The following is a 230,686-nucleotide window of genomic DNA, read 5'->3' on the forward strand; positions in this document are numbered from 1 at the left end:
CGTCTTGCTATAAGCTGAGTGTATTGAGAGCCAAAGTCTAAAACTAAAATATCTGCTTTTTTCATTATTTACCACCTATGTAATTGTTCGTATTTTTTAATGGTTTTTACCGAACCATTTTGTTCATAGCTTGTGTATTGAGGGTTGCCTTTATATCCGCAAGCACAGAAGAAAATTAAGAAAAGAAATGCTAAAATCATCTTATGGGAAAAAGAAATAATATTAAGATGACTAAAAACGCTAGTGCTGTTATTAATGAATTGATGGATAAACCTCATTATAAGCCTTTAAAAACCTTATTTTTTTGCAAAGATTTTTTAAGTTCTTTTCCGCTTGCTAAGCAACGTTTGATTGCTAAAATTTATGTAAAAAATCATATTTTAAATATAATAACCTTACATCCAGCAGCTTATCAAGAATTAAATCATGATGATAGCAAAATTTATATTAAATTTCTCATAAAAGCGTATGGACAAAAATATCCTTTAAGTGGATTTGTTGATATAAAAGATATAAAAATCTTTTCTCAAAAATACACTTATGCAGTAAATAAAAACAAAAATGATGAAAAACTCTCTAAAAATTCTTATTTGGAGCTTTCTAAGGGTGAATTTAAAAATTGCTTTGAAGATGAAAAATTATTTAAGAAATTTGAAGATTTAAGAGAGCTTATAAAAAAAGGTTCTAATCTTGACTAAAGAGAATTTAGAAAATGAGTTAAAAACTCTTCCTAATAGTGCTGGAGTGTATCAATATTTTAATCAAGAAGGAAAGCTTTTATATGTAGGTAAGGCTAAAAATCTTAAAAATCGTGTCAAATCTTATTTCGCTTTTACTCCAAATTTACATGCAAACCCAAGAAATTCTTTAAGAATTCAAAAAATGATTGAAGAAACAGTGCATTTGGAATTTATCACTACTAATTCAGAAGCCGATGCTTTGATTTTGGAAAATTCTTTTATCAAACAACTGCATCCAAAATATAATATTTTACTAAGAGATGATAAAACTTATCCTTATATTTATGTGGATTTTGAAGAAGAATTTCCACGCTTTGAGATCACTAGAAAATTAGTAAAAAAAAGCAAAATTAAATATTTTGGCCCTTTTTTTAAAGGCGCTAGAGAGCTTTTAGATGCACTTTATTTATACTATCCTTTAAAGCAAAAAGCAAGTTGTAAATCCCCTTGTATTTTTTATCAAATTTCTCGTTGTCTTGCGCCTTGTGATAAACGCATTAGCAGGGAAAAATACCTTGAAATTTTAGATGAGGCTATGCACGCGCTTTTAAATCCTAGTATTTTAATAAAAAATTTAGAAAAACAAATGCTTGTTTTAGCACAGAATGAAAATTATGAAGAAGCAGCTAAAGTAAGAGATCAGATTGTAACGATTAAGGATTTAGAAGTTAAGGTTGAAATAGATATTGCAAAATTAGAAGATTTTGAAGTGTTTGCTTTAGCTTTTAAAAATTCTATGCTTTCAACCTTGCGTTTTGTAGTGCAAAATGGAAAAATTATCAGTGTAAATTCTAAGATTACTTCTATAAAAAATGATATACAATGGGATAAAAATGAAATTTATAAGCAACTGATTTTAGAAAATTTTAGCATGGATATTCCTTTGCTTGCAAATGTTATTTATGTTTATGAAGAATTTGAAGATAGAGTGCTTTTAGAAGAAATTTTAAGCCAAAGATTTGATAAAAAAATCAGTATTAAAATCCCTAAAATAGGAGAAAAAAGAAGAATTTGTGATTTGGCTTTTCAAAATGCCCTTTTAAATATAGAAAAAGAGCAAAAAAATCATGGTTTTACTATACAAAAAGAATTAAAGTCTTATTTTGGGCTTGAAAATTTACCAAATGATATAGAAATTTTTGATAATTCTCATTTGCAAGGCGTGGCAAATGTTGGAGCTATGGTAACTTATAGTGCAAATTCTTGGGATAAGTCAAAATATCGCAAATTTCATTTAAAACATAAAAATGACTATGATCAAATGCGTGAAGTTTTAATGCGTAGGGCTTTGGACTTTGATAAAATACCCCCTCCTGATTTATGGCTTATAGATGGAGGAAAGGCTTTGCTTGATTTGGCTAAAGAAATCATTGTAAGTAGTGGGGCAAATGTCGATATTTTAGCTATTTCAAAAGAAAAAATCGATGCAAAAGCACATAGAGCTAAAGGCGGTGCTAAGGATAAAATTCATTCCTTAAAAGGAGAATTTAGCTTAAGTATTAACGATAAAAAACTACAATTCTTACAGAAATTAAGAGATGAAGCGCATCGTTTTGCTATCAGCTTTCATCAAAATACTAAGAAAAAACAGGACTTGAAAAGTTCTAATCTTGTAAATTTAGGACTTAGTTCAGGGGTTATACAAAAACTTTTAGCGTATTATGGAAATTTTGAATCTATATATAAGGCTGATTTTAAAGATCTTGCAATGCTTGTAGGCAAGAAAGTGGCACAAAAGATAAAGGAAAATTGATTTGATATTAGCAGGGATAATTTTTATTTTTAATCTAATTTTAGCGTATTTAAGTATTGATATCTCAAAGCTTGATAGTGTTGCTGAACAACTGAAAATAGGTATGTTTTCTAGCATTTTTGTTTTATCTTTAACACTTTTTATTTTTGCTTTTAGACAAAATAGAAATATAAACAAAATACATCAAAAAATTTTTTGCATGCAAAGTGATTTTTTAAATTTTCAAAAAAAGATTGATATTGATAGCGCGCTTGATTTGTTAAAGGAAAAATTTGAAGCTACGGGTCAAAATTTAACTAAAATATCCCATGAAAAAGATAGATATTTGCATTTATTGGAGGAAAATTTATATCAGCTTGGAAATATATCCAATGCAATGCGTTGCTTAAATGAAGGGTATAATAAAGAAATTAATTCTTTGATTTTAAATGCCTTAAATTCTCAAAAAGATCAAATTAGATTAGAATTAAATGAGGCTTTAGAGCATCATAAAAGCATTATAGGGACATCTCACGGAAAGGTTTTGCAGTTTGAAGCAAGTGTGGCTATAGTTAATAATGATGAGCTTGAGAATTTTTTACTTGCAAATTTACTTTCGTATTTTGGCATAGAAAGCACTTGTTTTAAAAATTTAAGTTTTGATGTTAATGACTTTCATTTGATTTTTATCAAGGATAAAATTTTAAATGAAAATGTAAAGAAAAACTATGATTTTATAGTGATGGGTCGCCATAAAAATACACATTATGAGTATTTTTTAACTTTACCTTTTGAAAAAAAAGATCTTGAAAATATTTTGCAAAACAAGCTTGATAAGGTTTGCACTTTAAAATTTAAAACCCCTTATCAAAATAATGTATTGCTTTTTAAACAAAATGATTTTGATGCAACCTTATTTTTTAATATAATAGAAAAACAATGCGATAAAAATGTATGTATAAATTCTTTTAGTCAATTAAAACAAGAATTAAGCAAGGAGACTTATCGTTTGATTTTGCTTGATTATGAATTAATTAAATTTGATCTTGAGCAAATGAGAAATTTGCTAAGTGCTTATAAAAAACAGCATCCACAAAGCCATATCATCTTTTTTTCAAAGGAAAAAGTTAGGGATTTTGATTGTGTGAGCGAAGTTTTAAGTGATGTAAGTAGAAATGATCTTATAACTTTACTTAGAAAGTATTTACCAAAGGCCTAAGCTTTATAAAATTTAACTCCAGCTAAATCAAGAATTTTTACCTTTTTTTCTTTGATAAGTTGACTTAAGAGAGTTTTGGATTGTTCATCAAATTTCACTTCAATGTCTATTTCGCTTTGTGAGCGTAAATGAAGCATTTTTAATAATTCTTCTTCATTGAAGCTTAGTTTTTTACCTTCATAATGCCTTTTGGCTAAGAGTACAGGAGTAGAATCTATAAGTTTAGAAAGTTCTAAAAGTTTTTCTTCGCTTACTTTTTTAACGGCATAAGCAGGAGGTCTATCTATGGTGCTTAGATCAACCCTTAAAGGCATGATTTTTTTTAAAGCTTGATTGAGTGCTTTAAATTCTTCTTCGTTGTCATTAAGATCTTTAACAACTAGAATTTCCATAATCAAATCTCCATTAAACCTAGCTCTAAAATCTGCCATTTTTTCTATCATTTTTTCTAAGTCAATGTTTTTTAAAGCTCTATCAATACGATAAAAAGTTTTAGCAACTGCACTATCTAGGCTAAATTTGACCACATCTAGTTTTAGCAAAGCATTAAATTTGCCTTCATCTAATACAGCTGTACCATTGCTTAAAATAAGCAATTTTTTATCTTTAGCAATGCTGCGTAAAGATAAAATAAGCTCATTTAAATAAGGATAAAGACTAGGCTCTCCGTTGGCAGTAAGGGTAAGAAAATCAAATTCAACATTTTTTTCAAGCACAACTTTAACTTCGGAGATAATTTTATCTATGCTGATAATTTCATCCTGTTTTTCTTGGGCTTTTTTTGGATCAAGCTCACAATAAACACAATCAAAATTGCATTGTTTTTTACTAGGGCTTAAATCTATACCCAAAGATCTTCCAAAACGCCTTGAGCTAACAGGACCAAAGAGTATTTTCATTTAGCTGAACTTTCTTGTACAAGCTTGATAAAATATTTTGCATTTTCAACAGGAATATCAGGCAAGATCCCATGTCCTAAGTTGAAAATATGAGCTTTATTTTGCATGGTTTTTAGTATTTTTTCCACTCCTTCTTTGATGGCATTTTTATCATAAAGTCTGCAAGGCTCCATGTTGCCTTGAAGAGTATATTTGTGTGATAGTTTATCACGTGCTAAATCAAGCGGAGTGCTCCAATCAACCCCAAAAACATCAAAATTACCATCGATTCTATCCAAATAACCGCTAATGCCTTTAGGGAATAAAATTACAGGTATATTTGAGTATTTGCTTTTAATAAAATTTGAAATTTCAAGCATATAATTAAAAGAGAATTCAAAAAACTTATCGTATTCTAAAGCACTTGCCCAGCTATCAAAAATTTGTATAGCATTAGCACCTGCTTTAATTTGCTCTTCTAAATAAAGTTTTAAAACTTGAGTTAGTTTGTTTAGAATTTTATGTAAAAGTTCTGGGTTTTGATAAAGCATTTTTTTACACTTTGCATAATTTTTACTTCCACTTCCTTCTATCATATAGGTAGCTATAGTCCAAGGGCTTCCGCAAAATCCTATTAAAGCCTTGTTTTGAGATAATTTTTCTCTAGTAAGCTTTAAGGCATCATAGACATAATTTAATTTTTTATGTGCATTTTGATCGTCAAGTTTTTCTAAGTCTTCTAGGGTTGAAATAGGATTATCAAAAACAGGCCCTTCTCCTTTTTCAAAACGTAAATTCATACCCATTTCAAGAGGAACAACTAAGATATCTGAAAAAATGATTGCTGCATCTACATCTAAAATATCAATAGGCTGTAAAGAAACTTCAGAAGCTTTTTTATAGTCTTTGCATAAAGAGAGAAAATCACCCGCTTGTTTTCTTACTTCCATATATTCTGGCAAATATCTTCCTGCTTGACGCATCATCCAAATAGGGGTGTAGGGTGTAGGTTTTTTAAAGCAAGCATCAATAAAAATCATTATTTTCCTTTGTTTTTAGCAAAATTATAACAGAATTTGATAAATTAAATTGGTCAATTTTTCTATATTTTCTTCATATGGAGGAAATAATAAATTTTTTCATTTTATCCAGAGTTATGAGAAATTTTACGAGAATTATTGGAATTCTCGTTTGTGTAGTTTGAGTTTTGATTTGTATATTAAGCCTTTGTATTGTTTGTGGCATTTCCTGCGTCAATTGTAGCAAAAAGCTTATTTAGCAAAGTCTCCTCATTTTTTTTGTATTGATCTTCTCTCATTTTTTGCCAAGCATAAGATCTAAAATCTTCTCTAACAGCACCAAGATCAATGTCTTCATTAGTAAATTTGCTTGAGCTTGTTTTTTCTTCTTCCTTTTCTTCTTTGTTTTTTACTTCATTTAATGTGGCTTGAAATTCATCTGCTGAAGTATTTTTCTCTTTAACCTTTGTTGTGGTGCTAAAAATAGCATTTGATGTTTTTTGAGTATTATCTACTACCATTTTCTCCTCCTTTATTTAACTTTACATTAAATAAACAAGCAATTTCTATTCCAATTTATATCTTTTTTAAACTTTTTCTTTGAAATTTTTTATAATTTAATTTATCTTTGGCAAAAAGTAAGGCAAAAATCAAAGCAGGGCTTACAAAAAGTGCCGAAAATAAAGCATTAAATTCTATACCCAATCCTGCTAAAACAATCCCACCTAAAAAACTTGCTAAGGCTATGCCTACATTAAAAGCTGCTTCATTTACACTTACTGTGCTGTCTATGACTTTATAAGTATGGCGTTTAGCTTTAGTAATGCTAAGCATTTTTAGTGCAGGTATGGTTGAAAAGGCAAAAAATCCTATCAAGGCTACGCTAAAAATGATTAAAATTTTAGAATACATGGTGAGAAATACACTTAAAAATACTAGAACTTGTATGCTTAAAATAAGACGCAAGGAAAAAATAGCACCTTTTTTATCTACTATTTTTCCGCCCCATAAATTCCCACAAATTGCACAAATTCCATATAAGAGCAAGATATAAGCTGTATCTTGGACTTTAAAACCGCTTATTTCTACAAGTAATTTTTGCAAATAAGTATAAAGAACAAATTGAGCCCCACAGCTACAAATGGTTATAGTATAAGTTTTTAACAAATTTTGATGCGAAAAAGCAGGGATTAGATTTTTAAGACTTGTGGGACTAGGATGTAAATTTTTGGGCATCATATACCATACTCCAAAAAATGCTAGGCTTGTAATGATAAAAATAAGTAAAAAGATAAATTTAAAGCCAAAATAATGTCCTATAAAAGTTCCAAGTGGTACTCCAGTAACTAAGGCTACGGTAAGTCCTGTGACCATTATAGCTAGAGCACTTGATTTTTTATCATTAGGTACTATAGCACTTACAGCTAAGGTAGCAATGACAAAAAACACCCCATGCTGTGTTCCTGCTATAAAACGCGCAAATGCTGTAAGATAGAAATTTTGGCTAAAAAAGATGATGAAATTTGCTAAAGCAAAAATTCCAAGATTGCTTAAAAGTTGTATATGTCTATGAAAATGACTTAAAGGTATAGTAATAAGAGGAGCACCTATAACAACACCTATGGCATATAAAGTTGTAAGATATCCTGCGGTTTTTGCATCTACGCTAAAATACGCTTCAACATCAACCAAAACTCCTGCCATGACAAATTCGGTTACACCCATACAAAAAGCACTAAGAGCTAGTGCAAAAAGAGCTTTTTTGTAATTTTGCATTTTAATTTCCTTATAAAAAATAAAAACGCATTATAATAAAATAAAGGCTTAATTTCCTTAAAAAAATCAAAATATTTTTGTTAAAATAAAATAAAAATTTTAAAGGAGTAAAAATGAAAAAAATTATTTTATTGCTCGGTTTAAGTTTGGTGAGTTTAGGGGCTTTGAGTTTTGATGAGCTTATTTACAAAGATGAAGTAAAACCTAGTTTTGATTGTTCTAAGGTGAAAGATGATGGCAAAAGTGATGATGAGCTTATGATATGTAATGAAATTGGCGTGCGTAATGAATTTGGCGTGCGTAATGAATTTGAGAATAAAAAACTTGCTTTAGTAGATAACATCTATAGTAGTTTGTATCAAAATATTTCAAAAAAAGCAGACGAAAAGATGAAAAAAAGATTTCAAAGTCATTTCAAAAAAGATGATTAAAGAAAGAAAAATTTGTATAAAAAATATGCAAAATACAAAAGCAGGGGAAAATCCTATTTTACCTTTACTCAATGCAAGTGATTGCATGCAAGAAGCTTATGCTAAAGCTTTATTAGAGCTTACGCAAAGAGCAAAAAAAGATACAAAAACTAAAGAAGCTTTAGAGCAAATTTTTAAAAATAAAGTTGATAAATATGAAAATTTACTCACTCAAAGTTTAAATACCAATAAAGATTTGCAAGATTTTATAGACAGCTTGGCTAAAGAAGATTTGATTGATTCTAGGGCTAAATTTAAGCTTTAGAATTTAAATTGATTGCAAATTTAGCCGCTTCAAAATAACTTTTAGTGTTGATTTTAGCATTTTTATAGGCCTTATCAAAGGCCGTGCCATGATCAACACTGACGCGTATGATGGGTAAATTTAAACTCACATTGATGCTTTTATCAAAATACAAGGCCTTTAAAGGAGCAAGGGCAAGATCGTGATACATAGCCACTAAACGATTGCAGTTTTTTAAGCCAGCCTTAGTAAAAGCTGTATCAGCTACTAAAGGATAGGGTAGATAAACGCCCTTGCCTTTAAAATTTAAAAGCAATTCTTTTTGTAAATTTTCATCTTTTAAGGCTTTTTTGAAAAATTTTTCATCTTTTTTAGAGTGTAAAAAGGCATTGACAAAGGCTATAGCTTTTTCCATGATCTTTTCTTCTTCTCCACCTATAACTCCATAATCTCCAGCGTGAGGATTAAAACCTAAAAGTCCTATTTTTTTAAAATGCGTTTCTTTGTAAAAATCTTTTAAAAAGATGCTTAAATTTTTAAAAGTGATTTTTTTACTCACCTTAGCTAAAGGTACATGTTCGCTAAAAAGCCCTACAAAAAGTTCTTTACAACCTAACATCATAATGGCATTTTTTTTAAAAAAATCCCTTAAAGCATCGGTGTGTCCTTTGTATTTAAGCCCTGCATTTCCCCAAGCTTTTTTGTGTATAGGTAGAGTAAGCAAGGCATGGGCGTGTTTTTCATAGACAAAATAACTTGCCGCCTTAAAACTTAAAAAACCATAAAGTCCACTTTTTGCATCTATTTCTCCGGCTTTGATTTCAAAATTTTCATCCACTTTAAAGCCTAAAGGAAGGCAAAAAGAGTAAATTTCAAGAGAATTTTCTTTTTTTATAAAATTAAACTCATAGTCTTTTCCATCTTTGAAAGCTACGATTTTTGCATTAAAAAGTTTTAAATTTAAAAGTTTTGAAGCTGTATTAAGCAAGCTTTCGTGGATAAAATAAAAAGGTGTACAGATTTTGCTTAGTTCTTCATGAGAACGCACTAAAATTTCAAGTCCTATGCCGTTTATATCGCCTATGCTAATGGCTAGTTTTTTCATCTTTTATAAGTTCTTTCATTTCTAAAATAGCGTTTTTAAGTCCTGTAAATACAGATCTTGCTACAATGCTTTGTCCTATATTTAGCTCACAAATTTCTTTAATTTTTACTACGGGTTTTACATTTTTGTAATTTAAACCATGTCCTGCGGCTACTTTTAAGCCAAGTTCTACGCCCTTTTTAGCACAGAGTTTTAAATTTTGTAATTCTTTTTCAAATTGAGCTTGTAGGGTTTTTTTATCTTGATTGAGTTCTTTTAAGGCAAAAGCAGTATGAGAGATATTGCTAAAAAGTGCGTTGTGTAAATTCGCATAATGTCCTGTATGAAGCTCTATGAATTGGGCTTTTAAAATTTTTGATTTTTCTATATCTTCTAAACTAGGATTGATAAAAAGTGAAACTTCAATGTTTGCATTTTGAAGTTTTTCTATGCTTTGTTTTAATTTAGCATGATTTAAACAAAGTCCCCCTTCTGTAGTAAGCTCTTCTCTTTTTTCAGGCACTAAAGTAACGCGGTGGGGTTTGAGTTTAAGAGCTAAATTTAAAATTTCATCATTTAAAGCACATTCTAAATTGATAGGGCTTTTACAAAATTTTATAATATTTTCCAAGTCAAAATCCTGAGCATGACGGCGATCTTCTCTTACATGCAAAGTGATTTGATCTCCGTGTTTAGCTGCTATAAAAGCAGCCTCTAAAAGATCAGGATCATTTACCATTCTAGCTTGTCTTAACACTGCGATATGATCGATATTTACACCTAAAAGCATATTTTTCCTTTAGAACTTTTTTGCTATTATACTATAAAATCAAACAAGGAAAGTCATGTTAGGTATAGATCTTGGTTCGAATACTTTAAGAGCAGTACAAATGGATGAAAAATTAAATAAATTAAAAGAATATGAATTTGTTATTGGGGCAGCGAAAAATCTAAATCAAAGTGGAGAAATTTCTAAAGAAGCCATACAAAGATTAAAAAATGCTTTGAGTATTTTAGCTAAAGAGCAAGATTTAAGCAAAGCAAGAGCTGTAGCGACTGCAGCTTTTAGAAAGGCAAGTAATACAAATGAAATTTTTGCCCATTTAAAAGAAGAATTTGGGATTGATTTTAAGCTTATAGATGCCAAAAGTGAAGCTAAGATCAGTGTTTTGGGTATGCAATCAGGTTTAAGAAGGCTTAAAATTTGGGGAGAGTTTGCGTATTGTGATTTAGGAGGGGCTTCTTGTGAGCTTTCTTTTAGAAAAAGTTTTAAAAGTTTTGATTTTGGTATTATTGGTTTTTATGAAAAAAATTGCCATTCTTATTATAAATCTTGTATTTCTTATAAAAAATTGATAAAAAAATATCCTAAATTTATCATCAATATTAAAGATAAAAAACTTAAAATTCATTTTTTAATTGTAAATCCCTATTTAAAGCATTTAGCTTTTATGGCTTTTGATGAGGTGGCTATGATTAAAAAGGAACTTCGTTTTTTAGGGGCTAAAACGGTGGTTTTAAATTCCGGAGTTCCTACTACACTTAGCGCATTAAAACAAAATATAGGCTATGAAAAGTATGAAGCAACTAGAGTAAATGGTAAAAAACTTTGCCATAAGGATTTTTTAAACTATGCTATTAAACTTTTTCATATGGAAGAAAAAAAGGCCATAAAAGAAGTAGGCACGATGAGAAAAAATTATTTGAGTGCAGGTTGTTTGCTGTTTTATGCTTTGTTTGATAAACATAAACTTCTAGTCATTGATGAGGGTTTAAGGGAGGGAGTTTGTTTGGCAAGTATGAAAAATATAAAATTTTAGTTTTTTTGAAATTCGAAAAAATGAAATTTTTCATCAAAATTAAAAAATAAAATTTTAACTTGAGATAAAAAACTTTCGTAAGTTTTAATGTTTTTATTTTTTGTGTATTCTAATAAATCTTCAAAACCAAAATCCATGAAAGCAAGACTTTGTTTTTTAAAAGCTAAAGGTTTGAAATCATATTCTTTGATGAGTTTTTGAAGATGAGTAAAATTAACATTATAGGTTAGATCGCTTTTGCCGAAAAAATCTTTTAAAGATACTTCAAAAGGGCTAAAAACTTCGTGCTTTTGATAGATTCTTAAGCTAAAATTTTGTGGATTCAAAGTTCCATAGTCAAATCCCGCAAATATAAATCTCTCGCAAGCTTGATCTAAATCTTTAAAAAAATTTTCAAGCTCTAAACTGAGTTCGCCTTTTGTAAGATTTAAAGCTTTGCATTTTGTGATCAAATTTTCATCCATATTTTTAAAAATAAGTTTAAAATTTTCTACAAATGCCAGTTTATCATGATCTATAAGTTCACAAGTAAAACTATCAAAAAGTTCATTGCAAAAGAAAAAAGCGTTCTTAAAATGGCATTCTTTAAGACTATTTTTGTGAGTAAATTCCACTCCTTCTAAGGTCTTTTTCTGTAAATTTTTTAATTTTTCATGCGGTTCTATGATGAAAAAAGAAATTTGAGAAAAAATTTCAGGTCTTAATTCAAGCAAAGCGGCTAAAAAATCACGACTTAAATATCCTTCATTAGCACCTATTTCTACAAGTTCTAAAGGGGGTTGTAAAATTTTTTTATCTATTAAATTTAAAAAATGCTTGGCTAAAAGTGTGCCAAAAAGATTTCCTACGCTCACAGCAGTAAAAAAATCTCCGTTTTTTCCTATACTTACAGCATTTTTATAATAGCTTTCATGTAGCCAAGCGTGGAAAAAGTCACTAAATTTCATTGAAAAATAGCATTAAATTTGGATACAAAATCCAAAGGATCAACTTGTTTGCCTCCAGCTAAAATTCCAAAATGCAAATGCGGCCCACTTACCCTACCACTAGCCCCGCTAAGTCCTATAAGTTCGCCTTTTTTTATCTTTTGTCCTACTTTAACATCGATTTTAGAAAGATGATAGTATTGTGAATAAATTCCAAAACCATGATCAATCACTACCGAATTTCCTGCGAAATAACGATCTTTTGCAATTTTTACTATGCCTGAGTTGGCTGCATAAATAGGCGTTCCTGTGGCGGCTCTAAAATCCGTTCCGCTATGATAACTTGCTACTTTTTCATTAAAAGTTCTTGCTTTGCCAAAATCACTTGTGATAAAAGAATTTAAAGGTATATTAAAAGTACTGTTAAATAAAGCTTTTGGAGTATAAGAACTATAAATCGCATTGGCTTCTTTTAGTTCTTTAGCGATGCGTTCTTGTACGGTTTTTGGCGGAAAAATCTTTTTGTTTTCAACTTGCAATTTTTCACTTTTATAATTACCTTCTAAAGTTTTTATGAAAATTTCTTCTTTTCTATCTTTATAAAATGCTATAAGTTTTGTATTTTGCGGGGGATTTTTGTAAGGTAAGGAAAAAATAGCTAGAATTTTTTCTTGATTTTTAGGATGTGTAAAGGTGGGAATATTTTTATCATTATTTTTCAAAGATAAAAAATCTTTCTTATCTAGTTCCAAAAATAAAGCTTGACCTTTGATGAGTTCTAAATTTTGAGCTCCAAAAAGCCAAAGAGTAAAGCTTAAAAAAAGCCATAAGGCTTTCATAGGCTTAACTCTTTAAGATCGGCGATTTTTAAAAACTCCGCATAAATTTCATAAACCAAAGCTTGGCGATTATTTTTAAGTTTTTTATCTTCAGCATTAATCATCACTTGATTAAAAAACTCATCAATAAAAGGCTTGAGCGCAAAAAGATTTTCAAGTTTTTCCTGTAAAGAGTCGGCTTTAGTTTTTTCTTGAAAAGCTTTGTAAAGTTTGCTTTCTGCTTCTTGAACAAAAAGACTTTCATCAACTTTATGAGAATTTTTAGTGGCGATATTGGCTAGTCTTTTAAAGGTTGCAAAATTTTCATTAAAATTGTCTTTTTTGCTAAGTTTTATAAGAGCATTTACGCTTTGATTGATATGGATAAGATCTGTATTTTGTGAGCTTAAAACTGCTTTTACAAAAGAAGCATTGACTGTATAAAAAGTATAAAGTCTTTCAAAAATAAAATCTTTTAAAATTTGCATATCAAAGCTTTTGTAATGACTTGAAAGTTTTTCTAATAAAATTTGGATATCAAATTCTTTATTTAAATTTAGAGCGATTTTAATGATCCCATTGGCAGCTCTTCTTAAGGCATAAGGATCCTTTGTTCCACTTGGAATTTTTCCTATGCTAAAAAGTCCTATAAGGGCATCAAGCTTGTTTGCAAGGGCTACTATGCTTGAAAATTCTGTACTTGGAAGTGGAGCTTGTTCGGAATTAGGAAGATATTGTTCTTTGATAGCTAAGCAAATTTCATAATCTAAGCCCATTTTTTGCGCATAATAACTTCCCATAATGCCTTGCAAATCAGTAAATTCATAAACCATTTGTGTGGCTAAGTCAGCTTTAGCATATTTTAGTGCTGTGCTGATATTTTCGATTTTATCATTATGAAGCATTTGACATAAAATTTCAGCAATTTTAATCTCTCTTAAACTTTTATCCTGCATTGTGCCTAAACCTTCAAGATAGGTCATTTTGGCAAGTTTTTCAGGTTTTAAGCCATTTTGTAAATCATTTTGATAAAAAAACATTGCATCACTAAGTCTTGCACGCAAAACTCTTTCATTTCCATGTATGATTTTTGAATAATCCTTACATACTGCATTACTTACTACTATAAAATGATTGCTTAAGCCTTTGTCATTAAAAACTGCAAAATAGCGTTGATTTTCTCTCATTGAAGTGATTATTACTTCGCTAGGAATTTCTAAAAATTCTTCTTCAAAACTTCCTAAAAGTGCATTAGGGTATTCTGTGATAGCAACTACTTCAGCTAAAAGTTCTTCATCCTCTCCAATTTGTATATTTTTTTGACTTTCTATGAGTTTAAATTGCTCAAGTATTTTTTCTTTTCTTTTGATTGGATCAAGGATGATATAGTTTTTTTCTAGTAGTTCAAAATATTCTTTTGCATTGTTAAAATCTTGCAAATCATAACTTACGCTTCTGTGAATGAAAGTTTTTTTAGCACTTTTTACCCCATAACTTTGAAAATTAACAAGTTCATCATTTAAAATGCAAGCTATAGAACGGATCGCACGAATGAATTCAAAAGAATTTGCACCCCAGCGCATACTTTTGCCAAAACTAAGACTTTTTAGAAATTTTTCTACCATTTCTCCTAAAATTTTTTGACTTTGCAAACCTTTAATAGCTTTTTGATGGTATAAAACTTCTTTGCCTTTGATTTCTTTAAAAGCGAGTTCATTTTCACTGATCCCTGCTTTTTGCAGGAAGCTTTGTCCTGCAGGAGTTAAAACTCCATCTTTATAGGCGACATTTTTAGGTGCTCCTATAAATTCAGCAAAGCTATCTTCTTGTTTGTCTGCAAAATTTTCATGAAAAAAAACTAAACGACGCGGAGTATAATAAAATTTAAAATCACTTACCATGCGGTATTCTTCTAAAACATTTTTCCATTTTTTTTCTATATTAGCTAATTCTTTTAGCAAAGGAATAGCAGGTAATTCTTCTGTGCCAATTTCTATTAATAATTCACTCATAATTTACTCTTTTTAAAATTTGTTTCTAATTTTAACTAAAATTTCATTAAAAAACTTATAAATACTTTTCTAAAAAGCCTTTAAGTTCACTAGCGTTGCTAAATTCATTTTCTTTTAAATCTTTTTGATACCATTTGGCATGAAAATAAGGCAAATTAGCATTTTTAGCACATTCTTTATCTTTTTGACTATCCCCTATAAAAACGCTTGTTTTATATGGTGCCTCACTTTTTAAAAGCTCTAGCATCATAGGATGAGGTTTGGGTTCTATGCCTAAACTTACGCCTAAAATTTTATCAAAATAAGGAATGATTTGATGTTTTTTAAGTATGTTTGAAAGTGAGCTTTGCGGGGCGTTAGTGGCAATAGCTAAAAAACAATTTTTGCTTTTTAAAAATTCTAAAAGTTCCTTCACTCCTTCAAAAAGCACCACGCTTTGTTCATAGTGTTTGACAAAATATTTTTCATAGCCTTCTTTAAAACTAGAATGATGGAAATTTTCTATATTATAAAGTTCTTTTGCCCAGTCAATATTGGGAGTATTGATGGTTTGCATAATGATTTCTCTTGAAAGTGGGGCTAGGTTTAAATCCTGCCTTATTTCATTGACTGCATAAGAAATGGCATTTGCGCTATCTATTAAAGTTCCATCCATATCAAAAAATACATTAATCATTCATAATCCTTTAAATAATTTTTATGTTTTTCTTTTTTCTCACCTTGTTTTTTTTGCTTATCTAAAGCATTGGCAAGATTTAAAAGCTCGCTTTTTTCTTTGGAAAAATCTAAACAAGCATTGACAAAAAATTCAAGATTTTTTGCATAGGTTGAGTTAAGATTTACCGCGGGATTTTTTTTAAAAAATTTAGCATTTTTTAACATTCTTTCTTCAAATTTAGTTTTATCAAAATCTTCTTTTTTAAGCGCAGATATGGCGCCATTGAAAAATTTTTCAAGATTTCTTAGGTATTTTACGCGTAAGGCTTTTTCTTCATTTTTTGTCAAAATTCTTCCTTAGGTATTTTTATGAATGCGGCATTCTAGTGCTTCTTGAACTAAATTTCTAGCGATTACTTTTTCAGAGCGAATGATGCGTATATTTTCATCTATGCTAGAAAAAAGCATCTTTTTCAAAGTTCCATTTACATGAATGATAGTGTCTATAGGTTTTGGATAATTAGCTAGCACTTGACATAAAATTTCAAGTTTAGCTTCATTTGTAACTGTGATAATAGCTACGGCACATTCTTCTATATTGGCAATTTTTAAGGTTTCTTCTTGAGCAGCATTGGCAAAAACGACATTTTCACCCCGACTAACTCCAAGTTCTACTAAATTTAAATCACTTTCTAAAACAAGATAAGGTACACCTGTGTTTTTGATTTTTTGTACGACTTCTTGTCCTAAGCGTCCGTAGCCAAAAACAACAAGATGATTTTTAAGCTTGATATTGCTGTCAATATTTTGCACAGCGTTGGTATTAAGTGCTATATCTTCTACAACATTGGTAATTTTTCTTATATTGTTTAAAATAAAAGGCGTGATAATCATGGTTAAGATAGAAACAACAATTAAAATTTGTGAAGTTTTGATATCAAGCATATTTTTTGCTTGTAAAAGAGAAAAAATTGCTAGGGCGAATTCGCCAATTTGTGCTATGGCAAAAGCTGTTTTAAGCGCTACTCTTTTTTTAGTGTAAAGAAATAAAAAGCCAAAAACTATGCCAAATTTTAAAGCCATTACAAGAAGGGTTAAAACTATGATTAAAAACCAATTTTGCGCCACTACATCAAGTTGAATTTGCATGCCTACAGTTATGAAAAAAAGCCCTAAAAGCAAATCTCTAAATGGGATTAAGTCCGCTTCTATTTTGTGTTTATATTTTGTTTCTGCTATCAAAGCACCTGCTATAAAAGCACCCAAAGAATAAGAAAATCCAAAATAATTTGCTAAAAAACTTGCTCCAATAACCATAAATAAAACAGTACTAATAAAAATTTCCTGAGAAGAGGTGTGGATAATGAGTCTAAAAATTCTATCCACTAGATATTTACCTATGAAAAATAATAAAGTGATTAAAATAAGTGCTGAAATTAAAGTGGTAAAAAGGAGTTTTTCTATGTTTTGATTGTTGGATGAAAAAATATCTACAAGTAAAAGCAAAGGAATAACGGCTATATCTTGAAAAAGCAAAATTCCCAATGCTTTTCTGCCATATTGCTCATTTATATCGCCATTATCATTTAAAATTTTAAGCACCACTGCGGTTGAAGAAAGCGCTAGTGCAAAGCCTACTATGGTAGCGCTTTTATCTCCAAGTCCTAAAATTCCTATAGCAAGTAGCATAAAAACAAAGCCACAAGTAAGCATCTGCAAAGAGCCGTTTAAAAAAACTTCTTGTTTCATTGCCATTAAATGCTTAAAAGAAAATTCAAGCCCTATGGTAAACATTAAAAACACTATACCAAATTCGGCTATATGGGTGATTTCGCCTTTGCCACTTAAATGATAAATTTCAGAAATGATTTCTCCAGCAGCTATATATCCAATGATAGTTGGAATTTCAAATTTTTTAAATATGACATTTAAAACTATAGCTATAGCAACGGTGATTAAAAAAATTTCTAAAAAATTATCCATTATTTTTTATTTTTTCTCATAAAAAATCAAATCAAAGCTATTTTTATGCTTAACAACGGCTTTGCTAGCCGCTTCTTTATCTTGTTGTTTGCTTAATTCTAAGCGTAGTTCATCAATTAAATTTTCAAATTCGTGAAGTTGGTTTTTCAATTTTAAGATAACATCTACTCCAGCAAGATTGATTCCCATGTCTCTTGTTAAACGCAATATAAGTTTAATGCGGTCAATATCCCTTTGAGAATAAAGTCTTATTTTGCCATCGGTTCTACTTGGCTCTATCAATCCTTCTCTTTCGTATTGCCTTAAGGTTTGTGGATGTATGCTTAAAACTTTAGCCACAACACTGATTAAATATACAGGTTCATCATAATGGTGTTCCATATTTTATTCCTTTCTTTAAGGTAATTTTTCTTTTAAGAGTTCTATAAATTTTTCATCAAGGGTATCTAAATTTGGCAAAACAACATTTAAAATCAAATACATATCCCCATAAATATCACTTTTTCTATTTTGCACCCCATAACCTTTTAAACGAATTTTTTGGTTATTTTTTGAATTAGGCGTTATGTTAATTGTCGCTTCTTCCTTGCCTTCTTTGAGTGTTTTTATATTTATTTTTCCACCAAAAAGTGCAGTTTTTAAAGAAATATCAACCTTTTGATATAAATCATCATCTTCTCTTGTGTAAATAGGACTTTCTTCTATTTTTACAATAATGATTAAATCGCCTCTAGCTCCATTTCTGCTTTGTTTTCCTTTAGAGCGAATTCTTAGTTTCTCGCCTTCTTTTATACCGTGTGGAATTTTAAATTTAATGGTTTCGCCTTGAAAATTAAAACTATGTTCCCCGCCTTTAACAGCTTTTTCGAAAGGAATGTGAAGCTCTAGATTGCTGTCTAAATTTTCTTCTTCAAAACCTCCAAATCCTCCAAAACCACTGCTAAAGCCTTTTGAAGAAAAGCCGTTAAAACCCCCTCTTGAGCGTCCACCAAAGCCTCCTCCAAAGAGATCTTTTAAAATATCGTCTAAATTTACCCCACCAGCATTTCTTGAAAAATCATGAAAACTTTGTCCACCAAACATAGAATCGCCGTATTGGTCATACTGAGCTCGTTTTTTTTCGTCACTTAAAATTTCATAAGCAGCATTAATTTCTTTAAATTTTTCTTCCGCACCTTTTTCTTTGTTGATATCAGGATGATATTTTCTAGCTAGGCGACGGTAAGCTTTTTTTATTTCATCTGCACTAGCGTTTTTACTAACTCCAAGAGTTTCGTATAAACTATTCATGTTATATTTCCTTAAAAATTTTACTTGATTATATAAAGGATTAAATTATAACATAAACTTTAGCCTAAGTCAATCAAGTTTTATAAATTTTTATCACTCAAGGTTTTATTTACAATTTTGTAAATTTTCGGTTTTATACTATGAAGACAGTAAAATATTTTACGAGATAATTTATCTTTAAGAACAAAAAGGAAATGAAATGAAAAAGATTTTTTTATCATTAAGTTTAGCAAGTGCTTTATTTGCTGTAAGTATTAATTTTAACGAATCGACTACAACGGCTAATCGTGTGAATCCTGCTGCTGGAAATGCAGTGCTTTCTTATCATGATTCTATTAAAGATGCAAAAAAATCAGTGGTTAATATTTCCACCTCAAAAACTATTACAAGAGCGAATCGTCCAAGTCCTCTGGATGATTTTTTTAATGATCCTTATTTTAAACAATTTTTTGATTTTGATTTTCCTCAAAGAAAAGGAAAAAATGATAAAGAAGTGGTGAGTTCTTTGGGATCAGGGGTGATTATTTCAAAAGATGGTTATATAGTAACAAATAATCACGTTGTAGATGATGCTGATACGATTACAGTGAATTTACCAGGAAGCGATACAGAATATAAAGCAAAACTTATAGGTAAAGATTCAAAAACAGATTTGGCTGTTATAAAAATAGAGGCTAATAATCTTTCAGCTATTACTTTTACAAATTCTGATGATTTAATGGAAGGAGATGTTGTTTTTGCACTTGGAAATCCTTTTGGAGTCGGTTTTAGTGTTACAAGTGGAATAATATCTGCTTTAAACAAAGACAATATAGGTTTAAATCAATATGAAAATTTTATACAAACAGATGCTTCTATCAATCCAGGAAATTCAGGTGGAGCTTTGGTGGATAGTCGTGGATATTTAGTAGGTATTAATTCAGCTATTCTTTCTCGTGGCGGTGGAAATAACGGCATAGGTTTTGCTATACCTTCAAATATGGTTAAAGATATAGCTAAAAAACTTATTGAAAAAGGCAAGATCGATAGAGGATTTTTAGGTGTGACTATTTCAGCTTTGCAAGGTGATACTAAAAAAGCTTACAAAAATCAAGAAGGAGCTTTAATCACTGATGTTCAAAAAGGTTCAAGTGCTGATGAAGCAGGGCTTAAGCGTGGAGATTTAGTTACTAAAGTTAATGATAAGATTATAAAAAGTCCTATTGATCTTAAAAATTATATAGGAACTTTAGAGATTGGTCAAAAAATTTCATTAAGTTACGAAAGAGATGGAGAAAATAAGCAAGCAAGTTTTACTCTTAAAGGTGAAAAAGAAAATCCTAAAGGCGTACAAAGTGATCTGATTGATGGTTTGAGTTTGAGAAATTTAGATCCAAGACTTAAGGATCGTTTGCAAATTCCAAAAGATGTTAATGGTGTTTTGGTTGATAGTGTTAAAGAAAAGAGCAAAGGAAAAAATTCTGGTTTCCAAGAGGGTGATATTATCATAGGTATTGGACAAAGTGAAATTAAAAATTTAAAAGATTTAGAACAAGCTTTAAAACAAGTTAATAAAAAAGAATTTACCAAAGTTTGGGTATATCGCAATGGTTTTGCGACTTTGCTTGTGCTTAAATAAAAATAACGGAAGGATTTTCCTTTCGTTATAAATTTTAGTTTAAAATTAAAATTAAGTTTAAAATAAAGGAAAACTATGACAAATATTCTTATGATAGAAGACGATTTAGAATTAGCAGAAATTACAGCTGAATATTTGGAAAAATTTGATATGAAAGTTGATATAGCTCATGAGCCTTATATAGGCCTTTCTAAGCTCGCATTAAAAGAGTATCAGCTTATCATTTTAGACCTTTCTTTGCCAGGACTTGATGGGCTTGAAGTGTGTGAAGAGATTCGTAAAAAGTATGATACGCCTATTATTATTTCAAGTGCAAGACATGATATTACAGATAAGGTTAATGCTTTAGAGCTTGGAGCAGATGATTACCTACCAAAACCTTATAATCCAAAAGAATTACAAGCACGTATTAAAAGTCATTTAAGACGTATTTCAAATACAAAAAGTGCCATAGCAAAAAGTGTAAAAGATCTTGTTTATGATCAATATAAGCATATTATTACCATGAAAGGACAAGAGCTTACTTTAACTAATGCTGAATTTGATATTTTAAGCTATTTGATTAAAAAAGAGGGTGGAGTGGTAAGTCGTGAAGAGCTTGTTTATAATTGTTCTTCTATTAGTGAGGATTCTAGCAATAAAAGTATAGACGTTATTATCAGTAGAATTCGTCAAAAGATGGGAGATGATCCAAAAACTCCAAAATATATTCACTCTATACGTGGAATAGGTTATAAGCTTACTCAATGAATAAATCTTCGATTTTTTATACTATAACTTTTATTTTTATTTTTGCTGGGGTTAGTGTTATACTTGGCTTTTTGTGGCTTATAGAATACGATCAGCAAAATTATACTAGAGAATTAAATACAAAATATTCTTTGATAGCTAATGCAAGGCTCTTAAATTTTGCAGGAGTTATCAGTGAAAAAGAATTTGAAGAGCAGACAAAAAATTATAATAAAATGGATGAGATAACAGAAGCAAAGCAGATCCGTAAAATTCTTTTTAGAGGTGATGTTTTAGCTAGGGTTGAGGTTAATAATGGCTTAATCGAGATTATTTCTTATAATAGACAGGTGTATTTAAATATTATTTATGATGGAAAGGTTTATCTTTATAAGGATCAAGATTATCAAACCTATAGGTATTTTATTATCAAAGCCATAGCTGTAGCTGTGATTTGTATTCTTGTATTGCTTTATATTTATATATTTAAAAAATTAAAACCACTTAAAAGACTTAAAAAACAAATTGATAAATTTGCCCAAGGAAAGCTTAATGATATAGAAGATGTAAGCACTGGGGTGGATGAAATTTCACAAGTAAGTGAAGCTTTTTATCAAGCCATTGTTCAAATTCGAAAGCTAAACCAATCTCGTCAGTTTTTTTTAAGAAATATTATGCATGAACTCAAAACTCCTATTACTAAGGGGCTTTTAACTTTAGAAATGATAGAAGATAATAAATATAAAGAGCGCTTAAATGGGGTTTTTACTAGACTTGAAATTTTAATTAATGAATTTGCTGCTATTGAGCAAATTACTTCAGGGGCTGCTTTTATAAATAGAAAAAAATACAATATTTTAGATGTTTTAGATGAAGCCAAAGAAATTGCAATGCGAGATGATAGCAATATACGTATTTTTATGGAAGAAAGTTTTTTTGTAAATGTGGATTTTAAACTTTTTACTACGGCGATTAAAAATATGATAGATAATGGTATTAAACATTCTGAAGATGGGTTTGTGCAAATTGATATTATAGATGATTATATTTGTTTCAAAAATCGTGGTCCTGAGCTTAACAATACTTTAGAATACTATACTCAAGCTTTTACTCAAGGATCAAAACAAAAATCAAGTTTTGGATTAGGGCTTTATATTGTAAATACTATTTTAGAAACACATGGAATGAAGCTTGATTATTTATATGAAGATGGGGTAAATTTGTTTTATTTTAGAAATTTAAAAAGTGTTATTGTTAAGGAGTAAATTAATTTTTTTACATAAAAAATGCATTTTTGTGTAAAAACCCTTGACAAAGTTTTTTAATTTCACTATAATCACATTTTACTTTTAAATGTTCCGGATTAGCTCAGCGGTAGAGTAGTCGGCTGTTAACCGATTGGTCGTAGGTTCGAATCCTACATCCGGAGCCACTTTTTTAACTCCATTTTTAATATTCATAAATGTATTTTAATATAAAAATTAATAAGTCTTTATCACAAAAAAAATTGTGATAAAGTTTTTTATTTTGTTTGTTTAAGATTTTTGACAATTTTATCTATTTTTTTACTTGCCTTTTGATAATCCCCATCTTTAAGTTCTTCTAGGGCATTAACAGCAAAAGAAAAATCTTCAACTTCATTAAGATAAGCTTCTATGGCTTCTTTTACTATGGCTGATTTTGGTTTAGAAAGATTTTTACTTAAATTATCCAAACGCTCCTTAAGCTCTAAAGGCATTCTAAAAGAATAAGTTTTTACATTGCGTTTCATTTTATCCTCCTTAAGAATGTTTTTTGTAAAATTTTATAGCTTGTTTACAAGTTTTACAAGTAAATTTATGACCTTGTAATTCTATTTTTTGATGAATGCTATAAGGAACATCGTGAATTTTACCAGGACAATTACAGGTATAAAGATAAAATTGTGGATGCTCATTATCTTCATCTTCTGCTGCTTCAAAGCTAACATCGCCACCATCATCTGTAGACAAAGAAGAACTTCTCCATTTTTCAACTTTCATGTCTTCATATAGTATGTGTTCTAAAAGCCACTTTTTAGCCACTATATAAAGTTTTTCTTTAAGATCATTGGTTGATTTGATATCTTTGATTAAGTTAATCATGGTTTGGATGATTTCTTTATGTATTTTTCGATGTTCTTCTAAATTTGGATAGCCTATTAGCTGCATGTATTTTTCTTCATCATTAAAGTGATCTTTCATATAATTAAAAAATTCAGCCAAAAGTTCTTTGACTTCATTTTTACTTACAGATCTATCTGATACAACTTCAACTTTTGCAGCAAGTTCAAAAAGCTTTTTATGTTGCTCATCAATTTTAGCATTGTGCACACTATAGCTGTTATCCCATTTTGGAAGCATTTTAACTCCTTAAGGAAAAATTTATTTGTATAAAAGGATTATAGATAAAAATAAATTAAATAAAAATGAAATTTTATTAAATAATTGATAAGAAATTTGATACAATGATATATATTTAAGAGATTTGAACTTAGAAAGATTTAAATTATGGCTGCTAAAATTTTACTTTTAGAAGATGATTTGAGCTTGAGTGAGATCATTGAAGAGTTTTTAAACGATGAAGGATATGAAGTATTTTTATGCGATAATGCACAAGAAGCTTTAGATATGGCTTATGAAAGATATTTTGATCTTTGGATTTTAGATGTAAAAGTTCCTTTAGGAGATGGATTTTCATTGCTTAAAGAATTAAGAAAAAGCGGAAAGCAAACCCCAGCAATTTTCATGACTTCTTTAAACACAACAAACGATTTAAAACAAGGCTTTGATGCAGGTTGTGATGATTATATAAAAAAACCTTTTGAACTTGCCGAGTTATCTATCAGGGTTAAAGCTTTGCTTAAAAGAGCTTTTTCACATAAAAATGAAGATTTTGAAGATTTAGGAGATGGATTTAGATTTGAATTTACTACACAAATTCTTTACCATAATAATAAAGCCTTGACTTTACCGAGTAAAGAAATTAAGCTTTTGTCTTTATTACTTAAAAATAAAAACAACTTTTTAAGCACAGAGAGAATTTTTGAAGAACTCTGGGATTATGATGAGGAGCCTAGTGAGTTAAGTTTAAGGGCTTATGTGAAAAATTTACGTAAAATTTTAGGAAAAGAAAAAATTATAAATCAAAGAGGCAGGGGATATTGCTATGGCTAAAAAAGTCATTAGGCAAATTTTATTAATCTACTTAACAACTACAGGTATTTTTTTAACTATTTTTTTTGCATTATGGTATCAAAAATTATATGAAGAATTAGTTGTTTTAAAGGGTGCCACTTTGAGAGAAAATCATAGAAATATTGTTATAAGTATCTTAAATTCTCGCTTTACTCCTATAGATATAAGTGCAAAAAATATTGCTCAAAGCACAGCACTAAAATTTGCTATATTTGATGCTAAAAAGATTGTTTTTAGTAATATAGATTTTGATTTAAGAAAGGCAAAGATAGAGCTTAAAGGTAGAGGTATTTGTGATAATAAGGTTTTTTTCCTTGCTCCTATGAGTGCAGATCATTATTTTTTAAGACATGCTAGCAATGAAGAAGTAAATACTAACGATGGTTTGCAAATTTTAATACAGGGTGAAGATGTTGGCAAAGATCTTTTTTGGATTAGAACGAAAGTTTTTGGTTTTGCTATTATGGCTTTTTGCATATTGGGCTTAATATCTTATATTTTAGTAAAAATTGCTCTAAAGCCTTTAGAGGATAAAATCAGCACACTAAATCGTTTCATTAAAGATTCAACCCATGAACTCAATACCCCATTAAGTGTTATTTTGATGAGTATAGAACAACTTGAGCATCAAAATTTAGGAGATAATGCTAAATTTACAAGGATTAAGCTTGCTGCAAAAAGTTTGTCTCAAGTGTATTCTGATCTTGTTTTTTATAATTTCCCTAATACCTTAGAAACAGAAAAACAAAAATTTGATTTAAGAATACTACTTGAAGAAAGATTGGAATATTTTAAAGTATTTTTTGAGCAAAAAAAAATTACACTAAAGCTTGATTTAAATCAAGCAAATATTTTTGCTCCTAAAAGTCAAATTTCTAAATTGATTGATAATCTTATAAGCAATGCTATTAAATACAATAAAAAAGGTGGAGTAATTTCTATAATTTTAAAAGCCAATTTTTTAAGTATTGCGGATACAGGTTGTGGAATTTCAAAGTCAAATTTAAATCATATTTTTGATAGGTATACAAGATTTAATACCGATCAAGGAGGATTTGGTATAGGGCTTTCTTTGGTAAAAAAAGTTTGTGATGATAATGATATTAAGATTATTTGTGAATCTGTAGAAAATCAAGGGAGTGTTTTTAAATTAAATTGGTAATCAGCAAGGAAAATCCTTGCTGATAAGAGGTTAGAGCAGATATTACATCATTCCGCCCATGCCACCCATTCCTCCCATACCGCTCATATCTGGCATAGCAGGTTTATCTTCTTTAATTTCACTAATTGTTGCTTCTGTGGTTAAAAGCATACTAGCTACAGAAACTGCATTGAGTAAAGCTACTCTTTCTACTTTAACAGGATCGATAATTCCACTTTCAAGCATATTAACATATTCACCTTTTGCAGCATCAAAGCCTGTATTTTCATCTTTAGCATTTTCTACGCTATTTACAACCACACCTGCATCAAAGCCTGCATTTTCAGCAATTTGTCTTAAAGGTGCTCTTAAAGCTCTTTCAACGATAGCTGCACCGATTGCTTCATCACCTTGTAGATCAAGTTTGATTTTAGCTTTTGCTTTGATAAGCGCTGCACCACCACCAATTACTATACCTTCTTCAACTGCTGCTTTAGTAGCACTTAAAGCATCATCAACGCGATCTTTTTTCTCTTTCATTTCAGTTTCAGTTGCTGCACCTACTTTAATAACTGCAACACCGCCACTTAATTTTGCAAGTCTTTCTTGTAATTTTTCTCTATCATAATCTGAAGTTGTTTCAGCAATTTGTGCTTTGATTTGATTTACCCTTGCATCAATATTTGCTTTTTCACCTGCGCCATTTACTATGGTTGTATTGTCTTTATCGATGATTACGCTAGAAGCTTGTCCAAGATCTTGTATGGTCGCACTTTCAAGAGTTCTTCCAAGTTCTTCAGAAATCACTTCTCCGCCTGTTAAAATCGCTATATCTTCAAGCATAGCTTTTCTTCTATCGCCAAAACCTGGAGCTTTTACGGCTGAAATATTAAGAACACCGCGAAGTTTATTTACAACCAAAGTTGCAAGTGCTTCACCTTCAATATCTTCAGCGATAATTAAAAGTGGTTTGCCTGTTTTTTGAATTTGTTCTAAAACCGGTAATAAATCTTTTAAATTTGCAATTTTTTTATCAAAAAGCAAGATATAAGGGCTTGAAAGCTCTACTGTCATTTTTTCTGCATTAGTGATAAAATAAGGGCTTAAATAACCTCTATCAAATTGCATACCTTCAACTACATTTAATTCATCATTGATTGATTTTGCCTCTTCAACAGTGATAACACCATCTTTGCCCACTTTTTCCATAGCATCAGCGATTAAATTTCCGATTTTTTCATCAGAATTGGCTGAGATTGTAGCAACTTGTGCAATTTCTTTTTTATCTTTTACTTCGCGAGAAAGTTTTTTAAGTTCGCCTACTATAGCTTCGCAAGCTTTATCCATGCCACGTTTTACTTCAATAGGATTTGCACCTGCTGTGATATTTCTTAAACCTTCTTTAAAAATCGCATGAGCTAAAACCGTTGCAGTAGTTGTTCCATCGCCTGCTTGATCAGCTGTTTTGCTTGCTACTTCTCTTACAAGTGAAGCACCCATATTTTCAAGACTATCTTTAAGCTCTACTTCTTTAGCAACACTTACGCCATCTTTAGTAATGCTTGGAGCACCAAAGCTTTTTTGGATTAAAACATTGCGTCCTCTTGGCCCCATAGTTACTTTTACCGCGTCATTAAGTTTTTTAACGCCCTCATAAAGTTTATTTCTTGCTTCATCTGAAAAAATAATTTCTTTTGCCATTTTTTATCCTTTTTTATAAATTATTTTAAAATTCCTAAGATATCATCTAAGTTTAAAACTAAATATTCATTATTATCAAGTTTAATTTCTGTTCCACCGTATTTAGCAAACACGATTTTATCACCATTTGCAATATCAGTGATTTCTTTACTTACTGCTACTACTTCACCCATTAAAGGCTTTTCTTTAGCATTATCTGGTATAATTATACCTGAGGCTGTTGTTTTAGTTTCTTCTACGCGTTTAACTAGAACACGCTTTCCTAAAGGTTGAAAATTCATTTTTGTCCATCCTTAAAAATATTGATATTAGCACTCTTTTATTTAGAGTGATAATATCATACTATAAAAAATGAATTTTGTCAATACTTTAAATTAAAATATTTATAAAAGTTTAGTTTTATAGACTAAAGTTATTTTATAAAATAAACTAAAGGATAAAAATGAAAAAGATTTTTTATGGAGTTATAGCTTTTGTTGTTGTGCTTTTGATTGCTATTTATACCATACTTTTCACAAGTTTTGGTAATAATATAGCGGCAAATATAGTGCAAAAAAAGATCAAAGAAAGTGCGGGATTAGATGTAAATATCACGCATTTTAATTTACGTTTTTCAAGCCTTGAATTGCAAGCAAATATCGCAAATATGGCAGATTTTAATCTTCAGGGAGCTTTGAGTCCTTTTAAGCTTGGATTTGATCTTGACTATCTTATTTCTTTAAAGCAAAATTATGCTAAAAATTTAGGTTTAAATTTAAATCAAAACCTTTCTTTTGGCGGTAAAATTCAAGGTAAAGCAAGTGATTTTACTTTAGATGGAAAGGGTTATTTGTTAGGTTCAAATGTGCTTTTAAATGCAAGAATGTATAATTACAGCCCTATTGCTTTAAATTTAGATGCGCAAAATCTTAAGATAGAAGAAATACTTCATCTTTTATCTTACCCTAGTTATGCTAAAGGTTTTTTAAATGCTCAAGCAAAAATTTCAGCACAGAATTTAAAACCTGATGGAAATATCATCATAAAACTTGATACAAGTTATATAAACTATGAGGCGATAAAAAAAGATTTTTCTTTAGACTTGCCTTTAAATTCTAATCCTAAAGCAGAAATTTTGGCCAATGTTAAAGAAGATAAGATTTATGCTGTAAGTAAAATTTACAATGATTATCTTAACTTACAAACCCAAAAAACTCTTTATGATATTAGCAAGAATGCTTTAAGTACTGATTTTAATTTAAGTATTCCTTCTCTTGTAAAGCTTGAAAAACTTACAAAAACTAGACTAAATGGTAGTTTGGGTGTGATAGGTCAAACAAGTGTTGTAAATAATGCCTTATCAAGTTTAAATGCTCAAGTTATCGGACTTGGTGGAGAGGTAAAGGCAAGTTTGAAAAATAATAAAATTTTTGCAGATATTAATGAAGTAAGTTTGGAAAAATTATTAGCTCTTGCAGGATATGGAGCTTTGGTTTCTGGAAATTTAAATGCTAAACTTCTAAATGCAGATTTGGATTTTTCTAATTTTGATCTTGAAGCAAAAATAAACAATGCAAAGATTAACACCAATGAGCTTAAAAAAATAGCTAAAATAGAGCTTCCAAATACAATTTTTAGTTTTGATGCTAAAGCAAATGCAAAAAATAGCAATATTGCTTACAATGCTTTGCTTGCTTCAAATTTGCTTAATATCAAAAAACTTCAAGGAACTTATAATTTAAAAAATAGTGAGTTAAATACAGATTTAAATGCTTTTATTGATGACTTATCTCAGTTTAGTGCTATAGCAGGACAAAAATTACAAGGTAAGGCAGATCTTACTGCAAAAGCTCATATTATAGGCACTCAAATACAAAATTTAAATGCAAATGCAAATTTGGCAGATGGTGTAATCAAGGCTGATTCAAATGGCAAAAAACTTGATTTAAACATTGATAAACTTGATTTATCTAAACTTTTTGTTATAGCAGGTATGCCAAATTATGCCAGTGGGATTGTTAATGCAAAAATTAATTTAGATAATATCGATTTTAATAACCTTAATGGTAAAGCAAATTTAGAAGCTAAAGGTATTTTAAATGCTACAACTTTAAGTAAAATTTTAAATAAAAATTTTCCAAACAATACAAGTTATGATTTAAATACCAAAATTAATTTTAAAAACAATATCGCTCAATTTGATTCTGTTTTAAATTCATCTTTAGCTGATCTTACAAAACTACAAGGAAGTTTTGATATAAGCAAAATGCTTTTAAATTCGGATTTTAATCTAAAGATAAATGATTTTTCAAAACTAGGCTTTTTGTTGGATAGAAAACTTAAAGGTAAGGCAGAATTTAATGGAAAGGTAGGTTTTGATAAGAATTTAAATTTTGTTGTAAATAGTCCAAATTTATTTGAAGGGAGGCTTCAAAGCACACTTAAAGATAACCTTTTGCTTGCTGATTTAAATGGAGTGGATTTAAGTAGTCTAGCTCAAGGTTTAGATTTTATGGATGTTTATCAAGGTAAGGCAGATGTGAAGGCAAATTACAATCTTTTAAGCGAAGAAGGAGAGGTTAATTTGGATATGAAAGAGGGTAAATTAAAACCAAATCTTATTACCAATGCTTTAAAAATTTTAACACTAAAAGATATTACCAATGATGTTTATCGCACTGCTAATGCTAAAGCTTTGATTAAAAAAGAAAATATCAAACTTGATCTTAATATGCAAGCAGATCGTTCTTATATTTTAGTACAATCAGGAGCTTTAAATTCTAAAAGCGGAGCTTTAAATTTGCCTTTTGATATTAAACTCGATAGAGCCAATTTTAAAGGAAGTATTACAGGAACTACGGAAAATCCTAAAGTGAATTTAAATGCAGGAAGTGTGTTAAATTCTATTAAAAATGTAGTAGGTGGCGGTGTGAGTGATGGTGCTAAAAGTACGGGCGATAAAGTTGATAAAGCGGTGAATAAATTATTAAATAAGATTTTTTAAGGTAAAAAATGTTTAATGGACTCATAAGAGAAATTGCTAAAGTTCAATCTTATCAAAACAATACTTTAAGCTTAAAAGCAAAATATCGCCCAAATCTTGGCGATAGCATAGCCGTAAATGGAGCTTGTTTAAGTGTAACAAAACTTTATGAGGGAGGTTTTGAAGTGGAACTTTCTCGTGAAAGTCGCACTCATGTAGCTATAGAAAATTTAAAAGATAAAGTTCATATAGAACCTGCTTTAAGATATGGCGATAGAATTGATGGACATCTTATGCAAGGACATATTGATTTTATCGGCATACTTGAAAAGATTCAAAAAGATGAAAATGGAGTGGATTTTCATATATCTTTACCTAAAGAAGCTATGAAATTTATGGTAGAAAAAGGAAGTATAGCTGTTGATGGAGTAAGCCTTACTATCAATGAAATTTTAAAAAATGGTATTAGGCTTACTATTATTCCTATTACTTTTAAAGAAACGCTTTTTAAAGACTATCAAGTAGGTAGAAAAATCAACATAGAAAGCGATTTACTTGCTCGTTATATTTATGCGCAATTACAAGGTAAAAACAAAGGATTATCATGGGAAGAAGTGGAAAGAATTTCTTATCTTTATTAGAAAATAATAAAGTCGGTATTTTTTGTGCTTTTGATAAGGATTATAATGTTTTTAGGGCTAAAATTCATAATGAGAATTTATTTTCTCATTTAGGTTTTAAAGATATTGAAAAATGTGTTTTTATGGATCAAATTCACTCTCATAAAGTTATTATTTATGATGAAAATTTAAAAAATCTCAGTTGTGATGGACTTATAAGTAAAGAAAAAAATACTGCTCTTTGTGTTTTAAGCGCGGATTGTTTGCCTTTGATCTTATATCATGAAAGTGGCATTATAGCAGCTTTACATTCAGGTAGAAAAGGAAGCTTTGAAAATATCCTAAAAGAATGCGTTGATCAAATTGCTATGCAAAATTCACATTTAGATAAGAATAAATTTCATCTTTTTATCCTGCCTGGAATTTGTGCTAAAAATTATGAAATAGATGGAGAAATTTTAGAATTTGCTAAAAAAGAATTTAAAGAATTTGTTCAAGATGATAAACTTGATTTAAAAGCTTTAGTAAAATTTCAAGCGCAAAATTTAGGCATTGAAAATATTAAAGATTGTGGAATTTGTAGTTTTGATGATGAGAGTTTTTTTTCTTATCGTCGTGATAAAACGCCTAAGCGTTTTGTGAGTGTGGTTTATTTAAAGGATTAAAATGTATGAAAGAAAAGATTTAAGAGTGTTAAAAATCATTCAAAAAGCTAGAGAATTTGGCGATGGAGATTTGTTGAATGAAGCTTTGGTAAAACAATTGATTGATACAGATTTTTGTGAAATTAATGAAAAAGAAAAAGAAGAGCTTACAACTCTTCTAAATTCTTTAATCAATGCAAAAGATAAAGCGTTGTTGAGTAATTAAAATTCTATATAGTTTTCAAAATCTTCTTCTTTTGGAGGATTAGGTTGATTCGAGGCTAGGGCTTCTTTAACAACCTGCTCGTATCCAGCTATGATATGTTTAAAATTCTCTTTTGCTTTTCCACTAAGTTCTGATTTGGCGATTTTTACAACAGATGCAGGATTTATAGCTTTATTATTTAAATATACTCCAAAATGCAAATGAGGACCTGTGCTCATACCTGTTGAACCAACATATGCAATTATTTGTCCTTGATTTACCTTTTGTCCGTTTTTAATTTTTGCAAAACGACTAAGATGAGCATATAAAGTCATATAACCTGAGTCATGCTTGATTTGAATTACATTTCCATAACCACCTTTTGTGCCTATAAAGGTTACTACTCCTTTGCCAGCACTTTTTACAGGAGTTCCAGTAGGTGCAGCATAGTCTATACCAAGATGGGCGCGATAGCGTTTTAATATAGGATGATATCTTGCTGTTGTAAAAGGAGAGGAAATTCTAGTGTAGTTCACAGGTTTTGTAAGTAAAAAAGATTCTAATTCTTTGCCATCGCGATCATAGAATATATCATTATAAGAAAAGACTTCTCTAGCGCTTTTATTGATTTCTACCATTGCCATTTTTATATTTATATCGCCCCAAAGTTTACCCATGCGTCTTTTTTGTTCATAATATAGGGTTACTTCATCACCTTTTTGGATATTGCGAAAATTTATACTTCCTCGAAAAGCACGAACCATAGCACGAGCTAAAGTACTGCTACCACTTTCTTCATAGACATCTTGATAAGCAGAGCTTTTAATGGTTAAATGTAAAATTCTATCTTCTTTTTGATAAGATACAGGAGTAAAAGCAAGAGTGTATTGTCCATCTTTATCTTTATAGATATGAATTTGTAAATCATCGCTAATTGGAATTAAAACTTGTTCTATGTTGTTGTTTTCATCTTTTAAAACTTGATATTTTATTTTATAAGCTATATCAGAAGCAAGTTCTTGATCTTCTCTATCAAGTCCATAATAAAGCGACATAGGTATGGAATTTCTTTGTAAGAATTTAAGCAAGGTATCTCCATTATCCCAAGTTAACTCTTCAACACTTAAAGCTGCAAAACTTTGAACAACAAAAATAAATAAAAGCAATAATTTTTTCATGAGATAACCTTAATTTTTAAAAGAATTTTGAAATTTGAAAGCTATATTTTACTTTATTTTTCTTACAATTGCTTAACAAAAAAGGATTATAATTCTATAAATTTTTATTTAAGGAGCAAATTTGTTTAAAACTATAGTGTGTTTTTTAGCTTTAAACCTTAGCCTCTTTGCGGTTGGATTTGATTTAAAACCTATAAAAAGTGAACTTGTAAAAGTTGATGATATTTATGGTTATATTAAAGATAGTGATGATATAAAACTTTATTCAAGTGGCGTAGTAGTACAACATTTTAGCAATTCGCAAAGTATCATCGCTAGAGCAAGTGTTATAGATAAAAAAAATGGTTTGGCAAAATTAGAATTTAGCGTTTTTTCAGCTCTTAAGCAAGATGCTTTGCCTTTACCAAATGTTTTACCTAAAGTAGGTGATGAGGTTGTTTTAAATTTTCTTTATGATAGAGGATTGGTAATTGCTCCTGATGAACAAACTTATAATGAACTTGTTAGAGAATTTCCGCAGATATATTTTACCCATATTGACATTTTTGGAGCACAATTAATTAGAACGGCCACTCTTTCTCCTAAGCGTTCAGATTTTAGGCAATTTTGTGATGATAATGCGGTTGGTATTTTGGTTGTAGCTTTGGAAAATCAAGCAGAAGTTGTGGATTGTCAAGATTTTAATAAGCTTTATGAAGTGCCTATAAGCAAGCCAACTAGCGTTCAGGTTCCTTTTTATTCTCGTATAGGTGGATATAAAAGTAATTTTTTTGATTTTAACTCTCAAGAAATAGGAAATTATTATAGATATTATGATGCTTTGATTAATCTTCCTAAGGTGCAATAAACATGAAAAAAGAATTTGAACAATATTTTAAACGATTTTTAGGAGAAGAAAACGCTTATTTTGATGAAATTCACAAAAGAGCTTATAGCTATGATGCGACAAAAAAACATTATTTACCCGATGGGGTTCTTTTTCCAAGAAATGAAGAAGATATTGCTCAAATTTTAAAATTTTGCAATGAAAATAATATCATAGTCATACCACGAGGCTCAGGATCTGGTTTTACAGGAGGAGCTTTAGCTGTTAATGGCGGTGTGGTGCTTGCTTTTGAAAAGCATATGAATAAAATTTTAGAAATTGATCTTGAAAATTTAGTGGCTGTTGTGCAACCTGGGGTTATTAATATACATTTACAAAAAGAAGTAGCCAAATACGGGCTGTTTTATCCACCTGACCCTGCTAGCATGGAGTATTCTAGCTTAGGGGGTAATGTAAGCGAAAATGCTGGGGGAATGAGAGCTGCAAAATATGGCATTACAAAAGATTATGTGATGGCTTTAAGGGCTGTTTTGCCCAGCGGAGAAATCATTCGTGCAGGAAAACGCACTATTAAAGATGTAGCAGGTTATAATTTGGCAGGAATTTTAATCGCTAGTGAAGGTTCTTTAGCAGTTTTAAGTGAGCTTACTTTAAAATTAATACCTTTACCTAAATTCAAAAAAACTGCTTTTGCTATTTTTCCAAGTGTAAAAAGTGCTATGAATGCGGTTTATAAAAGCCTTGCTAGCGGTGTAAGTCCTGTATCTATGGAATTTTTAGACAATCTTAGCATTAGAGCGGTTGAGAGCAAATTTAATAAAGGTTTGCCTATAGAAGCTGGAGCTATTTTGATTGCTGATGTGGATGGTAATGTTAAAGAGGCTATTGATGAGGATTTGAGAAATTTAGAACATTATTTTTTAGAAGCTGGAGCTAGTGAATTTAAAATAGCAAAAGACGAACAAGAAGCCGCAGATATTTGGTTTGCTAGAAGAAATTGTTCTCAAAGCATTGCCATGTATGGAACTTTAAAACTTAATGAAGATATTACAGTTCCGCGTTCTAAACTACCTGCCTTGCTTGAAGGTATAGATGAAATTTCTAAAAAATATGGTTTTAAAATCCCTTGTTTTGGGCATACAGGGGATGGAAATGTGCATACTAATGTTATGGTTCCTGATAAAAATGATAAAGAGCAGGTGAAAAAAGGCTATGAAGCTGTGGAAGAAATTTTTAAATTAACAGTGAAACTTGGAGGAACTTTAAGCGGAGAGCATGGCATAGGACTTTCTAAAGCACCTTTTATGAATTTAGCTTTTTCTGAAGCCGAAATGAATTTAATGAGAAATATTAAAAAAGCTTTTGATCCAAATAATATACTAAATCCTTTTAAAATGGGACTTTAGAAGGTGAAAAATTTTTTTACTATTTTGCTAAATTTGCGTGATAAGGAAATTTTAAATTATGCAGCAGCACTTAGTTTTTATACTGTATTATCTTTAATACCTATTTTATTTGTATGTTTTTCTGTTTTTACGCAAATTTCCAGTTTTAAAGCTTATTATGAAAAAGCAAAGCAAATAATTTTTGCTTTTTTAATACCAACGCAACAAGATGTTGTTGCTACTTACATCGATACTTTTTTAAAAAATAGTGTAAATTTGGGTATTGTAGGTCTTATTGCTATGGCATTTACTTCTTTAGCTTTTTTTTCAGGCTATGATTTTGTAATCAATCGTATTACTAAAAATGAACCTAAAGGACTTTGGCAAAGCATTAGTTCTTATTGGACTCTTTTAACTCTTGTTCCTTTGGGGCTTGGGCTTAGTTTTTATATTTCAGGTTTTATCCAACAAACTTTAGATGATTATAAAATAGGGTTTAATTTTTTTGAAATTTTACCCTTTGTAATTATTTGGGGTTTATTTTTTATATCTTATTCAAGTTCTGTTCATAAGGGAACTCTTAAAAGTTTAGCTTTAGTATCTTTTGGAGCGGGTGCTATTTGGTATATAGGAAAAAATTTATTTGTATATTATGTGGTATATAATAAAACATACGCTAGTGTTTATGGATCTTTTTCTACTATTTTATTCTTTTTTATTTGGATTTATATTTCTTGGATTATTTATCTTTTTGGGCTTAAACTCTATTATTTTCTAAATCACAATCATAATGAAGGGAATAAAATTCGCAAAAATACAAAGAAAAGCTAGATATTTAAATCGCACAGAGATTAAAGAAGCAATAAGATAACTTATAAAAATCCAAAATGGGATATAGATATTAGTTCCATAAATTTTAAATTTAAAAAATTCATCTAAGATAAAATTGAGCAAATCTCCATAGTTTATAAGATGCAAAAATAATACTAAAGGATAAAATATTACAAAAATTCCACTCAAAATAATACCTAAAATTTGTTGGTAGCTTATAAGTGGAAAAAAATAAAGCACAGGTAAAACCATGGCAAAAAAAGTCCAAATATTAAGCAAAATAATATTTATAAGATTATTAAATTTATTTGCAAAATGATGCATATATAAAAAAATATAAAAAACACCTAAAATAGAAAATAAAAATCCAATACTAAATAAAAGTCTAGGGTAAAGAGAAATGCACAATAAAATAATACAAAAAAGCGTAAAGAAATTAATAATTTTTATATTTTTACACAATAGATAAAAAACCCAAAAAGCCATAATCAAGGAGCGCACAAAAGAAGGGACAAATCCTATTAAACAAGCATAAGCTAAAAGTAGTGTAAAAATTAAAATACTTAAATCTAAACGTAAATTTCTATAAGGAAAATATCTTTTTTGGAAAAAACTATAAATTGGAGCTAAAATAAAGAAAATTAAACTAAAAAGCAAGCCTATGTGATAACCGCTAATTGCTATAAGGTGTGCTATGCCGTAGTAATTTACATCGTTTCTAAGCTCTAAAGATATGGGCAGTGCAAAAAATAAAGCACCATAAAATTCTTTAATTTTTTCATTTGTATGTTGATTTAAGAAGTAAGATATAATGGGATTGTATTCTTTTTCTTTTAATTTTTCAAAATCGTAAGAAGGTGCATAAAAACTTTTGCTCAGATAGTCTTTAAAGTTAATATTATGGGTGATAATTCTAAGGCTTAAAAGTTGATTCTTGCTTAAATTTAAATCCTTAAAACTTGTGGTATAAAAAGTGAAGTTTTCAGTTTGTAATTTTAAAACCCAGTATTTTTTATTTTTTTTATTATATTTTATATATTGGTGCGTTAATAGAGCGTTATTTATAAAGTAATGTTTTTGGTTTTTAAAGTTTAAAAAATTATTATATTCTAAAAGGATATTAAAAATAAAAATAATAACAACAGATAAAAATAAATAATGAAATTCTTTAAAAGAGTAAAAAAAAGAATTCCATAGAGACATTATTTTTTGGAAAATTTACTTAAATAGAGCCAAATTATTCCAGCTAAAAATAATAAAAATAAAGGAGCAGTATAAGGATATAAACTTAGTTTATCAAAAATTGCTTCAATAACATACCCAAAAGTATAAGCAGCAAAACCTAGAACAATAGCCCATGCCAAACTAGCTAGAGTATTGATAATAAAAAATTTAATAAAATTATATTTTGCCATGCCTGCAGCTATAGGAATGAAAGTTTTTAAACCATAAATAAATTTTTGAGTTATAAGTAAAATAATTCCGTGTTGTTTTGTTTTCATCATAGCAAGAGCTAGTTTGCGTCGGTGTTTTTTAAAATAAGGCATAATATCTTTTTTGTAATATTTTCCAAGTATAAAAAGCAAAGTTGAACCTATGGTATTAGCAATAAAAGCAAGAGCAATGCAAAAACTAAGATCCATTTTTCCTTGAGAACTTAAAACTCCTGCGGCTAAAATTCCAACCATTCCGCCCCCTAAAGAGTAAAAGAATAAAACAATATAACCATATTTTATTAAAGTATCAATCATATCTTGCATAATAAACCTTATTTAGCGTATTCTACAGCTCTAAGTTCACGTATGACATTGACTTTAATTTCACCAGGATATTGCATTTTTTCTTGAATTTCAGCTGCTATTTCCTTAGCCAAAAGTACACTTTCATCATCATTAACAAGCTGAGCATTGGCTATGACGCGAATTTCTCTTCCGGCATTGATTGCATAGGCATTTTTAATTCCTTCTTTACTTTTAGCGATATCTTCTAGCTCACTGACTCTTTTTAAGAAAGCTTCTAATACTTCTCTTCTAGCTCCAGGTCGTGCAGCACTTAAAGTATCTGCTGCACAAACAGCTGCTGATTCTATGCTTGTAGCTTCTTCGTGTCCATGATGTGCGTAAATAGCATTGATTACTACAGGATGCTCTTTATAGCGTTTGCAAAGTTCTGCACCTAAATCCACATGAGATCCTTCAAAATCATGGGTTAATGCTTTTCCTATATCATGTAAAATTCCCGCACGACGTGCTAAATTCTCATCCCCGCCACACTCAGCAGCAATGATTCCTGCAAGGTGAGCCACTTCCAAAGAATGTGCTAAAGCGTTTTGTCCATAGCTTGCTCGGTATTTGAGTTTTCCTATGAGTTTTACAATTTCAGGGTGTATTTTATTTAAACCTAGATCCATAACTATGGTTTCGCCTTCTTCTAGAATAGCACTATCAAATTCTTTACACACTTTTTCGTGAATTTCTTCTATGCGCGCGGGTTGAATTCTACCATCTTCAACTAAAAGTTCTATAACTTTTGTAGCAATAGCACGGCGATAAAGATTAAAACAACTTACTATAATAGCACCTGGTGTATCATCGATGATAATATCAACACCTAAAACCATTTCTAAGGTTTTAACATTGCGCCCTTCTTTACCAATGATGCGTCCTTTAAGTTCATCGTTTTTAATGTTAATAACATTGATAAGTCTTTCAGCTGCAAATTCACCTGCAAAACGAGAAGTAGCTTGAGCAATGATGAAATTAGCTTTTCTTTTGGCTTCATTTTTTGCTTCTTCTTCATATTTTCTTACTATATGTGCAATTTGCTCGCGAGAATTTTCTTCTACTTTTTTAAGAATGATTTCTTTGGCTTCATTTTGTGTAAGTCCTGTAGAATGTTCTAAAATTTTTAAAACATCATCAAGTTTTTCTTGATATTTATTTTTTAATTTATCAACATCAGATTGTAAGTCTTGAATGTGTTTTTGTGACTTGCAAAGGTATTCTTTATCTTCTTTTAGTTTTTCTTCTTCTTGCTGAAGTTTTTGTTCTTTTTTAGAAAGATCATCAAATTTTTGATTAAAATCTTTTTGAATTTTGTGAGTTTTTTCTTCGTATTTTTTTTTAACTTCTAATTCTGCATTAAGAATTGAATTTTTTGCATCTTTTAAAATAAGCTCCGCTTCGTATTCTATAGCTTTGGCTTTGGCTTTAGCTTGTTCTACGAAAATTTCATATTTGGCATCATTGATTTTTTTTGCAACTAAATATCCTATACCGAGTCCGACTATAGCGGCTATAAGTGCGATAAGTGATTCTATCATTTTTTCTTTCTTTCTTGTAATATTTTTTATAAGGGTTTATGTATAATTTTCCTGAAATATCATGCTTTTGTGTTAGATTATTTTGACTTAAAGCATCTATACTTTGGACAAATATTATATGAGGTTTGTAATTTAAATTTTCAAAAAATCTATCATAAAAACCTTGCCCATGTCCTATTCTTTTTAAATTTTTATCGACGCCAATTACAGGCACAATAGCTAAATCAATTTTTGCTTTAAAAAAAGAATCTATAGGCTCTAAAACCCCAAACCTTTTTTTAATAAAAGGCAATCTTAATTTTACAATTTTTAAACTTTTATCTTGCATAAATGGAACAAAAAGTTTGTAATTTTTATTAAGAATATGGCGAAATTTTATTAAGTTTGGTTCATAATGCAAAGGAATAAAAATTAAAATATTTTTAGCTTTAAATAGTTTTATTATTTTAAGACATTCTTTGAATATTTTATAATCTTGTTTGAAATTTAGTTTTGAATGTTTGAAAAGGCGTATTTTTTGCAATGCCCTAAAATCTGTTTTTTCCATATAATATGCCTTTAAAAAAATATTATCTTATGTATGTTATAATTTTAGCATTTTTATAAAGAAGAATAAAGGATTGATAAATAATGAAGATTAAAAAAATACTTTTACTAGTGGCAATATCTTATTTGTTTGTTGCTTGTAGCGATGATAAAGAAAAGCAGCAAAATGATGTAAATTTAAGTACCGAGGCAAGTATCAATCAAAGTGATGATATGAATTTTAAACTTAATTTGATTGATGGAGGATTAATTTCAATTAAAAAAGAAAATGCCGTTTTAAATTTCAATGATGAAGATAAGGCAACTTTGTTTGTATTTTTTACTACTTGGTGTACCCCTTGCATTGCTGAAATCCCTCATCTTAATAAATTACAAGAAAAGTATAATAATGATTTTAACATAGTTGGAGTTTTATTAGAAGATAAATCTAATGATGAGATTCAAAAATTTATAGAACAGCATAAAATATCTTATAAAGTCGCTAATGGTGAAAATAACTATCTTTTAGCTAAAGCTTTAGGCGGGGTAAATGGAATTCCTACTATGTTTCTTTACAACAAGCATTCTAAATTGATTAATCAGTATTTAGGGCTTATTCCTGAAGAAATGCTAGAAATCGATATACAAAAGGCTATACTTTAATGTTTGATTTTTTTAAAAAAGGACTTGCAAAAACTCTTGAAAATATTGTTGGAGTTAAAGGAGAGAATAAAAAGATAACCAAAGATTTGCTTGAAGAAATTTTGCTTGAAGCAGATGTAAGTTATGAAATAGTTGAAGAGATAATTTATTATTTACCACCTCAAAATGAAGTAAAAAAAGAAGATTTAAAGCATGTTATGGGTTCTTATTTTCTTTATGAAAAAAAAGAAACCAATCAAGAAAAACCTTTTGTAGAGCTTATTTTAGGAGTAAATGGAGCAGGAAAAACAACAAGTATTGCCAAGCTTGCTTATTTATATAAAAACCAAAATCAAAAAGTGATTTTAGGGGCGTGTGATACTTTTAGAGCAGGTGCGATTGAGCAATTAAAACTTTGGGCGCAAAAAGTGGATGTAGATATAGTTTTAACTGCACAAGGGCATGATCCTTCAGCGGTTGCTTTTGATACCATTTCTAAAGCAAAAGCAAAGGATTTTGATAGAGTAATTATCGATACAGCAGGCCGTTTGCAAAATCAAAAAAATTTAGCTCATGAGCTTGAAAAAATTGTAAGAATTTCAAACAAAGCTTTAGAAGGCGCACCCCATAGAAAAATTTTAGTTTTAGATGGAACACAGGGAAATGCTGGAATTTTACAAGCTAAAGCTTTTAATGAGCTTGTAAAACTTGATGGTGTGATTATCACAAAGCTTGATGGGACAGCTAAAGGGGGTGCACTTTTTAGTATAGCAAGAGAGCTTGAGCTTCCTATTTTTTATGTAGGCGTGGGTGAGCAAATGACGGATTTGCAAGAATTTAATGCAAATGCTTACTTAGATACTTTATTAGATCCTATTTTTGAATAATGGCAAAAAATAAAGCACTTTTTGAATGTCAAGCTTGTGGAAATCAACAAAGCAAATGGCTTGGAAAATGTCCTGATTGTGGAGCTTGGGATAGTTTTATAGAATTAAAAGCTGAGCAAATTAAAGTTTTAAAAGAGCTTGCGCAAGTTAGTATGAAAACAAGTGAGGCTGTTTGTATTGAAGATGTGGAGTTAGAACATTTTACAAGATACAGCACAGATGATAATGAGCTTGATTTGGTTTTAGGCGGAGGGCTTGTTGAAGGTTCTTTAGTGCTTATAGGCGGAAGTCCAGGTGTGGGAAAATCTACGCTTTTGTTAAAAATTGCTTCAAATTTAGCTAAACAGGGTAAAAAAGTGCTTTATGTCAGTGGCGAAGAAAGTAAAGCCCAGATTAAATTAAGAGCTGATCGTCTTGAGGCTAATACTCCGAATTTATTTTTACTTACTGAACTTTGCCTTGAAAATATTTTAGAAGAATTGCACAAAAAAGATTATAGCATTCTTATTGTTGATTCTATACAAACTCTATATTCAAATAAAATCACTTCAGCAGCAGGAAGCATCACTCAGGTGCGTGAGATTACTTTTGAACTTATGCGTGTTAGCAAGGCTTATAATATCAGTACTTTTATCATAGGGCATATTACTAAAGAAGGTGCTATAGCAGGGCCTAGGGTTCTTGAGCATATGGTAGATGTGGTGCTTTATTTTGAAGGAGATGCCACTAAAGAAATCAGACTTTTAAGAGGCTTTAAAAATCGTTTTGGTGGAACGAATGAAGTAGGTATTTTTGAGATGACTGCTAAGGGTTTGATTAGCGCAAAAGATTTAGCAAATCGTTTTTTTACTCGTGGAAAGGCTATTTCAGGAAGTGCTTTAGGTGTTGTGATGGAAGGATCTCGTGCCTTGGTTTTAGAAGTTCAAGCTTTAGTGTGTGAAAGTTCTTATCCAAAACGCAGCGCTACAGGATATGAAAAAAATCGCTTAGATATGCTTTTGGCTTTGCTTGAAAGAAAACTTGAAATTCCTTTAGGGCATTATGATGTATTTGTAAATATTAGCGGCGGAGTAAAAGTAAGTGAAACTGCTGCGGATTTGGCTGTGGTTGCAGCTATTATTTCAAGTTTTAAAAATCGCCCTTTGAGCAAAGATAGTATTTTTATAGGAGAGCTTAGTTTAAATGGAGAAATTAGAGAGGTTTTTAGCCTTGATACGCGTTTAAAAGAAGCTAAAATGCAAAAATTTAAAAATGCTATTGTTCCTTCTAAGCCTTTGGAAGATATAGGACTTAAGTGTTTTGTTGCTAAAGAACTTTCACAAGTTTTAGAATGGATGTAAATTTTCATTAAAATATAAGTAAGATTTTGCTAGAATTCCGAGTTTAGAATAAAATTTTTGAGGAAACCATGAAAGATTTATTTTTATTTAGCTCTTTGCTTGATACAAGTCATACTTTTTCTTATTTTTTTCACATAGGTTTGGTAGCTTTAATTGCTGTTATAGTGGCTATGATGGCTACTCGTTCTATGCAACTTGTTCCACGCGGTATGCAAAATTTAGGTGAGGCTTTTTTAGAGGGAGTTTTATCTATGGGTAGAGATACCATGGGAAGTGAAAAAGGTGCAAGAAAATATCTTCCTTTGGTTGCAACTTTGGGGATTATAGTGTTTTTTAGTAATATTATAGGTATAATACCTGGTTTTCACGCTCCAACTGCAAGTTTAAATTTGACTTTGTCCTTGGCTATTATAGTTTTTGTATATTATCATTTTGAGGGTATTAGGGCACAAGGTTTTGTAAAGTATTTTGCTCATTTCATGGGACCTATTAAACTTTTAGCTCCTTTGATGTTTCCTATAGAGATAGTCTCTCATCTTTCTCGTGTGGTTTCTTTGTCCTTCCGTTTGTTTGGAAATATTAAAGGTGACGATTTGTTTTTGATGGTAATTTTAGCTTTAGTTCCTTATATAGCTCCACTTCCTGCTTATGTGCTTTTAACTTTTATGGCATTTTTACAAGCTTTTATTTTTATGATTTTAACTTATGTATATTTAGCGGGTGCAACTGTTGTTGAGGAAGGTCATTGATCTATATTTTAGAATTTTTCAAAGGTGCATCTTTAGCTTTAATGCTTTTTGGTGCACTTTTCTTCTTTTTTAAATATAATTCTTTTTTCTATCTTTGCTTGGGTATTATACCAGGTTTGCTTTTATCTTTAATTTTTGTTTTACTTATAGAAAACCATAAGCTAAAAAATGAAAATAAGTTAAGATAAAAGCAAAAAATAGTTTATTTTCTAAGCATGAAGCTCTTCTTTAAGCAAATGCTTTACAGCTTCATAAATTTTAATAGCTGCTTTGGGTTTATTCATAGTATAAAGATGAATTCCATCTACGCCACTTGTGATTAAATCGACAATTTGATCGCAAGCATACGCGATACCTGCATCTTCTAAAGCCAAAGTATTATTTTCATATTTTTCTAAAATTTTAACAAATTTAGGAGGGATTTTAGATCCGCAAAGTTGAGAAATTTTTAAAACCTGTCTTTTGTTAGTAATAGGCATAATACCTGCGTAAATAGGTATGTCAATACCTGCTAAAGCACAATTTTGTTTAAAAGTATAAAAATCTTCATTATCGTAAAAAAGTTGAGTAATGAGCTTGTCTGTTCCTGCATTTACCTTAGTTTTAAGATGGTGTATATCCTCGATGAAATTTTTAGATTCATTATGTTTTTCTGGATAGCATGCGGCATAAATTTCAAAATATTCTTGTTTTTTTATAAAAGAAATTAAATCACTAGCATAAGAAAAATCTTTGCTTTTTTCTAAATTCTCACATATATCGCCTCTTAGAGCAAGAATTTGATTAAGATTTTTTTCTTTGCATTTTTGAAGTATCTGAGTGATTTTTTCTTTACTGGAATGGATGCAAGGTAAATGTACTATGCTAGGAATTTGATATTCTTTCTGGATTAAGCTTGCAATTTCTAAAGTGTTTTGTGAGTTAATAGAGCCTCCAGCTCCAAAGGTTACGCTGATAAAATTAGGGCTTAATTGCCCTAAATCATCTAAGATAGCATGAAGATTTTTGATATTTTCATCCTTTCTTGGTGGAAAAACTTCAAAAGAAAAATTACACATAAAAACTCCTTATAATTGTTTTCGTATTTTTTGCGTAGCTGTAACTAAATTTTTAAGAGAGGCTATGACTTCTTCATATGCCCTTGTTTTAAGTCCGCAGTCTGGATTGATCCAAATTTGCTCCTTAGGTAATTTGTTTAAAATTTTTTCTATGGTTAAGCTTAGCTCTTCTATGCTTGGAACTCTAGGGCTATGTATATCATAAACTCCTGGTCCCACCTCAGTTTTAAAATGAATAGCTTTTAGAGTATCTAAAAGACTTAAGTTTGATCTTGAAGCTTCAAAAGAAATCACATCAGCATCCATAGCGTCAATTTCTTTTAAGATATCGCTAAATTCACTATAACACATATGAGTGTGAATTTGAGTTTTAGCTTTTACCCCACTATGCACAAGATTAAAAGCAGGAATAGCCCAATCTAAATACTCGCTATGCCAATCGCTTTTTCTTAAAGGCAGTTTTTCACGCAAAGCGGCTTCATCAATTTGTATGATTTTTATACCTGCATTTTCAAGATCTAACACTTCATCTCTTATAGCTAAGGCAATTTGCTCAGTACTTTCTTTTAGGCTGATGTCTTCTCTTGGAAAGGACCAATTAAGTATGGTTACAGGTCCAGTTAGCATACCTTTTACGATTTTTTGACTTAAACTTTGTGCAAATTTAGACCAAGCTAGGGTAATAGGCTTTGTGCGTGATACATCACCCCAAATCACAGGAGGTTTAACGCACCTTGTGCCATAGCTTTGCACCCAACCATTTTGAGTAAATAAAAAGCCCTTTAAATTCTCTCCAAAATACTCCACCATATCATTTCTTTCAAATTCTCCATGCACTAAAACATCAAGTCCTATTTCTTCTTGAATTTGTATGCATTCTTTGATTTTTTGTTGGTTAAATTCAGTGTAGTTTTGAGCTGAAATTTTTTCTTGCTTAAAGGCAAGGCGATTAGATCTTACATCGGCACTTTGAGGAAAGGAACCTATGGTTGTGGTTGGTAAAAGAGGGAGTTTTAAAAATTCTTTTTGGATTAAGGCGCGTTCTTTAAAACTAGGCGTTCTGGTAAAATCTTCTTTTTTTAAAGCCTTAAGCCTTGCTTTGACTTTTTCATCTAAACGCTCTGGGATATTTTTAAAAAGCTCTTGATTGGCTCTAAAGAGCGGATTTTCTTCGCTAGAATTTAGAATTTCTTTTAAATCTTTAAGTTCTTGAAGTTTTTCTTTAGCAAAGGCAAAAAGTTTAAGATAGCTTGAATCTAATTTGCTTTCAAATTCAGTGCTATAAGGCACATGTAAAAGCGAACAAGAGGTGTTTAAGATGATATTTTGTGTATATTTTTGAAGCTCTTTAACAAGCTTTAGGCTTTTAGCATAATCATTAGCATAGATATTTTTGCCGTTAATAAGACCTGCAAAAAGGATTTTATCTTTAGCAAAGCCGTATTTTTGAACTAAGGCTAAGCTTTGTTTACCTTCGATAAAATCAAGCCCTAAAGCATCAAATTTGCTTTCTAAAAGTTTAGGATAAATATCTCTTAAGTCTCCAAAATAGCTTTGAAGTAAAATTTTAAGATTTTTTTTGTGATTTAAAAGTTCTTGGTAAAATTCTTCGAACAAAGCGATATCTTCCTTGCTTAAATCATAAACCAAATAAGGCTCATCAAGTTCAAGCCATGTCACTTTAAGTTCATTTAGTTTATCAAAAAGCTCTATATAAGCGTTTAAAAGCTTTTCTTTGGCGAGTTTTTGAGTTTTTTCATCTTTAAAGGCAATGAGTTTAAAAAGTGTGAAAATGCCTATTAAAACAGGCTTGCTTTCTATGCCAAGCTCTTTAGCTTCGAGATATTCTTTAAAAATTTTATCCCCTGTTAAAGCTATAATATCAGCATTATCGCACTCAGGCACCAAATAATGATAATTTGTATTGAACCATTTTTTCATTGCTAAGGCTGTAACATCTCCATTTTCTCCTTGATAACCTCGACTTTGAGCAAAGTATTCATCTAAAGCATCTAAATTTAAATTTTTATACTTTATATGAACAATGTTAAAAAGCACAGCCGTATCTAAGACATTATCATAAAGTGAAAAATCATTACTAGGGATAAAATCAATGCCAGCTTTTTGAATTTCTTGCCAGTGTCTAATCCTTAAATCCTTAGCACTTTTTAAAAGCTCCTCTTTTGAACTTTGGTTTTTAAAGTATTTTTCAATAGCAAATTTTAATTCTCTATTTACACCTATTCTTGGGTAAGAAATGATTGAATTTTTCATATTTATTCTCCTTAAAATGTAGGGATTAAAGCGCCCTGATATTTTTCTTCTATAAATTTTTTAACTTCATCGCTTTGCAAGGCCTTTACTAGGGCTTTGATTTTAGGAAGGTTTTCATTACCTTCTTTAACAGCGATGATATTGCTATATTCACTATATTTACTTTCTGTATAAAGCCCATCTTTTACAGGGTTTAAACCTGCTAAAATAGCAAAATTGCTATTAATAAGAGAATAATCTACATCATCTAAACTCCTTGTAAGTTGAGCGTCTTTTAACTCTACGAATTTAAGCTTCTTAGGATTTTTAGTGATATCTAAAGGAGTGATGAGCTCATTATCTTTAACTTCTATAAGTCCTTTGCTTGCTACAATGCGTAAAGCACGGCTTTCATTTGTAGGATTATTGGGTATAGAAATGCTTTGTCCTTCCTTGGGGTTAAATTTTTTATGTTTTTTAGAATACACTGCCATAGGTTCTATATGGATACTGGCAACTTTTACAAGATGGGTGCCTTGTCTTTGATTGAATTCTTTTAAATAGGGTTCATGCTGAAAATAATTAGCATCTAACTCACCATTTTCAACCATTACATTAGGGATTACTCCATCATTGAATTTATAAATTTTTAAATCATAACCTTGTTTTTGAAGTGCTGATTTTATAAATCTTAAAATATCTGCATGAGGTGTTATAGAAGAGCCAACTTTAAGTTCTTCATTTGCCCATGCAAAACCGGTAAAAAGAGTAGCGACGCAAAAAGCTTTAGTAAATAAAGTCATTTTTTCTCCTTTACGCAAAACTAAATTTTTCTATCAAGTCACTATGATAAATGCTTGCTACATCAGGATGAGAGCGTATCATTCTTTTAAAATAATTACTTGCAACATTTCTTAAAAGTGGATTTTTAGGATCAGTATCCACACCTTTGCTTTCTTTAACAAGCTCTGGATTTAACTTAAAAATAGGTATATCCTTATCAAGTTGCACTCCAAGAAAATAAGCTATGCTAAAGCGTTCTTTTGGGCTTAAATTCACGCGGTGAATAGTAGCTTTTAAATAGCCATTGGTAGCTAGTTCTAAAAATTCTCCTATATTAACTACAACGCTATTTTCAAGTGGGGGTATACTAAGCCATTTACCATCTATAAAAGCTTCAAGTCCGCTTTGTTTTTCTTGAAAAACAAAAGTGATAAGCCCACCATCTTTATGTGAACCTACGCCTTGAGTGATATTTTTTGAGCTTTTTGGATAATGTATGATTTTACAATGTTCGTAAGAATTTTCTCCATAAAGTTTATCAAAAGCATTGCTAGGTAGATCAAGAGCTTGAGCGAAGGCTTTTAAAAGCTTTAAACAAGCTTTTTTGGTTTGTTTGTGCCAAGTTAAGAAAGTTTTTTTAAGTTCTGGAATTTCACTAGGCCAAAGATTAGGACCTTCTAGTCTTTGCCATAAGGGTGAGTTTAAATTCCAGTTTAAAGCATCTCTTTCTGTGCCTATATCCAGTTGTTCTCTATAATCCTTAGATCCTGCTGTGTATTCAAAACCTTCGCTAGTATAACCTCTAAATTGAGGAGAATGTACCATAGAAATAAGCTCTTTCGAACTTCTAGAAAGATTAAAAAATTCTTTGCCAAGTTTGAATAATTTCTCGTTTAAATTTTTATCTATACCAGTATTGATAAGATAAAAAAAACCTATTTTAGAAGCAATTTCTCTTAAATTTTTAAGAAAAGTGCTTTTATCTTTTTCATAAGCTTGTAAATCAAGTATAGGTAAATTCATTTTTGCTCCTTAAATTAAATTAAGGATAAGAAGATATTTTGAATTAAATTTTATTAGAGAAATTTTTGTAAGTTAAGATTTTAAATGAGTATTTTGAAAAAATAAACTTTTTTGACTTTCTTACACATTATATCTCCTTATCCACTTTTTGGACCTTTGGAAACATAATGTTAAGCCAAAGGACGCACTAGATACTACACATCTCGCACATCAGTTTCATTTTTTCTCCTTTTAAAATAATAAAATTTCAAAATCATATATAAAAATATATTAATTAAAGCTTAATCGTTTAAAAAATAAAGATTCTTTTTAAGCATTCTCGAGTTTTAATTCTTTGTTATTCATTATGCTAATACCTAGATTTAAAACTTTTTGGGCAATTTGTTTGGCTTCATCTAAAGAATGCATTGCGCAAGTTCCGCATTGATAGATATTAAGTTCAGGAATTTTGCTTTGATCGCTTACGCTTAAAACATCTTTCATAGCTTCTTCCCAAGCTTTTGCAATACTTTTCTCATCAGGTGTTCCAATTAAACTCATATAAAAACCCGTGCGACAACCCATAGGTGAAATATCAATAATTTCAACTGAATTTGAATTTAAATGATCTCTCATAAATCCTGCAAATAAATGTTCTAAGGTATGAGTGCCTTTTTCGCTCATAATGTCTTTATTTGGTATGCAAAAACGCAAATCAAATACACTAATATCATCACCCTTAGGTGTTTTCATAACTTTAGCTAAACGCACAGCAGGAGCTGGCATTTTAGTATGGTCAACTTTAAAGCTGTCTAATAATGGCATTTTAACTCCTTAAATATAAATTGCCTAAGGATTATAGCATTTAAAATTAATATTTAAAGCCTTTCTAAAAGAAAAAAAGATAAAATAAAACATTTAAAAATTCAAGGAAATTTTATGTTTGAAGTAGTTATAGGTCTTGAAGTTCATACTCAGTTAAATACAAAAACAAAAATCTTTTGCTCATGTGCAACTTCTTTTGGAGAAGCTCCAAATACTAATGTTTGTCCCACTTGTTTGGCCTTACCAGGAGCTTTGCCTGTTTTAAATGAAGAGGCTGTAAAAAAAGCTATAGCTTTTGGAAAAGCTGTCAATGCAACAATTAATAAAAAAAGTGTTTTTAATCGCAAGAATTATTTTTATCCAGATTTACCTAAGGCTTATCAAATTTCACAATTTGATATCCCCATAGTAGAAAAGGGTGAGCTTTTTATCAATGTAAAGGGTGAAAATAAACGCATAGGTATTACAAGAGCGCACTTGGAAGAAGATGCAGGTAAAAATATCCATGAAAGTAATTTTTCTAAAGTGGATTTAAATCGTGCAGGAACTCCTTTGCTTGAGATTGTCAGTGAACCTGAGCTTAGAAGTAGTGATGAGGCAGTAGCTTATCTTAAAAAACTTCATTCTATTATACGCTTTTTAGATATTTCAGATGCAAATATGCAAGAAGGAAGTTTTAGATGCGATGCAAATGTTAGCATAAGGCCTAAGGGCGATACAAAACTTTATACTAGAGTAGAGATTAAAAATCTTAATTCTTTTCGTTTTATCCAAAAAGCCATAGAATATGAGGTAAAAAGACAAAGTGAGGCTTGGGAAGATGGAACTTACGAACAAGAAGTAGTTCAAGAAACTAGACTTTTTGATACGACAAATTTAGTTACAAGAAGTATGCGTGGCAAAGAAGAAGCGGCAGAATATCGCTATTTTCCTGATCCTGATTTATTGCCTGTTTTGTTAAAAGATGAGTTTTTGGATATTAAAATTCCTGAACTTCCTGATGAGAAGAAAGCACGCTTTATAGACGAGCTTGGTATAAAAGAAAGTGATGCTGAGGTTTTAATCAGTTCTTTAGAAATGAGTCGTTTTTTTGAAAGTCTTATTTCTCAAAATTTAAATCCTAAGCTTTGCGTAAATTGGTTAAATACTGAACTTATAGGACTTTTAAAAGGAGAATTGACTATAGAAAATTCTCCCGTAGATGCTCAAAAGCTTGGAGTTTTAATTAAACGCATAGAAGATGGCACTATCAGTGCAAAAGCGGCTAAAGATGTTTTGGCTTTTGTATTTGAAAATACTAGTGTGGAAATTGATGATGCTATAGAAAAGCTAGGACTTAAGCAAGTAAGTGATGATTCAGCTATAGAAGCGGTGATTGAACAAATTTTAAATGCAAATACTGATAAGGTTGCAGAGTATAAAAGTGGTAAAGACAAGCTTTTTGGATTTTTTGTGGGTCAAACAATGAAAGAAGGCAAAGGAGCTTTTAATCCTACAAAAGTAAATGAAATTTTAAAAACAAAGCTTGGTTGATGCGTATAGCGGTTATTGGTGCGGGAAAATGGGGCAGTGCTTTACATCTAGCCTTAAAAGAAAATCACAATTGTTTTATCAGTTCTTTGCATCAGCGTGATTTAGAAGATTTTGTTGGTGTAAAAGAAGCTTTAGAGTGTGAATATCTTGTTTTTGCTTTAAGTTCTCAAGGAATGCGTGCTTGGCTTAAAGAAAATTTCATCAACAAGGGGCAAAAAATTTTAATTGCTTCAAAAGGCATAGAAAATCAAAGTTGTCAATTTTTAGATGAAATTTTTTTAGATTTTGTACCAAAAGAAAATTTTTGTGTTTTAAGCGGTCCTTCTTTTGCTGCTGAAGTGATGCAAAAACTTCCTACTGCTTTGATGATTAGCGGGATAAATCAAGAGCTTTGTAAAAAATTTGCAAGTTTTTTCCCTGATTTTATTAAAACTTATATTGATAATGATGTTCGTGGTGCTGAAATTTGTGGTGCTTATAAGAATGTTTTGGCGATTGCAAGTGGAATTAGTGATGGGTTAAAACTTGGTAATAATGCAAGAGCGGCACTGATTTCAAGAGGACTTATAGAAATGCATCGTTTTGGTAAATTTTTTGGTGCTAAAGAAGAAACTTTTTTAGGGTTAAGTGGAGCAGGGGATTTGTTTTTAACTGCAACGAGTGTTTTATCAAGAAATTATAGAGTGGGTTTAAAACTGGCGCAAAATCAAAAATTAGATAGTATTTTAGCCGAACTTAATGAAGTAGCAGAAGGTGTAAAAACTGCTTATGCTATAGAAAAATTAGCAAAAATGAAAGGAATTTATACACCTATTGTAAATGAAGTAGTGGCAATTTTTAAGGGTAAAAGTGTGCAAGAAGCAACGCAGAATTTATTAAAGCAAAATGATTAAGGAAAAATCATGATAATTAAAAATGCAAAAATTTATGGAGATTCTTTACAAGATATAGAGATTAAAGAAGGAAAAATTACCAATATTGGTTCTAATTTACAAGGTGAAGAAATTTTAGATGCTAAAGGTATGACTTTACTTCCATCTTTTGTGGATTTGTGTGTGAGTTTGAAAAATGATAAATTTTCTTTAGCTAATTTAGAACTTTTAGAAAATGAGTGTCTAAAAGGAGGAATTTCTAGTATAGTTTTGCGTGATTGTATGGATTTTGATGAAGAAAGTTTTGCTTTATTTTTACAAAATTTAGCCCAAAGAAAGATGCAAATTTTTTCAAGCGTACGGGTTAAGGATGCAAATGGCAAGCTTAAAAATTTAGCCACTCTTTTAAATAAAGGTGCTTGTGCTTTAGAGCTTGATAGTTCTTTAGATGCAAATACTTTAAAAGTAAGTTCACAATATGCTTTTATGAAAGACTCTCCAATTTTTGTGCGTTGTTATGATAAGGATTTTGATGATAATGGAGTGATGAATGATTGTGAAATGAGCTTTGAGTTAGGGCTTATAGGCATGAGTAAAATCGCTGAAACTAGCCAGATAGCTAAAATGAAAGAATTGGCTAAATTTTATAAAAATAAAGTTATTTTTGATCTTTTAAGTTTGAAAGATTCTTTAACATTATTAGATGAAAAGGATTTAAAACTTGTAAGCATTCATCATCTTATCAAAGATGATAGTGCTTGTGAAGATTTTAATACGGCTGCGAAACTTATGCCACCTTTAAGAAGCAAAGAAGATGTTTTGGCTTTAAGAGAGGCTTTAAAAGAAGGAAAGATTAGCTTTTTAACTTCCTTGCATAGTGCAAAATCAATTTCTTTAAAAGATTTAGCTTTTGATGAAGCGGCTTTTGGAATTCATAGCGTATGCGAATTTATAAGTCTTTGTTATACTTTTTTAATCAAAGAAGGATTTTTAAATTGGCAAGAGCTTTGTCAATTTACAAGTAAAAATCCTAGTGAATTTTTAGGTTTAAATAGTGGAGTTATAGAAGTCGGAAAAGAAGCTAATCTAGTTCTTTTTGATGAGAATGAAGAAATTTTTGCTCCAAAAAGTTCTCTTTATTCTGAGGATAAACTTTTTGGAAAGATTAAGATGCATATAATTAAAGGAAAAAATATTTTAGAAAAATAAGCTTTACTTAAATTCCTAAAGATAGTTTAAATCCTAAAAATACAAGTGCTGCCATAATACCAGCGGCTGGTAAAGTGATAATCCAAGCCAATCCTATAGGCTTCATCATAATCCAATTTGCGTTTTTATTATACACTCCTATACCCAATATAGCACCTATGAGTATATGGGTGGAGCTAACAGGAATTCCAAATTGTGTAGCTAAGAGTATAACTATGCTTGCACCAAGTTCTGCAGAAAATCCAGTAGTAGGGCGTATGGTTGCAAGTTTTGAACCTACTGTAGTAATCACCTCTTTACCTAAAAACCAAAGTCCTACAACTAGAGCAACTCCAAACATAGCTAAAGCAGCAAAAGGTACAGGAGAAGTCGCGTTAATTGTGCCGTTTTTTAAGACATCTAAAATCGCTGCAAAAGGACCTATAGCATTGGCTATATCATTGGCTCCGTGTGAAAATGCAAAACTAGAGGCTGTAAATATTTGAAACCATGAGAAAATTCTATCAGTAGTTTTATTAAGTTCTGTTTTTTTAACGATTTTGACTATAGCAAATGTTACAACATAACTTATAGTTCCTATAATTCCAATAATCCAAAAGTTTTGTAAAATATCCAAAGTGCTAACATTATTTAAACCTTTAAATAAAAACATTGCCGAAATGATAGCAGCAGCAATACAAGCAATGATTGGCATATGAGTTTTTAAAATAGAGTAAATATCTATATCTTTTTCTTGATCCTTAAATTCCTTCATTTTATTTCTATAGAAATTATTTTCTTGTTCTTCCTCATCTAAAGCTATAGCGGAAAGTTCTTTGATTTGTTCTTCTTGGGATTTTGTTTTTAAATTTAAAAAGTATTCTTCTTTGAATTTTTTTCTTTCTTTTTTGATATTTTTCAAATCATCATTTAGTTTTTCTGATGGTTTTAAAATTTTCTTATCAATATATGAATAAATAATATAAGCTACAATACCCCCTAAAAGAGGAGAAGCTATCCAAGAAATAGCTATTCTTAAAATTTCACTCCATTTAACCATAGAGAGTGTTTGGATCCCATCAAATTTTAAAAGCCCCATCATAATGCTAGCACCTACAATCCCACCAACTATACTGTGTGTGGTTGATACAGGTAAGCCTTTCTTGGTTGCAATAAAAATCCAAACCCCAGAGCTTAAAAGTGCAGCAAGCATAATGATAACAAAAAGCATAGGATCTAAAGAATTTGGAAAAATAACAATACCGCTGCGTATGGTCTTAGTAACTTCTGCGCCTGCGAAGATTGCCCCGCTTAGCTCAAAAACAGCTGCTATAATTAAAGCTTGTTTAATGGTTACTGTTTTTGCACCAACGCTTGTTCCAAAAGAATTGGCTACATCATTTCCACCTATATTAAATGCCATAAAAATGCCAAATATAGAAGCAAGAATAAAAAGAATCAGTTGATGTTGCGAAATATAACCAAATCCCCAAATAACAAATGCGATAGTACTGATAATAAAAATAACAAAAGCTATGAGGTTGTCTTTTTGCATTAATAACCCTTTTTTATTTTAATTATACACTTATTTACTTTAAATTTGCTAATTTTATTTTTTAGTCTTTGTGGAATTTTTATTTATATTATTTTTTTATAATAAATACTCAAACAAGAAATAATAAGGAATATAAGAATAATGAGGGGTATTTTTTATATAATAGCATTGTTTTCTTTACTCAATGCCGATGAACTTACAGAGGCTTTAGCAAAAAATAATAATCAAAATTCTTGGGAGCACTTTGATTATAAAAATACCAAAGAAGCTCCAAAAATTCAAGAAGAGAATGTGGATTTTAAAAGCACTTTTGATAGCTTGCTTTCAAAAACTTTAGAAAATAATAATGGTATAGATAAAACAGATGGGAATTTAGATTTTCAAAATAAAAATGTGCAGGTTAAAAATTTAAGTTCTCTTTATGAGGGGGAGAATAATTCTTTGCTTTTTCAAAAAGAACTTTTTGTGGCTCAAGATAATTATAATTACTCAGGGGGTTTAATCAATCGTTATGAAAAAGATGATTTTTTATTTGGAGTTAATGGTTTTATTGATAAACAAAAAGAACAAAAAGATACTAAAAGCTTTGGTACAGAGTTTGGTTATAGTAAATTTATAAAGGCTTATGGTAATTATTATATACCCAATGAAGCAGAAAAAAATTTACAGCTTGGAATGAGTTTTGTAATTCCAACTTATACCGCTTTTGCTTTTGATATAAGTAAGGATAATGATAAAACTAATTATCAAGTATCTTACTCTCCTTATAGTGTATTTAGTTTAAATTTATTGCGTCGTGATTATAGTGCAAGAGAGACTATTGATGATACCGTTGTTCAAGTTGGATTTAGTTTTAATTTCAATGAAAGTTTTTTAAAACAATTTAGGAAAAAAAATAATACTTTAGAGGAGGTTAATCGATATGATTTCCTCCAAAGAACCCATTAGTTCATTCCAGCATTATGGAATTTTTCTGGATTATCCATAGCATAGCGGAATTTTTCCCAATCAATTTGTTTATCCCAGATGGCAACGATTAAGGCTGCTACTGAATTTCCACAAAGATTTCCAACCGCCCTCATTTCAGACATAAATTTGTCAACACCTAAAAGAACACCTATAGCAGCTACTGGTAAAACTTGTGCTAAGGTTGCATTTGCTTCTGAAATTTCCATATTTCCTAGAGCTGCAAGCGTACTTCCAAGCACTATAAAACCTGATCCAGTTACACCTACTGCACCTTTTGAAGCTATCATTAATACTATTAAAATACTGATTTCGTGCGCTAAATTTAAATTTACATTGAAAGCTTGTGCTAGAAAGATTAAGCTCATAGCTAGATAAATATTTGTACAATCAAGATTAAAACTATATCCCGTTGGTAAAACAAGTCCGACTGTTGCTTTAGAAAGTCCTGCTTTTTCTAGTTTTCTCATTAAAGGAGCAAGTGCAGACTCGCTTGAACTGGTTGCAAAAACGATCAATACTTCTCTTGAGATAAATCTCATAAATTTGAAGATATTTACTTTTGCAAAATAGCAAATCAGACCCAAGATTCCAAATATAAAAACAAGACATGAAATCAGCATTACTAAAAGTAAATATGCCAAGTTGATCAAAGAGCCAATTCCGTATTGAGCTATGAGTACAGCCATTGCTGAAAAGGCAGCAATAGGGCTAAAATACATAATGATTTGTAAAATTTTAAAAACAAAATTTTGTACCACTTCAAAAACTCTTTGAATTGCCTGTTTGTCTTCTATTCTCATTAAAGAAATAATCAAAGCAGTAATTATAGCAATAACTAAAACTTGTATCGTTTTTCCTTCTGTAAAAGGCGTGATAATATCAGTAGGCATAGCATCTTTTAAAATATGCATAATCTCAGAGCTTGCACTTACTTCTGTGGTTTGAGAAATGTATTTTTGAACGCTTTTTGTATCAAGTTGACTTGGATCAAGATTCATTCCATGACCCGGTTGCATAACATTTGCCATAAAAATACCTATAGCAAGCGCTAAAGTACTTACAACTTCAAAGTAAATAACCGCTTTAGCACCAATACTACCTACTTTTTTTAAACTTTCAAGACTAATGATGCCCAAAACCAAAGTAACAAAAATAATAGGGCCTATAAGAACCTTTAAGGCACCTATAAAATAATCAACTCCTGGTTTGCTAGCAATGGCTAATCCTTTATCTGTACAGCCAAGTGCAATACCTGCAATAATGCCTATAATCACCCAAAATCCAAGACTTTTGATAATACGTTTATATAAAGGCGGTTTTCTTTCAGCTAAAGTTTGACTTAAAGTTTCCAAGTTTATTCACTCCTTTTGATCTTTATAAAATATAATTTTAACAATGTATATTGTAAATTTTAACAAAAAAACAAATCTAGAAATACTCCTTTATATAAGATACGACAATTTTTTATATAAATGTTACAAAAATTCTCATTATTTGTATTATAAAATTTAAAATATTTTTGAAAATTTTATAATTTTGTAATTCAGTTTACTTTTTGTTATTTATTATTGGTAATAATTCTATTTTTGATTTATTTGTTTTTTGGGATATTTTAAATTATGAAAGAAATAGTTTTGTCTGAAAATGCTTTAATTACTTCTAAAACAGATCTTAAGGGGAATATCATTTATGCCAATAATGACTTTTTAAAATACGCAGGTTATAAAGTCGATGAGCTTTTGTATAAATCTCATAATATAGTAAGACATGAAGATATGCCACGTACTGTATTTAAATGTCTTTGGGATTATATTCAAAAAGGAGAAGAAATTTTTGCATTTGTAAAAAATAAAGCTAAGGATGGTAGTTTTTACTGGGTTTTTGCAAATGTAAACGCTTCATTTGATGCCAATGGAAATATTATCAACTACTATTCTGTTCGTCGTGCGCCCAATAGAAAATCTCTTCCTATAATTGAAGAAGTTTATAAAATTTTACTTGAAAAAGAGCAAAAATCAGGCATTAATACTGGAGTTTCAGTTTTAATGGATATTGTAAGTTCTTATAAAATGACTTATAATGAACTTGTTTTTAACTTACAAGAAGATAACTAAATAAGATATGTTTAATTTTTTTTGTTGTATAATCTCCGCCTAAAAATTAAAGTAATATATATTATAAAAGTATTACTTTAATTTATGACTTTAAAATTTTTTAATAAAAAGGATAAATTTATGGTGAAAAATGGATTATTATCAACTATTTTTTTAAGTGTTATCGGTGTTTTAGGTGCCATTTTTATTCATATTTATATTGGAGCGATAATTTTTATTTTAATCGCTGTTTTGATGATTTATTTGTTTAGACAACACAAAGATGAGCAAATAATGATTGACAAACTTTTGGTTCTTTGTAGAGAGTTAAAAGAGGGTAATTTTAACAATAGAATTATCTATGCAAAAACAAAAAGCAAAAAATTAGCCGAAATAGCAGATAATCTTAACAATACTATCGATGGGCTAGAAGCTTACTTAAGGGAAATTAATACTTCTATTTCTTGTTCTCAAAAAGGTGAATTTTATCGCAAGGCTTTGCCTGAAGGTTTAAAAGGAATTTTTGCTCATAATATCGAATTTATAAATAAAGCTTTAGCAAATATAGAAGTGACAGCAAAATCTACTTTTAAAAATGCTTTATCAAGAACTTTAATGGATTTAAGTCTTGGAAATCAAAATAAAGATATGTCTCAAATTTCTAGCTCATTAAATCAAGATATTAACATGATGAAAAATGTATACGATACAGTTGATGCTATTACTCATACAGCTACAGAAAATGGCTCAGAGGTGGATTCTTTACAAAGTGCTATGGGTTCTTTAATGGATGTTGTAAATTCGAGCAAGGAAACAGTCCAAACTTTTGTGGCTAATTCCCAAAATATCACTTCAGTTGTTGAGGTTATACGCGATATAGCTGATCAAACTAATCTTCTAGCTTTAAATGCTGCTATTGAAGCTGCACGTGCAGGAGAGCATGGTAGGGGCTTTGCGGTTGTGGCTGATGAAGTTAGAAAGTTAGCAGAAAGAACTCAAAGATCTACAAGCGAAATTTCTATTGCAATTCAAACTATGCAACAGGATTTTGTAAATATCCAAAGTGGCAGTGAGCAAGTTTTTAACATTGTTAGTGAATCTGAAGAAAGAATTAATAAATTTTCTCAAGCTTTTAAACGTCTAGAAGAAAATAGTAGTGCCCTTGGTGTTAATTTTGAATCCTTTGCAAAGAGATTGATCTTATCTGTGGTTAAAATCGATCATATTCTTTATAAATCAAATATATATTTAAATTTAAATGGGGCTCAAAATTTTAATCTTGAAAGTGTAGATCCAATTTCTAATCTTTGTCAAGATGAGAGAGCTCAAGGTGTTATTAATGAGCTTAGTTCTGAAACTGAGTTAAATTTAGCTAAAGAATTTATAAAAGATAATGCTAAAAAAGCAATAGAAGAATCAAGTCAAGATTATATCGATCAAAAAGCTTACGATGCGATTGTAAATGATATTAAATCACTAGAGCAAAGAAGTGCTGAAATCTTAGCAAAATTAAAAATATAAATTAAGAGGGTTGAGAAAATGTCAAGAGAAATTTTTTTACAAGAAGATAGTTTAATTACTTCTAAAACGGATTTAAAAGGTAAAATAGTTTATGCAAATGATGATTTTTTAAAGTATGCAGGTTATACTATGGGTGAAGTTTTAAATAAACCTCATAACATAGTAAGACATGAAGAGATGCCAAAAACTGTTTTTAAATATTTATGGGATTATATGAAAGAAGGCAAAGAAATTTTTGCTTACGTAAAAAACAAAACCAAAGATAACAATTACTACTGGGTTTTTGCAAATGTAACCCCATCAATAGACATTAATAATAATATCATAGGCTATTATTCCGTTCGTCGTATGCCAAATAAAAGCGCTATTTCTACAATAGAAAGCCTTTATAGTGATCTTTTAAGAGTAGAACAGCAACAAGGCTTAAATAAGGGTGTTGAGATGCTTAAAAATTTCTGCAAAGATGCAGATAAAACTTATAATGAGCTAATCTTCTCTCTTCAAGAAGCTAAATAAATTTTTGTTAGACTTAAAACGAGTTTGTTTTAAGTCTAAATATTATATAATCTTTCTTTTAAAAATTCACATTTTTCAAGGCAAAATATGTTTGATGTCATTGTTATAGGTGGCGGACATGCGGGTGTTGAAGCAAGTGCTGCTGCTGCTAGAATAGGTAAAAAAACCTTACTTTTAACTACATTGATTGAGCAAATAGGAGCAGCAAGTTGCAACCCAGCTATAGGCGGACTTGCTAAAGGGCATTTGGTAAAAGAACTTGATGCCATGGGTGGTCTTATGGGTAAAATCACCGATGAAGCGGGAATACAATTTCGCATTTTAAATGAAAGTAAGGGTGTAGCCGTTCAAGGAAGTAGAGCACAAATTGATATGGATAAATACCGTATCATTGCGCGTAATAAACTTTTAAAACTTCCAAATTTAGAAATTTCTCAAGAACAAGCGAATGCTTTAATCGTAGAAAATGATGAAGTTAAAGGCGTAAAAACAAATTTAGAAAATACATATTTTGCCAAAAAAGTGATACTTACAACAGGGACTTTTTTAAATGGACTCATTCATGTAGGTGAAAATAAACTTCAAGCAGGAAGGGTAGGGGAGCTTGCTTCAGTAAATTTAGGAAATTATCTACAAACTTTGGGTTTAAAAATGGGGCGTTTAAAAACAGGAACTTGCCCAAGAGTGGATGCAAAAAGCATTGATTTTAGCGTACTTGAAGTCCAAGATGGCGATGTAAATCCTAAAGCTTTTAGCTTTCGTTCAAGAAATTTTAATCCCGTTCAACTTCCTTGTTATATCGCACGCACTAATACAACTACACATGAGATTATTAAGAATAATTTTTATCGTGCCCCACTTTTTACAGGTCAGATTGAAGGTGTTGGGCCAAGATATTGCCCTTCTATAGAAGATAAAATCAATCGTTTTAGCGACAAAGAAAGTCATCATCTTTTTATAGAACCTCAAACTATCGATGCGACGGAGTATTATATCAATGGTTTTTCTACTTCTTTGCCTTATGAGGTACAAACTCAAATGCTGCGTTCTGTAAAGGGTTTTGAAAATGCTAAAATAACCCGTTTTGGTTATGCTATAGAATACGATTATATAGAGCCAACTGAACTTAAGCATACTTTAGAACTTAAAAAGATTAAAAATCTTTATTGTGCAGGACAGATTAATGGAACTACAGGTTATGAAGAGGCTGCAGCACAAGGCTTTATGGCAGGAATTAATGCAAGTTTAAGCATAGATATGAAAGAGCCTTTGATTTTAAGGCGTGATGAAGCTTATATAGGAGTTTTAATTGATGATTTAGTAGTAAAAGGTACAAAAGAACCTTATAGAATGTTTACTTCAAGAGCGGAATTTAGACTGCTTTTAAGGGAAGAAAATGCTATACTTAGGCTTGGAAAATATGGCTATGATTTAGGGCTTTTAAGTGAGCAAGATTTTACTTATATACAAAATATTGCAAACAATCTTCAAAAAGGACTTGAATTTTTACTTTCTAAAGAATTTACGCCTAACAACCAAAATAATGCTTTTTTAGAGAGTTTGGGAGAACATAAAATTTCCTCTATAGTCAATCTTCAAAAAATTGTTGCAAGATCAAGTTTTGATATAGAAAAATTAAAAAAACTTGACCCTATGTTTGAAACTATGGATCATTACTCTTTAAGAGAGATTTTAAATGAGGCAAAGTATTATCATTACATTAGTATGCAAAAAGCTCAAGTAGAAAAAATGAAAAATCTTAGCGAGCTTAAAATTCCTGAAAATTTTGATTTTAAAAGTGTAAGCGGTTTGAGTAATGAGGTTGTAGAAAAGCTTAATTCTCATAAACCTCCAACCATTTTTGCTGCAAGTCAAATCAGCGGAATCACTCCTGCAGCGTTAGACATTTTACAAATTTATATCAAAATGCAAAAGAAAAAAGCTTAAATGCTTGTTTTTTTATTTTTTTATCTACTTTAATTTTGCTTTTTGGCGTCCATGGAATTTACTTATTTGGGTATTTTCTAGTTTGGGAGCTTTTTTTGTTTTTATTTTTCAATTGGTAGATTTTAAAGACGCTTATTTTGTTTTTTCTTTGGTTTGGGATAGTTCTTTAACTTTGGTTGGGTTGATTATCCTTTATTTTAGCTTGGAATCTTTGGGATTTTTTGATTTTATTGCGAATAAAATTTTGCATTTTTCTAGAGAGAAAAATCAAGAAAAAATTTATATCAGCACAAAAAATTGATGTTGTTTTTGTTGATTTTTGTATTTTTTCTTTCTGCATTTTTTGCTGGTGATGGAGCGATTTTAATCATTACACCTATTATTATAGCTTTATTTTCAACTTTTAAAGATTGTAAAAATCATACTTATATTTTAAGTTCTTTTTTGCTTAGTCTCTTTTTTTATGTGATGTAAGTTCAAACGCTTTGGTTATTTCAAATTTAACCAATATCATCACAGCAAATTATTTTAAGATAGAATTTTTAGAATTTGCTAAAAATATGTTTTTACCAAATTTTTTTGTTTTGCTTTCTACTATAGCTATAGTTTTTGTGCTTTATGTGAGAGTGCTACCTGAAAAACTTGAGTTTCAACTAGTCAAAAAAGAACAAATTTCATTGAAATTGTTTTTTCTTTGCGTAGTGTTTTTATTTTTTTTGTGATCAGTTTTTTATAGGTGAAATTTTTGATATTAAAATAAGTTTTTTTGCTTTGCTTTGGGCAGGAATTTTTTGGCTTATTGTTTTAAAAATTCAAGGTAAAAAAAGTATTAAAATTCTTTTTGAAGCACCTTATGGAGTTTTGTTTTTTAGTTTTGGGCTTTATATGGTGGTTTTTGCTTTACATAAAATAGGTGTGAGTGAAATTTTGGTTAAAAGCTATGCTTTTTTCATGCAAGATAAGAGTGGAATTTTTGGCGTGGCTTTGATTTCGGCTTTTGAATCTTCTGTGTTTAATAATTTGCCTATGGTTTTAATTGGAGATTTGGTATTAAAAGAATATTTTGAAAGTTTTTCTTTTGATTCTTTGATGATTTATGCTCATCTTTTAGGAGTAAATATAGGCCCAAAACTTACGCCAATAGGTTCTTTGGCAACTTTGCTTTGGCTTGGAGTTTTGGCTAGAAAAGGCATTAATATTTCTTTTTGGCAATATTGTAAATTTGGCTTTTTGATAACTTTACCTGTGCTTGTTTTTTCTCTTTTTGCTCTTATTGTCTAAATATCAAAACTTGTTAAACAAAGAAAAAATTTATTTTAATTTCGATAAACTTTTAACTTGGTTAAAAAATAAAATCGAAAGGACAAGTTATGGCTACATCTGAGAGTAGACGAAGCTTTATGGGCTTTGCATTTGGAAGCGTAGCTGCTGTAGGCGGTGTTTTCTCGCTTGTTGCGATGAAAAAAACTTGGGATCCGCTTCCAAGTGTCAAAGCTGCAGGTTTTACTACAGTAGATTTATCAGGAATGCAAGATGGAGAGCTTAGAACTATAGAATGGCGTAAAAAGCCTATTTTTATATTAAAAAAAGATGCGAGTATGCCAAAAGATGAAAAACGTGATGTTGTGGTAAATAACGCAGCTTATACTGTGGTTATAGGACTTTGTACGCATTTGGGTTGTATACCTGCTTACCAACCAAGTGAGCAATTGTTTAAATGTGCCTGTCATGGTGGAGAATTTGACACAAGTGGAAAAAATGTCTTTGGACCTCCTCCAAAGCCTCTTGAAATTCCTCCTTTTAAAATTGATGGAACCAAACTTGTTTTAGGTGAAGAGGGTCCTGAATATAAAAAAATGATAGCGGAGGCTTAAGATGGCACAAATTAGAAAAGCTAATGGCCTTGTAGATTGGCTTGATCAAAGACTTGCAGTACATAAACTGCTTGATGTTTTAATGGTAAAGTATTGGATACCAAAGCAAATTAACTTTCTTTGGGCAATGGGGGTTATTTTAACCACTCTTTTTGCAGTGCTTTTTGTTACAGGACTTTTACTTGTAATGTATTATAAACCAGATACCGCACTTGCTTTTGATAGTGTGAATAAGACTATTATGCAAGAAGTGGATTATGGATGGCTTTGGCGTCACATGCATGGCGTTGCTGCTTCTGTTGTATTTTTGATTATATACATACATATGCTAACAGGAATTTATTACGGTTCTTATAAGAAAGGTCGTGAGATGATTTGGGTTAGCGGTATGCTTTTGTTTGTTGTATTTTCTGCTGAAGCTTTTAGTGGGTATATGCTTCCTTGGGGACAAATGAGTTATTGGGCAGCCCAAGTAATCACTAATCTTTTTGGAGGGGTACCATTTATTGGCCCTGAGCTTGTGATTTGGATTCGTGGGGATTATGCGGTTTCTGATCCAACTTTAACAAGATTTTTTATGCTTCATGTGTGCTTGCTTCCTATAGTTATCATTGCTATTATAGCATTTCACTTCTATTCTTTAAGAATTCCTCATGTTAATAATGAAATTTCTGAAGAACTTGACTTTGACTTAGAGGCTGAAAAATACATGGCAGGTGACACAAAGGGTTCTAAAGTGATTCCTTTTTGGCCAGGATTTTTATCAAAAGATTTTATGTATATAAGCTTTTTTATGATTTTCTTCTTTTATTTGGTCTGTTTTAAATTTGATTTTGCAATGGATCCAATTAATTTTGATCCAGCTAATGCGCTTAAAACACCAGCTCATATTTATCCTGAGTGGTATTTCTTATGGAGTTATGAAGTTTTAAGAGGATTTTTCTTTGATATTGCAGGTATTAAAGCTTTTGATATAGGTTTGGCTGCATTTGGTATTGCTCAAGTGATTTTCTTTTTACTTCCTTGGCTTGATAGAAGTGATGTTGTAAAACCGGCTCATGAAAGACCTTTATTTTTCATTTGGTTTTGGATATTGCTTATCGATTTAATTGTTTTAACAGTTTATGGAAAATTACCTCCAACAGGTGTAAATGCTTGGGTAGGATTTTATGCTTCTGTAGTATTTTTACTTTTACTTATTGTAGTTTTACCGGTTATTACTATCATGGAGAGAAAAGGAGCTAAACAATGAGAGAAATAAAAATATTTTTAGTTGTAGTAGTTTTTACTGCACTTGTATATTGGGGGGTAGAGCCTTATGCTCATTCAGTAATGAAACCTCATGTTGCTCCTGCAAATTTTGATTTTGCTGTAGAAGATACTACTTTTGCAAAAGGTATAGTTGAAGCTAAAGAATTAGCTCTAAAAGATGCACAAGCTTCAGGAGACGCTAAAAGAATAGAGAGTGCAAACAAAGAACTTGAAAAAGCAAAAGAAGAATTAAACAAGGTTGAAATACTTTGGGCAGATGTTGCAAAGATCGATTTTGCTAAGGGTGATGCAAAAAAAGGTAAAGAATTTTTTGAAAATAACTGTTTTGCATGTCATGGTGTAAAAGAAGATGGAATAGCAGCTAATATTACTGATTCTTCTATGGGGGTAATACCACCTGATCTTAGTGCAGCTGGTGCTATTTTTGATGAAAAATTTTTAGCAGCTTTGATCATGCATCCTGCGCTTGCTTTAAAAGTAGATCATAAATTTGGCGATGCTTTTATTATGACAGCTTACAATAAAGATACTTCAGGAGAAAGTGAAGAAGCTACAAATGCAAATATAGCCAATGTAATTGCTTATCTTAAAGATGTGAGTGTTAAATTTGAAGCCAATGAAGATGCTGCTATTAAGAAAGATGTTGAGGCAAAATATGCTAAAATGGAAAATAGTGCTCAAAAAGCTGCTTTAATAGAAAAAGATATAAAATTTGCTAAAGATAAAGCAACTTTTATTGAGGCTTGCGGACGTTGTCATGATATGAAATATGATAGCTTTTTTACTCCATCAAATCAAAATGATTTAAAAACTTATTTAGGTTCTGTTCCGCCTGATCTTTCTATGATGATAAGATCTCGTGGTGAGCAATATTTACATGATTTTATTAATAATACTCAAAAACTTCTTCCAGGAACGGCTATGCCAAGAGTAGGTTTAACAGAAGCTGCACAGGCTAAGGTTGTATCTTATATTGATCAAGTGGGTGATAGCAAAAAAGAAGAAAGAAAAACTACAGGAATTTATGTAATGGTATTCTTTGTAATTTTAAGTATTTTTGCTATAGGTTGGAAGCGTTCTGTTTGGTCTAAATTACATTAATATTACATTTTTTGCCATTATTTAATGATAATGGCAAAAATCTTATTTTTTCTTCATTTTTATTAACTTTTAACATTTAAAGAGAGATACTCTAAAATATAATTATTTTAGAATTTAGGAGTATTTTATGTTAGAAAAAACTTTAATCAAATCTATTTTAAAAAAATGGAATTATGGGGATTTTAGAGTTGTTTTTTGGGATAAAGAAGAATTTCTTATCGGAAACAAACCTGCTAAATTTTCTTTAATTTTTAAAGAAAAAATTCCTTTTTTGGAGTTGTTTGGCGATACAAGTTTGGTTTTTGCAAGACATTATATGCAGGCAAAACTTGACATAGATGGTGATTATGATGAAATGGCTAGGGTATTGTATTATTTTTCTAATCAGCAATTTTTTAAAACCAAAAAAGATGTATTGAGTAAAATAACTCAAAAGCAAGAAAGTAAAAATATTAAAAGTCATTATGATATAGGTAATGATTTTTATAAGCTTTGGCTTGATGATACTATGAGCTATTCTTGTGCTTATTTTAAAGAGCCTAACAACACTCTTTATGAAGCTCAAATTAACAAAATAGAACATACTCTTAAAAAACTTGATTTAAAAGAAGGAGAAAAGCTTTTAGATATAGGTTGTGGCTGGGGTTGGCTTTCTATTATGGCGGCTCAAAAGTATGGAGTTAAGGTTGTTGGAATTACTATTTCAGAGGAGCAGTGTAAAAAAGCCAAGGAAAGAGTAAAAGAACTTGATCTTGAAGATAAAATAGAAATAAGACTTCAAAATTATCAAGATTTAGAATTTGAAAATTATTTTGATAAAGTTGTTTCGGTAGGTATGTTTGAACATGTAGGCAAAGAGAATTTAGGACTTTATTTTATGAAAGTAAAACAAGTTTTAAAACCTGGAGGTTCTATGCTTTTACATTCTATTTTAGCCATGTTTGAAGGAAAAACAAATGCTTGGATAGATAAATATATTTTTCCAGGAGGGTATTTACCTTCTTTAAGAGAGGTTGTAAGCGCTATGAGTGAGTGGGATTTTCATCTTCTTTTAGCAGAAAGTTTAAGAATGCACTATGCAAAAACTTTAGATTTATGGGATGAAAATTTTAATAAAGTATTGGACAAGGTAAGGGAAAAATATGATGAAGAATTTATAAGAATGTGGGATTTATACCTTCGTTCTTGCGCCTCTGCTTTTCGTGTTGGAAGCGTGGATTTGTTCCAATTTTTAATCACAAAGGAAATTAATAATAATTTAAGTCTCACTAAAGAATACATATATAAGTAAAAACTAAACTTAAATTTGATAGAATCCTAGCTTCATTTCACACACATCAATCCTTTTTAGCTTGTGTAAATTAAGGGATGTGGAGGAATAAAGCTAAATTTATAAGGAGAAACTCATGGTTAGTATGAGAGATTTATTAGAATGTGGTGTGCATTTTGGACATCAAACAAGACGCTGGAATCCAAAGATGAAAAAATTCATTTTTGGCGAGAGAAAAGGTATTTATGTAATTGATTTACAAAAAACTTTAAGATATTTTAGATATACCTATAGTATTGTTCGTGACGCTGCTGCTGAAGGAAAAACTATACTTTTTGTTGGAACAAAAAAACAAGCAGGTGGAGCGATTAAAGAATACGCTGAAAAATGCGGTATGCCTTATGTAAATCATAGATGGCTTGGCGGTATGATGACAAATTTTGGTACTATTCGCCAATCAATTAGAAAATTAGAAGTAATTGAAAAAATGGAAGAAGATGGAAGTATTAAGCTTTTAACTAAAAAAGAAGCTTTAATGCTTACAAGAAAAAAAGAAAAATTATTAGCTTATTTAGGTGGAATTCGTTATATGAAAACTCAACCTGATATGATTTTTGTTGTTGACACAGTAAAAGAAAAAATTGCTGTTCAAGAAGCAAATAGATTAAGAATTCCTGTTGTAGCTCCACTAGATACAAACTGCGATCCTGATTTGGTAGCTTATCCTATTCCAGGAAATGATGATGCAATTCGTTCAGTGCAACTTTTCTGTCAAGAAATGGCTGAAGCGATTAATGAGGGAAAAGCTTTAAGAGAACAAGATGGTGAAGCTTTACCAAATGAAGAAAAAGAAATCACTGATGAAGAGAAAAAAGAAGTTTTAGATGAAGCGATGAGCGAAGAAGACTTCGGTGAGGAGCAAGAATAATGGCTGAAATCACTGCTGCAATGGTAAAAGAACTCCGCGAAAGTACAGGTGCGGGGATGATGGATTGTAAAAATGCTTTGAGTGAAACTAATGGAGATTTTGATAAAGCAGTGCAACTTTTAAGAGAAAAAGGTTTAGGCAAGGCTGCTAAAAAAGCAGATAGACTTGCTGCAGAAGGTTTAGTAAGTGTAAAAGTAAGCGATGATTTTACAAGCGCAACTGTAAGTGAGATTAATTCCGAAACAGATTTTGTGGCAAAAAATGATCAGTTTATCGCCTTAACAAAAGATACTACAGCTCATATTCAAAGCAATAGCTTGCAAAGTGTGGAAGAACTTCATTCAAGCACAATCAATGGCGTAAAATTTGAAGAATATTTAAAAAGTCAAATTGCAACTATAGGAGAAAACTTAGTTGTAAGAAGATTTGCAACTTTAAAAGCAGGTGCTAACGGCGTTGTAAATGGTTATATTCATACAAATGGCCGTGTTGGTGTTGTGATCGCTGCAGCTTGTGATAGTGCTGAAGTAGCTTCAAAATCAAGAGATTTATTAAGACAAATTTGTATGCATATTGCAGCAATGAGACCAAGTTATTTAAGTTATGAAGATTTGGATATGACTTTTGTTGAAAATGAATACAAAGCTTTGGTTGCTGAACTTGAAAAAGAAAATGAAGAAAGACGCAGACTTAAAGATCCAAATAAACCTGAACATAAAATTCCTCAATTTGCAAGTCGTAAACAATTAAGCGATGCAATTTTAAAAGAAGCTGAAGAAAAAATCAAAGAAGAGCTTAAAGCTCAAGGTAAACCTGAAAAAATTTGGGACAATATTATCCCGGGCAAAATGAATAGTTTTATAGCTGATAATTCCCAACTCGATAGCAAACTTACTTTAATGGGTCAGTTTTATGTAATGGATGATAAAAAAACTGTAGAACAAGTGATCGCTGAAAAAGAAAAAGAATTTGGCGGAAAAATTAACATTGTTGAATTTATTTGCTTTGAAGTTGGCGAAGGTTTAGAAAAGAAAACTGAAGATTTTGCGGCTGAAGTTGCTGCACAACTTTAAAAACGGTTAAAAATGGAACTCTTAAGAGCGGAAAATTTAAGCCATAGTTTTGATTATCCGCTTTTTGAGGGTTTAAATCTTACTTTAAATACCAAAGATTGCATTGCTATTCAAGGGAGTAGCGGTTGTGGTAAATCTACTCTTTTGCATATACTTTCTTCTTTATTGATTCCAAAAAAAGGTGAAGTTTTTTTTAAAGGTTCTAGTCTTTATCAGATAGATGAAAACGAAAGATTAAAAATTCGCCGTTATGATTTTGGTATTATTTTTCAGACACATTATCTTTTTAAAGGTTTTTCAGCTTTAGAAAATATCGAACTTGCTAGTGTTTTATCGGGTCAAGATTTAGATGAGAAAATTTTAAAAAGGTTAGGTATTGATACGCTTTTACATCAAAAAATAGGAAAGCTTAGCGGCGGACAACAACAGCGTGTGAGTATCGCACGTGTGCTTTGTAAAAAACCAAAGATTATTTTTGCTGATGAAGCAACTGGAAATTTGGATTTTGATAATGCTAAAAATGTTATCGAACTTTTAATTTCCTATGTTAAAGAAAATGATGCAGCTTTATTTTTTGTAACTCACGATAGTAAGCTCGCAAGTTTTTGTGATAAAACTTATACTATAAACGCCAATGGAATTTGTTAATTATTTAGGTGACAAAAATGTTGTAACTTTTATGTTGCTTCTTGCTAGAATGAGTGGTCTTATAGTTTTTTTTCCTTTTTTTTCACATAATTCTATTCCTATGGTGATAAAAAGTACTATAGTTTTATTTTTGACTATGTATTTATATCCTTTGGCTAGATTAGAATCTTTGCATTTAGATAGTTTTTTTGTTTTACAGCTTATTAGTGAAGTGATTTTTGGAATGATAGCAGGATTAATGCTTCAAATTATTTTTGCTATTATTATGATGGCAGGCGAGCAGATTGCTTTTACTATGGGATTTACTATGGCAAGTATATTAGATCCAAGTTCTGGAACGAGTATGCCTATTACGGCACAAATTTTAAATTTGCTTGCTTTGATGTTTTTTCTTGCTTTTGATGGTCATCATTTAATGCTTTTGTTTTTAAGTCATTCTTTAGGTTATATTAGTTTAGGTGGATTTTATCCGCATGAGAATTTAATGCATTATTTAAATATGGGTATGTTTAATATTTTCATCATAGGTTTTACTATGAGCTTTCCTATACTTGGAATTTCACTTTTAGCCGATGTTATTTTTGGACTTTTGATGAAAACAATGCCACAATTTAATCTTTTAGTTATTGGTTATCCTATAAAGATAGCTTTAGGCTTTGTAGTTTTGATTGCTATTTTACTAGTTATGATGCAATATTTTAAAAATTTAATTTTAGAACTTTTTACTCATATGCAAACTCTTTTTTTCTCCTAAGGAAAGGATAAATGAAATTATCGTAAAATAGTGATTATTTTTCAAGGATTAAAGTGATGAAAATTTTACTTTTAAATGAAAACCCTGTAGTTTCAAGACTTGTAAGCCTTAGTGCTAAAAAAATGTCTTATGATTTTGAAGAACTTAATGCTTATAGTGAAAATTTGGGTAATTATGATGTGATCGTTGTAGATAGTGATACTCCAGCACCTTTAAAAATTCTTAAAGAAAAATGCGATAGATTGATTTTTTTAGCCCCGCGAAATCAAAATGTAGATATAGATGCACAAATTTTACAAAAACCTTTTTTACCTACAGATTTTTTAAATTTACTTAATAATAAAGATACAAACAAACATACATCTATTGATTTGCCAATATTAAGTAATGATGAAAATCCTTATGCTGATATAAGCTTGGATTTAGATAATTTAAATTTGGATGATTTGCCTGATGAAAATTCTTTAGATATAAATTCAGAGGGAATAAAAGATTTGAGTTTTGATGATGATGCTCAAAATGATAATGCAAACAAAATTTTAGAAACTCAAAATTTAGAAGATGAAAATTTAGAACAAGAAACAACTAAAGAACAGACTCAAGAAGACATTCAAACTGATTTAGATTTAACTTTAGAAGATAGCAAAAACGAAAAAGAAGACTTAAGCCAAGAACATACAGCTTTGGATACTGAGCCTAGTTTAGATGAGCTAGATGATAAAAATGATGAAGATTTAGAAATCAAAGAAGATGATAAAAATGAAGAAATAAAAAAGCAAGAATTATTAGACGATTCTAAAACAAATGCATTAGAAATGCAAGAAGAGCTTAGTGAATCTCAAGATGATAATGCAAACAAAATTTTAGAAACTCAAAATTTAGAAGATGAAAATTTAGAACAAGAAACAACTAAAGAACAGACTCAAGAAGACATTCAAACTGATTTAGATTTAACTTTAGAAGATAGCAAAAACGAAAAAGAAGACTTAAGCCAAGAACATACAGCTTTGGATACTGAGCCTAGTTTAGATGAGCTAGATGATAAAAATGATGAAGATTTAGAAGATAACAAAGAATTACAAGCTAATATAAGCGACTTTGATGATCTTCCTGTGGTCGAAGAGCAAGAAAAAGAAATGGATTTTGATGATCTTCCTGAGGATGCTGAATTTTTAGGTCAAGCAAAAGATAATGAAGAATCAGAGGAAATTTTAGAGGAGTTTGCTCCTGTTGTGGAAGAAGATGTTCAAGATGAAATGGATGATTTTATTTCAAATTTGAGCACTCAAGATCAGATTAAAGAAGAACTAGCTCAACTTGATGAGCTTGATTATGGTATTGATAGTGATAATAGTAGCAAGGTTTTAGAAGATTTTAAAGATGAGCCAATTTTAGACGATAAAGAATTAGGAACAAATGAAGAGGAAGTGGTTGTGCCAAATTTAAATATAAGTGATTTTGATGCATTGAAAGAAAGTGATATACAAGAAGCTCTTGGAGAGGAAATTGTAGAAAAAAATGAAGAGCCTATAGTAAGTAATGCAACTAAAGATGATAATAGTGAAGAGATAGTCAATGAGCTTAGCCAAAGCATAGTAGGAGCGATCACTTCAAGTATTAAGGATGATACCTTAAAAGCTGCTCTTAAGGGTATAAATATGAACATAAATATAAACATTAGTTTTAAAGAGGATTAAAATTGCAAGGTTTTATTTTGTTGATTTCAGGTCCTAGTGGAGCTGGAAAATCAACTCTTTTAAAAAAACTTTTTGATGAATTTGAAGATGAGCTTTATTTTTCTATTTCTTCAACAACTCGCAAACCAAGAGAGGGTGAAAAAAATGGAATACATTATCATTTTATATCCCATGAAGAATTTCAAAAAGGTATAGATGGTGATCATTTTTTAGAATGGGCTAAGGTGCATGAAAATTTTTATGGCACTTCTTTAAAGCACACTCAAGATGCTTTAGATAATGGAAAAATAGTTGTTTTTGATATTGATGTGCAAGGATTTAAAATAGCCAGACAAAAAATGGCTGATAAAATTATTTCTGTTTTTATTACTACAAAAAATAAAGATGAGTTAAAAAAAAGACTTATTAAGCGAAATACTGATACAATAATACAACTAGAAAAAAGATTACAAAACGCTAGTGGTGAAATGAAAGAGCTTAGCGAGTATGATTATCTTATCATTAACGATGAGTTAAAGCAAAGTTATGAAGCATTGCGAGCGATTTTAATCGCCCATAAATTTAGAACCAAAGGGCAGAATCTAGGGCAAATTCAAAATATTTGGAATAAAGGAGAATAAAATGGGTGGTTGGTCAAGTCCAAGTCATTGGTTGATTATTTTATTGATTGTTGTATTGCTTTTTGGAGCAAAAAAAATTCCAGAACTTGCAAAGGGTTTAGGCAAAGGTATTAAAACTTTTAAAGATGAAATGAATAATGATGATGAAGTAGCAAAAAATACTCAAAAAATAGAAGAAAACAAAAACACAACTAATAATACAAATGCTGATGCAAGTATAGACGAAACAAAAAAAGCTTAAGGTTTAGTCTTTTGAAAAGTATTATTTTTAATGAAATTAAAAAGATTTTAGAGTGTGATTTTACACTTGAAAATCCAAAGGATAAAAATTTAGCACATTTTGCTACCCCTTTGGCTTTTTCACTGGCTAAGGAATTAAAAAAATCTCCTATGTTAATCGCTAGCGACTTAGCGAACAAATTTCAAAATCATGATTGTTTTGAATCGGTTGAAGCTGTAAATGGGTATTTAAATTTTAAAATTTCCAAAACTTTTTTAAATGAGCTTGCAAATCAGGCTTTAACAAATCCAAATGATTTTACTAAAGGAGAAAAAAAACAAGAAAGTTTTTTGCTTGAATATGTGAGTGCAAATCCTACCGGGCCTTTACACATAGGACATGCAAGAGGCGCTGTTTTTGGAGATACCTTAACAAGACTTGCAAGACATTTGGGCTATAAATTTGATACAGAATATTATGTCAATGATGCGGGTAATCAAATTTATTTACTAGGGCTTTCTATTTTACTAAGCGTGAAAGAAAATATACTTCATGAAAATGTTGAATATCCAGAGCAATATTACAAAGGCGAGTATATAGCGGATTTGGCAAAAGAAGCTTTTGAAAAATTTGGTAAAGAATTTTTTAGCGAAGAAAATATCCCTAGTTTGGCTGATTGGGCAAAAGATAAAATGCTTGTTTTGATTAAACAAAATTTAGAACAAGCAAAGATTAAAATTGACAGCTATGTAAGCGAAAGATCGTATTATGATGCTTTAAATATAACTTTAGAATCTTTAAAAGAGCATAAAGGAATTTATGAGCAAGAAGGTAAAATTTGGCTTGCTTCTTCGCAAAAAGGCGACGAAAAAGATCGTGTAATTATCCGTGAAGATGGACGCGGGACTTATTTGGCAGCAGATATTGTTTATCATAAAGATAAAATGAGTCGTGGTTATGGAAAGTGTATTAATATCTGGGGAGCAGATCATCATGGTTATATCCCTAGAATGAAAGCTGCGATGGAGTTTTTGGGATTTGACTCTAATAATCTTGAGATTATTTTAGCACAAATGGTTTCCTTGCTTAAAGATGGAGAGCCTTATAAAATGAGTAAAAGAGCAGGAAATTTTATCTTGATGAGCGATGTAGTTGATGAGATAGGAAGTGATGCTTTGCGTTATATCTTTTTGAGTAAAAAGTGTGATACTCATTTGGAATTTGATATTAGTGATTTGCAAAAAGAAGATAGCTCTAATCCTGTATATTATATCAACTACGCACACGCTAGAATTCATCAAGTATTTGCTAAAGCTGGTAAAAAAATCGATGATGTAATGAAAGCTGATTTGCAAAGTTTAAATCAAGATGGCGTAAATTTGCTTTTTGAAGCTTTGAATTTAAAGGCTATTTTAAACGATGCTTTTGAGGCTAGAGCTTTGCAAAAAATTCCTGATTATCTTAAAAATTTAGCTGCAAATTTTCATAAATTCTACAATGAAAATAAAGTTGTAGGCTCTGCAAATGAAAATGATTTACTGAAATTATTTTCTTTAGTTGCTCTTAGTATTAAAACTGCATTTTCTTTAATGGGTATTGAAGCGAAAAACAAAATGGAACATTAAAACAGCATTTTGCTGTTTTAATAATTTAGCAAAAATACTGCTATTATTACGATAATGATACCTAAAATTCCTATTTTGTTTAATTTTTCTTTATATAAAATCCATCCACCAAGACAAGTTCCTATGATGCCTATAGCACCCCAAGTTGAGTAAGCTATGCTTAAAGGAACATATTTTAAAGAAAAAGAAAGTAGAAAAAAAGCAAGTATAGCATTAATAATAGCAGCCAAGCCCCAAATTTTATGCTTAAAACCATCTGATTTTTTTAGTAATAAATTTGCTACGATATCTAACAATGCCGATAGAATAATGATAAAAATATACATTATTCTTTAACCTCGCCTATGTTAATCATGATAATTCCAATGATAGAAAGAATAATGCCTAGAATTTGAGTTAAGGTTAAACTCTCTTTAAAAACTATAAAAGAAACTAAAAGTATAAGGATAATCCCTAAAAGTTCCCATACAGCATAGGCTATGCCTATTTGAATTTTTTTAATCGCTTTACCCATAAAAAAATAAGAAAAAGCTATAAATAAAGCCATGAATATATAGCCTAAAATTTGATTTTCCATTTTTAAAAAACTAGTGCCTAAAACTTCAAATACAATAGCAGCAATCAAGAAAAACCAAGCAACAAAAAGTTCTTTTTTTGCGATATTCAAAAACTTCTCCTAAAATAAATGGTAAAATCATACCATTTAAAGCTTTAATTAGCCTTTTTAGTTTATACTTTTAAGTTTGAAAATCTTTAAAGAAAGTGAGAATTTATGGGACGAGCATTTGAATACCGAAGAGCTTCTAAAGAGGCTAGATGGGATAAAATGAGCAAGCTTTTTCCTAAGCTTGCTAAAGCCATACAAGTAGCCGCTAAAGAAGGTGGCGCTGATCCTGATATGAATCCAAAATTAAGAAGTGCTATAGCTACAGCAAAAGCAAATAATATGCCAAAAGATAATATAGATGCAGCTATTAAGCGTGCAAGTGGAAAAGATGGTGTAGATATTAAAAACATTCATTATGAAGGAAAAGCTGCACATGGAGCTTTAGTTATAGTTGAATGTATGAGCGATAACCCTACACGCACCGTGGCTAATGTTAAAGCCATTTTTAGCAAGAATGGTGGAGAAGTTTTACAAAATGGATCTTTAGGCTTTATGTTTACTAGAAAAGCGGTTTTTCATCTTGAAAAATTTGCAGGAGATTTAGAAGAATTAGAACTTGATTTGATCGATGCAGGGCTTGAAGAATTAGAACAAAATGAAGAAGAGTTGGTAATTAGCGGTGATTATACTGCTTTTGGTGAGCTAAGCTCTGCTATAGAAACTAAGGGTTTAGTTCTTAAAAAAGCAGGACTTGAATACATACCAAACAATCCTGTAAGCTTTAGCGAAGAACAGCTTAGCGATATAGAAAAACTTTTAGATAAGTTAGAAGATGATGATGATGTTCAAGCTGTTTATACAAATATAGATTAAGGAGAAATAATGATAAAAACAATCGACACAAGCAAAGTAAATGAATACAAATTTGCTCTCATAGAAACTGAAAAAGGCACAATGAAACTAAAACTTTTTGGCGATGAGGCTCCACAAACGGTTTGTAATTTTGCTATTTTAGCTAATGAAGGATTTTATAAAGATTTAAATTTTCATCGCGTGATCCCAAATTTTGTCATACAAGGAGGTTGTCCGCACGGCAATGGTATAGGTGGACCTGGATATGAAATCATTTGTGAATGTGATGATCAAGAACATAAACATGAGCGTGGAACTTTATCTATGGCACACGCAGGACGCGATACGGGTGGTTCTCAATTTTTCATTTGTCACAGCCCTCAAGCTCATTTAGATGGAGTTCATACTGTTTTTGGGCAAATTGATCCAAAAGATAAGGAAAGTTTAGAAGTTTTAGACTCTATACGCCAAGGAGATAAAATTCTAGATATAAAAATTTGCGATAAAATTTAAAATTTTAAAACTTTTTTGAAACTATAATTTACAAAGCTAGTCCATAAGTTTGACTAGCTAAAAATAATTAACACATAATTTTTTTTAAAGCTTTTTTTTCTATAATTATAATTTTATTTCAGTTAAATGTAACAAAATTACAAGGAGTTATGATTATGAAAACTAAGTTTTCACTTATTTTAAGTGCTTGTCTTCTTTCATCTTCACTTTTTGCTAAAAATGCAGATGATGAGATAACTAAGCTTCAAAAACAGCTTGCGCAAATTCAAGCCGAACTTGCACAAATCAGAAAAGAAAGAGAAGCTCAAGCTAAGCAAAATGAAGCTGTAAAAGCTGAACTTGCCGATCTTAATGATAGAGCTGATGAAACAGAATTTCAAGCTGCTTTAAGCAAGGTTAAATTTGGTCTTGAGTTTTCAACAGCGGTTTCAAATACAAATTATAAAGTTGGCGGACAAGATTATAGTGCTAATAACAAATGGATGAATGAGCTTCATTTAAATATGAATGCTGATATTAATGATAAAACCAAATTCTATGGTCGTTTATCTATGGCTAAAAACTGGTCTCAAATGGCTTGGAGTGGCACTCCTTATGACTTAGATGCAGGAAGAAATACAAGAACAAGTGGGCCTGTACTTTATGTAGATAGAGCTTATCTTGATTACTATATCACGCCTGAGTGGATTGCGACTGTAGGAAGACAGCCAGGAACTGATGGTCCAGGAAGTAATCTTAGAAACAATGCTTTAAGACAATCCACTTATCCAGCCTTAGCAATCAACGCTCTAGGTGATGCAGCGGTGATCACTTATAAACCTGAAAGTTTGCAAGATCATAAAGTAGCTATCCGTGCAGCTTATGGTAAAACTTATCAATGGGATGAAGAGGGTAAAATAAGAGACTGGATGAGCGATCAAAAAGATGCTGATGCAAATCTTTACTATGCTGCGGTAGAAGGAGAGCTTCCTATAGAAGGCATGGGAGATAATTTAATATTATTTAATATTGCATATTTAAGCGATTTTGCTTTGCCGCTTAACAATGGTCCAATTGCTTTTAGTAGTGGCGGTGCTACTACTATTCTTGATGATGATGGTGTAGTAAATTTAGGAGATTTAACTATAGCAAATCTTCATTTTGAAAATTACAAAGCTTTTGGAACGAATTTTAATTATTTTCTATCTTTGGGTTATTCTCACGGGAATAACAATCAATTAAGTTTGCCATTAAGTGCAATTCTTAAAAGTCAAGGTTATGGCGATGGCAAGTTTAATGAAGAAGATGGTTATGCGGTACATGTAGGTGGACGTTATGATTTTACTAAGGCTTTAAAAGTAGGGTATGAGTTCTTCTGGGGAAGTAGATACTGGTATACTATGAGCCGTCCAAGTATCAACGATCCGCTTAATATAAGAATGACAAGAGGAACGGCTCATGATGTTTATGTGATTTATCAACTTGATAGATATCAATTCTTGCGCTTAAGCTATACCAATATCCAAAATAAATGGGGAAATCGTGGCTTACCATTTGGTGGAGCGAAAAAAGATAAAGCAAGAGCTGATAATATCATGTTAATGTATAATGTAAAATTCTAAGGAGCAAAAGATGAGAAAAATACTTTTTGCAAGTTTATTACCTATCATTGCTTTGGCTGATTGTGCAAGTTTGATGGCAAAATACGAAGCTCCAGAGCCAGAGTCAAAAACAATGAAACAAGTTGAACGCTGGATTAGTAAAAAAGTTAGCGATCCAGCTGATGCTGCTGTTTTAAAAGAGTGCATGATCGCTCGTGCAGCGGACAATCCAAATCAAGTTTCAGTTGCAGGTAAATAAAAAAAGCGGTGTAAAACCGCTTTTTACTGTTTAATTTTTTAGCTACAATTTTTTAAAATTTTCTTCAAATAAGGCTAATATGCAAGAAACCATTTCTTTTATTGTTGAGATGGCTAGTGCTTGGGGGTATTTGGGTATTATTATCTTAATGACCTTAGAGAGTTGTTTTATACCTTTTCCAAGTGAAGTTGTTATGATACCTGCTGGATATTTAGCACATAAAGGTGAACTTGATATTACTCTTTGTATACTTAGTGGGACTTTAGGTTCTGTTTTAGGGGCTTTGATTAATTATTATATTTGCTTTTTTTGGGGTAAAAATTTTGTATTAAAATGGGGTAAGTATTTTGGTATAAATGAAGCCAAATTTGCTAAATTTGAAGAATTTTTTAACAAACACGGGGAATTTTCAACCTTTACTTGTCGTCTTTTACCAGGAATTCGTCAGTATATCTCTATGCCCGCAGGTTTGGTAAAAATGAAACTTGTAAATTTTATACTTTTTACTGCGCTTGGTAGTGCTATTTGGGTGGCTATACTTGTATTTTTGGGTTATTATATAGGACAAAATGAAGAGTTGATTAAAACTTATTTAACTCAAATTTTAATCATTATAATTATTTTTGTGATTTTCGCAAGCTTAATTTATATCAAAATCAAAAAGCCTTTTAGTAAATGATTTAAATTGTAAATATTTTTTCTTTATTATTTTCAAATTTGCTATAATTATAATAAATTCAAGTTAAAGATGATTAAAATATGGAAAAACCTGATATACAAAGATTAACTAATTTTTTAATCGTATATACTAAAACTTTATTAAGTGCTGGAACTTATACAGCTAGGGTAGCAAAATGCGTAGGAAGAATAGCCGAGGTTTATGGTTATGAGATAAATATCAATTTCTTTTTTCATCATATTACTTTAAATATTGTAGATATAGATGATAACTCCATTCAAAGAACTTATGTCATACCTAATCATCATGCCCATGTTAATTTTAAGCTTATTTTTGATTTAAGTGCTTTAAGCTGGGCTATATATGATCACAAATACGATCTTGAAAAAGCAAAAGTCGTTTTTGAGCAAATTTCTCAACAAAAAAAGCATTCTTATTTGCTTAATCTTTTATTTGTTTCTATGGCAAATTCGGCTTTTTGTAGGCTTTTTGGCGGTGATTTTGGCGCTGGAAATTTGGTGTTTTTTGCAACTTTTGTGGGATTGTTGTTAAGATATATTTTAACTAAAGCAAAGATTGATTTAAGAATTCAATACATCCTTTGTTCTTTTGTTTCATCGTGGTCTGTATTTTTTGGACTGGATATGGGATATACCAATACCTCTGATGTGGCTTTGGGTTCTAGTATCTTGTATCTTATACCAGGGGTATTTTTTATAAATTCTGTGATTGATATATTAAAAGATCATATTTTAATGGGGTTTAGTCGTATTATCAGCGTGGCTATTTTGATTTGTTGTATAGCACTTGGAATTTACATGACGCTTAGTATTTCAGATTTTGGGATTTTAAGATGATTGAATTTATTTTAAGAGATATGTTTTTTGCTGCTGTGGCGGGATTTGGCTTTGCTTATGCTTGCAATCCACCTTTAAAAACCCTTATTTTATCTGCTCTTTTAGCGGCAATTGCACATGGGCTTCGTTTTACTTTGGTGGAATATTTTCATTTTCAAACTTTAGCAATCGCAACTTTTGTTGCCTCATTTTGCATAGGATGTTTAGGAATTGCTTTAGCAAAAATCATCAAAACCCCTGCTGAAATTATCGCTTTTCCTGCTCTTATTCCTATGATACCTGGAATTTATGCTTATAAAGCGATTTTGTATCTTATTTCTTTTATACGCAGTGATGATTTGAAGGCTAAGTCTGAATTTTTGGTTCAATTTTTTGATTATTTTTTTACAACCGTTTCTGTGACTTTGGCTCTAGCTATAGGAGTGAGTGTTACTTTGCTTATATTTTTTGAACAAAGTTTTATGATGACTAGACATGCAAAAAAACATTAAAACTTGTTGTAAAATTGTTTAATATTTCTTTTTATAATTTTAAATCAAAAATTTAAAAAAAAGGTATTGTATGTTATGTCCAGTTTGTAATGTAGATTTGATTATGAGTGATAGAAGTGGAGTTGAGATTGATTATTGTCCAAAGTGTCGTGGCGTTTGGCTTGATCGTGGAGAACTTGACAAAATCATAGAACGCAGTGTCCCTAATACAGCAAATTTTAACCAAGCTCCAAGACAAGAGTCAAGATATAATGACTCAGCTTATCATCAGCACAATGATTACTATAAAAAGAAAAAGAAAGAAAGTTGGCTAGGTGAGCTTTTTGACTTTTAATTTTTATAAAAATAACAAATATTTATATCTTTTTTAGCTTAATATCTTAAAATGTCAAGCAAAAAGGATATAAGATGTATAAATTTTTATCACACGAGCCTTTAGCTAACAAATCTTGTCATCATAATCACGAAGAACATTCTCATGAACATCATCATTCCCATGCTGATGCAAGGAGTATGGATAAAAAGATTTTAAAAATTTCTCTTTTAATGACTTTTTCTATGATGCTTGTGCAATTTATTTATTCAATCCTTTCAAATTCTTTGGCACTTTTAAGCGATACTTTGCATATGTTTTCTGATGTTTTTGCCTTAGCTCTTAGTTTTTTAGCCATTATAGCTGTAGAAAAATGGCAAGATCATCAAAAGACCTTTGGGTATTTTCGTCTTGAAGTTTTAGTGGCTTTTATCAATGCTTTAACCATTATTTTATCGGCTTTATTTATCATTTATGAGGCTATAGAAAAATTTATTAATCCAAAAGAAATTGACGCTAAAACCATGATAATTGTAGCTATTTTAGGCTTTTTGGTAAACGGGGTTAATGCTTTGATGATGTTTAAGGGTGCAAATTTAGAAAATGTCAATATGAAATCCGCTTTTTTACATATGATGAGCGATTTATTGGGTTCTTTAGCGGTTATTATAGGTGGGATAGTGGTGTATTTTAGCGGTATTGTTTATATAGATACGATTTTAGCTATTGTATTATCAATCTTGCTTTTAAGATGGGCGATTATCTTGCTTAAACAAAGCACTAATGTCTTGCTTGAAAGTTCTCCTGTGGATATAGAAAAAGTAAAACAAGTTTTGCTTTTAAATCCTAGTGTGGATGAGGTGGTGGATTTGCATATTACTCAAATTACCAATAAAATGCTAGTAGCTTCTATGCATTTAAAAGTGAAAGTTTGTGATCTAAAGGAATTTGAAAAACTATCTCAGGATTTATCCCATAAATTACTACATGAATTTGAAATCGGACACATTACTATACAACCTATAAGGAGTGAAAATGAAATTTAAAGTAAAAAATGTTAATTGCATGAATTGTGTAAATTTGATTAAAAATTCCCTTGAAGATGAATTTGGAAATATAGAAGTGGATTTGGAGCAAAAAATTTTAAGTTTAAATTTAGAAGAAAATCAAGTATCAAATTTTACAAAAGAATTTCAAGATTTAGGTTTTGAGATCGTAGAGCGTTTATAATGGAAGAATTGCGTATAAAAATAGGCAAAATGACTTGCGTTAATTGTTCTAATGCCATAGAAAGAGCTTGTAAAAAAATTGATGGTGTTAAAGATGCTAGTGTTTCTTATGTGAATTCTAGTGGGGTTTTTTTACTTGAAGATCAAAAAAAACGCAAGGATATCATCGCAAAAATTAAGAATTTAGGCTTTGAAATTTTAGAAGATGAACAAAGCTTGAACGCATACAAGGCAAAAAAACACTTAGAGTTAAGAAAAAATTTGCTTTTAAGTATAGTTTTGAGTGTGATTATTATGTATTTTGAAATGTTTGTTAAAAGTTCTTTTTCGCAAAATATCCAAATGGCTTTGAGTTTTTTTGGGATATTTTATTGCGGGAGAGACTTTTTTTCTCATGCTTTTTTAGGCCTTAAAAGCAAAAATTTAGATATGAATACCCTTGTAGCTTTGGGGACTTTGAGTGCTTTTGTGTATTCTTTTTTAGTGTATTTGCAAATTTTTAAAGAAGAAGATTTGTATTTTAGTGGTGCAATGATGATTATTTCCTTTGTGCTTTTAGGAAAATATCTTGAAAGTAAGGCTAAATTTAAAGCACAAGATTATCAAAGAATTTTAGAAAATATAGACACAAAAAAGACAAAAATTTTGCTTGAAGATGAAAGTATTAAAGAAATTCCAAGTTCTTTTGTCAAAAGTGGCGATGTGCTTTTGGTAAAAGAAGGAGAAAGCATTGTTGCAGATGGAGTGGTGCTTTTAGGAAGCGCAGAGCTTGATATGAGTTTTTTAAATGGGGAGTTTTTGCCTGTTTTAAAAAAAGAAGGCGATGAAGTTCAAGCAGGAGCAGTGGTTTTAAATGGTGCTTTAAGGATTAAAGCAAATAAAAAGGCTATGGATAGTACTTTAGAACAAATCAAAAATCTAGTTTTTGAAGCAGGAAATATCAAAAGTCCTTTGGCAAATTTAGCAGATCAAATTTCTAAATACTTTGTAGGGGGTATAATATTTTTTGCTTTTTTAGTTTTTGTTTTTTGGGTGGTAAAAGCAGATTTAAATACAGCTTTTTTGCACGCTTGTGCTGTGCTTTTGATTTCTTGTCCTTGCGCTTTAGGTCTTGCAACGCCTATAGCTTTGGTTGTGGCAAGTTCAAATGCGGCAAAAAATTTCATTCTTATTAAAAATCCTGCTGCTTTAGAAAAATTAGCCTTAGTTAAGTATGCTTTTTTTGATAAAACAGGTACATTAACAAAGGAAAATTTGAGTATTTTTAAACACAATCTTTCTAAAGATGATTTTGATAAATTGTGTCAAATTGAAAGTTTAAGCTCTCATCCTATAGCCAAGGCTTTACATAAAGATCAAATTTTTGATTTAAAGGGTGAAGGAAGAGTGATTGTGGGTTCTGGCATAAAATACAAAGAAGATAATGATATTTATCTTGTAGGTAGTGCGGAGTTTTTGCACGAAAATGAAGTTGACACAAAAGAAAGCGATGATTCTTTTAAAGAATATGTTAGGGTGTATTTTGCTAAGAATAAAAAGTGTTTAGGCAGTGTTTTATTAAGCAATGCTTTAAAAGATGGGGCTAAAGAGCTTGTGTTAAATTTAAAAGGGCAAAATCTTAAAACTTTTATTTTAAGTGGTGATCATATAGAAAATGTAGAAAAAATAGCCAAAGAATTACAAATAGATGAATTTCACGCTCAACTTAAGAGTGAAGAAAAACTACAAATCATTCAAAAATTTGAAAAAACTCTTTTTGTAGGAGATGGGATCAATGATGCGGCGGCTTTATCTGCTGCAAGCGTGAGTATGAGTTTTTCAAAAGCAAATGAACTTGCTAAAAAAACAGGAGATTTTATCTTGATAAAAGATGATTTATCAGCGATTTTTAAATGCTTTAAACTTGCTAAAAAAACACGCAGTATTATTAAGCTAAATCTTTTTTGGGCTTTTATTTATAATGCACTTTGCATTCCTATCGCGGCAGGATTTGTGCCTTTTATCACTTTAAGTCCTCATATAGCAGCGCTTGCAATGTGTTTTAGCTCTGTTACCGTGGTGCTTAATTCTTTAAGACTTAAAAGAATTTAAAAATTTAATTTTTATTAAAAATATATTATATATAATTAATATTACTAAAATATATTATTAAAATAGTATAAATGCAACAAAAATGTTTTTGCATAAGCAAAATGATTAGATTTTCAAAAGTTATTATTTTGCTTACCGTTGTATCGTTAGCAGGTATAGTGGTTTTTGGAAATGTGATAGATTACAATTCTAATTTCCAATTTGTTTCGTATGTGATGAGTATGGATATAAAGCCTGATTTATTTAGTTTATAGGGCTATTACTTCTCCTGTGATTCATCATATAAGCTATAGTAATTATTCTTTTTGAACTTTTATTGCCTTAACAGCTCTAAAAAAGGTGCTTATGATATGTTTAAAGCTAGAAATTTAGATGCTCAAAGCTTTCATAATACTAAGTTTTTGGGATTATTTCTTTAACTTGTTGTTGTATTTTATGGTTTTTTTTGCCTTCCAAGTAGTTGCTGTAGAATGGTTTGGAATGTGGATAAGTAAGGTGTGGAATAGTTTACCTGATGCTATAAGATTGGTAAATTATATGTTTTTAGTTTTGATTTTCATCTCTCTTAAAAATGATGATTAATTTTCTATACTAGGCTCTCCAAAACAATCTTTAAGAGCCTCTTTAAGATCTTCTTGTGGGTCAAATTTTTTTGCCCCTTCTTTAAGCATATTAATAGAACTTTGAATATCTATGTTTTTATTTTCATTGTTTGGTAATTCTTGAGTTAAGGATTGAAGCTTATTTTCATCAATTGTTAGTGCTTTTTGCACATTAATTTTAGCATTTTCTCCAAATTTAGCTTTAAAAAGTTCTTGTATGAGTTTAAAACCTTTATTGAGTGTGTCGCGATTTTGTCCTTGTGCGTTTGAGCTTATATTTAAAGTATTGTTTTCAAAACTAATAAATTTCGTGCTTTGTTTAAAGCATTCTGCAAGATCAAAATCCCTATCATAAATACTATCAAGCAAGATTTCATAAGCATTTTTTTCTGTTTTTTTCTCAAGATTGGGCATGATAGGAGAAGGCGTGATCTTAGGTGTAATATTTGTTATATTTTCTTGTTTGATTTCTTGGATTTGTGTGTCAATTTCTTTTAAATGACTTGCTTCCATCATCATAAAAGCCATAACACAAAGTGTAAAGCCATCATCATCGCAAAGCATATTCTTAGCTTTTGATAAAATACGGAAAAATCTTTCATAAATTAAAGTAGAAAATTCGGTACTTTTTGCAAAAAAACTTTCTTTTAAATAAAAAAGCATTTCATCAATCACGCTTGAGGCTTCATAGTCTTGTAATTCCTCTAAATACGCAAAAACTTTTTCCTTGTCTTTTGTTAAAATAGCCTGATAAAAGGCTTTGATTTTTTGAGGATCTAAAAAGCCTAACATATCTGTAATTTTACTAATGCTGATTTCATTTTGGCAAAAAATAATAGCTTGGTCAAGCAAGGTTAAAGTATCTCTTAAAGATCCATTGCCGCTTCTTGCTATGAATTTTAAAGCTTCTTCTTCAAATTTAACATTTTCTTTAAGTAAAATTTCTTTAAGATGATTTAAAATTTCACTTTGTGGAATTTGTTTAAAGCGAAAATGTTGTGTTCTTGAAAGCACAGTAGCTGGGAGTTTTAAAGGATCTGTGGTTGCAAGTATAAATTTAACATAACTTGGTGGTTCTTCTAAGGTTTTTAAAAGTGCATTTGCAGCCTGTGGGGTAAGCATATGCACTTCATCGATGATGAAAATTTTAAATCTTGCCATAGAAGGGGTGTATTTGGTTTGTTCGATTAAGGTTTGTATGTCTTCAAGTCCACGGTTGCTTGCAGCATCCATTTCTATAATGTCTATATGTTTGCCTTCAAGTGCTGCAAGACAGTGTTTGCAAGTACCACATGGAGTATCACTTGGCCCTTGTTCGCAAACTAAAGCACGAGAAAAAATTCTAGCACTTGAAGTTTTTCCACTTCCTCTAAGTCCTGAAAAAAGATAAGCATGAGCTAAGCGATTATGATTTAGAGCGTATTTTAAACTTACGCTAACTGTTTTTTGTCCTATGAGTTCATCAAAGGTTTTTGGTCTGTATTTAATCGCTAAAGCTTGAAGCATTTTCTACTCGTTCATTATAGATAAAAGTTCTACATTGTCTTTGGTTTTAAGCATTTTAGAATATAAAAATTTCAACGCCTCAACATCATCCATTTGAGAAATTGCTGAACGGATTGCCCAAATTTTTTGAAGATTTGCTACGCCTTGGAGTAATTCTTCTTTTCTTGTTCCTGATTTGATGATATTAATTGCAGGATAAATTCTTCTATCGGCGATATTTCTATCAAGAACTATTTCGCTATTTCCTGTACCTTTAAATTCTTCAAAAATTACATCATCCATTCTTGAACCTGTATCAATTAAAGCTGTAGCAACTATGGTTAAAGAGCCTCCATTTTCTATATTTCTAGCTGCGCCAAAGAAGCGTTTTGGTTTATGTAGGGCATTAGCATCTACCCCACCGCTTAGGACTTTTCCGCTGCTTGGAGTTGCGGTGTTATAAGCACGCGCCAGTCTTGTGATGCTATCAAGCAGGATAATAACATCTTTTCCTGTTTCTACCATTCTTTTGGCTTTTTCTATCACGAGTTCAGCTACACGCACGTGATTATAAGCAGGTAAATCAAAAGTAGAACTAAAAACTTCACCTTTTACACATCTTTGCATATCGGTAACTTCTTCAGGTCTTTCATCGACTAAAAGCACGATTAAATGCATTTCTGGATGGTTTTTTGCAATAGCAGCAGCAAGTTCTTTCATAAGCTCTGTTTTACCTGTGCGTGGTGGAGCAACGATGAGTCCGCGTTGTCCTTTTCCTATAGGAGTAAAAAGATCCAAAACACGACCCGTAAGCTTCATAGCATCGTATTCGAGTTTGATTTTTTCTGTTGGAAAAATAGGGGTTAAGTTATCAAATAAAGGTCTTTCTTTGGCTTCTTGCAAAGGTAGATAATTGATCGCTTCGATTTTTAAAAGAGCGTAGTATTTTTCTTGATCTTTTGGTTCTCTTACCTGTCCTGTAACGATGTCGCCTACACGCAGAGCAAATTTTCTAATTTGTGAATTTGAAACATAAGCGTCATTAACACTATCGCTAAGATTAGAGTCCATACCTCTTAAAAAGCCATAACCTTCAGAAGAAATTTCTAAAATCCCTGTAAAAAGTATGAAACCGCCTTTTTTTGTTTGTGCTTTTAAAATTTCAAAAATAAGTTCTTGGCGGCGAAATTCTCTTGGATTTTCGATTTCACATTCATTAGCGATTTTAACTAGATTTTCTAGATCTAATAATTTTAATTCTTCGATTTTATAACCTTCCACTGGAACGTGGGTTCTTTGATGTTGTTTTTTTTCTTTTTCCATAAGTCCTCGTAAGATTTAGCAGAATAATTTTTGTAAAATGTGATTTTAGTAAAAAAATGCACTTTTTGTCAAATTTGTTTATAATTATAAAAAATATTTTTTTAAAGAATGATTATGAAATGTGAACATTGTAAACTTGATTATAAACAGGCTCAAATGATAGAGTATAAGGGTAAATTTTTTTGTTGTAAGGGTTGTGAGAGCGTTTGGGAAATTTTACATGAAAGTGGACTAGATGAGTTTTATGAAAAGCTTGGAAATCAAACCTTAAGCCCTGTAAATTTTCAAAATGAAATGAAAAATTATGATGAGTTTATCACTAAAACCAAAGAAGGATTTAGTGAAATTTATCTTATGATACATGGTATAGAATGTGCAGCTTGTGTGTGGCTTAATGAGAAAATTTTAACCAAGCAAGAAGGAATTTTAGAACTTGATATTAATCATTTAAGCCATAAAGCACGCATTGTTTTTGACGAACAAAGCATTTCTTTGGTGCAAATTTTAAGACTTATTGAAAGCATAGGTTATAAAGCGAGTGCTTATGATGCGAGCAAGGCTTCAAAAAAAGCGGATTTACTAAAAAGGGAATTTTATTCTAAGCTTGTTGTGGCTATAGCTTGTGTGATGAATATCATGTGGATAGCAGTGGCAAAATACGCAGGACTTTTTAGCGGTATGGATAAGGATACTAAGGATATTTTAAATTTTGCTGAATTTATCCTTTGTTCTCCTGTGCTTTTTTATACGGGATCTCATTTTTATAAAAGCGCTTTTAAAACTTTAAAAATGCATAGTTTAAATATGGATGTATTGGTAATTAGCGGAGCGAGTTTGGCTTATGTTTATTCTTTATGGGCTATGTTTTTTAGGGTAGGAGAGGTGTATTTTGATTCTGTGGCGATGATAATTTGCTTTGTGTTTATAGGAAAATATCTTGAGATGTTTAGCAAAAAGCGTGCTTTAGATACCATAGATGGGCTTAATGATTTTTTACAAAATGAAGTTTTAGTTTTCAATGGTAAAGAATTTGCTCCTAAAGAAGTGCAAAAGGTTTGTTTGGGAGATAGAATTTTGCTTAAAACTGGAGATAAAATTTTAATCGATGGGATTTGTAAAAGTGGTGAAATGAGCGTGGATACCTCTTCTTTAAATGGAGAAAATACCCCAAAACTCATACAAAAAGAAGATGAAATTTTCTCAGCTTGTATAGTGCTTGATGGAAGTGTGGAGTATGAGGCAACAAAGCTTTATAAAGATTCAAAACTCAGTCAAATTATCCAGCTTTTAGAACTTGCAAGTTCTAAAAAAGCAAAACTTGAAAGTTTGGTCAATAGTCTTTCGGCTTATTTTTCCAGAACGGTTTTATTGATCGCTTTTATTTGTTTTGCTTTTTGGTTTTTTTACAAAGAAGAGAGTTTTGAAATTTCTTTAGTCAATGCAATTGCGGTTTTGATTATCGCTTGTCCTTGTGCTCTGGCTTTAGCAACGCCCGTGAGCAATCTTGTAGCTTTAGGTAGAGCTTTAAAAAAACATATTTTATTTAAAAGTTCTAGCGTGATAGAGGATTTAAGCAAATGTGATTGTGTGGTATTTGATAAAACAGGTATTTTAACCAAAATAGAGCTTGAACTTAAAGAGGTTTTTTTGGATAAAACGCTTGATTTAAACGAGCTTTATAATTTTGTAAAACTTTCTAAACATCCTATATCTCAAAATATTGCGTTATATTTAAAGCAAAAAGGAGCTAAGGATTTAAATTTGGATTTTAAAAAACTTTCAAGCATTCAAGCCAAAGGTTTAAGTGCTGAGTTAAATGAAGGGTTGCTTTTAGGCGGAAGTTCTAAATTTTTGCAAGAAAAGGGTATTGCAACTAAGGAATTTGATAATACTCATTTTATTTTTGCTAAGGAAGGTAAAATTTTAGCTTTTTTTGAGTTTGATAGTGTTTTAAGAGAAGGTGCAAAAGAGCTTATCGCTTATCTTAAAAAAGAAAAGAAAGAATTAATGATACTTAGTGGCGATCATCAAAAAGCAGTGGAAAAAATAGCTAAAAAGTTAGAAATTCAAAATTATCAAGCTTCTTGTTTGCCTGAAGATAAGATGAAAGCTATAGAAAATTTAAGCAAAAATTACAAAGTTTTGTTTGTAGGTGATGGGGTAAATGACGCACTAGCTTTAAAATACGCAAGCGTTTCGATGACTTTAAGAGAAGGAAGTGATTTGGCTATAGAAAGTAGCGATGTTTTGCTTTTGAAAAACGACTTGCTTTCTTTAAAAAAAGCCATCAAATTATCTAAAAACACCTTTAAAATTATCAAGCAAAACCTTGCTTTTTCTTTGTTCTATAATGCTTGTACCATACCTTTGGCTTTTTTGGGTATGATAAATCCTTTATTTGCTGCTATTTCTATGTCTTTTAGTAGTATAATAGTCGTTTTAAATGCTTTAAGGATCAAAGAATGAATAGTATAATCATGATGATGATAGGGGTTTCTATCTTAGCGTTTTTTATCATTTTGGCAACTTTGCTTTGGGGGATTAAAAATAAGCAATTTGATGATGATTATAAATTTACTACTTTAAATGATGATGAGGATTCTTTACGTGATGCTATAGAATTAGAAAGGCGTAAAAAAGAAGCTTTGGATAAAAAAAGGCTTTCTTAAAAAGGAAAGCCTTTTTAAGAAATTATTTTAAAGTTTCAATATGAGCTTCGATAGCTTTAAAATCTTCTTCAGTTAAACCTTTAAGGTTAAGTTTCATGATCGCGCCTTGACCATAGGCATTTCTTTTGCCTTCTGAATATTCTTTCATGTATTGAAGTCTTTCAGCAGAAGAAAGAGTTTTTAAGGCTGGAACTTTGTTTAAGTAAACTTTGTCAGCATTTGCACCATGGCATACTGCACATTTTTTAAAAAGTGTAGCACCATCTGCAGCAAAAGCAGAAACGCCAATACATGCCAAAGCAGAAACTACTAATAATTTTTTCATTTGTTTTCTCCTTAGTAAAAATTAGATTGCTAGGTATTATATATCTTTATTTTTATAAAAATCTTAAGAAATTAAAGATAATGTTTATTTTCTTTTTAAAAAAGCTATATTATAATGTTTTTATGAAAACAAAAGCATTATTTTTAGATAGAGACGGTGTGATTAATATAGATAAAAAATATGTCTATAAAATAGAAGATTTCGAATTTTGTGATGGAATTTTTGAACTTTGTAGATATCTTTTAGCTAAAAATTATTTGCTTTTTATAGCGACAAACCAATCAGGCATTGCAAGAGGATATTACAAGGAAAGTGATTTTTTAAAGCTTTGTGATTACATGCTTAAAGAATTTGTCAAACAAGATATAAAAATTGATAAAATTTATCATTGTCCGCATTTAGAAGGTTGTGAGTGTCGCAAACCTAAAGCAGGAATGCTTTTAAAAGCAAAAGATGAGTTTGATTTGGATATGAAAAATTCTATCTTTATCGGAGATAATCTAAGCGATATGCAAGCAGGATTAAATGCTGATATTGGCACTTTGATTTTAGTAAATGAAGAAAAAAAAGAAGGCGATTTTTTTAAGCAATGCAAAAATTTAAAAGAAATTTTGAGCTTTTTTAAAGAAAAGGACATTTAAATGAAAATAGCAATCACAGGTGGTGCAGGATTTATAGGTTCACAACTGGCTTTAAATTTGCAAGAAAAACATGAAATTTTAATCATCGATAAAATGCGTAGTAGTGCGACTTTTGAAAATGGAAATTTACAAAGTTTTGGGCATTTTAAAAATTTGCTTGAATTTGATGGAGAGCTTTTTGTAGGTGATATTAATGATGAAAAAGTTTTAAAAAAGATTGAAGATTTTAAGCCAGAGATTATTTTTCATCAAGCAGCAATTTCAGACACTACGGTTTTTGATCAAACTAAGGTTTTACAAACCAATTTAAATACTTTTAAAGATTTTATAGAACTTAGCATAGATCTTAATGCAAAGCTTATTTATGCAAGCTCAGCTTCGGTTTATGGTGATGCAAAAAGTCCGCAAACTGTAGGTAAAGATGAAGAACCAAAAAATCCTTATGCTTTTTCAAAATTGATGATGGATAAGTTGGCGAAAAAATACTACGATAAAGCTCATTTGATAGGACTTAGATATTTTAATGTTTATGGAAAAGGCGAATTTTATAAAAACAAAACCGCTTCTATGGTTTTGCAATTTGGACATCAAATTTTAGCGGGTAAAAATCCACGCTTATTTGAAGGAAGTGATAAAATTTATAGAGATTTTACCTATATCAAAGATGTTATTAGTGCCAATTTAATCGCCCTTGACTCAAAATGTGGAGTTTATAATGTAGGCAGTGGTAAAGCAAGGACTTTTCAAGATATAGTTGATATTTTGCAAAAAGAGTTAAAGACTGATTTGCCTTGTGAATATATCCCAAATCCTTATGTAAAATCTTATCAATTCCATACTGAAGCAAAACTAGAACAAGCTTGGGATTATCAGCCAAAATTTAGCCTTGAAGAGGGTATAAAAGATTATTTAGATGAGATAAAAAGACTTTTTGAAAAGGAAGTAAATGCTTGAGTTTTTAAGCCAGCAAAAACCTAAAATTTTGATTATAGGGGATTTTATGGTGGATAATTACACTTGGTGTGATTGTTCGCGTATCAGCCCTGAAGCCCCTGTTTTGGTAGCTAAAACTCTTAAAGAAGATAAAAAATTAGGCGGGGCTGCGAATGTTTATGCAAATTTAAAAAGCTTGGGAGCTGATGTTTTTACATTCGGTGTTGTGGGCGATGATGAGAGTGGGAAATTTTTACAAGAAAATTTAAAAGGAGAATTTTTGATCCAAAAAGGACGCAAAACTCCTTTTAAAAATCGTATTATGGCACACAATCAGCAGGTTTTAAGACTAGATGAAGAAGATACAAGTGAGATTTTGCTTGAAAATGAGCTTATTGCTTTGTTTGATAAAAAGATTAAAGACTTTAAGGCTGTGGTTTTAAGCGATTATGCCAAAGGTGTTTTAACCCCTAAAGTTTGTAAGGCTGTGATAGAAAAGGCTAAGGTTTTAAATATCCCTGTTTTGGTTGATCCTAAGGGGAGTGATTTTAGCAAATACAGTGGTGCAACCTTACTTACACCTAATAAAAAAGAAGCTTTAGAGGCTTTGAAATTTGAAAATTTAGAGGGTGAAAATTTAGAAAAAGGGATTAAAAAATTAAAAGAAGATTTTGCTTTGCGTTATTCTATCATCACTCTTTCAGAAGCGGGGATCGCACTTTTTGATAAGAGTTTAAAAATCGCACCTGCTAAAGCCTTAGAAGTTTATGATGTAACAGGGGCGGGCGATAGTGTGATCGCTGTTTTGGCTTTTTGTTTGGCAAATGAGATTGAAATTTTTAAAGCTTGCGAACTTGCCAATGAAGCTGCAGCCGTTGTAGTGAGTAAAATAGGTAGCGTGAGTGTGAGTTTTGATGAGATTAAGAGTTTTAATCGTGTGGATTTTGAGAAAAAAATCAAAAGCAAAGAAGAACTTTTAACGCTTTTAAAACAAAATGATAAAAAGATTGTTTTTACAAATGGTTGTTTTGATATAGTGCATTTTGGACATATAAAATACCTTGAAAAAGCTAAAAGATTGGGTGATGTTTTGATTGTAGGTTTAAACTCAGATGCGAGTGTGAAAAGACTCAAAGGCGAGAGTCGTCCTGTAAATTCAGAGTTTCAAAGAGCTTGCATATTGGCAGCTTTTTATTTTGTAGATTTTGTAGTGATTTTTGATGAAGATACGCCTTTGGAACTTATAAGCTTTTTAAAACCCGATATTTTGGTTAAAGGGGCTGATTATAAAGATAAGCTTGTTGTGGGTGCGGATATCGTTTCAAAGGTTGAATTAATTGACTTTGAAGAAGGATTTAGTACAAGTAAGATCATAGAAAAGATTAAGGATAAAAAATGATAAATTTAGTAGAAAAAGAATGGCAAGAACATCAAAAAATCGCTCAAAAAAGTGAAATTTTAAAAGGACAAATCGCTAAAGTAGGTGAGCTTTTATGTGAGTGTCTTAAAAAAGGTGGTAAAATTTTAATTTGCGGAAATGGTGGAAGTGCAGCTGATGCACAGCATTTTGCAGCTGAACTTAGTGGGCGTTATAAAAAAGAACGCAAGGCTTTAGCAGGTATAGCGCTTACAACCGATACTTCAGCACTTAGTGCTATAGGAAATGACTATGGTTTTGAGTTTGTTTTTTCAAGACAAGTGGAAGCTTTAGGAAATGAAAATGATGTTTTAATCGGTATTTCAACGAGCGGAAAAAGCCCTAATGTTTTAGAAGCTTTTAAAAAAGCAAAAGAACTTAATATGCTTTGTTTAGGGCTTAGTGGAAAGGGTGGTGGAATGATGAATAAGCTTTGTGATCATAATCTTGTTGTACCAAGCGATGATACAGCTAGAATTCAAGAAATGCACATTTTAATCATACATACGCTTTGTCAGATTATAGATGAGAGTTTTTAATGAAAGTTTTTATCATCAATTTAGAGCGTTCTTTAGATAGAAAAGAGCATATGCAAAAACAAATCCAAAAGCTTTTTGAAATAAATCCTACTTTAAAAAATAAATTAGAATTTATTTTCTTTAAAGCTATTGATGCTAAAAATAAAGAACATTTGGAATTTAAAGATCATTTTCCTTGGTGGGGTTTTTGGGTGCTGGGTAGAGGGCTTTCTGATGGAGAAAAAGCTTGTTTTGCTAGTCATTATAAACTTTGGCAAGAATGCATGAAGCTTGATGAGCCTATAATCATCCTAGAGGATGATGTGGAATTTAGTGATGAATTTTTAAATAATGGAGTAGAATATATAGATGAGCTATTAAAGAGCAAATATGAATATATAAGACTTTGTTATTTATTTGATAAAAGATTGTATTTTTTGAACGAGAATGGATATTATTTAAGTTTTGAAAAACTTGCTGGATCTCAAGGTTATGTACTGCAAGTAAGTGCTGCAAAGAAATTTCTTAAATATGCTAAAAATTGGATCTATGCCGTAGATGATTATATGGATATGTTTTATAAGCATAATGTGTTAAATATAGTTAAAAAGCCTTTATTATTAAAACATGATTGTAGAATAGAAAGTTCAATTTCTCAAGCTGGACGTTTATTTTTGAAGGCTAAATTTTACAGAAAAATTATTAGAGAAATTTTTAGACTTTATAGAAATATTTTAAAACTATCTTATACTTTTTACATTAAGAAAAAATTAGATATTAATTAAATTTTGAATTGCTTTTAAAATCACTTCAGGCTTTAAATCTTTCATGCATTTGTGGTGTTTTAAAGGACAGGTTTTTTGCATACAAGGCATACAAGCTAGATCTAAATGCACTAATTTTGCGTTTTGATTTTGCCAAGGTGAAGTTTGGGTAAATTTCGTAGGGCCAAAAATAGCCACGGTTTTTACCTTATAAACCGCACTTATGTGCATAGGACCACTGTCATTTGTGATAAAAAGATCGCAAAAAGCGATATTTTGACAAAGGGTTTTGATAGTGGTTTTATTGCAAAGATTTTTTACTTTTATGTTTTGTTCTTTTAAAATTTGATAAATTTCATTACAAAGTTCTTGTTCGGCTTTTCCTGCACCAAAGATTAAAATTTCATGACTTTGGCTGAAATTTAAAGCCACTTTAGCAAAATAACTCGCATCCCATCTTTTTGCACTTCCAAAGCTTGCGCCAGGGTTGAGTCCTAGAATTTTTTTACCATTTTTTAAGACAAGAGGGTTTTGAAATTTTAGCTTAAAGGGAAGTTTTAAGTCTTTAAAATGAGCTTTTATGTCAAGCGAGTTTTCTATAAAATAAAGGTATTTTAAAACTTGATGTTCTTCTTTGTACTTGTTTTTGTTAAAAAAATATCTTTGTTTTGTTTTAAGAATATACAAGATAATCTTAGAAGAAAACGCAGATCTAAAAGCAAAGCTAAAATTGATTTTGCCAAGTTCTTTGCGTAAAGATAGGGCTTGTTTGTAGCGGGATTGTTTATTTTCTATGATGATTTTAGAATTAGGAAATTCTTTAAAAAGTGTTGTGGAAACCAAAGAACCATAAAGGATAAATTGAGCATCTTTAAAGTGTTCTTTTATAGCATATAAAGCAGGCGAAGCCATCACCGCATCGCCTAGCCAAGTGGGAAGGTGTATAAAAATTTTCATAAATTTCCTAAACTTTGATAGAATTGTTTTTATTATTTTAACAAAATTTAGGAAAAATATGCCACAACTTTCGATCATAATTCCGCTTTTTAATTCTTGTGATTTTATCTTAAGAGCTTTGCAAAGTTGTATAAATCAGACTTTAAAAGATATTGAAATTTTGATTATCGATGATAAAAGTAAAGATAATAGTTTAAATATGGTTTTAGAATTTGCTAAAAAAGATCCAAGGATAAAAATCTTTCAAAATGAAGAAAATTTAGGCACTTTTGCAAGTAGAAATATAGGAGTTTTGCATTCTAGTTCTGATTTTATAATGTTTTTAGATAGTGATGATTTTTTGACACTTGATGCTTGTGAAATAGCGTTTAAAGAGATGAAAAAAGGTTTTGATTTGCTTTGTTTTGATGCCTTTGTACATAGGGTAAAAACCAAACAATTTTATCGTTTTAAACAAGATGAAGTTTTTAATCAAAAGGAATTTTTAGAATTCTTAAGCAAACAAAGGCATTTTTGCTGGTCAGTTTGGGCGAAGTGTTTTAGAAAAGATATCATCTTAAAAAGTTTTGAAAAAGTTAAAATAGATGAGTATTTGAGCTATGGCGAAGATGTGCTTTTTTGTTATATTTATTTTATGTTTTGCGAGAAAATAGCTGTTTTTAAAACTTGCATTTATCATTATGAATTTAATCCAAATGGAAGATATGAAAACAAAAATAAAGAAATTTTAAATCAAAACTATAAAGATAAAAAGAAAAGTAATGAACTTATAAGAAGACTTTCTATGGATTTTAAAAATGATAATTTTCATGAAAAATTATTTAGTGTTTTAGAGAAAGAGGAAATGAGTTTGAAAAATAGAAATTAAGTTTAGATTTTATATAATTAGGTTTGTATTTTAATAATAAAAGGCTAAGAATGACTGAAATTTCAAGTTTTTGGTATACTCCTAAAGGTTATAAAGGTATAGGTCTAATGGAAATTCTTACTATTAAATCTTGGCTTGATAATGGATATGAATTCTGCTTATATACTTATGATTTAAAGGATAAAATTTTTTTAAAATTTCAAGAATCATTTAGCAATTTTATACTTAAAGATGCAAATGAGATTGTGCCTTTTAGTGAGTATTTTAGTGATGATAGAGGAGCCGGAGTGGCTACTTTTTCAGATTATTTTAGATATATTTTGCTCTATCTTAGGGGAGGAGTATGGGTAGATCTTGATATGGTTTGTTTAAATCATATGGATTTAAGTCAAGAGTATATTTTTAATCAAGAAACCGATGAGAATGGAATAGAACGAATTACTAATTCTTTTTTGAAATTTCCTAAAAATTCGGATTTTGGGAAAAATCTTATACAAGAAGCAAAAAAGATTATAGATAATAAAAAAATTATTCCTTGGGGGGTAATAGGTCCTTGGTTTTTAGCAGAACAGGTTGAAAAATGGAATTTAGGTAAATATAAATGGGATTATAAACAAACTTGTCAAATTCCGTGGTATAAAGTTAAAAATTTTACAGATAAGGGACAAGTTTTTGATGAAGGTAGACCTTGTTTACACTTATTTTCTGAAATGTGGAGAACATATAATTTAAATAAAAATCATTTTTATCAGCACGGTATTTATGGATTTTTGCTTCAAAAGTACAATATTTTTACTTTATGTCTTAAATTAAATTATAATTTTAATTTTTATGATAAATATCATGATAAATTTCTTCTTTTAGCTAATATAAAAAATAAAGTAATATTTTATTTGCGTCATCCTAAAAAACTTTTTAAGAAAAATAATGCCTAAAATTTCAATAATTATACCCACCTATAATGTAGAAAAATATATAGCAAGAGCTTTGGAAAGTTGCATAAATCAAACCTTTAAAGATATAGAAATAATCGTTGTGGATGATTGTGGAAATGACAAAAGTATAGAAATAGCTAAAGAATATGCCAAAAAAGATGCAAGAATAAAAATAATCCACAATAAAACAAACCTAGGTACCTTTGCAGCCAGAAATAATGGTGTTAAACATTCAAATAGTGAGTATTTGATGTTTTTAGATCCTGATGATTATTTAGAGCTTAATATTTGTAAAATAGCAATGGAAAATATAAATGAATATGTATTGCTATCTTTTTCATATGTAAAAATAAATAAAAATAATTATGAAATTTTTTCAGCAAAATGGAAAAATTGGCAAGAATACTTGAAAATTATCAAAAAAAAGCAATTTACACCTTGGAATTTGTGTAATTTAATTGTAAAAAAAAGATTTTTATTTAAAACAAATATTATTATCTTTTCAAAATTATAATTTAATTTTTGCAGAGGATTTATTTGTTTTTGCCTTGTTGATTAATGAGAAAATAAAATCAATCGAATACGTTGGTTATTATTATATTGTTAATGACAATTCTATAAATTTAGATAAAGTGGATGAAAAATTGGCGAATTATGAAAAAATTTTAAAACTTATAAGAAATTCTAAAATTAACTTGAATGTTAAAAAATATTATTTATATTTTTTAAATATTTTAATTTTAGATTGTAAATATAGATTGCATTTTATTAATAAATATTATTATAAGATAATAAAAATTGGATTTTATATGAAAAAAAAGTTAAAATTATAGGTAATTTATAATTGTCTAGTGTTTAATATTATAGATTAATTGAATTGTTGTTTTTTAAGTTCAAAAAAAGTTAATTTTATATTATAAAATTTTTAATATTATTATTAATATATAATTATTTTTTTATTTTCTATTTTATATAATCTTTAAAAAACAAAGAAGGTGTATATGAATATTTCTTTTGTTTCTGTCATAATCCCAATCTATAATGTGGAAAAATACCTAGATGAGTGTTTAAAAAGCGTCATAAATCAAAGTTATAAAAAATTAGATATTATCTTAGTAGATGATGGAAGCACTGATAATAGCTTAAATATCGCTAGAGAATATGCCAAAAAAGATGAAAGAATTTTTCTTATTACAAAAGAAAATGGTGGTTTAAGTTCAGCTAGAAATGCGGGTTTAGAATTTATAAAAGGTACAAAATTAAGAGATTTTTTTGAAAATGAAGAAAATATTATTAGTTATAAAAAATCAAATACTTTTAAAAACAATACTAAAGAACTTACAAAAGAAGAAATAAATAAAAAATTTACAAAACTTAGCAAAAATATAATACAAACAAAGCTAAAAAATATTAACGATTTTATCATCCAAGATTTACCTGATAATATTATTCATTTTTTAGATTCCGATGATTATTTAGATCCTGATTGCATTGAAAAATGTGTAAATGAGATGAGTAAAGATGATATAGATATTTGCACACATAATATTAAAGAATTTCTTGAAGAAGAGCAAGTATTTAGACAAAAAGCAGAATGTGATATTTATTTAAATTGTAAATACGCTAAAAATATCAGTGGGATTGATTTTTTTAAAAAAAATAATATTTGTGAGTTTTATTTTGCTTGGCAAGGAGCTTTTAGAGCAAGTTTATTAAATGCCTATAAGCTTCGTTTTACTTATGGGATTTATCATGAAGATCATGATTTTGGAACTATATTATTCTTAAGCGCTAAAAAGATAACTTGTATTAAAGAAGAGTTGTTAATTTATAGAATTCGATCTAATTCTATAATAAAAAGTGAAAAAGAAAAAATAATTCCTAAAAATATGCCTTTTTATTTAGAGCCTTTAAGACATTATTTTGATGATTATTCTAAGCTTAGGGCTTATTTTAAGGCTTATTGTATGTGTAAGATTGGAGTCAATATCCTACTTTTTTGCAAAGAAAGTAGGATATTAAATGAAAAATTAGCAAATAAGATATTTTTACATTATATTCATTATTATATTGAGCGATACTATCCTTTAAATTATCTCAATATAAAGGATTTATTTGCTTTAGCGGGTATCAATTTAAGATTTTTTAGATTTAGGTTACTATTTAGATTTTATTTGCGTCATCCTAAAAAACTTTTTAAGAAAAATAATGCCTAAAATTTCAATAATTATACCCACCTATAATGTAGAAAAATATATAGCAAGAGCTTTGGAAAGTTGCATAAATCAAACCTTTAAAGATATAGAAATAATCGTTGTGGATGATTGTGGAAATGACAAAAGTATAGAAATAGCTAAAGAATATGCCAAAAAAGATGCAAGAATAAAAATAATCCACAATAAAACAAACCTAGGTACCTTTGCAGCCAGAAATAATGGTGTTAAACATTCAAATAGTGAGTATTTGATGTTTTTAGATCCTGATGATTATTTAGAGCTTGATGCTTGCAAAAAATTAATACTCTTAATACATACTTATAAAATATGCCAATTTTCTTTTACTCAGATTAGTAATGGCGTTAAATTAAAATCAGCATTTAAGGATACACTTAAAAATTTAGAAGAATTTAAAGGAATTTATTGGAATATCTGCACTCTGTTTGTAAAAAAGGATTTTTATTTGGATTCATTAAAAGAGCTTTTTGCAATAGATAAAAAACTCCTAGTAGCCGAAGATATGCTTGCGTTTTTTTTCTTGATAAACAATTTAAATGATAATGGATACTTGCAAGTTGATTTGCATTTGTATAATTATGTAGATAATTCTTTTTCGATTACTAAGCGACGAAAAAATAAAGAGAAAATTCAGGATTGTTTAGATGATTATTTTTATATTTTAAAATATATAAAAGAAAATAAAATTCTTAAAGAAAATTTAAAGTCATATGTTTTGATTTATTTACAAATTGATATTTTAAAATTTTTATTTAATAATAAAGAAATAAATTATTTTAAATATAAATTTTTAAAAAAAATGTATAAAGTTAAATTATTTTTTTACCATTTTTTAAAATGAAGCAATTTCATTCCATTTTTTCATAATTACTTCTTTGCTAAATTCTTTTTGTACTTTTTCTTTGGCGTTTTTGCCAAATTTTTCTCTTAAACTTTCATCTTGCATTAATATCTTAAGCTTATTTGCAAATTCTTGCAAATTTCCATCTTCTATTAAAAAACCACTTTTTTTATTATCTATGATATCGCTTGGACCATTATTGATATCAAAAGCAATGCTTGGAATGGTATAGCTTGCACTTTCAGCTAAAACCATTCCAAAACCTTCAAAATGACTAGCCATTACATAAATACTTGCTTTTAAGTATTCTTCTTCTATATTTTGATTAAAAGGCAGTAAAATAATGGAATGTTCTAATTTTTTAGCTTGTATTTTATGAAGAATTTTTTCTTTTAAAAGCCCATCTCCTACGATATGAAGATTCCATTCTTTAAAATTTTCATCTTTTTTTACTATTTCCCATATATCAATAAGTCTTAAAAAACCCTTTTCTTTAGTAAATCTTCCCGCACTAAGTACAACTTTTTGTGATAAATTACTAGTTTTTAAAGATATGAAAGGGAGAAAATTTGGAATTACTTGTATATTTTTATGCCACTTTTGCCATTTATCAAGTTCTTTGGCTGAAAGTATGATGAGTGTATCAAAATAGTCAAAAATCTTTTTTTTCTTTTTTGGAGCTTTGATGTGCCAAATTCTAAAATATTTAAGTTTTTTATTTTTAAAAAAAGGTAAAAAATATCCATCATTAGCTAAAAGAATTTCATTTTTTGCATTTTTAAATTTTAAAATAATTAAAAGTGATAAAAAATAACGATAAAAAGTTTTTAAAAAGATTTTTTTAATTTTATTTGCATGATAAAAATTTTGATTACTAAGATAAGAAATTTTTATATCTTTACAAAGCTTATAAGCAGGTTGTTCAAAGCTTTTATAAAAGCTAAAAATTTCAACTTCATATTTTTTAGAAAAAGCATTAGCAAGATTAACGCAAACTCTTTCTCCGCCGCCGCTTTCAGTGATATCTTTTAAAAAAATATTAATTTTTTTCATGATTTAACTCGTAAAGTTTCATATAACGAAAAAAAGCCCCATTCGCATTTAAAAGAGCTATGATAAAACCTTTATAGCCGTATTTTATACCGCCACGAAAAAAATAATCTTTTACAAAAGTCAGCCAAAAGCGTAAAGTTGCTCCAAAAACACTTGCTTTTTTACCTTGCTTGAGTTTTTCTTTTGCTGAAAAACTAGTGTAAAGATTCATTTTGTAAATCATACTTTCTATTCCATTACAAGCATAATGCCTTAATCCATTTTTAAGATGAATTTTTTTAGCATTGTTTGATAAAATAAGACTTTCATGTACTAAATTATCATTAAAATGAGTGAAATTTTTATTAAAAATTCTTAAAACATAATCAGGCCACCAACCACATGCCTTTATCCATTCGCCTTTATAGAGATTTTTACGGCTAAGTGCGATGATATTATCTTCTTGAAGTTCTAAATTTTTAAGCTCTTTAATACACTCATTTTCAAGCACTTCATCAGCATCAATGCTTAAAATCCAATCATTTTTTGCATAACTTAAAGCAAGATTTTTTAAAGCTCCAAAACCTATAAAAGTACTGTGATAAATGTGCAAATTAGCAAAATCTTTTTTAAATTCATTAGCTATATTTAGGGTATTATCACTGCTTTCATTGTTAAGAAAAATAATTTCATCAAAATCTTTTAAAGAATTTAAGCACTCAAGCAAAGTTTGCTCAGCATTTTTTACGATGATAATAACGCTTATTTGCTTTAGATTCATTTTGCACCCTTGTAAATTTCCTCATTATAGCTTGCAAAGCGTCTATGGAAAAAAAAGTATTCCCAAGGTCTTTTTTTAATCATTTCTTCGCAACTTTGTGCTTGATAAAGTGTTAGCTCTTCTAAACTTGCACTTTGAGAATCTTTTGCTTTAAAAAACTCTATGTAAAATTTACCAGATTCTTTATAAGCGTAAACAGGGATGATTAAAGCATTGCTTCTTTGTGCGATAAGGCTTGCTCCCATTTGATAATTCACTTCTTTGTTAAAAAATTTCAATCTTACGCTTTCGTTTTCTACACAGTCTTGATCAGTTAAAATTCCCAAAGTTCGCTCTTTTTTTAGAGCACTTAGCATTTGTTTTATACCGCCTTTTTTATCGATAAGTTCTATGTCAAATTGGGTGCGACTTTGGCTTAAAATTTCATACATAACTTCACTTTTTAACTTTTTTCCTACTATGGAAATCGCACCATATTTAGCCGCATAAGCAAGGCTTAAAATTTCCCAGTTTCCATAGTGTGCAGTTGTGAAGATAATAGGACGCTTTAAAGCTAGAGCATCTATAAGAAAATTTTCATTGATAAAATTTACTTTATTGAGAATTTTTTCCTTGGTGGTGTTTTGATTTTGCAAACAATCAATCCCAAATTGAGCAAAATTTTCATAAATTTTCAAAGAGAGTTTATCGCGTTCTTTTTGAGTGTATTGAGGAAAACAGATTTGCAAATTTATATCGATGATTTTACGATGTTTTTTGTTAAGATGAAAAGTGATTCTTGCTACAATCAAAGCTAAAGAATTCAAGATACAATCAGGCATAAAAGTAACAAAAAATTTCAAAATATAATAAAGACTAAGATATATTCTATCGCTATTTTTCATTAAGTAAGCCTTTGGCAAGTTTAAAGATATCCTCTTCTTCTATACGCGTGATACAAAAATCACTTTTATCGATATGCTTAGCATTTTGGATTTTTTTACCCGCATCAATGATTTTATTGATATGAGTTTGAAAAGCATTGCGGTAGCTTGGTGTTGCCCCAAAAATCGTAATAGATGCTTTATTTAAAGCAAAAGCTAAATGTGTTGGGCCGCTATCATTTCCTATGATTAAATTCATCATTTTTGTAAAGGCCATTAGCTCTTCAAGATTGAATTTTGGTGCTAATTCTATATGTGTTTCATCAATGTCACTAAGATTTAAAATCTCTTTGGCAAATTCGTATTCTTTTACATTTCCCCAAGCGAGCCAAATTTTTGCTTGTTGAAATTCATTGATTAAAAGTTTGCAAAGTATAGCGAGTTTGGTTTTAGGATAGATTTTATTTTCTACGCTTGAACCCACGTGTATGAGTATGTTTTTTTCATTTTTATCAAGCTTGAGTTTATTGTTTAAGAGTTGTTTTAAATTTTCATCCACGCTAAAAATATCTTGTTTAAAGGCTAAATTTTTGGCATTAAAATCAGTATTTAACATAAAGGAGGTAAGACTTAAGTATCTTACAAATACATTTTCATTGTAATCTAACTCAAGTTTTTGGTTGTAGAAATTATGAGCAAAACTTTCTTTAAGGCTATTTTTATCAAAACCAAAGTTATTTCTACTTAAAATTCGACTTATAATAGCAGATTTTATGAGCCCTTGTAGATCTATTACTGCATTATAGTTGTTTTTTCTTGCATTAAGAAGAATTTTGAGGCTTTTTAGAATTTTTTTGTCTTTTAAGGGCAGGGCATAGAGTTTATCTATTAAAGGATGGTTTTTAAGTATGCCTTCAAATTTTTCATCTACAAACCAATGAATTTCTATATCTTTTTTAAAATTTTTGATAAATTGCAAAACCACGGCACTTTGGATAATATCACCAAGTGCTGACAAACGAACAATTGCTATTTTCATTAAAAGCCTAATATTTTAAAATTTTTGTTATGATTTTAGCGAAATTATTTAAAAAAAGGTTAAAAATGGCAAAAAATGAAGGTTATATTTGTGTTTTTGATTGTGAGAGTGTGCCAGATGTTGAGCTTATTCGCAAAACTTTAGGTTTTGAAGGAAGTGATTTGGAGATAAGCTTAAAAGCACTTCAGTGGCAAAAAGAACAAAGTGGGAGTGAATTTTTGCCTTTGCCTTACCATAAAATCATCAGTATTTGTGCGGTTTTAAGTGATAATTTTGGAAAATTTATTAAAGTAAATAAAATTGATGGGCAAAATGAAAAAGAAATGATTGAGAATTTTTTCAATTTTATAGAAAATTATGAGCCAAAATTAGTCAGTTTTAATGGTAAAAATTTCGATATGCCCGTTCTTGTTTTAAGGGCTTTAAAATACAATTTAAAAGCAGCAACTTATTTAGATACTCAAAGCGATAAATGGAATAATTATAAAACAAGATTTTCAGAATTAAAACATTGTGATTTATTAGAATCCTTAGGATCTAATGGGCGTGGAATAAAGCTTGATACACTTTGCTCTATGGTGGGTTTGCCAGGAAAATATGATGTGCATGGCGATGAGGTAATGAAGCTTTTTTATGAAAATGAACTTGAAAAAATTCACGAATATTGTGAAAGTGATGTTTTAAATACCTATATGCTTTTTTTAAAATATGAATTTATTAAAGCTAATGTTAGTGAAGAAGATTACATTGATTTTCTTTCTTATATGAGAGATTTTTTGCGTGTAAAAAAATCAGATCGTTCTTATACAGAAGTTTTTGCAAAAGCTTGTGAAAGTGAAATTTCAAAAGTTCGATCTTAAGTATTTAAGAAAATATATTAAAATTTATTTTTGACATTTTTAAAAAAGGAATGATGATGAAAATTCTTATTAGCGGTGGTGCAGGTTATATAGGTTCTCATACTTTAAGACAATTTTTAAAAACAGATCATGAAATTTGTGTTTTAGATAATCTTTCTAAGGGTTCTAAAATCGCAATAGAAGATTTGCAAAAAATAAGAGCTTTTAAATTTTTTGAACAAGATTTAAGTGATTTTCAAGGTATAAAAGCATTGTTTGAGAGAGAAAAATTTGACGCTATTGTGCATTTTGCAGCAAGCATTGAAGTTTTTGAAAGTATGCAAAACCCTTTAAAATATTATATGAACAACACTGTTAATACGACAAATCTCATCGAAACTTGTTTGCAAACTGGAGTAAATAAATTTATATTTTCTTCAACGGCAGCCACTTATGGTGAACCACAGACTCCTGTTGTGAGCGAAACAAGTCCTTTAGCACCTATTAATCCTTATGGGCGTAGTAAGCTTATGAGTGAAGAGGTTTTACGTGATGCAAGTATGGCAAATCCTGAATTTAAGCATTGTATTTTAAGATATTTTAATGTCGCAGGTGCTTGTATGGATTATACTTTAGGACAACGCTATCCAAAAGCGACTTTGCTTATAAAAGTTGCAGCTGAATGTGCCGCAGGAAAACGTGACAAACTTTTTATATTTGGCGATGATTATGATACAAAAGATGGTACTTGCATAAGAGATTTTATCCATGTAGATGATATTTCAAGCGCGCATTTAGCAGCTTTGGATTATTTGCAAGAGAATGAAAGCAATGTTTTTAATGTAGGTTATGGACATGGTTTTAGTGTAAAAGAAGTGATTGAAGCGATGAAAAAAGTTAGCGGAGTGGATTTTAAAGTAGAACTTGCCCCACGCCGTGCGGGTGATCCTAGCGTATTGATTTCTGATGCAAGTAAAATCAGAAATCTTACTTCTTGGCAGCCTAAATATGATGATTTAGAGCTTATTTGTAAATCTGCTTTTGATTGGGAAAAACAGTGCTAAAAAAACTTTTTTTTATTTTAAGTAAGGAAGATAAAAATTTTTTATTTTTCTTACTTGTTTTTTCAGTATTTGTTTCTTTTATAGAAACTTTTGCGATTTCTTTGGTAATGCCTTTTATCACTTTGGCTAGTGATTTTTCTTATTTTGATCGTAATAAATATTTAATCAGCTTAAAAGAATATCTTAATATCCCTGTTTTTGAAATCATTGTTTATTTTGGAGTGGGGCTTATTGTTTTTTATGTATTTAGAGCTTTGTTAAATGCGTATTATTTCCATCTTTTGGCAAGATTTTCTAAAGGGCGTTATCATGCGATCGCTTATAAGGTTTTTTCTAAATTTTTAAATATTAATTATGAAAAATTTACTCAAAAAAATCAATCTGAAATTTTAAAGTCCATTACAGGAGAAGTTTATAATCTAAGCACTATGATTTCATCATTTTTACTTTTGATGAGTGAAATTTTTGTAGTGCTTTTGCTTTATGCTTTAATGCTTTTGATTAATTATAAAATCACTTTATTTTTAAGTGTTTTTATGGTGTTAAATGCCTTTATTTTAGTGAAAATTTTAAGTCCTATCATTAAAAAAGCAGGAGTAAGACGCGAAGAAGCGATGAAAAATTTTTTCGAAATTTTAAATACAAATTTAAATAATTTCAAATTTATCAAGCTTAAAACCAAAGAAGATGGAGTATTAAGTCTTTTTAAAGCACAAAGTGAAGCTTTTTCTAAAGCGAATATTACCAATGAAAGCGTAGCTGCAGTGCCTAGAATTTATCTTGAAGGAATAGGTTTTTGTGTACTTGTTTTTATCGTGGTATTTTTGGTTTTGAAAAATGAAAGTGATATTTCAGGTATTTTATCCACGATTTCTATTTTTGTTTTAGCACTTTATCGCTTAATGCCAAGCGCAAATCGTATTATTACAAGTTATCATGATTTGCTTTATTATCATTCTTCTTTGGATATTATTTATCAAAATTTAAGACAAGAAGAAGAAAATTTGGGTGAGGAAAAATTAAGCTTTAATCAAGAGCTTAAAATTTGTAATCTTAGCTTTGGTTATGAGGGAAAAAAACATTTATTTAAAAATCTTAATTTAAATATTAAAAAAGGTGAAAAAATCGCTTTTATAGGGGAGAGTGGTTGTGGAAAAAGCACCTTAGTAGATCTTATCATAGGACTTTTAAAACCAAAAGAAGGGCAAATTTTAATTGATAAGCAAGAATTAAATGCAAGTAATACAAAAAATTATCGCCAAAAAATAGGCTATATCCCGCAAAATATCTATCTTTTTAATGACAGCATAGTTAAAAATATCACTTTTACAGATGCGGTTGATGAAGAAAAACTTAGTAAGGTTATCAAACAAGCAAATTTAGAGCATTTTATAAAAAATTTACCTCAAGGAGTTCAGACAAAAGTAGGTGATGGGGGGAGTAATTTAAGCGGGGGGCAAAAACAACGCATAGCCATAGCAAGAGCTTTATATTTAGAGCCTGAAATTTTAGTGCTTGATGAAGCAACTTCTGCACTTGATACTCAAAGTGAAGCAAAAATCATGGATGAAATTTATAAAATTTCTAAAGATAAAACCATGATTATTATCGCACATCGCCTTTCTACGATAACGCAATGTGATAAGGTTTATCGTTTAGAACACGGCAAGCTTAAGGAGGAGAAATAATGAAAATAAGCTTTATTATCGCAACTTTAAATTCGGGAGGCGCTGAGCGTGTTTTAGTAACCTTGGCTAATGCACTTTGTAAAGAGCATGAAGTAAGTATTATTAAATTTCATGCAGGAAAATCTTTTTATAAGCTTGAAAATGAAGTTAAAGTTACAAGTTTAGAACAATTTAGATTTGACACGCTTTATCATAAAATCGCAAGTCGTTTTAAGAAATTTTTTGCTTTAAGAAAGGCTTTAAAAGAAAGTAAGGCTGATGTTTTTATTTCTTTTTTGGATACGACTAATATTGCTTGTATTGCTGCGAAAATAGGGCTTAAAACTCCACTCATTATAAGTGAGCATAGCAATGAGGCGTATTTAAAACCTAAAATTTGGCGTTTTTTAAGAAGGGTAAGCTATCCTTTTTGTGATGCTTTAAGTGTGCTTGGAAGCAGTGATAAGGTGTATTATGAAAGATTTGTAAAAAGGGTTAAGCTTTTATTAAACCCTTGTCATTTTAGCGATGAGATTCCTTTTGATTCTAGTTTTAAAAAGGAAAATTTGGTTCTTTTTATAGGGCGTTTAGATTACAACAAAAACCCTGCAATGTTTTTAAAAGCTATAGCGCATTTGGATAAAAATTTGCAAGAAAAATATAAATTTGTTATAGCAGGAGATGGGCAGTTAAGGCAAGAACTTGAATACAAGGTAAAATCTTTAGGAATAAAAGTTGATTTTTTAGGACGCGTTGAAAATGTCAAGGCTCTTTATGAAAAAGCAAAAGTGCTTTGCCTTTGTTCTTTTGTAGAGGGTTTGCCAACGGTTTTAATTGAAAGTTTGTATTTTGAGGTTTGTAGAATTTCAAGTTCTTATTATAATGGTGCTAAGGATTTAATCAAAGATAATCATGATGGGCTTTTGGTAGGTTGTGATGATGAAATAGCACTTGCTAAAAAACTTGAACTTGTTTTAAATGATGAAAATTTTAGAAAAGAACTTGTAAATAGTGCCAAACAAAGGTGTAAAGACTTTGAAATTTCTCATATCAAAGAAGAATGGCTTAAGCTTATAGCCGAGGTTAAAAATGCCTAAACTTTCTGTTATAGTACCAACTTTTAATCGTCAAGTTTTACTAGAAAAGGCTATTAAAAGCATACAAAATCAAGATTTTAAAGATTTAGAAATTATTGTAAGCGATGATAATTCTAGTGATGATACTAAAAGCGTGGTGCAAAATTTACAAAAAGATGATGATCGCATTAAGTATTTTTTAAATCAAAATTACAAACAAGGCCCAAATGGCAATAAAAACAATGGCTTAGATCAAGCAAGTGGCGAGTTTGTAACTTTTTTAGATGATGATGATGAGCTTTTATCTGGGGCTTTAAGTACCTTGATGCAAAAAGCAAGTGAGGGTTATGCTCATGTTTTTGGAAATTGTTTGATGGAAAAAGAAGGAAATTTAAGCAAGGAATTTAGCGGCAAGGGCTTGGAAAAAGATAGTGAAATTTCTAAAAAAGATTTTTTAATGGCTAAATTTAGCGGAGAGTTTTTTTCTGTTTTTAAAAAATCTCTACTTGAAAACAAGCGTTTTAATGAAGAATTTTACGGCAATGAAGCCACGCTTTGGGTAAATTTATACAAGGAAAAAAGTTTTTATATCCATAAGGCTTTTAGGATTTATAGGATTTTTAGGCAAGATAGCGTGACTTTAGGGGCGAGTAAAAATGCTCATAGGGTGTATTTGGGATATTTAGAGCTTGCTAAAATTTTAGAAAATGAACTTAGAATGAGTAAGGATAAAGATTATAAAAAAACTTGTGCGAGTTATTATAAAATGGCAGCTTATTATGCAAAACTTGCAAAAAATTATAAAGCTCTTTATAAGTGTTTGTTTAAAAGCCTGAGTATAAAAATCAACGCTCCTGCTTTGATATTACTCATTTTAAGTATAATTCCAAATAATATGATTGAAAAATTATCAAAAATTCGGGTGGCTTTATGCAAAAATTAGGCATTTTTATTTATTCTTTAGGAAGTGGCGGTGCTGAAAGAGTTGTGGCGACTTTATTGCCTATTTTAAGTTTGAAATTTGAAGTGCATTTGATTTTGATGAATGATAAAATTTCTTATGAAATTCCAGAGTGTCAAATTCATTTTTTAGAATGTTCAAAACCTAGTGAAAATCCTATTTTGAAATTTTTAAAATTACCTTTTTTGGCTTTAAAATATAAAAAACTTTGCAGAAATTTGGGCATTGATACAGAATTTGTTTTTTTAAATCGACCTAATTATATAGCTTTAATAGCAAGAATGTTTGGAAATAAAACCCGCCTTGTGATCAATGAATGCACTACGCCAAGTGTGATGTATGCAAAAAATAATTTTAATTCTTTAGCAAATAAATTTTTAATTTCTTTACTTTACCCAAGAGCTGATTTAATCCTGCCTAATTCTAAAGGAAATTTAGAAGATTTAGTGCAAAATTTTAGTATAAATCCAAAAAAATGTGAAATTTTATACAATGCCATCGATTTAGAAAACATAGAGCAAAAAGCTCTTGAAGATATAGCTTTAAAAGATAAATTTATTTTAAGTGTAGGCAGGCTTGATAAAGGTAAAAATCATGCTTTATTAATTCGTGCTTATGCAAGATTGAAAACAGATTTAAAGCTTGTGATTTTAGGTGAAGGTGTGCTTAAAGATGAGCTTTTAGCTTTGATTAAAGAGTTAAATTTAGAAGAAAAGGTTTTGCTTTTAGGATTTGATAATAATCCTTATAAATACATGGCTAAATGCGAATTTTTTGCTTTTGCTTCTGTATTTGAAGGCTTTTCAAACGTTTTAATTGAAAGCTTAGCTTGTTCTTGTGCTGTGGTTTGCACTGATCATAAAAGTGGCGCAAGAGAGCTTTTTGGCGATGATGAATTTGGACTTTTAGTAGAAGTAGATAATGAAAACTCCATGTTTCAGGGTTTAAAGACTATGCTTGAAGACGATAAATTAAGAAAAGCGTATAAAAATAAGGCTAAAACTAGGGCTAAGGCTTTTGATAAAGTAAAAATTGCACGCGATGCTTTGAAATATTTATTAGGATAAAAGATGTTGAAAAAAGAGTATTTAAAAAACCCTTATTTAGTTTTGTTTGCGATGATTATATTAGCTTATGTTTTTAGTGTATTTTGCAGGTTTTATTGGGTTTGGTGGGCAAGTGAGTTTAACGAGTATTTTTTCAATAATCAGTTAATGATCATTTCAAATGATGGCTATGCTTTTGCTGAGGGCGCAAGAGATATGATAGCAGGTTTTCATCAGCCTAATGATTTGAGTTATTATGGATCTTCTTTATCCGCGCTTACTTATTGGCTTTATAAAATCACACCTTTTTCTTTCGAAAGTATCATTTTATATATGAGTACTTTTTTATCTTCTTTGGTGGTGATTCCTATTATTTTACTAGCTAATGAATATAAACGTCCTTTAATGGGCTTTGTAGCTGCTCTTTTAGCAAGTATAGCAAACAGTTATTATAATCGCACTATGAGTGGGTATTATGATACGGATATGCTGGTAATTGTTTTACCTATGTTTATTTTATTTTTTATGGTAAGAATGATTTTAAAAAAAGACTTTTTTTCATTGATTGCCTTGCCGTTATTTATAGGAATTTATCTTTGGTGGTATCCTTCAAGTTATACTTTAAATGTAGCTTTAATTGGACTTTTTTTAATTTATACGCTTATTTTTCATAGAAAAGAAAAGATTTTTTATATAGCTGTGATTTTATCTTCTCTTACTCTTTCAAATATAGCATGGTTTTATCAAAGTGCCATTATAGTAATACTTTTTGCTTTATTTGCTTTAGAGCAAAAACGCTTAAATTTTATGATTATAGGAATTTTAGGTAGTGCAACTTTGATATTTTTGATTTTAAGTGGTGGGGTTGATCCCATACTTTATCAGCTTAAATTTTATATTTTTAGAAGTGATGAAAGTGCGAATTTAACGCAGGGCTTTATGTATTTTAATGTCAATCAAACCATACAAGAAGTTGAAAATGTAGATCTTAGCGAATTTATGCGAAGAATTAGTGGCAGTGAAATTGTTTTTTTGTTTTCTTTATTTGGTTTTGTATGGCTTTTGAGAAAATATAAAAGTATGATTATGGCTTTACCTATATTGGTGCTTGGGTTTTTAGCCTTAAAAGGGGGGCTTAGATTTACCATTTATTCTGTACCTATAATGGCTTTAGGATTTGGTTTTTTATTGAGCGAGTTTAAGGCTATATTGGTTAAAAAATATAGCCAATTAACTTCAAATATTTGTATTATTTTTGCAACTATTTTGACTTTAACTCCAGTATTTATCCATATTTACAACTACAAAGCACCAACAGTTTTTTCTCAAAATGAAGCATCATTATTAAATCAATTAAAAAATATAGCCAATAGAGAAGATTATGTGGTAACTTGGTGGGATTATGGTTATCCTGTGCGTTATTATAGCGATGTGAAAACTTTAGTAGATGGTGGAAAGCATTTAGGCAAGGATAATTTTTTCCCTTCTTTTGCTTTAAGCAAAGATGAACAAGCTGCAGCTAATATGGCAAGGCTTAGTGTAGAATATACAGAAAAAAGCTTTTATGCTCCGCAAAATGATATTTTAAAAACAGACATTTTACAAGCTATGATGAAAGATTATAATCAAAGCAATGTGGATTTGTTTCTAGCTTCATTATCAAAACCTGATTTTAAAATCGATATACCAAAAACTCGTGATATTTATCTTTATATGCCCGCTAGAATGTCTTTGATTTTTTCTACGGTGACTAGTTTTTCTTTTATTAATTTAGATACAGGAGTTTTGGATAAACCTTTTACCTTTAGCACAGCTTATCCACTTGATGTTAAAAATGGAGAAATTTATCTTAGCAACGGAGTGGTTTTAAGCGATGATTTTAGAAGTTTTAAAATAGGTGATAATGTGGTTTCTGTAAATAGTATCGTAGAGATTAATTCTATTAAACAAGGTGAATACAAAATCACTCCAATTGATGATAAGGCTCAGTTTTATATTTTTTATTTAAAAGATAGTGCTATTCCTTACGCACAATTTATTTTAATGGATAAAACCATGTTTAATAGTGCTTATGTGCAAATGTTTTTTTTAGGAAATTATGATAAGAATTTATTTGACTTGGTGATTAATTCTAGAGATGCTAAGGTTTTTAAACTTAAAATTTAAGGGTTGAAAATGAGAATAGGATTTTTATCACATGCAGGAGCAAGTATTTATCATTTTAGAATGCCTATTATAAAAGCATTAAAAGATAGAAAAGATGAAGTTTTTGTTATAGTGCCACAAGATGAATACACACAAAAACTTAGAGATCTTGGCTTGAAAGTAATTGTTTACGAGCTTTCAAGAGCTAGTTTAAATCCTTTTGTGGTTTTAAAGAATTTTTTTTATCTTGCTAAGGTTTTGAAAAATTTAAATCTTGATCTTATTCAAAGTGCGGCACACAAAAGCAATACCTTTGGAATTTTAGCAGCAAAATGGGCAAAAATTCCTTATCGTTTTGCCTTAGTAGAAGGCTTGGGATCTTTTTATATAGATCAAGGTTTTAAGGCAAATTTAGTGCGTTTTGTTATTAATAATCTTTATAAATTAAGTTTTAAATTTGCACACCAATTTATTTTTGTCAATGAAAGTAATGCTGAGTTTATGCGGAATTTAGGGCTTAAGGAAAATAAAATTTGTGTGATAAAATCCGTAGGGATCAATTTAAAAAAATTTTTTCCTATTTATGTAGAATCGGAAAAAAAAGAGCTTTTTTGGAAAAATTTAAACATAGATAAAAAACCCATTGTGCTTATGATAGCAAGAGCTTTATGGCATAAAGGTGTAAAAGAATTTTATGAAAGTGCTGCTATGCTAAAAGACAAAGCAAATTTTGTTTTAGTTGGTGGAAGAGATGAAAATCCTTCTTGTGCAAGTTTGGAGTTTTTAAACTCGGGTGTGGTGCATTATTTGGGTGCTAGAAGTGATATAGTCGAGCTTTTACAAAATTGTAATATTTTTGTTTTGCCAAGCTATAAAGAAGGCTTTCCTGTAAGTGTTTTGGAGGCAAAAGCTTGTGGTAAGGCTATAGTGGTAAGTGACTGCGAAGGTTGTGTAGAGGCTATTTCTAATGCTTATGATGGACTTTGGGCAAAAACAAAAAATGCTAAGGATTTAAGCGAAAAAATTTCACTTTTATTAGAAGATGAAAAATTAAGATTAAATTTAGCTAAAAATGCCGCCCAAGATGCTTTACAATACGATGAAAATAATATCGCACAGCGTTATTTAAAACTTTATGATAGGGTAATTAAGAATGTATGAAAAAGTTTTTAAAAGAATTTTTGATTTTATTTTAGCTTTAGTGCTTTTAGTGCTTTTTTCTCCGGTGATTTTAATCACTGCTTTGCTTTTAAAAATCACTCAAGGAAGTGTGATTTTTATTCAAAATCGCCCTGGGTTAGATGAAAAAATTTTTAAAATTTATAAATTTAAAACCATGAGCGATGAAAGAGATGAGAAGGGTGAGTTATTAAGCGATGAACTTCGCTTAAAAGCTTTTGGAAAAATTGTTAGAAGCTTAAGTTTGGATGAGCTTTTGCAACTTTTTAATGTCTTAAAAGGGGATATGAGTTTTGTGGGGCCTAGACCTCTTTTGGTTGAGTATTTACCCCTTTACAATGAAGAGCAAAAATTGCGTCATAAAGTGCGTCCAGGTATAACAGGATGGGCGCAGGTAAATGGCAGAAATGCTATTTCTTGGCAGAAAAAATTCGAACTTGATGTGTATTATGTGAAAAATATTTCTTTTTTGCTTGATTTAAAAATCATGTTTTTAACAGCCTTAAAGGTTTTAAAACGAAGTGGGGTAAGCAAAGAAGGCCATGTTACAACAGAGAAATTTAATGGCAAGAACTGAAAAAATTTATATTTATGGTGCTAGTGGTCATGGGCTTGTTTGTGAAGATGTGGCTAAAAATATGGGTTATAAAGAATGTATTTTTTTAGATGATTTTAAAGGAATGAAATTTGAAAGCACCTTGCCTAAGTATGATTTTTTTATAGCCATAGGAAACAATGAAATTCGAAAAAAGATTTATCAAAAAATTTCAGAAAATGGCTTTAAAATCGTTAATCTTATTCATAAAAGCGCGCTTATAAGTCCTAGTGCAAGTGTGGAAGAAAATGCAGGAATTTTAATCATGCCTTATGTAGTAGTTAATGCTAAAGCCAAAATAGAAAAAGGCGTGATTTTAAATACTTCAAGTGTGATTGAACATGAATGCATGATAGGGGAATTTTCTCATGTGAGTGTGGGGGCTAAATGTGCAGGTAATGTAAAAATCGGTAAAAATTGTTTTTTAGGGATTAATTCTTGTGTTTTGCCTAATTTAAGCTTAGCAGATGATAGTATTTTGGGTGGTGGAGCAACTTTGGTTAAAAGTCAAGATGAAAAAGGTGTTTTTGTGGGAGTGCCTGCAAAAAGAAAAATATGAAATGATTATAAAAAGATTTTTGTTTGATTCTTTGTAAATTTTTTTAGGTAAAATAGAGTCAATTTATAAAAATTTTGTTTTATACAAAGGATAAATCATGAGATTTTTTCTTTCTCCTCCGCATATGGGCGGCAATGAATTAAAATACATAGAAGAAGTTTTCAAAAGTAATTATATAGCACCTTTGGGTGAATTTGTAAATCGCTTTGAACAAAGTGTAAAAGATTATAGCAAAAGTGAAAATGCCTTAGCTTTAAATTCGGCTACAGCGGCTTTGCATTTAGCTTTAAGGGTGGCGGGGGTAAAACAAGATGATATTGTTTTGGCTTCTTCTTTTACTTTTATCGCTTCAGTAGCACCTATTTGTTATCTTAAAGCAAAACCTGTATTTATAGATTGTGATGAAACTTATAATATCGATGTAGATTTGTTAAAGCTTGCTATTAAAGAATGTGAAAAAAAACCAAAAGCATTGATTTTAACTCATCTTTATGGTAATGCTGCAAAAATGGATGAAATTGTTGAAATTTGCAAAGAAAATGACATTGTTTTAATCGAAGATGCTGCCGAAGCTTTAGGAAGTTTTTATAAGAATAAAGCTTTAGGAACTTTTGGAGAATTTGGAGCTTATTCTTATAATGGTAATAAAATCATCACCACTTCAGGTGGAGGTATGCTTATAGGAAAAAATAAAGAAAAGATTGAAAAGGCAAGATTTTACAGCACTCAAGCAAGGGAAAATTGTTTGCATTATGAACATTTAGATTATGGTTATAATTACCGTTTAAGCAATGTTTTAGGAGCTATTGGTGTAGCGCAAATGGAGGTTTTAGAGCAAAGAGTGCTTAAAAAAAGAGAAATTTATGAGTGGTATAAAGAATTTTTAGGAGAGCATTTTAGCTTTTTAGATGAGTTAGAAAATTCAAGAAGTAATCGTTGGTTAAGTACAGCTTTGATTGATTTTGATAAAAATGAACTTAATGCTTGTCAAAAAGATATAAATATCAGTCAAAAAAATATTACTTTGCATCCAAAAATTTCAAAACTCATAGAAGATTTGAAAAATGAACAAATAGAAACAAGACCATTATGGAAAGCTATGCACACTCAAGAAGTATTTAAAGGAGCTAAGGCTTATCTTAATGGCAATAGTGAGTTATTTTTCCAAAAAGGAATTTGTTTGCCAAGTGGTACAGCGATGAGTAAAGATGATGTTTATGAAATTTCAAAACTGATCTTAAAGAGCATAAAGGCTTAAAATGATTTTTTATAAAAGCAAAAGATTAGCATTTTTTTTAACTTCAGATATTGTTTTAATTTTACTTAGTGTTTATCTGGCTTTTTCTTTGAGATTTAGTGGAGATATTCCGAGTATTTTTTATCATGGTATGATGGTTTCTGCTATTATTTTGCTTATTTTAAAACTTTCATTTTTGTTTATTTTTAGAATTTATAAAGTAGCTTGGAGATTTTTTTCTCTCAATGAAGCAAGAAAAATTTTTATTGCTTTGCTTTTAGCTGAGTTTTGTTTTTTTCTTATTTTTTATTTTTTTAGTGATTTTTTTAATCCTTTTCCAAGAAGTGCTATTGTGATAGATTTTGTTCTTTCTTATATGTTTATAGGTACTTTAAGAATTAGCAAAAGAATGCTTGTGGATTTTAAACCTTCTAGAATGAAAGAAGAAGAAACTCCTTGTATTGTAGTAGGGGCAACTTCTAAGGCATTGCATTTGTTAAAAGGTGCAAAAGAAGGTTCTTTGGGACTTTTTCCTGTGGGTGTGGTTGATGCGAGAAAAGAGCTTATAGGGACTTATTGTGATAAATTTGTTGTAGAAGAAAAAGAAAAAATAAAATCTTATGTAGAACAAGGGGTAAAAACTGCCATTATTGCTTTAAGACTTGAACAAGAAGAGCTTAAAAAACTTTTTGAAGAACTTGTAGCTTATGGTATTTGCGATGTAAAAATATTTTCTTTTACAAGAAACGAAGCAAGAGATATTAGTATAGAAGACTTGCTTGCTAGAAAACCAAAAGATTTAGACGATAGTGCTGTGGCAGCTTTTTTAAAAGACAAGGTAGTTTTGGTAAGTGGGGCAGGTGGAACTATAGGCAGTGAACTTTGTAAACAATGTATTAAATTTGGCGCTAAGCATCTTATTATGGTTGATCATAGTGAGTATAATCTTTATAAGATCAATGATGATTTAAATTTATATAAAGAAAAAATTACTCCTATTTTACTGAGTATTTTAGATAAGCAAAGTTTAGATGAGGTATTAAAAACTTATAAACCTGAGCTTATTTTACATGCAGCCGCCTATAAACATGTGCCTCTTTGTGAACAAAATCCACATTCAGCAGTAATTAATAATATTTTAGGAACTAAAATTTTATGTGACAGTGCTAAAGAAAATAAAGTAGCTAAATTTGTGATGATAAGTACAGATAAAGCAGTGCGACCAACAAATATTATGGGTTGCACTAAGAGAGTTTGCGAGCTTTATACTTTAAGTATGAGTGATGAAAATTTTGAAGTTGCTTGTGTGCGTTTTGGTAATGTTTTAGGTTCTAGTGGTAGTGTGATACCGAAATTTAAAGCACAAATTGCCAATAATGAGCCTTTAACTTTAACACATCCTGATATAGTGCGTTATTTTATGCTTGTGGCTGAGGCAGTGCAACTTGTTTTACAAGCTGGAGCTATCGCAAAAGGGGGAGAACTTTTTGTTTTGGATATGGGTAAGCCTGTGAAAATCATAGATTTAGCTAAAAAAATGCTTTTGCTTTCTAATCGCAATGATTTAGAAATTAAAATCACAGGCTTAAGAAAAGGTGAGAAGCTTTATGAAGAGCTTTTAATTGATGAAAATGATGCTAAAACGCAATATGAGAGTATTTTTGTAGCAAAGAATGAGAAGGTTGATCTTGATTGGCTTAATAAAGAGATAGAAAATTTACAAATATGTGAAGATATTTCAGAGGCTTTATTAAAGATTGTACCTGAATTTAAACACAATAAAGAAGGTGTATAATGTATATAAAAGATATACAAAGATTTGAAGATAATCGCTATCGTGCTAGAGCTTATATGAGTTATATTTTAACAAGAAATTTGCCTAATAAACTTCCTGATATTCACCTTGAAACGATTAAAATAGCTTTGGATAAAATAGCTCATGAAGTTGTTGTTTTTGATGCTTTGTATATTTTAGATATTTCAGGCATGCAAATAGAAAATGCGATTTCCTTAAATAAGGCTCATGAAATAGGACAGGGTGAGGATAGAAGTACTCGTTCTTATTTTTATAGAGCTGTAAAATTAAGACGATGTGTTTTGAGCGATCCTTATCCTTCAGTTTTAAACAACGAACTTTGCGTGACAGCTTCTATGCCAATTTACGATGATAAAAATAACTTACTTTTTGTTGTTTGTATTGATATCAAGCTTGAAGATATTTTAAAGATTATTCAAGCAGGAAAATTTGAGTTTGTTTTTACTCAATTTAGTCGTTTGGTATATTTTTGTTTCGCACTAGTTTTATTTGTGATTACTTGTTTTTTATTTCAAAAAGGTTTTTTTAGTCTTTTTGATAATCAAGCTATAGGTATAGAACATATGTTTGAAAGTACTATTGCTATAACTTTAGCTTTGGCCATTTTTGATTTGGCAAAAACTTTGATCGAACAAGAAGTATTAGGAAGGACAAAAAAAGAAGAAGGTGGAATTCAAAAAACTATGGTGAGATTTTTAGGTTCTATTATCATTGCTTTGGCCATAGAAGCTTTGATGTTGGTATTTAAACTTGCTATTGGTGATCTTTCTCAGATGATTTATGCGATTTATCTTATCGGTGGAGTGAGCTTGCTTCTTTTAGGTTTAAGTGTATATTTATTTACGGTTAAGTATAAAAATAATAATATTTGAGTAAAAATTTAAGTAAAAGATGATATAATGCTGTTTTTTAAAATTTTTTAGCTTGATTAATAAGGCTAAAAAGGGTAAAATAAAACTATAAAAACTTTGAAAGGACGAAATTGTGAAATTGTTAGTTGTTGATGACAGTTCTACTATGAGAAGGATTATTAAAAATACCCTAACAAGACTTGGACACGATGATGTTTTAGAAGCCGAGCATGGCGTTGAAGCTTGGGATTTATTAACTAAAAATGAAGATGTAAAAGTTTTAATTACAGATTGGAATATGCCAGAAATGAATGGCTTGGAGTTGGTAAAAAAAGTAAGAGCAGAGAAAAAATATGAAGATATGCCTATTATCATGGTTACAACTGAGGGCGGAAAAGCTGAAGTGATTACTGCTTTAAAAGCTGGCGTAAACAACTATATTGTAAAACCTTTTACTCCACAAGTTTTAAAGGAAAAACTTGAAGATGTTTTAGGAACAGGAAGTGGAGAAGGTGCAGCTGAGTAAAGGCTGATTTTTAAAATTCTAAATGCAAAAAAAATATTACGAATTGTTCTTTATTGTAGAAGAGCGGTATAAAAATTTATTTCTTGATTTTGCTTTTGATTTAGGTATAGAAGCCATAGAAGAGAAAGATAATGGTGTTTACATTAGATCCCATGAGAGTTTAGAAGAGCTTTCATGGGCACTTGAAATATTTGCTCAAAAACTTACAACTACTTTCAATTTAAACCGCAAAATTATTTCTAATTTAAGTCTTGTAGAGAAAGAAAACAAGGACTGGATACAAGAATATAAAAAAGGCATAAAACCTATTTTAGTGGATAATATTTACATCCATACTACTTGGCAAGAAGAAAAAAAGAATTGTATAAATATAAAGATTAATCCAGCCTTAGCCTTTGGCTCAGGACATCACGAAAGCACATATTCTTGTGTAAAATTTTTACAAAAATTTTCTAAAAGTAAATTAAGAGCTTTAGATCTTGGTTGTGGTAGTGGAATTTTGGGTATTATTATGGCAAAGTTTGGCTGTAATGTTGAAATTTGTGATACTGATGAGTTGGCTATTGATAGTTCTTTGGAAAATGCAAGATTAAATGGTGTCGATTTTCACAAGGCTTGGTGTGGATCTATAGATAAAGCAAATGGTTTATATAATCTAATTGTTGCAAATATCATTGCAGATGTGATTTTAATTTTAGAAAAAGATATTAAAAACCATTTAGAAGATAATGCTATACTTATTTTGTCAGGAATTTTAGATAAATATTCAACAAGAATTAAAGAAAAATTTCAAGATTTGAAACTCATTGATGAAATGCAAATCAATGAGTGGTGTAGTTTTGTATATAAAAATAATAAAAAGGATAAGCAATGAATAATAATACCCCAAATAATAAGGGTAATCCGCAGGGCAATAATTTTTTTAACAAAAATCCCATTTTTATTTTTGCGATTTTTGCAATTGTAATGATAATTATTTTTAAGGGATTTTTTGATGGCAATGGTTCTTTTGGCGGGGCATTGAATGGCAATGAAGTAAATAAAAATGTCCCTTATTCTGAGTTAAAAAAGCTTATTGAAAGTGGACAAATCAATCAAGTTAGCATAGGACAAACAACAATCAAAGCGATTTCAAGCTCTCACAATACTGTTTATACGGCAAAAAAAGTTAATGATCCTGAGCTTGTGAGTTTACTAGATAGTAAAAATATCGCTTATGGTGCGTATTCTGAAACAAATTGGTTTACAGATATACTTTTTTCATGGGTTTTGCCAGTATTTATTTTCTTTGGTATTTGGATGTTTTTGGCAAGTCGTATGCAAAAAAATATGGGAAGTTCTATATTGGGTATAGGAAGTTCTAAGAAGCTTGTAAATTCAGAAAAACCTAAAGTAAAATTTAGCGATGTAGCTGGTGTTGAAGAAGCTAAAGAAGAAGTAAAAGAAATTGTAGATTTTTTAAAGTATCCTGAAAGATATATTAAATTGGGAGCTAAAATTCCAAAAGGGCTTTTACTTGTTGGGCCTCCAGGTACAGGAAAAACTTTGCTTGCAAAAGCAGTTGCAGGTGAAGCTGATGTGCCGTTTTTTAGTGTTTCAGGTTCTTCTTTTATAGAAATGTTTGTGGGTGTAGGTGCTTCTCGTGTGAGAGATTTGTTTGAAAATGCAAAAAAAGAAGCTCCCGCTATTGTTTTTATAGATGAAATAGATGCTATTGGTAAAAGTCGTGCAGCAAGTGGCATGATGGGTGGAAACGATGAAAGAGAACAAACTTTAAATCAGCTTTTGGCTGAAATGGATGGCTTTGGGACAGAAAGTTCCCCAGTTATTGTTTTAGCAGCAACAAATCGCCCAGAAGTTTTAGATGCAGCGCTTTTAAGACCAGGAAGGTTTGATAGACAAGTTTTAGTTGATAAACCTGATTTTAAAGGTAGGTGTGATATTTTAAAAGTGCACATGAAAGATGTCAAAATTTCCCCAAAAGTTAAGGTAGAAGACATAGCACGCTTAACCGCAGGGCTTGCAGGAGCTGATCTTGCAAATATTATTAATGAAGCGGCACTTTTAGCAGGTAGGGATTCTAAAAAATATGTAGAACAAAATGATTTAGTTGAAGCTGTTGAAAGAGCTATAGCAGGACTTGAGAAGAAATCACGTCGTATTAATGAAAAAGAAAAGAAAATTGTTACTTATCATGAATGCGGTCATGCTTTAATCGCTGAAACTACCAAAGGTGCAAAACGTGTAAGTAAGGTTTCTGTGATTCCGCGTGGTCTTGCGGCTTTAGGTTATACTTTAAATACTCCTGAGGAAAATAAATTTTTAATGCAAAAACATGAACTTATCGCTGAAGTAGATGTACTTTTGGGTGGTCGTGCAGCTGAAGAAGTGTTTATAGGTGAAATTTCAACGGGTGCAAGTAATGATTTAGAAAGAGCAACCGATATTATAAAAGCTATGATTTCTATGTATGGTATGAGTGAAATTGCAGGACTTATGGTGCTTGAAAAACAAAGAAATACTTTCTTAAGTGGTGGACAAACCATAAAAGATTATTCTGAAAAGATGGCAGAATCTTTAGATGATTATGTAAAGAAAACCTTAGATGAACGCTATAAAGATGTTAAAGATACTTTAAATACTTATAAGGGAGCGATTGAGACTATGGTTGCAGCCCTTTATGAAGAAGAAACTATTGAAGGTAATAAAGTGCGTGAGATTATTAAAGAGTTTGAGGATCAAAATAGTCTACCAACTCGTTTACAAGAACTCGAAGAAGTTAAAACTGAAGTTAAAGTAGAAGAATGAAAGATTTTATTGCAAAAGATGGATATTTAAGTCTTATTATTTTAAGCTTGATTTTTATTTTTGTGTGGATTTTTTATTCTTTTTCCATCTTGCTATTAGCATTAATTGTAATTTGTATTTTTCTTTTTAGAGCGCCCAAAAGAGAACTTGTTTGTAGTGATGAAAAAGCTATTTTTGCACCTATGGATGGTAGGGTTACTAAAATAGAAAATATTCATCATAAAGATTTGGGTGAATGTGTTGAAATTACTATTAAAAATGCTCTTTATGATGCTGGGAATTTTAATACACCTTTTGCAATGTCTATAATAGATATTCGTTTACGACATGGGCTTTTTTTGTGCAGTGAATTAAAATCTGCAAAAATGATGAATGAAAGAGCTTTTATTTTGGCAAAAGTTAAAGAGAATAAAACAATAGCCTTGCGAATCTATGCAGGTTCTTTTGATAGAAAATTAAAGCTCGATAATATTTCTCATGATTTAAAAGCAGGAGATAGAATGGGTTTTTTAATCAATGGCTCTATAAGTTTACTTTTACCAAAAGATACTAGAATTCATATAGGCTTAAATGATGAAATTAAAGCAGGTTCATTGTTGGGCTATTTTGCGTAAGGAAAAATAATGAATAACAGACCGCAACTAATTTATATTTTACCCAATCTTTTTACAGCTGCTTCAGCTTTTTTAGGGGTTATTTCTATTATAGCTTCAATACATGGAAATTATTATACAGCTTTGATTTATATTATTTTATCTTTGATTTGCGATGGGCTTGATGGCCGTGTTGCAAGACTTACAAATTCTACTTCAAAATTTGGAGTAGAATTTGATTCTTTAGCTGATCTAGTAGCTTTTGGAGTTGCTCCAGCGGTTCTTTTTTATATGGCTATAGGTTATGATTTTGGAAAGCTTGGATCTTTGATTACGGCTTTTTTTGTGGTTTTTGGAGCTATTCGTTTGGCGAGATTTAATGTTACCACAGGCACTTATGAACCTTCTGTTTTTATAGGTCTTCCTATACCTACTGCAGCAGTTGTGAGTGCTATATGGACTTATGCGTTTATTAGTTATGATTTTTTAAAGCCTTATGGTGTAGTTTTTTTGGTGCTTCAAGCAATTTTAGGGCTTTTAATGGTAAGTAATATACGCTATCCTAGCTTTAAAAAGCTTGATTTTAATCGTTCTAGTGTTTTAAAAGTTTTGATTATTTTAATTATAATATTTTCATTTTTATATCTTTATCCTCTTGAAAGTTTAGTAATTTTAGCAAGCTTGTATGTGCTTTATGGAATTATTCGGGTTTTATATACCATTATTGTTTCAAAATTTAAGATAAGAAATCAAGAGTAAAATTTTTCAATGACTTCGCATTCTTCTTGAGTGAAGCCAGCTTTGATTCTTGCTTGAATGTTAAGTTTTTTTCCTGCAAGAGAGAATTGTTTAAACGTTTTACAAAGCTCGATAAAATCATACTTGTTTTGATTTGCAAATTTCCACCAAGTATCTCCTTTTTTAACGTGTTTTATTTCATCATTAAGTATAATTTCAAGATATTCCATTAAAAGATTTTTAATGGAATGATTGGAACTTTGAAGTTTTTGAACAACAAAGGGGTTGGCATCAAGCCCTTTAGCTTCTAAACCTCTATGAACTATTCCCATTCTAAAGCTTAAAGAGTCTTTTGTAGCTTCTAGAGCAGATTCTAAATTATCATGCACTGGAAAATCTCCATATTTGTAACCAAGTTCTTCAAGTGCTGAATTTAAAAGTTTGAAATGTTTAATTTCCTCATCTGCCACCTCCAGCCAATCGTAATAAAATTGCAAAGGTAGATTTTTAAAGCGATAACTCGCATCTAAAGCCAGGTTAATTGCATTAAATTCTATATGAGCGACTGAATGAATTATTTTAGCAAGCGCATGAGTTGAATTGAGAAATTTAGGCCTTCTTATACGCGTAGGATGAAGCAAGGTAATTTGTTGCGATGTATTTTTTTTGAAAATGCTTTGATGCTCGTGATTAAAAATAAATTTGTGGCTTTTAAAGTCTTCATAAAAATTTTGAAAAGAGTGAAATTTTATAGTTATATTTTTTTCATATAAAATATCTTGAAGTTCTTGAAAAAATTCTTTTTGCATTTAAAACTTTCTTGAAAATTATAAAAATTTATCATTTAAAATTGAAATTTTAATTATATAATATAAAAATTATTTTACAAGGGCAGATCATGAAAGAATTAAATGAAGAAGAAAAAAAAGTAATTTTAAATAAAGGAACAGAAGCTCCTTTTAGTGGGAAATATAATGATTTTTATGAAAAAGGAATCTATCAATGCAAGCAATGTGGAGCTTCGCTTTATAAATCCGAAGATAAATTTAAATCAGGTTGCGGATGGCCTAGCTTTGATGATGAAATAAAAGGGGCTATTAAAAGAATTCCTGATAAAGATGGGATTAGAACCGAGATTGTATGTGCAAACTGCAATGGACATTTAGGTCATGTTTTTGAAGGAGAAGGATTTTCTGCTAAAAATGTAAGACATTGTGTAAATTCTATTTCTTTGGAATTTGTAAAAACTAAGGATTGATAGTGTTTTCTAGTATGGGTTCTGAGCTTTATTTGATGTTTTTTGCTGCAATTACTTTACTTGCCATATTAAATCCTTTTGGTAATTTAACTCAATTTTTGGCTATGAGTGATGGATTGCCTTTAATGCTTCGAAAAAAACTTTTTAGAACTATTCTCTATACAGCTTTTACTATAGTTTTGGTATTTTTATTATCAGGACCTTTATTTATGAACTATATTTTTAGAGTTTCATTAGATGATTTAAGGGTTTCTGGTGGTTTGGTTCTTATTATAATGGCTATTAAAAATTTACTTTTTTCAACAAAAATTGCAACTAAGGATTTTAGTTCTTATCAGGATATGGATGATAAGGAAATTTTAAGACAGAGTTTAATACCTATGGCATTTCCTATGCTTGTTGGGCCTGGAACTTTAGCTAGTATTATCGTTATAGCCGAAGATGGTGGGCTTGATGTTGCTCTTGGCGGAGTAATGATAGCTTTTATTTTTATGTTTATACTTTTTCATTTTGCAGCTACTATAGAAAAAATAGTTGGAAAATTGATTTTGCATGTTTTTTCTCGTATAGCACAAGTATTTATTGCTGCTATGGGGTTTAAGATGATTATTGTAGGTTTAAAAGATATATTTAACTTATAAATTAATATAATTTTAAGTAAATAATACTATATAAATATGATATAATTTTAAAATAATTTATTATTAAAAAGGTGAGTTTTATGTTTGGTGCTAAGAAAAACAATACTGAAATAATTGAACAACTTGAAAAAAAGTGTAATGGTTTAGGAGATATTTTAAGATCTATTGGGAATACTATGGCGGTAATTGAATTTACCACCGATGGCGTTATTTTAGAGGCAAATCAAAATTTTTTAACAACTATGAAATACTCCCTTTCAGAGATTAAGGGTAAGCATCATAGTATGTTTTGTTTGCCTGAAGTTGTTAATTCTTCAGCATATAGTGATTTTTGGAAAGATTTAAGAGATGGAAAAGCTAGAACTGGTCTTTTTAGACGTATAGCTAAGGGAGGGATAGATGTTTATTTAGAAGCAAATTATCTTCCAATTAGTGATAATAATGGTCATGTTTATAAAATTATTAAATTTGCCAATGATATAACTCAAAGACATTATGAAATGCTTGATCTTAGAAATACTATTGCTGCTGCTAATCGTTCTATGGCTATTATTGAATTTAAACCTGATGGGACTATTATTACGGCTAATGAAAATTTTTTAAGAACTATGGATTTTAATATTGATGAGATTAAAGGAAAGCATCATAGTATGTTCTGTGATTCTAATTATAGACACTCTAAGGACTATGTTCAATTTTGGGAAGATTTAAGAGAGGGTAAATTTCAATCAGGTAAATATATAAGATACGGAAGAAATAATAAAAAAGTATACCTTGAAGCAAGTTATAATCCGGTTAAAAATGATGATGGAAAAATTTACAAGGTTATTAAATTTGCTACAGATATAAGCGAACAAGTTAAAAAAGATCAAGAAAAACTTCGCCTCATAAGCGAACTTGCAGAAAAAAATGATAATCTTACTCAAGATGGAGATCGTGTAATTGAAAACACTGTTTCAAATGTTCAGAATATTGCTGATATGATGTCTCAAAGTTCAAATCTTGTTTCCTCATTAAATCAACAATCAGATGAAATTAAATCTATTATTCAGACTATTAGTGATATTGCTGATCAGACTAATCTGCTTGCTTTAAATGCTGCTATTGAGGCAGCACGTGCTGGTGAACATGGTAGAGGTTTTGCTGTTGTTGCTGATGAAGTAAGAAATTTAGCTGAAAGAACAGGGCATTCAGTTAATGAAATTACCACTACGATTAATTCTATTCGTAATGTTACATCACAAGTGGTTGAGAGTATTAAAAGCGGTTTAGAGGATGTTAATCAGAGTGTTGAACTTGCAAAAGAAGCAAGAGAATGTATGGAGAAAATTCGTGAAAGCTCTGCTGAAGTTGCTAAAGCAATGTCATAAGCGTGATTTTCACGCTTATTTTTTAAGTCATTAAATCTTTAAAATTTTTAAAACCACTTTCTTGATTGCATTTTTCTTTTAAAATATTTAAAAATTCTTTCCTAGAAATATTATGAGCACCCATGAATTCTAAATGTTGGTTATAAACTTGACAATCTATGATAAAATCATAAGGTTTTAATAAATCACAAAGTTTAATCATGGCAACTTTAGATGCATTTTTTTTAATGCTTACCATACTTTCACCAAAGAAAACCTTTCCTAAAATTAAACCATAAATTCCACCTATAAGTTCATTATTTTCATAAAGTTCAAGGCTATGCGCATAGCCTTGGGTAAATAACTTATAATAAGTGGTAATAAATTCATCATCTATCCAGCTTTGAGAGCGTGTATCGCGACATAATGTAATTAATTTTAAAAAATCATAATCAAGTTTAATTTGATAGAGATTAATAAATTTTTTCATATTTTTTTGGATGTGAATTTGATTTGGAATTAAAATGCATCTAGGATCTGGACACCACCAAGTTACAGGTTTACTTGTCCATGGGAATAGACCAAAAGTATAAGCTTTTACAATAAAATCAGCTTCTAAATTTTGACTTAAAAATACAGGAGCATTTTTAGGTGCATTGAGTAATTTAGAATATAAATTCGAGCTTTCCATTTTTACCAAGTTTGATTTTAGCTATACCGCCTTTTTTAAGCTTTCCGAATAAAATTTCATCACTGATTTTTTCTCCTATCTCCTCAGAAATTATGCGTTTTAAAAGCCTTACTCCAAATTCTTTATTATAGGCTTTTTTAGCTAAATAAATTTTAGCTTTATCATCCGCTGATAATTTTATATTATTTAAATTTTTAGAAATTTCATCAAGTTCTTTTTCGATAATTTTAACAAGTATAGCATCGTTTAAATCATTAAAATGTAAAATTTTATCAATGCGATTAATAAATTCTGGAGCAAAAAAGTCTTTGATAGCACGATTACTTTTTTCTTCATTTTTACTTAAAAAACCAAGCTCATTGCTTTCTTTAAGTCCTAGATTAGATGTCATAATAATGATTGTATTTTTAAAATCTACTTTAAGACCGCTATTGTCGGTGAGCTCGGCATTGTCAAAAATCTGTAAAAAGGTATTGCTTAAATCAGGATGAGCCTTTTCTATTTCGTCAAAAAGAACAAGACTGAAAGGATTTTTGCGAATAGCATTGCTTAAAAGTCCACCCTCTTCAAAACCTATATATCCAGCTGGAGATCCTATTAGTTTACTTATAGCATGTTTTTCTGCATATTCACTCATATCAAAGCGTTCTAAATTTAAACCTAAAAATTCAGCTAAAGCTTTGCAAAGTTCTGTTTTTCCAACTCCACTTGATCCAGTAAACAAAAACACTCCGCGTGGTGTATTGGAATTTTTAAATCCTGCGAAACTTTGCTTAAGTGATGAAACAAGGCTATCTATAACTTCATCTTGGCCAAAAATTTTTGCTTTTAAATTTGTTTTTAAATTCATTAAAGCTTTATTTTGATCGAATTCAAACATTTTGTGATGGTGGGTCATTTTTGCTAAAACATTTTCTAAATCTTTTAAATTGGCATTTTTTCTAGCTTTTGGATTTAAAGCAAAAGAAGCACCAAGTTCATCGATCAGATCTATAGCACAATCAGGTAAAAATTTATCATTAAAAAATTTTTTACCCCAAATTACAGCATATTGAAGAATTTCATCGTTTAATTTTATATGATGAAATTCTTCATATTTGTTTTTTAATCCTTTCAGAATTTGCAAGCTTTCTTCTTGGCTTGGTTCATCTACATTTATTTTAGCAAAACGGCGACTTAGGGGTTTATTTTTATCAAAAGTATTTTTATATTCCATAAAAGTTGTTGCACCTATGCATTTTAAAGTTCCATTGCTTAAAGCTGGTTTTAAAAGATTGGAAAAATCAGTATGAGATTCTCCTGTGCCTCCAGCTCCTACTATAGTGTGAATTTCATCAATAAATAAAATAGCATTCGGTATTTTCTCAAGTTCATTTAAAATTTCTTTAATTCGTTTCTCAAAATCTCCACGGTATTTTGTTCCCGCAAGTATACTAGCCATATCAAGACTAAAAATTTTTGCATTTTGTAAGTTTTTAGGCACCTTTTTTTCCGCAATAGCCAATGCTAATCCTTCTACAATGGCCGTTTTGCCAACTCCTGCTTCTCCTACTAAAATAGGATTATTTTTCTTGCGACGTGAAAGAATTTGCATCATTCTTTCAAGTTCAAATTTTCTTCCTATTAAAGGATCAATCTTGCCATTTTGAGCTAAAAGTGTTAAATCACTTGTGTGGTTGCTTAAATTTTGTATATTTTCATGATTTTGAAGTTCTTGAATTTTGTTAAGATTTATGTTGTGTTTTTTTAAGAGATAGCTAGAATAACTTCTTGAATCCTGTATGAGCTTTTCTAAAAAATCTATAATTTTAATTTCATTATTTTTATTTTTAGATGAAAGTAAGATTTCATCTAAAACAACAGATATTGTAGGTTCTATTTCTTGTTTAATAACTTGATTGTTTTGAGAAATGTAATTTTTTAATTCGGTTTCTAGAAGCTCAAGATCTCCATCTGAAAATTCTTCAAATATATCCTTAAAATCAGTGCTTAGTTTTAGTAATGCAAACAGTACATGCTCACAGGTAACAAATTCATGATGGTTTATTAAGCTTAGATTTTTGGCATTATCAAGATATTTTTGTAAATTTTCTTGGTATTTCATTCTTCTTCTACCTTTGCTTGTAGTGGAAAATTAGCAAGTTTAGCCGCATCTATAACTTTTTTTTGTTTTGAAAGAGCTATTTCTTGAGTGTAAATGCCACAAATTCCAGAACCATTGTGATGAATTTCTAACATTGTTTGACTTGCTTTTTCAAGGTTTTGATGAAAAATATTCATCAAAATTTCTATGACAAAATCCATGGTTGTTACATCATCATTTAAGAGTATAACTTTATACATTTTTGGTTCACTAAGTTTTGTCTGCTCTAGAGTTTGGGTTTTTGGCATTATTTTCCTTTGTAGATTTTATTTAAATCTTCTTGCATGAGTTCTGTTGGAATTTTGCCAAGATAAAAATTTGTTGGAGCATTATTATTCCAGTAATCGCTTATTTTTTGATAAATTCCATTTTTTAAAACAACTTTAAAAGGAAGTTGCTCCATATTTTGATAGTCTATATCTTTTAAAATTTGAGCAATAATACGATCATTAGAACTGTCATTGCTTAGAAAATAGTAAGCACCATAATCATCCGCGAATTTTTTAACTGTTTCATCGCTAACATCTTCAAAATGTGTAAGTCCTATAATGATAAATTTGCTAGAATTATTTTTCCAAAGTTTGCTAAGATCTAAAGCTTCTTCTTTGCATGGGGTGCAAAAAGTGCCAAAAAAATCAAACATTAGAACTTTTCCTTCCTCTCCTTCTACCACAAAACCTTTATCTGTTCTTATTAAAGTTTTGCTTCCACCATTTACACTATTTAATACTATTTTATCTCCTTTGTGATACTCTTCAAACATAAAATCATTTTGAATTTCCTCTTCTTTGGAGCAAGCATTAAGAAAAAATGCTAAACTTATTAAAAATAGGGTTAAAATTTTTTTCATTTAATTTCCTTTATTTATAATTTTTCATAGCAGCTCTAGCTTCTAAATCGGCTTGCTTTTTCTTTAAAGTTTCACGCTTGTCGTGCAAATTTTTCCCTTTAGCTAAAGCAAGAGTGGCTTTTACTTTATTTTTTGTGTTAAAATAAAGATCTAATGCAACGATAGTATATCCTTCTATACTTACTTTACCTAATAATTTATCAATTTGCTTTCTATGCATTAAAAGCTTTCTAGCACCTCTTTCTTCGTGTTTATAGAAAGAATGTGTAGTGTGAAGCAATGAAATATGAGAATTAAGTAAAAAAATCTCATTTTTTATAATGCGAACAAAAGAGTCTTTAAGATTTGCTCTTCCTGCCCTTAAGGCTACAACTTCACTTCCCTTAAGGACAATTCCGGCTTCAAAGCGTTCTATGATGCTATAATCAAATAAAGCTTTTTTATTTCTCGCAATAATTTTCATCGATCAACCTTAAAAACACTACTACCGCTACCGCTTAGAAAAAAATCTTCTTGTAAGTAAAACTTCATTTTAGGATATAAAGTTGCACAAGGAGTAAATAAATCATTTAATTCTTTGTTTTTAAAGTTTTGTAACAACTCTTTTGTGCTGAGTTTTTTGTAGATTTGCGCTTGATTATTGTTTTTTTGAAAGTCAAATATTTTTCTATCAAATTCATCATAAACAGCTTTAGTTTGGCAAGATATTTGTGGAAAAGTCCATTTTAAATTAGGTATGTCATCTTCAAATTCTTTTATAATTTCACCACAGCCACTTACATTAGCAGAGTGAAAGCCACTTAAAAAAAAGGCAATATCACTTCCTAGTTGCATGCTTAAATTTATAAGTTCTTGCAGGTTTAATTTTAAATTTAGGGTTTCATTCATTAGCAGTAAAAAACTCGCACAATCGCTACTTCCACCGCCAAGTCCAGCACATACTGGGATATTTTTTGTGAGTTTTAGGCTTTTTTTGCTAAATAATTCTTTTAATTCGTTATTATATCTTTTAGAAAGTAGCAAATAAGCCTTTTGAATAATATTATTTTCGCATTTAAAATTACTAATGATTTCAAATTCTTTTTTAGAATCTGATTCTTTATCAATAAGCTCAAGCTCATCAAAAAGATCTTTTAAAAGTATAAATCGTGATTCTAAAAGATGATATTTTCTTGAGTCAAAACCGGTAAGTTTTAAAAAAATATTTGCTTTAGCGTAAGCTTTCATTTGATTAGTTTTTTGCTTAAGTCATCAAGTTTAATATCATTCTGAACAACAGAATGCAAATTTTCATCCTTTACTTGTTGAACAAGTTCTTTTCTAAGTATCATAAGGGATTTTGGAGCTTCTATACCTATTTTGGCATATCCTTTCCCTGTTTGAACGACTTTGATTTCTATACCTTCTCCGATAATTATACTTTCATTTTCTTTTCTTGATAATATTAACATTTTTCAACCTTATTTAGAAGATATTTTACTGTATTTTCTTTAATATTAATTATGCTAAAATATTTTTCTGTTTCAATATAATAATCTCCTTCATCATGAAATTCTAATTCTTCGACAAAAATTTTAGCACCATTTTCGAGTTTATTTAAATCCTTGATAAAATTTGGCTTTAGGTTAATGTATTTTAACACATTTAAGCTTTTCTCATTATTATAAACAAATTTGCCTTCTTTAATGCGCTCTAAAGAGCTTAAAGTCGCATTAATACCTAGTTTTCTAGCAAAAAGTTCACAATAAGATCTTATATAAGCACCTTCACTGACTGTGATTTCGATATTTAAAAAAGGATGATTATAGCTTAAAATCTTGCAATCAAATACTTCCATTTGGCAAGGTTTTAAATTTGCTTCTATACCTTTTTTTGCAAGTTCATAGGCGCGAGTTCCATTGATTCTTTTGGCACTAAATTGCGGTGGTGTATAGGAGATAATTCCTTGCATTTGATCAATGATTTGTTGTAAATTTGCAAGATCAAATTCTTTTATATTTTTAATTTCTTTTATATTTTGATCATCAAGACTTAAGGAGTAAACTCCAAGCCATAAAGTAGCTTTATAGGTTTTTGGAGTTTTTTTTAAAAAACGGAAAAGTTTTGTGTATTGTCCAAATGCAACGATTAAAACCCCTTTGGCGAAAGGATCAAGAGTGCCAGAATATCCTGCTTTTTTATTTTTATATTTTTTCTTTAAAGTACTTAAAAAGGCATTAGAACTCAAACCCCTTGGTTTAAAGGCTGTAAAGATCTTGTTCATACTGCTTTTTCCACAAAGCTTGCCATGATTACACGTATTATACCACCAAAATTAATATTAAGCTTTTCCTCTTTTCCGCTTTTATTAACTTCAACAACCCTGCCAATGCCAAAAATTTTATGTTTAACTAGATCTCCTTTGCAAAAACTAGTTTTTTGTATATTTTGATTTTTTGATTTTTCATTGATTAATTTACTTTCTTCTAAGAAGCGGCTAGGATTGATGCTTGCTCTTGAACCATGATAAAAACGAGAATTTGCAACACTTATTGTGAGAAATTTCTTGGCGCGAGTGATGGCAACATAAGCAAGACGGCGTTCTTCTTCGAGATTTTCTTCGCTATTTAAAGGAAAAAATCCTTCATCAAAGCCTATTATAAAAACATAATCAAATTCCAAACCTTTGCTAGCATGAATACTCATCAAGCAAACACATTCTTCATCTAAATTATCTTGATCACTTAATAAAGAAATTTCACTAAGTAGATCTTCTAAAGAAGCTTCGGGATCTTCTTTGAGTTTTTCTCTTAGATTAGCATAAAACTCATCAAGATTTCTGATTCTTTCATCTCCATCATCTTGCTCTGAAAAATAATCTTTGATTTTAAATAATTCTTCCATATTGTCAAAAACTTTTTTTGCATTATCGTAGCTTTTTAGAGTGTGAATATTTTGTATAAAAATATTTGCTTCATTTTGCGCTTTTTTTGTTGTTAAAATTCCTATACCGCCATCGCTTTCACATAAGGCATCAAAAAGTGAAATTTGACGTTTTTTTGCATATTCTTCTAAATTTTTTAAGGCTTTTTCCCCTATGGATCTTTTAGGGCGATTAATAATACGCCTAAATGACAAATCATCATTTGGATTTAAGATAAGTCTAAGATACGAGATTAAATCTTTTATTTCTAATCTCTCATAAAAACGCATACCGCTAAGCAGTTTATAAGAAATTTTTTCCTTCATAAATGCTTCTTCTATTGCTCTTGATAGTGCATTAACTCGAAATAAAACGGCGATCTCTTTAGCTTCTACTCCAGAATTTAGCAATTTTTTCACTTCTTGAGCGATATATAAACCTTCATGTTTTTCGTTTTCGTTTTTTAATATTTTAATATTTTCCCCAGTATCTTTAGTGCAGATTAAAGTTTTTCCAAGTCGTTGCTCATTGTGAGATATGAGATTATTTGCTGCTTGTAAAATAGTCCCTACTGAACGATAGTTTTGTTCAAGTTTTATAAGTTTAACATTTTTAAAATCGTTTTGAAAATTTAAAATATTTTCAATTTTTGCTCCACGCCAACTATAAATACTTTGATCATCATCACCAACAACTGTGATATTTTCATGCATACAACATAGATTTTTTAGAATTTTATATTGCAAGGTATTAGTATCTTGATACTCATCAACTGTAATGTAATTATAAAGTAAGCTTTGTTCTTTGGCAAAATTTATATCATTTTCTAAAATGAGATTGCTTAGCAATAAAAGATCATCAAAATCTACAAAATTTTGCTTTAATAAGTATTCTTCATAAGCACGGTAATAGTTGGCAAATTTGTATTCATTTTGATATTTTTCAAAATTATGTTCTTTTAGTAAATTTAAATCTTCAAAGACATTGCTTACTCTTTTGCCTTCATTTTTGCAATAAGATATGTATTTGATAATATCATAGACATTATCTTTGTTTTTATCATGGATTAAGTCTTTAATTATTTTTTTTGTATCATCTGTATCGATAACAATAAAACTATTTTTACGCTCCAATCTTTCAAAATGGAGTTTTAAAAATAAAAGTCCAAATTTATGAAAGGTGCAAAGCAAAGGATTGTGATTGCCTTGTAGAAAATTTAACGCTCTATGACGCATAACACTAGCTGCTTTATTTGTAAAAGTAAGAGTAAGAGTGTTATGCGAGGGGATGCCTACTTCACCGATAAGATAAGCAAGACGAGTGGTGATAGTTTTGGTTTTTCCACTACCTGCACCCGCTAGGATAAGCATAGCTCCATCAATGTGGCTTACTGCCTGTTTTTGACTATCATTTAAATCTTCAAATAGATTCATTTTTTGAAAATATCTTTATTTTTTGGATTATTTAAAAATATATTTTTAGATTTTTGTAAATTTTTACTATCTTCGCGTTTATAAAGGCTAAAATTAACAAATAAAATGCTATTTTCTATTTGAATTTGCGTGATAGCTCCTAAATCAACCTTTACAAAACTATCAAAATCATCATTTCCAAAACCTGCGTGAAATTGAATGGAATCTTTATTTAGTTGTATGGATTCAAAGGTGTATCCTCCAAGAGCAAAAAGAGCATAAGGATTTTGTTTAACATCAAGCTCTTTGGGAAGTTCAGGGTTAAAATCTATGAAATTTGTATTTGCAACTATGGAAAATTCTATATTTTCTTCTATAAGGTGTGAAATAACTTCATAGCAATGCTTTTGCATGGTATGGATAAAATTTTCATTTTTTAAGATTGTTTCTAGCATGATTGTAACTCCATAAATTCATTGATGAGTTTTTGAATTTCTTTTATGCCTATTTCCCAAAAATTTTCATCTTCTATATCAAAGCCAAACATTCCTACTAGTTCTTTTGGACTCACGCTTCCACCTAAAGAAAGCATTTTGATATAAAGTTCTTTAAAATTTTCACATTTTTTACTTTTGTAAAGTCCATAAAGAGCTAAAACTAAAAGTTGCGCATAAGCATAAGCATAGCAGTAAAAAGGAGAATGGATAAAATGAGGAATATAACTCCACCAAGAAGCATAATTTTTTGTAAGTTTTACGCTGTCTTGAAACATCTTTTGAGATTCTTCCATCCAAATTTTATTGATTTCTTCGGTGCTAAGTTCATTTTCTTGAGCATGTAAGCGTCTTTCAAAACAAGTAAAATTAATTTGTCTATAAAAAGTTGCAAAAATATCTTCGATTTTATTTGCATATAAAGATAGGAGTTCTTCTTTTTTTAACTTATCTTTAATAAAATCAAATACGAGCATTTCAGCAAAAACTGAAGCTGTTTCTGCGGTGGTTAAAGGCGTGTTTTGATTTAAATAGCTTACATTATAAGAAAGTTTTTGATGGATAGTGTGTCCTAATTCATGTGCAAGTGTAAAAAGATCGCGTCTTTTATTGGTGTAGTTTAATAAAACAAAAGGATGTGCATCAGAAGTTGCAGAGTGCGAAAAAGCACCCCCTTGTTTATTTTCTTGCGGATAAACATCAATCCAACCTTGATCAAAAGCATTTTTTGCTATATCATAAAATTGTGGAGAAAAAGCTTGAAATGCCTCTAAAACAATATTTTTACTTGTTTTAAAATCAAAACTTGCTTCTTTTCCTATGGGTGCATATCTGTCATAGTCTTTAAGCTCATCGTAGCCTAAAATTTGTTTTTTTCTTTTGTAAAATTGCGATACTAAGTTAAAATGTTTTTGCGCACTTGCTATTAAAGAATCAACGCTTTTTTGCGAAATTTGATTGCTGATATGTCTTGAAATTTCAGCATTTTCATAACCTCTTAATAAACTTATGTTTTTTCTTTCTGTTTTTATCATATTGATAATAAAACTTAAAAGTCTGCTATTTTTTTGCAAAACTTTACTGAATTTTTTAGCAGATTTTTTGCGTATTTTTCTATCTTCATCATACATTTTGCTTAGAATTTCTTCTTCGCTAAGTTTTTTACCTTCAAAAGAGATTTTTAAAGCGCTCATACTTTCATCAAAAAGTCTACTAAAAGCATTTGCACCTGTATTTGAAAGATAGAGTATAATGCGTTCTTCGTTTTTGCTAAGATTATAGCGTTTGTTTTGCAATAAATTAGAAAGATAAAAATCATAATCTTTGCAAAAAGTTGTAAATTCTTGACTTTTTTCAGGAGCTAACTCACAAAATTCAAGCTCGAAAAAGAGTAAATTTTCTTCTATTTTTTTGCATTCTTCTTCGTATTGTGCATAAAAAGAACCATTTTGAGTGTTTTTAGCAAAAAGCAAATAAGCATAAGTCATGATTTTGCCAAGAGCTTGATTTAAATTTTCATAATCTTTTAAAGCTTGCAAAAACTCATTAGCATTTAATGTATAAAGTTTATTTTCATAGTTTTTTTTGAAATTTAAACTTTGTTGGATTTGATCTTGTGTAAAATTTTTCAACGCTTCTTTATCAAGAAATAAAGCACTTAAGTCCCATTCTAACATTTTTTATCCTTCATTTTCTAATATGAGTTTTTTAAGAACAGCCATTCTAATGGCCACTCCATTTTTAACTTGTTTTAAAACTAAAGTTCTTTCATCGCTCATCATTTCATCGCTTATGTCAATATTGCGATTTACAGGGCCTGGATGTAGTAAAATAAGCTTTTTATCTTTTACTAAGCTTTTTTGAATGCAAAAATCATTTGCATAGTCTTTAAGTGAAGCGTAAACGGTTTTATTATGTCTTTCTGTTTGTGTTCTAAGACTCATGATGATATCTGAATTTGCTATGATATTCTCATCAAGCTTATAATGTTTTTTAAGATGAGTATTAGGCATAAAATGTGGTGGAGCTACTAGGGTAATATCAAGATTAAATCTGCTTAAAAGTTCTATATTGGACGCTGCAACGCGGGAATTTTTGATATCACCTACGATGCAAATTTTCTTACCTTCGACATCGGCTTGAAAATGATTATAAATAGTGAATAAATCTAGCAAAGCTTGGGTAGGATGGGCGTGTTTTCCATCTCCTCCATTAACAACTGGACAATGCATATGCTTTGCTAATATCAAAGGAACTCCTGAGTTTGCGTGTCTTACAACAATAGCATTAGGACTCATGGCATCTAAATTAGCAGCAGTATCATAAAGAGTTTCTCCTTTGCTAGAGCTTGATCTTGAAACATCAAGGCGTAAAACCCTAGCACCCAATCTTCTTGCAGCGCTTTCAAAAGATGAAAGGGTGCGTGTAGAATTTTCAAAAAAAATTGTCGTGATACTTTTTCCTTTAAGAAAAGTTCTAGGTTTTTCATCTAAGAAATCACTTGCTTCTTTAAAAAGCTCCATAATTTCGACTTTATTAAAATCCTTTGTAGTGATGAGATGACGCATGTTTTTACCTTATTTGATATTGTAATTTAATTCATTTTTAGAACAAATTGCTGTAAAAAGAACATCTGTAGAACTATTTAAAGCAGTTTCAACACTATCTTGAATAACCCCTATAATAAAACCTATGGCAACTACCTTCATAGCAATATCATAGTCTATATTAAATAAAGAACAAGCCAAAGGTATAAGCAGTAAAGATCCGCCCGCAACTCCGCTAGCCCCACAAGCTGCAAAGGTAGCAATAATGCTTAATAAAAAGGCTTGCAAAAGACTGATTTCTATACCAACGGTATTGGCTGCAGTAAGACTTAAAATAGCTATAGTAACTGCCGCTCCTGCCATGTTGATAGTAGCTCCTAAAGGTATAGAAATGCCATAAAATTCTTTATCTATGCCAAGTTTGGCGCAAAGTGCCATATTTACAGGAATATTTGCTGCCGAACTTCTTGTAAAAAAAGCAAAAAATGCACTGTGCCTTAAGCAGATAAAAATTAAAGGAAAAGGATTTTTTCTTGTATAAAAAAAGACTATTAAAGCATTGATAACAAAAGTAACAAAAAGCATAGTAGTTACAAGTAAAATTAAGAGTTTTGCATAGCTTATCAAACCTTGCGCTCCTGTTTGTGCTACAGAATTAGCTACAAGTCCAAAAATTCCAAAAGGAGCAAGTTTTACTACAAATTTAACAATTTTCAAAACCCCTTCGTTAATATCTATAAAAACTTGTTTTGCTTCGTTAGAACAGTGTTTTAATGCTATACCTCCAGCTATTGCCCAGGTTAAAATTCCTAAATAATTTCCGCTTGAAAGAGCATTTATAGGATTATCGACAATTTTAAATAAAAGATCTTTAAAAATCTCACTCATGTGGGTTGGAGATGAGTTTGTAGCGGTTTGAATTCCATCTAAAACAAGCTTTACGGGGAAGAAAAAATTAGCAAGAACCGCACAAGCTGAAGCAAGAAAGGTGCCTACTATATACAAAATGATAATATTTTTGATCTTAGTACCACTTTGAGAAAAATCTTTAGTGCAAATTGAGATTAAAATTAAAATAAAAACAAGCATAGGAGCGATAGCTTTTAAGGCACTTGTAAAAAGTATTCCGAGTAAATTTGCAATTTCAGATATTTCTTTAGAACTAATGCCTATAAGTATTCCTAGTACTATACCTATGCAAATTTGAACTATGAGGTTGCCTTTAGCGTAGCCTTGAATGATTTTAGAAAACATAAAAACCTTTTAAATATTTTTTATATTAGAAGTTGATTTTAACTAACTTTTGCTTAATTTTAGAGAATTTTTAATTTATCAAGCTTTGATAAGTTTATTTGGATACAATTGTGGTTCATTTTAAATGAAAGGACTTTTTATGTATCTATTCACTTCAGAAGTCGTAAGTGCAGGTCATCCAGACAAGTGCGCTGATATAATCGCTGATACGATAGTGGATATACTCTTGAAAAATGACAAAAATTCAAGGGTGGCGAGTGAGGTTTTTGTCGCAGGAAATAAGGTTGTGATAGGAGGCGAAGTTAAATCAAATCACAAGCTTAGTAAAGCTGATTACGATAATTTAGTTAAAGATGTTTTAAAAAATATTGGTTATGACGGAGCAGGGCATTTTAGCAAAGAGCAGTGTTTGCATCCTGATGAGGTTGATGTTATGGTGTTTTTAAATGAACAAAGCCCCGATATCAACCAAGGCGTCGATCAAGAAGATGGTGAAACAGGAGCAGGTGATCAAGGCATTATGTTTGGTTTTGCAAGTTGTGAAGCTGAGGAATATATGCCAGCAGCTATTAGTTATGCAAGAATGCTATGTGATAGAGTTTATGCTTATGCAAAAGCAAATCCACATGAACTTGGAGTGGATATTAAAACTCAAGTAACTATTGATTATGGCACTAAGGCAAATTTTGAAAATTGCAAACCGCAAAGTATTCATACTATAGTGGTTTCTGCGCCTTGTGTTGAAAGTATGAAAATAGAAGATTTAAGATCTTTGGTAATGAAACTTATTTTGGATAGTAATTTACCAAAAGAGCTTTTTGATCCGAATAAAACTAGAATTTTAATCAATCCAACTGGTAAATATATCAATCACTCTTCTTTGCATGATAGTGGTTTAACAGGAAGAAAACTTATAGTAGATAGTTTTGGAGGTTATTCTCCAATAGGTGGTGGTGCGCAATCGAGCAAAGATTATACTAAAGTTGATAGAAGTGGGCTTTATGCAGGTAGATGGCTAGCTAAAAACATAGTTGCAGCAGGACTTGCTAAAAAATGTATCGTTCAACTTAGTTATGCTATAGGTGTTGCAAAACCTACTTCGGTAAGCGTGGATTGTATGGGCACAAATACTAGTGTAAATGACGATGTTTTAAGTGGTTTTGTAATGCAAAATTTCTCTTTAACGCCAAATTGGATCCGTGATAAATTTCATCTGGATAAACCAAGTAAAGAAACTTTTCTTTATGCGGATGTAGCAGCTCGTGGGCAAGTAGGACAAAAGGACTATCCTTGGGAAAAACTTGATGCCCTAGAACAGTTTAAAAAGCTACTTTAAAAAATTAACAATATTATACAAGCTTAAATAAGGCTTGTATAATTATAAAGAATTAATGAAGTTATATTAATTTTTGACTTAGAGGGATATTTTTCAATATCCCCCATAAATATAAAAGTTAGGAAGGAAGCTAAATTAATTTAGCTTTGGGGTAAAAACCCCTCTAAGTCAAAATATTATTTGATAGAATTATAATATAAAATAACTTAAATTACTTTAAAATTAAAATTTTAATATTATTTTTTATCATTAAATATTTCTTTGGATAAATTTGTCCAATCTTTACTTAAAAGTTTTTTAGGGAGTATAACTATATTCTCTTTGCCATTTGTAGCATGATAAACACTAACCCCATATTTACTCGCATAAAATTTCATTAAGAGTTGTTGGAGTTTGTATTCGCTGCTATTATTAAACCAAGCATTGTTGCTTAGAGCTATAATAATTTGTGAATTTTGATAGTTTTGTTCTTTGGTAGCTTCATAACAAATTGCATTTGTAATAATTTGATTGTCTAATTTATATTTGCTTTGTATAGGACCTTGGGAAAATTCTTCAATATTTTTAAGAAAATATTTTTTTATTAAGTCTTTAAAAAATGGAATTTCTTCACCAAAGGGAACTAAAAAATGCTTATTTAAAATATAGACATTACCTTTTTTAAAGATATAAGTGCTATTGTAAGTATGTTTTTTTTCAACATGAAATGCTCCCGTAATAATGGTAATTTTATAAGATAATTCTTTAAGTATAAGTTCATATTTGGTATTTTTTAAATCAAAAGCAAAAGCGGTTTCAGGCAAGATTACAAGTTCTTTTTTTTCATTTATAGCTTGAAATATATCTTGAATTAGGATATCAGAATTTGATTTTAAATTTTCTTGTAAAAATTTTTGATCTTGAGAAATATTAGTATTGATGAGTTTGTAGTTTAAATTAAGAGTTTGAGCTTGTTTTTCATTATATTGAAATCCACTAAAGAATAAAATAAGAACAATCGCTATTTTATAATATCTTGATATATAACCCTCATAGATGAAATATGCTATTAAAAATATGCAAATAATGCCACGATAACTTGGGTCAAAAAAACCATAAACTGTAAAAATTCCCCAATTAAGCCAATCAAATCCTAAAGGATGGATAAAACTTATGCAAAAAATTCCACAAAGTCTTAAAAAATCAAATTTTAATAAATAACATAATCTAAAAAGTAGTCCATAAATAAAACCAATGATAATTGGTATAATTGGCACTAAATAGTTTAGATTAAAATAAATTGAAGATAAACCAATCCACCAAAACCAAAGAATCCCTACAAAAAAACCTATCCAAAAATATTGTTTAGAATTTTTACTTTTTAGAAGTAAAACTAACCCCCAAATAGCTAAAAATGGGCTAATAGTTTGTGTAAAAATATTTTCAAAAAATGATAGATAAATAGAATTTGAAAGTAAAATTGCAATAAAAAAGACTTTTATTATTTTAAAAATGATAGAATTAGTGTTTAATTTTTTTGGAATAAAGGAAAAATATGGCAGAAAATTCAATTTTAACTTCATTGTTACCTCTTGTAGTGTTATTTGCAATTTTTTATTTCTTGGTGATCAGACCGCAACAAAAACAAGCAAAAGCACATAAACAAATGCTTGAGTCTTTGCAAAAAGGAGATAAAATCATCACTAATGGCGGACTTATTTGTGAAGTCGTAAAACCAGAGGAGGATTTTATCAAAGTTAAGCTTAATGAAGACAATGTTACTGCAAAAATTTCAAGAGAATTTATAGCAAAGAAAATTGATGCGTAATTCTAAAATCAATTATCGCTTGATTATTTTTATAGCGGTATTTATTTTTGGAGTGGCTTTTTCACTCCCTTCTTTTTTGCAGTCAGAACGTGGTGCGAAGATTAATTTAGGGCTTGATTTGCAAGGCGGGCTTTATATGCTCTTAGGTGTAGATAATGAAGAAGCTGTAAAATCTAAAATAAAATCAATTGCATCTTCATTGAGTTATTCTTTTAATAAAGAAAATATTTTAAATAATGGCTTAAATACCCATGATGATATTTTAGAATTTACTTTGCTTGATAATGCAGATATTGCAAAAGTTGAAAATTTGCTTAAAGAAATAAAAGGAATTAATATACAAAGTGAAAATATGCACTATAAAATTTCTTTTACCTCAGAAGAAGTAAAAAATATAGAAAATTTTGCACTTTTGCAAGCAGTTGAAACCATAAGAAATAGGCTTGATCAATTTGGTTTAGCAGAGCCAACAGTTGCTAAACAAGGTGATGATAAGATTTTGGTTGAACTTGCAGGGATTAAAACCAAAGAAGATGAACTAAGAGCAAAAGAACGCATCACAAAAGCAGCACATTTGCAACTTATGGAAGTTGATGATTCTAAAATGGGTCAAGCTTCTACAATGAGTGATGCTGAGGCTGCGAGTTATGGACTGATTTTAGTGTCTGATTCTAGAAATCCAAATTTAAAATATACCTTAAAAAGCATACCTATTTTAGATGGATCTATGCTTACTGATGCTAGAGTAGGGATTAGTGATAAGAGTAATTATCCTGTAATTAATTTTACTTTAAATGCCGAGGGTTCTAAAAAATTTGCTGATTATACAGGAGCAAATGTTGGAAAGCGTCTTGCTATTGTACTTGATAATAAAGTGTATTCTGCTCCATCTATCAATGAACGCATAGGTGGAGGTAGTGGGCAAATCAGTGGAGCTTTTACCCAAGAAGAAGCGCGTGATGTGGCGGTAGCTTTAAGAAGTGGAGCTTTGCTTGCGCCTGTAAAATTACTTGAACAAAGAAGTATAGGACCATCTTTAGGTGCTGATAGTATTAAAATGAGTATGATAGCCTTAATCGGTGCATCGGTTTTTATTGTAATATTTATGATGATGTATTACGGTGTGGCAGGAATTTTTGCAAATATTGCAATGTTGGTTAATGTTTTGGTAGTAGTGGCTGTTATGGCTATGTTTGGAGCAACTTTAACTTTACCAGGGATGGCAGGACTTGTTTTAACTGTGGGTATGGCGGTAGATGCAAATGTGATTATCAATGAGCGCATACGAGAACTCTTGCGAGATGGAGTAAATATAAGAGCTAGTATAGAACAAGGTTATAAAAATGCTATGAGTGCGATTATAGATTCAAATATCACTTCTTTAGTTACTTCGGTAGCACTTTATGCCTATGGAACAGGAGCAGTTAAAGGTTTTGCTGTGACTTTGGGAATTGGTATTGTCGTTTCTATGATTACAGCTATTTTAGGAACTCACGGAATGTTTGATTATTTTATGCAACGCATAGAAAAAAGTAATAATACAAGATTTTGGTTTGGTTACAGGAGAAGATAATGCAGTTTTTTAGCGAAAAGAAAATTTATGATTTTATGAGAATGCGTTTTGCTGCTATTTCTCTTTCTTTTATTTTGTTTTTTGGTTCTATTTATTTGCTTTGGGATAGGGGTTTGCAATATGGTATTGATTTTAGCGGAGGAACTTTAGTTCAGCTTAAATATGAAAATGCAGCTCCTATAACACAAATCCGAGAAATTTTAGAAAAACAAGGAACTTTTCAAAATTTATCTGTAACTGAATTTGGAAGCAATGAAGAAGTAACCATACGCTTTTTAGGAAGCAACGATAATGTAAGCAATGATATAGGCGAGCATATAAGCACTCTTTTAAAGGATACGGGAAAATTTGAAGTGCGTCGTGCTGATGTGGTAGGTCCAAAAGTAGGTGATGAACTTAGAAATAAAGGACTTATGGCTATAGCTGTATCTTTGATAGCAATTTTAATTTATATAGCGTTGCGTTTTGAGTGGCGTTTTGCTCTTGCGGCTATAATCAGTGAAATTCATGATGTTGTGATTACTTTAGGGGCAATTTCTTTATTTAAAATTGATGTTAATTTAGATACTTTGGCTGCTGTTTTAACTGTGCTTGGGTACTCTTTGAATGATACAATTATTATTTTTGATAGAATCAGAGAAGGCATTAAAACAAGTAAAAAAACCGAACTTGCACCTATTATCAATGAAAGTGTTTCAGCAACTTTATCAAGAACGGTTTTAACTTCAGGGTTAACTTTAGCAACCGTTGTGATACTTTATTTCTTTGGCGGGGAAATGATACAAGGATTTTCTTTGACTTTAATTATAGGTATTATAGCGGGAACTTTAAGCTCTATTTTTGTTGCAAGTCCGACATTATTATGGTTTAAATTTAGTGTGCTTGAGTTTAGAAATAAAGAAATTGAAAAAGCAAAAAGAAAACAAGATAAAGAACGCAATCGTGCAATGTATGAAAAAGGAACAGTGTAAGGAGAATTTATGGCTTATGAAGCAAGTTTAATAGAAAAAAAATGGCAAAAAATTTGGGATGAAAATGAATATTTTGAGCCAAAAGATGATTTAAATTTGCCTAAAAAATATATTTTATCGATGTTTCCTTATCCTAGCGGACGCATTCACATGGGGCATGTAAGAAATTATACTATAGGTGATGCTTTAGCAAGATATTATCGCAAGATAGGATTTAATGTTTTACATCCTATAGGTTTTGATAGCTTTGGTATGCCTGCTGAAAACGCAGCTATTAAACATAAAATTCATCCTAAGTCATGGACTTATGAAAATATAGCTTATATGAAAAAAGAACTTTTTTCTTTAGGTTTTTCTTTTTCTAAAAAAAGAATGCTTGCTACTTCAGATCCACTTTATACAAAATTTGAGCAAGAATTTTTTATTAAGATGTTTGAAAAAGGTTTGATTTACACTAAAGAAGCAAATGTGAATTGGTGTGAGCAAGATCAAACGGTTTTGGCTAATGAGCAAGTTGAAGACGGAAAATGTTGGCGTTGTGGTCATGAAGTGGTGCAGAAAAAAATGCCAGGTTATTATGTAAAAATCACTGCTTATGCTGAGGAACTTTTAAAAGATTTAGAAGAATTAAAAGATAAATGGCCTAATCAAGTTTTAACTATGCAAGAAAATTGGATTGGTAAAAGCGAAGGTTTGGAATTTTCTTTAAATTTAGACGAAGAAAGCAAGCAAAAAACTAAAGAAAGTTCTTTAGAAGTTTTTACTACAAGAGCAGATACAATTTATGGAGTTTCGTATATCGCTTTAGCTCCAGAACATAAAATTGTTCAAAATTTGCTTTCGCAAAATTTATTAAATCAAGATGTATTAAATAAAATCAAAGCTATTCAAAATCAAAGCCCAAGAGAAAGACAAAGTTCTGAAAAAGAAGGTTATTTTTTAGGAATTTATGCCATTCATCCTTTAAGCGGAGAAAAAATTCCTTTATGGGTGGCTAATTTTGTCTTGGCTGATTATGGTAGTGGAGCGGTTATGGCTGTTCCAGCTCATGATGAAAGAGATTTTGAATTTGCAACAAAATATAATCTTGCCATCAAACAAGTTATTCAAACTCAAGAAAATTTACCTTATACGCAAAAATCAGGAAAATTAATCCATAGTCAAGAATTTGATAATCTTGATTGTAATGAGGGAAGATTAAAAATTATTTCTCAGTTTGAAGCTAAAAATATAGGAAAAAGGGTTGTAAATTTTAAAATTCGTGATTGGGGTGTTTCGCGTCAAAGATATTGGGGTGCGCCTATTCCTATGATTAAATGTCAAAGCTGTGGTATAGTACCTCAAAAACTAGAAAATTTACCTATTACTCTGCCTGAAGATGTGCAAATTACAGGAGAGGGCAATCCACTTGATAAACATCCAACTTGGAAAAATTGTATTTGTCCCAAATGTGGCAAAGAGGCTCAAAAAGAAAGCGATACTTTAGATACTTTTTTTGAAAGTTCTTGGTATTTTGCACGTTTTGCAAGTGATGAGAAAACTTGGCAGGAAAAAGCTTTAGATGAAAAAAGTGTGAAGTATTGGATGAGTGTGGATCAGTATATAGGTGGTATTGAACATGCAATCTTGCATTTACTTTATGCGAGATTTTTCCAAAAAGCTTTAAGAGACTTGGGTTATTTAACGCAAAATGAACCTTTTGATAGACTTTTAACTCAAGGTATGGTGTTAAAAGATGGTGCTAAAATGTCAAAATCAAAAGGCAATGTTGTAGATCCTGATGAGATTATAGAAAAATACGGTGCTGATACCGCAAGACTTTTTATACTTTTTGCTGCGCCTCCGGCTAAAGAGCTTGAATGGAATGATGATGCTGTTGAAGGGGCTTATAGATTTATTTGCAAACTTTATGATAGGGCGCAAAATGTTAAAAAAGGTGAGCTTGTAGAATTAAAACAAGAAAATTTAAACAAAGAAGAAAAATATGCAAGATTAAAGGTATATGAAGCTTTGAAAAAATCTTTTGAAGTTTATCATCAAAGTTTTGCTTTTAATACTTTAATTGCAGCTTGCATGGAAGCTTTAAACGCTTTAGCGCTTTGTAAAAATGAAGCTTTGGAGCAAGAGGCTTTTTATATTATTTTAAATATTTTAGAGCCTATTATTCCTCATGTTTGTTTTGAGCTTAGCGAGGAGCTTTTTAAATGTAAAAATTTCAAAAAATTAGAACTTAAAGAAGAGGTTTTTGTAAAAGATACTTTAAATTTAGCTGTAAGTATTAATGGTAAAAAAAGGGCTGAATTTGAAATTTCAAGTAGTGCGAGCAAAGAAGAAATTTTAGCTTTTGCAAAAGAAAATACTGCTAAATGGCTTGAAGGTAAGAGTATAGTTAAAGAAATTTATGTGGAAGGAAAGCTAGTTAATCTAGTGATTAAATGAAAAAGATTTTAATTTTTTGTATAGGTTTATTTTTAGGTGCTTGTGGATATGTTCCTACATCAAAAATCGCTAATAATATTTTCGATGAGAAAGTTTATGTTAATGTTGAATTAAGTCAACAAGACCCAAAAAATAGTATCTATGTTGCCGATACTTTAAAAGAAATGGTAATTTCAAAATTAGGGCGTAAACTTGCTTTAAAACACGAGGCAGATGATGTAATTAATGTTAAAATGAATAATTTAGAATTTATTCCTTTAGCTTATGATAAAAATGGCTATGTTATTAGTTATAAAGCTAAATTAAATTTAGATTTTAATGTTGTCTTTAAAGATGGTTCAAGTCAGGCTTTTAGTACAAGTGGAAGTTATAATTTTGAAATTTCTCCAAATAGTATTATTAGTGATTCTGCAAGGTATGAGGCTATTCGAGCAGCTTCAAGCGAGGCATTTGATGAGTTTATTTCCGTAATTGCTATTAAAGGGCAAAAACGTGATTCCAAATACTAATGAAATAGCAAAGCAAACTTTAATTGCATTAAAAGAAAGAAAACTAAAACCAACTCCTGAAAATTATACGGAAATTTTTGAAGAATTATCTTTAAAATATGGTATCACAAGCTCAAATAAAGCTAAACTTGACAAATACAAAACCTTGCTTTTACCGATTTATCAACAAGAATTAAATTCTAAAACTATAAGAAGTTTAGAAGAACTAATTAGTTTTTTAATTTCTGTTTTAAATAGACAAAGCGGAAAACAATTTAGTGAATTTTTTGATTTTTTATATACCATATCTAAAACTTTGCAAATAAGTAAGGATAAAAAGATAAGAGATTTGGCTAAGGTGACTTCGATTAGAATTTCTAAAACTATGGATAGTGAAAGTATTTACTTGCTTACTAAAAAATGGAAAGAGCTTGAAAGAAATTACGATGAAAATGACTTAGAAGAACAAGCTCGTAAATATGGCATTAGTAAATATGATGATTATGATAGCGTGATTAAAAAACTCTTAGTTAAACTTGAAGAGCGCAGTTATGAGCACTTTAGTGAATTATTATGCTTGGGTTTAAATCCTTCATTGGTAGAAGATTTAAAAATTCAAGGTTTTATACAAAATTTAACACAAAAGCCTTTTGTAATAGGCGAAGAAAATTTTAAAAATGAACTAATGGAATTTATAAATCATCGTATAATGGTTGATAATATGTATGTCCAAAAAAATTTAAATTTTTTTAATGATAATCTAAAAAAAATCTATGAATTGCTTGTCTTGCTTAATAAATCGAATGAAAAAAATATGGATTTTATCAATACTTTAAAACCAGATGAAAATGGGGAAGTAAAACTTAGTTTTGAGGATTTAAAACTAAAATTTAAAAAACTTGGAGAAAAAATTACATCTTTAAATAATCAAATTGAATTCACGCAAAGCTTGGAGGAGAGAGAGGCTTGGAGTGTTCTTAAAGAGCTTGATAAAATGGATGAAAATTTTAATAAGTATAAAGTTAATTATTCTTTAGCTTTATTTTCTATAGTAAATTACCGTTTCATTATGGAAAAATATGGTATGGGAAGTTTGAATGAAATTTTTGTTCGATTTAAAAAAATTTTAAAAGATTCTTGTAGCGAATTTGATGAGCTGTGGATGATAGATGAAAAGAGTTATTTGATTGTTTCACCGGGAAAAAGTAAAGAAGAAATCATTCAACTTGTAAATACAAATCTTAAAACTATAGAAAATTTTAGATTTATTTATAAGCAAGATATCATAACACCTAAAATTCATGTGGCTTATCTTGATAAACAAAGTAAGCCAAATATTAATATTTTGGATGAGTTGATACAGCAGATTTCAACAGTTGATGAACAAATATAATGAAAGTTGAGAATTTTTTAGCTCAAAAAAGTATAAATTACGATAAAATTGATCGTTTTTTGATGTTTAGAATGTATGAAAAATATAAGAAATATTTTAAAAATATTCCTATAATTCAACTTGTAGGCACAAATGGTAAAGGTAGTACGGGTAGATATTTAACCCAACTTTTAGAAAATTTAAATTATAAAATAGGGCATTATACTAGCCCCCACATTTTCAGTTTTAATGAAAGATTTTATCTTGATGGTAAGATTGCAAATGATGAAGAATTAGAACAAGCTCATATAAGACTTGAAGAAATTTTTAAACAAGACTTGCAAAAATTAAGTTATTTCGAATATGCTACTTTTTTAGCTATGATTTTATTTCAAAAATGCGATTTCATTGTTTTAGAAGCAGGAGTGGGTGGAGAATATGATGCTACTTCTGTTTTTGAAAGAAGAATGAATATTTTTACAAGAATTGGATTTGACCATATTCAAATTTTGGGCAATTCTTTAGAAGATATTGCAAGAACCAAGCTTAAAGTTATGGCTCCTATAGCACTTATAAGTGATGAGCAAGAGCAAAATGTTTTAAATTTAGCAAAAAAAATTGCTTTTTTAAAAAAAGCTAATTTGCAAGTTTCTTCCTTAAATCCTTTTTTGAAAGAAAAATTTGAGATTTATTGTAAAAAGTTTGTTTTACCTTGTTTTTTAAAGCATAATTTAAAGCTTGCATTAAAGGCTTGTGAAATTTTAACTTCGCAAGAAAAAACCTTAGAAGCTTTAAAAAAGTTACAAGAGTTAAATTTACAAGGAAGATGCCAAGAAATTTCTCCAAATTTTTTTGTTGATGTGGGTCATAATCCCATGGCTGCTAAGGCTATGCTTGATAAATTTCAAGGAGAAAAAATAAATCTTATTTATAATGCTTATTTGGATAAGGATATTTTTCAAATTTTAAATACATTAAAGCCTATTATTGATACAATACAAATATATAAATATAAAAGTGCAGAACGAAAGCTGGCCGATGATGAAATTTATAGTATTGCATCAAAGCTAGGCATACAATGCAAAGAATTTGTAAAATTAGAAGAGAATAAAAAAAATCTAGTTTTTGGTTCTTTTATGCTGGTAGAAAATTTTTTAAAGGAGTGGTGTGGTAAAAAATAAATTCACTATTACCATTACAGATATTAACGGTTCAAGACATTTTTATTTAAATCAAATAATCAAAAAAATAGTTTTTTATACTATTGCTTTTATTGTTTTATTTTTAGTTTTTAGTGGTTTTTATATCAAATATCTCGATAGCAAACTTAGCGATATCAGTGAAAAGCGTGAGGAGCTTTTGAAAAAAAGCAAAGAATTGGAATTATCTAATTCGCAAATGCAAAAAAGCATAGAAGAAAAAACTCAGCAGTATGCAGCTATAGAAGATAAAATAGCTTCTTTTGAAGAGGCTTTGGGCTTAGAAGCAGAAAATAATCTTACAATTAGTGCAAGACTTGATAATCTTCAGCTTACCAATGAGCAGCAACTTGGAATTTTGGGACAAATTCCTAATGGATGGCCTATTGAAAATAAAGGTATTACAGGAAATTTTGGCTGGAGAGAGCATCCGCTTTTAAAAAGAAGGGAATTTCATCCTGGTATTGATTTAAGAGCGGAAATTGGTACTCCTATTTATGCACCAGCAAGTGGAGTAGTGGAATTTTCAGGTTATAGTGATAACGGCTATGGTTATAATGTAATTTTATTGCATAATTTTGGTTTTAAAACAGTATTTGCTCATATGATGCGCAAAGAAGTAGTCAAAGCAGGTCAATTTGTTAGCAAGGGGCAGTTGATAGGTTATAGTGGCAATACAGGTCTTTCTACGGGGCCGCATTTGCACTATGAGGTAAGGTTTATTAATAAAACTTTAGAACCTTTGTATTTTTTAAATTTGCAAAGAAAAAATATGAATGATTTTTTTAATCAAGAAAGGAGAGTTCCATGGCAATCTTTAATAAAGGCGGTATCAGCCCAACATCCAGCTCTAGCTCAGAAACAACAGTAATTTCTTCAGGTGCGAGAATTGAGGGTAAATTTTATTTTGCTTCTATGCTTCATGTTGATGGAGAGTTAAGTGGTATTATTCATTCTGAAAGCATTGTGGTTATCGGAAAAAATGGAAATTTAAAAGGTGAATTACAAGCAGATAAAATTGTAGTAAATGGGTATTTTGAAGGGCAACTTGAGGCCAATAGTTTAGAAATTTTAGCAGGCGGAGTTGTTAATGGCGATATTTCAACGCAAAAAATTTCTATAGAAAATGGCGGTCGTTTTAATGGAACTAGTAAAATTAAAGAAGATACTATCAAACTTATTGAAAATAATAACGAAGAATAATGCAAGCTTCATTTTATGAATACCTACAAAATCCAAAAATTTGTGAACTTTTGCTTTGTAAAGATGAAAAACAAGCAGATTTACTTGCTCAAGTTTCACGATTTAAGGGTTTAAAAACCTTTGTTTTACCTGATTTTAGAGCGCAGTTTGGAGATGATTTAAGGGCTTTTTCTAAAGAACTTTTTGATCTTTGCAAGATTTTAAATGCTTATCATAAAGAAGAAGAAAAAAAAATCCTTATTTCTCCTTTAAATACTGTTTTAAAAAAACTTCCTTCAAAAAAACATTTACAAAATTATCATATCGATAAAAAACAAAATTTTGATTTGAAATGTTTTGAAGATGAAATTTCAAGATTGGGATACGAATTTGTAGATATAGTTCAGGATAAAGGTGAAATTTCAATTCGTGCGGATATTATTGATATTTTTTGTATCAATGAAGAAAATCCTATTAGAATTTTGCTTTTTGGCGAAGAGATTGAAAGTATAAGATATTTTGATTTGCAAAGTCAAAAGTCTATTCCTAACGAACTAGAACATTTTGAAATTTGTCCTTTTTTAAAATATTTTGACAAAGAAAATTATGAAATTTTTAAGGACAAATTAGAAGATTTTCAAAGTGATACTTTAATACATGATATCAATTCTTTAGGGTTTTGGTGTATTGATGATTTTTTTGATTATTTAGAACTTGATTTTTTAGCTTGTGAAAAGTTTGATATTAACGAATATGAAAAAGATATAAGTTTTGTGAATGCAAAAATTTTACCTCAAGCTAAAAAATTTAAAGAATTGCAAAGTTCTTACAATAAAGATTTTTTTGAATTTCATAAAAATAAAAAAATCACACTTTTAGCTAAAAACGAAGCTTTATTTAAAGCTTTAGAGCTTGAAGATACTCAAAATATCTATTTTGTAAAAAGTGATTTAAGGCTTAATCTTATTAGTCCTGAAGAGCTAATCATTTCTTTAAATCAAAAAGAAAAACAAAAAACAAGAAAAAAAGCTAGTTTGATTATAGATGAGCTTAAAAATGGGGATTATATAGTACACGAAGATTACGGAGTGGGTAAATTTTTAGGTCTTGAGATGATAGTGATAAGCGGAGCAAAAAAAGAGTTTGTTGCTATAGAGTATCAAAATTCTGATAAGCTTTTATTACCAGTGGAAAATCTTTATTTGATTGATAAATATTTGGGCGTGAGTGGATCTATTCCAAGTTTAGACAAACTAGGTAAAACAAGCTTTATTAAACTTAAAGAAAAATTAAAAACTAAACTTTTAGCCATAGCTTCTGAAATTGTTATTATGGCAGCTAAAAGATCTTTAGTGCAAGCAAAAAAAATCACAGTGGATTTAAGTAGACAAGCTGATTTTATAGCTAGTGCGGGTTTTGTTTATACAAGTGATCAAGATAAAGCCTGCCATGAAATTTTGCAAGATTTTCAAAGTGGAAAAGTCATGGATAGGCTTTTAAGCGGTGATGTGGGTTTTGGAAAAACAGAAGTTGCTATGAATGCTATTTATCCAGTAGTTAAAAGCGGATTTTGCGCATTTTTATTTGCACCTACAACTTTGCTTTCTCATCAGCATTATAAAACCTTAAAAAAGCGTTTTGATCCTTTTGATATAGAGGTTTTTAAACTTGATCGCTTTACAAGTAGTGCAGAAAAAAAACAGGTTTTACAAAATTTAAAAGAAAATAAAGCTTGTGTAGTTGTAGGAACTCATGCACTTTTAAGTGTAGAATGTGAAAATTTAGCTCTTGTTATTATTGATGAAGAGCATAAATTTGGAGTGAAACAAAAAGAAAAGCTTAAGGAAATCACTCAAAATTCACATATTTTATCCATGTCAGCAACCCCTATACCAAGAAGCTTAAATCAAGCTTTAAGTTCTATAAAATCTTATAGTGTTTTACAAACTCCACCAGAAGATAGAATAGATGTAAGAACTTTTGTTAAAGAAAATGATGACGCACTTTTAAAAGAAGTTATAGCAAGAGAGTTAAGACGCAGTGGGCAAATTTTTTATATTCATAATCATATTGCAAGTATAGAGCAGTGTAAAAAGCATTTATTAGAACTTTTTTCTACTTTGCGTATTTTGATTTTACATTCTAAAATTGATGCTAAGGTGCAAGAAGAAGAAATGTTGAAATTTGAAAACAAAGAATATGATTTGCTTTTAAGTACCTCTATCGTAGAAAGTGGTATTGATTTACCTAATGCAAATACTATTATAGTAGAAAAAAGCGATCGTTTTGGTATGGCTGATTTACACCAATTGCGTGGGCGCGTGGGAAGAAGTGACAAGCAAGGCTATTGTTATTTTTTAATCGAAGATAAAAATATTATCACAAAAGATGCTTTAAAGCGCCTTGTTTCCTTAGAAAGTAATTCTTTTTTAGGTGCAGGATCTGTTTTGGCTTATCATGATCTTGAAATTCGTGGCGGTGGAAATTTATTAGGCGTGGATCAAAGCGGACATATCGAGCAAATTGGATATAGTCTATATCTTAAAATGTTAGAAGATGAACTTAATGCTTTAAGTAAAAATGAAGTGGATCAAAAAGAAAATAAACTTGATTTAAAACTCAATGTTAATGCCTTTTTAAACAGCGAACTTATCAGCGAAGATCGCTTAAGATTAGAACTTTATAGAAGGCTTAGTAAGTGTGAGCAAGTTCATGAGGTTTATGAGATTGAAGGTGAAATTGAAGATCGTTTTGGAAAACTTGATGTTTGTACTAAACAATTTTTATCTTTGATTATTATTAAAATTTTAGCTTTAAATAAATTTAAAAGTATTAGCAACTATGAGCAAAATATTCAATTTACTGCTTTAAATGATGAAAAAGAATTTATCAAGGCAAAAAGTAAAGACGATGATGATATTTTAGAGGCAATTTTAATGCATTTAAGAAAGGCTTAAAATGGATTGGAATAAAATTTATGCAGCAATTTATAGAGCAAGAAAAGACTATTTAAAGCCTATTTTTGAAATCGATCCTATCACTTTAAAAGATTTAGTAGGTATGGAAAGTCAAAAAAAAGCACTTTATGACAATACTTTAAATTTCATTCAAAATAAAGGGGCAAATCACGCACTTTTATGGGGATCTAAGGGCGCTGGAAAATCAAGTTTGATTAAGGCTATATTTAATGAATTTAAAGAACAGGGCTTAAGACTTGTCGAATTAAATAAAGAAGATTTATTTGCCTTAGCAGATATCATCGATGAAATCAGATTAGAAAATTTTAAATTCATACTTTTTTGTGATGATTTTTCTTTTGAGAAGGGAGATGATAGTTATAAATTTTTAAAACCTTTGCTCGAAGGAAGCATAGAAAAAGCCCCAAATAATGTAATTATTTATGCGAGTTCAAATCGTAGGCATTTATTAAGTGAAAGCATTGCTGATAATCTTGATACGCAAATCACACATACAGAACTTCATTTAAGCGATGCTGCCGAAGAAAGATTAAGCTTGAGTGATAGATTTGGTTTGTGGTTAAGTTTTTATCAAGGAAATTTAGAAGAGTATTTAAAGATGATAGATTTTTATTTTAAAGATTATTCTTGCAATAAAGAGCTTTTACACGCTAAAGCTAAAGAATTTGCCACCTTAAGAGCAAGTAGAAGTGGTCGTACTGCAAAGCAATTTTATTTGGCTTTTAAGGAGAATTTTAAATGACTGGAGCGCAAATTTTTATCAAGCTTTTAAATTTAGATTTAAATTATCATGATTTTGATTGGCTTGAAAATCAAGGATTGAGTGAATTTGAGCTTTTAATTTCTGTCATTTTAACTCAAAATACAAATTGGAAAAATGTCTTAAAAGCTTTAGAAAATTTAAAAAAAGAAAATATTGCAAGCTTAGAACAAATCAATACTTTATCCAATTTAGAATTTGCAACTTTAATCAAGCCTAGCGGATTTTATAATACCAAAGCCAAGCGTTTAAAAGGCTTAGTAGAAAGTATCATAAACACTTATGAAAATTTAGAAAATTTTAAAACAAATGTAAGCAGAGAATGGCTTTTAAATATCAAAGGTTTGGGTTTTGAAAGTGTTGATGGGATATTAAATTATCTTTGCAAAAGAGAGATTTTGGTTGTAGATAGTTATAGTTTGCGTTTGGCTTTTCACTTAGGCTATGAGTTTGAAAATTATGAAGAATTAAGAGAATTTTTTCAAAGTGGTATAGAGAGTAAGCAAGAAAATTTGTGTAAAATTTTAGGGAGAAAATGTGAACTTTACGAACTTTATCAAATTTTTCATGCTTTGATTGTAGCTTTTGCAAAACAGAGTTTTAAAGGACAAAAATTAAGCCCTAAGGGTGAAGAATGGATCAAAATTTTAAAGGAAGAATTATGAAAGCAAAAGGAAGCGAACTTATACCTGTTTTAACTATAGCAGGAAGTGATTGTAGTGGTGGAGCAGGGATACAAGCCGATCTTAAAACCTTTAGTGCGCACAATCTTTTTGGTATGAGTGTGGTTTTAAGTGTGGTAGCTGAAAATACCGCAAGGGTGATTTCTGTACACGATATACCTACTCAAAGCGTAGATGAACAAATGCTTGCCGTGTTTGAAGATATAGTGCCAAAGGCAACTAAAATCGGAATGATAGGTTCTTGTGAATTAATGAGCTGTGTAGCTAAAAATTTAAGCGAGTTTAAACCTCAAAATATAGTGATTGATCCTGTAATGTTTGCTAAAAATGGTTATGCTTTAATGCCGCAAGAAAATTGTGATTTTTTCAAACAAACCATAGTAAAATTTGCAGACATTCTTACGCCTAATATTCCTGAAGCAGAGTTTTTATGCGGTTTTAAGATCGCTAATGAAGAGCAGATGATAAAGGCAGCTAAACATTTATGCAGCTTGGGGGCTAAGGCAGTTTTACTTAAAGGCGGACATAGTGAAGAAAATGCCAATGATGTGCTTTATGATGGAAAAGAAATTTATATTTTAAAAGGCGAACGCATAGAAACTAAAAATACTCACGGTACAGGTTGTACGCTTTCTTCGGCTATTGCTAGTAATTTAGCTAAAGGCAAGGATTTATTTTATGCTGTTAGTGAGGCTAAAGAATATGTAAGAAATGCGATTTATTATTCACTCAATCTTGGAAAAGGTTGTGGTCCTACAAATCATTTTTTCAAGTTTTTAGATGAAAAATAAATTAGATCTTAGCCTTTATTTAGTTGCTTCTCAGGGAAATAAAAGCGAGGAGTGTTTTTTAAATACTTTAGAAAATGCTATAAAAGGTGGAGTAAGTATCATACAACTTCGTGAAAAAGAGCTTAATGCAAGAGAATTTTATAAACTAGGTTTAAAGGTGCAAAAACTTTGCAAGGCCTATAAAATACCTTTTTTGATTAACGATAGAGTGGACATAGCTTTAGCCTTAGATGCTGATGGGGTGCATTTAGGGCAGGAAGATTTAGAAGTAAAACTAGCTAGAAAGCTTTTAGGAGATGAAAAAATCATAGGCTTAAGCCTTAAAAAACTAGAACAACTTGAGTTCATACAAGGAGTAAATTATCTAGGTTGTGGAGCCATTAAGGCAACGCCTACTAAAGAAAGTTCGCTTTTAAGCCTTGAGTTTTTAAGCCAAATTTGTGATAAAAGCCCTATAGGGGTTGTAGCCATAGGAGGGATTGATAAAGAAGTGCTTGATGAGTTAAAGGGTATAAATTTAAGCGGTGTGGCTGTGGTTAGGGCGATCATGGATGCTAAAGATGCTTTTTTGGCAGCTAAAGAGCTAAAGCGTAAAATCTATGAAAATTTACCTCTTAAATGAAACTCCTTTTGAAGGGGTGGAAAATCTTATTTTAAATGAGATTATTTTTTACGATTTTAGTGTGGATTTAAGTTTATATGATGCTTTAATCTGCACCTCAAAAAATGCTTTAAAAGCCTTACAAAATGCAAAAATCACTTTAAATTTTAAACTCAATTTATACGCTGTAGGACAAAGTACAGCTCAATACGCTAAAAATTTAGGTTTTAAAAAGATTAAAATTCCATCAAAGGCTTATGGAAAAGATCTTTTTCTTGAATTTAAAGAGGAATTAAAAACGCAAAAATGTTTATATTTAAGGGCTAAAAATATTGTTTCAACTTTAAATTTGGATCTTAAAAATGCAGGTGTGGATTTAGATGAAATGATTGTTTATGAAAATGTTTTTAAAAAAGGTGACAAAAAACTTACTCATCCTGCTATTTTTATATTTACCTCTCCTTTAAGTGTAGAAAATTTTTTAAAATTTTATAGCTTAAAAGAAGAAGATAAGGTTGTAGTTATAGGGCAAAGCACAGCAAAGAAGCTTTTAAATTTTAAAAATCTTTATATATGCGAAAATCAAAGTCTTTTAGAGTGTGTTAAGCTTGCTAAGACTTTGGTTTAATTTTTTAAATTCCAAAAATTTTCTTTGGGATAAATGATAATGCTTTTTGTGAGTAAAATTTCATCATTGACATTTTTATCACGATTTAAAGTAATGCTAATGTGGGCTATAATAACACCATCTTTGCTTAAATTTGCATCGGGATTGAAGTTGGAAAATTTAAAATTAACACATTGTACAATAGGATAAAAGTATTTTATTTTAATCAAAGCTTTTGCGTAATTAAAATATATATTATCTAAACATTCTTTATTTTCTTGCTTTGCTTGATATAAAAAATATTTAGAAAATTGTGTTGCATTGTGACTTAAAATTTGAGCTTGAAGGTAGTAATAACTATCTTGGATTATTTTTGGAGTGTAGCTAGATATGTTTAAGGTCAAGCTCATCCATAGACTTATTAGTAGTATTAAAAAAATTGTCCAAATTAAAACATAAGCTTTTTTCATAGTAAAATTCTTTTTTCAAGGCAATATTTTGTTTGTCTTTTTAGGCAAATTTTTAATTTATTGTTTTGCAGGTTAAATGAGCTTATGTTTTTAGAAATTAATCCTTGTTGGTTTAATTGTTCATTAAATTTTGGCTTTATTTCATATATAAGTTCTTCATTTTGCAATTTGATAACTAATTGAGCTTGCAAAGGAATAAAACTACCTGTAAAATTTGTAGATATACCATTTTCTAAGATGGATATTTTTTCAATCTTATTAATTTTATAAGCATAGCTAATATGCTCATTGTCATTATATAAATCTTTTCTATTTTGGAGTTGTGTTTTAAAATCAGAATGAGGTGAATAAAGTGTATGATTATTTTCTAAAATAAGAGCAGAATTAATAAGATAAAGTTTATTATCTTTTAGGCTAATTAACTCATCTTTTAAAAGACATTTTAATGTATTTTGTGAAAATGTAATATTAATACAATTTTGTATTAATTTTTCTATTTTAAGCAAGTTTAAATGTGCTTGAGTGATAAGATTGTTTGTATGTAAAGCAGTGAAATTTAAATGATAAAAATCCATTAAAGGTTTTGAAAGTAAGCTAGTTATAAAAGTAAAAAGTATTAGTGATATTATAAGTTCAAAAAGTGTAAAAGCTTTGCTCATTCTTTAAAATAAACGCTATAATTTTGATCTTGAAAGTATAATTTTTGAAATTGAAATATACCATCATTAACAAACTGTTCTTGTAAAACTATAGGTTTTAAGGCTGAAGTTTGAAGTATGATGGTTTTAAAAATGGGCTTTTCATATAATTCTTCTTGAAGTTTATAGAGTCTTTCAAAAATATTTAAATTTTCATAGTTTTTGTAAAGTTGAGTATAGTAATAAAAAATGCCAATGAAAATTAAAGATATGATCGTTATAGCACTAATACTTTCTATAAGTATGAAAGCCTTTTTCATTTAGCACTGCTAGCATTTATGGCTTCAAAAAAACTTCCGCGAATTCCTTTTTGTTCGAGTATTTTTATGCCTTTTATTGTAACTCCGCCAGGGGAGCAAATATTTTCTTTGATAATAGCTGGATGTTCATGTTCTAGTAAAGCACTAGAGCTTTTAAATAAAGAGCGCGTAAGATTGAGACTAAGTTCTTTTGACAAACCTTCATAAACTCCAGCATTAGCAATACTTTCTGCTATAAGTGCTAAAAAAGCAGGAGCGCAGCCGCTAATCGCCATAGCTGCATTCATTTGTATTTCATTATCTAATTTATAAGCTGAACCAAAAGTTTTTAAAATGTCTAAAATTTCATTTTCAAAATGAGAGTTTTTAAGTATATATGGTGTAGTTGAAGCCTTATATTTAGCTGCTGTATTAGGCATTATTCTAACATAATTTTGAGCTTTGATGGTTTGTAGTTTTTCAAAATCAACATTGGCTAAAACAGAGATTAAGATGCGTGCTCGTCCTTTTAGTATTTGGGCAATATTTTCTAAAGCATAAGGTTTGAAAGCCAAAATAACATCTTTACCTTCTATGTTAAAATCTTTGTAAAGTAAGGTTTTAAAGCCTTCTTTGGTGAGGGCTTGAAGTTTTTCTATACTTCTTCCTACTATACAAATTTCATAATCATCTTTTAATCCATAGGCTAAGGCTGTTGCCATAGCTCCATTTGCAAGTATATAGAGCATTATTTTTTAATATAATTAGCAATTTGATCAGCTTGAAAAAAGTCCGGATAATTAACTGTATCTAGTATCACTTGTACCATAGTATTATTATCAAGATTAATGACTACTGGAGCTAGAAAATTCACTGTCGATTCTTCAATGCTTTTTGCTATGGCTACTATATTAAAAATTTTCATATTAGATTCAGGTGTTAAAGAAAGAAGCTCTTGATAATAAGTTGGTATATCAAATTCATAATCAGGTCTAATCAAATAAGGATTAATTAAAACAAAAGAAAAGTCTTTACCATCAAGACTTTTAAGTCTTACAAATACTTCATCGATAGTTGAAAATTCCATATTTTTGGTTTCTTCAAAACCTAAGATAGGGCATTTAACAGCTAGGGTCATGTTTTCTCCTCAAGTTATAATGTTTAATATTTTAACATAAAATAAGCAATAATCATTCCAAAATTTTAAATTATTTAATTAATTTTATTATAATTTTAGAAGAACATAATTATAAAATCGTTAAAATATAGATTTTTGAGAATATAAATCAAGGTGAAGTATGAAAAAAGGTATTTTTTTATTGGTTTTTTTAAGTGTTTTTTTTAATGCGTGTAGTACGAAAAATGATGAAGGTTTATACAATCTTAGTGCTAGTGAGTGGTATAAGCAAATTATTAAAGATTTACAGGACAAGGATTTGGAAAAAGCCGATGATCATTATAATGGTATGGCAAGTGAGCACGTTGCCGATCCTTTATTGGAAACTACTTTAATTATTTTAGCACAAGCTCATATGGATGAAGAGGAATATAAGTTAGCTGAATTTTATTTAGATGAATATAATAAAAAATTTGGAAATTCACGCAATGCTGATTATATTCGTTATCTTAAAATTAAAGCAAAATTTGATGCATTTGCAGTGCCAAATCGTAATCAGGCTTTAATGCTTGAAAGCCAAAAAGAAATAGATACTTTTTTGAAAGATTATCCTTATACAGAATATGAACCTTTGGTTCAAACAATGCTTACAAAATTTAATTTAGCGGTTTTTTATCTTAATAGTACTATAGAAAATCTATACCAGCGCATAGGGCATGATGAAAGTGCGCAAATTTATAAACAAAGACTTCAAGAAAGTGAATTTTATCAGCAAAGTATTATCAAACCTGAGCTTCCTTGGTATAGAAGTATATTTGAAAGATTTTAATAAACAAGGAAAATAAATGCAGATTGAAGAGATACAAAATTATCCAGCAAATTTACCAGTATTGGTTGAAGATGAATTATTTTTATATCCTTTTATGATAACTCCTATTTTTATTAACGATTCATCCAATATGAAAGCTTTAGATCTTGCGATTAAAAATGATAGTATGCTTTTTGTTGCGCCTTCAAGGTTGGAAAATGGAAGAAATTTTGATGAAATTTATAATTGTGGAGTGATTGGGGCTATCATGCGAAAAGTTCCTTTACCTGATGGAAGGGTGAAAATACTTTTTCAAGGATATGCTAAGGGTAAAATTATAGAGCAAATTTCTAATAAACCTTTAGAAGCCAAGATAGAACTTATAAAAGAAGACTTTTTAGAAGGAACTAAAAAAGAAGCGCTTCTTGAAGTTTTAAAAGAGAAGGTAAAAAATTTGGCAAATATTAGTCATTATTTTTCTCCGGATCTTTTAAGAACAATTGAAGAAGGTTTTGATGCGTCTAGGATTTGTGATTTGATTTTAAATACTGTGCGTATTAAAAAACAAGTTGCTTATGAGTTTTTTGTTTTAACAGATCTTGAGCAAAAATTAGTAAAATTAATAGATTTAATTGCCCAAGAAATAGAAGCCAATAAAATTCAAAAAGAAATTAAAAATAAAGTACATTCTCGTATTGATAAGGTAAATAAAGAATATTTTTTAAAAGAACAATTAAGACAAATTCAAAAAGAGCTTGGTTCTGACACACAAAAAGAAGATGAGGTTAGAGAGTATCAAAAGCGTCTGGAGTTAAAGAAGAAATTTATGCACGAAGACGCTTATAAAGAAATCAAAAAACAAATTGAAAAATTCGAACGCATTCATCAAGATAATTCCGAAGCATCGATGATTCAAACTTACATAGAAACAGCATTAGATATTCCTTTTGAAAAAATTTCTAAGAAAAAACTTGATATTAAAGAAGTTTCAAAACAGCTCAACCATGATCATTATGCATTAAATAAACCAAAAGAACGCATAGAAGAATATTTTGCAGTTAGGGAACTTTTAGAAAAAAGAAAAATAGCAGAAAAAGATGGTGCTAAAGTTATACTTTGTCTTTATGGACCTCCTGGCGTGGGTAAAACTTCACTGGCAAATTCTGTTTCAAAAGCTTTAAAAAGAGAGCTTATTCGCATAGCCTTAGGCGGACTTGAAGATGTTAATGAGCTACGTGGTCATCGTAGAACTTATATAGGCGCTATGCCTGGACGTATTACCCAAGGACTCATAGAGGCAAAACAAATTAATCCTGTAATTGTATTGGATGAAATTGATAAATTAAATCGCAGTTTTAGAGGCGATCCAAGTGCGGTGCTTTTAGAAATTTTAGATCCAGAGCAAAATTCTAAATTTAGGGATTATTATTTAAATTTTAATATTGATTTAAGTAAAGTCATTTTTATAGCAACGGCAAATGATATTAGCAATATTCCTGCACCTTTAAGAGATAGAATGGAATTTATAGAACTTAGCTCTTATACTCCAAGTGAAAAATTTCATATAATGAAAAAATATTTAATTCCAGATGAGCTTAAAAAACATGGCTTAAAATCCAATGAATTATCTATTGATGATGAAACTATAGAGTTAATCATTAGTGATTATACTCGTGAATCAGGAGTTAGAAATTTGCGTCGCAAAGTGGCAGAGTTGTGTCGTAAGAGTGCTAAAAAACTACTTTTAGAAAATATTAAAAAAGTCATTATTAATACAAAAAATTTGAATGAATTTTTAGATAAAAAAATTTTTGAAATAGAAAAAAATAATGGAGAAAATCAAGTAGGTCAGGTTAATGGTTTGGCTTGGACAAGTGTAGGTGGAGATGTTTTAAAAGTAGAGGCTGTAAAAATTAAAGGTAAAGGAGAATTAACGCTCACGGGAAGTTTGGGTGATGTAATGAAAGAATCAGCTAGAATTGCTTTTAGCATGATAAAAGTTTTAATCGATGAAGGAAAAATAAAAATACCTAAAAAAATAATTATCGATCCTAAAGTTAATGTTTATGATAGTTATAATATTCATATCCATGTGCCAGATGGAGCTACTCCAAAAGATGGCCCAAGTGCAGGCATTACGATAAGCACAGCTATTGCTTCTATTTTTAGTGATAAAAAGGTTAAAGCAGATGTTGCAATGACAGGTGAAATAGATTTAAAAGGAAAAGTTTTACCAATAGGTGGATTAAAAGAAAAATTAATTGCAGCTTATAAAGCAGATATAAAAACAGCTTTAATCCCAAGAAAAAATTACGAAAGGGATTTAAAAGATATTCCTAGTGAGGTTAGAGACAATATGGAAATCATTGCTGTTGATACTTTTAGTGATGTCTTAGAATATACTTTGGTTTAATTTTATTTTGAGAATAAATGTATAAGAAAGCAAACTTTTTACAAGTTTGCTTTTAAAAGATTATAGTCCTTCAAAAGGATTATTGACTACTTCTTTTCTATCCACTATATAAGGGATAAGAGCTACATGTCTTGCACGTTTGATTGCAACTTCTACCATTTCTTGGTATTTTTTGCTTGTACCTGTTAAACGGCGTGGCATGATTTTAAATCTTTCAGATAAAGCATGTTTTAACATTGCTGTATCTTTATAATCAATAAATTCAACTTTTGCTTCAGTGTATTTGCAATATTTGCGAGAGTATTTTCTTTTTTCTGCCATAGTTTATCCTTTAAAATGGTAAATTAGTATCATCGCTATCATAAGCATCGATATCAATTTCTTTTAATTTTTCTTCGTGTTGTGGGTTTTGGTTTCTTTGTGGAGCAGGGTTTGCTTTTGCTTTATTAAAATTTTGATTTTCACTCATATAAGGATCATAGCTTTGATTTTCATAGTTTCCACTATAATTGTTGTTTGAAAAGCTATTATTACCAATTCCACCTTGTTGTGGAGCATTGGAATTGCCGCCAAGCATTTCCATATTTTCAACTTGAATGCTATGTTTAGAGCGATTTTGTCCATTTTGATCACTCCATTGTTCAAATCTCAAACGTCCTTCTATGAGTACTTTTGAACCTTTTGTAAGGTATTGGTTTGCAACTTCTGCGGTGCGACCATAAAAGCTTATATCAATAAAGCAAGTTTCCTCTCTTTTTTCTCCATTTGTGGTAAATCTTCTTGTTACTGCGATAGCAGAAGTTCCAATAGCACTACCGCTTTGTGCATAACGCATTTCTATATCGCGTGTAAGATTTCCAACCAAAACAACTTTGTTAAACATCTTTTTCCTTATTGAATTTCAGGAGCATCTAAAGGTTTGATTTCTTTTTTAGATTGCTTAATCCCGTGGCTTAGTTTTTCCCAAGCTGCAATTTCTTTTTTGTTTTCATATTTTACGATTAAAAATCTTATTACTTCTTCAGTGATTCTTAACACCCTTTCAAGCTCAGCGATCAAGTTTGTAGGAGCTTTGAAATAAATCACAAAATAAGTTCCTCTTTCGTATTTTTTGATTTTATACGCTAATTTTCTAGTGCCCATTGGAACAACAGTTTCAATTTCTGCACCATTTTTGGTTAGGACTTCTTTAACGAATTCCAACTTCGCATTCACTTCCTCTTCGGTAAGTGTTGGTTTTAAGATAAATAAAACCTCATAATGTTTCATCTTTTCTCCTTATGGATATTAAAGCCCATTTTCATGAGCAAGGATTTTGCATAAAGCAAGGCTAAATTATATCAAAATATACTTAATTTATACTTCAATAAGTGTTGTAACTTTTTGTAATTACCTGTTTATAATTTAAAGGTGAAATTTTAACCTTTTATCTTAATCCGTGATATAATTAATTTAAGTTGCGAATTGTTAAAAAAGGAGGGTGGATATGAATAGTACGAAACCTATTCGTTGGTTTACTTTTATCGTTTTAGTTATTGGCGGAGGAACTGTTTTTAAACTTTCCTCTTTAAAAGATGCCTTTTATGTGCCTATGCAAGAATTTATGAATCTTAGCAATACACAAATTGGACTCGCGCTCTCAGTTTATGGCATAGTGCAAACGGTGGGAAATTTTGCATCCATTTATATAGCAGATAGATTTTCTAAAAAAATACTCATTCCTTTTTCATTGGTTTGTGTGGGTTTGGTTGGAATTTATATTTCTACTTTTCCTTCTTTTTATGGAATTTTAATAGCTTGGGGTTTGCTTTCTTTATTTGGAGAAGTTGTGTATTGGCCTGTTTTGCTTAAAGCCATTCGCTTGCTTGGAGATTCTACTCAACAAGGAAGACTTTTTGGATTTTTAGAAGCAGGACGTGGTGTTATAGATACTATAGTTGCTTTTGGTGCTTTGGGAATTTTTTTACTTTTAGGGTCTGGCGCAGGTGGACTTAAGGCTGCTATATTATTTTATAGTGCTTGTGTGATTATAGCAGGTATTTTGGCATATTTTCTACTTGAAGATGACAAAATTAATACCCAAGATGAGCAAGGAAATGAAATCAGTAAAAACAAAGCCGCTTGGAATGGAGTTATCAAAGCGATTAAAACTCCTGAAATTTGGGTGGTATCTTTGACCATTTTTACTATTTATTCTGTGTATTGTGGTTTGACTTATTTTATTCCATTTTTAAAAGATATTTATGGTATGCCTGTGGCTTTGGTCGGTGCTTATGGTATTATCAATCAATACACTTTAAAATTAGTAGGTGGGCCAATTGGGGGATATTTAGCAGATAAAACCTTTAAATCTTCAACAAGATATTTGCGTTTTGCTTTGATTTTAGGAGCCTTGGCCATATTAATTTTTGTTTTTATGCCTCATGAGAAATTAAATATTTATTTTGGTATGAGTTTAACCTTAGGTTTTGCCGCTCTTGTTTTTACTATGCGTGCGACATTTTTTGCGCCTGTGGATGAGATAGAAGTACCTAGAGAAATTAGCGGAGCTGCTATGAGTATAGCTTGTATTTTTGGTTATTCTCCACAACTTTTTTGTTTTGCACTTTATGGTTTTATGATCGATCATTTTAAAGGTTTATTAGGCTATCAAATTGTTTTTGCGTTAATGGGGATTTTTGCTATTTGTGGTGTGATTGTAACTACGATTTTACTTAAGATGATAGCTAGAAAAAAAGCATTAAAAGGAGTGGTATCATGAAAATAGGTTTAGAAACTGAAAGCATGCATTTATGGTTTCAAAATGGTAGGATGGATATATTTTCTTATATAGATTTTGCTAAAAATTTGGGCTGTGAGGGTGTGATTATAAATATCATTAAAGATTTTGGTTTAGATGAAGAATGGGGATGCTTAGGAAGCGATGACGAAAATCATCTTAAAAAAATTAAAGCCAAATTGGATGAATACAATATGTATTGTGAGATCGACTCTAAGGGTTTTAATAAAGATAAATTTGAAAAAATTGCTAAAGTAGCTTCTATTTTAGGCGCTAAAATTATACGCTCTTATGTGCCCTTAACCGATAAAAATAAAAAGGTTAAACATGCTAGCGATGGGGCTTATGATGATTCTAAAATTACTACTAGATTCGATAAAGAAGATTTTTTAGCTACAAAGGATGAAATAAAAGCTTTGATACCGATTTTGGAAAAATATGATTTAAAACTTGCTATAGAAAATCATGAGTATCAAACTTCAGAGGATTTGCTTGATTTGTTGAAATTGATCAATCATCCTAAAATAGGATTTTTATATGATTTTGGAAATTCCATGATGGCCTATGAAGATCCTATAAAAGCTTGCAAAGACATGGCTAAATATACTTTTAGCACGCATTGTAAGGATCATATAGTTTTCATTGAAGAGGGTGTAGAATATGTTTGCGGCGTTCCTTTGGGAGAAGGAAATTTAGACATTAAAACTTGTGTAGAAATTCTTAAAAAAGAAGGACTTGACCGTATTAATGTAGAGCAATGTTATCCTTATTGTGCGACTTTTAAAAGAGAAAAAGGAACAGGTGGGGTTAAAGAATTAGGTAAAGGGGCTTTTAAGATAGAAAAAGCTTTATTTGAAGATTTAAAAGCTATGCAGTATTATTATCCTCAAGAAGTATCTCAAGAATGCTTAGAGAGGCTTTTAAAACTTCAAAAAAAAGGTTGCGAGAAAAGTGTAGAATATTTAAAAAGTATTATTTAGATAAAATTTGGAATAAATTTTGTTTAATATTTTCAAGCATAGCAAAACGTTTTTTATACATGGAGCGTTTTTGCGAAGGGATTTCTTCTAGGTTTTTTTGAGAGTGGTGGAGTTTATAGTATTTGTGTTTATTGATTTTTATTAATTCTCCACCATTTTCTAGCCAAATTTTTTGATAATCTACAAAATATCCTTTTTCTTTTCCTTTTTGAGAACGGATTTGATTTTTTTCATGTACACCTAAAGTAGCTTGAAGTTTTAAAATTTCACAAAGCATCTTAGAGCATTCTATAAGTAAAGCAACAGGGCGCAAACCATGACATTTTTTAGTTAAAATTTTATTAATTTCTAAAAGATTAAAATCTTTGTATTTATATCCTTGTATGCAAGAAAGTAGAAGATTATTTTCTAAAGTAAAGCAAAAATTACATTGTGAAATAGTGTATTTTTTAAATTTTAAAGAAAAAGCCCAAAAACCTTCTTCGTAAACATTATGGTTATATCCTAAAAAAAGCTCAAAATCTTCATCAAAAGAAAAAATCAATTGTTCTTCGGGAAGAAATTTAAAACAAGTAAGTCCCTTATCAACATCATAAATAAGTGTTTTAACGCGTTCATTTGCTTTAAAACTTTTATCGCAAAATCTTCTTATAGCATTGTAGCAAGCATAGGGTCTTTGAGAGAAAAAGTCTTTTAAATGTTTATTTTTTTCTTCATTAAGCGTTTTTTCTAGAAGCCTTACTTGAGGAAAATATAGAATTTTTCTTGCTTGAAAACGCAAATAGCGCCAAAAGATGATACTTTTTCTTCTATCAGTAAAATTTGGAATAGGGTAGGAAAATTTTTTATTCACCTGTAATCCTTGATATATCGTTATAAGTTGCAAAGAGCATTAAGCTTAAAAGTATTGCCATGCCTGCGTAACTTAAGTATTCAAAAGCACGCTGTGGAACCTTGCGTCTAAAAATCATTTCATAAATATTAAAAAGTATATGTCCTCCATCAAGCATAGGAATAGGTAAAAGATTTAAAATGCCTAAATTTATAGAAATTAAAGCAGTGATAAATAAAAGCAAAGTAAAGCTATTTTGTGCAGCCTTTGAGGTAATTTCAGTCATGGTGATAATACCGCCTAAATTTTTTGCTTCAACTTCACCACTTATGAGTTTTACTATACCCTTGATGATGAGTGTAGAAGCTTGAAAACTTTCTTGTGCGGCATATTTAAAACTTTCTAAACCTTGATGTTTTGCAAGAGTGCTTGTACCATTTGGACTGATTCCAAGTTGAGGTTTTTCAATAATTTGCCCAAAGTCATTATATCCTTGTCCTATTTTTGGAGTTAAAATAAATTCTAAATTTTTTCCTTCTCTATTGATTAATATTTTCAAAGGCTCTAAACTTAAATGTTTTGAAATTTCATCAAAGCTTTGAATTTTTACACCGTTGATTTCTAAGATAGTATCATTTTTTTGAAGTCCTATGTCTTGTGCAGCAGAGTTTGGCGCTATGTTTCCTATTTGTGGAGCAAGTTTTTCTAAGCCTAAATTTCCTATGATAATATAAAGAAAAAAAGCTAAAATCAGGTTGAAAAATGGTCCAGCGAAAAGAATATAAATCTTTTTTAAGGGGCTTAAAATGCTATAGCTATCTTTGTCTAGATTTTCAAAACCAGGACGCATATCATCTTGTCCTTTAAGTTTAACATATCCTCCAAGTGGTAAAGCGCTTAAGCGATAGTTTGTGCCTTTAAATTCACGTTCTATAAGACTTTTTCCAAATCCTATGCTAAAGACTTCAACTTTTACACCCAAAGATCTTGCAGCTAAAAAATGTCCTAATTCGTGAAAGAAAATTAAAAATGAGATGACTAAAACAGTTGCTAAAAATTCAATAGAATAAAATTTAATTCCTAAAATCAAAATAATAATTAAAAACAATAAAGATCTCATTTTTCTCCTTTTTTTTGAGCTTTTGTATAAGTATAGATGTATTCGAATCCAGAATAAAGAGTTAAAATCAAAGCTATGTAAAGTAGAATTTCTCCGCCTATCCACTCCATGATTAAAAATCCTATCGCAGTCATTTGAAAAGCGGTTTTAAGTTTGCCTGCAAAAGAAGCATTGACATTTAAATTTTCACTGATCATTACAACTCTAAAACCTGTGATAAAAAATTCCCTTACTAGTATAATATAAATTACCCATTCATTAGCTTTTCCTGTAAGTAAAAGCCCTAAAAAAGCTGCTAAAACAAGCATTTTATCGGCTAATGGATCTAAGATTCCGCCCAGTTTTGTAGTTTGTTTCCAAGTTCTTGCGATGTATCCATCAAAAAAATCACTTAAAGCCGCTAATGAAAAAGTTAAAGCAGCAAAATAGTTAATCCAACTTTGATGAATGTTTTCAAATTTATGAACTAACAAAAAAAATAATAAAGGTGCTAAAACCATTCTAAAAATCGCCAAGATATTAGGTAAATTCATAACAAGCCTTGTGAAATTAAATGTAAAATTATAATTAAAATTGTATAAAATTTAAGCAAAGACTTAGTAAAAATACAAAAAAGAATCAGTTTATTTTTATTTAAATTTTGCTTAAAAGCAAAATTTAAATAAATTTTACAACTTCATCAAAACTAAAACGATTTTTTTGAGAATTTTTTTCATCGTTGCAATATCCTAAAGCTACTACCAAACTTGATCTTTCTTTTTGAATATCAAGTGATAAATAAGAATCAAGCTTTTCTTTATCAAAACCACCTATAGTGCAGCTTGCTATATTTAAAGCATTAGCACTGTAAAGTATGCTAGCTAGAGCTATATGAGCTTGTTCTCTTGCATAAGATATTTTTTGTTCTTGATTTAGAGATTTTAAAAAAGGCATATAAGTATCTAAGCGTTTTTGAATTTCTGTTTCACTCATATCTCTTTTTCTAAGTTTTTCTTCAAAATAATCCAAAAAATCAAGTCTTGAAATGATGATAATTAATGCAGCACAATCTTTTACATGTTTTTGTTGATTGCAAATTTTAGAAAGTTCTTCTTTTCTTTTCTCATCTTGTGCTACTATAAATTTCCAAGGTTCCAGTCCTAAGGAGCTGGGGCTTAATCTTGCTATTTCTAAAATAGAATTTAAATCCTCTTTTTTGAGTTTTTCATTTTTAAAATTTCTACAAGAATATCTTGTGCTAAAAATTTCAAGTTCTTTTTTCATTATTTTTCCTTGTAAAATTCGACGACTTCATTAAAATTTAAGCGTTGAGTAGAATATTTTGGTTCATGGGCTTTATATCCTAAGGATAAAATTACAGCAGTTTCAAAAGGATAAGTTAAATTAAGAAAATTATCAACCCTAGCTTTTTCAAAGCCACCTATCATACAAGAATCAATACCTAAGCTCATTGCAGCTAGCGACATTTGCATCATAGCAAGATAGCATTGAAGTTGTGCATAATGATAGAGTTCATTATCATTCATTGCATTGGTTTTATGGGTGTAAATTTCTAAAATTTTTTGAAAATTTTCTTCACTAGAACCTGAGAAGCGACGCACTTGTTTTTGTGCAAATTCATCTTTGCTTTGAAGGTCTTTTCTTGCTAGAAAAATGATATTATGACTCGCACTTGCTACATTTTGTTGATTGTAACATAGAGTTGAGAGTTTAAGATTATGTTCTTTTTGTTCCAATACTACAAATTTCCAAGGCTCAAATCCATGTGAGCTTGGGGCTAAGACTCCGCTTTCTAAGATAAAATGCAAATCCTTTTCATTGATTTTTTTATCATTAAAAAGTTTACAAGCTCTGCGTTTTGAAATTAGTTCTTTAAAATTCATTTTATTCCTTAAAATCAAAAATAATAATATTAATTATAAAATGCAAAGCTTAATCAAAAATATTATAGTTTGATATTTTTCTTAAAAACAAAACCGGATTTTTCAAAACCCATTTTTTGGATATAAAATTCATGAGCTTGTGTTCTAAAAAAACTTGAACTTAGTTCTAATTCTTCATATCCTTGATTTTTTGCCCAAATTTGGATTTTTTTCAAAAAAGCTTGACCTATACCTTTTCCTCTTAAGGTTTCATCTACGACAAAATCACAAATATAAAGACAATGATTATGATAAAGTACATTAAAGGGCATGACTCCACAAGCTGCTTTGTAGCTTCCCTCATTTTCATAGGCAAAAAGTTTATAATGTTGAGTTTGTGTAGCAAGTTGGAATTTATCTAAAAAATCTTTCAAAGATAGGTTATTTCTTAATTGTTTTATCAAGGGATAAATTTTTTCCAAGTCTTCTTTTAGCTTAATTTCTTTCATTGTTTAAATCCCTTAAATTTCAAAAATCTCAGGTTTTAATTTTAAAAGTAGGCAAAAAGTTGCCAAAACAGCTTGTTCTTGCATAAATTCACGATCTCCATCTAAATAAAGCGTTTCTTGGATAAAAGTTCCATCTCTAAACATTGCACCTATATAAATAGTGCCTGATTTTATTTTTCCCTCATCTTTTTCGCCAACTACTCCGCTAATAGCTAAGGCAAAATCAGGATTAGCTGTTTTAAAAATACCTTTTAGCATAAAATAAACACAACGTTCACTGTATTCGCCATTATTTTCTAAGACGCTTTCGCTAATTCCAAGCCATTCGTGTTTGATGCGGTTGGAATAACTTATAATAGATCCTTCAAAAATTTCACTTACACCTGAAATTTTGGTTAAGGTACTTGCACAAAGTCCACCTGTGCAACTTTCAGCAAAAGAAATTTTTAATTTTTTTTCTAAAAGTTTAGAGCTTATAAAATGTATAGGATCTTTACCTAAAAACACCTTTTGTCCAAAAAGATTTTTTACGCTATTTAAAAAACCATCAAGTTTTCCAAAATTAGCGCAAGTGGCCTTAATAAGCACGAGATTATCTAAAAGCTTGGTTGATTTTATACTTATCTCATAAGATTTTGTTAGGGTTTGCAGTAGCAATATAACGCTTTCATCATCCATGCCAAAAATGCAAAAATATGCAAAATTTAATTTTATATGCCCAAGAAGATCAGGTAATTTTTCGCTTGGATTTATTTTAACGACATTGATTTTTGAATTTGAAAAATTACACACAAAGCTATTTTTACTAAATTCTGCTTTATCTGGAACCAAGGTACCATCTTTTAAGATAAGATTATCATCATTTAAAGTTGCTAAAATTTTAGCAACAGTCGCATAATGCAAAGGGCTTGTAAATAAAGTGATAAAATCATACTGATTTAAGAGATTTTCAAGTAAAAAAGGTAAATCTTTATCGGTTTTATTTTGTATGCGAATTTCGTTAATTTCTTTAAATTTTTCTTCATAAGTTCTATAAATATAATTTTTGAATTTTTCGTTTATAGTAAGCTCATCTCCTATAAGATAAAGCAAATGTTTCATAAATTTTCCTTTTTTTCTTATAATTATAGCCAAAAACAAAGTAGAAATTAAAGCTAATTTGAGTAGAATTTAAGATTATTAAAAATTAGGTGGAAAAAATGGACTACAAAGAAACTCTACTTTTGCCCAGTACTAGTTTTGCTATGCGGGCGAATTTAGCGGAACTTGAACCGCAAAGATTTAAAAAATGGTTTGAGCAAAATTATGCTTATGAAAAAATGAAAGAAAATCGCAAAAATGCGAAAAAAAGTTTTACTTTACACGATGGCCCCCCTTATGCTAACGGACATATCCATATAGGACATGCTTTAAATAAAATTTTAAAAGAAACTATTATCAAAACACATTATTTTAAAGGTGAGAGTGTGCGTTTTACTCCAGGGTGGGATTGTCATGGTTTACCTATAGAACAACAAGTAGAAGTAAAGCTTGGAGAAAAGAAAAAAAGCTTAAGCAAAAAAGAAATTCGTGAGTTTTGCAGACAACATGCGAGTGAATTTGTAGATATCCAAAGAGAAGAATTTAAAAATTTAGGCATTATTGCGGATTGGGATAAGCCTTATTTGACTATGAAATTTGAGTTTGAAGCAGCGATTTATAGAACTTTATGTGAGATTGCTAAAAAAGGCTTACTTTGCGAGCGTTCTAAACCTGTTTTTTGGAGTTGGGCGGCAAAGTCAGCTTTAGCGGAAGCTGAAGTAGAGTATCAGGATAAAGAGGATTATTCTATCTTTGTGGCTTTTGATTTGGATGTAAAAGCTTGCGAAAAATTAGGCGTATCAAAAGCAAGTGCAGTGATATGGACAACTACACCTTGGACTTTGGTGGCTAATCAAGCTATAGCCTTAAATCCTAATGAAAATTATGTGATCACTAAAGAAGGTTTGATTTTTGCTAGTGCTTTACTTAAAAGTATGGTAGAAAAAGGACTTACAAGTGGAGAAATTCAAAAAGAATTAAACGCAAAAGAATTTGAAAAACTTGAAGCTATCAATCCTTTAAATGGAAGAAAATCTGTTTTAATCATGGGTGAACATGTATTGATGGATGGTGGAAGTGGGCTTGTGCATACTGCACCAGGACATGGCGAAGATGATTATTATGCATGTTTGAAATACGGTATTGAAGTTTTAATGCCTGTTGATGATGGTGGATGTTATGATGAAACTTTAAGAGCTAAAGAGCTTTTGCCTTCTCATTTGCTTGAAGAGTTTATAGGTCTTCATATTTTTAAGGCCAATGAAAAAATTTTAGAACTTTTAGGCGAAAAACTTTTACATTCTTCTAAATTTATACACTCTTATCCGTTTTGCTGGAGAACACACAAGCCTGTGATTTATAGAGCTACTAAACAATGGTTTATTTTAATGGATGAACCAAAACTTCAAGGAAAAACTTTAAGAGAGTGTGCAAAAGAACAACTTTTAAAAACAACTTTTTATCCGCAAAGTGGGGTAAAAAGAATAGGTTCTATGGTGGAAAATCGCCCAGATTGGTGTATTTCAAGACAAAGGGACTGGGGAACGCCTATAGCCTTTTTTAGAGATAAAAATACTAAAGAAGTGATTTTTGATGATGAACTTTTTGACTTTGTAGCAGCTATTTTTGAAAAATACGGCGCTGATGTGTGGTGGGAGTTTGAAATCAAAGATTTAATTCCTACAAATTCAAAATACAAAGCTGAAAATTTAGAAAAAGTATATGATATTTTAGATGTTTGGTTTGATAGTGGAAGTACTTTTAATGCGGTTTTAAATAGTGGACTTTATGACGCAGGAGAAAAAAGAGCAAGTATGTATTTAGAAGGAAGCGATCAACATCGGGGTTGGTTTCAAAGCTCTTTGCTTGTAGGTACAGCGATCAATGAAAGCGCACCTTATGAAAGCATTTTAACTCATGGTTTTACCACCGATGAAAAAGGGCAAAAAATGTCTAAATCTAAAGGCAATGTGATCGCTCCTGAATATGTAGCAAAAACCTATGGAGTTGAAATTTTAAGACTTTGGATACTTTTAAGTGATTATTCAAGTGATTTAAAAATTTCAGACAATATCTTAAAACAAGTAGGCGAACAATACCGCAAAATAAGAAATACTATAAGATTTTTACTTGCCAATACAAATGACTTAAAAGATTTAGAAGTTAAAGAATTTAGTTTTATTGATAAATGGATATTAAGCCGTGCAACCAAAGTTTTTAAAGCAAGTAAAGAGGCATTTTTTGCTTATGAATTTGCTAAAGGTTTTAGTTTGCTTTTAAATTTTTTAAGTGCGGATTTAAGTGGGATTTATCTTGATATCAGTAAAGATAGGCTTTATTGCGATAGTGAAAATGCCCAAAGAAGAAAATCTGCTCAAGTGGCTATGGCTTTGATAGCAAAAGAGCTTTTAAATTTACTTGCTCCGAATTTAAGCTATAGTGTAGATGAGGCTCTAGAACATGCTAATGTTTTAATTAAAGGTGATGCAAAAGATGTATTTGATCTAAGTTTAACTCAAGATTTTGATTATGATTTTGGTATAGATGATACATTTTTAATGAGTGCTAGAGAGAAATTTTTTGAACAAATTGATATACTTAAAAAAGATAAAATCATTAAATCTACTTTGGAATTAAATTTAAACATCAGTTTTAATAAATTCCCAAATGAGGAATTAGCCGATTGGTTTATGGTAAGTCAAATCAGCAATGAAAATGAAGAAATTTTGGCTGAATTTGAAGTAGAGAATGAGAAATTTAAAATCACCAAAGCTTCACTTTGTAAATGCCCAAGATGTTGGAAACTTCAAAGTAAAAATGAAGAAACACCTTGTTTAAGATGTGAAGAAGTTTTAAAAGGAGTTCAATGCTAGAAAATCCGATTCCAAATAGTATTATCATCACAACTATAGCGGTGGTTTTGGCTTTTAGTGCTTTAGCAGTATTTTTGATCAAAAAAACAAAGGAAAATAAATGATAACTTTAAAAGAAGCTTTAAAATACTCCAAAGAAGAACTTGAAAATTTAAAAAAAGAACTCAATGAAAAAGCAAAAAAAGAAAAAAAATTAGGTGCTTATATCGAACAATTTTTAGATAAAGACTTAAGTGTTTCAGGTGAAGGTGTGCCTGTAGCTATAAAAGATAATATCAGTGTAAAGGGCTGGGAACTTACCAGTGCAAGTAACATTTTACAAGGTTACATTGCTCCTTATGATGCAAGTGCGATTGTTAATTTAAAAGCTAATGGTTTTTCTCCTTTTGGGCGTTGTAATATGGATGAATTTGCTATGGGAAGTTCAACAGCGAGTTCTTGTTATGGAAAAACTTTAAATCCTTTAAATTTTGAGCGTGTTCCAGGTGGATCAAGTGGTGGAAGTGCTGCTGCGGTAGCGGGTGGCTTGGCTTTGGCAAGTTTGGGTTCTGATACAGGAGGATCTGTACGCCAACCTGCGGCTTTTTGTGGTTGTGTAGGATTTAAACCGAGTTATGGAAGAGTGAGTCGCTATGGTTTGGCTTCTTATTCTTCAAGTTTGGATCAAATTGGGGTTTTAACGCAAAATGTAGAAGATGCGGCAATTTTATATGATGCGATTGCAGGATATGACAAAATGGATAGCACGAGTGCAAATATCGAGTTTATCAAAACTGCTCCAAATTTAAATGCAAATAAAAAATTAAAAATCGCAGTGATTGAAAATTATGTCAATGATGCAGATAGTGAAGTAAAAAACGCACTTTTAAAAACCATAGATATGTTAAAAGCTAATGGACATGAGATTGTATATAAAAATTTGCTTGATTCTAAATTTGATATCGCAGCGTATTATATCATCGCAACAGCTGAAGCAAGTGCAAATTTAAGTCGTTATGATGGGGTGCGTTATGGCAAGCGTTCTGAAAATATCCAAAATTTAAAAGAAATGTATGTAAATACACGCAGCGAAGGTTTTGGCGAAGAAGTGAAAAGAAGAATTTTGTTAGGAACTTTTGTTTTAAGCAGTGGATATTATGATGCGTATTATATCAAAGCACAAAAAGCTAGAGCTTTTATCAAGGCAAAATATGAAGAAATTTTGCAAGACTGTGATCTTATTTTTATGCCTGTAACTCCTACAACGGCTTTTAAATTTGATACTCAAAAAAGCCCTATGCAAACTTATTTAGAAGATGTTTATACTATCTCTGTAAATTTAGCAGGACTTGGAGGCATTAGTGTGCCTGTTGCAAAAGATAAAGAAGGGCTTAATATATCAGCACAACTGATTTGCAAAGCTTATGATGAACAAACCTTGTTAGACGGGGCTTTAAGTTTAGAACAAATGATTGAAAATTAAGGATGAAAGATGAAAATTGTAAAAAGAGCTTTAACTTTTGAAGATGTATTATTGCGTCCTGGGTATTCTGAAGTTCTACCTAAGGAAGTAAAAATTCACACTAAACTAACAAAAAATATCACTTTAAATATGCCTTTAATCTCTGCGGCTATGGATACAGTTACTGAACACAGAGCTGCTATCATGATGGCAAGACTTGGAGGACTTGGAGTGATTCATAAAAATATGGATATAGCCTCGCAGGTTAGAGAGGTAAAAAGAGTGAAAAAAAGCGAAAGCGGAGTGATTATCGATCCTATTTTTGTAAGTCCTAAAGCAAGTGTTGCGGAAGCTTTAGAAATTATGGCAGAGTATAGAATTTCAGGTGTTCCTGTAGTAGATGAAGATAAGAAACTAATAGGCATACTTACCAATCGTGATTTAAGATTTGAGAGCGATTTTTCAAATTTGGTTGAAAATGTTATGACTAAAATGCCTTTAATCACTGCTCCAAAGGGTTGTACTTTAGATGATGCGGAAAAAATTTTCAGTACCAACAAAGTAGAAAAACTTCCTATAGTTGATGAACAAGGACGCTTGGAAGGACTTATCACTATAAAAGATCTTAAAAAACGCAAAGAATATCCTGATGCCAATAAAGATAATTTTGGAAGATTACGCGTGGGTGCGGCTATAGGAGTAGGGCAAATGGATCGTGTAGATGCTTTAGTTGAGGCAGGCGTTGATGTTGTTGTGCTTGATTCTGCGCATGGACATTCTAAGGGTATTATTGATACAGTAAAAGCGATTAAAACCAAATATCCAAATTTAGATCTTATCGCAGGAAATATCGCTACTGCAGCCGCAGCAAAAGCACTTTGTGAAGTAGGAGTAGATGCGGTTAAAGTAGGCATTGGGCCAGGAAGTATTTGTACTACGCGTATTGTTTCAGGTGTGGGTGTGCCTCAAATTTCAGCCATTGATGAGTGCGTGGAAGAAGCAAATAAATTTGGCGTTCCTGTGATAGCTGATGGCGGGATTAAATATTCAGGTGATATCGCAAAAGCTTTAGCCGTAGGTGCAAGTTCTGTTATGATAGGATCGCTTTTAGCTGGAACAGATGAGAGTCCAGGAGAGCTTTTTACTTATCAAGGAAGACAATATAAGTCTTATCGTGGTATGGGCTCACTTGGGGCTATGCAAAAGGGAAGTTCAGATAGATATTTTCAGCAAGGTACTGCTCAAGATAAACTCGTTCCTGAAGGTATAGAAGGGCGTGTTCCTTATGTGGGAAGTATAAGAAGCGTGGTGCATCAACTTTTAGGAGGTTTGCGTTCTTCTATGGGTTATGTTGGGGCTAAAGATATAGAAGATTTTCAAAAAAGAGCTGAATTTGTTGAAATTACTACTGCAGGGCTTAAAGAAAGTCATGTGCATGATGTTATTATCACTCATGAAGCACCAAATTACAAGGTCAATCATCAATGAGTTTTGAAGAAAATTTAAAACACGCTAATGAATCTTTGGAAAAATTAAACAATCAAGAGCTTGCCTTAGATGAAAGTGTAAAAATTTATAAAGAAGGTTTAGAGAGTATCAAAAAAGCAAGACTTGAGCTTGAAAAAGCAAAATTAGAAGTGGAGCAAATCGATGAGTAAAATAGCGGCTTTACAGTTTCCAACTTTAGCTTTAAGTGAATCAAGGCTTGATTATTATCTCAAAGCTTCAAAAGACAATGGGGCAAATTTGGTAGTTTTGGGCGAATATGTGATCAATAGTTTTTTTACAGAACTTTTACACATGCCAAAAAATATGATAAAAGAACAAAGCGAGGCTAAAAAAGAAAGCTTGATTAAACTTGCTAAAAAATACGAATTAGAAATCATCGCTCCTTATGTTAGCGTTGAAGCTAAAAGTTATAAAAAACTTTGCTTAAAAGTTACTCCAAATGGTGTTAAAAGTTATGAACAGCAAATTTTAATGCCTTATGAACATTGGAATGAAGAAAAATTTTTCAGCAACAAAACTCCATCGGAATTAAAAATTTTTACTTTTAATTATGAAAAATTAAAATGTACTTTGCTTTTTGGTTTTGAGACGCATTTTGATATTTTTTGGCAACAGATTATGGCGAAAAAAATTGATTTGGTTATCGTTCCTAGTGCTTGTACCTTTGAAAGTAAACAAAGATGGGAAGAACTTTTAAAAACAAGAGCTTTTTTAAATTCTACAAGCATTTTAAGAGTAAATCGCATAGGTAAAACAAAAGATGAATGGAATTTTTACGGCGATACTCTGTTTATCAATGCTTTTGGCGAGATAGAAAGTAAATTAGGTTCTGAAGAAGAAATGCTTATTATAGAGCCTAAAAAAAGTGATGAAGCAAGAAAACTTTGGGGTTTTGATAAGATAATAAAAGAATTTAAAAATTAAATTTATACTTATAGATTTATAAGTTTATAAAAGTTATCTAGAGCTGATAGAAGCTAAGGTTTATATTTTCTTTTTAGTAAAAAAGTGCTAAAATTTAGCCTTTAAAGTATAAAGGTTTAAATGATGCAAAATATCCATTTTATCGGCATAGGCGGTATAGGAATTTCCGCTTTAGCAAGATTTTTAAAAGAAAAAGGTTTTAAGATTAGCGGAAGTGATCTTAAAGAGAGTAAAATCACTAAAGAACTAGAAAAAGAAGGGGTTAAGGTCAGCATCCCTCATCATAAAGACAATATTTTAAACAAAGATTTAGTTATTTATTCTGCTGCTATCAAAGAAGAAAATCCTGAATTTAAACATGCTAAAGAATTAGGCATTAAATGCCTTTCACGCAAGGAGGCCTTACCTCTTATCTTAGAAGATAAGCGTGTTTTTGCAATTGCAGGAGCACATGGAAAAAGCACGACTTCAAGTATTTTAGCTTCTTTACTTGATGATGCTTCTGTGATCATCGGAGCGATTTTAAAAGAATTTGGTTCAAATATGATTTATAAAGAAAGTCAAAACCTTGTTTTTGAAGCTGATGAGAGCGATAGTTCTTTTTTAAATTCAAATCCTTATTTGGCTATAGTTACCAATGCGGAAGCAGAGCATTTAGATCATTATGGTAATGAAGTTTCAAAACTTCATCATGCTTATACCCAGTTTTTAGATGTGGCTAAAATTCGCGTGATTAATGCTGAAGATGAGTTTTTGAAAAATTATAAAAATGAGTCAATCAAGCTTTATCCAAGCAAAGATATCAAAAACTGCACCATGTGTATAGAAAATTTCAAACCTTTTACAAGCTTTGAGTTAAAAGATTTAGGTGAGTTTAAAGTTTTTGGTATGGGATATCATTTAGCCCTTGATGCGTCTTTGGCGATTTTGGCGGCTCTAAATTTTTTAGATATAGAAACGATAAGAACTAGGCTTAAAAATTATCAAGGTATTAAAAAGCGTTTTGATATTTTACATGCTGATGAAAATTTGGTTTTAATTGATGATTATGGTCATCATCCTACTGAAATAAAAGCGACTTTAAGTGCAGCACAAGAATACGCAAAATTAGGTGGATATAAAAAAATCACAGCTATCTTTGAACCTCACCGCTATACGCGTTTGGCTGCAAATTTAAAGGAATTTGCAAAGGCTTTTGAAGGTGTTGATGAGCTTGTAATTTTACCTGTTTATGCTGCAGGAGAAGAGCCTATAGAGCTTGATTTAAAAGCAGTTTTTCCTAAGGCTTTATTTGTAGAAGATATCAAAAGAGAGGGTAAATTTTTAGTAGCTTCTAAGGGGCAGGTTTTTGAAGAAGGGCTTATTATAGGTTTTGGTGCAGGAGATATCAGCAACAAATTAAGGCAAAAGAATGAGTAGGGTTTTTTTATATTTTTTAATTATTTTAATTTTAGCCTTAATCACTTTTGCTTTGCGTGAAAAATTAGGCAAAAAAACCAAACCTTTTTTTGGTATTTTACTTGTGATTTTTATTGTTTTAGCAGTATTTTTTGAATTTGAAAATACGCAAAAAAGTCATTTAAGAACAGATATTATCGTAGCTTTTAATCAAAATAAAAATATTTTATGTAAAGATATTAATGTTTCTAAGGCGTATTTTAATTATGAATTTGGAACAGGAAGTTTTATTTCAAAGGATAATAATCAAAGTTTTAATTCTTTAATCATAGATATTAAAGATTGTAGGTTAAATGATGAATGATGCAAAAGAAGAATTGATCTCAAAGCTTGATTTAAACAGCTATTTAGAAGAGTTTAAGGCCCTTTTTGCAAGAGATAAAGAGATTTTTTTACAAGGAGATTCTAACCTTCATTTTAAACGCATACATGAGCTTTGTGAGGTGGAATTTCCTACTATGCCAGAGCTTAGCAATCTTGATAAAGCCTTAGTGCATTTAAGCAAGCAAGGAATTTTACATTTAGATGAAATTTTTGAATTTGTAAAAATTTTTCGTTATTTTGAAAAGTTAAAAAAAATAAAACTAGGAACAAATTTAGACTCTTGGTTACAAAAGATAGAATTTGTTAGCGGGGCTTTGGAGCTTTGTTTGAATTTCGATGAAAAAGGGGAATTAAAAGAAAGTTTAGACGAAAGACTTGTAAATCTTAATGCCGCTTTAAGATTGAAAAACGAAAGCATAATAGCTGAGTTTAAGAAATTTTGCTATACAAAAGCTTTAATGCCTTATCTTATCGATACACAAATCCATCTTATAAACAATCTTGAAGCCTTGCTTGTAAGAGGCGGGTTTAATCACGCTATTAAAGCAAAAATCATAGGTAGAAGTAGTGGCGGTGGCTTTTATATCGTGCCTTTAAGTGTTGAAAATTTGCAAAATGATATAGAAAAAATCAAAAATCAAAAAGAAGAAATTTATTATGAATACGCTAAAAATTTCTCAGCTTTTTTAGCAAAAAACCTACCTTTTTTAAAATTTATCAATACAGTCTTTGATCTTTTTGATCATTATAGTGCTAGGGTTTTGCTTGCTAAAAAAAGGGATTTTGAATTTGTTTTGTGTGATCAAAGTACGGATTTAGTGCTTAAAAATTTCGCTCATCCTGCCTTAAAAAATCCAAAAAGCGTGAGTTTGGAATTTAAAAAACAAGTTTTAATCATCACAGGGGTAAATGCAGGTGGAAAATCCATGCTTTTAAAATCCATGCTAAGCGCAGCATTTTTAGCTAAACATCTTTTGCCTATGCATATAAAAGCAAGTGAAAGTAAAATCGGTACTTTTAAAGAATTTGATGCCATCATAGAAGATCCGCAAAATGTTAAAAACGACATTTCAACTTTTGCAGGAAGAATGTTGCATTTTTCTAGGCTTTTTTCTAAGAAAAATTTGCTTTTAGGTATCGATGAAATAGAGCTTGGAACAGATTTTGAAGAAGCGGCTTGTTTGTATAGTGTGTTAATTTCAAAACTCATAGCTAATAATCTTAAAATCATTATCACCACACACCACAAACGCCTTGCCATGCTTTTAGCAAAGAATGAGCAAGTTGAACTCATCGCTGCTTTATATGATGAAGAACTTTCACGCCCAAAATATGAGTTTTTAAAAGGTACTATAGGAAAATCTTATGCCTTTGAAACCGCTTTGCGTTATCAGATTCCGCCGAATTTAGTTAGCGAGGCTAAAAAGCTTTATGGCGAGGATAAAGAAAATTTAGAGGAACTTGTAGGTAAAAATATCAATCTTGAATTAGAACTAAAAGCTAAGCTTGAAAATGTTGAGAAAAAAGAGCAAAAAGTCGATGAAATTTTACTTTCTTTAAAAGATCAAAAAGAAAAAAATGAACAAGAATTTCGTACGAGTTTGAGAAATTTAGAATTTAAATTTCACAAAGCCATAGAAGAAGCTAAAAAAACTATACAGCTTAAAGACACAAAAGATAAGCAAAGAAGTCTTAATAAAGCCAATGAGCTTAAAAAAGAAATCATTTTGCCAAGTATGGAGCAAAATGAAGAATTGCGTGTGGGGGATTTTGTAAAATATGAAAAAATTAAGGGTAAAATCATAAGCATTTCTAAAAACGATGCTATGGTTGAAAGCGATGGGATCAAACTTCGTGTGCCTTTAAAACTACTTAAAAAAAGTGGTGCAATGCCAAAAAAAGTAGCAAAAACAAGTATAAGCGTAAGTAAACCAAGCAATTTAAGTGTAACTTTGGATTTGCATGGACTTAGGAGTGATGAGGCTATTTCAAGGCTTGATAAATTTATTTCAGATGCTTTGATAGCGGGATTTGATGAGGTTTTGATCTATCATGGCATAGGAACAGGAAAGCTTGCCTTTGCTGTAAGAGAGTTTTTAAAAACCCATAAAAGTGTCAAGGGTTTTAATGACGCACCGATCAATCAAGGTGGCTTTGGTGCTAAGGTGGTAAAATTATAAGGAAATAAATGATTACAAAAGATAATTTAAAATATGTTTTAGAAAACTTAGGCTTTAAAAATAAAAATGAAAATTATGTAAAAACAATCAATAATTGCACACTTTTAATAGATTATAAAAACCAAAGTATTAATTACCCAAAAGAAATAAAAATTCACGATAAAACTACTTCTAATTTTTCACACCCTGAAAATTTTGTAGTTTTTGAATGTGTGCATAGACTTTTAGAAAAAGGCTACAAGGCTCAACATTTAGAGTTAGAGCCAAAATGGAATCTTGGCAGGGATAAAAAAGGTGGTAAGGCTGATATTTTAGTAAAGGATAATGAAAACAATCCTTATTTAATTATAGAATGTAAAACCACAGATTTTAAAAATAGTGAATTTATAAAAGAATGGAATAGAATGCAAGAAGATGGTGGGCAGCTTTTTTCTTATTTTCAGCAAGAAAAAGGTGTAAAATATCTTTGTCTTTATACAAGTGATTTTAGCGATAAGTTAGAATATAAAAATTACATCATACAAGCTTACGATAACGAAGAATATCTAAAAGAAAAAGAATTACAAAATTCTTATAAAAAATCTAATAACAATATAGAACTTTTTAAAACTTGGAAAGAAAGTTATGAACTGCAATATTTCGAGCAAGGTATTTTTGAAGCAAATGTCAATGCTTATAAAATTTTAGAAATTACTCCAACTTTTGATAATCTTAAAGAACTTAAAGAAGAAGGCAAATATCACGAATTTGCAAAAATTTTACGTAAGCATAATATATCAGGCAAGGAAAATGCATTTGATAAACTTGTAAATATTTTTCTTTGTAAAATTTATGATGAAACTTTTAATAAAAACAATCTCAAATTTGGATATTTTGGTGTAATGGCAGATACTTATGCAAATATGCAAGATAGATTAATGTGGCTTTATAAAGAAGCTATGAAAGAATTCTTAGGAGAAAAAATTACCTTTGTATCTAATGAAGATATAGAAAAAGACTTTAAGCAATTAAAGATAAAAACTTTAAAAGAAGTAATGCAAAATTACATCAAAGAATTAAAATTTTATTCAAATAATGATTTTGCATTTTTAGAAGTGCATAATAAAGAATTATTCTTAAAAAATGCACTTGTATTAAAAGAAATAGTAGAGCTTTTTGCAAATTACAAGCTTACCCAAAACTCTACAAATCAATTTTTAGGCAATCTTTTTGAACTTTTTTTGCAAAAAGGTATGAAGCAAGATGAAGGGCAGTTTTTTACCCCTATTCAAATTTGTGAATTTATTATGTATTCTTTACCGCTTCAAGAAATGTTAAGCAAAAACTCTAAAGCTTTAAGGGTGATTGATTATGCTTGTGGTGCTGGACATTTTTTAAACACCTATGCCAATGAGCTTAAGCGTTATCTAACAAAAGATGAGCTTAAAGAGCATTATAAAAATATTTATGGTATTGAAAAAGAGTATCGCTTAAGTAAGGTTTCTAAGGTATCAAGTGCAATGTATGGGCAAAATGAAATCAATATTTTATACGCTGATGCACTTGCTTCTTTTGAATTAGCAAATACAAATAATTTAGAAGGAGAAAAAGCAAAACCACAAATAGAATCAAATAGTTTTGATTTGCTTATAGCAAATCCACCTTATTCTGTAAAAGGATTTTTAGAAACTTTAAGTGATAAATCTAAAAATACCTATAAACTTTTTAACGATGATATAAACATAGAAACAAATAATTCTATCGAATGCTTTTTTTGTGAGCGAGCAAATCAAATTTTAAATGATAATGCTAAAGCTGCTATTATCTTGCCAAGTTCTATTTTAAATAAAGATTCTATTTATAAAAATACAAGAGAAATATTGTTTCAAAATTTTGATTTTATTGCCATTGTAGAGCTAGGTAATCAAACATTTGGAGCAACAGGGACAAATACGATTATTTTATTTTTACGCAAAAAAGAAACTTTTAAACAAGAAAATCATCTTATTTCTCAAGATTATAGTTTGATTAAAGAACGCATAGAAGCTGAAAATTTAAAAGACAATGAAAACTTTTATCAAAATTATCTAAGTGCGTATTGTGATTTTAGAAAATTTGATAAAGAGCTTTATAGCAATTTTTTAAATGGAAACTTAGATTCTAATCTTGCAGAGCTAGAAGCCTTTAAAGATTATCGCAATGCATTTAGGCAAACAAGTGATTATAAAAAACTTAAAGAATCTAAAATTTATAAAGAAAGTAAAGATAAGCAAGATTTAGAAGATAAAGCCTTTTTAGCTTATGCTCAGGCAATAGAAAAGGATAAATTGCTTTATTTTTGTCTAAGTCTTAATCAAGAAGTTTTAATCATAAAATCCCCAAGTGATATAAAAGAACAAAAGAAATTTTTAGGTTATGAGTGGAGCAATAGAAAAGGTGATGAAGGTTTAAAAGAATTGCACGAACCTTATTTGAGCCCACTTTTTGAAAGAGGCAATCCGCAAAATGAAACTAAGCTTAATACTTTAATCTACAAATCTTTTTTAAATACGCTTGATGTTATCCCGCAAGAATTACAGACTTATGCTACAAAAGCAAGGCTTGTTGATATGATAGATTTTGAAAAAGTGGAATTTAATAAAGCTATAAGTTTAAATCCAAAAACTCAAAGAGAAGAAATAAAGTCTCAATACCCATTGGTTAAATTGAAAATTTGTGGAGATTTTTTCATGGGAGGAACACCATCAAGAAAAAATATAAATTATTGGAATGGGGATATTAAGTGGCTAACAATTAGCGATTACTCTAATCGTCAAGTTATTATGGATACTAAAGAAAAAATTACAAGAGAGGGTTTTAAGAATTCTAATGCAAAAATGATACAAAAAGGTGCTGTTGTTGTTTCAATTTATGCAACTATTGGTAGAGTTGGAATATTAGGCGAAGATATGACAACAAATCAAGCTATAGTAGCTATTATTCCAAATGAAGAATTTATAAATAAATATCTTATGTATGCTATTGATTATTTTAAATTTCAATTATATAACGAAGTTATTACAACTTCGCAACAAAATATAAATTTAGGAATCTTGCAAAATATGGTTATTCCAAAACCACCGCTTGAAATTCAAAAACAAATCGTAGCAGAGTGTGAAGAAGTAGAAGAGCAGTATAATACTTTAAGTTTGAGTATAAAAGAGTATCAAAACCTAATCAAGGCAATGCTTCAAAAATGCGGCATCATAGAGGACAATCAAGAATATGAACTAAATTCTATTTTAGATAAAATTAATAATTTGTGTAAAATAAATTTGGATAGTGAATTTTTATCATCATTTAATAAAACAATTAAAGAATATGCTTTATCAAATCCAATTTTTAAACTAAGTATTGGAAAAAGAGTTTTAAATAATGAGCTGCTTGAAAATGGACAAATTCCTGTTTATAGTGCAAATGTATTGGAAGTATTTGGATTTGTTAATAAAGAAATTTTGCAAGATTATGATAATGATTCTGTTTTGTGGGGTATAGATGGAGATTGGATGGTGGGATTTATGCCAAAAAATAAAAAGTTTTATCCAACTGATCATTGTGGGGTATTAAGGGTTGATGATACAAAAATAAATGCTAAATACATAAGTTTTATTTTAAATGAAGCTGGTAAAAAACAAGGATTTTCAAGAAAACTTAGAGCTTCAATAGATAGAATAAAAGCATTAAGGGTTAAACTTCCTTCTTTAGAATTTCAAGATCAAATAGCAGATATAACTGACAAGATTGAGAAAAAAATCAATGAATATAAAATAGAACTTGATAGATTAGAAAAAGAAAAAGAAAAAATCTTGCAAAAATATTTATTTTCTTAAAGCATTTTTCGCTAAACTTTGTAAATTTTATAAGGTTTAGCTATGAAAAACATTATGATATTAAGCGGAGCGGGTTTGTCTGCTCCAAGCGGGCTTAAAACTTTTAGAGACAATGACGGGCTTTGGGAAGAATACGATGTGATGGAGGTTTGCTCTGCAACAGGTTTTAGAAAAAATCCTAAAAAAGTACTTGATTTTTACGATGCAAGAAGGGCGCAACTTCAAAATGTAAAGCCAAATCATGCTCATGAAAAAATCGCACAATTAAAAGAAAAATGGGGTAAAAATCTTTTTGTTATCACGCAAAATGTAGATGATTTGCTAGAGCGTGCAGGGTGTAAAGATGTAGTACATTTGCATGGCTTTTTGCCCGAACTTCGCTGCTTAAAATGCGAAGAAATTTTTAATATAGGTTATGAAAAAATCACAGATAAACAATGCCCAAAATGCAAAAGTAAGGATTTAAGACACAATATAGTCATGTTTGAAGAGCAAGCTCCTGCTTATGCTACGCTTTATTCTTTGCTAAATCAAACTTCGCTTTTTATCAGCATAGGCACAAGTGGGGCGGTTTTGCCTGTAGGGTGTTATGCTTCAATGTGCGAAAAAAGTATTTTAAATATCTACGAAAAAGATGCGAATTTAGAGCGGTATTTTGATAAAATCTATATAGAAGATATTATAAGCACTATTGATAAAATCGCACTTGATATAGAAAATTTTATGAAAGATGGTAATGTTTGATTCTTTTTTAAGTGGAGTTTTTTTGGGCTTTGGAGTGAGTGTTCCTTTTGGACCTGTAAATATTTTGATTTTAACTTATGCACTAAAAGCTTTTAAAAATTCCATAGTTGTAGGACTTGGAGCATTTAGTATAGATATGCTTTATCTTTTTTTGCTTCAATTTGGGCTTTTAAATTTCTTAGACAATGTTATTTTTATGCGTTCTTTGGCGATTTTTGGTTTTTGTTTTTTAACTTATATGGCGTACTTGATGCTAAGAAAAAAGAAAGAAAGCTTAAATTTAGAGCATAAAGAATTTAAAGAAAGTCTTTTGAAAAGTTATATTAAAGGAGCTTTTTTAAATGGTTCAAATCCTTTTGTGATAGGATTTTGGCTTAGTGCTGCAAGCGTGGTTTTAAGTAGTGATCATGCTTATTTGATGACTTTAGGGCTTGTTGTGGCTATACTTTTTTGGGTAAGTGCTTTAGCCTTTGTGGTGGCAAGATATAGTCATGTTTTTAGTGCAAAAGTTGTTTTTATAATCAATATAATTTCAGCTATAATTATAGAGTATTTTGCTCTTAATTTATTATATAAAACTTTCTTAGGATAAAAAATGAATGCAAAAGAATTTTTAATCGAACTTTTAAAATTTAAATCTGTTACGCCAAATGATGATGGAGCTTTAAATTTCATCGCTATGGAACTGAGTGATTTTGAAGCTTTTTTTATAGAAAAAGAAGGCATTAAAAACCTTTTACTCACTAAAAAATTTAAAGATGAGGGTGAGCATTTAGCTTTTGGTGGGCATGTAGACGTGGTGCCTGCAGGCGAGGGTTGGAGTAGCGATGCTTTCGTGCCTATGGAAAAAGAAGGCTTTATCTATGCAAGAGGTGCTCAAGATATGAAAAGCGGAGTAGCAGCCTTTGTAGATGCGGCAAAGAATGCGGATTTTAAAGGAGCAAGACTGAGTCTTATTTTAACAAGTGATGAAGAAGGCGAAGCTATATATGGAACTAAGGCTGTTTTAGAATGGATGCAAGAAAGAGATATGCTACCTGATTATGCCGTGGTTGCCGAGCCAACCTGTGTTAAAAAAATCGGCGATAGTATCAAAATAGGGCGTCGTGGTTCTATCAATGGAAAACTTTTAATCCGCGGAAAACAAGGGCATGTTGCTTATCCTGAAAAATGTATCAATCCTGTGCATGATTTTGCACCGGTTTTAAAGCTTTTAGCGGGTTTTGATCTTGATCCTGGAAGTGCTGAATTTAGTCCTTCAAAAATCGTTATTACCGATATTCGCGGAGGTATGGGGGTGTGTAATGTTACGCCAAATGATTTAAAACTTATGTTTAATGTTCGCAATTCCCCTGATACAAGTTTAGAAGATGTAAAAAGTTATGTAGAAAAAATTTGTCATGGTTTAAACTATGAGTTAGAGCTAAAACAATCAAGCGAAGCTTTTTTGACAAATATCGATAATAAAATCGTTCAAAAAATGAATGAAAGCGTTCAAAAAATCACTCATGAAGTGCCAGAGCTTAATACCAAAGGCGGTACAAGTGATGCAAGGTATTTTGCAAAATACGGTGTAAAGGTAGTGGAATTTGGAGTTTGTAATGATAGAATTCACGCTATTGATGAAAGAGTAAGTATAGAAGAATTTGAAAAACTTTGCCTTGTTTTTAAAGACTTGATAGAAAATTTTTAAAGGTTTAAAATGATTATCAATGGAGAAAAATTTGAGCTTAAAGAGCTTAGATTTATGGATTTTATTAAAGAAAAAGGTTTTAAAATCGAACTTATCGCTTTAGAATTAAATGGAGAGATTATACCAAAAAGCGAATTTGAAAATTTGATTTTAAAAGAAAACGATAAAGCTGAAATCGTAAGTTTTGTAGGAGGCGGTTGATGAGAGTGAAATTTAATGGTAAAGAACTTGATACAGACTTTAAAACAAGTTTGGAATTTTTTGAAAATATCAGCAAAAATGAAAATGATGTATGGATTATCAATGGTTTTGCAACAAAAGAGAATATCGCTTTAAACGAAGATGATGAGCTTTTTTGCATAGAAAGAAATACTTTACCTCCAAAAGATGCACTAGATGCTATGATGAGAGCAAGACACACTCCAAAGCTTCACGATAAACTTAAAAATGGGCGCGTGGCAGTTTGTGGTTTAGGTGGGCTTGGCTCACATATAGCGATAAATTTGGCAAGAAGTGGAGTGGGGTATTTAAAGCTGATTGATTTTGATGTGATTGAACCTAGTAATTTGAATCGTCAAGCTTACCGTGTAAGTGATTTGGGTAAATTTAAAACCGAAGCTTTAAAAGAGCAAATTAGCGAGATTAACCCTTATATTAGCGTTGAAATTTGCACTTTAAAAATCGATGAGGATAATTTAAAGTCTTTGTTTAAAGATATAGATATAGTTTGTGAAGCCTTTGATAGTGCTATCGCAAAAGCGATGATGGCGCAAAATTTTCATAGATTTTACAAAGATAGTATTTTAATCTGTGCTTCAGGGCTTGCGGGCTATGGTGATAGCAACAGCATACAAACAAGAAAAATTGCTAAAAATTTCTATGTATGTGGGGATTTGGTAAATGGTGCTAAGCTAGGAAATGGACTTATGGCACCAAGGGTAAATATTTGCGCAGGACATCAAAGCAATCTTGTTTTAGAGCTTTTAGCAAATAAGGAGTAAAAATGCAAGAAAATTTAAAAAATGATAAATTAAAAATAGGTAAATACGAGTTTGATTCAAGATTTATTTTAGGTTCTGGAAAATATTCGCTAGAGCTTATAAAATCAGCCATAGAAGAAGCTAAAGCACAGATTATCACTCTAGCCTTACGCCGTGCAAATACAGGGGAAATTGCTAATATACTTGATTATATCCCTAAAAATATCACACTTTTACCCAACACTTCAGGTGCAAGAAACGCCGATGAAGCCTTACGTATTGCAAGGCTTTCAAGAGAGCTTGGTTGTGGAGAACTTATCAAGATAGAAGTGATAAGCGATAGTAGGTATTTGCTGCCTGATAATTATGAAACGATTAAAGCTTGCGAGCTTTTAGCTAAAGAGGGCTTTACGCCTTTACCTTACATGCATGCTGATCTTTACGCAGCTAGAGCTATGCGTGATGCAGGAGCTGCGGCTATCATGCCTTTGGCAGCACCTATTGGGAGCAATAAAGGCTTATGTGCTAAGGAATTTATACAAATTTTGCTTAATGAAATTGATTTGCCTATCATTGTAGATGCGGGTATTGGAAGTCCTGCGCAAGCTTGTGAAGCTATGCAAATGGGAGTAAGTGCGGTGATGGTAAATACAGCTATAGCTGAAGCTAAAGATATAGCCTTGATGGCTAGAGCTTTTTCTTTGGCGGTAAATGCAGGAAGAGCGGCTTTTTTAGCAGGTTTAGCAAGTGTGAGCGAGGCTAAAGCAAGTTCTCCATTAACAGGCTTTTTAAGGGATTAATCATGCAAGATTATATGCAGTATTTACCTCATATGCAGGAAATAAAAAGCGAAATTTTAAACAAGGTTTTAACTCAAGTTCAAAGCTATGATGAGAGTCAATTTAGCGCCAAAGATGTTAAAAATGCTTTAAATCAAACACATTTAAACATAGAGCATTTAAAAGCCTTGCTTTCAAGTGCGGCAGAAGATTTCATAGAAGAATTAGCCTTTAAATCCGCTAAAGTCAAGCAAAAATATTTTGGAAATTCTATCTCTCTTTTTACCCCACTTTATTTGTCAAATTATTGTAATTCTAAATGTGTTTATTGTGGTTTTCAAAAAGGTAATAAAATCGCAAGAGCTAAGCTAAGTGAAGCTGAAATTCATGAAGAAATGCAAGCTATTGCTAAAAGTGGTTTAGAGGAAATTTTAATGCTAACAGGTGAGGGTAGGGAGTTTGCAAGTGTAGAATATATAGCAAATGCTTGCAAGATTGCTAGAGAGTATTTTAAGGTTGTAGGCGTTGAAATTTATCCTATGAATGAAGAAGAATATAAAATTTTGCATGAAAAGGGTTGTGATTATGTGACTGTTTTTCAAGAAACTTACAATCCTTTAAAATATTCTAAAATTCATTTAGGTGGTGAAAAACGCATTTTTCCTTATCGCTTTAATGCTCAAGAAAGAGCTTTAAAAGCAGGTATGCGTGGAGTGGCTTTTGCGGCACTTTTAGGTATAGATGATTTTAGAAAAGATGCCCTTGCTACGGCACTTCATGCGCATTTTTTACAACAAGCTTATCCGCATGCTGAAATTTCTATTTCAGTACCACGTTTAAGACCTATTATCAATAATGCTAAAATCCATCCTAAAGATGTGAGTGAAAAACGCCTTTTGCAAGTACTTTGTGCTTATAGACTCTTTTTGCCTTTTGCGGGTATTACCATTTCAAGTCGTGAAAGAATAGGTTTTAGAGATGAGGTTATCAAGCTTGGCGCTACTAAAATGAGTGCAGGAGTGAGTGTGGGTATAGGTGAGCATAAGGGCGAGAAAAAGGGCGATGAGCAGTTTGAAATTTCAGATGATAGGAGTGTAGATGAAATTTTAGCTATGCTTAAAAGATCAAATTTACAAGCTGTGATGAGTGATAGCATTTATGTGGGATAAAAAAATCATCGCTATAAGCGATAGAAAATGTGTAGAAATAGACTTCTTAAAGCAGATTGAAAAACTTGCTAAGGCTAAGGTAGATGCTATAGTTTTAAGAGAAAAAGATTTAAGCGAGTTTGAGTATTATGATTTAGCAAAAGAAGTTTTAAGCATTTGCACAAAGCAAAAAGTGACTTGTTTTTTGCATTCTTTTGATAAGGTTTGTTTAAAATTAGGGCATCGTTATTTTCACGCACCGCTTTCTTTGCTAAGAAAAGAGCCTAAATTAATAAAATATTTTCATATACTTGGTACTTCAGTCCATAGCAAAGAAGAGCTTTTAGAGGCGATGAGTTATAAGGTAAATTATGCTTTTGTAGGGCATATTTTTGAAAGTTCTTGTAAGGCGGGTTTAGAACCTAAAGGGCTTGATTTTTTAAAATCTCTGCTTGAATTTAGTCAAATTCCACTTTATGCTATAGGCGGTATCAATGCTCAAAATATAGAAAATTTTAAAGATATGAATATAGCAGGTATTTGTATGCGTGAAATTTTAATGAAAGAAAAAGACTTAAAAACATATATCCAAGTTTGCAAAGAAAGATTATCTTATGAGTAGTATTCAAAAAAAGATTTTTTGGCTTAATTTTTTCATCGTTGTGATTGTAGCTTTTAATCTGCGTGCTCCTATTACCGCTATAGGGCCTATAATAGATGTGATTAAAGATGCGTATGGGTTAAATTCTACTTTTGCAGGAGTGCTTACAAGTTTACCTTTGATAGCCTTTGGAAGTATTTCTTTTATAGTGGGATATTTTTCACCTATTAGGGCTATTATCGTGGGGATTTTTTTGATCTTTATTGGCGAAATTTTGCGTTCTTATACAGGGATATATGGCTTATTTTTGGGTATGTTAGGCATAGGTTGTGGTATAGCAATCGCTAATGTTTTATTGCCTAGTTTTATTAAAGAAAAATTTCCTAAAAAAATAGCAAGTATGATGGGGGTTTATAGTCTTATTTTAAGTATTTCTTCTATAGCAGGGGTAGCTTTAGCTATACCTTTACTTAGCGTGTTTGATTTAGCAGGTGCTATGTTTTTTTGGGCGATTTTTTCTTTTGTAGCTTTGGTGGTTTATTATCCTCAAGCTAAAAATGGTAGATTTTTTCGTGCTAAGAAAAAAAGTTCTAAAAAAATCAATCTTTTTACAAATGCAACCACTTGGAAGATTACCCTTTTTATGGGATTTCAAAGTTTTTTAGCTTATTCTTTGTTTTTTTGGTATGTTCAAATCGTTGTAGAAAAAGGTTTTGATAAAGAATTTGCTACAAATATGGTTCTTTTTGCTCAACTTGTTGCAGCTCCAGTGTCCCTTTTTGGCCCATTGCTTTTAGGAAAATTAAGGCAAAATTTACATACTCCTTATATAGCAAGTTTGTGTAGTATGTATGTAATTGCTTTTGCCATGCTTTTTGTTTTTGATAGTAAAACTTCTATTATCATTAGTGCTTTTATCATGGGCTTTCCATGGGGTGGGGTTTTTGGTATTGCACTACTTTTTATCGCTCAAAAAAGTTCAAATACTCAAGTAGCAGCAAAGCTTTCTGCTTTAGCTCAAGGTTTTGGATATTTAATCGCAGCACAAGGGCAGTGGATTATAGGTTTTTTACACGATAAATTTGAGAATTTTTCACTTGCTATTTTGATGTTGATTTTTGTAGGGGTTTTGGTAAATATCTTTGGATATTTATCTTATAAAAGCCAAGTTATCAGATAGTGCTTTTTCTAGTAAAATATCCCCACCATTTTTTTGTGCTATATTTTGCAATCTTGTAGAAATATCTTCTAAGTTAAGTTTTAACATTGCTTTTAAAAAATCATCAAGATTGATCGAGTCTTGCGTGAAAATTTGACATAAAGCTTGATCTTGTAAAAATTTAGCATTAAAGTATTGATGATTTTTAGCTGCATAAGGATAAGGTATGAAAATAGCAGGCAAGGTGTTAGCGCAAAGTTCAAAAAGGGTGCTTGCACCTGCTCTTGATATAGCTAGATCCGCATTTTTCATTTTTTCTTCCAAATTTGAACTAAAGTCAAAAACATCAGCTTGGATATTTAAGCTTTGGTAGTGTTTTTTGCATTTTTCAAAATCATTTTTTCCGCATTGATGAATGATTTTAATATTTTGGTTTTGAAGCTTTGGGGCGAGATTTAAAGCTAGTTCGTTTATAAAGCTAGCTCCTTGTGATCCTCCTAGGAAAATAATATTTTTTAATTCTGTGCGAGTCCTAGCATTATCAAAAAATTTATTTGCCACAGGATAAGGACTAAATTCTTTTTCAAAGGCGCTAAAAAATTTTGTAGCGAAAGGTTTTAAAAGCATATTCAAAGAGCCGCTTTTTGAATTTTGTTCGTGTATAAAAAGAGGCAAATGTGAGAATAAAGCTGCAAAAGATGCAGGAGCTGCACTATATCCACCTACACTAAAAACGGCTTGGATGTGGTATTTTTTAAAAATTTCTCTACAATCTTTGGAGAGTTTTAAGGTGTGGAGTAAAGAACTGATTTTGCCAAATTTGCTTTGATTAACCACTCCTTTAGAGCTTAAAAAAAATTTTTCCTTAAAGCGTATTTCATTTTCAAACCAAGCTTTATCTTGACCATTTTGACTGCCTATGTATACACATTCTATATTTTTTTTAATTGCGCTTTCTAATAAGCAACGCACTATGGCTAAATGCCCTCCAGTTCCGCCACCTGTTAAAGCTATTGTCATAATTTAACCTTTTTTGAAATCATTAATACATATCCTATGCCTATGCAAATTGCCCACATTGAACTTCCTCCATAGCTTAAAAGTGGAACCGCTACACCTTTTAGTGGAGTAAGAGAAATAATACCAAAAGCATTCATAAAGAAAGAAAAAAGTAAAAGTAAGGCTATGCCTGAACAAAAAATAAAATCTTGTTTAGCTTCGCATCTTCCTGCAATTCTAAAAATTCTTAAAATCATCCAAAGATAAATATAGCAAATAACTCCAAGACCTAAGAGTCCTATTTCTTCAGTAATTCCTGAAAGAACAAAGTCAGTATGCACTTCACTTAAAAAGCCTAATTTAAAAGTTCCAAGTCCTAGGCCTTCACCAAACATTCCTCCATGGGCTATAGCATTTAAAGAGTGCGAAATCTGATAAGGCTCGCTGTTGCTACTTACTCTTAAAGCATTTGCTAGCCAATCAGGAAGCATAGGTAAAAAAGCATCTTGTATATTCCCCCACCAAGAAGCGATTCTTTGAATTCTTCTTTGGTTGCTAAAAATTACCATTATACCTATCATCATAATGATTAAAGTTCCAAAAGCAAAAAGCCTTTTACTAGCTCCTGCAAAAAAAGCTAAAGCTAGAATCAAAAAGAAAGAAATTACGCTTTGTCCTAAATCGTTTTGAGTGATATAAATATATCCTATAACTATAGAAGCTAAGATACAATAAGGCAGAAGAATTAAAGCCTCGTGTCTGATAGCTTTTTTACTATCATCAATACGCCTTGTATAGCTCCATGCTAAAAAATAAATCAATCCTATTTTAAAAAATTCCACAGGAGAGATAGAGAGTGGGCCTAAGCGTATCCAGCGTTTAGCTCCTCCGCTAGCTGTTGCTAATGCAGAAGGTAAAAATGGCAAAATGATGATAAAGATAAAAGAAATAATCAAAATAGCTAAAATAATTTTTTTAGAAAGTGCTTTATCAGGATCCAATCGAGAAATAAAAAACATTATAAGTATGCCACTAATTCCAAAAAATAGCTGACGAATAAAAAAATGAAACTCACTATAGTCAAGAAAAAGAACAGTAAAAGCTGTAAGAGAGTATGAAAATACTATTCCTATGGTGATTAAAATACAACTTAAATAAAATAATCTTTTATCAGCAACCATTATAATTATAACTTTTCTTTATTGGAATTAAAATTTTAAAAAGTTTTATTATAACTAAAATAAATTAAATTTTTTGCTAAGTTTTTGTAAGGAAAATTTGCTAAAATTAACAATAAAAATATAACAAAAAAGGCAAATTATGAATCAAATCCATAAAATTCTCATAGCAAATAGAGCTGAAATAGCTGTTAGAGTAATCCGTGCTTGTAGAGATTTACATATTAAAAGTGTTGCAGTTTTTACAGAGCCTGATCGTGAATGTTTGCATGTAAAAATCGCAGATGAGGCTTATCGCATAGGAACGGATGCTATAAGAGGATATTTAGATGTTACTCGCATTGTTGAGATTGCTAAGGCTTGTGGTGCTGATGCGATCCATCCTGGTTATGGATTTTTAAGTGAGAATTACGAATTTGCTAAGGCTTGTGAAGATGCTGGAATTATTTTTATAGGTCCAAAATCTGAAGTAATCCATAAGATGGGAAATAAAAATATCGCTCGTAAGTTAATGGCTAAAAATGGCATACCTATTGTTCCAGGGACTGAAAAATTAAATTCCTATAGCATGGAAGAAATTAAAATTTTTGCTGAGAAGATTGGTTATCCTGTTATTTTAAAAGCTTCAGGTGGTGGAGGTGGACGTGGAATTCGCGTTGTTCATAAAGAACAAGATCTTGAAAATGCTTTTGAATCTTGCAAAAGAGAAGCTTTAACATACTTTAATAATGATGAAGTATTTATGGAAAAATATGTAGTTAATCCCAGACATATAGAATTTCAAATTTTAGGAGATAACTATGGAAATATTATCCATCTTTGTGAAAGGGATTGTTCTATCCAAAGAAGACATCAAAAGGTAATTGAGATAGCACCTTGCCCTGGAATTTCAGATAATCTTAGAAAAACCATGGGTGTTACAGCTGTGGCAGCTGCTAAGGCCGTAGGTTATACAAATGCTGGAACTATAGAGTTTTTACTTGATGATTATAATCGCTTTTATTTTATGGAAATGAATACAAGAATTCAAGTTGAACATCCAATTACTGAAGAAATTACAGGTATTGATCTTATTGTAAGACAAATTCGCATTGCAGCAGGAGAAATTTTGGACTTAGAACAAAGCGATATTAAACCTAGGGGTTTTGCTATTGAAGCTAGAATTACTGCTGAAAATGTATGGAAAAATTTTATTCCAAGTCCTGGAAAAATAGGAGAATACTACCCAGCTCTTGGACCATCTGTTAGGGTTGATAGTCATATTTATAAAGACTATACTGTACCGCCTTATTATGATTCCATGCTTGCAAAGCTTATTATTAAAGCAACAAGTTATGATTTAGCGGTTAATAAACTTGAGCGTGCTTTGAAGGAATTTGTGATTGATGATATTAGAACAACGATACCATTTTTAATCGCTATTACAAAAACAAGAGAATTTAGAAGAGGGTATTTAGACACCTCTTTCATAGAAACACATATGCAAGAATTATTAGAAAAAACAGAAGATCGTCATCAAGAAAATAAAGAAGAAGTTATAGCTGCAATAGCTGCTACGCTTAAAAAAATACGAGAAAGCAGAGAATAATAGATGGATTTTTTAGACAGTCTTAAAAGTATTAAAAAAGAAATGCAAGCTAACACCAATACTCCAAAATTAGCAAAGAAATCAAGTAAGAGTAGCGCAAGCGTAAAAAATTTAGAAAAACTAGCTAAAGATATTCGCGAAAAAAATCAAGAAACAAATATAGATAAGGAAATGCAAGAAATTTTCTTAAAGCAAGAAAAACTACAGGATGAATTTTCCGAATTTATCAAAAATGCAGATATTAAGAAAATTTAATGCTTGAGATTGGTTTTTGTACTCTTGAAGATCAGTGTCCTTACTTAAAAGATAAACGCTCAAGAATAGAGTATAAATACATTGAAAATTGCCCTAAAGAAATCAATAATGAGCTAATAAAACGAGGTTGGCGTCGTTTTGGTAGGTATTTTTCACGCCCTATTTGTAAAGATTGTGATGAATGTTTAAGTCTTAGAATTTTAGTTAATGAATATAATTTTTCAAGAAGTGAAAGAAGGGTTATAAATAAAAATATTAACACCAAAGTTATACTTAGAACACCCAATTTAAGCAATGAACATTTGTTTTTATATGATAAATACCATCGTTTTATGGAAGAAAAAAAGAACTGGAAGCGTTATGATTTAAGCTTTAAACAGTATTATAATCTTTATGTCGATGGTTTTATGAATTTTGGATATGAGCTTGCATTTTATATAGAAGATAAGCTCGTTTGTGTTGATTTGATTGATATTTTAGAGGATGGAATTTCAAGCATTTATTGTTTTTATGATCCTGATTTTTCGTATTTTTCTTTGGGTAAATTTTCTTTGCTCAATGAAATACAAATAGCTAAAAAAATGAACTTAGATTATATTTATCTCGGGTATTTTGTAAAAAAGTGTCAATCTTTATCTTATAAAGCCGATTATACACCCAATGAAATTTTAAAAGGCACTAAAGAGCTTTTTGAAAATGAGGTTTTATGGGAGAAATAGATGCAAATCGTGCAAACTTTAGAAACTATCAATGTTAATACAGATGATATTAGCGTATTTCAGTATTTTAAAGACTTGATTACCAAAAATTTCACAAAGGTCATAGGACGAAAAAATAAAATTTTTTCTTTTTTTGAAGAAAATGAAATTCCACAGCGTCGTTATTTCTTAAAAGTTTTAGATCAAAAATATCGCAAAAGTACAAACGAAGGTATAGAGAATTTACAAGATGCTCATTTTAAAACTTTTAGATTAAATTTTGAGCAAAATAATATGCTTAAGCCTATGTTGTTTATCAAGATTGATTTTGCTGCGGGTAGAATTTTGATGAAGTTAAGTTCTAATGAAAAATTATTCGTTACTTATATAAGAAATTATTTTCAAGATCATAATATAGAATACAATAAAATGACAAATATTCTAATTTTAGAATATAAAAACGAGAATACCCTTGAACTTTTTGAAGCTTTTGCAGATGAGAGCGAGCATTTAAAATATTGCGTGAATTTTGAAGTTGACCGCGAAGAGTATAAAAAATTTCGCCAAAATATTCACAATAAAGAAAATATGAAATGGAAATTTAATGCTTTAGCTAAGCTTTTTAGTAATTATTTTAATACTTTAGAATGCACTCCGCAAAATGATCTTAGTGAAATCAGACAAAAATATTTGATTTTGGTAAAACTTTATCATCCTGATTTTCATCAAGGAAAAAGTGCAATAGAAAAAGCTTACGCAAGAGAACAGTTTGAAAAAATACAAATCGCCTATGATAACTTAAAAGCACTTTATAAGAATAATACTTAAAAAAATTAAATTAATCATTTTGGTTAATTTAATTTTTCTCTCTCATAAATTTTTCTTAATTTACTATCTAGTTTAAAACAAAATTTAAAAAGTGCAGGTACTACGAGTAAGGTAAGCAAAGTCGAACTTATAAGCCCAAAGATAATGGCTATTGCCATAGGAGAATTGGCTTCATAGCCCGCACCCCTTGAAAGAGCGAGTGGGAGCATGGCAAAAATCATAGCAAAAGTTGTCATCAATATAGCCCTTAAGCGTGATTTTCCAGCGATTAAAAGAGCTTTATCGGGATCTAAACCTTCATGGCATTTTTTATTGGTCACATCCACAAGTAAAATAGCATTTTTCCCCACCATGCCAAAAAGTAAGATGATGGCAATAAGTACAAAAAGCGAAAAATTATGCCCTGTGATAAAAAGCCCTATACAAGCTCCGCCAAAGGCTAAAGGCATGGTTATCATGATGATTAAAGGCAGAATAAAACTTTCATAAAGTGCGGCTAAAACAAGATAAATTAAAACAAAAGCAAGTACTACTGCCATAGCAAAACCTTGCACGGTTTCACCTAAAAGATTGATAAAGCCTGAAAAAGCATAGCTAAGATTTGCATTGTTATTTAAAATTTTATCCATATTATCTAGTAAAAGTTTTTGCACCGCTCCTAAGGAAAGATCATTTACTCCAGCTGTGATTTTCACAGAGCGGTTTTTATTGTAACGATTGATAGTTTTTAAATCTTTGCTGTATATAAAATCCACCACGCTTGAAAGTTCTAAATTTACACCTTGGTTGTTTTTAATACTAATGCGTTTTAAAGCTTCTATGTCTTTTTTAAATTCTGGAGCAAAACTTAGGATAATATCATCTTTTGAATTGCCTCTATCCATACTTCCTACGCTAAGTTGTGAGAAAGAATACCCTAAAACCCCAGCGATATATTCAGGATTGACATCTAAAAGTTTAGCTTTTTCTTTGTTGATGCGTAAGGCTACTTCATCTTTTGTAGCATTGGCATTATCGCTTATATCTACAATGCGTGCATTAGTGCCTAAAATTTCTTTTGCTCGAGAAGCTGCTTCTTTTAGAGTGTTTAAATCATCTCCTAAGATTAAAAACTGCACGGGATCATCAATGCCTGCACCCTCTATCTTTGGAAGTTCTAAAATTTTGATTTTTAAACTTTCATCTTGAAATTTTTGACGATATAAACTTACTATAGTGCTTTGTCTTAAATTTCTTTCGTCTAAATTTTTAAGTTTAACATAAATTTTAGCCTTTGTAGCATCTTTGGCATCATCATAGCCTACAAGTAAAAAAGCGTATTTGACATTGCTATCATTTTTGATTTTTTCAAGCAAATTTAAACTTTTTTCTTTCATGGCTTCTAAACTTAAATCTTTTTTACTTTCAAGTAAAACTTGAATTTCGCTATCATCTTCCATAGGTAAAAAATCAAGCCCTATGCGAGTAGCTAAAGCAAAAGAAAGCCCTACAAAAACAAGAGTGGCTAGGATAAATTTTGCTTTATTTTGTAAAATTTTATAGAGTAAATTTTCATACTTTTGCTCTATTTTTTCAAAAAAAGCTTCTGTTTTTTCATAAAACTTGCTTTCTTTTGGATTTAAAAATCTTGCTCCAATACTAGGTATTAAAAATACAGAAACCAAAAAGCTTATCACTATCCCACTTGCAACGCTTATGCCTAAGGCATTAAAAAAAAGCCCTGGTATAGAGTTCATATAAGAAATAGGGATAAAAACACAAAGTAAAACTATACTGATGCTTAAAACGCTAAAACCTATTTCATTGATACCTAAAAAAGCAGCTTGTAAAGGCGGATAAGTTTTTAGTTTTTTAGCAATATTTTCAATCACTACTATAGCATCATCGATAAAAATTCCTATGCTTAAGGTTAAAGCTATGAAAGTTAAGCGGTTTAAATCATAACCTAAAAGATCGATAATAAAAAAAGTTGAAATGATAGAAGTAGGTATAGCTATGCAAGCAATGAGAGTTGCACTTAAATTTCTTAAAAATAAAAACACGATAACAAGGGTTAGAAAAATCCCCAAAACCATATCAAAAATCACTTGAGAAAGGTGCTTTTGGATATTTAAGCTTTTATCATAAAGCACATTGATACTTATATCTTTTGGAATTTGTTTTTCTAAAATAGGCAAGGCATTTTTGACATTTTTAATCATTTCAAGGGTATTATAATTTGTGATTTTTCCGAGTTCTAAAAGCACCCCTTCTTTACCTTCGTATAAAGCACTTTGTTTTTCATCTTCATAAAGGCTTGAAATATTAGCAATATCGCTTAAAAATACTCCTGTTTTTATGCGAAGATTGCTAAGTTCTTCTAAATTTGTGGCTTCAAAATAGCCTTTGATGATATAGTTATCTTGATTGTTATTAAGTTCGCCTAGGGCTTGTTTAAAATTTTGACTTTTGATGATATTTGCTACATCAAGGGCGTTAAGATTGTATTTTCTAAGTTCGTTTGGTTTTAATTCTATGCGAATTTGGGGTTCTAAAAACCCCTTGGCTTCGATTTTACCTACTCCTTCAACTCTTTGCAAAAAAGGTTTTATTTTATCATTGACTTCACGCATGAGTTGTAATTTATCTTTAGAATATAAAAAAAGTGAAATAGCAGAACCAGAATCTGAACTGATTTTTTCAATTTCAGGCTTAGAAGGTAGGCTTAAAGTTCCTATTTTATCACGCACATCATTAGCAGCTACTTCAAGATTTTTACCCAGTTTAAACTCCGCTACACTCACACTAAAATTATCATACGCAGCTGAGGTTATGGTTTTTACTCCATCAATTTCACTTAAAGCATTTTCTATCTCTTTGGTGACTTTTGATTCTACGAAATTTAAGTCCCCATTAACCTTGCTTGTAATCTTTATAAGAGGTATGGAAACATTAGGAAATAAATTTACACTCATGCTAAAAGCAGAGATTAGCCCAAAAATCATAAGAGCTAAGAAAAACATTAGCACAGTAATTGGTCGGTTTATAGCTAGTTTAAACATTTTTAATCTTTAGTGATGATTCTACCTTCGCCAAAAAGCCCTGGTGTTAAATTTGTAGTTTGCACTTCAGCATAAATTTTTCTTGTTTTTACTTCTATACTTGGATAGATAAGGCTGATTTTTCCTTTAAATTCTGTACCATTTTGATCGATTTTATAAAAGAAATCATCGCCTAATTTAACCTTATCTTTGTATTTTTCATCAAAACTTAAAATCAGTTTGCTTTGCGGATAGGAAAAAATTTCTATTAAAGGTTGAGCTACTCCTCCTACTCCTTCGCCCACTTGTATAAATTTGTTTGCGATAATAGCATCATAAGGTGCACGCAATTCTTTTTTTGCCATGATATTTTTATAATAAGCTATATTGATTTTTGCTTTGATTAAATTTAAATTAGCTGCATCAAATTTAGCTTTCATATCTTCATAGCTTTGTTTGTCTATAACATTTTCTACAGCTTTGATTTTTTGCATTCTGCTTTTGGTATTTTCGTATTCTACAAGGGCAAGTTGATAAGAATTTTGAGCATTTTGAAGAGCTATTTTTTCACTTTCTTGATCAAGAGCAAGTAAAAGTTCTCCTTTGCTGACTTTTTGTCCAATTTCTACAGGAATTTTTTGAACTAAACCTATACTTTCAAGGGCAAGTTTGCTTTGTTTTGATGCTTCTACATTGAAACTTGCGTAAATTTCTTCGCCAAAGGCGTAATTAAAAGCAAGAAGTAAAAATAGAATTTTTTTCATTCTTTAACCTTTGAATTAAGATCTATACCCGCATTAAAATAATAATTTGCTTTAGTAATTTCAAATTCATTTTTGGCAAGCTCTAAATCGCTTTGTGCTTTAAATTTAGCCTCTAAAGCTTGAAGATATTCCACATAAGAAACAAGTCCTGCTTGGTATTTTTTATCTACGCTTTCAAAAGCCAAATTTGCAGCATTTAAGCTAAGATTAAGAGCTAAAATTTGTTTTTGTAAAACTTTTAAACTTTTGTCTAAATAATTTAATTCTTCTTTATTTTTTCTCTCACTAAATCTTGCATTTGCATTGGCTATTTGAACATTTAAACGCTCTTTTTCAACTTCTTTAGCCCTTGCATTGAAATCAAAAATTTTCCATTCCATACCTAAAATAAACTGATTACCTTGAGAATATTTTTCTAAGAATTGATCCGCTAAATTTGCAAAAGGAGCTGGAACTTTTGGATTATAATTGTTTTTATAAAAGTTAAAATTATCTTGAATATAAAATTTTGGAAAATATTCAGCTTTTGCTAAATTTACACTTTCTTTAGCAAGATTGATTTGCTCTTTAGCTATCATTACTTCATAGTTTTGACTTTTTTCTTGTTGTGGATTTTCTAAAAAAGCATTCCCTTGCACTTTAAAATCTGTATCGCTTAAAATTTTAATCTCTTTTTGTATATTGGCAAGTTTTAATTCATTTTGACTGAGCTCTAATAAGCTTAAATGGTATTTAGCTTCAATACTTTCAAGTTCATCTTTAGGGCTAAGTCCTGCATCGTAAAATTTTTGCAATCTTTCAAAAGTTGATTTTAAAAAAGCTATTTTTTGTTGATTGGCTAGTAAAATTTTTTCAAGACTTAAGGTATTAAAATAAAGTGTGATTGCATTTAGGGCAAGGTAATTTTTATTTTGTTCTTTGTCTAAAAGGCTTAATTTTTCTCTGCTTTCTAAAGCTCTTAAATTGGCCTCTCTAGCACCCCCATCAAAAAGCAAAAAATTAAGAGAAACTTTAGTAAATAAACTTTCTTGTGGATCGATAATGAAGCGATCTTTGTTATTGGCTACATAAGCTGAGTTTAGACTAAGAGAGGGTAGGTAATTTCTAAAAGCTTGTTCTTTGTCCAAATTTGCTTGTTCGCTTTGCATTTGCTTAATAAGATAGGATTCGTTATTTTGACTTAGTGCTATAAATTCGTGCAAATTAGAAGCTAACATTGCTAAGGGATAAAGAGCTAAAAACATAGCTGATTTTAAATATTTTTCAAACATTTGATATTTTAATATGCTTTATATAAATTTCAATTGAAGTTTTTTATATAAAATAAAATTTATTTGTTTTAAACATAAATTTTGTTAAAATCTTAGCTTTAAAATTTTATATTTAGGATGAAATTTTGTCGGTAAAAAATATTAGAAATTTTTCTATTATAGCTCATATAGATCATGGAAAATCTACTCTTGCAGATAGGATTATTAGCGAGTGTGGTGCTATTAGCGATAGGCAGATGAGTTCGCAAGTTATGGATACTATGGATATAGAAAAAGAGCGTGGTATCACCATAAAAGCACAATCAGTGCGTTTAAATTATAAATTTAATAATGAAAATTTTGTTTTAAATCTTATTGATACTCCTGGCCATGTGGATTTTTCTTATGAAGTGAGTCGTTCTTTGGCAAGTTGTGAAGGGGCTTTGCTTGTAGTAGATGCTTCTCAAGGTGTTGAAGCACAGACTATAGCTAATGTTTATATAGCGCTTGAAAATAATCTTGAAATCATTCCCGTGATTAATAAAATCGATTTACCTAATGCTGATGTTGAAAAAGTCAAGCATGAAATCGAGCATATTATAGGTATAGATTGCAAAGATGCCATTTGCGTGAGTGCAAAAACAGGAGTGGGTATAAAAGAGCTTATAGAAACAATTATCACTAAAATCCCTGCACCAAAAACAGATGATGAAGCTCCTACTAAGGCTTTAATTTATGATTCTTGGTTTGATAATTATTTGGGTGCGTTGGCTTTGGTTAGGATTTATGAAGGAAGGATAGCTAAAAACGATGAAGTTTTAGTCATGAGTACAGATAAAAAACATATAGTTCAAGATCTTTTTTATCCCCACCCTTTAAGTCCAATTAAAACTCAATCTTTACAATCGGGTGAAGTAGGCGTGGTGGTTTTAGGGCTTAAAACCGTAGGTGATGTACAAGTAGGCGATACTATTACTTTAGTAAAAAATAAAGCTAAAGAAGCTATAGGGGGTTTTGAAAAGGCTAAAGCTTTTGTGTTCGCAGGACTTTATCCTATAGAAACGGATAAATTTGAAGATTTAAGAGATGCTTTGGATAAGCTAAAGCTTAACGATAGTTCTATTACTTATGAGCCTGAAACTTCTTTGGCTTTAGGCTTTGGCTTTAGGGTAGGGTTTTTAGGACTTTTACATATGGAAGTGATCAAAGAAAGGCTTGAGAGAGAATTTAATCTTGATTTGATTGCTACAGCTCCAACTGTAACTTATGAAATTTGTCAAACCGATGGAGAGCTTGTTAAAATTCAAAATCCTAGCGAACTTCCTCCTGTTAATAAAATCGATCATATAAAAGAGCCTTATGTTAAAGCCACTATCATTACTCCAAGTGAATTTTTAGGGAATTTAATCACTCTTTTAAATCGCAAAAGAGGAGTGCAGGTTAAAATGGACTATATTACACCTGAGCGTGTTTTGCTAGAATATGATGTGCCTTTAAATGAGATTGTGATGGATTTTTATGATAAATTAAAGTCCTTAACAAAAGGCTATGCGAGTTTTGATTATGAACCTATAGAATTTAGAGTAGGAGACTTGGTAAAACTTGATATTAAGGTAGCAGGTGAAAATGTTGATGCCTTAAGCATTATCGTGCCCAATGAAAAAGCATTAAGCAAAGGAAGAGAGCTTGTTAGTGCTATGAAAGAAATAGTTCCTAGGCAGCTTTTTGAAGTGGCTATTCAAGCAAGTATTGGAAATAAAATCATCGCAAGGGAAACTGTTAAATCTATGGGTAAAAATGTGACAGCAAAATGTTATGGTGGGGATATTACTAGAAAAAGAAAGCTTTTAGAAAAGCAAAAAGAAGGTAAAAAAAGAATGAAAGCTATAGGTAAGGTAAATTTACCTCAAGAGGCTTTTTTGAGTGTTTTAAAGATAGATTGATGATAAATTTAAAACTTGGCTTGAAATTTGCTTGTATTTTTAATACAATTTTAAAATAATTTTCTAAGGAGAAAAAATGTTTAAAAAATTTTTGATTTTTATAGTGCCTATTTTATTTTTGAGTGCTTGTGCAACTAAACAAGATACTTTTACTCAAGTTAATCAAATTTCTAAAAATTCTCAATGCAGTTCTTGTGAAAGTCCTGATGGCTTTGAAGCAAAGATTAAAGGGCTTTTATACATTAGCGATGTTGGAATTCAATGTTGTGCCAATAAACGCACTTTAGACACTGGTATTGCTTTAAAAAAGGTTTATTTGCATAGATTTTATGATTTAAAAGAAGGGCAAAAAGTTTTAAATGCTAAAGGGAAAAAGTTATTTGTTGATGTGAATTTTAATGCGGTATTTTATACTTATTTAAAACAAGAACTTGAAGCTAGAGGAATAGTTGTGCTTGACAATAACGATCAAAATTCACCTTATGTGAGTAAGATTGATTTAGAATTTATATCTTATGGAGCAACTCAAGATACTACAGGATTACATTCAAAACTAGTAGGAGTTTTACAAGTTAGCGATATAAACAAAAATAAGAAATTTACAATCCGCACCAAGCAAGACGTACAAGGTTTCGATGATCTAAAAGAAACAACTTTTTATACTCATTTGTTAATAAAACAAATGGCAAATAAAGCAGCTAGTTTAATCTCTGAACTTTGAGGTGTATAAATTGCGGAGCTTTTGCTCTGCTCTGCTTTTGTGATTTATGTGAGCTAGAGCTTTCTGAATTTTCCTTAAATGTAAGAAAGCTTGATAATAATTTCAAAGTCTATTCTTTTTATAAATACCATGAAATACAACACTTGCTTCACTCTAAACATTATTTTTATGGTTATTTTGTTTATAAAATGCTTGCTAAATTAAGTTTTGCAAAATTTAAAGATTTTTTTGATCCTAGAATGATAATCAATGTTATAGCCTTAGATGATAAGGTTGAAGATATGCTTTATTCACATTCTGCTATTTTAGCTAGATATCTTAAAACAAAATTTGTAAAACCTGTTTTTAATGTTTTAAAAGCACAAAATCATATTAAATATTCTGGAAAAAGTTTAGAATTTCGTCAAAAACATAAAAGAAATTATAAACTCTTAAAAACCATTCAAGAACCTGTAATTTTGGTAGATGATATTGTAACGACTGGTTCTAGCCTTTTGGAAGCTAAAAAAGTTTTAGAAGAAAATAAAATTTCTGTACTTTTTGCTCTTGTTTTAGCTGATGCAAAAGTTTAATATGCTATAATCAAAACTTTGAACTAATAGAAGGATTTTTATGGAGAATATTTTTAGCAAAGATTCTGATATTGAACTTGTAGATATAGAAAATTCTATAAAAAGTAGTTATTTAGACTATTCTATGAGTGTTATTATAGGTCGTGCTTTGCCTGACGCAAGAGATGGTTTAAAGCCTGTTCATAGAAGAATTTTATATGCTATGCAAAATGATGAGGCAAAAAGTAGAACAGATTTTGTCAAATCAGCCCGTATAGTGGGTGCTGTTATAGGTCGTTATCACCCACATGGAGATACAGCAGTTTATGATGCTTTGGTTAGAATGGCTCAAGATTTTTCTATGAGATATCCAAGTATTACAGGACAAGGCAACTTTGGATCTATAGATGGTGATAGCGCCGCTGCGATGCGTTATACTGAAGCAAAAATGAGTAAACTTTCTCATGAGCTTTTAAAAGATATAGATAAAGATACGGTCGATTTTGTTCCAAATTATGATGGTTCAGAAAGTGAACCTGATGTTTTACCTTCTAGGGTTCCAAATTTATTATTAAATGGTTCAAGTGGTATAGCTGTAGGTATGGCGACAAACATCCCGCCTCACAGTTTAAATGAGTTGATAGATGGACTTTTATATTTGCTTGATAATAAAGATGCAAGCTTAGAAGAGATTATGCAGTTTATTAAAGGTCCAGATTTTCCAACAGGTGGAATAATTTATGGTAAAAAAGGTATTATAGAAGCTTATCGCACAGGGCGTGGTCGCGTGAAAGTGCGAGCTAAAACTCATATTGAAAAAAAGACAAATAAAGATGTTATTGTTATAGATGAGCTTCCTTATCAAACCAATAAAGCTAGGCTTATAGAGCAGATTGCAGAGCTTGTTAAAGAAAAGCAAATTGAAGGAATATCTGAAGTAAGAGATGAGAGCAATAAAGAAGGAATCCGCGTTGTTATAGAGCTTAAACGTGAGGCTATGAGTGAAATTGTTTTAAATAATCTATTTAAATCTACCACTATGGAAAGTACTTTTGGTGTGATTATGTTGGCAATTCACAATAAAGAACCTAAAATTTTCTCTTTGTTAGAACTTTTAAATCTTTTCTTAACCCATAGAAAAACAGTTATTATTAGAAGAACGATTTTTGAACTTCAAAAGGCAAGAGCAAGAGCTCATATTTTAGAAGGTCTTAAAATTGCACTTGATAATATAGATGAAGTGATTGCTTTAATTAAAAATAGTTCTGATAATAATACCGCAAGAGATTCTTTGGTAGCTAAATTTGGTCTTAGCGAGCTTCAAGCGAATGCTATTTTAGATATGAAACTAGGTCGTTTAACAGGACTTGAAAGAGAAAAAATCGAAAATGAACTTGCAGAATTAATGAAAGAAATTGCAAGACTTGAAGAAATTTTAAAAAGTGAAACCTTGCTTGAAAATTTAATTCGCGATGAATTAAAAGAAATTAGAAGTAAATTTGATGTGCCACGTATTACTCAAATTGAAGATGATTATGATGATATTGATATTGAAGATTTGATTCCTAATGAAAATATGGTTGTAACTATTACCCATCGTGGTTATATTAAGCGTGTGCCTAGTAAACAATATGAAAAGCAAAAACGAGGCGGAAAAGGAAAATTAGCCGTTACGACTTATGATGATGATTTTATAGAAAGTTTCTTTACGGCAAATACACATGATACGCTTATGTTTGTAACAGATCGTGGACAACTTTATTGGCTTAAAGTTTATAAAATTCCTGAAGGCTCAAGAACGGCTAAAGGAAAAGCAGTGGTAAATCTTATTAATTTACAAGCTGAAGAAAAAATCATGGCTATTATTCCAACTACGGATTTTGATGAGAGTAAATCTTTATGTTTCTTTACTAAAAATGGTATTGTAAAGCGTACAAATTTGAGTGAATATCAAAATATCAGAAGTGTAGGAGTTAGAGCGATCAACTTGGATGAAAATGATGAGTTGGTAACTGCTATTATTGTTCAAAGAGATGAAGATGAAATTTTTGTCAGTGGTGGTGAAGAAAATTTAGAAAATCAAGAAATTGAAAATTTAGATGATGAAAATCTTGAAAATGAAGAGAGTGTAAGCACACAAGGTAAAATGCTCTTTGCAGTAACCAAAAAAGGCATGTGTATCAAATTCCCACTTGCTAAAGTACGTGAAATCGGTCGTGTAAGTCGTGGGGTGACGGCTATTAAGTTTAAAGAGAAAAATGACGAATTAGTAGGTGCAGTTGTTATAGAAAATGATGAGCAAGAAATTTTAAGCATAAGTGCAAAAGGTATAGGAAAACGCACCAATGCTGGAGAATATAGATTGCAAAGCAGAGGTGGTAAGGGTGTAATTTGTATGAAACTTACAGAAAAAACCAAAGATCTTATTAGCGTAGTTATAGTAGATGAAACTATGGATTTGATGGCTCTTACAAGTTCAGGCAAGATGATACGTGTTGATATGCAAAGCATTAGAAAGGCAGGGCGTAATACAAGTGGTGTCATTGTAGTTAATGTGGAAAATGACGAGGTGGTTAGCATCGCTAAGTGTCCTAAAGAGGAAAATGATGAGGATGAGTTAAGCGATGAAAACTTTGGTTTAGATTTGTAATAAGCTTAAAGTTGGAACGCTTATTGCTTTTTATTTTACTAATTACAATATTTTGAAGGTGTAAAAATGAAAAAAATTTATTTTATGCTAGCAATAGCAGGAATTTTCGCTGGTTGTGTACCAAGTGCAAACAGTGCAACTAAAAATTCAAGTACAAATAGCACTGCTCCATCTCAAGATGTTATCGTGCAAAAAGTCGATAAAGATGATGTGCGTGATATTATCAGAGAAGAAAAAATGTTGGCTCCAGATGCTAGCGAAACGGAACTTAGTTTTACAGCAGTTGGTGAAGGGATTGCTCCGATGAATACAGTTTCTACTGCTCAAGCCCTAGCTTTAGCAAAAAGAGCAGCGATTACAGATGCTTACAGACAGCTTGCAAGTAAGCTTTATGGTGTGAAAGTGAATGGTAAAGACACTGTAAAAGATGCAATGCTTAGAAGTTCAACTATTACTGCGCAAGTAAATGGTTTGATAAAAAATGCAAGTATTATTGATGAGAATTTTAATCAAGGACTTTATAGAGTAAACTTAGAACTTAAAATCGATGCAGACAAGTGGAAAGAATTGTTTGCTTATTAATTTTTCTTAGCTTTAAGCTTTTTGCCCAAGATGAATTTATTTTTTGGGCAGAGCTTTCTAGTAAAAATTTCATTCTCTTTCATCAAAATCAAAATTTATCCTTAGCAATGACGCAAAGTGAAAATGTTGAAGAACAATGGGTATGTGAAATTTCTTATAGTGATCAAGATTTAAAAGTTTTACCTCGAACTTCTTTAGGATTAATTGATGATAATATGCCAAAAACAATTAAATTTAATTTTTTAAATTCTCATAAAGATGAGTTAAGTGATTGCTTTATAGGAGCTAAAATCAGTGTTAAGGATATTGTTAATACCGATTTATTACGTGCTCAAAGTGAAACTTATATTAAAATTTTACCCTTGCGTTTTACCGTGGAATTTGGCGAACAAAATGCGATAATTTATTATCTTAAAAAAAAGTAAATTCAAAATTAAGCGCAAATTGGATACTATAGCAGAAATTTTTTAAAAGGCTTAGGATGAATTTAGTCATAGTAGAAGATGATATTAATATGCGCAAATCCTTAGAAATTGCATTAGCAGAGTATGAAGAATTTAATATTAAATCTTATAAATCTGCTACTGAAGCTTTAAAAAAAATAGATGAGAATACAGATTTGATTATTACAGATATTAATATGCCAGGAATTGATGGCATAGAATTTGTTAAAGCCTGTGAAAATAAATATGATTTTATTATTATGACAGGAAATGCTACTTTAAGTCGTGCTATAGAAGCGGTTCGTTTGGGAGTAAAAGATTTTTTAACCAAGCCTTTTGATGTTGATACTTTAGTCGAGGCTATTAAGCGTGCTAAAATCATAAGAGAAAAAACAGCCGATAAAAAAAGCAAAAAAAATGAAAAAAAAGAAGAAAATAAAGATTTTTTTTCAACTTCTCCTAATTTAGAAAAAACATTAAATTTAAGTCAAAAAGCGGCTAAAACTGATGCCTCTGTAATGTTTTTTGGAGAGAGTGGAGTAGGAAAAGAGGTATTTTCTCGTTATATTCACACTCATTCTAAACGCTCTAATAAGCCTTTTGTTGCTATTAATATGGCAGCCATTCCTGCAAATTTGATTGAAAGTGAGCTTTTTGGTTTTGAAAAAGGTGCTTTTACCGATGCCAATGCAACTAAAATAGGGCTTTTTGAAATGGCTAATGAGGGTACTTTGTTTTTAGATGAAATTGGCGAAATGCCTTATGAAATTCAAGCCAAACTTTTAAGAGCTTTGCAAGAAAAAGAAATTACGCGACTTGGAAGTACGAAAAGCATCAAAATAGATGTAAGAATTATCAGTGCAACTAATGCAAATTTAGATGAAAAAATAAAAAATGGCGAATTTCGTTCAGATTTATATTATCGTTTAAACACTGTTCCTATTAATATCCCGCCTTTAAGAGAGCGCAAAGAAGAAATTTTAGGTATAGCTCAAAAGGTTTTAGAAGATACTTGTAAAGAATATGATTTTAAAGAAAAACAGCTCAGCCAAGAAGCTAAAAATGCTTTACTTGAATATGATTTTCCTGGTAATATTAGAGAATTAATATCCGTTGTACAAAGAGCTTGTATTTTAAGTGAAAATGATGAAATTTCAAGTGAAGATTTGTTCTTAGAAGCTAGAAGTATAAAAAAAGATGTAAAGAATTTAGAGAAAGAATTGATTTGTGAAGTTCTTTTAAGTGTAGATTATGACAAGGATCAAGCTTCTCAAATTTTAGGTATGGATATAAAAATTTTAAATGAAAAAATTAAAAAATATCAAATAAAGGATAGGTAATGTCAAAAAAACAAAAAATAGCCATTGTGGGTGCTACTGGTGCGGTTGGGGAAGAGCTTTTAAATGTTTTAGATGAACTTGATTTTCCAGTGGAAAGTATTTTACCTTTAGCAAGTGCAAAAAGTGTAGGTAGTGAAGTAGAATTTAAAGGCAAAACTTATAAAGTCAAAGAACTTACTGAAAATGTATTTAAAGAAAATCCTATTGATATTGCTTTTTTTAGCGCAGGTGGAAGTGTGAGTGAAAAATATGCTAAATTTGCAGTAGAATCGGGTGCTGTTGTTATTGATAATACAAGTCATTTTAGAATGGAAAAAGATGTTCCTTTGGTGGTTCCTGAATGCAATCCTGAGGATATTAAAGATTGGAAAAAAACAGGGATTATTGCTAATCCAAATTGTTCTACTATACAAATGGTACAAGTTTTAAAACCTTTAAATGATGCATTTAATTTAAAGCGTGTTGATGTAAGTACCTATCAGGCTGCAAGTGGAGCAGGAAAAGAAGGAATGCAAGAATTGGTTGAAGCCATGCAAAGTTTTTTTGCTTTCAAACTTGATGAATTTGAACCTCAAACTTTTCCTTATACTTTAGCACTTAATCTTATTCCACAAATTGATGTTTTTATGGATAATGATTACACTAAAGAAGAACTTAAAATGGTCAATGAAACTCAAAAAATTTTACATAAAAATTTAGAAGTTTCAGCAACTTGTGTAAGAGTGCCTGTTTTAAGAAGTCATAGCGAAGCCATTACTATGCATTTTGAAAAAGAAATAGATGTAAAAAAAGCTAAAGAAATTTTAGAAAAAGCACCAAGTGTTGTTGTCATAGATGATCCTAAAAATAAAAAATACCCTATGCCTTTAATGACTAGCGATACTAATGAAACTTATGTAGGAAGAATTCGTGCTGATGTGTATGATAAAAAAATACTCCATCTTTGGTGTGTGGCAGATCAAATTCGTGTAGGTGCTGCAACAAATGCTGTGCGTATTGCGCAAAAATGGCTAGAATTAAAAAATAAATAAGGAAAAAAATGTTAGAGAAAATATTTGAATCTTTACTTGTTAGAAGTCGTATTGTTACAATTTTACCCGTAATTTTTGGTTTAGTGGGTGCTTTTGTCTTGTTTTTTATAGCAAGTTATGATGTTTTAAAAGTTATATTTTATACTTATAATTATTTTTTTGATGCAGGTTCTAATGTGGATTTGCATGAGGATGTGGTGGCTTTGATTATAGGAGCTGTTGATCTTTATCTTATGGCTTTAGTTTTGTTTATTTTTTCTTTTGGAGTTTATGAGCTTTTTATCAGTGAAATAGAAGAATTTAAACAAACAAAACAAAGCAAGGTTTTAGAGGTGCATAGCTTAGATCAATTAAAAGACAAGCTTGCAAAAGTTATCATTATGGTCTTAGTGGTAAATTTCTTTCAAAGGGTTTTACAGATGAAATTTGCTACTCCTGTGGATATGGCTTTTCTTGCTGGATCGATTTTAGCTCTTTGTGTAGGACTTTATTTTTTACATAAAGGTGGTCATTAACAAGGATTATCTTTTTTTGATATAATCGTTTTTTGTGTTTAAAGAATAAAAATGAAAAAAATATTTTTAATTGGTATGATTTTAAATCATTTTGTTTTTGCAGCTCCGTTAGATGAAGTCTTTAAAGATATAGAAGTTTCAGGGACTGTTCGTTATCGCTATGATATTAAAAAAGAAAAAAAATACAACAAAAAAACACATAGATATCAAAATAAAACACAAACGGAAATTACAATAAAATAAGGAAAATCATGATTATACGATGGTTGTTTATTAGTTCAATATTTGTTGTTGCGCTTTTTGGTATTAACTTGAAATCATTTTTTACTTATACCTTTGATGCAAATAAGCAATATGATATGGAAAAAGCGAAGGCTTTGTATTTTCAAAATAAATGCAATACTTGCCATGGAGATAATGCTGAAAAGAGTGTTATAGGATCTAGAATTTTAAAAGATATGTCTCCTGAGGATATTAAAGGAGCTTTGATAGGTTATACTCTTGATAGTAGCAGTTCTACAACAGCTTCTCAAATGGCTTTTTATGCTAGAAATTTAAGCCACGAGGATATAGATAATATTATTGCTTATATTAAAGGTGGAAATTTTGCGCTTGATTTGCAAGCAAAAGACCTTCTTGAAGAAGAACCTGCGCAAAAAACAAAACATAATATATTTCTAAAATAAAATGTAAAAACTATAATTAAAAGGAATGCTATGAAAAAACTAACTTTAACTTTAAGTGTTTTAACTATGGTAAATTGCCTATATGCTAAGGATATTAATATAGGGGTAGTTTTACCTTTAACTGGAACTGTGGCAGCTTATGGGCAAGATGTTTTTAACGGAATTGAACTGGCCAATAAGCTACAACCAAAACTTTCAAATGGAGATGTTATTAAACTTATCACAATAGATACAAAAGGAGATAAACTTGAAACTTCAAACGGAGTTAATCGTTTAATAGCAACAGATAAAGTCCTTGGGATTATTGGTGAAGCTACAACTCCAAATACCATTCAAGCTATTTCTATAGCAGAAGAGAAAAAAATTCCTCTAATAGCTCCAGTGGCATCTGGAGATAAATTGCTAGATAAAAAGAAATATGCAAGTAGAGTTTGTTTTAAAGACAGTTTTCAAGGAGATAAATTTGCTACTTATGTATCTAAGGATTTAGGGCTTAAAAATGCTGTTATCATCATAGATCAAAGCAATGTTTATTCTTTAGGTTTGGCAAGAGCTTTTGAAAATTCTTTTAAGAATAATGGTGGGAAAATTATAAAAAAACTTGTTATTAATTCAGGAGATAAAGATTTTAGAGCTGTGGTTTCTCAACTTAAGAGTTTAAATCCTGATTTTGTTTATATGCCTATTTATCATCCTGAAGCTGCTTTAATTGCGAGACAAGCAAGACAAATTGGTTTTGATAAACTTTTAGCAGCAGGAGATGGTGTTAATAATCAAACTTTTATAGATCTTGGCGGAAGTGCTGTTAATGGAGTAATTTTCACTGATAGTTTTGATTATAACAATCCATCTACACAATTAGGAAAAGATTTTGTTGCAGCTTATGAGAAAGTTAAAGGAACAAAAGAACTTCCAGCATTTTCGGCTATGGGTGCTGATGCGTATTTTGTAATGTTGAATGCTATGAATGCTTGCGTTGACAATCTTAGCAGTGAATGTATTAATAGCAAAATTCATCAAACTAAAGATTTTCAAGCTGTTGGTGGTGTGATTAGCATAGATGAAAGCGGTAATGCTATTCGTTCTGTTGTGATTAAAGAAATTCAAAATCAAAAACAAAATTATAAAACAATTATAAATCCATAATTACTAAAATAAAGGTAGAGAATGAAAAAAAGTTTAATTTTAGCAAGTATTCTAAGTTTAAGTTTAAGCGCTGCGGAAGTCAAAATAGGAGTTGTTTTACCACTTAGCGGAGCTACTGCAGCATATGGACAAAGTGCACTAGAAGGGATTAAACTTGCAAATTCAATGCAATCAACTTTAAGTAATGGAGATAAGGTTTCTCTTGCTATTATTGATACTAAAGGTGATAAATTAGAATCTTCGAGTGGAGCAAATCGTTTAATTTCTCAAGATAAAGTTATAGGTCTTATAGGGGAAATGGTTACTGCTAATACATTGCAAGTTATGCGCGTAGCAGAAGATAATAAAATTCCATTGATCGCTCCTGCTGCAACTGGTGATAGATTGCTTGATAAAAAAATATATTCTTCTCGAGTATGTTTTATGGACAGTTTTCAAGGTTCATCTTTAGCAAAATATGTTTTTTCAAAACTTAATTACAAAAGTGCTGTTATTGTAGTAGATCAAAGCACTGACTATTCCTTAGGTTTAGCAAAAGCTTTTGAAAAACAGTACAAGTCTAATGGCGGTCAAATTCTTAGAATTTTAAGAGTTAATTCAGGTGATAAAGATTTTAGAGCTATTGTAGCTCAAGTTAAAAGTTTAAATCCAGAATTTATTTTTTTACCGCTTTATTATAGTGAAGCTTCTTTGTTTGCAAGACAATCAAAACTCGCAGGTTTAAATATTCCTATGGGTTCTGCAGATGGAGTTGCTGATCAAACTTTTATTAGTTTAGCTGGAGATGCAAGCGAGGGTTATATTTTCACAGATAGTTTTGATGCTAATAATCCAACTACAAAATTAAGCAAAGAATTTATCAGTGTTTATGAAAAAGCTAAAGGAACAAAAGAAGTTCCAAATTTTTCAGCTATGGGTGCTGATGCGTATTTTGTAATGCTAAATGCTATGAATGCTTGCGTTGAAAATCTTACTAGTAAGTGTGTCAATGAAAAAATTCACCAAACTAAAAATTATCAAGGTGTTTCTGGTGTTATCAGTATTGATCAAACAGGAAATGCAACTCGTTCTGTAGTGGTTAAAGAAATTAAAAATCAAAAGCAAAATTATAAAGATATTATCAATCCTTAAAGGAAAAATAGAAAGATTATGGATTCTACTTTATTTTTACAACAACTTGTTAATGGACTTAGTTTGGGCAGTATGTATGCCCTTATTGCTGTTGGCTATACTATGGTTTATGGCGTGTTAAGACTTATTAATTTTGCTCACGGCGATATTATGATGGTTGGTGCTTATGCAGCTCTTTTTTGCATGACTAATCTAAATGTTCCTTTTCTAGGAGCTTTATCTTTGGCAATGATTTTTGCTGCCTGTGTTGGAATAGCTACAGATAGAATCGCCTATAAACCTTTAAGACAGGCTCCTAGAATTTCATTGTTGATTACAGCAATTGGTATTAGTTTTTTCTTGCAAAATCTTTTTAATATGCTTTTTACTTCAACACCTAGAACTTTTACACCGCCAAGTTATTTTGAGGAAAGTGTTAATTTTGGTGGAGTGATAACAACTTATGGTTCTTTAATGGTTCCTGCTCTTACATTTGTTATTTTAATAGCAGTGTTATGGATTTTGTATAAAAGTAAATATGGTATAGCTATTCGTGCTTTGGCATTTGATATACAAACAGTAAATTTAATGGGTATAGATGCAAATCGTATTATTGCTATAGTTTTTGCCCTAGGTTCAGCTTTGGCAGCAGTTGGGGGTGTTTTTTGGGCTGCAAATTATTACTCTGTTGAACCTACTATGGGAACTTTAATAGGTTTAAAAGCTTTTGCTGCTGCAGTTTTAGGGGGTATAGGTTCTGTAGTAGGTGCAGTTTTGGGTGGACTTATTATAGGATTTACTGAAGTTGTTGTTGTGGCTTTTTTTCCAGATTTATCAGGCTTTAAAGATGCATTTGCTTTTATTTTTTTGGTGTTTATATTGTTATTTAGGCCTACGGGAATTTTAGGTATAAATTTTGAAAAGAGTAGGTTTTAATGATGGTTAAAATTAAGGTTTCACATTTAATCTTTTTAATTGCTTCAATTATTTTTATTTTCATTTCTCCTTATATTTTTGGGGACTATGGATTAAACATTGTTAATCAAATTGCTATTTTTATTATTTTGGCTGTGAGTTACAACCTTATTAATGGTGTAACTGGACAATTTTCACTAGAACCCAATGGATTTGTTGCGATTGGAGCTTATGCGGCTGCTTTAGTTCTTTTGAGTGCTGATGCGAAAAATGATCAGTTTTTTTTAGATGGTCCTAGTTCTTTTATTTTAGCCATCCATTCAAATTCCTTTATTCTAGCTTTAATTGTAGCTGGAATTTGTTCATCTTTACTTGCCCTGATTTTGGCTTTTGCTGTATTTCGCGTGAGAGGGGATTATTTGGCTATTGTAACTTTAGGCTTTGGAATAATTATTAAAATAGCTGCTATTAATTTTCCTTCTATTACTAATGGCTCAAGAGGACTGGTAGATATTCCACAATTTTCCACGATTTATTGGACAGGTGGTATTGCTATTGTAGCGGTTATTTTAATTTTAAATATAGTTTATTCTAAATATGGTCGTGCAATGAAGGCTATAAGAGATGATGAAGATGCTGCAAGTGCTATGGGAATAAATACTTTTTGGATAAAAACTTTAGCTTTTAGCACTTCAGCATTTTTAGAAGGTGTAGGTGGGGGACTTTTGGCTTGTCTGTTGACTACCGTATCTCCAACTCAATTTGATTTTTTACTTACTTTTCAGCTTTTGATTATTATTGTTTTAGGCGGACTTGGTTCTACTACAGGTGCTATTATAGGTGCGATATTAGTTATTGGTGGAAGTGAGTGGCTTAGATTTTTAGATGAGTTAAATATAAAAATAGATTCTTTAAATCTTGATATCCAATCAACGCCAGGGCTTAGAATGGTTGTTTTTTCTATTGTTCTGATTTTAGTAATGCTTTTTGCAAGAAAAGGCATAATGGGTTATTATGAGTTGAGTGATGTGATTAGAGGGATTAAAAAGCGTTTTAAAAGGAGTGAAAAATGATTTTGGAATTAAAACAAATTTCAAAAAGTTTTGGTAGTGTTAAGGCTATTAATGAAACTTCTTTTAAAATCAATGAGGGTGAAATTTTTGCTTTAATTGGACCTAATGGGGCTGGCAAAACAACTCTTTTTAATATTATAACAGGTAACTATAAACCTAGTTCAGGTTCGGTTGAATTTCTAGGAGAAAGAATTGACCACTTAAAACCTCATAAGATTGTGCATTTAGGAATAGCTAGAACATTTCAAAATATTAGGCTTTTTTCAAGCATGAATGTGCTTGAAAATGTTCTTATTGGTTTTAATAAACAAATGAAATATAATATTTTTGAAGCCTTTTTGCATTTAGGGCGTTTTGGAAAAATAGAACAAGTATTTAAAGAGAAGGCTTATGCAATATTAGAAGAACTTGGTATTGCAGAATTTGCCAATGAAAAGGCTACTAGCTTAAGTTATGGACAACAAAGAAAAGTTGAGATTGCAAGAGCAATGGCTACTCAGCCAAGATTATTATTGCTTGATGAGCCAGCCGCTGGGATGAATAGCTCTGAGAGCGATGAACTTGCTGAGCTCATTTTTAAATTACGAAAAGATTATAAAATTAGCGTTTTGCTTATAGAGCATGATATGAAATTTGTAAATAAATTGTGCGATCGCGTATTGGTACTTGATTATGGAAAAACAATTTTTGAAGGTAAACTTTGCGATGCTGTAAATCATAAAGAAGTAATTGCTGCGTATTTAGGGGATTTTGATGCTAATAGTTAAAGATTTGCATGTTTATTATGGATTAATTGAAGCTGTTAAAGGGATTGATTTTAAAGTGGAAACAGGCCATATTGTTTCTCTTATAGGTTCAAATGGAGCAGGTAAAACTTCAACTTTAAATGCGCTTTTAAACTCAGTTAAAAGAACTGGTGGGGTTAATTTCTTAGGTTATGATACTAAAAGGCATTTAACTCATACTTTAGTTCAAAAAGGTATAGCTTTAGTTCCTGAAGGAAGGCGTGTTTTTATTAATTTAAGCGTAGAGGAAAATTTAAAAATAGGTGCTTTTAATAATGCTGAAAATTATGAGCATTTAAGAGAGCAAATGTATAAACTCTTTCCAAGACTTGCAAGTAAAAAGCATGCTTTAGCTGGAACATTGAGTGGAGGGGAAGCGCAAATGCTTGCGATTTCAAGGGCTTTAATGAGCGAACCAAAACTTTTGATGTTGGATGAGCCTTCTTTGGGACTTGCTCCAAAGATTGTGGGTGAAGTTTTTGATATTATTGTGCGTTTAAAAGAAGAGGGTATAACTATTCTTTTGGTAGAGCAAAATGCTTATTCTGCATTAAAAATAAGTGATTATGCTTATGTTTTGGAAAATGGTCGCATTGTAATGGAAAACGAGGCTAAAAATTTAATAGGTGATGATGAGATTAGAAAGAAATATTTAGGGCTTTAAAATTTAAAGGAAAAAGAATGAAAAATATAATAAAAAGCATAGGGGATTTAAGAGTTTCGGTTGTATTGTTTTTGCTTTTTGCGCTTTTTTGTGCTTTGGCAACTTTTATTGAAAGTGCTTATGGAACTCCTACGGCTTGGGCAATGGTTTATGATACTTTTTGGTTTGAATATATACAACTTTTACTTGGTATTAATTTACTATGCGGGATGTTTCGTTATAAAATGTTTGGGCTTAAAAAATTGCCTTTAATGATTTTTCATATTTCTTTTTTATTTATTTTAGTGGGTTCTGCAATGACAAGATATGCTGGTTTTGAAGGTATTTTACCTATTAGAGAGCATACTCAAAATTCACTTATAGAAAGTTCTAAGACTTCTTTGCGCATTTCTGCTATAAAAGATGGAGAACGCTATAGTGCGGTTAATGATCGTTATATAGGAAATTTGCCTTTTGCTAATTCTTTTAAACTAAAACTTAATTTAGGTGATGATCAAGCTGTATTAAAATATAAAGATTTAATCTTAAATGCTCATTATACTTATAAAGAAAATAATAATTCTGATCCTTTATTGGTTTTGATGCTTTCTCAAAAAGGATCTCAAGGTGTTGATGTTAAATTTGAAAAAGGTGAAGTTAAGAATATAGAAGGGGTTAATTTTGCTTTTATGAATGATAATGTTAAAGCACCTTTTGTAAAAATTGATGAAAATTTAACTTTAAGTTCAAGTGAAAACTTACATTTTCTAAGTATGCTAGATGGACAAAATTTAGACCTTAAAATTGGAGAAAAGGCAAATGCTAAGGAAAGAAGGCTTTATGAAATTAAAGATATTAGTTTTGTAGTTAAAGCTGCTTCTTTACACGCACAAGAAGCTTTAGAAGGTTCTAATAGACCTCAAGATGAAAGTTTTTGGTTATGGTTTAAATCTGCTTGGTTGGAAGTGGGTAGAACTATGTTGATTTCTACTTTTGGCGAGCCTCAAAATTGGAAAAATTCTTTATTATTGCATTTTAAAGATTTTGCTTTAAGTAATGAGAATAAAAACTTAGAATTAACTGGCTCTAATGCTTTAAAATTAGAATTAAGCTATAAAAATGAAAGTAAAGAATTTTATATTTTTGAATATAATAAACCTATTATGATAGAACTTGCAGGTCAAAAATTCTTTATTTCTTGGGCACTTTCTTATGAACAATTGCCTTTTGATATTTATTTGAGAGATTTTGTATTAGATCGTTATCCAGGTTCTATGTCTCCAGCTTCTTATGCAAGTGAAATTACCGTAAAAAATAATAATGAAAATTTTGATTATAGAATTTTTATGAATAATGTTTTAGATTATGATGGCTATAGATTTTATCAAAGTTCTTATGATCAAGATGAAAAAGGGACTGTTTTATCTGTAAATAAAGATCCAGGTAAAATACCAACTTATATAGGTTATTTTTTGCTTTGTCTTGGAATGTTTATGAATTTTTTAAATCCACATTCTAGATTTAGAACTTTGGCAAGATTAATTAATAAAGACACTTTAAAACATGCAAGTGTGATTATTTTTATTTTATTGCTATCTTTTGGTTCTGAAAAGACTTTTGCTCAAGATTTAAATTCGACCTTACCTGTGGTAAATACTAATCATGCTAAAGCTCTTGCTACTTTAATAGTTCAAAAATCAGCAGATGGAAGAATGGTGCCTTTTGATACGCTATCAAGAGAAATTTTAGAAAAAATTCATCAAAGTGATAGCTATAAGGGTCAAAATTCTAACGCTGTTATGCTTTCCATGCTCGTTGATGTAGATAAATGGCAAATGGAACCTTTTATTTTAATGCCACAAAATCAAGCAGTTCGTGATGCTATTGCAAATATTTTAGAAATTCCTAGCACTAAATATATTTCTTATAAAGATTTCTTTGATGAGAATAACCGATATAAACTTCAAAAATATGTTGAAAATGCAAATCGTAAAAACCCAAATGCAAGAGGAGTTTTTGATAAGGAAATTATAAAACTAGATGAAAGAGCTAATGTTGTAAATTTAGTTTTTAGTGGTGAATTATTTAAATTTATTCCTGTTCAAAATAATCCAAATAATGTTTGGCTTGCACCTTTTTCTGCTGTAACTACTCTTAAGGGGGATGAAGGGCATATTGTTTTGGCTTTAATACAGAATTATTTTAGTGCTGTGGAAAATGCTTTTAAAGATGGTAATTGGACTAGAGCTGATGAAGGCTTGAAATTTATCAAAGAATATCAAGAAAAAATAGGATATAAAGTCATGCCTAGTAAAACCAAGGTTGAAATGGAAATTTTTTCTAATAAGGCTGAAATTTTCGTTAAACTCGCTCCTGTATATTTAATTGCGGGTTTTTTACTTTTGATTCTTGTTTTTTCTAAAATGGTCGTACCGAATTTAAAAATCTCTTTTATATTTAAAGTGGTATATGTTTTAAATGTTTTAGCTTTTGTAATTCATACAGTAGGTCTTGGACTTCGTGCTTATTTATCAGGTCATGCTCCATGGAGTAATGGCTATGAAAGCATGGTGTATATAGCTTGGGCATTGTCTTTGTCGGGTATATTTTTCTCTAGAAAAAGTCCTATAGCCTTGTCATTAACTTCTATTTTATCCGGTGTTGTATTAATGGTTGCACATTTAAGCGAAATGAATCCGCAAATTACAAATCTTGTTCCTGTGCTCAATTCTTATTGGCTTAGTATTCATGTATCTGTTATTACTGCTAGTTATGGATTTTTAGGACTTTGTGCCTTACTTGGTATCTTTACACTGTTCTTAATGTGTTTTCTTAAGAAAGATGGAAAATATAATCTTAATATTTTGAGAAATATTACAGAGGCTACAAGAATTAATGAAATGGCAATGATTTTTGGACTTTGTTTGCTTACTGTAGGAAATTTTTTAGGTGCAATTTGGGCAAATGAAAGTTGGGGGAGATATTGGAGTTGGGATTCTAAGGAAACTTGGGCTTTAGTTAGCATTTTGGTTTATGCAGCAATTTTGCATCTTAGAATGATTCCAAAATATTGTAATCAATTTGTGTTTGCTTTATGGAGTATGTTTGCTTATTGGGTTATTATTATGACTTATTTTGGAGTAAATTACTTTTTAACAGGACTTCATTCTTACGCTGCAGGCGAAGCGGCTCAAATTCCTAATTATGTTTATTGGGGATTTGCATTGATGGTGGTTTTAGCTCTTTTTGCAAGAAGGAAGCGAAATTTTGTAGGCAAACTGTAAATGAGCCATATTTTTTTGGTTATTTTTTGTGCTGCTTTAGCGCTTTTATTGTTTTTAGGCATGATTGCTTATCTTATTACAAGTGATGGCAAAAAAACAATTAAAAAGCAAAAAACTAGCCAAAAGCAGCATGTAGCTGAAAAGACTAAAAAATTTGATACAGACTTAGATAAAATGATAATTGCTGCTTCCGATGTTAAGCTAACGGATATTGAATTAAAAGAACTTGCCAAACTTTATGTGCAGACACATAAACTTGGTTCAAAAACTTCTAAAGAATTAGATGAACCAACAAAAAAGAAACTAGAATTTGTTTCTGCTTTGGCTGCAAATATTAATGCAAGTGCACAAACAGTAAGTTACTTAAATAAAGAACTTAAGAAAATTTCTGGATCTTACAAAAAAGAAATTGATGCTTATGAGCATATGGGATTAGCTAAAAGAAAAATTAAAGAAGATAAATAATATGGTGCGCTCAAGAGGATTCGAACCTCTGGCCTTTTGAACCGCAATCAAATGCTCTATCCAGCTGAGCTATGAGCGCAAAAATAAGTTAAAATTATATATAAATATTCTTAAAATAAGCAAAATTTTGCTTATTTTGTTTGTTTTTTAGCTTTTTTACCTTCATCTAAATCAAATTCTTTAGTCTTTTTTGAATGATAAAATATAAAACCTACAATCAAAATACAGCAAATCAAAGAAAAAATATAAAGTGTACCATAAGGGCTATCTTTGAAAAAAAGATTATTAGTATTCATTCCAAAAAATCCTACGATCAAATTTAAAGGCAAGAAAATAGAAGAAAGTATACTTAAAAGATAAATACTTTTATTCATTTTTTCATTTTTAATTGCACTTGTTAATGCATAAAGAGTATCAACTCTTGCTAGATGTTCTTTGGTGTTTTTACTCAAGATGCTAATGGATAAATTTAGAATTTTTAAATGTTTTTTGTATTGCGCTTGTTCGCTAAGCAAAAGATTGAAAGCTTCGCTTAGAAGATTGATTTGCTTTAGATTTTTGTTGATTTTTTGTCTTAACACAAAGGATTTTTTGTAAAAATTTTTAACAAAACCACCTTTTAAGATAATACCTTCTTTGTGTTCTAAAAGGTTTTGAAAATGAGTATTTTGTACTTTAAAATCTTCTAAAATGGATTTAATAAAATTTGAAAATTCTTCTATACTAGAAAGCTTAAATTCTTCATCTTGAAGTTTATAAATTTTTTCATCGTTAAAAAGCCAAGTTTCCAAATTTAATCCCACATAAACAAAAATTTTTTGTCCATAAATTTCACTATAGAAAGTTTCTAAATTCTTTGCTTGTAGGATTTTTTTTAGATTTTCGTGTAGTTCTAGCATTTTATTTGCCTCTTAAGTGATAAAAATTTCTTTTAAATTGCGTAAAAGAATTATTCAAAATTGCTTCACGCATCTTTCTTGCAAGTTCAAGATAATAATGTAGATTGTGCAAACTTGCCAAACGAAAAAAAGTAAGTTCTTTAGCTTTGAAAAGATGGTTCAAATAACCCCTTGAAAAATTACGACAAGTATAACATGAGCAAACAGGATCTATAGCTTCATGATCATTGATAAATTCTGCTTTTTTGATATTAAATTTTCCAAAACTTGTGAAAAATGTTCCATTTCTTGCATTTCTAGTTGGCATCACACAGTCAAACATATCTACTCCTCGCTCAACATTTTCTACCAAATCTTCAGGCGTTCCTACGCCCATTAAATATCTTGGACGATTTTCATCTAGATAAGGGTTTAAGTTTTGGACTGTTTCGTACATCAAGGCGTTTTCTTCGCCCACGCTAAGCCCACCTATAGCCAAACCATCAAATGGCATTTCATTTAAACTTAAAGCGCAACGCTTTCTTTCTTCATAATCTGTACCACCTTGGATAATACCAAAAATATTTTGCCCTATACCTATACCTTTATTTTGCATACTTTTATGATAAGTAATAGCCTCTTTTGCCCAAAGTATAGTGCGATCAACAGAAATTTTAACCCTTTCTTTGGTTGCGGGTAGGGCTACTAAATCATCTAAAATCATCATAATATCAGAGTTAAAATCATATTGAGTATCTAAAACACTTTTTGGAGTAAAAAGATGACGACTCCCATCGATGTGACTTTTAAATTCTATACCTTCGTTAAAATGTTTGGAATTTTTACTTAAAGAAAAAGCCTGAAAACCACCACTATCGGTTAAAAAACTTCTATCAAATTTCGTAAAACCATGTAAACCTCCAAAATCTTTTACCACTTTGGAAGTTGGACGCAAGTACATGTGATAGGTATTTGCTAAAATAATTTTTGCATCAAGCTCGTTTTTCATATCATTAGCATCAAGACTTTTAACCGCTCCTACTGTGCCAACAGGCATAAAAACAGGGGTTAAAAAAGTGCTGTGTGCGGTAATGATTTCACAAACCCTTGCCATTCCATCTTTATGCTTTAATTTAAATTCCATTTGTTATAATTTCCTTTTTGGAGTTTAAAATGAATAATATTTTAATTATAATAGACGGTATTTTAGCAAAGCATTTCTTAGAAAGGCTTTGTTTTGAAAAAGGCTTAGGTTACTTTTTTACAGTAGTGTGTCAAAATAGTGAAAAAAATAACTTAAATATTTCTAGTGAGTATATTGACTTGCATTATTTTGATCCTACAAGCACAGCGCGTCTTGAAAATATTATGAGTAAAGATTTTAAACAGGCTTTTATTTATATGCAAGATGAATTTGAAACTAAAAAAAGTTATGAGGCTTTGCGTTCTTTAAATCCAAATTTAGAAATAGAAATAATGGATTTTTGGGGGTTAAGTGTTAATGATACTCATGCAAATTTAGCTGATGCTAGAATGACTTTAAGCCGTAGATTTATGGATTTTTTACCAGATATTGCTTTAACAGCTCAGTATATAGGACTTGGGGTTGGAGAGATTATGGAAGTAAAAATTCCAGCAGGATCTATTTTTGCTTATAGGCACATAAGTTCAATACAACAAAAAAGGTGGCGCATAGTCCTTATTTATAGAAATTCTAAGATTTATTTTGTAAAACCATCTTTTGTTTTAGAGCCAAATGATAGCATTTTGATCGTTGGAGATCCTGTTGTTTTACAAAGTATTTTTCATAATATAAGAGGCAAAGCAGGGCAATTTCCTATGCCTTTTGGAAGTAATGTTTTTGCTTTAATTGATATGAAAAATATGAATCAAAATATGCAAGAAAGAGTGCTTGATACTACTTTAAAATTAACTCAAAAAAGCAATGCAAAAAGATTTTTTATACATGTTATCAATCCTAAATTAGGGGTAATGTATGAAAAATTAAAAAAACTTTCTGAGGATAAAGAAGGTGTGTTTTTTGATTATTTCAACACAGATTTTAAACAAATTTCCACATGGTTGCAAAATAATGATATAGGATTAGTTGTAACCGATATAAAAAATTTTGAGAAAGAAAAACAAGCTTTTTTTGATTTAAAAATTCCTATTATGAAAGTGGGTGAAGCTTCTTTTGATGAACTTAAAGAAGCGATTATTTTAAGTGCTGATGAGAGTGAACTTGAAAACAATGCAAATGTCATTACTGATTTAAGTAAACAGCTTGATTTTGGAGTTATTTTATATTATTATAATCCAAATTCTCAAAATACTACAGATATGGAGGAGTATTTTAGAAGTTTATCTAAGCTTTATGATAAAAATATACAAATTATTAATAAAAATGATGAAAACCCTCTTTTAAATTTGCAATATCGCGAAGATTTGTTACAATTTGTGAGTTTTCAAAAAGAATTACTAAATAGAGATTTTGGCAGAAATTTAAGTACAAATTTAAATAGGCATTATTATAAAATGAGACAAAATTACCAACTTTTCATACCAGTAGAATAAATAATTAATTAAATGTGATAGAATAAACGCAAAAAGAGTAGTTCAATGCAAGTAGAAGTTAAGTTAAAAGAAAATGCTTATAAGGTTTATATTGATGAACTTGAAGAATTAGAATTTGATAGTAAGGTTTTTATACTTTCAAATCCTAAGATTTCAGGTCTTCATTTGAAAACATTACTTTCTAAAATTAAGGCAAAAGAAATTTTTATTGCCACTGTAAAAGATGGTGAAGAATATAAAAATTTAAGCACCATAGAAGAAATTTTAAACCAAATGTTTAATTCTAAATTGGATAGAAAAAGCGTGCTTATAAGTTTTGGCGGTGGCGTGATTAGTGATATGGGCGGATTTGCTGCTAGTATTTATCAAAGAGGTATTGATTTTATAAATATTCCTACTACACTTTTAGCTTGTGTTGATGCAGCAGTAGGTGGAAAAACAGGTGTTAATAATAATTTTGGTAAAAATCTTATTGGCACTTTTTATCAACCTAAAGCTGTATATTGCGAGAGTTCTTTTTTAAAGACTTTGAGCTCTAGAGAACTTGCTGCAGGCATGGCTGAATTTATTAAAATGGCAGCAATGTTTGATGATGGTATACTTGATTTTATAGAAAAAATTGATGAAAAAAGTTTCTTAAATGCTACTTGTGAGAATGAAATTTTTACTCAAATTATAGCAAGAAGCATAGAACTTAAATCAAGGGTTGTTGAACAAGATGAAAAAGAATCAGGGCTTAGAATGCTTTTAAATTATGGTCATACTTTTGCTCATGTTATAGAAAATTTTACAGATTATAAGCTTTATTTACACGGAGAAGCGGTAGCTATAGGTATGGTTATGGCAAATCAATTGGCTTTAAATTTAGGGCTTTTGGATAAAATGCAAAGTCAAAAAATAAAAGCTATTTTACTTAAATTCGGTTTGCCAATATCATATAAAATCAACAATGTAGATGAATTTTATGAAGCTTTTTTCATGGATAAAAAAAGCTCTAATAAAAAAATCAATTTTGTTCTTGCTAGTCCTTTGGGCAAGGGTTTGATAAAAGGTGATATTTCTAAAGAAGATATAATTGCAACTTTAAGAGAATTCCGATGAAAAAAATTATTATTTTAACCTTTTTTGTTGTTTTTGCTTTTGGTGATGTAAATCGGACTATTATTAATAACATAAATGAGAAAATTAATACTTTAAATACTGTAATCAGTGCTAGTATTTGGAATATACGTTATGAAAATTTTATAAAATATCAAGATATAAATGATGAATTAATCATTTTAAATCTTAATTTAAAAAAGACTTCCGATATTCACCAACAAGAAGAACTTAAACGTAAGATAGCAAATTTAGAAGAGCAATTGAGCTTGCTTAAAGAATATAAAGATTTAAATTTTGCACAAAGTCTTAGTGCCCCTGATAATATAGAAACTTTATCTAAGCTTACTAATCCTTTGGCTATTATAGGAGCTTTTTCTCATATTAAGAAATTAAAAGGAGAAAAGGAAGAGTATATATTTAAATTTAATGATTTTAAAAATTTAGTAGATAAAATTAGAGAAAAAAACTCAGAACTTAAGGAATTAGTTGAGCTTAAACCAAGTGTTGAGAATATAGAAGCTTTAAAAGCTTCGGATAAAAAGTTGGAAGAATTTGAGCAAGCTTTAAATTTTGCCAGTGTTTCTTATTCTGTTTATGAGAAAAAAATTGATGAAGAGCTTTCTCGAGTAAGTGCTGAGATTAAAGTTCAAAGCTTAAGGGCTGTAAATATACTTGTTGCTATTGTTATTGTTATAGCTATAGCTTTTATGTTGAAATTTATTGCTAAAAAATACATTAAAGATAGTGAAAGATATTATACTGCTACGAAGATTATTAATTTTATTAATATAAATATTATTTTTCTTATTTTGCTCTTTGCTTATATAGAAAATATTACTTATCTTGTAACTATACTTGGTTTTGCCTCTGCGGGCTTAGCTATTGCTATGAAAGATATGTTTATGTCTATGCTTGGATGGTGTGTGATTATTTTTGGCGGAAGTTTTAGAGTAGGGGATCGTGTAAAGGTTTTTCAAAATGATACTACCTAT

The 230,686-nt window shown here is 30.3% G+C and carries 229 protein-coding genes, 2 tRNA genes and 3 pseudogenes (2 of these 234 only partly in view); 155 read left to right on the top strand and 79 right to left on the bottom strand.

Annotated elements, in window-relative coordinates:
• Window positions 1-65, bottom strand: the 5' portion of a protein-coding gene (guaA, locus tag ELQ07_RS00290; RefSeq protein WP_070316996.1) for a glutamine-hydrolyzing GMP synthase. It extends 1,471 nt beyond the left edge of the window; only the first 65 of its 1,536 coding nucleotides appear in the window; it begins with the start codon at window positions 63-65; its stop codon lies off the left edge, out of view.
• A 138-nt stretch (window positions 66-203) separates the two neighbouring features.
• Here guaA and ELQ07_RS00295 point away from each other — a divergent pair, with 138 nt between their 5' ends.
• From ELQ07_RS00295 to ELQ07_RS00305, 3 genes are read left to right on the top strand one after another with little or no spacing between them, the layout of a single operon-like run.
• Window positions 204-698 carry a hypothetical protein gene (locus tag ELQ07_RS00295; RefSeq protein WP_002866244.1) on the top strand — a complete coding sequence of 165 codons (495 nt, stop codon included), beginning with the start codon at window positions 204-206 and terminating at the stop codon, window positions 696-698.
• On the top strand, window positions 691-2,493 hold the full coding sequence (gene uvrC / locus ELQ07_RS00300; protein ID WP_134224576.1) for an excinuclease ABC subunit UvrC: 1,803 nt from the start codon (window positions 691-693) through the stop codon (window positions 2,491-2,493). Before ELQ07_RS00295 ends, uvrC begins: the two co-directional genes overlap by 8 nt.
• Before the next feature lies 1 nt (window position 2,494).
• Entirely contained in the window at window positions 2,495-3,691 is a 1,197-nt protein-coding gene (locus ELQ07_RS00305; protein WP_088303500.1) for a hypothetical protein, read from the top strand.
• Here the strand turns inward: ELQ07_RS00305 and ELQ07_RS00310 are convergent.
• The 4 genes from ELQ07_RS00310 to ELQ07_RS00325 form a co-directional block, all read right to left on the bottom strand.
• Window positions 3,688-4,590, bottom strand: a complete 903-nt coding sequence (locus tag ELQ07_RS00310) for a radical SAM protein (RefSeq protein ID WP_070316999.1) — start codon at window positions 4,588-4,590, stop codon at window positions 3,688-3,690. The two genes, ELQ07_RS00305 and ELQ07_RS00310, sit on opposite strands and share 4 nt — an antisense overlap.
• Complete coding sequence (gene hemE / locus ELQ07_RS00315; RefSeq protein ID WP_070317000.1) at window positions 4,587-5,609, bottom strand: uroporphyrinogen decarboxylase; 1,023 nt, start codon at window positions 5,607-5,609, stop codon at window positions 4,587-4,589. The genes ELQ07_RS00310 and hemE overlap by 4 nt, the downstream gene beginning before the upstream one ends.
• A 179-nt stretch (window positions 5,610-5,788) precedes the next feature.
• Window positions 5,789-6,109: an invasion antigen CiaC gene (ciaC, locus tag ELQ07_RS00320; protein ID WP_002866237.1), complete on the bottom strand. Its 321-nt coding sequence runs from the start codon at window positions 6,107-6,109 to the stop codon at window positions 5,789-5,791.
• A 55-nt stretch (window positions 6,110-6,164) separates the two neighbouring features.
• Window positions 6,165-7,364 (bottom strand): MFS transporter, encoded by a 1,200-nt coding sequence (locus tag ELQ07_RS00325; RefSeq protein ID WP_070317001.1) that lies wholly within the window; start codon window positions 7,362-7,364, stop codon window positions 6,165-6,167.
• Window positions 7,365-7,477: 113 nt separating this feature from the next.
• Between ELQ07_RS00325 and ELQ07_RS00330 the strand changes: the two are divergent.
• A pseudogene (locus tag ELQ07_RS00330) lies at window positions 7,478-8,099 on the top strand (hypothetical protein).
• Here ELQ07_RS00330 and pdxA read toward each other — a convergent pair.
• Together pdxA and ELQ07_RS00340 are read right to left on the bottom strand one after the other, a co-directional pair.
• Window positions 8,089-9,183 carry a 4-hydroxythreonine-4-phosphate dehydrogenase gene (pdxA, locus tag ELQ07_RS00335; protein WP_070317002.1) on the bottom strand — a complete coding sequence of 365 codons (1,095 nt, stop codon included), beginning with the start codon at window positions 9,181-9,183 and terminating at the stop codon, window positions 8,089-8,091. The pseudogene ELQ07_RS00330 and the gene pdxA overlap by 11 nt on opposite strands.
• Window positions 9,164-9,952 (bottom strand): pyridoxine 5'-phosphate synthase, encoded by a 789-nt coding sequence (locus tag ELQ07_RS00340; protein WP_070317003.1) that lies wholly within the window; start codon window positions 9,950-9,952, stop codon window positions 9,164-9,166. Before ELQ07_RS00340 ends, pdxA begins: the two co-directional genes overlap by 20 nt.
• A 55-nt stretch (window positions 9,953-10,007) precedes the next feature.
• Between ELQ07_RS00340 and ELQ07_RS00345 the strand changes: the two genes are divergently transcribed.
• Window positions 10,008-10,982, top strand: a complete 975-nt coding sequence (locus ELQ07_RS00345) for a Ppx/GppA family phosphatase (RefSeq protein ID WP_134224577.1) — start codon at window positions 10,008-10,010, stop codon at window positions 10,980-10,982.
• On the opposite strand, the gene ELQ07_RS00350 is transcribed toward ELQ07_RS00345, so the two are convergent.
• Genes ELQ07_RS00350 through ELQ07_RS00385 form a run of 8 tightly spaced genes read right to left on the bottom strand, consistent with a single transcriptional unit; the run spans window position 10,979 to window position 18,668 of the window.
• Complete coding sequence (locus tag ELQ07_RS00350) at window positions 10,979-11,929, bottom strand: SAM-dependent methyltransferase (RefSeq protein ID WP_070317005.1); 951 nt, start codon at window positions 11,927-11,929, stop codon at window positions 10,979-10,981. The genes ELQ07_RS00345 and ELQ07_RS00350 overlap by 4 nt on opposite strands.
• Window positions 11,926-12,747, bottom strand: coding sequence for a M23 family metallopeptidase (locus ELQ07_RS00355; protein ID WP_096703110.1), 822 nt, complete (start codon window positions 12,745-12,747; stop codon window positions 11,926-11,928). The genes ELQ07_RS00350 and ELQ07_RS00355 overlap by 4 nt, the downstream gene beginning before the upstream one ends.
• The gene (glyS, locus tag ELQ07_RS00360) at window positions 12,744-14,738 is read right to left on the bottom strand and encodes a glycine--tRNA ligase subunit beta (protein ID WP_134224578.1); all 1,995 of its coding nucleotides are present in this window, start codon (window positions 14,736-14,738) and stop codon (window positions 12,744-12,746) included. Before glyS ends, ELQ07_RS00355 begins: the two co-directional genes overlap by 4 nt.
• Window positions 14,739-14,793: 55 nt before the next feature.
• Window positions 14,794-15,414 (bottom strand): HAD family hydrolase, encoded by a 621-nt coding sequence (locus ELQ07_RS00365; protein ID WP_096703114.1) that lies wholly within the window; start codon window positions 15,412-15,414, stop codon window positions 14,794-14,796.
• Complete coding sequence (locus ELQ07_RS00370) at window positions 15,411-15,743, bottom strand: hypothetical protein (RefSeq protein ID WP_011049906.1); 333 nt, start codon at window positions 15,741-15,743, stop codon at window positions 15,411-15,413. The genes ELQ07_RS00365 and ELQ07_RS00370 overlap by 4 nt, the downstream gene beginning before the upstream one ends.
• A 9-nt stretch (window positions 15,744-15,752) precedes the next feature.
• On the bottom strand, window positions 15,753-17,378 hold the full coding sequence (locus ELQ07_RS00375; RefSeq protein ID WP_002859297.1) for a cation:proton antiporter: 1,626 nt from the start codon (window positions 17,376-17,378) through the stop codon (window positions 15,753-15,755).
• Window positions 17,379-17,384: 6 nt separating this feature from the next.
• On the bottom strand, window positions 17,385-17,759 hold the full coding sequence (gene hspR, locus ELQ07_RS00380) for a heat shock transcriptional regulator HspR (protein ID WP_002861924.1): 375 nt from the start codon (window positions 17,757-17,759) through the stop codon (window positions 17,385-17,387).
• 15 nt (window positions 17,760-17,774) lie between these two features.
• On the bottom strand, window positions 17,775-18,668 hold the full coding sequence (locus tag ELQ07_RS00385; protein ID WP_002876803.1) for a DnaJ family protein: 894 nt from the start codon (window positions 18,666-18,668) through the stop codon (window positions 17,775-17,777).
• Between the two features lie 199 nt (window positions 18,669-18,867).
• Here ELQ07_RS00385 and htrA point away from each other — a divergent pair, with 199 nt between their 5' ends.
• The 4 genes from htrA to ELQ07_RS00405 all read left to right on the top strand — a co-directional run bounded on the left by htrA (window position 18,868) and on the right by ELQ07_RS00405 (window position 22,447).
• Entirely contained in the window at window positions 18,868-20,286 is a 1,419-nt protein-coding gene (gene htrA / locus ELQ07_RS00390) for a serine protease HtrA (RefSeq protein ID WP_070317010.1), read from the top strand.
• 75 nt (window positions 20,287-20,361) lie between these two features.
• The gene (locus ELQ07_RS00395; RefSeq protein WP_002777451.1) at window positions 20,362-21,036 is read left to right on the top strand and encodes a response regulator transcription factor; all 675 of its coding nucleotides are present in this window, start codon (window positions 20,362-20,364) and stop codon (window positions 21,034-21,036) included.
• Complete coding sequence (locus ELQ07_RS00400) at window positions 21,033-22,280, top strand: ArsS family sensor histidine kinase (protein WP_002853920.1); 1,248 nt, start codon at window positions 21,033-21,035, stop codon at window positions 22,278-22,280. Before ELQ07_RS00395 ends, ELQ07_RS00400 begins: the two co-directional genes overlap by 4 nt.
• Before the next feature lie 92 nt (window positions 22,281-22,372).
• A tRNA-Asn gene (locus tag ELQ07_RS00405) sits at window positions 22,373-22,447 on the top strand.
• Window positions 22,448-22,537: 90 nt separating this feature from the next.
• On the opposite strand, the gene ELQ07_RS00410 is transcribed toward ELQ07_RS00405, so the two are convergent.
• The gene (locus ELQ07_RS00410) at window positions 22,538-22,786 is read right to left on the bottom strand and encodes a ribbon-helix-helix domain-containing protein (RefSeq protein WP_002892742.1); all 249 of its coding nucleotides are present in this window, start codon (window positions 22,784-22,786) and stop codon (window positions 22,538-22,540) included.
• Between the two features lie 10 nt (window positions 22,787-22,796).
• The gene (locus ELQ07_RS00415) at window positions 22,797-23,396 is read right to left on the bottom strand and encodes a bacteriohemerythrin (RefSeq protein ID WP_002866222.1); all 600 of its coding nucleotides are present in this window, start codon (window positions 23,394-23,396) and stop codon (window positions 22,797-22,799) included.
• 147 nt (window positions 23,397-23,543) lie between these two features.
• On the opposite strand from ELQ07_RS00415, the gene dccR reads away from it, so the two are divergent.
• Both dccR and dccS read left to right on the top strand, forming a co-directional pair.
• A complete protein-coding gene (gene dccR / locus ELQ07_RS00420) occupies window positions 23,544-24,209 on the top strand; it encodes a two-component system response regulator DccR (RefSeq protein WP_002853205.1) in 666 nt (221 codons plus the stop codon).
• Entirely contained in the window at window positions 24,202-25,392 is a 1,191-nt protein-coding gene (gene dccS / locus ELQ07_RS00425) for a two-component system sensor histidine kinase DccS (protein ID WP_002887839.1), read from the top strand. The genes dccR and dccS overlap by 8 nt, the downstream gene beginning before the upstream one ends.
• 42 nt (window positions 25,393-25,434) lie before the next feature.
• Here dccS and groL read toward each other — a convergent pair whose 3' ends face one another.
• Together groL and groES are read right to left on the bottom strand one after the other, a co-directional pair.
• Entirely contained in the window at window positions 25,435-27,072 is a 1,638-nt protein-coding gene (gene groL / locus ELQ07_RS00430) for a chaperonin GroEL (protein WP_002853460.1), read from the bottom strand.
• A 20-nt stretch (window positions 27,073-27,092) separates the two neighbouring features.
• Complete coding sequence (gene groES, locus ELQ07_RS00435; RefSeq protein ID WP_002825273.1) at window positions 27,093-27,353, bottom strand: co-chaperone GroES; 261 nt, start codon at window positions 27,351-27,353, stop codon at window positions 27,093-27,095.
• Between the two features lie 161 nt (window positions 27,354-27,514).
• Between groES and ELQ07_RS00440 the strand changes: the two genes are divergently transcribed.
• The 4 genes from ELQ07_RS00440 to ELQ07_RS00455 are packed head-to-tail and all read left to right on the top strand — an operon-like array spanning window position 27,515 to window position 31,524.
• Window positions 27,515-30,055 carry a hypothetical protein gene (locus tag ELQ07_RS00440; RefSeq protein WP_134224579.1) on the top strand — a complete coding sequence of 847 codons (2,541 nt, stop codon included), beginning with the start codon at window positions 27,515-27,517 and terminating at the stop codon, window positions 30,053-30,055.
• 8 nt (window positions 30,056-30,063) lie between these two features.
• Window positions 30,064-30,675 (top strand): riboflavin synthase, encoded by a 612-nt coding sequence (ribE, locus tag ELQ07_RS00445; protein WP_070317012.1) that lies wholly within the window; start codon window positions 30,064-30,066, stop codon window positions 30,673-30,675.
• Complete coding sequence (locus ELQ07_RS00450) at window positions 30,639-31,319, top strand: polyphenol oxidase family protein (RefSeq protein WP_070317013.1); 681 nt, start codon at window positions 30,639-30,641, stop codon at window positions 31,317-31,319. The genes ribE and ELQ07_RS00450 overlap by 37 nt, the downstream gene beginning before the upstream one ends.
• 1 nt (window position 31,320) lies before the next feature.
• A complete protein-coding gene (locus ELQ07_RS00455) occupies window positions 31,321-31,524 on the top strand; it encodes a hypothetical protein (protein ID WP_070317014.1) in 204 nt (67 codons plus the stop codon).
• On the opposite strand, the gene ELQ07_RS00460 is transcribed toward ELQ07_RS00455, so the two are convergent.
• On the bottom strand, window positions 31,521-32,681 hold the full coding sequence (locus tag ELQ07_RS00460; RefSeq protein ID WP_070317015.1) for a M23 family metallopeptidase: 1,161 nt from the start codon (window positions 32,679-32,681) through the stop codon (window positions 31,521-31,523). The two genes, ELQ07_RS00455 and ELQ07_RS00460, sit on opposite strands and share 4 nt — an antisense overlap.
• 121 nt (window positions 32,682-32,802) lie before the next feature.
• Between ELQ07_RS00460 and ELQ07_RS00465 the strand changes: the two genes are divergently transcribed.
• The 3 genes from ELQ07_RS00465 to ELQ07_RS00475 are packed head-to-tail and all read left to right on the top strand — an operon-like array spanning window position 32,803 to window position 35,723.
• Entirely contained in the window at window positions 32,803-33,528 is a 726-nt protein-coding gene (locus ELQ07_RS00465; protein ID WP_002853792.1) for a plasminogen-binding N-terminal domain-containing protein, read from the top strand.
• Between the two features lie 2 nt (window positions 33,529-33,530).
• Window positions 33,531-34,913 carry an FAD-linked oxidase C-terminal domain-containing protein gene (locus ELQ07_RS00470; RefSeq protein ID WP_002937828.1) on the top strand — a complete coding sequence of 461 codons (1,383 nt, stop codon included), beginning with the start codon at window positions 33,531-33,533 and terminating at the stop codon, window positions 34,911-34,913.
• Between the two features lie 3 nt (window positions 34,914-34,916).
• Window positions 34,917-35,723 carry a YihY/virulence factor BrkB family protein gene (locus tag ELQ07_RS00475; RefSeq protein ID WP_070317017.1) on the top strand — a complete coding sequence of 269 codons (807 nt, stop codon included), beginning with the start codon at window positions 34,917-34,919 and terminating at the stop codon, window positions 35,721-35,723.
• Here the strand turns inward: ELQ07_RS00475 and ELQ07_RS00480 are convergent.
• The 4 genes from ELQ07_RS00480 to ELQ07_RS00495 are packed head-to-tail and all read right to left on the bottom strand — an operon-like array spanning window position 35,667 to window position 39,592.
• Window positions 35,667-36,926 (bottom strand): ComEC/Rec2 family competence protein, encoded by a 1,260-nt coding sequence (locus ELQ07_RS00480; protein WP_134224580.1) that lies wholly within the window; start codon window positions 36,924-36,926, stop codon window positions 35,667-35,669. The two genes, ELQ07_RS00475 and ELQ07_RS00480, sit on opposite strands and share 57 nt — an antisense overlap.
• The gene (locus ELQ07_RS00485; protein WP_070317019.1) at window positions 36,926-37,483 is read right to left on the bottom strand and encodes a DedA family protein; all 558 of its coding nucleotides are present in this window, start codon (window positions 37,481-37,483) and stop codon (window positions 36,926-36,928) included. Before ELQ07_RS00485 ends, ELQ07_RS00480 begins: the two co-directional genes overlap by 1 nt.
• Before the next feature lie 8 nt (window positions 37,484-37,491).
• On the bottom strand, window positions 37,492-39,045 hold the full coding sequence (gene rny / locus ELQ07_RS00490) for a ribonuclease Y (protein ID WP_002853829.1): 1,554 nt from the start codon (window positions 39,043-39,045) through the stop codon (window positions 37,492-37,494).
• A complete protein-coding gene (locus ELQ07_RS00495; protein WP_002860439.1) occupies window positions 38,966-39,592 on the bottom strand; it encodes a 5-formyltetrahydrofolate cyclo-ligase in 627 nt (208 codons plus the stop codon). The genes rny and ELQ07_RS00495 overlap by 80 nt, the downstream gene beginning before the upstream one ends.
• An 83-nt stretch (window positions 39,593-39,675) precedes the next feature.
• Between ELQ07_RS00495 and ELQ07_RS00500 the strand changes: the two genes are divergently transcribed.
• The 5 genes from ELQ07_RS00500 to ELQ07_RS00520 all read left to right on the top strand — a co-directional run bounded on the left by ELQ07_RS00500 (window position 39,676) and on the right by ELQ07_RS00520 (window position 43,376).
• Window positions 39,676-40,233: a TlpA disulfide reductase family protein gene (locus ELQ07_RS00500; RefSeq protein WP_070317020.1), complete on the top strand. Its 558-nt coding sequence runs from the start codon at window positions 39,676-39,678 to the stop codon at window positions 40,231-40,233.
• Window positions 40,233-41,099 (top strand): signal recognition particle-docking protein FtsY, encoded by an 867-nt coding sequence (gene ftsY / locus ELQ07_RS00505; protein ID WP_134224581.1) that lies wholly within the window; start codon window positions 40,233-40,235, stop codon window positions 41,097-41,099. Before ELQ07_RS00500 ends, ftsY begins: the two co-directional genes overlap by 1 nt.
• Window positions 41,099-42,439: a DNA repair protein RadA gene (radA, locus tag ELQ07_RS00510; RefSeq protein ID WP_002870828.1), complete on the top strand. Its 1,341-nt coding sequence runs from the start codon at window positions 41,099-41,101 to the stop codon at window positions 42,437-42,439. The genes ftsY and radA overlap by 1 nt, the downstream gene beginning before the upstream one ends.
• A gap of 68 nt (window positions 42,440-42,507) precedes the next feature.
• Entirely contained in the window at window positions 42,508-43,188 is a 681-nt protein-coding gene (locus ELQ07_RS00515; RefSeq protein ID WP_002908551.1) for a F0F1 ATP synthase subunit A, read from the top strand.
• Window positions 43,185-43,376, top strand: a complete 192-nt coding sequence (locus tag ELQ07_RS00520) for a membrane protein (RefSeq protein ID WP_002852856.1) — start codon at window positions 43,185-43,187, stop codon at window positions 43,374-43,376. The genes ELQ07_RS00515 and ELQ07_RS00520 overlap by 4 nt, the downstream gene beginning before the upstream one ends.
• Before the next feature lie 21 nt (window positions 43,377-43,397).
• Here ELQ07_RS00520 and metF read toward each other — a convergent pair whose 3' ends face one another.
• The 5 genes from metF to luxS form a co-directional block, all read right to left on the bottom strand.
• A complete protein-coding gene (gene metF, locus ELQ07_RS00525) occupies window positions 43,398-44,246 on the bottom strand; it encodes a methylenetetrahydrofolate reductase [NAD(P)H] (RefSeq protein WP_134224582.1) in 849 nt (282 codons plus the stop codon).
• 9 nt (window positions 44,247-44,255) lie between these two features.
• Window positions 44,256-46,520, bottom strand: coding sequence for a 5-methyltetrahydropteroyltriglutamate--homocysteine S-methyltransferase (gene metE, locus ELQ07_RS00530; RefSeq protein WP_096703124.1), 2,265 nt, complete (start codon window positions 46,518-46,520; stop codon window positions 44,256-44,258).
• Window positions 46,521-46,531: 11 nt separating this feature from the next.
• Entirely contained in the window at window positions 46,532-47,302 is a 771-nt protein-coding gene (locus tag ELQ07_RS00535; protein ID WP_208357094.1) for a MetQ/NlpA family ABC transporter substrate-binding protein, read from the bottom strand.
• A gap of 10 nt (window positions 47,303-47,312) precedes the next feature.
• On the bottom strand, window positions 47,313-48,305 hold the full coding sequence (locus ELQ07_RS00540) for an isopenicillin N synthase family oxygenase (RefSeq protein ID WP_070317023.1): 993 nt from the start codon (window positions 48,303-48,305) through the stop codon (window positions 47,313-47,315).
• 309 nt (window positions 48,306-48,614) lie between these two features.
• Complete coding sequence (gene luxS, locus ELQ07_RS00545; protein WP_002870821.1) at window positions 48,615-49,109, bottom strand: S-ribosylhomocysteine lyase; 495 nt, start codon at window positions 49,107-49,109, stop codon at window positions 48,615-48,617.
• A gap of 114 nt (window positions 49,110-49,223) precedes the next feature.
• Here luxS and gatB point away from each other — a divergent pair, with 114 nt between their 5' ends.
• From gatB to ELQ07_RS00560, 3 genes are read left to right on the top strand one after another with little or no spacing between them, the layout of a single operon-like run.
• Window positions 49,224-50,642 (top strand): Asp-tRNA(Asn)/Glu-tRNA(Gln) amidotransferase subunit GatB, encoded by a 1,419-nt coding sequence (gatB, locus tag ELQ07_RS00550; RefSeq protein ID WP_070317024.1) that lies wholly within the window; start codon window positions 49,224-49,226, stop codon window positions 50,640-50,642.
• Window positions 50,639-51,535, top strand: a complete 897-nt coding sequence (locus ELQ07_RS00555) for an NAD(P)H-dependent glycerol-3-phosphate dehydrogenase (protein ID WP_134224584.1) — start codon at window positions 50,639-50,641, stop codon at window positions 51,533-51,535. Before gatB ends, ELQ07_RS00555 begins: the two co-directional genes overlap by 4 nt.
• Before the next feature lie 9 nt (window positions 51,536-51,544).
• Entirely contained in the window at window positions 51,545-52,723 is a 1,179-nt protein-coding gene (locus ELQ07_RS00560; protein ID WP_070317026.1) for a metal-dependent hydrolase, read from the top strand.
• Between the two features lie 7 nt (window positions 52,724-52,730).
• Here ELQ07_RS00560 and ELQ07_RS00565 read toward each other — a convergent pair whose 3' ends face one another.
• Window positions 52,731-54,257 carry an inorganic phosphate transporter gene (locus ELQ07_RS00565; RefSeq protein ID WP_002864548.1) on the bottom strand — a complete coding sequence of 509 codons (1,527 nt, stop codon included), beginning with the start codon at window positions 54,255-54,257 and terminating at the stop codon, window positions 52,731-52,733.
• Between the two features lie 141 nt (window positions 54,258-54,398).
• On the opposite strand from ELQ07_RS00565, the gene ELQ07_RS00570 reads away from it, so the two are divergent.
• Window positions 54,399-55,205 carry an inverse autotransporter beta domain-containing protein gene (locus tag ELQ07_RS00570; protein WP_070317027.1) on the top strand — a complete coding sequence of 269 codons (807 nt, stop codon included), beginning with the start codon at window positions 54,399-54,401 and terminating at the stop codon, window positions 55,203-55,205.
• Here the strand turns inward: ELQ07_RS00570 and ELQ07_RS00575 are convergent.
• Window positions 55,202-56,578 carry a cation:dicarboxylase symporter family transporter gene (locus ELQ07_RS00575; RefSeq protein ID WP_070317028.1) on the bottom strand — a complete coding sequence of 459 codons (1,377 nt, stop codon included), beginning with the start codon at window positions 56,576-56,578 and terminating at the stop codon, window positions 55,202-55,204. The two genes, ELQ07_RS00570 and ELQ07_RS00575, sit on opposite strands and share 4 nt — an antisense overlap.
• A 267-nt stretch (window positions 56,579-56,845) precedes the next feature.
• Between ELQ07_RS00575 and cetC the strand changes: the two genes are divergently transcribed.
• From cetC to argS, 17 genes and pseudogenes are all read left to right on the top strand, one after another.
• Window positions 56,846-57,340, top strand: a complete 495-nt coding sequence (cetC, locus tag ELQ07_RS00580; RefSeq protein WP_070317029.1) for an energy taxis response protein CetC — start codon at window positions 56,846-56,848, stop codon at window positions 57,338-57,340.
• Window positions 57,341-57,460: 120 nt separating this feature from the next.
• Complete coding sequence (cetA, locus tag ELQ07_RS00585; protein WP_070317030.1) at window positions 57,461-58,840, top strand: bipartate energy taxis response protein CetA; 1,380 nt, start codon at window positions 57,461-57,463, stop codon at window positions 58,838-58,840.
• 18 nt (window positions 58,841-58,858) lie between these two features.
• On the top strand, window positions 58,859-59,356 hold the full coding sequence (gene cetB / locus ELQ07_RS00590; protein ID WP_002866200.1) for a bipartate energy taxis response protein CetB: 498 nt from the start codon (window positions 58,859-58,861) through the stop codon (window positions 59,354-59,356).
• Window positions 59,357-59,443: 87 nt separating this feature from the next.
• Window positions 59,444-61,303, top strand: coding sequence for a tRNA uridine-5-carboxymethylaminomethyl(34) synthesis enzyme MnmG (gene mnmG, locus ELQ07_RS00595; RefSeq protein ID WP_134224585.1), 1,860 nt, complete (start codon window positions 59,444-59,446; stop codon window positions 61,301-61,303).
• A 14-nt stretch (window positions 61,304-61,317) separates the two neighbouring features.
• A pseudogene (locus ELQ07_RS00600) lies at window positions 61,318-62,584 on the top strand (arsenic transporter).
• An 89-nt stretch (window positions 62,585-62,673) separates the two neighbouring features.
• Window positions 62,674-63,177: a ubiquinol-cytochrome c reductase iron-sulfur subunit gene (gene petA / locus ELQ07_RS00605; RefSeq protein ID WP_088303480.1), complete on the top strand. Its 504-nt coding sequence runs from the start codon at window positions 62,674-62,676 to the stop codon at window positions 63,175-63,177.
• Between the two features lies 1 nt (window position 63,178).
• Window positions 63,179-64,429: a cytochrome bc complex cytochrome b subunit gene (locus ELQ07_RS00610; RefSeq protein ID WP_134224586.1), complete on the top strand. Its 1,251-nt coding sequence runs from the start codon at window positions 63,179-63,181 to the stop codon at window positions 64,427-64,429.
• A complete protein-coding gene (locus ELQ07_RS00615) occupies window positions 64,426-65,550 on the top strand; it encodes a cytochrome c1 (RefSeq protein WP_134224587.1) in 1,125 nt (374 codons plus the stop codon). The genes ELQ07_RS00610 and ELQ07_RS00615 overlap by 4 nt, the downstream gene beginning before the upstream one ends.
• 127 nt (window positions 65,551-65,677) lie before the next feature.
• Window positions 65,678-66,841, top strand: coding sequence for a cyclopropane-fatty-acyl-phospholipid synthase family protein (locus ELQ07_RS00620; RefSeq protein WP_134224588.1), 1,164 nt, complete (start codon window positions 65,678-65,680; stop codon window positions 66,839-66,841).
• A gap of 115 nt (window positions 66,842-66,956) precedes the next feature.
• Window positions 66,957-67,748, top strand: coding sequence for a 30S ribosomal protein S2 (gene rpsB, locus ELQ07_RS00625; protein WP_134224589.1), 792 nt, complete (start codon window positions 66,957-66,959; stop codon window positions 67,746-67,748).
• A complete protein-coding gene (gene tsf, locus ELQ07_RS00630) occupies window positions 67,748-68,821 on the top strand; it encodes a translation elongation factor Ts (RefSeq protein ID WP_134224590.1) in 1,074 nt (357 codons plus the stop codon). The genes rpsB and tsf overlap by 1 nt, the downstream gene beginning before the upstream one ends.
• 12 nt (window positions 68,822-68,833) lie before the next feature.
• The gene (locus tag ELQ07_RS00635) at window positions 68,834-69,469 is read left to right on the top strand and encodes an ABC transporter ATP-binding protein (RefSeq protein WP_002852807.1); all 636 of its coding nucleotides are present in this window, start codon (window positions 68,834-68,836) and stop codon (window positions 69,467-69,469) included.
• Window positions 69,456-70,223 carry a flagellar biosynthetic protein FliR gene (gene fliR, locus ELQ07_RS00640; RefSeq protein ID WP_002859266.1) on the top strand — a complete coding sequence of 256 codons (768 nt, stop codon included), beginning with the start codon at window positions 69,456-69,458 and terminating at the stop codon, window positions 70,221-70,223. Before ELQ07_RS00635 ends, fliR begins: the two co-directional genes overlap by 14 nt.
• Before the next feature lie 56 nt (window positions 70,224-70,279).
• Window positions 70,280-71,920: a highly acidic protein gene (locus tag ELQ07_RS00645; protein ID WP_134224591.1), complete on the top strand. Its 1,641-nt coding sequence runs from the start codon at window positions 70,280-70,282 to the stop codon at window positions 71,918-71,920.
• Between the two features lie 2 nt (window positions 71,921-71,922).
• Window positions 71,923-72,540 (top strand): guanylate kinase, encoded by a 618-nt coding sequence (gene gmk / locus ELQ07_RS00650; protein ID WP_134224592.1) that lies wholly within the window; start codon window positions 71,923-71,925, stop codon window positions 72,538-72,540.
• Between the two features lies 1 nt (window position 72,541).
• Window positions 72,542-72,781 (top strand): twin-arginine translocase TatA/TatE family subunit, encoded by a 240-nt coding sequence (locus ELQ07_RS00655; protein ID WP_002852866.1) that lies wholly within the window; start codon window positions 72,542-72,544, stop codon window positions 72,779-72,781.
• Window positions 72,782-72,792: 11 nt separating this feature from the next.
• On the top strand, window positions 72,793-74,385 hold the full coding sequence (gene argS / locus ELQ07_RS00660; RefSeq protein WP_134224593.1) for an arginine--tRNA ligase: 1,593 nt from the start codon (window positions 72,793-72,795) through the stop codon (window positions 74,383-74,385).
• 17 nt (window positions 74,386-74,402) lie between these two features.
• Here the strand turns inward: argS and ELQ07_RS00665 are convergent, their stop codons facing one another.
• Together ELQ07_RS00665 and ELQ07_RS00670 are read right to left on the bottom strand one after the other, a co-directional pair.
• Window positions 74,403-74,711, bottom strand: a complete 309-nt coding sequence (locus ELQ07_RS00665; protein ID WP_002933241.1) for a multidrug efflux SMR transporter — start codon at window positions 74,709-74,711, stop codon at window positions 74,403-74,405.
• A complete protein-coding gene (locus tag ELQ07_RS00670) occupies window positions 74,711-75,052 on the bottom strand; it encodes an SMR family transporter (RefSeq protein ID WP_088303475.1) in 342 nt (113 codons plus the stop codon). The genes ELQ07_RS00665 and ELQ07_RS00670 overlap by 1 nt, the downstream gene beginning before the upstream one ends.
• 105 nt (window positions 75,053-75,157) lie before the next feature.
• Between ELQ07_RS00670 and ELQ07_RS00675 the strand changes: the two genes are divergently transcribed.
• The 13 genes from ELQ07_RS00675 to ELQ07_RS00740 all read left to right on the top strand — a co-directional run bounded on the left by ELQ07_RS00675 (window position 75,158) and on the right by ELQ07_RS00740 (window position 84,438).
• Window positions 75,158-75,865, top strand: a complete 708-nt coding sequence (locus ELQ07_RS00675) for a YebC/PmpR family DNA-binding transcriptional regulator (protein WP_134224594.1) — start codon at window positions 75,158-75,160, stop codon at window positions 75,863-75,865.
• 9 nt (window positions 75,866-75,874) lie between these two features.
• On the top strand, window positions 75,875-76,357 hold the full coding sequence (locus ELQ07_RS00680; protein ID WP_070317040.1) for a peptidylprolyl isomerase: 483 nt from the start codon (window positions 75,875-75,877) through the stop codon (window positions 76,355-76,357).
• 155 nt (window positions 76,358-76,512) lie between these two features.
• Window positions 76,513-77,958: a DUF3373 family protein gene (locus ELQ07_RS00685; RefSeq protein ID WP_134224595.1), complete on the top strand. Its 1,446-nt coding sequence runs from the start codon at window positions 76,513-76,515 to the stop codon at window positions 77,956-77,958.
• 10 nt (window positions 77,959-77,968) lie between these two features.
• Entirely contained in the window at window positions 77,969-78,196 is a 228-nt protein-coding gene (locus ELQ07_RS00690) for a hypothetical protein (RefSeq protein WP_002861881.1), read from the top strand.
• 79 nt (window positions 78,197-78,275) lie between these two features.
• Complete coding sequence (locus ELQ07_RS00695) at window positions 78,276-78,875, top strand: DedA family protein (protein WP_134224596.1); 600 nt, start codon at window positions 78,276-78,278, stop codon at window positions 78,873-78,875.
• Window positions 78,876-78,955: 80 nt separating this feature from the next.
• Window positions 78,956-79,732, top strand: a complete 777-nt coding sequence (locus ELQ07_RS00700; protein ID WP_134224597.1) for a threonine/serine exporter ThrE family protein — start codon at window positions 78,956-78,958, stop codon at window positions 79,730-79,732.
• On the top strand, window positions 79,729-80,223 hold the full coding sequence (locus ELQ07_RS00705) for a threonine/serine exporter family protein (RefSeq protein WP_002853757.1): 495 nt from the start codon (window positions 79,729-79,731) through the stop codon (window positions 80,221-80,223). The genes ELQ07_RS00700 and ELQ07_RS00705 overlap by 4 nt, the downstream gene beginning before the upstream one ends.
• 70 nt (window positions 80,224-80,293) lie before the next feature.
• Window positions 80,294-80,557 (top strand): zf-TFIIB domain-containing protein, encoded by a 264-nt coding sequence (locus ELQ07_RS00710; protein WP_002933229.1) that lies wholly within the window; start codon window positions 80,294-80,296, stop codon window positions 80,555-80,557.
• Window positions 80,558-80,631: 74 nt separating this feature from the next.
• Window positions 80,632-81,582, top strand: a complete 951-nt coding sequence (gene czcD / locus ELQ07_RS00715; RefSeq protein WP_070317044.1) for a CDF family cation-efflux transporter CzcD — start codon at window positions 80,632-80,634, stop codon at window positions 81,580-81,582.
• Window positions 81,572-81,766 (top strand): cation transporter, encoded by a 195-nt coding sequence (locus tag ELQ07_RS00720; RefSeq protein WP_002852760.1) that lies wholly within the window; start codon window positions 81,572-81,574, stop codon window positions 81,764-81,766. The genes czcD and ELQ07_RS00720 overlap by 11 nt, the downstream gene beginning before the upstream one ends.
• Window positions 81,766-83,856 (top strand): copper-translocating P-type ATPase CopA, encoded by a 2,091-nt coding sequence (copA, locus tag ELQ07_RS00725; RefSeq protein WP_134224598.1) that lies wholly within the window; start codon window positions 81,766-81,768, stop codon window positions 83,854-83,856. The genes ELQ07_RS00720 and copA overlap by 1 nt, the downstream gene beginning before the upstream one ends.
• A gap of 71 nt (window positions 83,857-83,927) precedes the next feature.
• Window positions 83,928-84,110 (top strand): DUF2165 family protein, encoded by a 183-nt coding sequence (locus ELQ07_RS00730; protein WP_134224599.1) that lies wholly within the window; start codon window positions 83,928-83,930, stop codon window positions 84,108-84,110.
• A 118-nt stretch (window positions 84,111-84,228) separates the two neighbouring features.
• Window positions 84,229-84,438: a DUF2165 family protein gene (locus tag ELQ07_RS00740; protein ID WP_208359320.1), complete on the top strand. Its 210-nt coding sequence runs from the start codon at window positions 84,229-84,231 to the stop codon at window positions 84,436-84,438.
• Here ELQ07_RS00740 and ELQ07_RS00745 read toward each other — a convergent pair.
• Both ELQ07_RS00745 and rho read right to left on the bottom strand, forming a co-directional pair.
• Window positions 84,435-85,964, bottom strand: a complete 1,530-nt coding sequence (locus ELQ07_RS00745) for a DNA polymerase III subunit gamma/tau (RefSeq protein ID WP_134224600.1) — start codon at window positions 85,962-85,964, stop codon at window positions 84,435-84,437. The two genes, ELQ07_RS00740 and ELQ07_RS00745, sit on opposite strands and share 4 nt — an antisense overlap.
• 3 nt (window positions 85,965-85,967) lie before the next feature.
• Window positions 85,968-87,266, bottom strand: a complete 1,299-nt coding sequence (rho, locus tag ELQ07_RS00750; protein ID WP_057042622.1) for a transcription termination factor Rho — start codon at window positions 87,264-87,266, stop codon at window positions 85,968-85,970.
• Between the two features lie 108 nt (window positions 87,267-87,374).
• On the opposite strand from rho, the gene ELQ07_RS00755 reads away from it, so the two are divergent.
• On the top strand, window positions 87,375-89,732 hold the full coding sequence (locus ELQ07_RS00755) for a heavy metal translocating P-type ATPase (RefSeq protein ID WP_134224601.1): 2,358 nt from the start codon (window positions 87,375-87,377) through the stop codon (window positions 89,730-89,732).
• On the top strand, window positions 89,729-89,935 hold the full coding sequence (ccoS, locus tag ELQ07_RS00760) for a cbb3-type cytochrome oxidase assembly protein CcoS (RefSeq protein WP_002852798.1): 207 nt from the start codon (window positions 89,729-89,731) through the stop codon (window positions 89,933-89,935). Before ELQ07_RS00755 ends, ccoS begins: the two co-directional genes overlap by 4 nt.
• 22 nt (window positions 89,936-89,957) lie before the next feature.
• On the opposite strand, the gene ELQ07_RS00765 is transcribed toward ccoS, so the two are convergent.
• Window positions 89,958-90,260: a cytochrome c gene (locus tag ELQ07_RS00765; RefSeq protein WP_070317048.1), complete on the bottom strand. Its 303-nt coding sequence runs from the start codon at window positions 90,258-90,260 to the stop codon at window positions 89,958-89,960.
• An 80-nt stretch (window positions 90,261-90,340) separates the two neighbouring features.
• Between ELQ07_RS00765 and gmhB the strand changes: the two genes are divergently transcribed.
• The 5 genes from gmhB to ELQ07_RS00790 are packed head-to-tail and all read left to right on the top strand — an operon-like array spanning window position 90,341 to window position 94,554.
• Complete coding sequence (gmhB, locus tag ELQ07_RS00770; protein ID WP_134224602.1) at window positions 90,341-90,901, top strand: D-glycero-alpha-D-manno-heptose-1,7-bisphosphate 7-phosphatase; 561 nt, start codon at window positions 90,341-90,343, stop codon at window positions 90,899-90,901.
• The gene (rfaD, locus tag ELQ07_RS00775) at window positions 90,902-91,855 is read left to right on the top strand and encodes an ADP-glyceromanno-heptose 6-epimerase (protein ID WP_070317050.1); all 954 of its coding nucleotides are present in this window, start codon (window positions 90,902-90,904) and stop codon (window positions 91,853-91,855) included.
• Window positions 91,848-93,233 carry a D-glycero-beta-D-manno-heptose-7-phosphate kinase gene (gene rfaE1 / locus ELQ07_RS00780; RefSeq protein ID WP_002866169.1) on the top strand — a complete coding sequence of 462 codons (1,386 nt, stop codon included), beginning with the start codon at window positions 91,848-91,850 and terminating at the stop codon, window positions 93,231-93,233. Before rfaD ends, rfaE1 begins: the two co-directional genes overlap by 8 nt.
• Complete coding sequence (gene gmhA, locus ELQ07_RS00785; RefSeq protein WP_072233516.1) at window positions 93,230-93,790, top strand: D-sedoheptulose 7-phosphate isomerase; 561 nt, start codon at window positions 93,230-93,232, stop codon at window positions 93,788-93,790. Before rfaE1 ends, gmhA begins: the two co-directional genes overlap by 4 nt.
• Window positions 93,790-94,554: a glycosyltransferase family 25 protein gene (locus tag ELQ07_RS00790; RefSeq protein WP_134224603.1), complete on the top strand. Its 765-nt coding sequence runs from the start codon at window positions 93,790-93,792 to the stop codon at window positions 94,552-94,554. The genes gmhA and ELQ07_RS00790 overlap by 1 nt, the downstream gene beginning before the upstream one ends.
• Here ELQ07_RS00790 and waaF read toward each other — a convergent pair.
• Window positions 94,540-95,490 (bottom strand): lipopolysaccharide heptosyltransferase II, encoded by a 951-nt coding sequence (gene waaF, locus ELQ07_RS00795; protein WP_134224604.1) that lies wholly within the window; start codon window positions 95,488-95,490, stop codon window positions 94,540-94,542. The genes ELQ07_RS00790 and waaF overlap by 15 nt on opposite strands.
• Before the next feature lie 58 nt (window positions 95,491-95,548).
• Here waaF and ELQ07_RS00800 point away from each other — a divergent pair, with 58 nt between their 5' ends.
• The 5 genes from ELQ07_RS00800 to ELQ07_RS00820 all read left to right on the top strand — a co-directional run bounded on the left by ELQ07_RS00800 (window position 95,549) and on the right by ELQ07_RS00820 (window position 100,368).
• The gene (locus ELQ07_RS00800) at window positions 95,549-96,358 is read left to right on the top strand and encodes a glycosyltransferase family 2 protein (RefSeq protein ID WP_134224605.1); all 810 of its coding nucleotides are present in this window, start codon (window positions 95,549-95,551) and stop codon (window positions 96,356-96,358) included.
• A gap of 50 nt (window positions 96,359-96,408) precedes the next feature.
• Window positions 96,409-97,293, top strand: coding sequence for a glycosyltransferase (locus tag ELQ07_RS00805; protein ID WP_134224606.1), 885 nt, complete (start codon window positions 96,409-96,411; stop codon window positions 97,291-97,293).
• On the top strand, window positions 97,286-97,807 hold the full coding sequence (locus ELQ07_RS00810; RefSeq protein WP_134224607.1) for a glycosyltransferase family 2 protein: 522 nt from the start codon (window positions 97,286-97,288) through the stop codon (window positions 97,805-97,807). Before ELQ07_RS00805 ends, ELQ07_RS00810 begins: the two co-directional genes overlap by 8 nt.
• Window positions 97,808-98,294: 487 nt before the next feature.
• Window positions 98,295-99,509 carry a glycosyltransferase family 2 protein gene (locus tag ELQ07_RS00815; RefSeq protein ID WP_208359321.1) on the top strand — a complete coding sequence of 405 codons (1,215 nt, stop codon included), beginning with the start codon at window positions 98,295-98,297 and terminating at the stop codon, window positions 99,507-99,509.
• Window positions 99,502-100,368 carry a glycosyltransferase family 2 protein gene (locus tag ELQ07_RS00820; RefSeq protein WP_134224608.1) on the top strand — a complete coding sequence of 289 codons (867 nt, stop codon included), beginning with the start codon at window positions 99,502-99,504 and terminating at the stop codon, window positions 100,366-100,368. Before ELQ07_RS00815 ends, ELQ07_RS00820 begins: the two co-directional genes overlap by 8 nt.
• On the opposite strand, the gene ELQ07_RS00825 is transcribed toward ELQ07_RS00820, so the two are convergent.
• From ELQ07_RS00825 to waaC, 4 genes and pseudogenes are all read right to left on the bottom strand, one after another.
• On the bottom strand, window positions 100,360-101,421 hold the full coding sequence (locus ELQ07_RS00825; RefSeq protein WP_111947116.1) for a glycosyltransferase family 4 protein: 1,062 nt from the start codon (window positions 101,419-101,421) through the stop codon (window positions 100,360-100,362). The genes ELQ07_RS00820 and ELQ07_RS00825 overlap by 9 nt on opposite strands.
• Window positions 101,414-102,181, bottom strand: a pseudogene (locus ELQ07_RS00830) (glycosyltransferase family 2 protein); the annotation flags it as partial. The gene ELQ07_RS00825 and the pseudogene ELQ07_RS00830, both read right to left, overlap by 8 nt.
• Window positions 102,178-103,065, bottom strand: coding sequence for a lipid A biosynthesis lauroyl acyltransferase HtrB (gene htrB, locus ELQ07_RS00835; protein ID WP_134224610.1), 888 nt, complete (start codon window positions 103,063-103,065; stop codon window positions 102,178-102,180). The pseudogene ELQ07_RS00830 and the gene htrB, both read right to left, overlap by 4 nt.
• Window positions 103,055-104,083: a lipopolysaccharide heptosyltransferase I gene (gene waaC, locus ELQ07_RS00840; RefSeq protein ID WP_052785349.1), complete on the bottom strand. Its 1,029-nt coding sequence runs from the start codon at window positions 104,081-104,083 to the stop codon at window positions 103,055-103,057. The genes htrB and waaC overlap by 11 nt, the downstream gene beginning before the upstream one ends.
• Window positions 104,084-104,148: 65 nt before the next feature.
• On the opposite strand from waaC, the gene ELQ07_RS00845 reads away from it, so the two are divergent.
• The 18 genes from ELQ07_RS00845 to pssA all read left to right on the top strand — a co-directional run bounded on the left by ELQ07_RS00845 (window position 104,149) and on the right by pssA (window position 123,804).
• Entirely contained in the window at window positions 104,149-104,943 is a 795-nt protein-coding gene (locus ELQ07_RS00845; RefSeq protein WP_052785350.1) for a 3'-5' exonuclease, read from the top strand.
• Between the two features lie 56 nt (window positions 104,944-104,999).
• The gene (gene galE / locus ELQ07_RS00850) at window positions 105,000-105,986 is read left to right on the top strand and encodes a UDP-glucose 4-epimerase GalE (protein WP_096702647.1); all 987 of its coding nucleotides are present in this window, start codon (window positions 105,000-105,002) and stop codon (window positions 105,984-105,986) included.
• A complete protein-coding gene (gene pglK / locus ELQ07_RS00855; protein WP_052785352.1) occupies window positions 105,980-107,674 on the top strand; it encodes an ABC-type lipopolysaccharide transporter PglK in 1,695 nt (564 codons plus the stop codon). The genes galE and pglK overlap by 7 nt, the downstream gene beginning before the upstream one ends.
• Window positions 107,671-108,750 (top strand): GalNAc-alpha-(1->4)-GalNAc-alpha-(1->3)-diNAcBac-PP-undecaprenol alpha-1,4-N-acetyl-D-galactosaminyltransferase, encoded by a 1,080-nt coding sequence (gene pglH, locus ELQ07_RS00860; RefSeq protein ID WP_075888376.1) that lies wholly within the window; start codon window positions 107,671-107,673, stop codon window positions 108,748-108,750. Before pglK ends, pglH begins: the two co-directional genes overlap by 4 nt.
• Entirely contained in the window at window positions 108,743-109,672 is a 930-nt protein-coding gene (gene pglI / locus ELQ07_RS00865) for a GalNAc(5)-diNAcBac-PP-undecaprenol beta-1,3-glucosyltransferase (RefSeq protein WP_071609546.1), read from the top strand. Before pglH ends, pglI begins: the two co-directional genes overlap by 8 nt.
• Window positions 109,660-110,757, top strand: coding sequence for an N-acetylgalactosamine-N,N'-diacetylbacillosaminyl-diphospho-undecaprenol 4-alpha-N-acetylgalactosaminyltransferase (gene pglJ / locus ELQ07_RS00870; protein ID WP_134224611.1), 1,098 nt, complete (start codon window positions 109,660-109,662; stop codon window positions 110,755-110,757). The genes pglI and pglJ overlap by 13 nt, the downstream gene beginning before the upstream one ends.
• A 3-nt stretch (window positions 110,758-110,760) precedes the next feature.
• Window positions 110,761-112,902, top strand: a complete 2,142-nt coding sequence (pglB, locus tag ELQ07_RS00875; RefSeq protein WP_134224612.1) for an undecaprenyl-diphosphooligosaccharide--protein glycotransferase — start codon at window positions 110,761-110,763, stop codon at window positions 112,900-112,902.
• A gap of 9 nt (window positions 112,903-112,911) precedes the next feature.
• Complete coding sequence (gene pglA, locus ELQ07_RS00880; RefSeq protein WP_134224613.1) at window positions 112,912-114,042, top strand: N,N'-diacetylbacillosaminyl-diphospho-undecaprenol alpha-1,3-N-acetylgalactosaminyltransferase; 1,131 nt, start codon at window positions 112,912-112,914, stop codon at window positions 114,040-114,042.
• Complete coding sequence (pglC, locus tag ELQ07_RS00885; RefSeq protein WP_002932689.1) at window positions 114,035-114,637, top strand: undecaprenyl phosphate N,N'-diacetylbacillosamine 1-phosphate transferase; 603 nt, start codon at window positions 114,035-114,037, stop codon at window positions 114,635-114,637. Before pglA ends, pglC begins: the two co-directional genes overlap by 8 nt.
• Window positions 114,624-115,214, top strand: coding sequence for a UDP-N-acetylbacillosamine N-acetyltransferase (pglD, locus tag ELQ07_RS00890; protein WP_032598731.1), 591 nt, complete (start codon window positions 114,624-114,626; stop codon window positions 115,212-115,214). Before pglC ends, pglD begins: the two co-directional genes overlap by 14 nt.
• 97 nt (window positions 115,215-115,311) lie before the next feature.
• Complete coding sequence (gene pglE, locus ELQ07_RS00895) at window positions 115,312-116,472, top strand: UDP-N-acetylbacillosamine transaminase (protein ID WP_052785356.1); 1,161 nt, start codon at window positions 115,312-115,314, stop codon at window positions 116,470-116,472.
• Window position 116,473: 1 nt separating this feature from the next.
• A complete protein-coding gene (gene pglF, locus ELQ07_RS00900) occupies window positions 116,474-118,246 on the top strand; it encodes a UDP-N-acetylglucosamine 4,6-dehydratase (configuration-retaining) (RefSeq protein ID WP_052785357.1) in 1,773 nt (590 codons plus the stop codon).
• Window positions 118,246-119,139, top strand: coding sequence for a PDC sensor domain-containing protein (locus ELQ07_RS00905; protein ID WP_002932694.1), 894 nt, complete (start codon window positions 118,246-118,248; stop codon window positions 119,137-119,139). Before pglF ends, ELQ07_RS00905 begins: the two co-directional genes overlap by 1 nt.
• A gap of 112 nt (window positions 119,140-119,251) precedes the next feature.
• Window positions 119,252-119,644 carry a chemotaxis response regulator CheY gene (locus ELQ07_RS00910; RefSeq protein ID WP_002866134.1) on the top strand — a complete coding sequence of 131 codons (393 nt, stop codon included), beginning with the start codon at window positions 119,252-119,254 and terminating at the stop codon, window positions 119,642-119,644.
• Between the two features lie 22 nt (window positions 119,645-119,666).
• Window positions 119,667-120,518: a 50S ribosomal protein L11 methyltransferase gene (locus ELQ07_RS00915; protein ID WP_070317070.1), complete on the top strand. Its 852-nt coding sequence runs from the start codon at window positions 119,667-119,669 to the stop codon at window positions 120,516-120,518.
• Window positions 120,515-122,452 carry an ATP-dependent zinc metalloprotease FtsH gene (ftsH, locus tag ELQ07_RS00920; RefSeq protein WP_002853468.1) on the top strand — a complete coding sequence of 646 codons (1,938 nt, stop codon included), beginning with the start codon at window positions 120,515-120,517 and terminating at the stop codon, window positions 122,450-122,452. Before ELQ07_RS00915 ends, ftsH begins: the two co-directional genes overlap by 4 nt.
• A complete protein-coding gene (locus ELQ07_RS00925) occupies window positions 122,449-123,066 on the top strand; it encodes a phosphatidylserine decarboxylase (RefSeq protein ID WP_002866132.1) in 618 nt (205 codons plus the stop codon). The genes ftsH and ELQ07_RS00925 overlap by 4 nt, the downstream gene beginning before the upstream one ends.
• Before the next feature lie 9 nt (window positions 123,067-123,075).
• The gene (gene pssA, locus ELQ07_RS00930) at window positions 123,076-123,804 is read left to right on the top strand and encodes a CDP-diacylglycerol--serine O-phosphatidyltransferase (protein WP_002859122.1); all 729 of its coding nucleotides are present in this window, start codon (window positions 123,076-123,078) and stop codon (window positions 123,802-123,804) included.
• On the opposite strand, the gene ELQ07_RS00935 is transcribed toward pssA, so the two are convergent.
• Entirely contained in the window at window positions 123,795-124,592 is a 798-nt protein-coding gene (locus ELQ07_RS00935; protein ID WP_088303572.1) for a ferritin-like domain-containing protein, read from the bottom strand. The genes pssA and ELQ07_RS00935 overlap by 10 nt on opposite strands.
• Before the next feature lie 89 nt (window positions 124,593-124,681).
• Between ELQ07_RS00935 and ELQ07_RS00940 the strand changes: the two genes are divergently transcribed.
• The 3 genes from ELQ07_RS00940 to cetZ all read left to right on the top strand — a co-directional run bounded on the left by ELQ07_RS00940 (window position 124,682) and on the right by cetZ (window position 127,052).
• Complete coding sequence (locus ELQ07_RS00940; RefSeq protein WP_002853613.1) at window positions 124,682-125,041, top strand: methionine-R-sulfoxide reductase; 360 nt, start codon at window positions 124,682-124,684, stop codon at window positions 125,039-125,041.
• A gap of 14 nt (window positions 125,042-125,055) precedes the next feature.
• A complete protein-coding gene (locus ELQ07_RS00945; RefSeq protein WP_079862154.1) occupies window positions 125,056-125,682 on the top strand; it encodes a MarC family protein in 627 nt (208 codons plus the stop codon).
• Between the two features lie 80 nt (window positions 125,683-125,762).
• Complete coding sequence (gene cetZ / locus ELQ07_RS00950) at window positions 125,763-127,052, top strand: energy taxis response protein CetZ (protein WP_053869652.1); 1,290 nt, start codon at window positions 125,763-125,765, stop codon at window positions 127,050-127,052.
• Between the two features lie 22 nt (window positions 127,053-127,074).
• On the opposite strand, the gene aat is transcribed toward cetZ, so the two are convergent.
• The 13 genes from aat to sstT are packed head-to-tail and all read right to left on the bottom strand — an operon-like array spanning window position 127,075 to window position 139,323.
• Window positions 127,075-127,722: a leucyl/phenylalanyl-tRNA--protein transferase gene (gene aat / locus ELQ07_RS00955; protein ID WP_002932715.1), complete on the bottom strand. Its 648-nt coding sequence runs from the start codon at window positions 127,720-127,722 to the stop codon at window positions 127,075-127,077.
• Window positions 127,697-129,826, bottom strand: coding sequence for an AAA family ATPase (locus ELQ07_RS00960; protein WP_088303570.1), 2,130 nt, complete (start codon window positions 129,824-129,826; stop codon window positions 127,697-127,699). Before ELQ07_RS00960 ends, aat begins: the two co-directional genes overlap by 26 nt.
• Window positions 129,823-130,113: an ATP-dependent Clp protease adaptor ClpS gene (locus ELQ07_RS00965; RefSeq protein WP_002856038.1), complete on the bottom strand. Its 291-nt coding sequence runs from the start codon at window positions 130,111-130,113 to the stop codon at window positions 129,823-129,825. The genes ELQ07_RS00960 and ELQ07_RS00965 overlap by 4 nt, the downstream gene beginning before the upstream one ends.
• Complete coding sequence (locus ELQ07_RS00970) at window positions 130,113-130,715, bottom strand: TlpA disulfide reductase family protein (protein ID WP_088303569.1); 603 nt, start codon at window positions 130,713-130,715, stop codon at window positions 130,113-130,115. The genes ELQ07_RS00965 and ELQ07_RS00970 overlap by 1 nt, the downstream gene beginning before the upstream one ends.
• 10 nt (window positions 130,716-130,725) lie before the next feature.
• The gene (smpB, locus tag ELQ07_RS00975) at window positions 130,726-131,178 is read right to left on the bottom strand and encodes an SsrA-binding protein SmpB (protein WP_002852861.1); all 453 of its coding nucleotides are present in this window, start codon (window positions 131,176-131,178) and stop codon (window positions 130,726-130,728) included.
• The gene (locus ELQ07_RS00980; RefSeq protein WP_096702653.1) at window positions 131,175-131,942 is read right to left on the bottom strand and encodes a 4-(cytidine 5'-diphospho)-2-C-methyl-D-erythritol kinase; all 768 of its coding nucleotides are present in this window, start codon (window positions 131,940-131,942) and stop codon (window positions 131,175-131,177) included. Before ELQ07_RS00980 ends, smpB begins: the two co-directional genes overlap by 4 nt.
• Window positions 131,939-132,166 carry a carbon storage regulator CsrA gene (gene csrA, locus ELQ07_RS00985; RefSeq protein WP_002852854.1) on the bottom strand — a complete coding sequence of 76 codons (228 nt, stop codon included), beginning with the start codon at window positions 132,164-132,166 and terminating at the stop codon, window positions 131,939-131,941. Before csrA ends, ELQ07_RS00980 begins: the two co-directional genes overlap by 4 nt.
• Window positions 132,160-132,978: a tRNA pseudouridine(55) synthase TruB gene (truB, locus tag ELQ07_RS00990; RefSeq protein ID WP_134224614.1), complete on the bottom strand. Its 819-nt coding sequence runs from the start codon at window positions 132,976-132,978 to the stop codon at window positions 132,160-132,162. Before truB ends, csrA begins: the two co-directional genes overlap by 7 nt.
• Window positions 132,975-135,050, bottom strand: a complete 2,076-nt coding sequence (locus tag ELQ07_RS00995; RefSeq protein ID WP_088303565.1) for a 3'-5' exonuclease — start codon at window positions 135,048-135,050, stop codon at window positions 132,975-132,977. Before ELQ07_RS00995 ends, truB begins: the two co-directional genes overlap by 4 nt.
• Window positions 135,047-135,484 carry a hypothetical protein gene (locus tag ELQ07_RS01000; protein WP_088303564.1) on the bottom strand — a complete coding sequence of 146 codons (438 nt, stop codon included), beginning with the start codon at window positions 135,482-135,484 and terminating at the stop codon, window positions 135,047-135,049. The genes ELQ07_RS00995 and ELQ07_RS01000 overlap by 4 nt, the downstream gene beginning before the upstream one ends.
• Window positions 135,478-137,199, bottom strand: coding sequence for a M3 family oligoendopeptidase (locus ELQ07_RS01005; protein ID WP_134224615.1), 1,722 nt, complete (start codon window positions 137,197-137,199; stop codon window positions 135,478-135,480). Before ELQ07_RS01005 ends, ELQ07_RS01000 begins: the two co-directional genes overlap by 7 nt.
• Window positions 137,200-137,202: 3 nt before the next feature.
• Window positions 137,203-138,090 carry an aspartate carbamoyltransferase catalytic subunit gene (locus ELQ07_RS01010; protein WP_057042803.1) on the bottom strand — a complete coding sequence of 296 codons (888 nt, stop codon included), beginning with the start codon at window positions 138,088-138,090 and terminating at the stop codon, window positions 137,203-137,205.
• Window positions 138,091-138,099: 9 nt separating this feature from the next.
• On the bottom strand, window positions 138,100-139,323 hold the full coding sequence (gene sstT / locus ELQ07_RS01015; protein ID WP_070300964.1) for a serine/threonine transporter SstT: 1,224 nt from the start codon (window positions 139,321-139,323) through the stop codon (window positions 138,100-138,102).
• 139 nt (window positions 139,324-139,462) lie between these two features.
• Between sstT and metK the strand changes: the two genes are divergently transcribed.
• A complete protein-coding gene (gene metK / locus ELQ07_RS01020; RefSeq protein WP_088303561.1) occupies window positions 139,463-140,659 on the top strand; it encodes a methionine adenosyltransferase in 1,197 nt (398 codons plus the stop codon).
• 236 nt (window positions 140,660-140,895) lie between these two features.
• Here metK and ELQ07_RS01025 read toward each other — a convergent pair whose 3' ends face one another.
• Window positions 140,896-142,221: an apolipoprotein N-acyltransferase gene (locus ELQ07_RS01025; protein ID WP_134224616.1), complete on the bottom strand. Its 1,326-nt coding sequence runs from the start codon at window positions 142,219-142,221 to the stop codon at window positions 140,896-140,898.
• Here ELQ07_RS01025 and yajC point away from each other — a divergent pair.
• The 15 genes from yajC to ELQ07_RS01100 are packed head-to-tail and all read left to right on the top strand — an operon-like array spanning window position 142,194 to window position 158,131.
• On the top strand, window positions 142,194-142,466 hold the full coding sequence (yajC, locus tag ELQ07_RS01030; RefSeq protein ID WP_002786346.1) for a preprotein translocase subunit YajC: 273 nt from the start codon (window positions 142,194-142,196) through the stop codon (window positions 142,464-142,466). The two genes, ELQ07_RS01025 and yajC, sit on opposite strands and share 28 nt — an antisense overlap.
• Window positions 142,459-144,039 carry a protein translocase subunit SecD gene (secD, locus tag ELQ07_RS01035; RefSeq protein WP_057042809.1) on the top strand — a complete coding sequence of 527 codons (1,581 nt, stop codon included), beginning with the start codon at window positions 142,459-142,461 and terminating at the stop codon, window positions 144,037-144,039. Before yajC ends, secD begins: the two co-directional genes overlap by 8 nt.
• Window positions 144,039-145,010: a protein translocase subunit SecF gene (gene secF, locus ELQ07_RS01040; protein ID WP_057042810.1), complete on the top strand. Its 972-nt coding sequence runs from the start codon at window positions 144,039-144,041 to the stop codon at window positions 145,008-145,010. Before secD ends, secF begins: the two co-directional genes overlap by 1 nt.
• A gap of 9 nt (window positions 145,011-145,019) precedes the next feature.
• The gene (leuS, locus tag ELQ07_RS01045) at window positions 145,020-147,449 is read left to right on the top strand and encodes a leucine--tRNA ligase (protein WP_134224617.1); all 2,430 of its coding nucleotides are present in this window, start codon (window positions 145,020-145,022) and stop codon (window positions 147,447-147,449) included.
• A complete protein-coding gene (gene lptE, locus ELQ07_RS01050; protein ID WP_002860199.1) occupies window positions 147,446-147,958 on the top strand; it encodes an LPS assembly lipoprotein LptE in 513 nt (170 codons plus the stop codon). Before leuS ends, lptE begins: the two co-directional genes overlap by 4 nt.
• Window positions 147,942-149,330, top strand: a complete 1,389-nt coding sequence (locus ELQ07_RS01055) for a hypothetical protein (RefSeq protein ID WP_134224618.1) — start codon at window positions 147,942-147,944, stop codon at window positions 149,328-149,330. Before lptE ends, ELQ07_RS01055 begins: the two co-directional genes overlap by 17 nt.
• Window positions 149,330-150,490 carry a folylpolyglutamate synthase/dihydrofolate synthase family protein gene (locus ELQ07_RS01060; RefSeq protein WP_070317080.1) on the top strand — a complete coding sequence of 387 codons (1,161 nt, stop codon included), beginning with the start codon at window positions 149,330-149,332 and terminating at the stop codon, window positions 150,488-150,490. The genes ELQ07_RS01055 and ELQ07_RS01060 overlap by 1 nt, the downstream gene beginning before the upstream one ends.
• Window positions 150,477-151,379, top strand: coding sequence for a M23 family metallopeptidase (locus tag ELQ07_RS01065; RefSeq protein WP_002866112.1), 903 nt, complete (start codon window positions 150,477-150,479; stop codon window positions 151,377-151,379). The genes ELQ07_RS01060 and ELQ07_RS01065 overlap by 14 nt, the downstream gene beginning before the upstream one ends.
• Window positions 151,316-151,711, top strand: a complete 396-nt coding sequence (locus ELQ07_RS01070) for a polymer-forming cytoskeletal protein (RefSeq protein ID WP_002868630.1) — start codon at window positions 151,316-151,318, stop codon at window positions 151,709-151,711. Before ELQ07_RS01065 ends, ELQ07_RS01070 begins: the two co-directional genes overlap by 64 nt.
• Window positions 151,711-154,647, top strand: a complete 2,937-nt coding sequence (locus ELQ07_RS01075) for a DEAD/DEAH box helicase (protein WP_134224619.1) — start codon at window positions 151,711-151,713, stop codon at window positions 154,645-154,647. Before ELQ07_RS01070 ends, ELQ07_RS01075 begins: the two co-directional genes overlap by 1 nt.
• Window position 154,648: 1 nt before the next feature.
• Window positions 154,649-155,410, top strand: coding sequence for an ATP-binding protein (locus ELQ07_RS01080; RefSeq protein WP_134224620.1), 762 nt, complete (start codon window positions 154,649-154,651; stop codon window positions 155,408-155,410).
• A complete protein-coding gene (locus ELQ07_RS01085) occupies window positions 155,407-156,093 on the top strand; it encodes an endonuclease III domain-containing protein (RefSeq protein ID WP_134224621.1) in 687 nt (228 codons plus the stop codon). The genes ELQ07_RS01080 and ELQ07_RS01085 overlap by 4 nt, the downstream gene beginning before the upstream one ends.
• Window positions 156,090-156,902, top strand: coding sequence for a bifunctional hydroxymethylpyrimidine kinase/phosphomethylpyrimidine kinase (thiD, locus tag ELQ07_RS01090; RefSeq protein ID WP_002864255.1), 813 nt, complete (start codon window positions 156,090-156,092; stop codon window positions 156,900-156,902). Before ELQ07_RS01085 ends, thiD begins: the two co-directional genes overlap by 4 nt.
• Window positions 156,892-157,524, top strand: a complete 633-nt coding sequence (gene thiE, locus ELQ07_RS01095) for a thiamine phosphate synthase (protein WP_134224622.1) — start codon at window positions 156,892-156,894, stop codon at window positions 157,522-157,524. Before thiD ends, thiE begins: the two co-directional genes overlap by 11 nt.
• Window positions 157,502-158,131, top strand: a complete 630-nt coding sequence (locus ELQ07_RS01100; protein ID WP_002866105.1) for a uroporphyrinogen-III synthase — start codon at window positions 157,502-157,504, stop codon at window positions 158,129-158,131. The genes thiE and ELQ07_RS01100 overlap by 23 nt, the downstream gene beginning before the upstream one ends.
• Here ELQ07_RS01100 and ELQ07_RS01105 read toward each other — a convergent pair.
• From ELQ07_RS01105 to fliW, 5 genes are read right to left on the bottom strand one after another with little or no spacing between them, the layout of a single operon-like run.
• Window positions 158,128-158,580 carry a hypothetical protein gene (locus tag ELQ07_RS01105; protein ID WP_032603535.1) on the bottom strand — a complete coding sequence of 151 codons (453 nt, stop codon included), beginning with the start codon at window positions 158,578-158,580 and terminating at the stop codon, window positions 158,128-158,130. The two genes, ELQ07_RS01100 and ELQ07_RS01105, sit on opposite strands and share 4 nt — an antisense overlap.
• Complete coding sequence (locus ELQ07_RS01110; protein ID WP_002866103.1) at window positions 158,577-159,239, bottom strand: hypothetical protein; 663 nt, start codon at window positions 159,237-159,239, stop codon at window positions 158,577-158,579. Before ELQ07_RS01110 ends, ELQ07_RS01105 begins: the two co-directional genes overlap by 4 nt.
• The gene (locus ELQ07_RS01115) at window positions 159,236-159,538 is read right to left on the bottom strand and encodes a transformation system protein (protein WP_002855822.1); all 303 of its coding nucleotides are present in this window, start codon (window positions 159,536-159,538) and stop codon (window positions 159,236-159,238) included. Before ELQ07_RS01115 ends, ELQ07_RS01110 begins: the two co-directional genes overlap by 4 nt.
• Window positions 159,535-160,266, bottom strand: coding sequence for a pyrroline-5-carboxylate reductase (locus ELQ07_RS01120; protein ID WP_002932769.1), 732 nt, complete (start codon window positions 160,264-160,266; stop codon window positions 159,535-159,537). The genes ELQ07_RS01115 and ELQ07_RS01120 overlap by 4 nt, the downstream gene beginning before the upstream one ends.
• Window positions 160,266-160,655 (bottom strand): flagellar assembly protein FliW, encoded by a 390-nt coding sequence (gene fliW, locus ELQ07_RS01125; protein ID WP_002852982.1) that lies wholly within the window; start codon window positions 160,653-160,655, stop codon window positions 160,266-160,268. The genes ELQ07_RS01120 and fliW overlap by 1 nt, the downstream gene beginning before the upstream one ends.
• A gap of 160 nt (window positions 160,656-160,815) precedes the next feature.
• Between fliW and ELQ07_RS01130 the strand changes: the two genes are divergently transcribed.
• Together ELQ07_RS01130 and lon are read left to right on the top strand one after the other, a co-directional pair.
• Window positions 160,816-161,463: an outer membrane protein assembly factor BamD gene (locus ELQ07_RS01130; protein WP_002877748.1), complete on the top strand. Its 648-nt coding sequence runs from the start codon at window positions 160,816-160,818 to the stop codon at window positions 161,461-161,463.
• Between the two features lie 16 nt (window positions 161,464-161,479).
• Window positions 161,480-163,855, top strand: coding sequence for an endopeptidase La (gene lon / locus ELQ07_RS01135; protein ID WP_134224623.1), 2,376 nt, complete (start codon window positions 161,480-161,482; stop codon window positions 163,853-163,855).
• 60 nt (window positions 163,856-163,915) lie between these two features.
• Here lon and rpsR read toward each other — a convergent pair whose 3' ends face one another.
• The 3 genes from rpsR to rpsF are packed head-to-tail and all read right to left on the bottom strand — an operon-like array spanning window position 163,916 to window position 165,124.
• On the bottom strand, window positions 163,916-164,176 hold the full coding sequence (gene rpsR, locus ELQ07_RS01140) for a 30S ribosomal protein S18 (RefSeq protein WP_002777087.1): 261 nt from the start codon (window positions 164,174-164,176) through the stop codon (window positions 163,916-163,918).
• Window positions 164,177-164,186: 10 nt separating this feature from the next.
• Window positions 164,187-164,738, bottom strand: a complete 552-nt coding sequence (locus tag ELQ07_RS01145; protein WP_134224624.1) for a single-stranded DNA-binding protein — start codon at window positions 164,736-164,738, stop codon at window positions 164,187-164,189.
• Window positions 164,739-164,746: 8 nt separating this feature from the next.
• Window positions 164,747-165,124, bottom strand: coding sequence for a 30S ribosomal protein S6 (gene rpsF, locus ELQ07_RS01150; protein WP_002812868.1), 378 nt, complete (start codon window positions 165,122-165,124; stop codon window positions 164,747-164,749).
• 217 nt (window positions 165,125-165,341) lie between these two features.
• On the opposite strand from rpsF, the gene ELQ07_RS01155 reads away from it, so the two are divergent.
• Both ELQ07_RS01155 and ELQ07_RS01160 read left to right on the top strand, forming a co-directional pair.
• The gene (locus ELQ07_RS01155; protein ID WP_002866096.1) at window positions 165,342-166,616 is read left to right on the top strand and encodes an MFS transporter; all 1,275 of its coding nucleotides are present in this window, start codon (window positions 165,342-165,344) and stop codon (window positions 166,614-166,616) included.
• The gene (locus ELQ07_RS01160; RefSeq protein WP_002861795.1) at window positions 166,613-167,614 is read left to right on the top strand and encodes a sugar phosphate isomerase/epimerase family protein; all 1,002 of its coding nucleotides are present in this window, start codon (window positions 166,613-166,615) and stop codon (window positions 167,612-167,614) included. The genes ELQ07_RS01155 and ELQ07_RS01160 overlap by 4 nt, the downstream gene beginning before the upstream one ends.
• Here the strand turns inward: ELQ07_RS01160 and ELQ07_RS01165 are convergent.
• From ELQ07_RS01165 to ELQ07_RS01195, 7 genes are all read right to left on the bottom strand, one after another.
• A complete protein-coding gene (locus tag ELQ07_RS01165; protein ID WP_134224625.1) occupies window positions 167,607-168,467 on the bottom strand; it encodes a VirK family antimicrobial peptide resistance protein in 861 nt (286 codons plus the stop codon). The two genes, ELQ07_RS01160 and ELQ07_RS01165, sit on opposite strands and share 8 nt — an antisense overlap.
• On the bottom strand, window positions 168,460-169,566 hold the full coding sequence (gene rseP / locus ELQ07_RS01170) for an RIP metalloprotease RseP (RefSeq protein ID WP_134224626.1): 1,107 nt from the start codon (window positions 169,564-169,566) through the stop codon (window positions 168,460-168,462). Before rseP ends, ELQ07_RS01165 begins: the two co-directional genes overlap by 8 nt.
• The gene (gene pgsA / locus ELQ07_RS01175; protein ID WP_134224627.1) at window positions 169,563-170,099 is read right to left on the bottom strand and encodes a CDP-diacylglycerol--glycerol-3-phosphate 3-phosphatidyltransferase; all 537 of its coding nucleotides are present in this window, start codon (window positions 170,097-170,099) and stop codon (window positions 169,563-169,565) included. Before pgsA ends, rseP begins: the two co-directional genes overlap by 4 nt.
• A gap of 124 nt (window positions 170,100-170,223) precedes the next feature.
• Window positions 170,224-170,829 carry an NAD(P)H-dependent oxidoreductase gene (locus tag ELQ07_RS01180; protein WP_134224628.1) on the bottom strand — a complete coding sequence of 202 codons (606 nt, stop codon included), beginning with the start codon at window positions 170,827-170,829 and terminating at the stop codon, window positions 170,224-170,226.
• Window positions 170,829-171,449 carry an NAD(P)H-dependent oxidoreductase gene (locus tag ELQ07_RS01185; protein ID WP_002869051.1) on the bottom strand — a complete coding sequence of 207 codons (621 nt, stop codon included), beginning with the start codon at window positions 171,447-171,449 and terminating at the stop codon, window positions 170,829-170,831. Before ELQ07_RS01185 ends, ELQ07_RS01180 begins: the two co-directional genes overlap by 1 nt.
• 62 nt (window positions 171,450-171,511) lie before the next feature.
• Window positions 171,512-171,937, bottom strand: a complete 426-nt coding sequence (locus tag ELQ07_RS01190) for a GNAT family N-acetyltransferase (RefSeq protein ID WP_002856557.1) — start codon at window positions 171,935-171,937, stop codon at window positions 171,512-171,514.
• 12 nt (window positions 171,938-171,949) lie between these two features.
• On the bottom strand, window positions 171,950-173,038 hold the full coding sequence (locus ELQ07_RS01195) for a CinA family protein (protein WP_134224629.1): 1,089 nt from the start codon (window positions 173,036-173,038) through the stop codon (window positions 171,950-171,952).
• Between the two features lie 98 nt (window positions 173,039-173,136).
• On the opposite strand from ELQ07_RS01195, the gene ileS reads away from it, so the two are divergent.
• From ileS to ELQ07_RS01290, 19 genes are all read left to right on the top strand, one after another.
• On the top strand, window positions 173,137-175,890 hold the full coding sequence (gene ileS / locus ELQ07_RS01200) for an isoleucine--tRNA ligase (protein ID WP_134224630.1): 2,754 nt from the start codon (window positions 173,137-173,139) through the stop codon (window positions 175,888-175,890).
• Entirely contained in the window at window positions 175,884-175,994 is a 111-nt protein-coding gene (locus ELQ07_RS01205) for a membrane protein (protein WP_002869114.1), read from the top strand. The genes ileS and ELQ07_RS01205 overlap by 7 nt, the downstream gene beginning before the upstream one ends.
• On the top strand, window positions 175,991-177,352 hold the full coding sequence (gatA, locus tag ELQ07_RS01210; protein WP_070317092.1) for an Asp-tRNA(Asn)/Glu-tRNA(Gln) amidotransferase subunit GatA: 1,362 nt from the start codon (window positions 175,991-175,993) through the stop codon (window positions 177,350-177,352). The genes ELQ07_RS01205 and gatA overlap by 4 nt, the downstream gene beginning before the upstream one ends.
• Before the next feature lie 9 nt (window positions 177,353-177,361).
• On the top strand, window positions 177,362-178,819 hold the full coding sequence (gene guaB / locus ELQ07_RS01215) for an IMP dehydrogenase (RefSeq protein WP_134224631.1): 1,458 nt from the start codon (window positions 177,362-177,364) through the stop codon (window positions 178,817-178,819).
• A complete protein-coding gene (xseB, locus tag ELQ07_RS01220; RefSeq protein WP_002853034.1) occupies window positions 178,816-178,989 on the top strand; it encodes an exodeoxyribonuclease VII small subunit in 174 nt (57 codons plus the stop codon). Before guaB ends, xseB begins: the two co-directional genes overlap by 4 nt.
• Window positions 178,982-179,764, top strand: coding sequence for a carbon-nitrogen hydrolase family protein (locus ELQ07_RS01225; protein WP_088303551.1), 783 nt, complete (start codon window positions 178,982-178,984; stop codon window positions 179,762-179,764). Before xseB ends, ELQ07_RS01225 begins: the two co-directional genes overlap by 8 nt.
• A gap of 120 nt (window positions 179,765-179,884) precedes the next feature.
• On the top strand, window positions 179,885-181,183 hold the full coding sequence (gene murC / locus ELQ07_RS01230; protein ID WP_079861523.1) for a UDP-N-acetylmuramate--L-alanine ligase: 1,299 nt from the start codon (window positions 179,885-179,887) through the stop codon (window positions 181,181-181,183).
• Window positions 181,176-181,526, top strand: a complete 351-nt coding sequence (locus ELQ07_RS01235) for a membrane protein (RefSeq protein ID WP_002869116.1) — start codon at window positions 181,176-181,178, stop codon at window positions 181,524-181,526. Before murC ends, ELQ07_RS01235 begins: the two co-directional genes overlap by 8 nt.
• Window positions 181,516-183,726 (top strand): endonuclease MutS2, encoded by a 2,211-nt coding sequence (locus ELQ07_RS01240; protein ID WP_074469264.1) that lies wholly within the window; start codon window positions 181,516-181,518, stop codon window positions 183,724-183,726. Before ELQ07_RS01235 ends, ELQ07_RS01240 begins: the two co-directional genes overlap by 11 nt.
• An 8-nt stretch (window positions 183,727-183,734) precedes the next feature.
• Entirely contained in the window at window positions 183,735-187,574 is a 3,840-nt protein-coding gene (locus tag ELQ07_RS01245) for a restriction endonuclease subunit S (protein WP_134224632.1), read from the top strand.
• A gap of 42 nt (window positions 187,575-187,616) precedes the next feature.
• Window positions 187,617-188,318, top strand: a complete 702-nt coding sequence (locus tag ELQ07_RS01250) for an NAD-dependent deacetylase (RefSeq protein ID WP_134224633.1) — start codon at window positions 187,617-187,619, stop codon at window positions 188,316-188,318.
• Window positions 188,311-188,910, top strand: coding sequence for a LysE family translocator (locus tag ELQ07_RS01255; RefSeq protein WP_052785365.1), 600 nt, complete (start codon window positions 188,311-188,313; stop codon window positions 188,908-188,910). Before ELQ07_RS01250 ends, ELQ07_RS01255 begins: the two co-directional genes overlap by 8 nt.
• Before the next feature lie 3 nt (window positions 188,911-188,913).
• Window positions 188,914-190,011, top strand: coding sequence for a succinyl-diaminopimelate desuccinylase (gene dapE / locus ELQ07_RS01260; RefSeq protein ID WP_002877725.1), 1,098 nt, complete (start codon window positions 188,914-188,916; stop codon window positions 190,009-190,011).
• 9 nt (window positions 190,012-190,020) lie between these two features.
• Entirely contained in the window at window positions 190,021-190,212 is a 192-nt protein-coding gene (gene thiS, locus ELQ07_RS01265) for a sulfur carrier protein ThiS (protein ID WP_134224634.1), read from the top strand.
• The gene (thiF, locus tag ELQ07_RS01270; protein WP_079862149.1) at window positions 190,209-191,012 is read left to right on the top strand and encodes a thiamine biosynthesis protein ThiF; all 804 of its coding nucleotides are present in this window, start codon (window positions 190,209-190,211) and stop codon (window positions 191,010-191,012) included. Before thiS ends, thiF begins: the two co-directional genes overlap by 4 nt.
• 2 nt (window positions 191,013-191,014) lie before the next feature.
• A complete protein-coding gene (locus ELQ07_RS01275) occupies window positions 191,015-191,791 on the top strand; it encodes a thiazole synthase (RefSeq protein ID WP_057100806.1) in 777 nt (258 codons plus the stop codon).
• 2 nt (window positions 191,792-191,793) lie between these two features.
• Entirely contained in the window at window positions 191,794-192,939 is a 1,146-nt protein-coding gene (thiH, locus tag ELQ07_RS01280; RefSeq protein ID WP_070300990.1) for a 2-iminoacetate synthase ThiH, read from the top strand.
• Window positions 192,929-193,540, top strand: coding sequence for a thiamine phosphate synthase (locus tag ELQ07_RS01285; protein WP_070317098.1), 612 nt, complete (start codon window positions 192,929-192,931; stop codon window positions 193,538-193,540). Before thiH ends, ELQ07_RS01285 begins: the two co-directional genes overlap by 11 nt.
• Complete coding sequence (locus tag ELQ07_RS01290) at window positions 193,533-194,699, top strand: CynX/NimT family MFS transporter (RefSeq protein ID WP_070317099.1); 1,167 nt, start codon at window positions 193,533-193,535, stop codon at window positions 194,697-194,699. Before ELQ07_RS01285 ends, ELQ07_RS01290 begins: the two co-directional genes overlap by 8 nt.
• Here ELQ07_RS01290 and murG read toward each other — a convergent pair.
• Window positions 194,670-195,698 carry an undecaprenyldiphospho-muramoylpentapeptide beta-N-acetylglucosaminyltransferase gene (murG, locus tag ELQ07_RS01295; protein WP_070317100.1) on the bottom strand — a complete coding sequence of 343 codons (1,029 nt, stop codon included), beginning with the start codon at window positions 195,696-195,698 and terminating at the stop codon, window positions 194,670-194,672. The two genes, ELQ07_RS01290 and murG, sit on opposite strands and share 30 nt — an antisense overlap.
• On the bottom strand, window positions 195,695-196,858 hold the full coding sequence (gene ftsW / locus ELQ07_RS01300) for a putative lipid II flippase FtsW (protein WP_002853553.1): 1,164 nt from the start codon (window positions 196,856-196,858) through the stop codon (window positions 195,695-195,697). The genes murG and ftsW overlap by 4 nt, the downstream gene beginning before the upstream one ends.
• Window positions 196,859-196,997: 139 nt before the next feature.
• Between ftsW and ELQ07_RS01305 the strand changes: the two genes are divergently transcribed.
• From ELQ07_RS01305 to ELQ07_RS01320, 4 genes are read left to right on the top strand one after another with little or no spacing between them, the layout of a single operon-like run.
• Window positions 196,998-198,443, top strand: a complete 1,446-nt coding sequence (locus ELQ07_RS01305; RefSeq protein ID WP_070317101.1) for an acetyl-CoA carboxylase subunit A — start codon at window positions 196,998-197,000, stop codon at window positions 198,441-198,443.
• Window positions 198,444-198,446: 3 nt separating this feature from the next.
• Window positions 198,447-198,698 carry a hypothetical protein gene (locus tag ELQ07_RS01310; protein WP_070317102.1) on the top strand — a complete coding sequence of 84 codons (252 nt, stop codon included), beginning with the start codon at window positions 198,447-198,449 and terminating at the stop codon, window positions 198,696-198,698.
• Window positions 198,698-199,417, top strand: a complete 720-nt coding sequence (locus ELQ07_RS01315) for an arginyltransferase (protein ID WP_002880745.1) — start codon at window positions 198,698-198,700, stop codon at window positions 199,415-199,417. The genes ELQ07_RS01310 and ELQ07_RS01315 overlap by 1 nt, the downstream gene beginning before the upstream one ends.
• Window positions 199,418-200,224 carry an adenylosuccinate lyase gene (locus ELQ07_RS01320; RefSeq protein ID WP_070317103.1) on the top strand — a complete coding sequence of 269 codons (807 nt, stop codon included), beginning with the start codon at window positions 199,418-199,420 and terminating at the stop codon, window positions 200,222-200,224.
• A 23-nt stretch (window positions 200,225-200,247) separates the two neighbouring features.
• Here the strand turns inward: ELQ07_RS01320 and cmeF are convergent, their stop codons facing one another.
• From cmeF to cmeD, 3 genes are read right to left on the bottom strand one after another with little or no spacing between them, the layout of a single operon-like run.
• Entirely contained in the window at window positions 200,248-203,265 is a 3,018-nt protein-coding gene (cmeF, locus tag ELQ07_RS01325) for a multidrug efflux RND transporter permease subunit CmeF (RefSeq protein WP_096702667.1), read from the bottom strand.
• A gap of 2 nt (window positions 203,266-203,267) precedes the next feature.
• A complete protein-coding gene (gene cmeE / locus ELQ07_RS01330) occupies window positions 203,268-204,008 on the bottom strand; it encodes a multidrug efflux RND transporter periplasmic adaptor subunit CmeE (protein ID WP_070317105.1) in 741 nt (246 codons plus the stop codon).
• On the bottom strand, window positions 204,005-205,279 hold the full coding sequence (cmeD, locus tag ELQ07_RS01335) for a multidrug efflux RND transporter outer membrane subunit CmeD (protein WP_070317106.1): 1,275 nt from the start codon (window positions 205,277-205,279) through the stop codon (window positions 204,005-204,007). Before cmeD ends, cmeE begins: the two co-directional genes overlap by 4 nt.
• A 125-nt stretch (window positions 205,280-205,404) precedes the next feature.
• On the opposite strand from cmeD, the gene lepA reads away from it, so the two are divergent.
• From lepA to ELQ07_RS01430, 19 genes are all read left to right on the top strand, one after another.
• Window positions 205,405-207,201 (top strand): translation elongation factor 4, encoded by a 1,797-nt coding sequence (gene lepA, locus ELQ07_RS01340; protein ID WP_070317107.1) that lies wholly within the window; start codon window positions 205,405-205,407, stop codon window positions 207,199-207,201.
• A 76-nt stretch (window positions 207,202-207,277) separates the two neighbouring features.
• Window positions 207,278-207,922: an outer membrane lipoprotein MapA gene (mapA, locus tag ELQ07_RS01345; protein ID WP_088303533.1), complete on the top strand. Its 645-nt coding sequence runs from the start codon at window positions 207,278-207,280 to the stop codon at window positions 207,920-207,922.
• A complete protein-coding gene (locus ELQ07_RS01350) occupies window positions 207,919-208,494 on the top strand; it encodes a ComF family protein (RefSeq protein WP_070317109.1) in 576 nt (191 codons plus the stop codon). Before mapA ends, ELQ07_RS01350 begins: the two co-directional genes overlap by 4 nt.
• Window positions 208,495-208,534: 40 nt before the next feature.
• Window positions 208,535-211,123 (top strand): DNA topoisomerase (ATP-hydrolyzing) subunit A, encoded by a 2,589-nt coding sequence (gyrA, locus tag ELQ07_RS01355; RefSeq protein ID WP_002870584.1) that lies wholly within the window; start codon window positions 208,535-208,537, stop codon window positions 211,121-211,123.
• 66 nt (window positions 211,124-211,189) lie between these two features.
• Window positions 211,190-211,705, top strand: coding sequence for a flagellar assembly lipoprotein FlgP (flgP, locus tag ELQ07_RS01360; RefSeq protein ID WP_002919907.1), 516 nt, complete (start codon window positions 211,190-211,192; stop codon window positions 211,703-211,705).
• The gene (flgQ, locus tag ELQ07_RS01365; RefSeq protein WP_002853668.1) at window positions 211,681-212,130 is read left to right on the top strand and encodes a flagellar assembly protein FlgQ; all 450 of its coding nucleotides are present in this window, start codon (window positions 211,681-211,683) and stop codon (window positions 212,128-212,130) included. Before flgP ends, flgQ begins: the two co-directional genes overlap by 25 nt.
• 56 nt (window positions 212,131-212,186) lie before the next feature.
• The gene (flgR, locus tag ELQ07_RS01370) at window positions 212,187-213,488 is read left to right on the top strand and encodes a fla regulon two-component system response regulator (protein ID WP_002892246.1); all 1,302 of its coding nucleotides are present in this window, start codon (window positions 212,187-212,189) and stop codon (window positions 213,486-213,488) included.
• Complete coding sequence (locus ELQ07_RS01375; RefSeq protein WP_002870587.1) at window positions 213,488-214,519, top strand: aspartate-semialdehyde dehydrogenase; 1,032 nt, start codon at window positions 213,488-213,490, stop codon at window positions 214,517-214,519. The genes flgR and ELQ07_RS01375 overlap by 1 nt, the downstream gene beginning before the upstream one ends.
• A gap of 8 nt (window positions 214,520-214,527) precedes the next feature.
• Window positions 214,528-215,034 carry a YqhA family protein gene (locus tag ELQ07_RS01380; protein ID WP_070317111.1) on the top strand — a complete coding sequence of 169 codons (507 nt, stop codon included), beginning with the start codon at window positions 214,528-214,530 and terminating at the stop codon, window positions 215,032-215,034.
• Between the two features lie 51 nt (window positions 215,035-215,085).
• The gene (locus tag ELQ07_RS01385) at window positions 215,086-215,277 is read left to right on the top strand and encodes a mini-MOMP protein (protein WP_002853004.1); all 192 of its coding nucleotides are present in this window, start codon (window positions 215,086-215,088) and stop codon (window positions 215,275-215,277) included.
• An 8-nt stretch (window positions 215,278-215,285) separates the two neighbouring features.
• Window positions 215,286-215,720 (top strand): c-type cytochrome, encoded by a 435-nt coding sequence (locus ELQ07_RS01390; RefSeq protein ID WP_070317112.1) that lies wholly within the window; start codon window positions 215,286-215,288, stop codon window positions 215,718-215,720.
• Window positions 215,721-215,750: 30 nt separating this feature from the next.
• A complete protein-coding gene (locus ELQ07_RS01395) occupies window positions 215,751-216,866 on the top strand; it encodes an ABC transporter substrate-binding protein (protein ID WP_002867160.1) in 1,116 nt (371 codons plus the stop codon).
• Window positions 216,867-216,887: 21 nt separating this feature from the next.
• Window positions 216,888-217,997: an ABC transporter substrate-binding protein gene (locus ELQ07_RS01400; RefSeq protein ID WP_070317113.1), complete on the top strand. Its 1,110-nt coding sequence runs from the start codon at window positions 216,888-216,890 to the stop codon at window positions 217,995-217,997.
• An 18-nt stretch (window positions 217,998-218,015) separates the two neighbouring features.
• Window positions 218,016-218,912 carry a branched-chain amino acid ABC transporter permease gene (locus ELQ07_RS01405; protein ID WP_002852952.1) on the top strand — a complete coding sequence of 299 codons (897 nt, stop codon included), beginning with the start codon at window positions 218,016-218,018 and terminating at the stop codon, window positions 218,910-218,912.
• Complete coding sequence (locus tag ELQ07_RS01410) at window positions 218,912-219,964, top strand: branched-chain amino acid ABC transporter permease (protein WP_002893210.1); 1,053 nt, start codon at window positions 218,912-218,914, stop codon at window positions 219,962-219,964. Before ELQ07_RS01405 ends, ELQ07_RS01410 begins: the two co-directional genes overlap by 1 nt.
• On the top strand, window positions 219,961-220,731 hold the full coding sequence (locus ELQ07_RS01415) for an ABC transporter ATP-binding protein (RefSeq protein WP_002893211.1): 771 nt from the start codon (window positions 219,961-219,963) through the stop codon (window positions 220,729-220,731). Before ELQ07_RS01410 ends, ELQ07_RS01415 begins: the two co-directional genes overlap by 4 nt.
• Entirely contained in the window at window positions 220,718-221,413 is a 696-nt protein-coding gene (locus tag ELQ07_RS01420) for an ABC transporter ATP-binding protein (protein ID WP_002881782.1), read from the top strand. The genes ELQ07_RS01415 and ELQ07_RS01420 overlap by 14 nt, the downstream gene beginning before the upstream one ends.
• 17 nt (window positions 221,414-221,430) lie before the next feature.
• Window positions 221,431-224,676, top strand: a complete 3,246-nt coding sequence (gene ccsA / locus ELQ07_RS01425) for a cytochrome c biogenesis protein CcsA (RefSeq protein WP_088303530.1) — start codon at window positions 221,431-221,433, stop codon at window positions 224,674-224,676.
• 15 nt (window positions 224,677-224,691) lie between these two features.
• Window positions 224,692-225,141 (top strand): hypothetical protein, encoded by a 450-nt coding sequence (locus ELQ07_RS01430; RefSeq protein ID WP_088303580.1) that lies wholly within the window; start codon window positions 224,692-224,694, stop codon window positions 225,139-225,141.
• Window positions 225,142-225,143: 2 nt separating this feature from the next.
• Here the strand turns inward: ELQ07_RS01430 and ELQ07_RS01435 are convergent.
• The 3 genes from ELQ07_RS01435 to tgt all read right to left on the bottom strand — a co-directional run bounded on the left by ELQ07_RS01435 (window position 225,144) and on the right by tgt (window position 227,163).
• A tRNA-Arg gene (locus ELQ07_RS01435) sits at window positions 225,144-225,220 on the bottom strand.
• Window positions 225,221-225,272: 52 nt separating this feature from the next.
• Window positions 225,273-226,040: a magnesium transporter CorA family protein gene (locus ELQ07_RS01440; RefSeq protein WP_038817424.1), complete on the bottom strand. Its 768-nt coding sequence runs from the start codon at window positions 226,038-226,040 to the stop codon at window positions 225,273-225,275.
• A gap of 1 nt (window position 226,041) precedes the next feature.
• Entirely contained in the window at window positions 226,042-227,163 is a 1,122-nt protein-coding gene (tgt, locus tag ELQ07_RS01445; protein WP_070317117.1) for a tRNA guanosine(34) transglycosylase Tgt, read from the bottom strand.
• Between the two features lie 29 nt (window positions 227,164-227,192).
• Between tgt and ELQ07_RS01450 the strand changes: the two genes are divergently transcribed.
• The 3 genes in view from ELQ07_RS01450 to ELQ07_RS01460 are tightly spaced (at most 45 nt apart) and all read left to right on the top strand, a layout consistent with a single transcriptional unit that may run on beyond the window.
• Entirely contained in the window at window positions 227,193-228,593 is a 1,401-nt protein-coding gene (locus ELQ07_RS01450) for a COG3400 family protein (RefSeq protein WP_002856550.1), read from the top strand.
• A 45-nt stretch (window positions 228,594-228,638) separates the two neighbouring features.
• Window positions 228,639-229,694 (top strand): 3-dehydroquinate synthase, encoded by a 1,056-nt coding sequence (gene aroB / locus ELQ07_RS01455; protein ID WP_038817426.1) that lies wholly within the window; start codon window positions 228,639-228,641, stop codon window positions 229,692-229,694.
• Window positions 229,691-230,686 carry the 5' portion of a mechanosensitive ion channel domain-containing protein gene (locus ELQ07_RS01460; protein WP_002865744.1) on the top strand. The gene runs 576 nt beyond the window's last position, so the window shows 996 of its 1,572 coding nt (coding positions 1-996); its start codon is at window positions 229,691-229,693; its stop codon lies off the right edge, out of view. Before aroB ends, ELQ07_RS01460 begins: the two co-directional genes overlap by 4 nt.

This window comes from Campylobacter sp. US55, assembly GCF_004378955.1.
GTDB lineage: Bacteria > Campylobacterota > Campylobacteria > Campylobacterales > Campylobacteraceae > Campylobacter_D > Campylobacter_D jejuni.

Bases quoted from the DNA above. Each gene is read 5' to 3' on its own strand.
- ELQ07_RS00295 (WP_002866244.1), top strand. From the start codon at position 204: ATGGGAAAAAGAAATAATATTAAGATGACTAAAAACGCTAGTGCTGTT.
- ELQ07_RS00310 (WP_070316999.1), bottom strand. From the start codon at position 4,590: ATGAAAATACTCTTTGGTCCTGTTAGCTCAAGGCGTTTTGGAAGATCT.
- hemE (WP_070317000.1), bottom strand. From the start codon at position 5,609: ATGATTTTTATTGATGCTTGCTTTAAAAAACCTACACCCTACACCCCT.
- ciaC (WP_002866237.1), bottom strand. From the start codon at position 6,109: ATGGTAGTAGATAATACTCAAAAAACATCAAATGCTATTTTTAGCACC.
- ELQ07_RS00325 (WP_070317001.1), bottom strand. From the start codon at position 7,364: ATGCAAAATTACAAAAAAGCTCTTTTTGCACTAGCTCTTAGTGCTTTT.
- pdxA (WP_070317002.1), bottom strand. From the start codon at position 9,183: ATGAAAAAACTAGCCATTAGCATAGGCGATATAAACGGCATAGGACTT.
- ELQ07_RS00340 (WP_070317003.1), bottom strand. From the start codon at position 9,952: ATGCTTTTAGGTGTAAATATCGATCATATCGCAGTGTTAAGACAAGCT.
- ELQ07_RS00345 (WP_134224577.1), top strand. From the start codon at position 10,008: ATGTTAGGTATAGATCTTGGTTCGAATACTTTAAGAGCAGTACAAATG.
- ELQ07_RS00350 (WP_070317005.1), bottom strand. From the start codon at position 11,929: ATGAAATTTAGTGACTTTTTCCACGCTTGGCTACATGAAAGCTATTAT.
- ELQ07_RS00355 (WP_096703110.1), bottom strand. From the start codon at position 12,747: ATGAAAGCCTTATGGCTTTTTTTAAGCTTTACTCTTTGGCTTTTTGGA.
- glyS (WP_134224578.1), bottom strand. From the start codon at position 14,738: ATGAGTGAATTATTAATAGAAATTGGCACAGAAGAATTACCTGCTATT.
- ELQ07_RS00365 (WP_096703114.1), bottom strand. From the start codon at position 15,414: ATGATTAATGTATTTTTTGATATGGATGGAACTTTAATAGATAGCGCA.
- ELQ07_RS00375 (WP_002859297.1), bottom strand. From the start codon at position 17,378: ATGGATAATTTTTTAGAAATTTTTTTAATCACCGTTGCTATAGCTATA.
- hspR (WP_002861924.1), bottom strand. From the start codon at position 17,759: ATGGAACACCATTATGATGAACCTGTATATTTAATCAGTGTTGTGGCT.
- ELQ07_RS00385 (WP_002876803.1), bottom strand. From the start codon at position 18,668: ATGAATAGTTTATACGAAACTCTTGGAGTTAGTAAAAACGCTAGTGCA.
- htrA (WP_070317010.1), top strand. From the start codon at position 18,868: ATGAAAAAGATTTTTTTATCATTAAGTTTAGCAAGTGCTTTATTTGCT.
- ELQ07_RS00395 (WP_002777451.1), top strand. From the start codon at position 20,362: ATGACAAATATTCTTATGATAGAAGACGATTTAGAATTAGCAGAAATT.
- ELQ07_RS00400 (WP_002853920.1), top strand. From the start codon at position 21,033: ATGAATAAATCTTCGATTTTTTATACTATAACTTTTATTTTTATTTTT.
- ELQ07_RS00410 (WP_002892742.1), bottom strand. From the start codon at position 22,786: ATGAAACGCAATGTAAAAACTTATTCTTTTAGAATGCCTTTAGAGCTT.
- ELQ07_RS00415 (WP_002866222.1), bottom strand. From the start codon at position 23,396: ATGCTTCCAAAATGGGATAACAGCTATAGTGTGCACAATGCTAAAATT.
- dccR (WP_002853205.1), top strand. From the start codon at position 23,544: ATGGCTGCTAAAATTTTACTTTTAGAAGATGATTTGAGCTTGAGTGAG.
- dccS (WP_002887839.1), top strand. From the start codon at position 24,202: ATGGCTAAAAAAGTCATTAGGCAAATTTTATTAATCTACTTAACAACT.
- groL (WP_002853460.1), bottom strand. From the start codon at position 27,072: ATGGCAAAAGAAATTATTTTTTCAGATGAAGCAAGAAATAAACTTTAT.
- groES (WP_002825273.1), bottom strand. From the start codon at position 27,353: ATGAATTTTCAACCTTTAGGAAAGCGTGTTCTAGTTAAACGCGTAGAA.
- ELQ07_RS00440 (WP_134224579.1), top strand. From the start codon at position 27,515: ATGAAAAAGATTTTTTATGGAGTTATAGCTTTTGTTGTTGTGCTTTTG.
- ribE (WP_070317012.1), top strand. From the start codon at position 30,064: ATGTTTAATGGACTCATAAGAGAAATTGCTAAAGTTCAATCTTATCAA.
- ELQ07_RS00450 (WP_070317013.1), top strand. From the start codon at position 30,639: ATGGGAAGAAGTGGAAAGAATTTCTTATCTTTATTAGAAAATAATAAA.
- ELQ07_RS00455 (WP_070317014.1), top strand. From the start codon at position 31,321: ATGTATGAAAGAAAAGATTTAAGAGTGTTAAAAATCATTCAAAAAGCT.
- ELQ07_RS00460 (WP_070317015.1), bottom strand. From the start codon at position 32,681: ATGAAAAAATTATTGCTTTTATTTATTTTTGTTGTTCAAAGTTTTGCA.
- ELQ07_RS00470 (WP_002937828.1), top strand. From the start codon at position 33,531: ATGAAAAAAGAATTTGAACAATATTTTAAACGATTTTTAGGAGAAGAA.
- ELQ07_RS00480 (WP_134224580.1), bottom strand. From the start codon at position 36,926: ATGTCTCTATGGAATTCTTTTTTTTACTCTTTTAAAGAATTTCATTAT.
- ELQ07_RS00485 (WP_070317019.1), bottom strand. From the start codon at position 37,483: ATGCAAGATATGATTGATACTTTAATAAAATATGGTTATATTGTTTTA.
- rny (WP_002853829.1), bottom strand. From the start codon at position 39,045: ATGATAGAATCACTTATCGCACTTATAGCCGCTATAGTCGGACTCGGT.
- ELQ07_RS00495 (WP_002860439.1), bottom strand. From the start codon at position 39,592: ATGGAAAAAACAGATTTTAGGGCATTGCAAAAAATACGCCTTTTCAAA.
- ELQ07_RS00500 (WP_070317020.1), top strand. From the start codon at position 39,676: ATGAAGATTAAAAAAATACTTTTACTAGTGGCAATATCTTATTTGTTT.
- ftsY (WP_134224581.1), top strand. From the start codon at position 40,233: ATGTTTGATTTTTTTAAAAAAGGACTTGCAAAAACTCTTGAAAATATT.
- radA (WP_002870828.1), top strand. From the start codon at position 41,099: ATGGCAAAAAATAAAGCACTTTTTGAATGTCAAGCTTGTGGAAATCAA.
- ELQ07_RS00515 (WP_002908551.1), top strand. From the start codon at position 42,508: ATGAAAGATTTATTTTTATTTAGCTCTTTGCTTGATACAAGTCATACT.
- metF (WP_134224582.1), bottom strand. From the start codon at position 44,246: ATGTGTAATTTTTCTTTTGAAGTTTTTCCACCAAGAAAGGATGAAAAT.
- metE (WP_096703124.1), bottom strand. From the start codon at position 46,520: ATGAAAAATTCAATCATTTCTTACCCAAGAATAGGTGTAAATAGAGAA.
- ELQ07_RS00535 (WP_208357094.1), bottom strand. From the start codon at position 47,302: ATGACTTTATTTACTAAAGCTTTTTGCGTCGCTACTCTTTTTACCGGT.
- ELQ07_RS00540 (WP_070317023.1), bottom strand. From the start codon at position 48,305: ATGAATTTACCTATACTTGATTTACAAGCTTATGAAAAAGATAAAAGC.
- luxS (WP_002870821.1), bottom strand. From the start codon at position 49,109: ATGCCATTATTAGACAGCTTTAAAGTTGACCATACTAAAATGCCAGCT.
- gatB (WP_070317024.1), top strand. From the start codon at position 49,224: ATGTTTGAAGTAGTTATAGGTCTTGAAGTTCATACTCAGTTAAATACA.
- ELQ07_RS00560 (WP_070317026.1), top strand. From the start codon at position 51,545: ATGATAATTAAAAATGCAAAAATTTATGGAGATTCTTTACAAGATATA.
- ELQ07_RS00565 (WP_002864548.1), bottom strand. From the start codon at position 54,257: ATGCAAAAAGACAACCTCATAGCTTTTGTTATTTTTATTATCAGTACT.
- ELQ07_RS00570 (WP_070317027.1), top strand. From the start codon at position 54,399: ATGAGGGGTATTTTTTATATAATAGCATTGTTTTCTTTACTCAATGCC.
- cetC (WP_070317029.1), top strand. From the start codon at position 56,846: ATGAAAGAAATAGTTTTGTCTGAAAATGCTTTAATTACTTCTAAAACA.
- cetA (WP_070317030.1), top strand. From the start codon at position 57,461: ATGGTGAAAAATGGATTATTATCAACTATTTTTTTAAGTGTTATCGGT.
- cetB (WP_002866200.1), top strand. From the start codon at position 58,859: ATGTCAAGAGAAATTTTTTTACAAGAAGATAGTTTAATTACTTCTAAA.
- mnmG (WP_134224585.1), top strand. From the start codon at position 59,444: ATGTTTGATGTCATTGTTATAGGTGGCGGACATGCGGGTGTTGAAGCA.
- petA (WP_088303480.1), top strand. From the start codon at position 62,674: ATGGCTACATCTGAGAGTAGACGAAGCTTTATGGGCTTTGCATTTGGA.
- ELQ07_RS00610 (WP_134224586.1), top strand. From the start codon at position 63,179: ATGGCACAAATTAGAAAAGCTAATGGCCTTGTAGATTGGCTTGATCAA.
- ELQ07_RS00615 (WP_134224587.1), top strand. From the start codon at position 64,426: ATGAGAGAAATAAAAATATTTTTAGTTGTAGTAGTTTTTACTGCACTT.
- ELQ07_RS00620 (WP_134224588.1), top strand. From the start codon at position 65,678: ATGTTAGAAAAAACTTTAATCAAATCTATTTTAAAAAAATGGAATTAT.
- rpsB (WP_134224589.1), top strand. From the start codon at position 66,957: ATGGTTAGTATGAGAGATTTATTAGAATGTGGTGTGCATTTTGGACAT.
- tsf (WP_134224590.1), top strand. From the start codon at position 67,748: ATGGCTGAAATCACTGCTGCAATGGTAAAAGAACTCCGCGAAAGTACA.
- ELQ07_RS00635 (WP_002852807.1), top strand. From the start codon at position 68,834: ATGGAACTCTTAAGAGCGGAAAATTTAAGCCATAGTTTTGATTATCCG.
- fliR (WP_002859266.1), top strand. From the start codon at position 69,456: ATGGAATTTGTTAATTATTTAGGTGACAAAAATGTTGTAACTTTTATG.
- ELQ07_RS00645 (WP_134224591.1), top strand. From the start codon at position 70,280: ATGAAAATTTTACTTTTAAATGAAAACCCTGTAGTTTCAAGACTTGTA.
- ELQ07_RS00655 (WP_002852866.1), top strand. From the start codon at position 72,542: ATGGGTGGTTGGTCAAGTCCAAGTCATTGGTTGATTATTTTATTGATT.
- ELQ07_RS00665 (WP_002933241.1), bottom strand. From the start codon at position 74,711: ATGTATATTTTTATCATTATTCTATCGGCATTGTTAGATATCGTAGCA.
- ELQ07_RS00675 (WP_134224594.1), top strand. From the start codon at position 75,158: ATGGGACGAGCATTTGAATACCGAAGAGCTTCTAAAGAGGCTAGATGG.
- ELQ07_RS00680 (WP_070317040.1), top strand. From the start codon at position 75,875: ATGATAAAAACAATCGACACAAGCAAAGTAAATGAATACAAATTTGCT.
- ELQ07_RS00685 (WP_134224595.1), top strand. From the start codon at position 76,513: ATGAAAACTAAGTTTTCACTTATTTTAAGTGCTTGTCTTCTTTCATCT.
- ELQ07_RS00690 (WP_002861881.1), top strand. From the start codon at position 77,969: ATGAGAAAAATACTTTTTGCAAGTTTATTACCTATCATTGCTTTGGCT.
- ELQ07_RS00695 (WP_134224596.1), top strand. From the start codon at position 78,276: ATGCAAGAAACCATTTCTTTTATTGTTGAGATGGCTAGTGCTTGGGGG.
- ELQ07_RS00700 (WP_134224597.1), top strand. From the start codon at position 78,956: ATGGAAAAACCTGATATACAAAGATTAACTAATTTTTTAATCGTATAT.
- ELQ07_RS00705 (WP_002853757.1), top strand. From the start codon at position 79,729: ATGATTGAATTTATTTTAAGAGATATGTTTTTTGCTGCTGTGGCGGGA.
- ELQ07_RS00710 (WP_002933229.1), top strand. From the start codon at position 80,294: ATGTTATGTCCAGTTTGTAATGTAGATTTGATTATGAGTGATAGAAGT.
- czcD (WP_070317044.1), top strand. From the start codon at position 80,632: ATGTATAAATTTTTATCACACGAGCCTTTAGCTAACAAATCTTGTCAT.
- ELQ07_RS00720 (WP_002852760.1), top strand. From the start codon at position 81,572: ATGAAATTTAAAGTAAAAAATGTTAATTGCATGAATTGTGTAAATTTG.
- copA (WP_134224598.1), top strand. From the start codon at position 81,766: ATGGAAGAATTGCGTATAAAAATAGGCAAAATGACTTGCGTTAATTGT.
- ELQ07_RS00730 (WP_134224599.1), top strand. From the start codon at position 83,928: ATGCAACAAAAATGTTTTTGCATAAGCAAAATGATTAGATTTTCAAAA.
- ELQ07_RS00740 (WP_208359320.1), top strand. From the start codon at position 84,229: ATGCTCAAAGCTTTCATAATACTAAGTTTTTGGGATTATTTCTTTAAC.
- ELQ07_RS00745 (WP_134224600.1), bottom strand. From the start codon at position 85,964: ATGCTTCAAGCTTTAGCGATTAAATACAGACCAAAAACCTTTGATGAA.
- rho (WP_057042622.1), bottom strand. From the start codon at position 87,266: ATGGAAAAAGAAAAAAAACAACATCAAAGAACCCACGTTCCAGTGGAA.
- ELQ07_RS00755 (WP_134224601.1), top strand. From the start codon at position 87,375: ATGATTATGAAATGTGAACATTGTAAACTTGATTATAAACAGGCTCAA.
- ccoS (WP_002852798.1), top strand. From the start codon at position 89,729: ATGAATAGTATAATCATGATGATGATAGGGGTTTCTATCTTAGCGTTT.
- ELQ07_RS00765 (WP_070317048.1), bottom strand. From the start codon at position 90,260: ATGAAAAAATTATTAGTAGTTTCTGCTTTGGCATGTATTGGCGTTTCT.
- gmhB (WP_134224602.1), top strand. From the start codon at position 90,341: ATGTTTATTTTCTTTTTAAAAAAGCTATATTATAATGTTTTTATGAAA.
- rfaD (WP_070317050.1), top strand. From the start codon at position 90,902: ATGAAAATAGCAATCACAGGTGGTGCAGGATTTATAGGTTCACAACTG.
- rfaE1 (WP_002866169.1), top strand. From the start codon at position 91,848: ATGCTTGAGTTTTTAAGCCAGCAAAAACCTAAAATTTTGATTATAGGG.
- gmhA (WP_072233516.1), top strand. From the start codon at position 93,230: ATGATAAATTTAGTAGAAAAAGAATGGCAAGAACATCAAAAAATCGCT.
- ELQ07_RS00790 (WP_134224603.1), top strand. From the start codon at position 93,790: ATGAAAGTTTTTATCATCAATTTAGAGCGTTCTTTAGATAGAAAAGAG.
- waaF (WP_134224604.1), bottom strand. From the start codon at position 95,490: ATGAAAATTTTTATACACCTTCCCACTTGGCTAGGCGATGCGGTGATG.
- ELQ07_RS00800 (WP_134224605.1), top strand. From the start codon at position 95,549: ATGCCACAACTTTCGATCATAATTCCGCTTTTTAATTCTTGTGATTTT.
- ELQ07_RS00805 (WP_134224606.1), top strand. From the start codon at position 96,409: ATGACTGAAATTTCAAGTTTTTGGTATACTCCTAAAGGTTATAAAGGT.
- ELQ07_RS00810 (WP_134224607.1), top strand. From the start codon at position 97,286: ATGCCTAAAATTTCAATAATTATACCCACCTATAATGTAGAAAAATAT.
- ELQ07_RS00815 (WP_208359321.1), top strand. From the start codon at position 98,295: ATGAATATTTCTTTTGTTTCTGTCATAATCCCAATCTATAATGTGGAA.
- ELQ07_RS00820 (WP_134224608.1), top strand. From the start codon at position 99,502: ATGCCTAAAATTTCAATAATTATACCCACCTATAATGTAGAAAAATAT.
- ELQ07_RS00825 (WP_111947116.1), bottom strand. From the start codon at position 101,421: ATGAAAAAAATTAATATTTTTTTAAAAGATATCACTGAAAGCGGCGGC.
- htrB (WP_134224610.1), bottom strand. From the start codon at position 103,065: ATGAAAAATAGCGATAGAATATATCTTAGTCTTTATTATATTTTGAAA.
- waaC (WP_052785349.1), bottom strand. From the start codon at position 104,083: ATGAAAATAGCAATTGTTCGTTTGTCAGCACTTGGTGATATTATCCAA.
- ELQ07_RS00845 (WP_052785350.1), top strand. From the start codon at position 104,149: ATGGCAAAAAATGAAGGTTATATTTGTGTTTTTGATTGTGAGAGTGTG.
- galE (WP_096702647.1), top strand. From the start codon at position 105,000: ATGAAAATTCTTATTAGCGGTGGTGCAGGTTATATAGGTTCTCATACT.
- pglI (WP_071609546.1), top strand. From the start codon at position 108,743: ATGCCTAAACTTTCTGTTATAGTACCAACTTTTAATCGTCAAGTTTTA.
- pglJ (WP_134224611.1), top strand. From the start codon at position 109,660: ATGCAAAAATTAGGCATTTTTATTTATTCTTTAGGAAGTGGCGGTGCT.
- pglB (WP_134224612.1), top strand. From the start codon at position 110,761: ATGTTGAAAAAAGAGTATTTAAAAAACCCTTATTTAGTTTTGTTTGCG.
- pglA (WP_134224613.1), top strand. From the start codon at position 112,912: ATGAGAATAGGATTTTTATCACATGCAGGAGCAAGTATTTATCATTTT.
- pglC (WP_002932689.1), top strand. From the start codon at position 114,035: ATGTATGAAAAAGTTTTTAAAAGAATTTTTGATTTTATTTTAGCTTTA.
- pglD (WP_032598731.1), top strand. From the start codon at position 114,624: ATGGCAAGAACTGAAAAAATTTATATTTATGGTGCTAGTGGTCATGGG.
- pglE (WP_052785356.1), top strand. From the start codon at position 115,312: ATGAGATTTTTTCTTTCTCCTCCGCATATGGGCGGCAATGAATTAAAA.
- pglF (WP_052785357.1), top strand. From the start codon at position 116,474: ATGATTTTTTATAAAAGCAAAAGATTAGCATTTTTTTTAACTTCAGAT.
- ELQ07_RS00905 (WP_002932694.1), top strand. From the start codon at position 118,246: ATGTATATAAAAGATATACAAAGATTTGAAGATAATCGCTATCGTGCT.
- ELQ07_RS00915 (WP_070317070.1), top strand. From the start codon at position 119,667: ATGCAAAAAAAATATTACGAATTGTTCTTTATTGTAGAAGAGCGGTAT.
- ftsH (WP_002853468.1), top strand. From the start codon at position 120,515: ATGAATAATAATACCCCAAATAATAAGGGTAATCCGCAGGGCAATAAT.
- ELQ07_RS00925 (WP_002866132.1), top strand. From the start codon at position 122,449: ATGAAAGATTTTATTGCAAAAGATGGATATTTAAGTCTTATTATTTTA.
- pssA (WP_002859122.1), top strand. From the start codon at position 123,076: ATGAATAACAGACCGCAACTAATTTATATTTTACCCAATCTTTTTACA.
- ELQ07_RS00935 (WP_088303572.1), bottom strand. From the start codon at position 124,592: ATGCAAAAAGAATTTTTTCAAGAACTTCAAGATATTTTATATGAAAAA.
- ELQ07_RS00940 (WP_002853613.1), top strand. From the start codon at position 124,682: ATGAAAGAATTAAATGAAGAAGAAAAAAAAGTAATTTTAAATAAAGGA.
- ELQ07_RS00945 (WP_079862154.1), top strand. From the start codon at position 125,056: ATGGGTTCTGAGCTTTATTTGATGTTTTTTGCTGCAATTACTTTACTT.
- cetZ (WP_053869652.1), top strand. From the start codon at position 125,763: ATGTTTGGTGCTAAGAAAAACAATACTGAAATAATTGAACAACTTGAA.
- aat (WP_002932715.1), bottom strand. From the start codon at position 127,722: ATGGAAAGCTCGAATTTATATTCTAAATTACTCAATGCACCTAAAAAT.
- ELQ07_RS00960 (WP_088303570.1), bottom strand. From the start codon at position 129,826: ATGAAATACCAAGAAAATTTACAAAAATATCTTGATAATGCCAAAAAT.
- ELQ07_RS00965 (WP_002856038.1), bottom strand. From the start codon at position 130,113: ATGCCAAAAACCCAAACTCTAGAGCAGACAAAACTTAGTGAACCAAAA.
- ELQ07_RS00970 (WP_088303569.1), bottom strand. From the start codon at position 130,715: ATGAAAAAAATTTTAACCCTATTTTTAATAAGTTTAGCATTTTTTCTT.
- smpB (WP_002852861.1), bottom strand. From the start codon at position 131,178: ATGAAAATTATTGCGAGAAATAAAAAAGCTTTATTTGATTATAGCATC.
- ELQ07_RS00980 (WP_096702653.1), bottom strand. From the start codon at position 131,942: ATGAAAGCTTACGCTAAAGCAAATATTTTTTTAAAACTTACCGGTTTT.
- csrA (WP_002852854.1), bottom strand. From the start codon at position 132,166: ATGTTAATATTATCAAGAAAAGAAAATGAAAGTATAATTATCGGAGAA.
- truB (WP_134224614.1), bottom strand. From the start codon at position 132,978: ATGAACAAGATCTTTACAGCCTTTAAACCAAGGGGTTTGAGTTCTAAT.
- ELQ07_RS00995 (WP_088303565.1), bottom strand. From the start codon at position 135,050: ATGAATCTATTTGAAGATTTAAATGATAGTCAAAAACAGGCAGTAAGC.
- ELQ07_RS01000 (WP_088303564.1), bottom strand. From the start codon at position 135,484: ATGCTAGAAACAATCTTAAAAAATGAAAATTTTATCCATACCATGCAA.
- ELQ07_RS01005 (WP_134224615.1), bottom strand. From the start codon at position 137,199: ATGTTAGAATGGGACTTAAGTGCTTTATTTCTTGATAAAGAAGCGTTG.
- ELQ07_RS01010 (WP_057042803.1), bottom strand. From the start codon at position 138,090: ATGCGTCATCTCATCACTACAAAGGATTTTAATAAAGTCGAAATTATG.
- sstT (WP_070300964.1), bottom strand. From the start codon at position 139,323: ATGTTTTCTAAAATCATTCAAGGCTACGCTAAAGGCAACCTCATAGTT.
- metK (WP_088303561.1), top strand. From the start codon at position 139,463: ATGTATCTATTCACTTCAGAAGTCGTAAGTGCAGGTCATCCAGACAAG.
- yajC (WP_002786346.1), top strand. From the start codon at position 142,194: ATGGCAGAAAATTCAATTTTAACTTCATTGTTACCTCTTGTAGTGTTA.
- ELQ07_RS01025 (WP_134224616.1), bottom strand. From the start codon at position 142,221: ATGAAGTTAAAATTGAATTTTCTGCCATATTTTTCCTTTATTCCAAAA.
- secD (WP_057042809.1), top strand. From the start codon at position 142,459: ATGCGTAATTCTAAAATCAATTATCGCTTGATTATTTTTATAGCGGTA.
- secF (WP_057042810.1), top strand. From the start codon at position 144,039: ATGCAGTTTTTTAGCGAAAAGAAAATTTATGATTTTATGAGAATGCGT.
- leuS (WP_134224617.1), top strand. From the start codon at position 145,020: ATGGCTTATGAAGCAAGTTTAATAGAAAAAAAATGGCAAAAAATTTGG.
- lptE (WP_002860199.1), top strand. From the start codon at position 147,446: ATGAAAAAGATTTTAATTTTTTGTATAGGTTTATTTTTAGGTGCTTGT.
- ELQ07_RS01060 (WP_070317080.1), top strand. From the start codon at position 149,330: ATGAAAGTTGAGAATTTTTTAGCTCAAAAAAGTATAAATTACGATAAA.
- ELQ07_RS01070 (WP_002868630.1), top strand. From the start codon at position 151,316: ATGGCAATCTTTAATAAAGGCGGTATCAGCCCAACATCCAGCTCTAGC.
- ELQ07_RS01075 (WP_134224619.1), top strand. From the start codon at position 151,711: ATGCAAGCTTCATTTTATGAATACCTACAAAATCCAAAAATTTGTGAA.
- ELQ07_RS01080 (WP_134224620.1), top strand. From the start codon at position 154,649: ATGGATTGGAATAAAATTTATGCAGCAATTTATAGAGCAAGAAAAGAC.
- ELQ07_RS01085 (WP_134224621.1), top strand. From the start codon at position 155,407: ATGACTGGAGCGCAAATTTTTATCAAGCTTTTAAATTTAGATTTAAAT.
- thiD (WP_002864255.1), top strand. From the start codon at position 156,090: ATGAAAGCAAAAGGAAGCGAACTTATACCTGTTTTAACTATAGCAGGA.
- thiE (WP_134224622.1), top strand. From the start codon at position 156,892: ATGAAAAATAAATTAGATCTTAGCCTTTATTTAGTTGCTTCTCAGGGA.
- ELQ07_RS01100 (WP_002866105.1), top strand. From the start codon at position 157,502: ATGAAAATTTACCTCTTAAATGAAACTCCTTTTGAAGGGGTGGAAAAT.
- ELQ07_RS01105 (WP_032603535.1), bottom strand. From the start codon at position 158,580: ATGAAAAAAGCTTATGTTTTAATTTGGACAATTTTTTTAATACTACTA.
- ELQ07_RS01110 (WP_002866103.1), bottom strand. From the start codon at position 159,239: ATGAGCAAAGCTTTTACACTTTTTGAACTTATAATATCACTAATACTT.
- ELQ07_RS01115 (WP_002855822.1), bottom strand. From the start codon at position 159,538: ATGAAAAAGGCTTTCATACTTATAGAAAGTATTAGTGCTATAACGATC.
- ELQ07_RS01120 (WP_002932769.1), bottom strand. From the start codon at position 160,266: ATGCTCTATATACTTGCAAATGGAGCTATGGCAACAGCCTTAGCCTAT.
- fliW (WP_002852982.1), bottom strand. From the start codon at position 160,655: ATGACCCTAGCTGTTAAATGCCCTATCTTAGGTTTTGAAGAAACCAAA.
- ELQ07_RS01130 (WP_002877748.1), top strand. From the start codon at position 160,816: ATGAAAAAAGGTATTTTTTTATTGGTTTTTTTAAGTGTTTTTTTTAAT.
- lon (WP_134224623.1), top strand. From the start codon at position 161,480: ATGCAGATTGAAGAGATACAAAATTATCCAGCAAATTTACCAGTATTG.
- rpsR (WP_002777087.1), bottom strand. From the start codon at position 164,176: ATGGCAGAAAAAAGAAAATACTCTCGCAAATATTGCAAATACACTGAA.
- ELQ07_RS01145 (WP_134224624.1), bottom strand. From the start codon at position 164,738: ATGTTTAACAAAGTTGTTTTGGTTGGAAATCTTACACGCGATATAGAA.
- rpsF (WP_002812868.1), bottom strand. From the start codon at position 165,124: ATGAAACATTATGAGGTTTTATTTATCTTAAAACCAACACTTACCGAA.
- ELQ07_RS01155 (WP_002866096.1), top strand. From the start codon at position 165,342: ATGAATAGTACGAAACCTATTCGTTGGTTTACTTTTATCGTTTTAGTT.
- ELQ07_RS01160 (WP_002861795.1), top strand. From the start codon at position 166,613: ATGAAAATAGGTTTAGAAACTGAAAGCATGCATTTATGGTTTCAAAAT.
- rseP (WP_134224626.1), bottom strand. From the start codon at position 169,566: ATGAGATCTTTATTGTTTTTAATTATTATTTTGATTTTAGGAATTAAA.
- pgsA (WP_134224627.1), bottom strand. From the start codon at position 170,099: ATGAATTTACCTAATATCTTGGCGATTTTTAGAATGGTTTTAGCACCT.
- ELQ07_RS01180 (WP_134224628.1), bottom strand. From the start codon at position 170,829: ATGAAAAAAGAACTTGAAATTTTTAGCACAAGATATTCTTGTAGAAAT.
- ELQ07_RS01185 (WP_002869051.1), bottom strand. From the start codon at position 171,449: ATGAATTTTAAAGAACTAATTTCAAAACGCAGAGCTTGTAAACTTTTT.
- ELQ07_RS01190 (WP_002856557.1), bottom strand. From the start codon at position 171,937: ATGAAAGAAATTAAGCTAAAAGAAGACTTGGAAAAAATTTATCCCTTG.
- ELQ07_RS01195 (WP_134224629.1), bottom strand. From the start codon at position 173,038: ATGAAACATTTGCTTTATCTTATAGGAGATGAGCTTACTATAAACGAA.
- ileS (WP_134224630.1), top strand. From the start codon at position 173,137: ATGGACTACAAAGAAACTCTACTTTTGCCCAGTACTAGTTTTGCTATG.
- ELQ07_RS01205 (WP_002869114.1), top strand. From the start codon at position 175,884: ATGCTAGAAAATCCGATTCCAAATAGTATTATCATCACAACTATAGCG.
- gatA (WP_070317092.1), top strand. From the start codon at position 175,991: ATGATAACTTTAAAAGAAGCTTTAAAATACTCCAAAGAAGAACTTGAA.
- guaB (WP_134224631.1), top strand. From the start codon at position 177,362: ATGAAAATTGTAAAAAGAGCTTTAACTTTTGAAGATGTATTATTGCGT.
- xseB (WP_002853034.1), top strand. From the start codon at position 178,816: ATGAGTTTTGAAGAAAATTTAAAACACGCTAATGAATCTTTGGAAAAA.
- ELQ07_RS01225 (WP_088303551.1), top strand. From the start codon at position 178,982: ATGAGTAAAATAGCGGCTTTACAGTTTCCAACTTTAGCTTTAAGTGAA.
- murC (WP_079861523.1), top strand. From the start codon at position 179,885: ATGATGCAAAATATCCATTTTATCGGCATAGGCGGTATAGGAATTTCC.
- ELQ07_RS01235 (WP_002869116.1), top strand. From the start codon at position 181,176: ATGAGTAGGGTTTTTTTATATTTTTTAATTATTTTAATTTTAGCCTTA.
- ELQ07_RS01240 (WP_074469264.1), top strand. From the start codon at position 181,516: ATGATGAATGATGCAAAAGAAGAATTGATCTCAAAGCTTGATTTAAAC.
- ELQ07_RS01245 (WP_134224632.1), top strand. From the start codon at position 183,735: ATGATTACAAAAGATAATTTAAAATATGTTTTAGAAAACTTAGGCTTT.
- ELQ07_RS01250 (WP_134224633.1), top strand. From the start codon at position 187,617: ATGAAAAACATTATGATATTAAGCGGAGCGGGTTTGTCTGCTCCAAGC.
- ELQ07_RS01255 (WP_052785365.1), top strand. From the start codon at position 188,311: ATGTTTGATTCTTTTTTAAGTGGAGTTTTTTTGGGCTTTGGAGTGAGT.
- dapE (WP_002877725.1), top strand. From the start codon at position 188,914: ATGAATGCAAAAGAATTTTTAATCGAACTTTTAAAATTTAAATCTGTT.
- thiS (WP_134224634.1), top strand. From the start codon at position 190,021: ATGATTATCAATGGAGAAAAATTTGAGCTTAAAGAGCTTAGATTTATG.
- ELQ07_RS01275 (WP_057100806.1), top strand. From the start codon at position 191,015: ATGCAAGAAAATTTAAAAAATGATAAATTAAAAATAGGTAAATACGAG.
- thiH (WP_070300990.1), top strand. From the start codon at position 191,794: ATGCAAGATTATATGCAGTATTTACCTCATATGCAGGAAATAAAAAGC.
- ELQ07_RS01285 (WP_070317098.1), top strand. From the start codon at position 192,929: ATGTGGGATAAAAAAATCATCGCTATAAGCGATAGAAAATGTGTAGAA.
- ELQ07_RS01290 (WP_070317099.1), top strand. From the start codon at position 193,533: ATGAGTAGTATTCAAAAAAAGATTTTTTGGCTTAATTTTTTCATCGTT.
- murG (WP_070317100.1), bottom strand. From the start codon at position 195,698: ATGACAATAGCTTTAACAGGTGGCGGAACTGGAGGGCATTTAGCCATA.
- ftsW (WP_002853553.1), bottom strand. From the start codon at position 196,858: ATGGTTGCTGATAAAAGATTATTTTATTTAAGTTGTATTTTAATCACC.
- ELQ07_RS01305 (WP_070317101.1), top strand. From the start codon at position 196,998: ATGAATCAAATCCATAAAATTCTCATAGCAAATAGAGCTGAAATAGCT.
- ELQ07_RS01310 (WP_070317102.1), top strand. From the start codon at position 198,447: ATGGATTTTTTAGACAGTCTTAAAAGTATTAAAAAAGAAATGCAAGCT.
- ELQ07_RS01315 (WP_002880745.1), top strand. From the start codon at position 198,698: ATGCTTGAGATTGGTTTTTGTACTCTTGAAGATCAGTGTCCTTACTTA.
- ELQ07_RS01320 (WP_070317103.1), top strand. From the start codon at position 199,418: ATGCAAATCGTGCAAACTTTAGAAACTATCAATGTTAATACAGATGAT.
- cmeF (WP_096702667.1), bottom strand. From the start codon at position 203,265: ATGTTTAAACTAGCTATAAACCGACCAATTACTGTGCTAATGTTTTTC.
- cmeE (WP_070317105.1), bottom strand. From the start codon at position 204,008: ATGAAAAAAATTCTATTTTTACTTCTTGCTTTTAATTACGCCTTTGGC.
- cmeD (WP_070317106.1), bottom strand. From the start codon at position 205,279: ATGTTTGAAAAATATTTAAAATCAGCTATGTTTTTAGCTCTTTATCCC.
- mapA (WP_088303533.1), top strand. From the start codon at position 207,278: ATGTTTAAAAAATTTTTGATTTTTATAGTGCCTATTTTATTTTTGAGT.
- gyrA (WP_002870584.1), top strand. From the start codon at position 208,535: ATGGAGAATATTTTTAGCAAAGATTCTGATATTGAACTTGTAGATATA.
- flgP (WP_002919907.1), top strand. From the start codon at position 211,190: ATGAAAAAAATTTATTTTATGCTAGCAATAGCAGGAATTTTCGCTGGT.
- flgR (WP_002892246.1), top strand. From the start codon at position 212,187: ATGAATTTAGTCATAGTAGAAGATGATATTAATATGCGCAAATCCTTA.
- ELQ07_RS01375 (WP_002870587.1), top strand. From the start codon at position 213,488: ATGTCAAAAAAACAAAAAATAGCCATTGTGGGTGCTACTGGTGCGGTT.
- ELQ07_RS01380 (WP_070317111.1), top strand. From the start codon at position 214,528: ATGTTAGAGAAAATATTTGAATCTTTACTTGTTAGAAGTCGTATTGTT.
- ELQ07_RS01385 (WP_002853004.1), top strand. From the start codon at position 215,086: ATGAAAAAAATATTTTTAATTGGTATGATTTTAAATCATTTTGTTTTT.
- ELQ07_RS01390 (WP_070317112.1), top strand. From the start codon at position 215,286: ATGATTATACGATGGTTGTTTATTAGTTCAATATTTGTTGTTGCGCTT.
- ELQ07_RS01395 (WP_002867160.1), top strand. From the start codon at position 215,751: ATGAAAAAACTAACTTTAACTTTAAGTGTTTTAACTATGGTAAATTGC.
- ELQ07_RS01400 (WP_070317113.1), top strand. From the start codon at position 216,888: ATGAAAAAAAGTTTAATTTTAGCAAGTATTCTAAGTTTAAGTTTAAGC.
- ELQ07_RS01405 (WP_002852952.1), top strand. From the start codon at position 218,016: ATGGATTCTACTTTATTTTTACAACAACTTGTTAATGGACTTAGTTTG.
- ELQ07_RS01410 (WP_002893210.1), top strand. From the start codon at position 218,912: ATGATGGTTAAAATTAAGGTTTCACATTTAATCTTTTTAATTGCTTCA.
- ELQ07_RS01415 (WP_002893211.1), top strand. From the start codon at position 219,961: ATGATTTTGGAATTAAAACAAATTTCAAAAAGTTTTGGTAGTGTTAAG.
- ELQ07_RS01420 (WP_002881782.1), top strand. From the start codon at position 220,718: ATGCTAATAGTTAAAGATTTGCATGTTTATTATGGATTAATTGAAGCT.
- ccsA (WP_088303530.1), top strand. From the start codon at position 221,431: ATGAAAAATATAATAAAAAGCATAGGGGATTTAAGAGTTTCGGTTGTA.
- ELQ07_RS01440 (WP_038817424.1), bottom strand. From the start codon at position 226,040: ATGCTAGAACTACACGAAAATCTAAAAAAAATCCTACAAGCAAAGAAT.
- tgt (WP_070317117.1), bottom strand. From the start codon at position 227,163: ATGGAATTTAAATTAAAGCATAAAGATGGAATGGCAAGGGTTTGTGAA.
- ELQ07_RS01450 (WP_002856550.1), top strand. From the start codon at position 227,193: ATGAATAATATTTTAATTATAATAGACGGTATTTTAGCAAAGCATTTC.
- aroB (WP_038817426.1), top strand. From the start codon at position 228,639: ATGCAAGTAGAAGTTAAGTTAAAAGAAAATGCTTATAAGGTTTATATT.